Source organism: Undibacterium hunanense (assembly GCF_014284335.1).
GTDB lineage: Bacteria > Pseudomonadota > Gammaproteobacteria > Burkholderiales > Burkholderiaceae_D > Undibacterium > Undibacterium hunanense.
This window is the reverse complement of the sequence record NZ_JACOGF010000004.1, coordinates 1-230686: the sequence shown is the minus strand read 5'-3', so window position 1 is coordinate 230686 and position 230686 is coordinate 1. Positions and strand designations below refer to the sequence as shown.

Annotated in this window: 204 protein-coding genes, 1 tRNA gene, 1 other RNA gene and 1 riboswitch (1 of these 207 cut by a window edge); of the genes, 93 read left to right on the top strand and 113 right to left on the bottom strand. The window is 51.2% G+C overall.

What is annotated here, in order from left to right; translation table 11 throughout:
* Window positions 1-547, top strand: partial view of a signal recognition particle protein gene (gene ffh / locus H8L32_RS09785; protein ID WP_186947006.1) — the 3' end only. It extends 821 nt beyond the left edge of the window; the window shows 547 of its 1368 coding nt (coding positions 822-1368); the start codon falls outside the window, past its left edge; it ends in the stop codon at window positions 545-547.
* 246 nt (window positions 548-793) lie between these two features.
* Complete coding sequence (locus H8L32_RS09780) at window positions 794-1201, top strand: SWIB/MDM2 domain-containing protein (protein ID WP_186947005.1); 408 nt, start codon at window positions 794-796, stop codon at window positions 1199-1201.
* 190 nt (window positions 1202-1391) lie between these two features.
* Here H8L32_RS09780 and H8L32_RS09775 read toward each other — a convergent pair whose 3' ends face one another.
* The 4 genes from H8L32_RS09775 to H8L32_RS09760 all read right to left on the bottom strand — a co-directional run bounded on the left by H8L32_RS09775 (window position 1392) and on the right by H8L32_RS09760 (window position 5495).
* A complete protein-coding gene (locus H8L32_RS09775) occupies window positions 1392-2069 on the bottom strand; it encodes a hypothetical protein (RefSeq protein WP_186947004.1) in 678 nt (225 codons plus the stop codon).
* Window positions 2070-2139: 70 nt separating this feature from the next.
* The gene (locus H8L32_RS09770) at window positions 2140-2844 is read right to left on the bottom strand and encodes a hypothetical protein (RefSeq protein ID WP_186947003.1); all 705 of its coding nucleotides are present in this window, start codon (window positions 2842-2844) and stop codon (window positions 2140-2142) included.
* Window positions 2845-3030: 186 nt separating this feature from the next.
* Window positions 3031-3750: a lytic transglycosylase domain-containing protein gene (locus tag H8L32_RS09765; protein WP_186947002.1), complete on the bottom strand. Its 720-nt coding sequence runs from the start codon at window positions 3748-3750 to the stop codon at window positions 3031-3033.
* A complete protein-coding gene (locus tag H8L32_RS09760) occupies window positions 3747-5495 on the bottom strand; it encodes a proline--tRNA ligase (RefSeq protein WP_186947001.1) in 1749 nt (582 codons plus the stop codon). Before H8L32_RS09760 ends, H8L32_RS09765 begins: the two co-directional genes overlap by 4 nt.
* Before the next feature lie 215 nt (window positions 5496-5710).
* Between H8L32_RS09760 and H8L32_RS09755 the strand changes: the two genes are divergently transcribed.
* Both H8L32_RS09755 and H8L32_RS09750 read left to right on the top strand, forming a co-directional pair.
* Window positions 5711-6283, top strand: coding sequence for an RNA pyrophosphohydrolase (locus H8L32_RS09755; protein WP_186947000.1), 573 nt, complete (start codon window positions 5711-5713; stop codon window positions 6281-6283).
* Window positions 6284-6286: 3 nt separating this feature from the next.
* On the top strand, window positions 6287-6802 hold the full coding sequence (locus H8L32_RS09750) for a CNP1-like family protein (protein ID WP_186946999.1): 516 nt from the start codon (window positions 6287-6289) through the stop codon (window positions 6800-6802).
* Between the two features lie 64 nt (window positions 6803-6866).
* On the opposite strand, the gene proB is transcribed toward H8L32_RS09750, so the two are convergent.
* The 4 genes from proB to rplU all read right to left on the bottom strand — a co-directional run bounded on the left by proB (window position 6867) and on the right by rplU (window position 10245).
* Window positions 6867-7985: a glutamate 5-kinase gene (proB, locus tag H8L32_RS09745; RefSeq protein WP_186946998.1), complete on the bottom strand. Its 1119-nt coding sequence runs from the start codon at window positions 7983-7985 to the stop codon at window positions 6867-6869.
* A 278-nt stretch (window positions 7986-8263) separates the two neighbouring features.
* On the bottom strand, window positions 8264-9376 hold the full coding sequence (obgE, locus tag H8L32_RS09740) for a GTPase ObgE (protein WP_186946997.1): 1113 nt from the start codon (window positions 9374-9376) through the stop codon (window positions 8264-8266).
* A gap of 254 nt (window positions 9377-9630) precedes the next feature.
* Entirely contained in the window at window positions 9631-9888 is a 258-nt protein-coding gene (gene rpmA / locus H8L32_RS09735) for a 50S ribosomal protein L27 (protein WP_186946996.1), read from the bottom strand.
* 45 nt (window positions 9889-9933) lie between these two features.
* The gene (gene rplU / locus H8L32_RS09730; RefSeq protein ID WP_186946995.1) at window positions 9934-10245 is read right to left on the bottom strand and encodes a 50S ribosomal protein L21; all 312 of its coding nucleotides are present in this window, start codon (window positions 10243-10245) and stop codon (window positions 9934-9936) included.
* Window positions 10246-10449: 204 nt separating this feature from the next.
* On the opposite strand from rplU, the gene ispB reads away from it, so the two are divergent.
* The 7 genes from ispB (at window position 10450) to H8L32_RS09695 (ending at window position 17321) form a co-directional block, all read left to right on the top strand.
* Window positions 10450-11502 carry an octaprenyl diphosphate synthase gene (gene ispB, locus H8L32_RS09725; RefSeq protein WP_329605170.1) on the top strand — a complete coding sequence of 351 codons (1053 nt, stop codon included), beginning with the start codon at window positions 10450-10452 and terminating at the stop codon, window positions 11500-11502.
* Window positions 11503-11796: 294 nt separating this feature from the next.
* Window positions 11797-13524 (top strand): type IV-A pilus assembly ATPase PilB, encoded by a 1728-nt coding sequence (gene pilB, locus H8L32_RS09720; protein ID WP_186946994.1) that lies wholly within the window; start codon window positions 11797-11799, stop codon window positions 13522-13524.
* A gap of 15 nt (window positions 13525-13539) precedes the next feature.
* Complete coding sequence (locus H8L32_RS09715) at window positions 13540-14772, top strand: type II secretion system F family protein (RefSeq protein ID WP_186946993.1); 1233 nt, start codon at window positions 13540-13542, stop codon at window positions 14770-14772.
* A complete protein-coding gene (locus H8L32_RS09710; RefSeq protein ID WP_186946992.1) occupies window positions 14772-15635 on the top strand; it encodes a prepilin peptidase in 864 nt (287 codons plus the stop codon). The genes H8L32_RS09715 and H8L32_RS09710 overlap by 1 nt, the downstream gene beginning before the upstream one ends.
* On the top strand, window positions 15635-16249 hold the full coding sequence (gene coaE, locus H8L32_RS09705; RefSeq protein WP_186946991.1) for a dephospho-CoA kinase: 615 nt from the start codon (window positions 15635-15637) through the stop codon (window positions 16247-16249). Before H8L32_RS09710 ends, coaE begins: the two co-directional genes overlap by 1 nt.
* Before the next feature lie 137 nt (window positions 16250-16386).
* Complete coding sequence (gene zapD, locus H8L32_RS09700; protein ID WP_186946990.1) at window positions 16387-17142, top strand: cell division protein ZapD; 756 nt, start codon at window positions 16387-16389, stop codon at window positions 17140-17142.
* A gap of 2 nt (window positions 17143-17144) precedes the next feature.
* The gene (locus H8L32_RS09695) at window positions 17145-17321 is read left to right on the top strand and encodes a DNA gyrase inhibitor YacG (RefSeq protein ID WP_186946989.1); all 177 of its coding nucleotides are present in this window, start codon (window positions 17145-17147) and stop codon (window positions 17319-17321) included.
* A gap of 37 nt (window positions 17322-17358) precedes the next feature.
* On the opposite strand, the gene H8L32_RS09690 is transcribed toward H8L32_RS09695, so the two are convergent.
* From H8L32_RS09690 to alr, 4 genes are all read right to left on the bottom strand, one after another.
* Window positions 17359-18918: a sigma-54-dependent transcriptional regulator gene (locus tag H8L32_RS09690; RefSeq protein WP_186946988.1), complete on the bottom strand. Its 1560-nt coding sequence runs from the start codon at window positions 18916-18918 to the stop codon at window positions 17359-17361.
* Between the two features lie 42 nt (window positions 18919-18960).
* Window positions 18961-19551 carry a hypothetical protein gene (locus H8L32_RS09685; RefSeq protein WP_186946987.1) on the bottom strand — a complete coding sequence of 197 codons (591 nt, stop codon included), beginning with the start codon at window positions 19549-19551 and terminating at the stop codon, window positions 18961-18963.
* On the bottom strand, window positions 19548-20840 hold the full coding sequence (locus H8L32_RS09680; protein ID WP_186946986.1) for a D-amino acid dehydrogenase: 1293 nt from the start codon (window positions 20838-20840) through the stop codon (window positions 19548-19550). Before H8L32_RS09680 ends, H8L32_RS09685 begins: the two co-directional genes overlap by 4 nt.
* Before the next feature lie 125 nt (window positions 20841-20965).
* Window positions 20966-22078: an alanine racemase gene (gene alr / locus H8L32_RS09675; RefSeq protein ID WP_186946985.1), complete on the bottom strand. Its 1113-nt coding sequence runs from the start codon at window positions 22076-22078 to the stop codon at window positions 20966-20968.
* A 406-nt stretch (window positions 22079-22484) separates the two neighbouring features.
* On the opposite strand from alr, the gene H8L32_RS09670 reads away from it, so the two are divergent.
* Window positions 22485-22649, top strand: coding sequence for a hypothetical protein (locus H8L32_RS09670; protein WP_186946984.1), 165 nt, complete (start codon window positions 22485-22487; stop codon window positions 22647-22649).
* An 11-nt stretch (window positions 22650-22660) separates the two neighbouring features.
* Here the strand turns inward: H8L32_RS09670 and H8L32_RS09665 are convergent, their stop codons facing one another.
* The 4 genes from H8L32_RS09665 to H8L32_RS09650 all read right to left on the bottom strand — a co-directional run bounded on the left by H8L32_RS09665 (window position 22661) and on the right by H8L32_RS09650 (window position 26493).
* Window positions 22661-23065 (bottom strand): NUDIX domain-containing protein, encoded by a 405-nt coding sequence (locus H8L32_RS09665; RefSeq protein ID WP_186946983.1) that lies wholly within the window; start codon window positions 23063-23065, stop codon window positions 22661-22663.
* 1 nt (window position 23066) lies between these two features.
* Entirely contained in the window at window positions 23067-23936 is an 870-nt protein-coding gene (locus tag H8L32_RS09660) for an ATP-binding protein (RefSeq protein WP_186946982.1), read from the bottom strand.
* Window positions 23937-23959: 23 nt separating this feature from the next.
* On the bottom strand, window positions 23960-25198 hold the full coding sequence (argJ, locus tag H8L32_RS09655; protein ID WP_186946981.1) for a bifunctional glutamate N-acetyltransferase/amino-acid acetyltransferase ArgJ: 1239 nt from the start codon (window positions 25196-25198) through the stop codon (window positions 23960-23962).
* A gap of 113 nt (window positions 25199-25311) precedes the next feature.
* Window positions 25312-26493, bottom strand: a complete 1182-nt coding sequence (locus H8L32_RS09650; RefSeq protein ID WP_186946980.1) for an acyl-CoA dehydrogenase family protein — start codon at window positions 26491-26493, stop codon at window positions 25312-25314.
* A 197-nt stretch (window positions 26494-26690) separates the two neighbouring features.
* On the opposite strand from H8L32_RS09650, the gene H8L32_RS09645 reads away from it, so the two are divergent.
* Complete coding sequence (locus tag H8L32_RS09645) at window positions 26691-27476, top strand: IclR family transcriptional regulator (protein WP_186946979.1); 786 nt, start codon at window positions 26691-26693, stop codon at window positions 27474-27476.
* Window positions 27477-27606: 130 nt separating this feature from the next.
* Here H8L32_RS09645 and secA read toward each other — a convergent pair whose 3' ends face one another.
* Both secA and H8L32_RS09635 read right to left on the bottom strand, forming a co-directional pair.
* Window positions 27607-30366 (bottom strand): preprotein translocase subunit SecA, encoded by a 2760-nt coding sequence (gene secA / locus H8L32_RS09640; RefSeq protein WP_186946978.1) that lies wholly within the window; start codon window positions 30364-30366, stop codon window positions 27607-27609.
* A gap of 192 nt (window positions 30367-30558) precedes the next feature.
* Window positions 30559-31506, bottom strand: coding sequence for a M23 family metallopeptidase (locus tag H8L32_RS09635; RefSeq protein ID WP_186946977.1), 948 nt, complete (start codon window positions 31504-31506; stop codon window positions 30559-30561).
* Between the two features lie 82 nt (window positions 31507-31588).
* On the opposite strand from H8L32_RS09635, the gene H8L32_RS09630 reads away from it, so the two are divergent.
* On the top strand, window positions 31589-32098 hold the full coding sequence (locus tag H8L32_RS09630; protein WP_186946976.1) for a DciA family protein: 510 nt from the start codon (window positions 31589-31591) through the stop codon (window positions 32096-32098).
* Between the two features lie 111 nt (window positions 32099-32209).
* Here the strand turns inward: H8L32_RS09630 and lpxC are convergent, their stop codons facing one another.
* Window positions 32210-33145 (bottom strand): UDP-3-O-acyl-N-acetylglucosamine deacetylase, encoded by a 936-nt coding sequence (gene lpxC / locus H8L32_RS09625; RefSeq protein WP_186946975.1) that lies wholly within the window; start codon window positions 33143-33145, stop codon window positions 32210-32212.
* A gap of 224 nt (window positions 33146-33369) precedes the next feature.
* Between lpxC and H8L32_RS09620 the strand changes: the two genes are divergently transcribed.
* Entirely contained in the window at window positions 33370-33864 is a 495-nt protein-coding gene (locus H8L32_RS09620; protein ID WP_186946974.1) for a GNAT family N-acetyltransferase, read from the top strand.
* A 107-nt stretch (window positions 33865-33971) separates the two neighbouring features.
* On the opposite strand, the gene H8L32_RS09615 is transcribed toward H8L32_RS09620, so the two are convergent.
* The 18 genes from H8L32_RS09615 to rnpB form a co-directional block, all read right to left on the bottom strand.
* Complete coding sequence (locus H8L32_RS09615) at window positions 33972-34478, bottom strand: peroxiredoxin (RefSeq protein ID WP_186946973.1); 507 nt, start codon at window positions 34476-34478, stop codon at window positions 33972-33974.
* A 498-nt stretch (window positions 34479-34976) separates the two neighbouring features.
* Window positions 34977-36170: a cell division protein FtsZ gene (gene ftsZ, locus H8L32_RS09610; RefSeq protein ID WP_186946972.1), complete on the bottom strand. Its 1194-nt coding sequence runs from the start codon at window positions 36168-36170 to the stop codon at window positions 34977-34979.
* 123 nt (window positions 36171-36293) lie between these two features.
* Window positions 36294-37526: a cell division protein FtsA gene (gene ftsA / locus H8L32_RS09605; protein ID WP_186946971.1), complete on the bottom strand. Its 1233-nt coding sequence runs from the start codon at window positions 37524-37526 to the stop codon at window positions 36294-36296.
* Window positions 37523-38341 carry a cell division protein FtsQ/DivIB gene (locus H8L32_RS09600; RefSeq protein WP_186946970.1) on the bottom strand — a complete coding sequence of 273 codons (819 nt, stop codon included), beginning with the start codon at window positions 38339-38341 and terminating at the stop codon, window positions 37523-37525. Before H8L32_RS09600 ends, ftsA begins: the two co-directional genes overlap by 4 nt.
* Before the next feature lie 18 nt (window positions 38342-38359).
* Window positions 38360-39325 (bottom strand): D-alanine--D-alanine ligase, encoded by a 966-nt coding sequence (locus H8L32_RS09595; protein ID WP_329605177.1) that lies wholly within the window; start codon window positions 39323-39325, stop codon window positions 38360-38362.
* Window positions 39326-39344: 19 nt separating this feature from the next.
* Entirely contained in the window at window positions 39345-40730 is a 1386-nt protein-coding gene (murC, locus tag H8L32_RS09590; protein WP_186946968.1) for a UDP-N-acetylmuramate--L-alanine ligase, read from the bottom strand.
* Entirely contained in the window at window positions 40727-41818 is a 1092-nt protein-coding gene (gene murG, locus H8L32_RS09585) for an undecaprenyldiphospho-muramoylpentapeptide beta-N-acetylglucosaminyltransferase (RefSeq protein ID WP_230412136.1), read from the bottom strand. Before murG ends, murC begins: the two co-directional genes overlap by 4 nt.
* Window positions 41815-42948, bottom strand: a complete 1134-nt coding sequence (gene ftsW / locus H8L32_RS09580; protein WP_230412155.1) for a putative lipid II flippase FtsW — start codon at window positions 42946-42948, stop codon at window positions 41815-41817. The genes murG and ftsW overlap by 4 nt, the downstream gene beginning before the upstream one ends.
* Before the next feature lie 83 nt (window positions 42949-43031).
* On the bottom strand, window positions 43032-44537 hold the full coding sequence (gene murD, locus H8L32_RS09575; RefSeq protein ID WP_186946966.1) for a UDP-N-acetylmuramoyl-L-alanine--D-glutamate ligase: 1506 nt from the start codon (window positions 44535-44537) through the stop codon (window positions 43032-43034).
* Window positions 44538-44616: 79 nt separating this feature from the next.
* Window positions 44617-45786 (bottom strand): phospho-N-acetylmuramoyl-pentapeptide-transferase, encoded by a 1170-nt coding sequence (mraY, locus tag H8L32_RS09570; RefSeq protein WP_186946965.1) that lies wholly within the window; start codon window positions 45784-45786, stop codon window positions 44617-44619.
* Between the two features lies 1 nt (window position 45787).
* Entirely contained in the window at window positions 45788-47188 is a 1401-nt protein-coding gene (locus H8L32_RS09565; protein WP_186946964.1) for a UDP-N-acetylmuramoyl-tripeptide--D-alanyl-D-alanine ligase, read from the bottom strand.
* Entirely contained in the window at window positions 47188-48714 is a 1527-nt protein-coding gene (locus tag H8L32_RS09560) for a UDP-N-acetylmuramoyl-L-alanyl-D-glutamate--2,6-diaminopimelate ligase (protein WP_186946963.1), read from the bottom strand. The genes H8L32_RS09565 and H8L32_RS09560 overlap by 1 nt, the downstream gene beginning before the upstream one ends.
* Window positions 48714-50477, bottom strand: a complete 1764-nt coding sequence (locus tag H8L32_RS09555; protein WP_186946962.1) for a peptidoglycan D,D-transpeptidase FtsI family protein — start codon at window positions 50475-50477, stop codon at window positions 48714-48716. The genes H8L32_RS09560 and H8L32_RS09555 overlap by 1 nt, the downstream gene beginning before the upstream one ends.
* On the bottom strand, window positions 50474-50749 hold the full coding sequence (gene ftsL, locus H8L32_RS09550; protein WP_186946961.1) for a cell division protein FtsL: 276 nt from the start codon (window positions 50747-50749) through the stop codon (window positions 50474-50476). The genes H8L32_RS09555 and ftsL overlap by 4 nt, the downstream gene beginning before the upstream one ends.
* Window positions 50746-51702 carry a 16S rRNA (cytosine(1402)-N(4))-methyltransferase RsmH gene (rsmH, locus tag H8L32_RS09545; RefSeq protein WP_186946960.1) on the bottom strand — a complete coding sequence of 319 codons (957 nt, stop codon included), beginning with the start codon at window positions 51700-51702 and terminating at the stop codon, window positions 50746-50748. Before rsmH ends, ftsL begins: the two co-directional genes overlap by 4 nt.
* Before the next feature lie 9 nt (window positions 51703-51711).
* A complete protein-coding gene (mraZ, locus tag H8L32_RS09540) occupies window positions 51712-52140 on the bottom strand; it encodes a division/cell wall cluster transcriptional repressor MraZ (RefSeq protein ID WP_186946959.1) in 429 nt (142 codons plus the stop codon).
* A 604-nt stretch (window positions 52141-52744) separates the two neighbouring features.
* Window positions 52745-55942, bottom strand: a complete 3198-nt coding sequence (locus H8L32_RS09535) for an EAL domain-containing protein (RefSeq protein ID WP_186946958.1) — start codon at window positions 55940-55942, stop codon at window positions 52745-52747.
* 295 nt (window positions 55943-56237) lie between these two features.
* An RNA gene (gene rnpB / locus H8L32_RS09530) (RNase P RNA component class A) lies at window positions 56238-56589 on the bottom strand.
* A 111-nt stretch (window positions 56590-56700) separates the two neighbouring features.
* Here rnpB and H8L32_RS09525 point away from each other — a divergent pair.
* The 7 genes from H8L32_RS09525 (at window position 56701) to H8L32_RS09495 (ending at window position 64552) form a co-directional block, all read left to right on the top strand.
* On the top strand, window positions 56701-58398 hold the full coding sequence (locus H8L32_RS09525) for a thiamine pyrophosphate-binding protein (protein WP_186946957.1): 1698 nt from the start codon (window positions 56701-56703) through the stop codon (window positions 58396-58398).
* A 133-nt stretch (window positions 58399-58531) separates the two neighbouring features.
* On the top strand, window positions 58532-58966 hold the full coding sequence (locus tag H8L32_RS09520; RefSeq protein WP_186946956.1) for a hypothetical protein: 435 nt from the start codon (window positions 58532-58534) through the stop codon (window positions 58964-58966).
* A 54-nt stretch (window positions 58967-59020) separates the two neighbouring features.
* On the top strand, window positions 59021-59683 hold the full coding sequence (locus H8L32_RS09515) for a GNAT family N-acetyltransferase (protein WP_186946955.1): 663 nt from the start codon (window positions 59021-59023) through the stop codon (window positions 59681-59683).
* A gap of 82 nt (window positions 59684-59765) precedes the next feature.
* Complete coding sequence (locus tag H8L32_RS09510; protein WP_222619308.1) at window positions 59766-60104, top strand: low molecular weight protein tyrosine phosphatase family protein; 339 nt, start codon at window positions 59766-59768, stop codon at window positions 60102-60104.
* A 277-nt stretch (window positions 60105-60381) separates the two neighbouring features.
* On the top strand, window positions 60382-60819 hold the full coding sequence (locus tag H8L32_RS09505; protein ID WP_186946954.1) for a response regulator: 438 nt from the start codon (window positions 60382-60384) through the stop codon (window positions 60817-60819).
* A gap of 99 nt (window positions 60820-60918) precedes the next feature.
* Complete coding sequence (locus H8L32_RS09500; RefSeq protein WP_222619307.1) at window positions 60919-62682, top strand: putative bifunctional diguanylate cyclase/phosphodiesterase; 1764 nt, start codon at window positions 60919-60921, stop codon at window positions 62680-62682.
* Window positions 62669-64552, top strand: a complete 1884-nt coding sequence (locus H8L32_RS09495) for a PAS domain-containing sensor histidine kinase (protein WP_222619306.1) — start codon at window positions 62669-62671, stop codon at window positions 64550-64552. The genes H8L32_RS09500 and H8L32_RS09495 overlap by 14 nt, the downstream gene beginning before the upstream one ends.
* 1 nt (window position 64553) lies before the next feature.
* Here H8L32_RS09495 and H8L32_RS09490 read toward each other — a convergent pair whose 3' ends face one another.
* Complete coding sequence (locus tag H8L32_RS09490; protein ID WP_186946953.1) at window positions 64554-65756, bottom strand: metallophosphoesterase; 1203 nt, start codon at window positions 65754-65756, stop codon at window positions 64554-64556.
* Window positions 65757-65961: 205 nt separating this feature from the next.
* Window positions 65962-66966 (bottom strand): tetratricopeptide repeat protein, encoded by a 1005-nt coding sequence (locus H8L32_RS09485; protein ID WP_186946952.1) that lies wholly within the window; start codon window positions 66964-66966, stop codon window positions 65962-65964.
* Between the two features lie 406 nt (window positions 66967-67372).
* Here H8L32_RS09485 and H8L32_RS09480 point away from each other — a divergent pair, with 406 nt between their 5' ends.
* Window positions 67373-69082: a tetratricopeptide repeat protein gene (locus tag H8L32_RS09480; protein WP_222619305.1), complete on the top strand. Its 1710-nt coding sequence runs from the start codon at window positions 67373-67375 to the stop codon at window positions 69080-69082.
* A 64-nt stretch (window positions 69083-69146) separates the two neighbouring features.
* Here the strand turns inward: H8L32_RS09480 and H8L32_RS09475 are convergent, their stop codons facing one another.
* A complete protein-coding gene (locus H8L32_RS09475; RefSeq protein ID WP_186946950.1) occupies window positions 69147-70943 on the bottom strand; it encodes a tetratricopeptide repeat protein in 1797 nt (598 codons plus the stop codon).
* Window positions 70944-71198: 255 nt separating this feature from the next.
* On the opposite strand from H8L32_RS09475, the gene H8L32_RS09470 reads away from it, so the two are divergent.
* Window positions 71199-71807 carry a M15 family metallopeptidase gene (locus tag H8L32_RS09470; RefSeq protein ID WP_186946949.1) on the top strand — a complete coding sequence of 203 codons (609 nt, stop codon included), beginning with the start codon at window positions 71199-71201 and terminating at the stop codon, window positions 71805-71807.
* Window positions 71808-71874: 67 nt separating this feature from the next.
* Here the strand turns inward: H8L32_RS09470 and H8L32_RS09465 are convergent, their stop codons facing one another.
* The gene (locus tag H8L32_RS09465; RefSeq protein ID WP_186946948.1) at window positions 71875-72609 is read right to left on the bottom strand and encodes a hypothetical protein; all 735 of its coding nucleotides are present in this window, start codon (window positions 72607-72609) and stop codon (window positions 71875-71877) included.
* Window positions 72610-72829: 220 nt separating this feature from the next.
* Between H8L32_RS09465 and H8L32_RS09460 the strand changes: the two genes are divergently transcribed.
* On the top strand, window positions 72830-73750 hold the full coding sequence (locus tag H8L32_RS09460) for an ADP-ribosylglycohydrolase family protein (RefSeq protein WP_186946947.1): 921 nt from the start codon (window positions 72830-72832) through the stop codon (window positions 73748-73750).
* Between the two features lie 421 nt (window positions 73751-74171).
* Here the strand turns inward: H8L32_RS09460 and polA are convergent, their stop codons facing one another.
* A complete protein-coding gene (gene polA, locus H8L32_RS09450; protein ID WP_186946945.1) occupies window positions 74172-76958 on the bottom strand; it encodes a DNA polymerase I in 2787 nt (928 codons plus the stop codon).
* Between polA and H8L32_RS09445 the strand changes: the two genes are divergently transcribed.
* The gene (locus H8L32_RS09445; RefSeq protein ID WP_186947263.1) at window positions 76959-77696 is read left to right on the top strand and encodes an LOG family protein; all 738 of its coding nucleotides are present in this window, start codon (window positions 76959-76961) and stop codon (window positions 77694-77696) included. It begins immediately after the preceding gene.
* A 48-nt stretch (window positions 77697-77744) separates the two neighbouring features.
* On the opposite strand, the gene H8L32_RS09440 is transcribed toward H8L32_RS09445, so the two are convergent.
* From H8L32_RS09440 to H8L32_RS09430, 3 genes are all read right to left on the bottom strand, one after another.
* The gene (locus H8L32_RS09440) at window positions 77745-79046 is read right to left on the bottom strand and encodes a dicarboxylate/amino acid:cation symporter (protein WP_186946944.1); all 1302 of its coding nucleotides are present in this window, start codon (window positions 79044-79046) and stop codon (window positions 77745-77747) included.
* A 153-nt stretch (window positions 79047-79199) separates the two neighbouring features.
* Entirely contained in the window at window positions 79200-80624 is a 1425-nt protein-coding gene (gene aspA, locus H8L32_RS09435) for an aspartate ammonia-lyase (protein WP_186946943.1), read from the bottom strand.
* 226 nt (window positions 80625-80850) lie between these two features.
* On the bottom strand, window positions 80851-81747 hold the full coding sequence (locus H8L32_RS09430) for a LysR substrate-binding domain-containing protein (protein ID WP_186946942.1): 897 nt from the start codon (window positions 81745-81747) through the stop codon (window positions 80851-80853).
* Between the two features lie 205 nt (window positions 81748-81952).
* Here H8L32_RS09430 and cuyB point away from each other — a divergent pair, with 205 nt between their 5' ends.
* From cuyB to H8L32_RS09415, 3 genes are read left to right on the top strand one after another with little or no spacing between them, the layout of a single operon-like run.
* Entirely contained in the window at window positions 81953-83440 is a 1488-nt protein-coding gene (cuyB, locus tag H8L32_RS09425) for a cysteate racemase (RefSeq protein WP_186946941.1), read from the top strand.
* A 23-nt stretch (window positions 83441-83463) separates the two neighbouring features.
* Window positions 83464-84375, top strand: coding sequence for an amino acid ABC transporter substrate-binding protein (locus tag H8L32_RS09420; RefSeq protein WP_329605169.1), 912 nt, complete (start codon window positions 83464-83466; stop codon window positions 84373-84375).
* A 49-nt stretch (window positions 84376-84424) separates the two neighbouring features.
* A complete protein-coding gene (locus H8L32_RS09415; protein WP_186946940.1) occupies window positions 84425-84643 on the top strand; it encodes a hypothetical protein in 219 nt (72 codons plus the stop codon).
* 55 nt (window positions 84644-84698) lie between these two features.
* Here H8L32_RS09415 and H8L32_RS09410 read toward each other — a convergent pair whose 3' ends face one another.
* From H8L32_RS09410 to H8L32_RS09395, 4 genes are all read right to left on the bottom strand, one after another.
* The gene (locus H8L32_RS09410; RefSeq protein ID WP_186946939.1) at window positions 84699-85142 is read right to left on the bottom strand and encodes a thioesterase family protein; all 444 of its coding nucleotides are present in this window, start codon (window positions 85140-85142) and stop codon (window positions 84699-84701) included.
* 67 nt (window positions 85143-85209) lie between these two features.
* Window positions 85210-85581, bottom strand: a complete 372-nt coding sequence (locus tag H8L32_RS09405) for a nuclear transport factor 2 family protein (RefSeq protein ID WP_186946938.1) — start codon at window positions 85579-85581, stop codon at window positions 85210-85212.
* A 45-nt stretch (window positions 85582-85626) separates the two neighbouring features.
* A complete protein-coding gene (locus tag H8L32_RS09400) occupies window positions 85627-86211 on the bottom strand; it encodes a transglutaminase-like domain-containing protein (RefSeq protein ID WP_186946937.1) in 585 nt (194 codons plus the stop codon).
* Between the two features lie 50 nt (window positions 86212-86261).
* A complete protein-coding gene (locus H8L32_RS09395; RefSeq protein ID WP_186946936.1) occupies window positions 86262-86723 on the bottom strand; it encodes a GNAT family N-acetyltransferase in 462 nt (153 codons plus the stop codon).
* A 210-nt stretch (window positions 86724-86933) separates the two neighbouring features.
* Here H8L32_RS09395 and H8L32_RS09390 point away from each other — a divergent pair.
* From H8L32_RS09390 to H8L32_RS09375, 4 genes are all read left to right on the top strand, one after another.
* A tRNA-Gly gene (locus H8L32_RS09390) sits at window positions 86934-87007 on the top strand.
* A 224-nt stretch (window positions 87008-87231) separates the two neighbouring features.
* The gene (locus tag H8L32_RS09385; protein ID WP_186946935.1) at window positions 87232-88695 is read left to right on the top strand and encodes a hypothetical protein; all 1464 of its coding nucleotides are present in this window, start codon (window positions 87232-87234) and stop codon (window positions 88693-88695) included.
* A gap of 95 nt (window positions 88696-88790) precedes the next feature.
* A complete protein-coding gene (locus H8L32_RS09380; protein WP_186946934.1) occupies window positions 88791-89834 on the top strand; it encodes an IS481 family transposase in 1044 nt (347 codons plus the stop codon).
* Window positions 89835-90014: 180 nt separating this feature from the next.
* Window positions 90015-90980 (top strand): ribonuclease T2 family protein, encoded by a 966-nt coding sequence (locus tag H8L32_RS09375; protein ID WP_230412135.1) that lies wholly within the window; start codon window positions 90015-90017, stop codon window positions 90978-90980.
* 139 nt (window positions 90981-91119) lie between these two features.
* Here the strand turns inward: H8L32_RS09375 and H8L32_RS09370 are convergent, their stop codons facing one another.
* Complete coding sequence (locus H8L32_RS09370) at window positions 91120-91806, bottom strand: S24 family peptidase (protein WP_186946932.1); 687 nt, start codon at window positions 91804-91806, stop codon at window positions 91120-91122.
* 90 nt (window positions 91807-91896) lie between these two features.
* Here H8L32_RS09370 and H8L32_RS09365 point away from each other — a divergent pair, with 90 nt between their 5' ends.
* A complete protein-coding gene (locus H8L32_RS09365; RefSeq protein WP_186946931.1) occupies window positions 91897-92085 on the top strand; it encodes a helix-turn-helix domain-containing protein in 189 nt (62 codons plus the stop codon).
* 75 nt (window positions 92086-92160) lie between these two features.
* On the opposite strand, the gene H8L32_RS09360 is transcribed toward H8L32_RS09365, so the two are convergent.
* From H8L32_RS09360 to H8L32_RS09345, 4 genes are all read right to left on the bottom strand, one after another.
* Window positions 92161-93060, bottom strand: a complete 900-nt coding sequence (locus tag H8L32_RS09360) for a GGDEF domain-containing response regulator (RefSeq protein ID WP_222619304.1) — start codon at window positions 93058-93060, stop codon at window positions 92161-92163.
* Window positions 93061-93208: 148 nt separating this feature from the next.
* Window positions 93209-97186, bottom strand: coding sequence for a response regulator (locus H8L32_RS09355; RefSeq protein ID WP_186946929.1), 3978 nt, complete (start codon window positions 97184-97186; stop codon window positions 93209-93211).
* A gap of 356 nt (window positions 97187-97542) precedes the next feature.
* Entirely contained in the window at window positions 97543-98517 is a 975-nt protein-coding gene (locus H8L32_RS09350) for a VirK/YbjX family protein (RefSeq protein WP_186946928.1), read from the bottom strand.
* A gap of 518 nt (window positions 98518-99035) precedes the next feature.
* On the bottom strand, window positions 99036-100244 hold the full coding sequence (locus H8L32_RS09345) for a DUF2252 domain-containing protein (protein ID WP_186946927.1): 1209 nt from the start codon (window positions 100242-100244) through the stop codon (window positions 99036-99038).
* 124 nt (window positions 100245-100368) lie between these two features.
* Between H8L32_RS09345 and H8L32_RS09340 the strand changes: the two genes are divergently transcribed.
* The 4 genes from H8L32_RS09340 (at window position 100369) to H8L32_RS09325 (ending at window position 106329) form a co-directional block, all read left to right on the top strand.
* Window positions 100369-102087, top strand: a complete 1719-nt coding sequence (locus H8L32_RS09340; RefSeq protein WP_186946926.1) for a SulP family inorganic anion transporter — start codon at window positions 100369-100371, stop codon at window positions 102085-102087.
* A 15-nt stretch (window positions 102088-102102) separates the two neighbouring features.
* Window positions 102103-102579 (top strand): hypothetical protein, encoded by a 477-nt coding sequence (locus H8L32_RS09335; RefSeq protein ID WP_186946925.1) that lies wholly within the window; start codon window positions 102103-102105, stop codon window positions 102577-102579.
* 482 nt (window positions 102580-103061) lie between these two features.
* Window positions 103062-105167, top strand: a complete 2106-nt coding sequence (gene fusA, locus H8L32_RS09330) for an elongation factor G (RefSeq protein WP_186946924.1) — start codon at window positions 103062-103064, stop codon at window positions 105165-105167.
* 370 nt (window positions 105168-105537) lie between these two features.
* Window positions 105538-106329: a substrate-binding periplasmic protein gene (locus tag H8L32_RS09325; RefSeq protein WP_186946923.1), complete on the top strand. Its 792-nt coding sequence runs from the start codon at window positions 105538-105540 to the stop codon at window positions 106327-106329.
* Between the two features lie 30 nt (window positions 106330-106359).
* Here H8L32_RS09325 and H8L32_RS09320 read toward each other — a convergent pair whose 3' ends face one another.
* Entirely contained in the window at window positions 106360-107064 is a 705-nt protein-coding gene (locus H8L32_RS09320; protein WP_186946922.1) for a hypothetical protein, read from the bottom strand.
* A 337-nt stretch (window positions 107065-107401) separates the two neighbouring features.
* Between H8L32_RS09320 and H8L32_RS09315 the strand changes: the two genes are divergently transcribed.
* A complete protein-coding gene (locus H8L32_RS09315; RefSeq protein WP_186946921.1) occupies window positions 107402-109393 on the top strand; it encodes a COG3904 family protein in 1992 nt (663 codons plus the stop codon).
* Window positions 109394-109408: 15 nt separating this feature from the next.
* Here the strand turns inward: H8L32_RS09315 and H8L32_RS09310 are convergent, their stop codons facing one another.
* From H8L32_RS09310 to H8L32_RS09300, 3 genes are all read right to left on the bottom strand, one after another.
* Window positions 109409-109807 (bottom strand): VOC family protein, encoded by a 399-nt coding sequence (locus H8L32_RS09310; RefSeq protein WP_186946920.1) that lies wholly within the window; start codon window positions 109805-109807, stop codon window positions 109409-109411.
* A 1-nt stretch (window position 109808) separates the two neighbouring features.
* Window positions 109809-110777, bottom strand: a complete 969-nt coding sequence (gene corA / locus H8L32_RS09305; RefSeq protein WP_186946919.1) for a magnesium/cobalt transporter CorA — start codon at window positions 110775-110777, stop codon at window positions 109809-109811.
* Window positions 110778-110993: 216 nt separating this feature from the next.
* Entirely contained in the window at window positions 110994-111392 is a 399-nt protein-coding gene (locus H8L32_RS09300) for a hypothetical protein (RefSeq protein ID WP_186946918.1), read from the bottom strand.
* A 163-nt stretch (window positions 111393-111555) separates the two neighbouring features.
* Between H8L32_RS09300 and H8L32_RS09295 the strand changes: the two genes are divergently transcribed.
* Both H8L32_RS09295 and H8L32_RS09290 read left to right on the top strand, forming a co-directional pair.
* Entirely contained in the window at window positions 111556-111960 is a 405-nt protein-coding gene (locus H8L32_RS09295; protein ID WP_186946917.1) for a VOC family protein, read from the top strand.
* A 43-nt stretch (window positions 111961-112003) separates the two neighbouring features.
* Entirely contained in the window at window positions 112004-112492 is a 489-nt protein-coding gene (locus H8L32_RS09290) for a GNAT family N-acetyltransferase (protein WP_186946916.1), read from the top strand.
* A gap of 35 nt (window positions 112493-112527) precedes the next feature.
* Here the strand turns inward: H8L32_RS09290 and H8L32_RS09285 are convergent, their stop codons facing one another.
* From H8L32_RS09285 to mpl, 8 genes are all read right to left on the bottom strand, one after another.
* Window positions 112528-112995, bottom strand: a complete 468-nt coding sequence (locus H8L32_RS09285) for a hypothetical protein (protein ID WP_186946915.1) — start codon at window positions 112993-112995, stop codon at window positions 112528-112530.
* Window positions 112992-113687, bottom strand: coding sequence for a monofunctional biosynthetic peptidoglycan transglycosylase (gene mtgA, locus H8L32_RS09280; RefSeq protein ID WP_186946914.1), 696 nt, complete (start codon window positions 113685-113687; stop codon window positions 112992-112994). Before mtgA ends, H8L32_RS09285 begins: the two co-directional genes overlap by 4 nt.
* A complete protein-coding gene (aroE, locus tag H8L32_RS09275; protein ID WP_186946913.1) occupies window positions 113687-114538 on the bottom strand; it encodes a shikimate dehydrogenase in 852 nt (283 codons plus the stop codon). Before aroE ends, mtgA begins: the two co-directional genes overlap by 1 nt.
* Window positions 114535-115377 carry a TonB C-terminal domain-containing protein gene (locus H8L32_RS09270; protein WP_186947260.1) on the bottom strand — a complete coding sequence of 281 codons (843 nt, stop codon included), beginning with the start codon at window positions 115375-115377 and terminating at the stop codon, window positions 114535-114537. Before H8L32_RS09270 ends, aroE begins: the two co-directional genes overlap by 4 nt.
* A 110-nt stretch (window positions 115378-115487) precedes the next feature.
* Entirely contained in the window at window positions 115488-117566 is a 2079-nt protein-coding gene (locus tag H8L32_RS09265) for a ribonuclease catalytic domain-containing protein (protein ID WP_186946912.1), read from the bottom strand.
* A gap of 420 nt (window positions 117567-117986) precedes the next feature.
* Window positions 117987-118586, bottom strand: a complete 600-nt coding sequence (locus tag H8L32_RS09260; RefSeq protein WP_230412134.1) for a chorismate--pyruvate lyase family protein — start codon at window positions 118584-118586, stop codon at window positions 117987-117989.
* A gap of 1 nt (window position 118587) precedes the next feature.
* Entirely contained in the window at window positions 118588-119160 is a 573-nt protein-coding gene (locus H8L32_RS09255; RefSeq protein ID WP_186946911.1) for a YqiA/YcfP family alpha/beta fold hydrolase, read from the bottom strand.
* Window positions 119157-120563 carry a UDP-N-acetylmuramate:L-alanyl-gamma-D-glutamyl-meso-diaminopimelate ligase gene (gene mpl, locus H8L32_RS09250; RefSeq protein ID WP_186946910.1) on the bottom strand — a complete coding sequence of 469 codons (1407 nt, stop codon included), beginning with the start codon at window positions 120561-120563 and terminating at the stop codon, window positions 119157-119159. Before mpl ends, H8L32_RS09255 begins: the two co-directional genes overlap by 4 nt.
* A gap of 229 nt (window positions 120564-120792) precedes the next feature.
* Between mpl and H8L32_RS09245 the strand changes: the two genes are divergently transcribed.
* The 7 genes from H8L32_RS09245 to H8L32_RS09215 all read left to right on the top strand — a co-directional run bounded on the left by H8L32_RS09245 (window position 120793) and on the right by H8L32_RS09215 (window position 127626).
* Entirely contained in the window at window positions 120793-121407 is a 615-nt protein-coding gene (locus H8L32_RS09245; protein ID WP_186946909.1) for a hypothetical protein, read from the top strand.
* 81 nt (window positions 121408-121488) lie between these two features.
* Entirely contained in the window at window positions 121489-122025 is a 537-nt protein-coding gene (locus H8L32_RS09240) for a TlpA family protein disulfide reductase (protein ID WP_186946908.1), read from the top strand.
* Window positions 122026-122103: 78 nt separating this feature from the next.
* The gene (aroQ, locus tag H8L32_RS09235; RefSeq protein ID WP_186946907.1) at window positions 122104-122541 is read left to right on the top strand and encodes a type II 3-dehydroquinate dehydratase; all 438 of its coding nucleotides are present in this window, start codon (window positions 122104-122106) and stop codon (window positions 122539-122541) included.
* 146 nt (window positions 122542-122687) lie between these two features.
* Window positions 122688-123143, top strand: coding sequence for an acetyl-CoA carboxylase biotin carboxyl carrier protein (accB, locus tag H8L32_RS09230; RefSeq protein ID WP_186946906.1), 456 nt, complete (start codon window positions 122688-122690; stop codon window positions 123141-123143).
* Window positions 123144-123253: 110 nt separating this feature from the next.
* Window positions 123254-124621 carry an acetyl-CoA carboxylase biotin carboxylase subunit gene (accC, locus tag H8L32_RS09225; protein WP_186946905.1) on the top strand — a complete coding sequence of 456 codons (1368 nt, stop codon included), beginning with the start codon at window positions 123254-123256 and terminating at the stop codon, window positions 124619-124621.
* 495 nt (window positions 124622-125116) lie between these two features.
* Window positions 125117-126025, top strand: a complete 909-nt coding sequence (prmA, locus tag H8L32_RS09220) for a 50S ribosomal protein L11 methyltransferase (protein ID WP_186946904.1) — start codon at window positions 125117-125119, stop codon at window positions 126023-126025.
* A 5-nt stretch (window positions 126026-126030) separates the two neighbouring features.
* Window positions 126031-127626: a DUF3426 domain-containing protein gene (locus tag H8L32_RS09215; protein ID WP_186946903.1), complete on the top strand. Its 1596-nt coding sequence runs from the start codon at window positions 126031-126033 to the stop codon at window positions 127624-127626.
* A gap of 50 nt (window positions 127627-127676) precedes the next feature.
* Here H8L32_RS09215 and H8L32_RS09210 read toward each other — a convergent pair whose 3' ends face one another.
* Together H8L32_RS09210 and H8L32_RS09205 are read right to left on the bottom strand one after the other, a co-directional pair.
* Window positions 127677-128603 (bottom strand): pseudouridine-5'-phosphate glycosidase, encoded by a 927-nt coding sequence (locus H8L32_RS09210; protein ID WP_186946902.1) that lies wholly within the window; start codon window positions 128601-128603, stop codon window positions 127677-127679.
* A complete protein-coding gene (locus H8L32_RS09205) occupies window positions 128603-129706 on the bottom strand; it encodes a carbohydrate kinase (protein ID WP_186946901.1) in 1104 nt (367 codons plus the stop codon). The genes H8L32_RS09210 and H8L32_RS09205 overlap by 1 nt, the downstream gene beginning before the upstream one ends.
* Window positions 129707-130145: 439 nt before the next feature.
* Between H8L32_RS09205 and H8L32_RS09200 the strand changes: the two genes are divergently transcribed.
* Both H8L32_RS09200 and H8L32_RS09195 read left to right on the top strand, forming a co-directional pair.
* Window positions 130146-130481, top strand: a complete 336-nt coding sequence (locus H8L32_RS09200) for a collagen-like protein (protein WP_186946900.1) — start codon at window positions 130146-130148, stop codon at window positions 130479-130481.
* A gap of 69 nt (window positions 130482-130550) precedes the next feature.
* The gene (locus tag H8L32_RS09195; protein WP_186946899.1) at window positions 130551-130742 is read left to right on the top strand and encodes a Thivi_2564 family membrane protein; all 192 of its coding nucleotides are present in this window, start codon (window positions 130551-130553) and stop codon (window positions 130740-130742) included.
* Between the two features lie 139 nt (window positions 130743-130881).
* On the opposite strand, the gene H8L32_RS09190 is transcribed toward H8L32_RS09195, so the two are convergent.
* Window positions 130882-131316, bottom strand: a complete 435-nt coding sequence (locus H8L32_RS09190) for an SRPBCC domain-containing protein (protein ID WP_186946898.1) — start codon at window positions 131314-131316, stop codon at window positions 130882-130884.
* 483 nt (window positions 131317-131799) lie between these two features.
* Here H8L32_RS09190 and rbsK point away from each other — a divergent pair, with 483 nt between their 5' ends.
* The 7 genes from rbsK to H8L32_RS09155 all read left to right on the top strand — a co-directional run bounded on the left by rbsK (window position 131800) and on the right by H8L32_RS09155 (window position 140096).
* Entirely contained in the window at window positions 131800-132729 is a 930-nt protein-coding gene (gene rbsK, locus H8L32_RS09185) for a ribokinase (RefSeq protein WP_186946897.1), read from the top strand.
* Between the two features lie 305 nt (window positions 132730-133034).
* The gene (locus tag H8L32_RS09180) at window positions 133035-134039 is read left to right on the top strand and encodes a BMP family lipoprotein (protein WP_186946896.1); all 1005 of its coding nucleotides are present in this window, start codon (window positions 133035-133037) and stop codon (window positions 134037-134039) included.
* A gap of 130 nt (window positions 134040-134169) precedes the next feature.
* On the top strand, window positions 134170-135699 hold the full coding sequence (locus H8L32_RS09175) for an ABC transporter ATP-binding protein (protein WP_186946895.1): 1530 nt from the start codon (window positions 134170-134172) through the stop codon (window positions 135697-135699).
* A 92-nt stretch (window positions 135700-135791) separates the two neighbouring features.
* Window positions 135792-136874, top strand: a complete 1083-nt coding sequence (locus H8L32_RS09170) for an ABC transporter permease (protein WP_186946894.1) — start codon at window positions 135792-135794, stop codon at window positions 136872-136874.
* Complete coding sequence (locus H8L32_RS09165; protein ID WP_186946893.1) at window positions 136871-137842, top strand: ABC transporter permease; 972 nt, start codon at window positions 136871-136873, stop codon at window positions 137840-137842. The genes H8L32_RS09170 and H8L32_RS09165 overlap by 4 nt, the downstream gene beginning before the upstream one ends.
* A 400-nt stretch (window positions 137843-138242) precedes the next feature.
* Window positions 138243-139241 (top strand): nucleoside hydrolase, encoded by a 999-nt coding sequence (locus H8L32_RS09160; protein WP_186946892.1) that lies wholly within the window; start codon window positions 138243-138245, stop codon window positions 139239-139241.
* A 12-nt stretch (window positions 139242-139253) separates the two neighbouring features.
* Complete coding sequence (locus tag H8L32_RS09155) at window positions 139254-140096, top strand: isopenicillin N synthase family dioxygenase (RefSeq protein WP_186946891.1); 843 nt, start codon at window positions 139254-139256, stop codon at window positions 140094-140096.
* Between the two features lie 146 nt (window positions 140097-140242).
* On the opposite strand, the gene H8L32_RS09150 is transcribed toward H8L32_RS09155, so the two are convergent.
* Window positions 140243-140899: a DUF5610 domain-containing protein gene (locus H8L32_RS09150; RefSeq protein WP_186946890.1), complete on the bottom strand. Its 657-nt coding sequence runs from the start codon at window positions 140897-140899 to the stop codon at window positions 140243-140245.
* Window positions 140900-141078: 179 nt separating this feature from the next.
* Between H8L32_RS09150 and H8L32_RS09145 the strand changes: the two genes are divergently transcribed.
* The 4 genes from H8L32_RS09145 to creD all read left to right on the top strand — a co-directional run bounded on the left by H8L32_RS09145 (window position 141079) and on the right by creD (window position 145318).
* Window positions 141079-141528, top strand: coding sequence for a cytidine deaminase (locus H8L32_RS09145; protein ID WP_408058856.1), 450 nt, complete (start codon window positions 141079-141081; stop codon window positions 141526-141528).
* Between the two features lie 97 nt (window positions 141529-141625).
* Complete coding sequence (creB, locus tag H8L32_RS09140; protein ID WP_186946888.1) at window positions 141626-142372, top strand: two-component system response regulator CreB; 747 nt, start codon at window positions 141626-141628, stop codon at window positions 142370-142372.
* Window positions 142369-143799: a two-component system sensor histidine kinase CreC gene (gene creC, locus H8L32_RS09135; protein ID WP_186946887.1), complete on the top strand. Its 1431-nt coding sequence runs from the start codon at window positions 142369-142371 to the stop codon at window positions 143797-143799. The genes creB and creC overlap by 4 nt, the downstream gene beginning before the upstream one ends.
* Before the next feature lie 91 nt (window positions 143800-143890).
* Window positions 143891-145318 (top strand): cell envelope integrity protein CreD, encoded by a 1428-nt coding sequence (gene creD / locus H8L32_RS09130; RefSeq protein WP_186946886.1) that lies wholly within the window; start codon window positions 143891-143893, stop codon window positions 145316-145318.
* A 98-nt stretch (window positions 145319-145416) separates the two neighbouring features.
* On the opposite strand, the gene H8L32_RS09125 is transcribed toward creD, so the two are convergent.
* From H8L32_RS09125 to H8L32_RS09105, 5 genes are all read right to left on the bottom strand, one after another.
* Window positions 145417-145977 carry an HD domain-containing protein gene (locus tag H8L32_RS09125; protein WP_186946885.1) on the bottom strand — a complete coding sequence of 187 codons (561 nt, stop codon included), beginning with the start codon at window positions 145975-145977 and terminating at the stop codon, window positions 145417-145419.
* Between the two features lie 61 nt (window positions 145978-146038).
* Window positions 146039-147172 (bottom strand): YbdK family carboxylate-amine ligase, encoded by a 1134-nt coding sequence (locus H8L32_RS09120; protein WP_186946884.1) that lies wholly within the window; start codon window positions 147170-147172, stop codon window positions 146039-146041.
* A gap of 1 nt (window position 147173) precedes the next feature.
* Window positions 147174-148370 (bottom strand): cation:proton antiporter, encoded by a 1197-nt coding sequence (locus H8L32_RS09115; RefSeq protein WP_186946883.1) that lies wholly within the window; start codon window positions 148368-148370, stop codon window positions 147174-147176.
* Window positions 148371-148525: 155 nt separating this feature from the next.
* The gene (locus tag H8L32_RS09110) at window positions 148526-149611 is read right to left on the bottom strand and encodes a gamma-glutamyl-gamma-aminobutyrate hydrolase family protein (RefSeq protein ID WP_230412132.1); all 1086 of its coding nucleotides are present in this window, start codon (window positions 149609-149611) and stop codon (window positions 148526-148528) included.
* A gap of 694 nt (window positions 149612-150305) precedes the next feature.
* The gene (locus tag H8L32_RS09105; protein WP_186946881.1) at window positions 150306-151553 is read right to left on the bottom strand and encodes a putative Na+/H+ antiporter; all 1248 of its coding nucleotides are present in this window, start codon (window positions 151551-151553) and stop codon (window positions 150306-150308) included.
* Between the two features lie 165 nt (window positions 151554-151718).
* On the opposite strand from H8L32_RS09105, the gene H8L32_RS09100 reads away from it, so the two are divergent.
* The 4 genes from H8L32_RS09100 to gorA all read left to right on the top strand — a co-directional run bounded on the left by H8L32_RS09100 (window position 151719) and on the right by gorA (window position 155596).
* On the top strand, window positions 151719-152195 hold the full coding sequence (locus H8L32_RS09100; RefSeq protein ID WP_186946880.1) for a hypothetical protein: 477 nt from the start codon (window positions 151719-151721) through the stop codon (window positions 152193-152195).
* A 476-nt stretch (window positions 152196-152671) separates the two neighbouring features.
* Window positions 152672-153088 carry a lysozyme inhibitor LprI family protein gene (locus H8L32_RS09095; RefSeq protein ID WP_222619303.1) on the top strand — a complete coding sequence of 139 codons (417 nt, stop codon included), beginning with the start codon at window positions 152672-152674 and terminating at the stop codon, window positions 153086-153088.
* Between the two features lie 167 nt (window positions 153089-153255).
* Window positions 153256-154137, top strand: a complete 882-nt coding sequence (locus H8L32_RS09090; RefSeq protein ID WP_186946878.1) for a dienelactone hydrolase family protein — start codon at window positions 153256-153258, stop codon at window positions 154135-154137.
* A gap of 106 nt (window positions 154138-154243) precedes the next feature.
* Complete coding sequence (gene gorA, locus H8L32_RS09085; protein ID WP_186946877.1) at window positions 154244-155596, top strand: glutathione-disulfide reductase; 1353 nt, start codon at window positions 154244-154246, stop codon at window positions 155594-155596.
* A gap of 114 nt (window positions 155597-155710) precedes the next feature.
* Here the strand turns inward: gorA and H8L32_RS09080 are convergent, their stop codons facing one another.
* Window positions 155711-156556, bottom strand: coding sequence for a hypothetical protein (locus tag H8L32_RS09080; RefSeq protein WP_222619302.1), 846 nt, complete (start codon window positions 156554-156556; stop codon window positions 155711-155713).
* A 246-nt stretch (window positions 156557-156802) separates the two neighbouring features.
* On the opposite strand from H8L32_RS09080, the gene H8L32_RS09075 reads away from it, so the two are divergent.
* Complete coding sequence (locus tag H8L32_RS09075) at window positions 156803-157504, top strand: ZIP family metal transporter (RefSeq protein WP_329605176.1); 702 nt, start codon at window positions 156803-156805, stop codon at window positions 157502-157504.
* Window positions 157505-157564: 60 nt separating this feature from the next.
* Here H8L32_RS09075 and H8L32_RS09070 read toward each other — a convergent pair whose 3' ends face one another.
* Genes H8L32_RS09070 through H8L32_RS09060 form a run of 3 tightly spaced genes read right to left on the bottom strand, consistent with a single transcriptional unit; the run spans window position 157565 to window position 160547 of the window.
* Window positions 157565-158410: a sulfurtransferase gene (locus H8L32_RS09070; protein ID WP_186946874.1), complete on the bottom strand. Its 846-nt coding sequence runs from the start codon at window positions 158408-158410 to the stop codon at window positions 157565-157567.
* Window positions 158411-158463: 53 nt separating this feature from the next.
* Complete coding sequence (locus H8L32_RS09065; protein ID WP_186946873.1) at window positions 158464-159393, bottom strand: DMT family transporter; 930 nt, start codon at window positions 159391-159393, stop codon at window positions 158464-158466.
* A 53-nt stretch (window positions 159394-159446) separates the two neighbouring features.
* Window positions 159447-160547 (bottom strand): aromatic ring-hydroxylating oxygenase subunit alpha, encoded by a 1101-nt coding sequence (locus tag H8L32_RS09060; protein ID WP_186946872.1) that lies wholly within the window; start codon window positions 160545-160547, stop codon window positions 159447-159449.
* Window positions 160548-160901: 354 nt separating this feature from the next.
* On the opposite strand from H8L32_RS09060, the gene H8L32_RS09055 reads away from it, so the two are divergent.
* The 3 genes from H8L32_RS09055 to H8L32_RS09045 all read left to right on the top strand — a co-directional run bounded on the left by H8L32_RS09055 (window position 160902) and on the right by H8L32_RS09045 (window position 165325).
* Entirely contained in the window at window positions 160902-161552 is a 651-nt protein-coding gene (locus H8L32_RS09055) for a DsbA family protein (protein WP_186946871.1), read from the top strand.
* Window positions 161553-161588: 36 nt separating this feature from the next.
* Window positions 161589-162521, top strand: coding sequence for an aldo/keto reductase (locus H8L32_RS09050; protein ID WP_186946870.1), 933 nt, complete (start codon window positions 161589-161591; stop codon window positions 162519-162521).
* Between the two features lie 416 nt (window positions 162522-162937).
* A complete protein-coding gene (locus H8L32_RS09045) occupies window positions 162938-165325 on the top strand; it encodes a putative bifunctional diguanylate cyclase/phosphodiesterase (RefSeq protein WP_186946869.1) in 2388 nt (795 codons plus the stop codon).
* Here H8L32_RS09045 and H8L32_RS09040 read toward each other — a convergent pair.
* Together H8L32_RS09040 and H8L32_RS09035 are read right to left on the bottom strand one after the other, a co-directional pair.
* Window positions 165288-166175: a LysR substrate-binding domain-containing protein gene (locus H8L32_RS09040; RefSeq protein ID WP_186946868.1), complete on the bottom strand. Its 888-nt coding sequence runs from the start codon at window positions 166173-166175 to the stop codon at window positions 165288-165290. The genes H8L32_RS09045 and H8L32_RS09040 overlap by 38 nt on opposite strands.
* A gap of 231 nt (window positions 166176-166406) precedes the next feature.
* On the bottom strand, window positions 166407-167822 hold the full coding sequence (locus tag H8L32_RS09035) for an FAD-binding oxidoreductase (protein ID WP_186946867.1): 1416 nt from the start codon (window positions 167820-167822) through the stop codon (window positions 166407-166409).
* A 95-nt stretch (window positions 167823-167917) separates the two neighbouring features.
* Here H8L32_RS09035 and H8L32_RS09030 point away from each other — a divergent pair, with 95 nt between their 5' ends.
* Entirely contained in the window at window positions 167918-168469 is a 552-nt protein-coding gene (locus tag H8L32_RS09030) for a cob(I)yrinic acid a,c-diamide adenosyltransferase (protein ID WP_186946866.1), read from the top strand.
* A gap of 81 nt (window positions 168470-168550) precedes the next feature.
* Window positions 168551-168883 carry a hypothetical protein gene (locus H8L32_RS09025; RefSeq protein WP_186946865.1) on the top strand — a complete coding sequence of 111 codons (333 nt, stop codon included), beginning with the start codon at window positions 168551-168553 and terminating at the stop codon, window positions 168881-168883.
* 110 nt (window positions 168884-168993) lie between these two features.
* Here the strand turns inward: H8L32_RS09025 and H8L32_RS09020 are convergent, their stop codons facing one another.
* The 6 genes from H8L32_RS09020 to H8L32_RS08995 form a co-directional block, all read right to left on the bottom strand.
* Entirely contained in the window at window positions 168994-169608 is a 615-nt protein-coding gene (locus H8L32_RS09020) for a hypothetical protein (protein ID WP_186946864.1), read from the bottom strand.
* A gap of 70 nt (window positions 169609-169678) precedes the next feature.
* The gene (locus H8L32_RS09015; protein WP_186946863.1) at window positions 169679-169966 is read right to left on the bottom strand and encodes a hypothetical protein; all 288 of its coding nucleotides are present in this window, start codon (window positions 169964-169966) and stop codon (window positions 169679-169681) included.
* 134 nt (window positions 169967-170100) lie between these two features.
* Window positions 170101-170484 carry a nuclear transport factor 2 family protein gene (locus H8L32_RS09010; RefSeq protein WP_222619301.1) on the bottom strand — a complete coding sequence of 128 codons (384 nt, stop codon included), beginning with the start codon at window positions 170482-170484 and terminating at the stop codon, window positions 170101-170103.
* Window positions 170485-170701: 217 nt separating this feature from the next.
* On the bottom strand, window positions 170702-172546 hold the full coding sequence (gene dxs / locus H8L32_RS09005) for a 1-deoxy-D-xylulose-5-phosphate synthase (RefSeq protein WP_186946862.1): 1845 nt from the start codon (window positions 172544-172546) through the stop codon (window positions 170702-170704).
* Between the two features lie 407 nt (window positions 172547-172953).
* Window positions 172954-173844, bottom strand: coding sequence for a polyprenyl synthetase family protein (locus H8L32_RS09000; RefSeq protein ID WP_186946861.1), 891 nt, complete (start codon window positions 173842-173844; stop codon window positions 172954-172956).
* The gene (locus H8L32_RS08995) at window positions 173841-174113 is read right to left on the bottom strand and encodes an exodeoxyribonuclease VII small subunit (protein WP_186946860.1); all 273 of its coding nucleotides are present in this window, start codon (window positions 174111-174113) and stop codon (window positions 173841-173843) included. The genes H8L32_RS09000 and H8L32_RS08995 overlap by 4 nt, the downstream gene beginning before the upstream one ends.
* A 500-nt stretch (window positions 174114-174613) precedes the next feature.
* On the opposite strand from H8L32_RS08995, the gene H8L32_RS08990 reads away from it, so the two are divergent.
* The 3 genes from H8L32_RS08990 to H8L32_RS08980 all read left to right on the top strand — a co-directional run bounded on the left by H8L32_RS08990 (window position 174614) and on the right by H8L32_RS08980 (window position 179334).
* On the top strand, window positions 174614-176977 hold the full coding sequence (locus H8L32_RS08990) for a DUF1631 family protein (protein ID WP_186946859.1): 2364 nt from the start codon (window positions 174614-174616) through the stop codon (window positions 176975-176977).
* A gap of 361 nt (window positions 176978-177338) precedes the next feature.
* Entirely contained in the window at window positions 177339-178343 is a 1005-nt protein-coding gene (locus tag H8L32_RS08985) for a toll/interleukin-1 receptor domain-containing protein (RefSeq protein WP_186946858.1), read from the top strand.
* Window positions 178344-178479: 136 nt separating this feature from the next.
* A complete protein-coding gene (locus H8L32_RS08980) occupies window positions 178480-179334 on the top strand; it encodes a restriction endonuclease (protein WP_186946857.1) in 855 nt (284 codons plus the stop codon).
* Window positions 179335-179363: 29 nt separating this feature from the next.
* Here H8L32_RS08980 and H8L32_RS08975 read toward each other — a convergent pair whose 3' ends face one another.
* The 5 genes from H8L32_RS08975 to H8L32_RS08955 form a co-directional block, all read right to left on the bottom strand.
* Window positions 179364-180320, bottom strand: coding sequence for a lipase secretion chaperone (locus H8L32_RS08975; RefSeq protein ID WP_186946856.1), 957 nt, complete (start codon window positions 180318-180320; stop codon window positions 179364-179366).
* 119 nt (window positions 180321-180439) lie between these two features.
* Window positions 180440-181372 carry a lipase family alpha/beta hydrolase gene (locus H8L32_RS08970; RefSeq protein WP_186946855.1) on the bottom strand — a complete coding sequence of 311 codons (933 nt, stop codon included), beginning with the start codon at window positions 181370-181372 and terminating at the stop codon, window positions 180440-180442.
* Window positions 181373-181788: 416 nt separating this feature from the next.
* A complete protein-coding gene (locus H8L32_RS08965; protein WP_186946854.1) occupies window positions 181789-182949 on the bottom strand; it encodes an anhydro-N-acetylmuramic acid kinase in 1161 nt (386 codons plus the stop codon).
* A 42-nt stretch (window positions 182950-182991) separates the two neighbouring features.
* Window positions 182992-183525 carry a GNAT family N-acetyltransferase gene (locus tag H8L32_RS08960; RefSeq protein WP_186946853.1) on the bottom strand — a complete coding sequence of 178 codons (534 nt, stop codon included), beginning with the start codon at window positions 183523-183525 and terminating at the stop codon, window positions 182992-182994.
* A gap of 82 nt (window positions 183526-183607) precedes the next feature.
* Complete coding sequence (locus H8L32_RS08955) at window positions 183608-184927, bottom strand: M23 family metallopeptidase (RefSeq protein WP_329605168.1); 1320 nt, start codon at window positions 184925-184927, stop codon at window positions 183608-183610.
* Window positions 184928-185271: 344 nt separating this feature from the next.
* Between H8L32_RS08955 and tyrS the strand changes: the two genes are divergently transcribed.
* From tyrS to H8L32_RS08940, 3 genes are all read left to right on the top strand, one after another.
* Window positions 185272-186540, top strand: coding sequence for a tyrosine--tRNA ligase (tyrS, locus tag H8L32_RS08950; protein WP_186946851.1), 1269 nt, complete (start codon window positions 185272-185274; stop codon window positions 186538-186540).
* Between the two features lie 243 nt (window positions 186541-186783).
* Window positions 186784-187224, top strand: a complete 441-nt coding sequence (dtd, locus tag H8L32_RS08945; protein WP_162060782.1) for a D-aminoacyl-tRNA deacylase — start codon at window positions 186784-186786, stop codon at window positions 187222-187224.
* A gap of 7 nt (window positions 187225-187231) precedes the next feature.
* The gene (locus tag H8L32_RS08940) at window positions 187232-187900 is read left to right on the top strand and encodes a histidine phosphatase family protein (protein WP_186946850.1); all 669 of its coding nucleotides are present in this window, start codon (window positions 187232-187234) and stop codon (window positions 187898-187900) included.
* A 499-nt stretch (window positions 187901-188399) separates the two neighbouring features.
* Here the strand turns inward: H8L32_RS08940 and H8L32_RS08935 are convergent, their stop codons facing one another.
* The 6 genes from H8L32_RS08935 to H8L32_RS08910 all read right to left on the bottom strand — a co-directional run bounded on the left by H8L32_RS08935 (window position 188400) and on the right by H8L32_RS08910 (window position 193508).
* Window positions 188400-189635 (bottom strand): alpha/beta hydrolase-fold protein, encoded by a 1236-nt coding sequence (locus H8L32_RS08935; RefSeq protein ID WP_186946849.1) that lies wholly within the window; start codon window positions 189633-189635, stop codon window positions 188400-188402.
* A 271-nt stretch (window positions 189636-189906) separates the two neighbouring features.
* Complete coding sequence (locus H8L32_RS08930) at window positions 189907-190128, bottom strand: hypothetical protein (protein WP_186946848.1); 222 nt, start codon at window positions 190126-190128, stop codon at window positions 189907-189909.
* Between the two features lie 207 nt (window positions 190129-190335).
* Window positions 190336-191073, bottom strand: coding sequence for a LytR/AlgR family response regulator transcription factor (locus H8L32_RS08925; RefSeq protein WP_186946847.1), 738 nt, complete (start codon window positions 191071-191073; stop codon window positions 190336-190338).
* Complete coding sequence (locus H8L32_RS08920) at window positions 191070-192125, bottom strand: sensor histidine kinase (protein ID WP_186946846.1); 1056 nt, start codon at window positions 192123-192125, stop codon at window positions 191070-191072. The genes H8L32_RS08925 and H8L32_RS08920 overlap by 4 nt, the downstream gene beginning before the upstream one ends.
* 81 nt (window positions 192126-192206) lie before the next feature.
* On the bottom strand, window positions 192207-192809 hold the full coding sequence (locus H8L32_RS08915; protein WP_186946845.1) for a hypothetical protein: 603 nt from the start codon (window positions 192807-192809) through the stop codon (window positions 192207-192209).
* A gap of 66 nt (window positions 192810-192875) precedes the next feature.
* A complete protein-coding gene (locus tag H8L32_RS08910; protein ID WP_186946844.1) occupies window positions 192876-193508 on the bottom strand; it encodes a hypothetical protein in 633 nt (210 codons plus the stop codon).
* Between the two features lie 315 nt (window positions 193509-193823).
* Between H8L32_RS08910 and H8L32_RS08905 the strand changes: the two genes are divergently transcribed.
* Window positions 193824-194597, top strand: a complete 774-nt coding sequence (locus H8L32_RS08905; protein WP_186946843.1) for a hypothetical protein — start codon at window positions 193824-193826, stop codon at window positions 194595-194597.
* Window positions 194598-194697: 100 nt separating this feature from the next.
* Here the strand turns inward: H8L32_RS08905 and H8L32_RS08900 are convergent, their stop codons facing one another.
* Window positions 194698-196026, bottom strand: coding sequence for an NAD(P)/FAD-dependent oxidoreductase (locus tag H8L32_RS08900; protein WP_329605167.1), 1329 nt, complete (start codon window positions 196024-196026; stop codon window positions 194698-194700).
* 322 nt (window positions 196027-196348) lie between these two features.
* Between H8L32_RS08900 and dusB the strand changes: the two genes are divergently transcribed.
* The 8 genes from dusB (at window position 196349) to H8L32_RS08860 (ending at window position 203521) form a co-directional block, all read left to right on the top strand.
* Window positions 196349-197359: a tRNA dihydrouridine synthase DusB gene (dusB, locus tag H8L32_RS08895; protein ID WP_186946842.1), complete on the top strand. Its 1011-nt coding sequence runs from the start codon at window positions 196349-196351 to the stop codon at window positions 197357-197359.
* An 80-nt stretch (window positions 197360-197439) separates the two neighbouring features.
* Window positions 197440-197673 (top strand): helix-turn-helix domain-containing protein, encoded by a 234-nt coding sequence (locus H8L32_RS08890; RefSeq protein WP_110258221.1) that lies wholly within the window; start codon window positions 197440-197442, stop codon window positions 197671-197673.
* Window positions 197674-197720: 47 nt separating this feature from the next.
* Window positions 197721-199286 carry a bifunctional phosphoribosylaminoimidazolecarboxamide formyltransferase/IMP cyclohydrolase gene (gene purH, locus H8L32_RS08885; RefSeq protein ID WP_186946841.1) on the top strand — a complete coding sequence of 522 codons (1566 nt, stop codon included), beginning with the start codon at window positions 197721-197723 and terminating at the stop codon, window positions 199284-199286.
* 91 nt (window positions 199287-199377) lie between these two features.
* Window positions 199378-199659 carry a GIY-YIG nuclease family protein gene (locus H8L32_RS08880; protein WP_186946840.1) on the top strand — a complete coding sequence of 94 codons (282 nt, stop codon included), beginning with the start codon at window positions 199378-199380 and terminating at the stop codon, window positions 199657-199659.
* A 530-nt stretch (window positions 199660-200189) separates the two neighbouring features.
* Entirely contained in the window at window positions 200190-200732 is a 543-nt protein-coding gene (gene ruvC, locus H8L32_RS08875) for a crossover junction endodeoxyribonuclease RuvC (RefSeq protein ID WP_186946839.1), read from the top strand.
* A 160-nt stretch (window positions 200733-200892) separates the two neighbouring features.
* A complete protein-coding gene (ruvA, locus tag H8L32_RS08870) occupies window positions 200893-201474 on the top strand; it encodes a Holliday junction branch migration protein RuvA (RefSeq protein WP_186946838.1) in 582 nt (193 codons plus the stop codon).
* Between the two features lie 3 nt (window positions 201475-201477).
* Complete coding sequence (gene ruvB / locus H8L32_RS08865; RefSeq protein ID WP_186946837.1) at window positions 201478-202548, top strand: Holliday junction branch migration DNA helicase RuvB; 1071 nt, start codon at window positions 201478-201480, stop codon at window positions 202546-202548.
* 148 nt (window positions 202549-202696) lie between these two features.
* Window positions 202697-203521 carry a 2-keto-4-pentenoate hydratase gene (locus H8L32_RS08860; protein WP_186946836.1) on the top strand — a complete coding sequence of 275 codons (825 nt, stop codon included), beginning with the start codon at window positions 202697-202699 and terminating at the stop codon, window positions 203519-203521.
* Window positions 203522-203863: 342 nt separating this feature from the next.
* Here the strand turns inward: H8L32_RS08860 and H8L32_RS08855 are convergent, their stop codons facing one another.
* Together H8L32_RS08855 and H8L32_RS08850 are read right to left on the bottom strand one after the other, a co-directional pair.
* Window positions 203864-204925 (bottom strand): porin, encoded by a 1062-nt coding sequence (locus tag H8L32_RS08855; protein WP_186946835.1) that lies wholly within the window; start codon window positions 204923-204925, stop codon window positions 203864-203866.
* A 379-nt stretch (window positions 204926-205304) separates the two neighbouring features.
* Window positions 205305-206441: a porin gene (locus tag H8L32_RS08850; protein ID WP_186946834.1), complete on the bottom strand. Its 1137-nt coding sequence runs from the start codon at window positions 206439-206441 to the stop codon at window positions 205305-205307.
* Window positions 206442-206786: 345 nt separating this feature from the next.
* Here H8L32_RS08850 and coq7 point away from each other — a divergent pair, with 345 nt between their 5' ends.
* Window positions 206787-207413: a 2-polyprenyl-3-methyl-6-methoxy-1,4-benzoquinone monooxygenase gene (coq7, locus tag H8L32_RS08845; RefSeq protein WP_186947256.1), complete on the top strand. Its 627-nt coding sequence runs from the start codon at window positions 206787-206789 to the stop codon at window positions 207411-207413.
* Between the two features lie 100 nt (window positions 207414-207513).
* Here the strand turns inward: coq7 and H8L32_RS08840 are convergent, their stop codons facing one another.
* Window positions 207514-209805, bottom strand: a complete 2292-nt coding sequence (locus tag H8L32_RS08840; protein ID WP_186946833.1) for a UvrD-helicase domain-containing protein — start codon at window positions 209803-209805, stop codon at window positions 207514-207516.
* Window positions 209806-210166: 361 nt separating this feature from the next.
* Here H8L32_RS08840 and dapA point away from each other — a divergent pair, with 361 nt between their 5' ends.
* Window positions 210167-211114 carry a 4-hydroxy-tetrahydrodipicolinate synthase gene (dapA, locus tag H8L32_RS08835; protein ID WP_408058840.1) on the top strand — a complete coding sequence of 316 codons (948 nt, stop codon included), beginning with the start codon at window positions 210167-210169 and terminating at the stop codon, window positions 211112-211114.
* A gap of 63 nt (window positions 211115-211177) precedes the next feature.
* A complete protein-coding gene (locus tag H8L32_RS08830; RefSeq protein ID WP_186946832.1) occupies window positions 211178-211903 on the top strand; it encodes a hypothetical protein in 726 nt (241 codons plus the stop codon).
* A gap of 10 nt (window positions 211904-211913) precedes the next feature.
* Here H8L32_RS08830 and thiE read toward each other — a convergent pair whose 3' ends face one another.
* The 7 genes from thiE to H8L32_RS08795 form a co-directional block, all read right to left on the bottom strand.
* Window positions 211914-212558: a thiamine phosphate synthase gene (gene thiE, locus H8L32_RS08825; protein WP_186946831.1), complete on the bottom strand. Its 645-nt coding sequence runs from the start codon at window positions 212556-212558 to the stop codon at window positions 211914-211916.
* Window positions 212555-213373: a bifunctional hydroxymethylpyrimidine kinase/phosphomethylpyrimidine kinase gene (gene thiD / locus H8L32_RS08820; RefSeq protein ID WP_186946830.1), complete on the bottom strand. Its 819-nt coding sequence runs from the start codon at window positions 213371-213373 to the stop codon at window positions 212555-212557. Before thiD ends, thiE begins: the two co-directional genes overlap by 4 nt.
* A 32-nt stretch (window positions 213374-213405) precedes the next feature.
* Window positions 213406-214197, bottom strand: coding sequence for a thiazole synthase (locus tag H8L32_RS08815; RefSeq protein WP_186946829.1), 792 nt, complete (start codon window positions 214195-214197; stop codon window positions 213406-213408).
* Between the two features lie 163 nt (window positions 214198-214360).
* Complete coding sequence (locus H8L32_RS08810) at window positions 214361-214726, bottom strand: endonuclease domain-containing protein (RefSeq protein WP_186946828.1); 366 nt, start codon at window positions 214724-214726, stop codon at window positions 214361-214363.
* A 220-nt stretch (window positions 214727-214946) separates the two neighbouring features.
* Window positions 214947-215147 carry a sulfur carrier protein ThiS gene (gene thiS, locus H8L32_RS08805; protein WP_186946827.1) on the bottom strand — a complete coding sequence of 67 codons (201 nt, stop codon included), beginning with the start codon at window positions 215145-215147 and terminating at the stop codon, window positions 214947-214949.
* Between the two features lie 2 nt (window positions 215148-215149).
* A complete protein-coding gene (thiC, locus tag H8L32_RS08800) occupies window positions 215150-217063 on the bottom strand; it encodes a phosphomethylpyrimidine synthase ThiC (protein WP_186946826.1) in 1914 nt (637 codons plus the stop codon).
* An 80-nt stretch (window positions 217064-217143) separates the two neighbouring features.
* Window positions 217144-217253, bottom strand: a riboswitch (TPP riboswitch).
* A 66-nt stretch (window positions 217254-217319) separates the two neighbouring features.
* Window positions 217320-219341: a tetratricopeptide repeat-containing diguanylate cyclase gene (locus tag H8L32_RS08795; RefSeq protein WP_186946825.1), complete on the bottom strand. Its 2022-nt coding sequence runs from the start codon at window positions 219339-219341 to the stop codon at window positions 217320-217322.
* A 630-nt stretch (window positions 219342-219971) separates the two neighbouring features.
* Between H8L32_RS08795 and H8L32_RS08790 the strand changes: the two genes are divergently transcribed.
* The 3 genes from H8L32_RS08790 (at window position 219972) to H8L32_RS08780 (ending at window position 224391) form a co-directional block, all read left to right on the top strand.
* The gene (locus tag H8L32_RS08790) at window positions 219972-222797 is read left to right on the top strand and encodes a valine--tRNA ligase (RefSeq protein ID WP_186946824.1); all 2826 of its coding nucleotides are present in this window, start codon (window positions 219972-219974) and stop codon (window positions 222795-222797) included.
* A 115-nt stretch (window positions 222798-222912) separates the two neighbouring features.
* Entirely contained in the window at window positions 222913-223377 is a 465-nt protein-coding gene (locus H8L32_RS08785; RefSeq protein ID WP_186946823.1) for a DUF2147 domain-containing protein, read from the top strand.
* Window positions 223378-223572: 195 nt separating this feature from the next.
* Window positions 223573-224391: a substrate-binding periplasmic protein gene (locus tag H8L32_RS08780; protein WP_186946822.1), complete on the top strand. Its 819-nt coding sequence runs from the start codon at window positions 223573-223575 to the stop codon at window positions 224389-224391.
* A gap of 51 nt (window positions 224392-224442) precedes the next feature.
* Here the strand turns inward: H8L32_RS08780 and H8L32_RS08775 are convergent, their stop codons facing one another.
* Entirely contained in the window at window positions 224443-226035 is a 1593-nt protein-coding gene (locus H8L32_RS08775) for a sensor histidine kinase (protein WP_186946821.1), read from the bottom strand.
* A gap of 205 nt (window positions 226036-226240) precedes the next feature.
* Between H8L32_RS08775 and H8L32_RS08770 the strand changes: the two genes are divergently transcribed.
* Window positions 226241-226570, top strand: coding sequence for a YdcH family protein (locus tag H8L32_RS08770; RefSeq protein WP_222619299.1), 330 nt, complete (start codon window positions 226241-226243; stop codon window positions 226568-226570).
* 40 nt (window positions 226571-226610) lie between these two features.
* On the opposite strand, the gene H8L32_RS08765 is transcribed toward H8L32_RS08770, so the two are convergent.
* The 3 genes from H8L32_RS08765 to H8L32_RS08755 all read right to left on the bottom strand — a co-directional run.
* A complete protein-coding gene (locus H8L32_RS08765; protein WP_186946820.1) occupies window positions 226611-227408 on the bottom strand; it encodes a DUF3025 domain-containing protein in 798 nt (265 codons plus the stop codon).
* A 12-nt stretch (window positions 227409-227420) separates the two neighbouring features.
* Window positions 227421-228485 (bottom strand): dihydroorotase, encoded by a 1065-nt coding sequence (gene pyrC / locus H8L32_RS08760; protein ID WP_186946819.1) that lies wholly within the window; start codon window positions 228483-228485, stop codon window positions 227421-227423.
* A 177-nt stretch (window positions 228486-228662) separates the two neighbouring features.
* The coding region (locus H8L32_RS08755) for a beta strand repeat-containing protein (RefSeq protein ID WP_408058839.1) at window positions 228663-230686 on the bottom strand (2024 nt) is incomplete at its 5' end.

Below are 230686 nucleotides of genomic sequence, written 5' to 3'. Positions count from 1 at the left end.
CAAGTTTGTCGGTGTGGCGGAAAAACTCGACGGCCTGGAATCTTTCGATGCCACCCGCATGGCGAATCGTATCCTGGGCATGGGTGACATCCTGGCCCTGGTTGAATCCGCCCAAAAAGGCATGGATGTGGCTGCCGCCCAGAATCTGGCACACAAGCTCAAGGATGGCGGCAAATTCGATATGAATGACTTCAAACTGCAAATTTCGCAGATGAAGAACATGGGTGGCTTGTCCAACCTGATGGACAAGCTGCCGGCCCAGATGCAACAGGCCGCCAGCGGCGCGAATATGGACCAGGCTGAAAAACAGGTGCGCCGCATGGAAGGCATGATCAATTCCATGACTCCGCAGGAAAGAGCCAAACCGGAATTGATCAAGGCATCGCGCAAGCGTCGTATCGCTGCCGGTGCCGGTGTACAGATACAGGAAGTCAATCGCATGCTGACCCAGTTTGATCAGATGCAATCCATGATGAAGAAATTGCGTGGCGGTGGCATGATGAAAATGTTGCGCGGCATGAAGGGAATGATGCCAGGAAAACGTTGATTTCACTCTGCGTTTCCCTCTGAAGAAAGAAGCCGGATAGCAGCCAAAATGGCGCTTATCCGGCTTTTTTTTAGGCGTAAATCCAACGACAGGCAAATTCCTGCACTTTTTCGACAAAAACCAGCAAAAAACACTTGCGTCCCTGTAAAAACCGCACCACTATTAGCGATGCGTGAAGTGACGCAATGCAGGAGCTTTTCAAAACGATCAAAGCTCCGTCCACGAAATTTGTGAAGGAGGCTATTTATGGCAACAGCACCAAAGAAACCAGCAGCAAAACCGGCAGCCAAACCAGCGGCTAAACCAGCAGCGAAAGCAGCAGCTCCAAAAGCAGCAGCCGCTAAACCAGCAGTGAAAGCAGCCGCTCCTAAAAAGGTTGCAGCAGCCAAGCCAGCAGCAGCGCGCAAGCCAAATGCAGCGTTCATGAAACCTATGACTATCTCTCCAGTTCTGGCAGCAGTCATCGGTGCAGCAGCAATTCCTCGTACTGAAGTCACTAAAAAAGTATGGGAATACATCAAGAAACACAAACTGCAAGATGAAGCAAACAAACGCAACATCAACGCGGATGACAAGTTGAAAGCCGTCTTCGGTGGCAAGAAACAAGTGTCCATGTTTGAAATGACTAAACTCATTTCCGGTCATCTGTCCTGATTTTTAGCAGCAGATTCCGAAGTTGCTTTGGGAGACTTAAAGGGAAGCATTCAGTCCCATCCCAAACGAAAATGCCCGCATCGCGCGGGCATTTTTGTTTCTTGTGGCAGCTTTACTGTGGCTTATTGCTGGCCTGCTGTTGGCTTAATGTTGGCTTACTACTGAGTCACTCCCGGCTTCCACCCACCAATCACAAATTCCCGCAGGTAACCGGCACAGTCGCCAGTTCATTGCCTATGATCTCGCCCGGCTTGCGGTGCAGTATGCAATAGGTGCCGAAAGGGGTGATGACTTTCGATACCGGGCGGCCATCGCCCAGTATATGCACTTCATGCTTGACGCCCACGCGATTGACCGTGCCTGACAGGGCAATGCGCTCGCCCATCTTCGCAATCGGATCGACGTTTGCTTTGCTGGCGAAGCGTTCACGCTCCTGGAAATCCTTTTTCAGCCCCTTGAAGACTTCCCCTACGTCGCGGTTAATGCTGGCATTGGACTGAAAATTCGGCTGAGAGTTCGGCTGGGGATGAGCTTGAGGCTCTGGCGCTACACCGATATCCGGGCTTACAGGCTCAGGCGTGTTTTCTGTGGCTGTCCTTGGGTGATCGTTGGCTGGCGGTGCAGAGACAGACCGGGGCTGTGCCGTTCTCTGCGCCTCCTTTTTATCCGGTTCTTGCACTGATGGTTTGGCTACTATGGGTAGATCCAGGAAAATCAGGCTACCTGCGCTGATTTTCTCTTCATTCAAGCCGGTCTTTAGCAATGGCCACAACAAATACAGACCGGCATGCAAGAACAACACTGCCAGCAGTATCTGCCAGCCAGCATGCCTGGTGTTGTTGCGATAATCAGGTACCAGTACCAGCATTGCTATCCTCCGATTTGCCTTGAGCTGTCTAACAGGGTATTTGCGTGTTCACTGCGATATCCTGAAACCATCAATAGCTGCCGCAACTGACAGTTCGTATACCTGGTGCCTTGCTGATATCCGCGCCTGGCTTGGCACCAATCACGCAATACGAACCGGCAGATGTCGTGACCTTGGTCATGGCAGTACCGTCAGCCATGACTATATTTTTATAGCTTGTACCACGTGGACGCGCTGCGGCTGCAACATTGATGGCAAATGCGACCATGGAGGATTTTTCTGGCCGGATATCGGTCAGTATGCGATTTGGCATTTCACGCTCCACCGCTTTGATGATGGAACGGATATCGCGCTGTAGGATGACAGAATTCTCTCCTGCCAGTTCCGGAGTGATCGCCTGGCTGAGCGGCTCGTTGGTTTGAGCAGCAGGGCTCACTTCTGGGCTGGCAGCAACTGCAGCGACAGGTGTCTGCACCGCTGGCACGGGCCTGACTGGCGAGGCTCTGGCTGGCAACGGCAGCTTATGTATTGGTGCTGGTGCTGGCACTAACGCCGGCTCCGCCTGTCGGGATTTGGCCGGTGCAGGTACTTCCAGCATTTTCACCCACAATGCCTGAGATATAAAACTATCGCTTTTATGCATGCGCACAGAGGGCCACAGGGCAATAAGCAGGAGATGGGCAAGTGTTACCGCGACCAGCATTTGCCAGCGTGACTGGAGTGCTTTCATCCAGCCTGTACTGGCAATTTCTTCGCGATAATAAAGTGCCTGCATGAGCTTCCCTGGTGTATCGACATAATCGGCATCAACTACATAAGCAACGTAAGCAACATGTACGACATGGGCAACATGAGTAACATGAGCAGCCTGCGTTATCACCGTATTGTGAAATGACAGGCCAGGCTTGGCCCGCCATTATTCCAAGGGATTGTTTGACTAGACTCAGCGTAGCGCAATACGCTACTTGCGGAGCTGCGATGCGCTTTCGCCGCTGAATTCCCAGTTCTTCCAGTTTGCCAGCACGGCCTTGGGATATTCCGGGCGGCCACGGCTGCCATTGTAACGGCCCAGGGCCAGATAGAGATCGCCCTTCTCCATGTCTATATACATGCGCAGGATGGAGCAGCCGTAACGCAGGTTGGTTTGCATCTGGAACAATTTTTTGGCATCGCCGTCACCGATGACACGCGACCAGAAAGGCATGACCTGCATATAGCCGCGTGCACCCACTACCGAGGTGGCATATTTACGGAAAGCAGACTCTACCTGTATCAGGCCCATGACCATGGCGGTATCAAGACCGGCGCGTTTGGATTCATACCAGATCGCTTCAAGTAATTCACGGCGGGTCTGCATGTCGGGAATACGACGCTTCAGACGCGACGACATTTCCCCCAGCCAGTTAAGGTATTTGATACGTTCTTCTATATTGCTGAATGTGGGCTTGGGTGGCGTCGAATCAGAAATAGCCTTGGCCAGCGCCAATCGTACGCCATCGGCCATCGCTTCTTCTTTCTGATTACCGGCCTGGGCCGGCAATCCAGAAAAAACAAGCAGGCAGGTAGCCAGGCAGACGATGGTTTGTATCCATCGCCTGCCGGGGCTATGCAGCCCAGGCGAACGGCGATTGCCAGCACTTCCTTTGCGCCATACGCAAAAGCGCAAGAAAAAATACCTCATCCTGCGACTTGATTTCCCGCCAGTTTTGACTGTATGAAAGCCAGCATCTCTGTCACCGGCACATTACTGGCTTCGCTGTCACGGCGGCCCAGGTATTCGAGCTTGCCTTCTTTCAGGCCACGGTCACCAATGACAACGCGATGCGGTACGCCTATCAATTCCCAGTCAGCAAACATGGCGCCCGGACGTTCGCCACGGTCATCCAGAATGACATCCACACCCGCTGCCAGCAAAGCCTGGTACAGCGCTTCTGTCTCGGTTTTGACGGCTTCACTGCGGTCCATGCCCATAGGGCAGATGACCACTTCAAATGGTGCAATCGACGCAGGCCAGACTATGCCCTTGTCATCGAAGTTTTGTTCTATCGCAGCACCCAGAATACGGGTAACGCCAATGCCATAGCAGCCCATTTGCAGCAATTGCGGTTTGCCGTTTTCATCCAGGAAAGTCGCTTTCATTGCCTGCGAATAGCTGGTACCAAGCTGGAATACATGGCCGACTTCAATACCGCGCTGTATCGCCAGTACGCCCTTGCCATCTGGTGATGGGTCGCCAGCCACCACATTGCGAATGTCGGCAACTTGCGGCTCAGGAATATCACGACCCCAGTTAGCGCCGGTAAAGTGGAAGTCCGCTTCATTCGCGCCGCAGACAAAGTCAGCCATATTGGCGACAGTGCGATCAGCCACGATCCTGACTGGTTTTTTGGTATTGATAGGGCCCAGATAACCGGGTGGCGTACCAAACCATTCAATGATTTCAGATTCACTGGCAAAGCGATAGTTAGCCAGACCAGGGATCTTGCCGGTTTTGACTTCATTCAATTCATGATCGCCACGCAGCAGCAACAGCCACAGTTGTTTGCCAGCTTCGCCTTTTTCTTCATCTTCAACAGTCAGAACGATGGATTTGACGGTCTGCTGCAAGGGAATGTTGAGCAAGGCAGCGACATCTTCGCATTTGGCCTTGCCGGGTGTGGCCGTTTTGCTCAGTTCAGCTTTGGCTGCTGCACGCTCAGCCAGCAGTGGCACGCCTTCAGCAGCTTCCATATTGGCCGCATAATCAGAGCTTGGGCAATACACCAGCGCATCTTCACCTGTTTCAGCAATCACGTGGAATTCATGCGAGCCGGAACCGCCGATATCACCGTTATCTGCCGCCACGGCACGGAACTGCAGGCCCAGACGCTGGAAAATACGGGTATAGGCGTCATACATCAGTTGATATGACTGCTGCATGCCAGCCGGATCGCGGTCAAAGGAATACGCATCCTTCATGGTGAATTCACGGCTGCGCATCAGGCCAAAGCGTGGACGGCGTTCATCACGGAATTTGGTCTGGATGTGATAAAAATTGACCGGCAACTGACGGTAAGAGCGAATTTCAGTACGTGCGACATCGGTCATGACTTCTTCCGACGTAGGCTGTATCACATAGTCACGGCCATGGCGATCTTTCACGCGCATCATCAGCGGGCCGAACTTGTCCCAGCGGCCGGTTTCCTGCCAGTATTCGGCGGGCTGTATCACTGGCATCAGCATTTCAACCGCACCGGCGCGATTCATTTCCTCACGAACAATGTTTTCAACTTTACGAATAATGCGCAGGCCCATGGGCATGTAGTTGTAAATGCCAGAACCCAGGCGTTTGATCATGCCTGCACGCATCATCAGTTTATGGCTGACGATCTCGGCATCGGCAGGCGCTTCTTTCAGTGTGGAAATAAAAAATCGTGTAGCACGCATGACAGTGATTCTTTTTAAATGGAGGGTTATAATCAACTCAATTTTAAAGGATTAGCTGGCTAATGCGCCCACTCTTTGCACATTTGATGAAGGAAACTGCGATTTGTTCGCCTCCCTGGAGGCTGTCCGCTGAAAATCGCGGGGTTTTTCGATGTAACAAACGCTATCTATTGCAGGAGCAGGCCGTTTAGCCACAGAAAGTTTTGAGGTTGAACATGCTGGATCGTGAAGGCTTCCGCCCTAACGTTGGCATAATTTTGCTAAACGCCAACAATGAAGTCTGGTGGGGAAAGCGGGTGCGCGAGCATTCCTGGCAATTCCCCCAGGGGGGTATCAAATACGGTGAATCGCCGGAACAGGCCATGTTCCGGGAACTGGAAGAGGAAACTGGTCTGCTTCCAGAGCACGTCAAAGTCATCGGTCGCACCCGCGACTGGCTGCGCTATGAGGTGCCCGATCACTTTATCAAGCGTGAAATCCGCGGGCATTACCGTGGGCAAAAGCAAATCTGGTTCCTGTTGCGTATGATAGGCCGTGATTGCGATGTCAATCTGCGCGCCAGCACCCATCCAGAGTTTGACGCATGGCGCTGGCATGATTACTGGGTACCACTGGACGTGGTAATCGAATTCAAGCGGGGAGTCTACCAACTGGCCTTGCAGGAATTGTCACGCTATGTGCACCGTGCCGAACACCCGAATTCCAACCGCAACCGGTATTTGCGCAATCAGCAACAGGCGCAGCCGGGCCGCGACATCAAGAAAACCGAGCCGGAAGAATCTAAATAATTTATGCCAACACTACATTTACGCCATCTGGCAAGCAGCCTGTTTTGCACCCTGCTGCTGTCAGCCCCCCTGCTACATGCGCAAGAACCTGCTGACGAAGAAGACAAGGAATGGCGCGAAGTCGCCCTGCAATTGCCAGAAGCACCGAAAGCTGAAAACCTGCTGAATTTCTATAAAAGCAACAGCCAGTCTTTTGCGATTGATACCAAGTCCCTGCTGGTCGCAAGTGACGGTACCATTCGTTATACCCTGGTAGCCACCAGCGATGGCGGGGCCAAAAACATCAGCTACGAAGGCCTGCGCTGCCAGTCATATGAGGTTAAATTATTTGCCTTTGGACGCCCGGACGGTACCTGGTCGCGCTCGCGTCGCAATCAATGGGATGCCATTTCCAGCACTGGTGCCAACAAACAGCATAGCACCCTGTTTTCGGATTACTTTTGTGAAGGCCGGACAATAGCAGGCAAGGTCAATGTCTTGCTGGATAAATTGCGCGGCAAGAAAATGTCATATTATTAAAATGCTCAATGATTAAAATCATATTGCAGAAATGAAAATGGGCGCTGAATTCAGCGCTCAATTTTTATAGCAGCACCAGATTATCGCGGTGTATCAGTTCTGACTCTTCCACAAAGCCGAGTATGGATGCAATTTCTGCTGACGCGTGGCGCTTGATACGGCGCGCATCAGCGCTTGAGTAATTGATAAGCCCCCTGGCTACCGGCGTACCGGCCTCATCACAACAGGTGACCACTGCACCACGGCTGAATTCACCACGCACATCCAGCACGCCTATAGGCAGCAAAGATTTTCCTTCGCGCGTCAGTTTTTGTACTGCGCCAGCATCCAGCACAACCTGGCCCAGTGTTTGCAAATGATCCATCATCCATTGCTTGCGCGCGGCCACAGGTGCCATTTGCGAAATCAGTTGCGTACCTATGGATTCGCCCTGCGCCAGGCGCAGCAAAACATTTTCTTCGCGTCCCCAGGCAATGACGGTATGCGCACCTGAACGCGCACCCCGTTTGGCGGCCAATATCTTGGTCAGCATGCCGCCACTGCCCAGACTGGAGCCAGCACCACCGGCCATGGCTTCCAGCGCCAGGTCACCGGCACGTGCCTCGTGCACAAAGCTGGCATTCGGGTCCTTGCGTGGGTCAGCCGTGTACAAACCTTTTTGGTCAGTCAGAATGATCAGGGCATCGCCCTCGATCAGATTGGCAACCAATGCGCCCAAAGTGTCATTGTCACCAAACTTGATTTCATCGGTGACCACCGTATCATTTTCATTAATAATGGGGACAATGCCCAGGCGCAACAAGGTAAACAGGGTAGAACGCGCATTCAGGTAACGTTCACGGTCGGCCAGATCGGCATGCGTCAATAAAATCTGCGCGGTACCTATCTGGTGTTCACGAAAGCTGCTTTCATAAATCTGTGCCAGGCCCATTTGCCCGACAGCAGCGCAAGCCTGCAGTTCGTGGATGGCAGTCGGTCGCTTTTCAAAGCCCAGACGTTGCCGCCCTTCGGCTATTGCGCCAGAGCTGACCAGCACCACTTCCTTACCCATGGCGCGCAGACCAGCGATCTGGGCAGCCCATTTGGCAATGGCTTGTTTGTCCAGGCCTTTGCCATCATTGGTCACCAGGGATGAACCTACTTTGATAATCAGACGTTTTGCTTGCTGAATGACAGATTGCATAAATGAATACGGATATAAATTTGGAGATGTCACTGCGCACAAGCTCGCAGCAAATCAAAATTATACTTTATATGGATAGTATCGTTGCAATCTAAATTTAATTCAGATTTAAATGGAATATTCTATTTTTTATGGGATTTATATTATTAAAAAGAAATTATTCCAATATCAAAATAATCATTGATATTCCATCCTTGACGGGTACGAGGCATTTGATCGGCAGTTGTTGGGTAGTTGATGGCAGACGTAAAAAAACCTGGCTTTCACCAGGTTTTTTATTAGTCTTCCAGTACTTTAAAACGCGGATCATCCGGATCAATGGACAAGATACCCTGCGCTTCTTCTTTCATCGTGGTTTCTTGCGAACGCTGTTCATGCGTGCGCTTTTCTTCCAGGTATTTATAAATCTCGGTTACCAGTTCTTCGCAACCTTCACGATTCAGGGCAGAAATTTCAAAGACCGGCCCTTTCCAGGCAAAACGCTTGATAAAGTCTTTGACCTTTTTCTTGCGTTCATCGTCGGTCAGTACGTCGAGTTTGTTCAATACCAGCCAGCGTGGCTTCTCATACAGGCTTTCATCGTATTTACGCAATTCCTTGATCAGGGCTTTGGCTTCTTTGACTGGATCAACTGCTTCATCAAACGGTGCCAGATCAACAATGTGCAAGAGCAAGCCTGTGCGTTGCAAATGCTTCAGGAATTGTATGCCCAGACCCGCGCCATCAGCAGCACCTTCGATCAGACCAGGAATGTCGGCGATGACGAAGCTTTTTTCATGGCTGACACGTACCATACCCAGGTTAGGGTGCAGAGTTGTGAAAGGATAATCAGCGATTTTTGGACGCGCATTCGATACCGCAGTAATGAAGGTGGATTTACCGGCATTTGGCAGGCCCAGCAAGCCTACGTCGGCCAATACCTTCAATTCCAGACGCAATTCGCGACGTTCACCTTCTTTACCATCAGAGCGCTGACGTGGTGCACGGTTGGTAGAAGTCTTGAAATGGATGTTACCCCAGCCACCTTCACCACCTTTGACCAGTTCAACTTCCTGGCCATGTTCGGTCAGATCAGCAATGACTTCATCTGTATTTCTGTCGCAAATCTGGGTACCCACCGGCATACGCAGACGGATATCATCAGCACCTTTGCCATAACAATCTGCGCCACGACCATTTTCACCATCTTTGGCTTTGTGCAATTTGGAATAGCGATAGTCAACCAGGGTGTTGATATTGCGGTCAGCTACAGCCCAAATACTGCCGCCACGGCCACCATCACCACCATCGGGGCCGCCGAACGGGCGGAATTTTTCACGACAGAAAGACGCCACACCATTGCCACCGTCACCGGCGATTACTTCAATTCTGGCTTCATCAATAAATTTCATTTTTACCACCTAAAAAAGCTTGTATAAATTTTTGTAACCTGATGGAACAATAAATTTATACAGGATTTCTTCAAATTAAAAGGGCTAACACCAAACTGACCATGCAGGGTGTATTTGCGGAGAGAAATAGTCTGGGTGGCATGCACCGCTTTATTTAGCTGGAATAGCGATCAAATCCAACTAAAAAGGCCCTACCGATGGCAGAGCCTTTTTATCATACTGGCTTGCGCCCTGCTTTGAATTACTTCAATGCATTACGCTGGAACAACAATTGCGAACTGGTGACGTGCTGCACCTTTGATCGCGAATTGTACTTTGCCATTAACCAGAGCGAACAAAGTGTGATCTTTGCCCATACCAACGTTTTCACCAGCGTGTACGCGTGTACCGCGTTGACGAATGATGATACCGCCAGCATTGATAGCTTGGCCGCCGTAGACTTTAACGCCAAGGCGTTTCGATTCTGAGTCACGGCCGTTGCGCGTGGTGCCGCCGCCTTTTTTGTGTGCCATTTTTAATTAGCTCCTTAAGTTCAGGTAAATTAACTTATCTACGGATTAGCCGTTGATAGATACGATTTGCAATTCAGTGTAGTTTTGGCGATGGCCTTGACGTTTCTGATAATGCTTACGACGACGCATTTTGAAAATGCGCACTTTGTCGTGACGACCGTGATCTATAACCTTAGCCAGCACCGTAGCACCTGTGACCAGTGGAGCACCAAATTTAATGGTCTCGCCAGCGCCCAATGCGAGCACTTGATCTATGGTGATTTCGGAGCCAATGTCTGCAGGTATCTGTTCTACTTTAAGTTTTTCACCAGCGACAACTTTGTATTGCTTGCCTCCGGTTTTTATGACCGCGTACATGTGAAACCTCATCAAATAAAAATTAGGAATTTTCTCCCGCCGGACTGAGAAACCATCTGGGAAATCGGGAAAACCACAAATTGTACATAATTCCGGAATAAGCGTCAAAGACTATTTGCATATTTTTTCAGCAGCCCAGGGCTCGCTACAGCCAAACACCGGGGCGTTTAATGACCGGAAAGTATAATAAAGCAAAGAGCGCTGGTGCAATTCAAGCAAAACAATGGCATGGCATCGTATAATCTCGGCCATTCTGGATTTTTTGCAGGTTTCCCCTTGTCTGCCACAAACAACCCCAATCCCATCACTGAACTTATTGCTTCTGACATGTCGGAAGTCAACCAGGTCATACGTAATAAACTGCATTCTGAAGTACCGCTGGTGAATCAGATTGCCGAATACATCATCAGTGCCGGCGGAAAAAGGATACGACCAGTACTGGTCTTGCTGGTGGCGAATGCCTATCAGTACCAGGGGAAACATCATCACGAGCTGGCCGCGATTGTAGAATTTATCCATACCGCCACCCTGCTGCACGATGATGTCGTAGATGAATCCTCACTACGGCGCGGGCGCAAGACAGCGAATGCCCTGTTTGGCAATGCGGCATCGGTGCTGGTGGGTGATTTTCTGTACTCGCGCGCCTTCCAGATGATGGTTTCCATCAACAACATGCAAATCATGCAGATACTGGCAGATGCAACCAATGTCATTGCTGAAGGTGAGGTCTTGCAGTTGTTGAATATGCATGATCCAGATGTAACGGAAGAACGCTATCTGCAGGTCATACGTTCAAAAACAGCCAAGCTGTTTGAAGCCGCAGCCGAAATCGGCGCCCTCATTGCCGGTGCCAATGCGCAGGAAATTGAAGCGGCTGGCGAATATGGCCGTTCGCTGGGCACGGCATTTCAACTGATTGATGATGTCCTGGATTATTCTGGCAATGCCGAAGATATAGGCAAGAATGTAGGCGATGATTTGCGCGAGGGCAAACCTACCCTGCCACTGATTTATCTGATGAAGAACGGCAGTGCTGCCGAACAAGAGCTGGTGCGTGCCTGCATAGAAAATGGCGACGAATCAAAATTTGATGCCATCCTGAAGGCCATTACCAGTTCTGGTGCCTTGGCCTATACGCAAAATGAAGCAGTCAAAGCGGCCGACCGCGCGGCTGCTGCCATTGTCGGCTTGCCAGAAAGCAGCTACAAACAGGCCATGGTGCAGTTATGCGCTTTTGCCGTAGGGCGCAATCATTAATCTTTTGCAGGCCCTCACATCTTCCTTCAAGAATGCAGTAAATTCAGGGCCAGTACAGGGCCAATTTGAGGTGGACGACAGGGCTTGATCACTGGGCAAAATTTGTAACACTCCTGTAACGAATAGCAGGCACAGTGATACGAAAGTTACAATACTGGTCTTTTTACCGCTTATTTGCTGCTTATTTGCCGCTTGGCTGCCGGGTTACCCCCTGAACGCCTTTACAAATAACGGGCTTAGTTGCATTATCCTAAGGCAACTGATTGTATTGGTAAATTTTACTCAAAAGACCCTATGTCCGCAGTCCAACCAAATTCAGCTTCCCTCACCCCGACCTCAGGTTTGGCGCGCGCACTGACGCAAGCCAATTTATTGACTGCGGCCCAGGTGGATGTCGTCAGTAAAAAAACCCAGATCGAAAAAACCCCCTTCATTGATGGCTTGCTGCAAAGCGGCTTTATCAATGCACGCGACCTGGCGACGTTTTGCTCGGATGTGTTTGGTTATCCACTGCTGGATTTATCGCTGATCAATGAGTCACTGATACCGGAAAAGCTGGTTGATCCCAAGCTCATGCAGGCGCAGCGCATGATAGCGATTGCCAAAAAAGGCAACAAGGTATCGCTTGCGCTGTCCGATCCGACCAATAACTCGGCACTTGATCAGGTCAAGTTTCAGACTGGTCTGGGTGTTGACATCATCATCGTGCAACATGATGCGCTGGTCAAACTGCTGGACAGACTGGGTAAAACCTCAGAACAAACCCTGGCAGACATCGCCGGCGATGATTTTGAACTCGAATTCAAGGAAGAAGACCTCAATCAGGCTGCTGCTGATACCCAGGCAACAGAAATTGATGATGCGCCGGTCGTTAAATTCCTTCAAAAAATGCTGGTGGATGCGATCAACATGGGCGCCTCCGATTTGCATTTTGAACCCTTTGAAAAATTTTATCGCATCCGCTTCCGCGTTGACGGCGAACTGAAAGAAATTGCCCAGCCACCACTGGCCATCAAGGAAAAACTGGCTTCGCGTATCAAGGTGATCTCCAAGCTGGATATTTCTGAAAAACGTATTCCGCAAGATGGCCGCATGAAATTGCAGTTGTCCGCCAGCAAATCCATCGACTTTCGTGTGAGCACACTGCCCACGCTGTTTGGCGAAAAGATCGTAATGCGTATTCTGGATGGGTCCCAGGCACAGATGGGTATTGATGCCCTGGGTTACGATCCGGATCATAAAGCCATTCTGCTGGATGCCATTCAGCGCCCCTACGGCATGGTGCTGGTCACTGGCCCGACCGGCTCTGGTAAAACGGTGTCGCTGTACACTTGCCTTAATGTCATCAATAAACCAGGCATCAATATCTCCACAGCGGAAGATCCGGCCGAGATCAACTTGCCCGGCGTCAATCAGGTCAACGTCAATGACAAGGCCGGTCTTACCTTTGCGGCGGCACTGAAATCTTTCCTGCGTCAGGATCCTGACGTCATCATGGTGGGTGAGATTCGTGATCTGGAAACAGCCGATATTGCCATCAAGGCCGCGCAAACAGGTCACATGGTGTTTTCCACCCTGCATACCAATGATGCCCCGGCAACACTGACGCGTCTGATGAACATGGGAGTGGCGCCCTTCAATATCGCGTCATCCGTTATCCTGATCACCGCGCAAAGGCTGGCACGCCGTCTCTGTACCTGCAAAAAACCAGTCGACGTGCTGGATGAGGTCTTGCTACAGGCCGGTTTCAAGGATGATGACCTGGACGGCACCTGGAAACCCTATGGCCCGGTCGGCTGTGAACGCTGCAGCGGCGGCGGTTACAAAGGTCGCGTTGGTATTTACCAGTTGATGCCTATTTCCGAATCGATAGAACGCATCATTCTGGCCAGTGGCAGCGCGATGGAAATCGAAGAACAGGCACAACGCGAAGGCATCCGGAATTTGCGTCAGTCAGGACTGTTGAAGGTGAAACAGGGTCTGACCAGTCTCGAGGAAGTGCTCGGATGTACCAACGAATAATAAGAGAACAGTCATATGGCAACTAATCCGGCAAGGCCCGTCAAATCGTCGCAGGTCAAAGAACATTTATTTGCCTGGGAGGGCAAGGACAAGTTTGGTAAAACCGTAAGGGGTGAATTGCGCGCTGGCGGCGAAGCGATTGTCAACGCCACCTTGCGCCGTCAGGGCATTCTGGTCACCAAGCTGAAGAAAAAAAGCTATAGTACCGGCAAAAAAATCACTGACAAAGACATCACCCTGTTCACGCGTCAGTTAGCCACCATGATGAAAGCCGGCGTACCCTTGCTACAGTCTTTTGATATTGTATCCAAAGGTCACTCCAATCCTTCCGTTTCCAAGTTATTGCAGGATATCCGGGGCGACGTTGAGACCGGCACCAGTCTGAACCAGGCGTTCCGCAAGTTTCCCCTGTATTTTGACCCGCTGTTCTGTAATCTGGTCGGCGCTGGTGAGCAAGCCGGTATTCTGGAAGATTTGCTGAACCGCCTTGCGATCTACAAGGAAAAAACCCTGGCCATCAAGGCCAAGATCAAATCTGCCCTGACGTACCCTATCGCCATTCTGGGGATTGCTTTCATTGTGACCGCCGTCATCATGATCTGGGTGGTACCGGCGTTTAAAGAGGTATTCAAAAGTTTTGGTGCTGATTTGCCGGCACCTACCCTGTTCGTCATGGCGATTTCCGATTTCTTTGTCAGATACTGGTACCTGATCTTTGGCGGAGTGTTTGGTGGCGTATACTTCTTTATGCAATCCTGGAGACGTTCTTTAAAAATGCAGCAGACCATGGACCGCTTGCTGTTACAGGCCCCCGTGTTTGGTGATGTGATCCGTAAAGCCACCATTGCACGCTGGACACGTACCCTGGCGACCATGTTTGCCGCTGGTGTGCCGCTGGTTGAGTCGCTGGACTCGGTTGGTGGTGCCGCCGGTAATGCTGTTTATCTGGATGCCACCATCAAAATCCAGACGGAAGTCAGTACCGGTGTCAGCCTGACCGTCGCCATGCAAAACTCGAATGTCTTCCCGAATATGGTCACGCAAATGGTGTCGATTGGTGAAGAATCCGGTGCGCTGGATTCCATGTTGGGCAAGGTCGCTGATTTTTATGAAGATGAGGTGGATGAAGCTGTTGCTTCCCTGTCCAGTCTGATGGAACCGATGATCATGGCGATTCTGGGTGTGGTCATTGGTGGCCTGGTGGTCGCGATGTACCTGCCAATTTTCAAACTGGGTTCGGTGGTCTGATGCTGGAATTGCTTTTGTTTGCAGCCCCGGGGTTTTGGCTGAGTACGCTGTTTTTTGGCATACTCGGCCTGCTGATAGGGAGCTTTCTGAACGTTGTAATTTATCGCCTGCCCAAAATCATGGGGCGCCAGGAAGATAATTATTATGCCAGTGAAAAGGGGCTACCCTTACCACATACTGATCGCTACAACCTGGTGTTGCCTCGTTCCGCCTGCCCGCATTGTGGCCATAACATTACAGCGCTGGAAAACATACCTGTAGTCAGTTATCTATTACTGGGCGGCAAGTGCAAGTCTTGCAAAGCAAAAATCTCGGTACGCTATCCCCTCATAGAGTTACTCACGGCAGCCTTGTCTGCCGGGATGATATGGCATTTCGGCAGTGGCATTGGCGGCATGGCAGCGGTCGTCTTCGCCTGGTTGCTGGTGGCGATGACCTTTATCGACATTGATACACAATTGTTACCTGACGACATGACTTTGGGGCTGCTATGGATGGGACTGCTACTCAATATCAATGCAACCTTCGCACCGCTTCAGGAAGCAGTCATTGGAGCAGTCGCCGGTTACCTGGCACTATGGTCTGTTTATTGGGCTTTCAAGCTCATCACAGGCAAAGATGGCATGGGCTATGGCGACTTTAAACTGCTAGCAGCACTAGGCGCATGGATGGGCTGGGGCATGCTGCCCGTAGTAATTTTATTGTCGTCACTGGTTGGGTCTGTGATTGGCATTGCCATAATCGTACTGAGTAAGCTGGGCTGGGAAACAAAGATTCCGTTTGGCCCTTATCTCGCTGGTGCCGGCCTGATTGCCCTGGTCTGGGGACATCAGATCGTGGACTATTACCTGGGCATCATGTAATGCCTGCCCGTTTTGCGCTGGGCCTGACTGGTGGCATAGGCAGTGGCAAAACCACTATTGCCAATATCCTCGGCGAACTGGGTGCTGCCCTGATTGATACCGATGTCATTGCCCATCAGCTCACGGTGCCTGGCGGACTGGCCATACCAGCTATTCTGGCGCAATTTGGTTATGAATTGCTGACCGCAGATGGTGCCATGGACAGGTCTGCCATGCGCGAACTGGTATTTTCTGATCCGGCACAAAAACACAAGCTGGAAAACATACTGCACCCGCTTATCCGCCAGGAAACCGAGCAAGCCGTCAGCACTGCCAGAGGCAGTTATCTGATTTTTGTGGTTCCCCTGCTGGTGGAATCGGGCAGCTGGAAAAGCCGTGTGGACCGTGTGCTGGTAGTTGATTGCGACGAAGAAACACAAATCCAGCGTGTCATGTCACGCAATCGCCTGAACCGGGAACAGGTGCAGGCCATCATGCATAATCAGGCCAGCCGGCAACAAAGACTGGCGGCGGCAGATGACGTCATCACGAATCAGGGACCACTGGAAAATATCCGTGCGCAGGTAGTACAACTGCATCATCAATACCTGGCGTATGCAGAGATGAAAAAATAGGTGTACTGTGTGAAGGAATACACGTTGATGCGTCAATTTTTTTGAAAGAATCTGCACGCGATGTTTGTAATTTCACACAGTATGGTTCAGAATCATGTGCAGCTTGAATTAGCACAAATTTTGACAGGGAAACTATTTTGATTGTTTACGAATACCCTTTTAACGAGCGTATTCGCACGTTATTGCGGCTGGAAGACTTATACGAAAAATTCACATTTTTCCTGCATCAGTCTGACCCCATGCAGCATCACGTTGCCCTTGCCACCATTTTCGAAATGCTGGAAGTCGCTGGTCGTGCCGACCTCAAATCCGATCTCTTGCAAGAACTCGAAAGACAGAAACACACTCTCATCAGTTTCAAGTCCAATCCGAATGTACAGGCCGACATGCTCGACAAGGTTCTGGACGATGTCGATCGCGCCAGCACGGCCCTGGTTGCCAGCACCGGTAAAACCGGTCAGAACGTGCGCGATAATGAATGGCTGATGAGCATACGTGGCCGCACCATTATTCCGGGTGGTGCCTGCGAGTTTGATTTGCCCAGCTATCACGCATGGCAAAAAAATTCACCCGAAAAACGTTATTCTGACATCAGTGCCTGGTTTGCTCCGATTGCTCCCTTGTTTGGTGCCATTAATGTAGTCCTGCGCCTGTTGCGCGAATCTGGCTCCACCTCAAAAGTGATCGCCCAGGCTGGCAGTTACCAGCAAATGTTGCAGGGCAAGGTGTACCAGTTGCTGCGCGTCAGTGTGGCGCAGGAACTGGGAGCCATTCCTGAAATTTCTGCAAATAAATATATGTTGTGGATACGTTATATGTCACAGGATGGTGACATGAAGCCCAAGGCTTTCGAAAACGATATCCCGTTTGACCTGACTCTCTGTAATTTTTAACTATGGCCACTTTTGTTGACTGTCCCACCTGTAAAAACAAGGTGGAATGGAAAGAAGCGAACCGCTGGCGTCCATTTTGTTCTGAACGCTGCAAGCAGATTGATCTGGGTGCCTGGGCGGAAGAAAAATATACGATACCTGCCGTCAATCTGCCTGAAGATCCTGACCTGACGCAATAAGACCAGCTCCTTAAGAGGCTATCCCCATCTATCAGGACTAGCGCTTTTGCGGAATACCGTATTTACGTAATTTGGTGGCGATCATGGAATGCGAGGTAGCCAATCGCATCGCCAGCTTGCGGCTGGACGGATATTGCGGATACATGGATTCCAGAAGACTGCGCTCAAACGCATTCACCGAATCTTCCCAACTCTCGGTCACGTCACTTTTCACCACGTCGGCAGTAATGCTGCCTTCTGCCCAATCCAGGTCTGCCGCATCCAGCACACGCTGATCTGACATGGTAATCGCCCTGAACACGACATTCTGCAATTGCCGGACATTACCTGGCCAGTGATTTGACACCAGCGCAGCGCAGGCTGCCGAGTTAAGGCGGCAAACGGGCTTTTGCGCCTGGGTGCAGGCACGTTCGATAAAATGCCTGGCCAGAGGCAGGATATCGTCAGGACGCTCGCGCAAGGCCGGCATTTCCAGATGCAGTACGTTCAGGCGGTAAAACAAGTCTTCGCGGAAACTGCCCTCCTGCACCATCTTGCGCAGATTACGGTGGGTGGCGCTGATGATGCGCACATTCACCCTGACTTCCTTGTCGCTGCCTATACGGCGGAATTTACCATCGTTGAGAAAGCGCAGCAGTTTGGCTTGCAAATACAGCGACATTTCACCGATTTCATCGAGAAATACGGTGCCACCATCCGCCATTTCAAACAGGCCTGGTTTGCCACCACGCTGGGCGCCGGTAAAGGCGCCCGAGGTGTAGCCAAACAATTCGCTTTCAGCCAGGCTTTCTGGCAAGGCAGCACAATTCAATTCCAGGAAAGGCGCATTGCTGCGACCACTGACACCATGACAGGCCTGCGCCAGCAATTCTTTGCCGGTGCCAGTCTCGCCGGTAATCAGCAGGGGGGCATCGACCACGGCAACCCTGGCAGCCCGCGTCTTCAGGGCGCGTATCTGCTCGGATTCACCGATAATGAAATGAAAGCCACTACCTTCAGAATGTTGCAATGCATGCAGGCGGCCACCTATGCGTGTCGGTGCATGAAAGGTCAGCACTGCGCCCACTGAGCGGCCATGCTGGGCAATATCCATACCCTGGGGTTCGGATACAGGCGTGACATCCATGAAAAAAGGTTCGCCATTGAGTATGACTTCACGGCTGGGCAGACGAAAACCGCTGGTCAGCAGCTCTTCCAGGATACCGGTATCGTCCAGCACCTGGTTCAGGTTGCGCTGGCATAGCTCGGCTTCTGACAAGCGGACTGCTGTGGCTGCAGCCGCATTGGCGATCACGATATGTCCGCCTGCATCAATAGCCAGCACCGGGTCTTCCATAACAGCCATCATGGTATCGAGATTCAGGCGTCGCCGTATGCCGGGCAAGACATCCAGCACCTTGATGTCACCGACACCCCGTACCTGCTGACAGTCTGCCTGCAGGGATGGCAGCATGAAATCCAGCAGTTCCGGACTGTCGATATAAATATGCGGCGGATCCACTTCCACCGCCACCACATTCAGGCCGCGACGCGCCAGCACCGCCAGGATTTCATGGGCAATACCGACACGGTCCTTGAACTGTATATTAATGCGCATGCTGGAAGAATGGACCTGACGTGAGCTGAAGGTGGTATTGGTTTAAAAGGGTTCTGGAATATATCCGCGCGGACGCGCATGCTGGCGGCGGAATGAGCTGTTCGATGCTAGGCCACGCAAGCGGCCCAGGTCAAATTGCTCAAGTTGCTGCAAAACTGCACGATTGAGCGTCATTTTAACTTGCATCATCAGCAGATCAACACTTTGCTGGCTGGAAGTACGGGTAATGCGTCTTTCATGCTGCATTTCCGTCTCTTGTGCCTGCTGGGCCTGTGCTTTTGTCTGATCCTGCGCCTGTTTTTCTATGGCCTTGGCTGCCGCCTTTTCCTCTGCCATGACAAAACAGCGATACACATCTGCCAGGGTAATGATGCCGTTGCAATCACGACAATGCCAGGCATCTTTTTCCTTGGCGTCGCGGCTGACCAGATCATCCTTGTTCAATGTTGCCAGGATGGAACGGATCAGGCGTGGAGTTTTGCCAGTGGCCTGGGCCAGTGTGGTGATATTTGCAGTACGCGGCATCACCATCATGATTTGCGCCAGCAATTCTATCGCCGTATAAAAGCGCGCATTCAGGTTGGCATCAGAAAAAACCTGAGTCGATGAAAGTAATTCTTCAAATTGATTCATGCCAGCTCCTTGGTAACAAAAATAGGACGATTCGCACTGCCATAACGGTCCATGAATAAACCTTCGGTCGAAATGGCAGGTCGTTTGCCAGAAACAATGTCTGCAATAAACTGACCGGAACCGCAGGCCATGGTCCAGCCCAGGGTGCCGTGGCCAGTGTTCAGATACAGATTACGGTAAGGAGTCGGGCCTATCACCGGCGTACCATCCGGTGTCATCGGGCGCAGGCCAGTCCAGAATTCTGCCTTGGCGACATCACCGCCACCGGGGAACAGATCAGTCACTGAATGTTCCAGCGTGGCGCGACGCTCAGCACGCAGGTCCAGGTTATAGCCCGTGATTTCTGCAGTACCACCTACACGTATGCGGTCACCCAGGCGGGTGATCGCGACTTTGTAGGTTTCATCCATGACGGTGGATTCTGGTGCCTTGTGCGCATCGGTGATAGGCACGGTGATGGAATAACCCTTGATGGGGTAGACCGGGATCCGGATATCCAGTTCTTTCAACAGAATCGGTGAATAGCTGCCCAGGGCCAGTACGAAACTATCGGCCTTGATCTCTCCTTCCGAGGTGATGACGGAACTGATGGTATCGCCACTTTTAACCAGTCTTTGTATGCTGACGCCGTATTTGAACTGCACACCGAGTTCTTGTGCCAGCTTCGATAAATTTTGGGTGAACTTGAAGCAGTCACCTGTTTCATCGCCGGGCAAACGCAAGGCACCTACAAATTTCTCCTGCACATTCGCCAGTGCCGGTTCGACTTTCAGGCAGCCTGCCTTGTCCAGTGTTTCATACGGGACATCATAGCGTTTAAGAATGGCAATATCTGCCTCGGCACCATCAAGTTGCTGCTGATTGCGGAACAGTTGCAACGTGCCCTGGGTCCGTTCGTCATAGCTGATGCCGGTATCGCTGCGCAATTGCTGCAAGACGTCACGGCTGTATTCTGCCATACGCAGCATGCGTCCCTTATTGATCTCGTAGCGTTTGGTGGTGCAGTTCATCAGCATTTGCGTAACCCAGCGCCACATGCTGGGGTCAAGGCTGGGCCGTATCGCCAGTGGGCTATGCTGCATCATCAGCCATTTGATGGCCTTCAGGGGAACACCCGGGCCAGCCCATGGGGCAGAATAACCGGGTGACACTTCACCGGCATTGGCATAACTGGTTTCCAGCCCCGCTGCCGGCTGGCGCTCTATCACCGTCACCTCATGCCCGGCCCTGGCCAGGTAATAGGCTGACGCCGTTCCTATGACACCTGCCCCCAATATCACTACTTTCATGCTGCCTCTCCTATTTTGATCCTGCTATTTATATTCTCTTATTTATATTCTGCTTATATTCTGCTTATATTCTGCTATTTACCCGGCTATTGTTTTTTTACCGCCAGCACCGGGCAGATGTGAACTTAATCGCTGTAAGTGCGCTCGTAGCGGGCCCCCAGGCTAGTCAATATCTCGTAGCCTATCGTGCCAGCCCTGGCTGCCACCTGATCTACCGTATTGTCGGCAGATATCAAGTCAACCAGCGTGCCTGGCAGCAAGTGTTCAGCGGCCACAGTGCTCACATCCAGGGTAATAGTGTCCATGGAGACATTGCCGACCATGGGCACTGCCTGGCCTGCAATATGGGCGATGCCGCGATTGCTGAGACTGCGCATCCAGCCATCGGCATAGCCGACAGCAACGGTCGCAATGCGACTGGTCTGGCTGCTGCGCCAGCTGGCACCATAGCCCACGCCGGTACCGGCAGGAATTTCGCGGGTCTGGATGATGCTGCCCTGCAAATGAGCAACCGCCCGCATGGGATTGGCCTGCCCGGCTACCGGTGCCACGCCATACAGGGCAGCCCCCGGACGTGCAAGCTTAAAATGAAAATCGGAACCAAGGAAAATGCCGGATGAATTTGCCAGGCTGGCAGGCAAGCCCTGGCATGCAGGTATGCGTTCGCGCAAGTCATTGAAGCGCTGTAATTGTTGATGATTGACCGGACTGGACTGGTCTTCGGCGCTGACGAGGTGACTCATGGCATAAAGCAGATCGATACCATCGGTCAAACCGGCATCATCTTGCCAGAGACCGACTTCAGCATCGGACAAGCCCATTCTGGCCATGCCGGTATCGAATTGCACAATGGCAGGCAGACGGCGCTGCTGTTGCCTGGCCAGATCGCGCCATGCCAGGATTTGCGGCAGGCTGTTCAGGACGGGGATACAATTATGTTCCAGCAATTCAGCGTCATACCCCACAGGTGCGCCATGCATGATATAGATTGCAGCATCGGCGGGTAAGTGCTGGCGCAAGGCAATACCCTCTTCCAGATGGGCGACAAAAAAATCGCGACATTCTTCTGCATACAGTGCCTGCACCACCGGTATGGCACCTAGGCCATAAGCATCTGCCTTGACTGCGGCCCCACATTTCGCCTTACCCAACAAACCCTGCAAAAGGCGATAGTTATAACGTATTGCTTTTAAATCAATACGAAGTACTGCACCTGCTCTTCCAGCAACTTGCCTCATTTTTCACCACTCCATCGCATGCATGAATCATGCGATTAGTTATAGCAATCGTCATGCCACAAAATTTTATTGAAGAAATTCAACGACTTATAAAATTTATTTCGGCAGCAGCAAAAAAACTGTATTTAAAACGATACACCCACTGATTTTCTTGCTCTTTTTGAGAGGCATTCACGCTCTATAGCGTACTGAAAATCGAACACTGTACATTTTTGAATACAGTGTATTGTTTTAGATACAGTCCAGATATAAAATAAAGCACAGATAATCTCAGCGACTAATGCTTAGGACAATAAGTGATACTACGGATTGCTTGTCATAAAAAGACAGTCTGCATCAAGCTAAAATTGCCACCAGGAAAAGCTTTCAGCAAATAAATCAGTAAATTGGGGTCAGGGTCATCGGCATGAGCGTCGATACCAGGGTTTACACCTGCAAACAGGGAGAGCAGACGCAGACTGTGCGCCATACCATGCAGGTGCTGGCAAAGAAATGGTGCAATAAAGTGAAAAAGAGCGACGGGGGAGCGGAAGAAAACAACGAAAAGCAGGCCCGCAATCGGGGCCTGTAGGTAACACTCACTCAGGCAGGCTCGCTGCGCAACAGGTCCAGCCATTCCAGCAGAGGGATGGTGGCAGGTAACAAGGGTGTGACGGCAACACTGCCCTGCCAGGCAAAGGCCTGGCCTTCCAGGCTTTGTGGTTCGCCCTGCCATTCACGGCTGATATAAAAATGCAGCCTGACGTGGGCATGCGGGTAAATATGTTCGACACCACACCAGGGCTCGGCAGAAACGATCTGTATACCCAGCTCTTCCACAAATTCACGCTTTAGCGCGGCCAGTATGGATTCGTCTGCCTCGACCTTGCCACCCGGGAATTCCCAGTAACCTTCATAAGGTTTGCCAGCGGGGCGCTGGCCCAGCAAGACATCACCATTGGCTTTCATTAATATGCCGACGGCGACATCTACAGGTTTTGCCGTCATATCAGGACTCCGTCATGCGGCCAGCATAATCGCGCGCAAATTGCCAGGCGACGCGACCAGAACGTGAACCACGCTGCAATGCCCAGCGCAGAGCGTCGCCGCGTGCTTCATTGATTTGTGCAGCAGTGCATCCCATGGTCGTCAGCCAGTGGGCGACGATATCCAGATAATCATCCTGCTTGAAGGGGTAGAACGACACCCACAAACCAAAGCGTTCAGACAGGGAAATTTTTTCTTCTACCGTTTCACCCGGATGCAAATCGCCATCGTCGCTATATTTATAACTGGCGTTATCGGACATTTTCTCCGGCAAGAGATGGCGGCGGTTGGATGTGGCATAGATTAGTACATTGTCCGATTGCGCGGCAATACTGCCATCGAGCGCCACTTTCAAAGCCTTGTAACCGGCCTCACCTTCTTCAAACGACAGGTCGTCACAAAAAACGATGAAGCGTTCTGGCCGTTCAGCGATCAGATCAACGATATCGTGCAAATCCGCCAGATCGGTTTTATCGACTTCGATCAGACGCAAACCCTGGTCAGCAAACTGGTTCAGGCAGGCTTTGATCAGAGACGATTTGCCGGTACCGCGCGCGCCCGTCAACAAGACATTGTTGGCGGGTTTGCCATGCACAAACTGGCGGGTATTCTGTTCTATCTGGGCTTTCTGAATGGTGACATGACACAAGTCATCCAGCGCAATGTCTGACACATGACGCACCACTTGCAGATAGCCCTGCCCACCACGTTTGCGCCAGCGAAATGCATGGCCCAATTGCCAGTCAGGCACGGGTGAAGCAGCGGGTAGCAAACCTTCCAGCCGGGTCAGCAAGTGTTCTGCACGGGATAAAAATTGGTCGAGCTGGGTCATGGCAAGCTTACTCGTGAAGGATATCAGGAACGGTAATCAGCATTGATCGATACATAGTCATGCGACAGATCGCAAGTCCATACCGTTGCCTGGGCATCACCGCGTGCCAGCTTCACGCGTATGGTGATTTCACTTTGCTTCATGATGCGCTGACCATCTTCTTCGCGGTAATCAGGATTACGGCCACCATTTTTGGCAACCCATACATCATCCAGGTACAAATTCAATTTGCTGACATCCAGGTCACCGACACCGGCGTAACCTATCGCTGCCAGGATGCGGCCAAGATTGGGGTCAGAGGCAAAGAAGGCTGTTTTTACCAGTGGTGAATGGGCGATGGAGTAGGCAATCTTGCGGCACTCTTCCACATCACGTCCGTCTTCCACGGCAATGGTCATGAACTTGGTGGCGCCTTCGCCATCACGAATGATCATGTGCGCGAGCTTTTGCGACAAGGCCGTCACGGCTTCTGCCAGCAAGGCATATTCAGGTGTATCGATATCATTCACTTCCACTTCACCGGCGCCGGTGGCGATCAGCATGAAGGAATCATTGGTCGACGTGTCGCCATCAATGGTGATGCAGTTGAAGGATTTGTCAGCAGCCTGCTTGACCAGATGGTCCAGCACATTTTGCGCCACTTTGGCATCCAGCGCCAGGTAACCCAGCATGGTCGCCATATTTGGCTTGATCATGCCGGCGCCTTTGCTGATACCGGTCATGGTGACAGTTTTACCACCGATGCTGACCATTGCCGACGCAGCTTTGGGCTGGGTGTCGGTAGTCATGATGGCTTCTGCCGCATTAAACCAGTTATCTGCCTTGAGGTTTTCTATGGCTTTGGGCAAACCGGCAACCAGTCTGTCGACGGGCAGTTGTTCCAGGATCACACCGGTAGAAAATGGCAATATCTGTGCCGCTTCGCAATCCAGCAATTCAGCCAGGGCTGCACAGGTTGCATTGGCAGCAGCCAGGCCCGCATCACCAGTACCGGCATTCGCATTGCCGGTGTTGATGACCAGCGCCCGGATGGGGGCAGAGCTCATGAGCAGGCCTTCCAGGTGGGCCTTGCATACCTGAACCGGCGCGGCGCAAAAACGATTGGTGGTAAACACACCCGACACCGTGGCCGTCGCAGCCAATTCCATTACCAGGACATCTTTGCGGTTGGCTTTGCGTATGCCGGCTTCGGCATAGCCCAGGCGAATACCAGCTACCGGCTTCAGGTCAGCAGCAACAGGAATGGGAGAATTGACGGCCATAATAGTTTCCTAGCGTTGAAATCAAGCCGACATTGTAGGGCATTTTGCTGCGCTGCGAAGCATGTTTGCGGTACGGAAATTCGCGGTCCTTATTCCTTATATATATTCATGGTTTATAAACCCATGATCATTTGGGCAATGATATTTTTTTGTATTTCATTCGAACCACCATAAATCGACAGCTTGCGCATGTTCAGGTAATTGATGGCGAGTGAACTTGCAATCTCTGACATGTCGGACCGGTCCCTGAGTGCAAGTGCCTGCTCACCTACCGCCTGCATCAGCATGTCGGTAATAGCTTGCTGGATCTCGGTCCCCTTGATCTTCAATATGGACGCTTCTGGCCCGGGCGCACGTTGCTGTTCTTCGGCTGAAAGCACACGCAGATTGGTCATTTCCAGCGCCATCAGATCAATCTCTACTTGTGCAATACTGGCAGCAAACCGGGCGTCTTCCAGTAATGGACGGCCATTCTTCCATTCCTGGGCAGCGACACGCTTGAGTCGTGTCAACTCTCTTTTGGCGATACCGATACCAGCGATATTGGTGCGTTCATGCCCAAGCAGGAATTTGGCATAGGTCCAGCCCTGGTTTTCCTGACCAACCAGATTGTCCAGCGGCACCCTGACATCATCAAACCAGACTTCATTGACTTCATGCGCGCCATCCATGGTGATGATAGGTCTGACGGTCACCCCCGGCGACTTCATATCGATCAGCAGGAAGGAAATGCCACGTTGTGGCTTGACCTCACGGTCGGTGCGCACCAGGCAAAATATCCAGTCTGCATACTGGGCCAGCGTGGTCCAGGTTTTTTGCCCATTGACCCGGTAATATTCACCTCCTGCATCCCGCATACGCTCTGCCGTGGTTTTGACAGATGCCAGATCAGACCCTGAGCCCGGCTCCGAATAACCCTGACACCACCATTCTTCTGCCGCCAGAATTTTGGGCAAGAATCGCTGTTGTTGTGCCGGAGAGCCAAATTCCATCAAGACTGGCGCCACCATCTTGATACCAAAAGGCGGCAGACGCGGTGCACCTGCGGCCGCACATTCTTCTTCAAAAATATAACGCTGCACGGCTGACCATCCGGTACCACCAAATTCAGCTGGCCAGGAACTTCCACCCCAGCCATGCACATGCAGGGTTTGCTGCCAGCGCTGGTAATCCCGTTTTTCCAGCGGTATGCCATGCCTGACTTTTTGACGAATATCGGCTGGCAGGGATTGCTGTAAAAACTCCTGAATTTCTCGACGAAATTCCAGTTCAGAAGAGGTGAAATTCAAGTCCATGGTTATCCTGGGATGGGCAGCTTGTGCAATGTAAGGCTTGTATCAGCCTTGGGTTTGGATATGTTATTCTGCAATGCAGAATTAAGTTCCATAATAGAACATTGATTTCCACTTTAGGCCCGCGCTCTGTCAAGGTCAAGCCTTTTGGCGACCATGCAGTAAGATGACTTATTGATTTTTAGCAAAGACCAACAGGTATGGATGACACCCACCATGGCACGATGAAGGAAGATCGTCACTTCGTTACCGCACTGGCACGCGGGCTCGATGTGCTGGCCTGTTTTCGTCCTGGCGACAAGGCATTGGGCAATCAGGAAATTGCCCAGCGCTGTCAGTTACCCAAGTCCACGGTATCGCGCCTGACCTATACCCTGACCAAACTGGGCTATCTGCATTACATCGCCAGCCAGGGACAATATCGCCTGGGGTCAGCCACCCTGGCGCTGGGCAGTGCCATGATTGCGCGGCTCGACGTACGGCAACTGGCACGACCCCTGATGCAGGAACTGGCAGATTTTTCCAGAGGAATGGTGTCGCTAGGCATGCGTGACAGACTCAGCATGATTTATATAGAAAACTGTCGCAGCCAGAATGCGTTGACCCTGAGCCTGGATGTAGGTTCGCGCATCCCGCTTGCGACTACTGCCATGGGGCGGGCATTGCTGGCCAGCCTGCCGGCTATTGAACGCGAAGTTGTATTGACTGAAATTCGTACTACACAGGACGAGCAATGGCCAGATCTGGAAGCCGGCATACAGCGCAGCCTGCAAGAGGTCAGGGAATTTGCTTGCTGCAGTTCTTTCGGCGACTGGCAAACAGATGTGAATGCCATCGCCATCGCCTTTTCACCAGGTGCCGGGCAGGCACCGGTGGCCATTAACTGCGGTGGCCCGGCCTTCTTGCTGAGCAAGGAATTTCTATTGCATGAGGTACGCCCAAAGTTATTGCAACTGGTGCGTGACTTACAGGGTAATCTGCCTTAGCTCTCTTCAGTGCATTTCGTGCAGATGTGATCGTCATAAAATGACAGCCATAAAATCATGGCCATAAAAAAGGGACGAATCGCTTCGTCCCTCTGGTCTTTCTGTACTGCTGATCAGGCTATCAAATCAATCAGGCAAGTCTGCCGTGGCATTGCTTGAACTTTCTGCCGCTACCGCATGGGCAAGGATCATTGCGGCCGATTTTCAGGGCGTAACCGACTTCCGCCTGACCATCATCAGCAATCACACCCGGTGCCATTATTTCTTCTGCCGAGGCATCGGCATCAAAATCGGCGTGCTGGTAATGCACGTTTTCAATCTGCGACTGTGCCAACTGCTCTTCCGCCGCTTCTATCTCTTCACGAGACTGTATGCGTACGGTAACCACGGTTCTGACCACTTCATTCTTGATCTGGTCCAGCATCTGGCCAAACAGTTCAAACGCTTCGCGCTTGTATTCCTGTTTCGGGTTTTTCTGAGCATAACCACGCAGATGGATACCCTGACGCAGATGATCCAGCGCAGCCAGATGTTCACGCCAGTGTGAATCTATACTTTGCAGCATGACACTGCGCTCGAACCCGGCGAATGAATCTTTACCGACGATATCCAGCTTGGCCTGGTAGACATCATTGGCCGCTTTTTGCACGCGTTCCATGATGTCTTCATCGTTCAGATTGGCTTCTTCTTCCAGCATTTTTGCCAAAGGAATATCAAGCGCCCATTCATTGCGCAATACAGCTTCGAGGGAAGGAATATCCCACTGTTCTTCCACCGATTCTGCCGGTACATATTCACGCACGATGTCGTGGAACATGCCATGACGCAGTGAAGAAATCAGTTCGGACATGTCCTGCGCTTCCAGCAATTCATTACGCTGCTGGTAAATCACTTTACGCTGGTCATTGGCGACGTCATCATATTCCAGCAATTGTTTGCGGATATCAAAGTTACGGGCTTCGACCTTGCGCTGCGCCGATTCAATGGAGCGCGAGACGATGCCTGCTTCTATCGGTTCACCTTCAGGCATTTTCAGCCTGTCCATGATGGCACGTACACGGTCACCGGCAAAAATACGCAACAGCGTATCGTCGAGCGACAGGTAGAAACGGGAAGAACCAGGGTCACCCTGACGACCGGAACGACCACGCAACTGATTGTCGACGCGACGGGATTCATGACGCTCGGTGCCGACGATATGCAAGCCACCTGCATTCACCACGTGTTCATGCAGGGATTGCCATTCATCACGCAGTTTTTGTGACTGGGCAAATTTATCGGCATCCGACAAATCAGGATTGGCTTCGATCAACTGCACCTGCTTGGCCACATTACCACCCAGCACGATATCGGTACCACGACCCGCCATGTTGGTAGCGATGGTAATCGCTTTCGGACGACCGGCCTGGGCAATGATTTCCGCTTCACGTGCATGCTGCTTGGCATTCAAGACATTGTGCGGCAAACCTGCCTGCGTCAGTATGCCGGACAGCAGTTCAGAATTTTCAATCGAAGTCGTACCAACCAGCACCGGCTGACCGCGCTCATAGCAATCCTTGATGTCGATCAGCATGGCGCCGTATTTTTCCTGCGCCGACTTGTACACCTGATCTTGCCTGTCCTTACGCTGGGATGGGCGGTTAGGTGGAATGACGACAGTTTCCAGGCCATAGATTTCCTGGAATTCATAGGCTTCGGTATCTGCCGTACCTGTCATGCCTGACAGTTTGGCGTACATACGGAAATAATTCTGGAAGGTAATGGAAGCCAGAGTCTGGTTTTCATTCTGGATGCGCACGCCTTCCTTGGCTTCAACCGCCTGATGCAGGCCATCGGACCAGCGGCGGCCCGTCATCATGCGGCCGGTAAATTCATCGACAATGACGATTTCGTCATTCTGCACCACATAGTGCTGGTCTTTGAAATACAGGGCATGTGCACGCAAGGCGGCGTACAGATGATGGATCAGGGTGATGTTTGCCGCATCGTACAGGGAAGCGCCTTCCGGCAGCAGACCCATTTGCGTCAAAATGCGTTCAGCCTTGTCGTGACCAGCTTCAGTCAACAATACCTGGTGGGCTTTTTCATCCTTGGTGTAATCACCCGGGACTTCTATCTTGCCCTTGCCATCCGGTGTTTCTTCACCAATCTGCAAGGTCAGCAGTTTCGGGACTTCATTGATCTTGTAATACAGCTCAGTGTGATTTTCTGCCTGGCCAGAGATGATCAGCGGTGTACGTGCTTCATCGATAAGGATGGAATCGACTTCATCGACGACGGCGAAATTCAGGCTGCGCTGTACGCGGTCCTTGGCTTCATACACCATGTTGTCGCGCAGATAATCAAAACCGTATTCATTATTCGTGCCGTAGGTAATATCAGATGCATAAGCGAGCTGCTTGGCATCATGATCAAGCTGCGACAGGTTGATACCCGTGCTCAGACCCAGCCAGCCGTACAGGATACCCATCCATTCGGCATCGCGCTGCGCCAGGTAATCATTGACGGTAACGACATGCACACCTTTGCCGGACAGGGCATTGAGGTAGATAGGCAAAGTCGCCATCAGGGTTTTACCCTCGCCAGTGCCCATTTCGGCAATTTTGCCGTAATGCAGCACCATGCCACCTATCATCTGCACATCAAAGTGGCGCATTTTCAATACGCGTTTGCTGGCTTCGCGGCAGACCGCAAAGGCTTCCACCAGGATACTGTCCAGCGTCTCCCCGTTGGCAACACGCGTCTTGAACTCGCCAGTCTTGGCCTTCAAAGCCTCGTCTGACAAAGCCTCGAACTGGGGTTCCAGTGCGTTGATCTCACGCACAGTCTTTTGGTATTGCTTCAAAAGCCGCTGGTTGCGGCTGCCGAATATCTTGGTCAGGAATGACATGCTATGAACGGAAAGTTAAATTCTGAAAAAAGCGGCCGCAAATGATTAATTCGACAGCAACAATAGGCTAACCTGTGATTTTACCATGCGGCATCCAAATAGCTACAAACACTGCCTGATAAACTGACAAGGCAGCATATATGAATGCCAGACATAAGTCTGGAGTTGGAGACAAATCCCGCAAACTCAAGTTTATTTTTGACCCAGGGCCGCCAGATTCGCCTGATTTGCCCCTGCCGACAAGAATTTATGGGGATTTTGTGGCACGCCTTTGACATGCACCTCAAAATGCAGGTGAGCGCCGGTAGACCTGCCGGTAGAGCCGATGTCGGCAATATGCTGCCCACGTTTCACGATATCACCGAGTTTGACGTAGACCTTGGACGAATGGGCATAGCGCGTCATGATCTCGCCACCGTGATCAATTTCGACCATATTCCCAAATTGCGGATGATATTCAGCCGCCACCACCACGCCACCAGCCGCAGCCACGATAGGCGTGCCGGTCGGGCTGGAGAAATCGATGCCTTCATGGAAAGCGCTGCGGCCAGAAAACGGATCAAGCCGCCAGCCAAAACCGGATGCATTATAGGCAACATTCACTGGTTGAATGGTGGGCAAAAGCTTGGACTGCACTTTGAAACCCATCAATTTTGTCTCGACCACGTTCATGTAATCGGAACGGTGTTCGACATCACGCGACATGGCATCCAGCGCGGCCTGGAATTCTTCCATGTTCAACTCCTTGGCTGGTTGCGATGTCACCTCCGGGCCGCCCCGTCCTGGCAGTTCCTTGAAGTTGAATTCTTCCGGCTTGACGCCAGCCAGACCTTGTACCCGTTCACCCAGGGCATCCAGACGTATCAACTGGGCCTGCATCTCGCCCAGCTTGGCAGCCATGGCGGCCAGGTTTTCTTTCATATACTTGTCTTTATTACTCACCTCTGCGGTGGCCACTGGCACCAGATCACGCAGAACCGGCAAATCTGCACTGGCAAGCCGCAGGGTCAATGCCGCCATCATGGCTGCACACAAGGTAATAATCAGAAGAAAACTGAACAGACCGAAAATGACATGGCGTGACGACAGGGTCACGGATTTGGCTTGGGTAAAGCGGGAGTGCATCAAAATGATTTGCATCAATATGCTCCTCTTAAAACAGTTCTATTGGCGACCAGCGTTGCGGCATTTCGCGGGGCGTCTTTGTGGTAAGGTATAGCGCATGTCAACATCATCACGTCCTTCTTACCCAATTAACATCAAACGCGGCCGCAAAGTGCCGGCTGCCAGCGGTGCCGCCGATTTTTTGCGCAGTAACGATAAAATTGCTTCGCTGCTGCCCACGGTGCAGCGCAATCTGGCGCTGCAAAAAGATTGCGAGGCAATATTGCCGCCAATATTTGAGACCTGTGAGGTCATGCAGGTGTCTGAAGGACAACTGACGCTATCGGCGCCCAATGCTGCGCTGGCGACTAAATTGAAACAACAATGTCCGAAATTGCAAGTAAATTTGCAAGAACGGGGTTGGCAGATTAACGCAATCCGTATCAAAGTACAAGTCAAGCGGGTCGTTGAAAAACCCGTTGCCGTAAAGCAAATAGCTTTTTCCGGCAAAGCCCTGCAAGCATTTGGTCAATTGGAACAGACGCTGGAAAAGACTTCGCAAAACGCTGATTTAAGAGCGGCGCTGGGGCGTTTACTGCAACGCCACCGGCCTGGTGGGCAGGGTTAAACCTGATAAATCCGGGAAGTCAAAAGAACAAGTATTTTATTAATTACTGTTACAAAATAAGTTGGTCCGCACGGCGGATCAGGTCTTTTTGACCGACCAATTCTATTTTGGTCAGACCACTGCCCATTCGCGTTCCACTTGTGTCGCATAAGTAGGTGGTGCCATACCGGCATCATCAAAGCTGACGATTTCATACGCGCCAGGATCTGCCAACAGGGCGCGTAGCAACTGATTATTCAGACCGTGGCCCGATTTGTGAGCGGTATAACTTGCCAGGAAAGGATGACCGATCAGGTACAGGTCACCAATCGCATCGAGTATTTTGTGGCGTACAAACTCATCATCAAAGCGCAAACCGTCTGAATTCAGGATGCGGTATTCATCCATGACGATGGCATTTTCCATGGAACCACCACGCGCCAGGCCTATTCCACGCAGCATTTCCACATCCTGCATAAAGCCAAAAGTACGTGCCCGTGCTACATCCTGCACGAAAGAGGCGCGGGCAAAATCCACTTCTGCTGTCTGCACGGTTCCATCGACAGCCGGATGATTGAACTCAATGAAGAAATGCAGCTTGAAACCATCATGGGGTTCCAGCCTGGCCCATTTTTCCGACTTGCCTGTGCCTTCACGGATTTCCACGGCTTTCAGTACGCGTATGAATTTCTTGGCAGCAGCCTGTTCCTGCATGCCAGCCTGCTGCAACAGATAAACAAAGGAAGAAGCCGAACCATCCATGATGGGAATTTCTTCAGCACTGACATCGATATATAAATTATCAATACCCAATCCGGCGCAGGCAGACAACAGGTGTTCGACCGTAGACACCTTGCCGTTTTCATTCGACAAGGTCGATGCCATGCGGGTATCACCCACCATCAGCGCCTGGGCAGGCAAAACAGCCGGGGGAACCAGGTCAGTACGGGTAAAGATGATGCCGGTATCCACCGGTGCCGGGCGCATGATCAGTTCCACCTTGGTGCCGGAATGCAAACCGACGCCTATGGTCTTGACCGGATGTTTGATTGTTCGTTGTTTTAACATCACGCTATTATATCGGTTAGTATCATTTCCCATGTAAGAACGTGTTTACGATCTGTAGCGAGCGAGCGTCAGCGGGGTTAGGGAAACATAAAGCGCAGCGCAAAAAGCGGAATGTACACTAGTACATGAGCATTTTGAGCAGCGCATGAGCCCTGCGCAGATTTAGATTGCGCTCGCGCAGTAAGATCGCAAACAGGTTCTAAGACTGGATAAAAGCAAAATCAATGCATACACAAACAACAACAGTTACCATCCGTAAAGCCACGTCTGAAGATGTGGAAGCCATGTGTGAGCTCAGTGATCAGATCAATGCCCAACACCATGCGCAAGCCCCGCATATTTTTGTGAAGCACAACCAGCGTGAACTTGATCGCCTGTTCTGGCAGGCATCTTTTCAGGCGGCACACACCTGCGCGCTGCTGGCTTGCCAGAATGATGCCGTGATCGGCTTCATTACCCTGAGCTGGCATGAAAACATGACCATCCCTTTTTTATACTGTCGGCGCATATGCCGCATCGGCACCATCGTGGTGTCAGACCGGCATCAGCAACAAGGAGTGGGAAGCATGCTGATGGATGCAGCTACCGCCTGGGGGCGTGAACATCAGGCGGTGGAGCTAAGGCTGGAAGTATTCGACTTCAATCAAAACGCCATGGCGTTTTACAGGGCACAAGGCTATGGCGTGCAGTCACACATCATGTCCAAGGCACTGGAGTAAATGGATCCAGTACTGAATCAAATACTGAATTAAGTTCCATAGGCCCCATAAAAAAACGGCGCACAGGTGCAGCGCCGTTTTTTACTACTGAAGATGACAAATCAGGATTAGCCCAATTGTGCCAGCAGTGTTTCTGCGTTCGATACTTCGAACTTGCCGCCTTCTTCAATATTGAGTTGCTTGACCACACCATCTACTGCCAGCAGGGAATAACGCTGTGAGCGTGTGCCCATGCCGAATTTGCTGAAATCTGCATCCAGGCCCAATACCTTGCTGAAAGCCGCATTGCCGTCAGCCATCATGCGTACAATACCTGTGGCTTTTTGATCGCGGCCCCATGCGCCCATGACGAATGCGTCATTGACGGAGATGCACCAGATTTCATCCACGCCCTTGGCTTGCAGGGCTGCAGCATTGGCGATATAGCCAGGCACATGTTTGGCGGAACAAGTTGGTGTATAAGCACCAGGCAAACCAAAAATAGCGATGGTCTTACCTTTGGTCAGGTCCGACACGTTAAAAGTATTTGGTCCCAGTGAACATCCTTCGGATTCCACTTCAATAAATTCTGCCAGACTGCCTTCAGGCAGGGTATCGCCAATCTTGATTGTCATTTTATGCTCCCTAGATAAGTATTCGGATATTCAAAGCCTTGCTGAATGCGGCTCCCGCGTAGATGCAGGAAGTTTGCGCCATATCAACACCGACAGTGAAGGACGCCAGTATGCCTGAGCTAGAATTTTCTTGCAGGAGTTAAAAGGATAATACTTAAGACCTCTCACCACGGAGACACCGAGAAAGGAAAGGCTGCTTGCAAGCAGCCTTCGTTTCGCAGGCGCGCGGCATGCCGCCCTACGCGGGCCGCACGAATTCCCTGCTACACAACAGAGAAAGGCAAGAGAAAGAAGGCACTTTTCCATGGTTTAGTAACCATTGATGAATAGTTTTATGAAAAAATGCAAGAGACTGTATCAAGATATGAATTGCCTTTCTCTTGCCTTTCTCTGTGCCTCTGTGTCTCTGTGGTGAGCTTTTTGGTCTGGCTTTTCAATTCCCCAATAAAAAAACGCCAGCTTCTTTCGAAACTGGCGTTGTTCTGGAGACTGAAAACATCAGTCCGCCTGCTTGCGCAGGAAAGCCGGAATGTCATATGTTTCCATGCCATTTTTTTCCAGCGCACGTACTGTCTCTGACGCTGATTCGCGACGCCATACAGCCGGTTTGCTAAGACCATCAAATCCTGTTCCTATCGTACCGGTAGAAATCGTGCCGGATGTCATGACAGGGCTGGCCATCACTGGTTCATTGTGGGTACCTGTACGCAATACCGGTGTTTGTACCAGCTGGATATTTTTCTTGCCACGACCCAGACCAGTTGCCACGACCGTTACACGGATGTCGTCACCCATGGTGTCGTCATACGCAATACCTTGTGCAATGGATGCATCCGGCGCGGCGAAGGCGCGTACTGCTGCCATGACTTCCTTGATCTCTTTACCTTTGAGGCCACGGCTGGCAGTCACATTCACCAACACACCACGTGCACCAGACAGATCGATACCATCCAGCAGCGGTGAAGCAACTGCCTGTTCGGCTGCAATGCGTGCACGGTCAACACCAGAAGCGGTTGCCGTACCCATCATGGCTTTGCCCTGCTCGCCCATGATGGTTTTCACGTCATTGAAATCGACGTTGATATGACCAGGCACGTTGATGATTTCAGCAATACCGGCTACGGCATTGTTGAGTACGTCATCGGCGTGCTGCAGCCATTCGATCATGCTGTCGTCTTCATAGATCTCTTCGAGTTTTTCGTTGAGAATGATGATCAGCGAATCCACATGCTGAGACAGCGCTTCCAGACCTTCGTCGGCGATGTCCATGCATTTTTTGCCTTCATAAGAAAAAGGCTTGGATACCACCGCGACTGTCAGGGCGCCCAATTCTTTGGCAACCTGGGCAACGATAGGTGCGGCACCAGTACCTGTACCACCACCCATACCTGCGGCGATGAAGACCATGTGCGCGCCGCGCAATGCATCTTCAATACGTGCACGGGAATCTTCCGCCAGCTTGCGCCCGACTTCAGGTTTCATACCTGCACCCAGACCGGTTTCACCGATCTGTATGACGTTATGCGCTTTGGACAGCAAGAGTGCCTGCGCATCTGTATTGGCGGCGATGAACTCAACACCGCAAACGCCTTTGTTAATCATATGCTGGACTGCATTGCCGCCTGCACCGCCCACGCCGACAACCTTAATTACGGTGCCTTGTGTGGCGTTATCAACCATATCGAACTCCATCATGACTCCTCCAGGTAGGCAGTTATCAGTCGCTAGGCATCACCACATGTGACGACTAGCGACTAATAACTGTAGATCAAACTATTATAAAAGGACTACACCAATTTAGATACAAAATACAAGCTAAAAATTCCCTAAAAACCACTCTTTCATGCGTTGCCAGACCGCTTTGGCAGAACCTTCCTGCCGTGTGACCAGATGACCACGCAAATACTGCTTCTTCGCTTCCAACAACAACCCCAAAACTGTGGCGTAACGCGGGCTGCGTACCACATCTGCCAATTGCCCACTGTACGCTGGCATACCTAATCTGGTCGGCTTCAGAAAGATATCTTCGGCCATCTCAACCATGCCCGGCATGGCAGCAGAACCACCTGTCAGAACGATGCCCGAAGACAGCACATCTTCATAACCGGATTCACGTACTACCTGATGCACGAGCGCAAATAATTCTTCAACACGCGGTTCAATGACGGCAGCCAGTGCCTGGCGTGACAATGAACGCGGACCGCGATCACCCAGACCCGGCACTTCCAGCGTATCCGACGGGTCTGCCAGCACCTGCTTGGCGACCCCAAAACGCACCTTGATTTCTTCTGCTTCCGATGTCGGTGTACGCAGGGCCATCGCAATATCATTGGTGATCTGGTCACCAGCAATAGGGATGACTGCGGTATGACGGATTGCACCTTCACTGAAAACCGCCACGTCGGTGGTACCACCGCCGATATCAATCAGCACCACGCCGAGTTCTTTTTCATCCTTGGTCAGCACTGCTTCGGCAGATGCCATAGGCTGCAAAATCAGGTCAGATACTTCCAGCCCGCAACGGCGTACGCACTTGACGATGTTCTGCACTGCCGACACGGCACCGGTGACGATATGCACTTTGACTTCCAGACGGATACCGCTCATGCCTATCGGTTCGCGCACGTCATCCTGACTGTCAACGATAAATTCTTGCGGCAAAGTATGCAGCAACTGCTGGTCAGTCGGGATGTTGACCGCCTTGGCAGTTTCGATCACGCGCGATACATCGGCCGCGGTAACTTCCTTGTCCTTGATGGCGACCATGCCGCTGGAATTAAAACTGCGAATGTGGCTACCCGCTATGCCGGTATAGACATGACGGATCTTGCAGTCGGCCATCAGCTCGGCCTCTTCCAGCGCCCGCTGTATGGATTCCACTGTCGCTTCGATATTGACGACCACCCCTTTTTTCAAGCCCTTGGATTCATGTTGTCCAAGACCGATGACTTCATGGCGACCATCAGGCATGACTTCTGCCACTACCGCCACAATTTTTGAGGTGCCGATATCGAGACCAACGATCAGATTTTTAGCGTCTTTTGTCATGTCTTTCCACTTGCTTTTGTTTGCTTTTTCAATCCGATATTGCTATGACTCGATTTGAGCGCTAGGCCATTCGGATAACGCATGTCCACACTTTCAATACTGTCCTGCAAACTGGCGATCAACTGCGGGTAGATCGTCATCAATTTATCTACCCTGCTCTTGAGCGTCGTTCCATCCTGCACCCTGCCTAACTGCACCTGCATGCCATTGTTCAATTTCAGGCTCCAGGCATAGCGGCTGGAATAATTCACAATCTCTGGTTCCAGACTGACTTTGGCAAACCAGGTTTTAAATTCCTGATACTGAGCCAGGACTTCTTTCTCGCTGCCATCCGGTCCGCTGAGGGCGATCAGGTCGGCATCTTCTTCTGCTTCTGCCAGATTGGCGGTGAATACATCACCTTTCACAGAAATCAACTGACCCGCTTCACCCCATGTACCCATGGCAATATGTTCTTCCAGCGTCACCACCAGTTTGTTTGGCCATTCCCTTTGCACACTGGCCTTGCGTACCCAGGGCACGGTTTCAAAAGCAGCACGCACCGAATCCAGATTCGCCGTAAAAAAATTCCCCCTGATTTTGGGCAGAGCGGTGTTCCTGATCGTCAGTGCACTTACATGCCGCAAGGCACCGCCATTGCTGGCATTTCCTGCATTGGCGGCATTGTTGATATTGGCCGCTTCCACCCGTATTACACGCAAGGTAAAAATCGGCCTTTGTATCAACCACCACACACCCGACATCACCAGAATGAGCAACACCAGGGCAAACAATGCGTTTGCCGTGTTATTCATCAATTTGGTGTCATGCCACATTTTTCAGTTTCTGCCGTTTTACTTTTTCACTTCAGATCTGATTTTCAGACTCGCCGTTCTCAAAATCTCTACACATAAATCTTCGTAACTCATTCCTACTGCCTTTGCCGCCATCGGCACCAGCGAATGGCCGGTCATACCTGGCGATGTATTGATCTCCAGCAGGAAAGGCTTGTTATCCGATTTGCGCAACAACACGTCAACCCGTGCCCAGCCTTCGCAATCCAGTGACAGATAGGCATCCACTGCCATTTTGCGTATCTCATCCGTCAGCGCCTGGTCCAGTGGTGCCGGGCACAAATATTTGGTGTCATCCGTAAAATACTTGTTCTGGTAATCGTAATTGCCTTCCGGCGCAACGATCTCGGTAATTGGCAAGGCATATGCCTGCCTGCCCTTGCCCAATATCGCCACGGTCAGTTCACGGCCTTCGACAAATTCTTCTGCCAGTACCACTTCATCAAACTGCGCTGCCAGGGCATAGGCTTCCTGCATGTCGGAATAGCCTTTGACCTTGGTAATGCCTATGGTAGAGCCTTCATGTGGCGGCTTGATGATAAGTGGCAGACCCAGTTCATCAGGTACGCGGCGCAATTCTGTTTCCGCTGTCAGTACCGCATAAGCAGGGGTCGCCAGACCATGGGTTTGCCAGATACGTTTGGTAAATATCTTGTCCATGGCAACAGCTGACGCCATTACGCCACTGCCGGTATAGGGAATGTTTAATTGTTCCAGCACACCTTGCAGGCTGCCATCTTCACCATAACGGCCATGCAGGGCGATAAATACGCGGTCAAATTTTTCTGCTGCCAGTTCCGCAATGCTGCGCTCGGCCGTATCAAACGGATGGGCATCAACCCCTTTACTTAACAGAGCTTGCAATACGCCGGTGCCGGACATAATGGAAATTTCGCGCTCGGCCGAACGGCCACCAAACAGCACGCCTACTTTCCCCAGTGATTTCACATTCAATTCGCTCATGATATTTTGATCATTTAGTTTTTCATACCGGCTGTGCCAGTTTTGCTGGCACAGCGTTAATGGAACCCGCACCCATGACGATGACCACATCGCCGTCTTTCAATACCCGCAGAATACTATCGGGCATTTCTTGCATATCTTCGACAAATACCGGCTCTACCTTTCCCATAACGCGCAGGGCACGGGACAGGGAACGGCCATCCGCCGCCAGTATCGGCGCTTCACCTGCCGCATACACTTCTGCCAGCACCACTGCATCCGCATCAGAAATCACGCGCACAAAATCTTCAAACAGATCGCGGGTACGGGTATAGCGATGTGGCTGGAAAGCCAGCACCAGTCTGCGGCCGGGGTAGGCACCACGTGCCGCTGCCAGCGTTGCTGCCATTTCCACCGGATGGTGACCATAATCATCCACCAGGGCAAAAGTACCGCCATTGGCCAATGCGATTTCGCCATAACGGGTAAAACGGCGCCCGACCCCGTTGAAATCACTCAGGGCTTTTTGTGTCGCTTCGTCACTGACGCCAACTTCACGCGCAATCGCTATCGCGGCGCAGGCATTTTGTACATTGTGCATACCAGGCTGGTTCAGGCTGACTTGCATATTCTCATAGCCATCTTGCACGACTGTGAAATGCATCTTGCCGCCAGACGCCGTAGCATCGACAGCACGCACATCGGCATCTTCATGAAAGCCGTAAGTGACAATAGGTTTGGAGACGAAAGGCATGATTTCACGCACATTCGCATCGTCCAGGCACAAAACGGCCACACCATAAAATGGCAGGCGCTGGGTAAATTCTATGAATGCCTGCTTCAGACGGGCGAAGTCATGGCCATAGGTTTCCATATGGTCGGCATCGATATTGGTGATGACTTCTATCACCGGCAGCAGGTTCAGGAAAGAAGCATCTGATTCATCCGCTTCGGCAACGATGAAATCACCGCTGCCCAGTTTGGCATTGGCACCGGCACTATTAAGCAAACCGCCAATCACGAAAGTAGGATCAAGTCCACCCTGTGCCAACACACTGGCCACCAGACTGGTGGTCGTAGTTTTGCCATGGGTGCCGGCAATGGCGATACCGCTTTTCAGACGCATGAGCTCGGCCAGCATCATTGCACGTGGCACGATGGGGATATGTTTGGCACGCGCAGCGATAACTTCCGGATTGTCACCCTTGACTGCGGTCGAGGTAACGACGGCATCTGCACCGTCAATATTGTCCGCCGTATGACCCAGCATCACCTTGGCACCCAATTGTGCCAGACGTTTCGATGCAGCATTGCTGCCAAGATCAGAACCGGAAATGGTATAACCAAGGTTCAGCAAGACTTCGGCGATACCGCTCATGCCTGAGCCGCCTATGCCTACAAAATGGATGTGTTTGACTTTGTGTTTCATGCTAATGCTTCCAGAATATGGGCGATATTGGCACTGGCTTCGCGCTGCCCCAGGGCGTAGGCTGTTTCAGCCATCGCCAGGCATTGCGCTCTGTCCAGTACTTTTAATTTCTCTGCCAGCAAGGCTGGACTCAATTCAGTTTGTGGCAAATGGATGGCGGCTTTCTGCCCTGCCATCCAAATGGCGTTTTCTTTTTGGTGCGAAGTACTCGACGCCATGAAAGGCACGAGCATGCTGGCCACGCCGGCGGCCGTTAATTCAGATACGGTGATCGCACCGGCACGGCATATCACCAGATCTGCTTCGGCATAACGGCGTGGCATGTCGTCAATAAAATCCAGTACCTCAGCCTGTACACCTGCCTGCGCATAACTCTGGCGCAAGGCTTCTATATGCTGTTTGCCAGACTGATGTGTTATCACTGGACGCTGGGCTTCTGGCAACAAGGCCAGTGCTTGCGGTACTGCATCATTCAATACTTTGGCACCCAGGCTGCCCCCCACTACCAGTATGCGCAAAGGGCCGGTGCGTGCTGCATAGCGAATTGCCGGTACCGGCAATTCGCAAATTTCTTTACGTATCGGGTTGCCTATCACTTCTGTTTTTTGATCTGCAGTCACTGTTGCTGATGGCAGTCCAAACAGTAATTTACTGGCGAAAGGACGCAATGCCTTGTTCGACAACAGCAAAGCGGCGTCAGCATTCATCAGGACTACAGGCTTGCCACGCAAGGCGGCCATGATGCCGCCAGGTACCGTGACATAGCCGCCCATGCCCAATACCACATCCGGCTGGCGACGACCGATGATGCCAAAGCAGCTAAAGAAGCTCTTGACCAGCTTGAAAGCACCACTGACCGTATGCGACAAACCCTTGCCACGCAGGCCAGAGAAATCAATATTGTCCATGGCGATATTGTGCTTGGGGACTATCTGCCCTTCCATGCCGATTTGCGTGCCCAGCCAGCTGACTTGCCAGCCACGCTCGCGCATGATGTCGGCAATCGCCAGACCGGGGAAAATATGTCCACCGGTGCCGGCTGCCATGATCAATAATTTCTTGGGCATTTTTTGGACGAATTGGCTCATGCGCGGCCTCCACGCATCAGGACGCGGTTTTCATAATCCACCCGCAACAGTATCGCCAGCCCTACACAATTAATCATGACACCTGATCCACCATAACTCATCAAGGGCAAGGTCAAACCCTTGGTCGGCAACAAACCCAGGTTGACGCCCATATTGATAAAAGCCTGCACACCTATCCATATACCTATGCCCTTGGCGGTCAGCCCGGCAAAAGTCTGATCCAGGGCGATAGCCTGACGGCCAATTTCAAAAGCACGCTTGAGCAGCCAGTAAAATAAAAGCACCACCGCCATGACACCAACGAAGCCCAGCTCTTCTCCGATGACAGCCAGTAGAAAATCCGTATGTGCTTCTGGCAGATAATGCAGTTTTTGCACACTGGCACCCAGACCTACACCAAATAATTCACCCCGGCCAAAAGCGATCAGGGAATGCGTGAGCTGATACGCCTTGCCCAGTGCATGATCTTCTTCAAATGGGCTCAGGTAGGCAAAAATACGCTCACGCCGCCACGGTGACAGCAAGATCACCGAGGTGAAGATACCGACCAGAGTTGCCGCGATACCACCAAACCAGACGCCATTGATGCCGCCTAAAAACAGGATACCCATGGCAATACAGACGATGACGCCAAAAGCACCCAGATCAGGCTCCAGCAACAGAAGCAAGCCCACCACACCAACTGCCGCCAGCATGGGCACAAAACCCTTGGTCAGTTTGTGCATGTATTCCTGTTTGCGCACGGTATAGTCGGCGGCATACAGGACCATGAACAATTTCATCAATTCGGATGGCTGCAGATTCAACACCTTGAATGACAACCAGCGCTTGGCACCATTTACCCCCTTGCCCAGCCCTGGTATCAGTACGGCAACCAGCAACACCAGCGTGCCGACAAACAGGTAAGGCGCATATTTCTGCCAGGTCGCCATGGGAATGCGGAACACCAGAGCACCTGCGATCAGGGCAATAACCACAAAAATCGCCTGACGAATCAGAAAATGCGAATTCTTGTAATTCGCGTACTTGGGCGAATCTGGCAAGGCAATCGAGGCGGAATACACCATCACCATGCCAAACAGCATGAGGATGATGGTGACCCAGACCAGCGGCTGATCGTAGTCCATCATCTTGGAGCGACTGACCAGGTTGGTATTCGCCGGTGGGCTGCCGAATGGCGACCATTTTTGCAGGGGTAGCAGTAGCTGTTTCATCAGCACACCTCTCCCCGGGCCAATGCAATTTCGCGTACTGCATCCACAAATACCTGGGCGCGGTGCGCATAATTGCGGAACATGTCGAGGCTGGCACAGGCTGGTGACAGCAAGACAATATCACCCTCTGCGGCGATTTCTGCTGCGGCCTGTACTGCCATTTCCAGGCTGGCGACATCGTGTAAAGAAACACCGGTAATCGCCAACGCCTGCTGCAGTTCTTCTTTCGCCTTGCCGATCAGGATGACAGCCTTGGTATACCGCTCCACCGGATCTGCCAGAGGAGAAAAATCCTGTCCCTTGCCTTCGCCACCGGCAATCAGGATGATACGTTTGTGCAAAGCGTCGGATTGTTGTCCCAAACCTTTGAGGGCTGCCACGGTGGCACCAACATTGGTACCTTTGCTGTCATCGATATAGTCAACACCAGCAATCTGGGCAACCTGTTCGACACGGTGCGGTTCGCCTTTGTAATCACGCAAGCCATGCAGCAAAGGTGCGAACGACAAACCTATGCCACGGCACAGTGCCAGCGCAGCCAGGGCATTCGCGGCATTATGCTGACCACGAATTTGCAAGGCATCGGTCGGCATCAGGCGGGTGACCATGGTAGGAATTTCTTCCACTTCTTTTTTCTTGCGGCGGCTGTTTGTCACAACTGGCGCATCTTCAGCGGCATTGGCGACTGCCAGCCAACCCATGCCATGTTCATTCAATAAACCCAGGTCAGCCAGGTGTTTGGGGGCATCAACACCAAAGCTGACGGCATTGCCATGTGTTTTGGCCATGGCCATAACCAGTGCGTCATCACGGTTCAGGACCTGCAAAGTCTGCTCGCCAAAAATGCGTGCCTTGTCGGCGCAGTAAGCTTGCAGGCTGCCATGCCAGTCCAGATGATCCTGGGTGATATTCAATACGGTAGCGACATCAGCTTGCAGACTATGCGTGGTATGCAACTGGAAGCTGGACAGCTCAAGCACCCAGACCTGGGGTAAAGCATCCTGCTCCAGACATTCTCTCAAGACATCCAGCACCGCCGGGCTGATATTGCCAGCCACTTTGACAGTCAGGCCAGCACGTTCCACCAGCAAACCAACCAGGCTGGTCACCGTGGTCTTGCCGTTGGTACCTGTGATGGCGATGACTTTGGGTTGATAATCGCGTTCTGCCTTCAAAGCCAGCAGGGCCTGGGCAAACAATTCGATTTCACCCCAGACCGGTATGGATTTTTCATTAGCTACCGGTAGCAGGTCTTGCAGTTCACGCAAGGGTGATAAACCAGGGCTAACGGCCACCAGATCAATATCGTCCAGCAAAGTGGTGTCAAAAGCTGCGCCAATAAATTCGATCTGGTCAGACAGTACCTGCAACTGTGCCAACCTGTCCGGAGTTTCACGGGTATCGGCAACACGCAGGCGCGCGCCGGCGCGCAGCAACCATTGCGCCGTTGCCAGCCCGGTTTCACCCAGGCCCAGAACCAAGACATGTTTTCCCGAAAAATCCATAACCACTATTTCTATCAATCAAAACAAACAACAGGCGTCTGATAAGCCATGCACACAATCAGCGCATGGCACAATAAACTTAACGCAACTTCAGTGAAGACAAACCCAGCAAAACCAGCAACATGGTGATGATCCAGAACCGCACGACTACCTGGGTTTCTTTCCATCCTTTTTTTTCAAAATGGTGGTGCAGCGGTGCCATCAGGAACAGACGGCGGCCTTCGCCATATTTTTTCTTTGTGTACTTGAAATACGATACCTGCAACATGACTGACAGGGTCTCAGCGACAAAAATACCGCCCATGATGAACAGGACAATTTCCTGTCTGACGATGACAGCCACCGTACCCAGCGCACCGCCAAGTGCCAGCGCACCAACGTCCCCCATGAACACCTGTGCTGGATGGGCATTGAACCAGAGGAAGGCCAGGCCAGCCCCTGCCATCGCACCACAGAAAATCAGCAATTCGCCTGCCCCCGGGATATGCGGTATCAACAGGTATTTGGAATAGCCTACGTTCCCTGTCAAATAAGCAAACAGCCCCAGCGCTGAACCCACCATGATGGTGGGCATGATGGCCAGGCCATCCAGGCCATCGGTAAAATTGACCGCATTACTGGTGCCGACTATCACGCAATAAGTCAGCGCGATGAAACCCCAGACACCCAGCGGATAACTGACCGATTTAAAGAAAGGCACGATCAAATCCGCTTTCGGTGGCAAATCCATATTGAAACCGGACTGTACCCAAGCAATAAACAATTCCAGCACTTTTGAATTGCTGGGGGCCGACACTGAAAACGCCAGATAAAAAGCAGCTGCCAGACCGATCAGCGATTGCCAGAAATATTTTTCACGCGAGCGCATGCCTTCCGGATCTTTATGGACTACCTTGCGGTAATCATCGACCCAGCCGACTGCGCCATACCCCAGCGTAACGATCATCACGACCCAGATAAAGCGATTACTCAAATCCCCCCACAGCAGGGTAGAAATACCGATGGAAATCAACACCAGCACACCGCCCATGGTCGGGGTACCGGATTTGACCAGATGTGTTTCCATGCCATAGCTGCGCACAGCCTGGCCTACCTTCATGCGGGTCAGCATGCGTATCACAGCAGGACCGGCAAAAATACCTATCGAGATGGCCGTCATCGTGGCAAATACTGCGCGAAAGGTAATAAACCCGAAGACGCGCAGCCAGCCTATATCCTGTTTGAAAAGTTCAGCCAACCAGAGCAACATGCTAATGATTCCCTATTGTTTTTTGTTGTAATGTATTTGTTCCGCTCGCTGCCAAGAGATGCGCAACGGCTCTTTCCATTTTCATGAAACGGGAACCCTTCACCAGCACCGTGGCATCTGCCTCCACCTGCTCATTCAGTGCCTGGCATAATGTTTCCATGCTGGCAAAATGCCGGGCATCTGCGCCATAGGCGCTGGCGGTATATGCCACCAACTCGCCCAGCAGCAACAGGTGCGGAATACCGCGCTGGCGTGCATAGTCACCAATTTCATGGTGGAATTGCGCACCGTTCTCGCCGACTTCCCCCATATCGCCCAGCACCAGTATGGTTGGACCAGCGATCTGCGCCAGCACGTCAATTGCGGCGCGGACTGAATCCGGGTTGGCGTTATAACTGTCATCGATAACCGTTGCGCCACACGCCGCCTGCTTGCGTTGCAGGCGGCCATTGACCGGTGCAAAATTCTCCAGTCCGGCAACGATGGCACTATTTTCTATACCTATCGCATGGCAGCAAGCTGCTGCCGCCAGCGCATTCAACACATTGTGTTTGCCGGCTGCATTCAGGCGGACTGACAGAGGCTGCCCCGCCAGCAGCATGTGCAGATCGCTGCCGAATACGCTTGGTGTATACGTGGCCTGTACATCAGCATCGGCCGACAGGCCAAAAGTCAGGGTTTTACGCTGGCCACGCTCAGACGCAAAGGATTGCCATAAGGTGCTGTATTCATCACCGGCAGGAAATACGGCCACGCCTGCATCAGGTAAAGACTGGATGGCGACGCCGTTTTCTCTTGCAACCGCTTCTACGGTCTGCATGAATTCCTGATGTTCGCGCTGGGCATTGTTGACCAGTGCTACGGTAGGCATGGCGGCAAACACCAGCAAGGCAATCTCGCCCGGATGGTTCATGCCCATTTCTATGACCGCCGCCTGGTGACCGGCATGTAATTGCATGACCGTCAATGGCACGCCGATTTCATTGTTCAGGTTACCGCTGGTCGCCAGTCTGCCATCCTGCCCAAAAGCGGCTGCCAGGATGGAGGAAATCATTTCCTTGACGGTAGTTTTGCCGTTACTGCCAGTCACACCTATGACAGGCAGGCTAAATTGCTGACGCCAGAAACGCGCTACTTCGGCCAGGGCCAGTTTGGTGTCGGGCACCACCAGTGCTGGCAAGGCAAATCCTGCGGGCAGGGCTTCGGCAATAACTGCTGCTGCACCAGCCGCTGCGGCCTGTGGCAAGAAGTCATGGGCATCAAAATTTTCGCCGCGCAAGGCGACGAATACGTCACCAGCGCTTATCTTGCGGCTGTCTGTCGTCAAACCGGTGATGGCGGCATTGCCTTGCAGGCTTGCACCTTTTATCGCTGGCAACAGATCATTCAGGGAAAATTGCATCAGTTCCCCCTCTTCATATTGCCGCTGGTGGCAACTGTTGCCAGCGCCAGAGCCGCATGTTCTTCATCAGAAAATGGCCATTTCTTGCCATTGATGTCCTGATAGGTTTCATGTCCCTTACCGGCCAGCAAAACCACATCGTGATGGTCTGCATGTTTAATCGCATACAGGATGGCGTTCGCCCGGTCTTCTATCACTTGCGGCGTTCCGCTCATGCCTTTGAGAATGTCCTGAATAATCGCAGCCGGCTCTTCACTACGCGGATTATCGCTGGTCACCACGACATGGCTGGCACTTTCGGCGATCTTGCCCATCTGCGGACGCTTGCCGGGATCACGGTCACCGCCACAGCCAAAGACGCACCATAATTTGCCATCTCTTTCCTGGGCGACCTGTTGCAATGCTTCCAGGGTTTTTTCCAGCGCATCAGGTGTATGGGCATAATCAATGACCACCATGACGTGCCCAGCCGTACCCAGCAATTGCATGCGGCCCGGTACCGGATTGAGTTTTTCTATGATGGACACGGCCTTGTTCCAGGCCACGCCTTTGCCCAGCAACACAGCCATCACTGCCAGGATATTGCTGACATTGAATTTGCCTATCAGTTGGGTCTTCACCAAACCAGACCCAAACGGCGATTCGAGGTGAAAGCTGGTGCCTGCATAATTGGTTTTCGGATTACTGGCGGTCAGTACGTCGATACCGGGAACAGTATTCTTTTCCAGGCTGTAACCGATAATACGGGTAGTAGCCTGCGATGCCTGCACCCGCTCTACCAGTTGCAAACCAAATACATCATCCAGATTAAGCACTGCCATGCCCAGCCCCGGCCAATCAAAAAGACCTGCCTTGGATTCGGCATAGGCTGCCATATCACCGTGGTAATCAAGATGATCACGCGTCAAATTGGTGAATACTGCAACATCAAAATGCAGGCCGTTCAGCCGTCCCTGGTGCAGACCGATGGAAGATGCTTCGATGGCCAGTGCCTGGGCACCGTCCTGTTTAAGTTGCGCAATTTTCTGTTGCAGGCCGATGGCATCTGGTGTGGTGTAACCGGTTTCTGCCAGTTGTCCTGATGTGCCATTGGTATAAATACCTGTGCCCAGCGTACCGATGACGGCAGACGGTGTCCCGTTCAAAGACAATGCGCGGGCTATCCATTGTGAACACGAGGTCTTGCCATTGGTGCCGGTTACGGCGACATTGAACCAGTCACTGTCAGCCTGGCCATACCAGGCGTGCGCGACCGGTCCGGCCAGCGCCAGCAGGTTTTCTACGGCAAGGTGAGGAAGGGCAATGCTGTCATCCCAGGTAAAATTGTCCGCTTCATACACGACGGCAACGGCACCACTGGCCACAGCATGGGCAATATGCCGCCGCCCGTCATTGATAGAGGTACGCAGGGCGAAAAATACATCGCCTGCCTGTATGTTGCGCGAGTCTGAGCTCAGTTGCGCATTCGGCGCCACTTGTTTCAGCCAGTCCAGCAGTTCATTCATGGTTACATTCTTGTTAGTCATCACATGCTTTCCTGTACGCTGTTGTCAGGAATAATATTGACGACTGATGAGTCTGGCGGTATGTTCATTGACCGCAAAATATTGGCTGTAATTGCCGCGAAAACCGGGGCGGCGACGGTGCCGCCGTAATAGCCACCGACGCTGGGCTCGTCGATCATCACGGCCACAATCACACGCGGATTGGACACTGGTGCAAAACCGATAAAATCGCCAATGTATTTATTCACATAACGCCCACCTTCCAGCTTGTGGGCAGTACCGGTCTTGCCGGCAACGCGGTAACCTGCAATCCGTGCCTGGGTGGCGGTGCCACCAGGTTCGGTAACGGATTCCATCATTGCGCGCAATTGTCTTGCGGTCTTTTCGGAAATGACACGAGACCCGGTCGGGGTCTCAGTAGATTTCTGAAAAGTCAGCGGTATCATGTCGCCATCCCTGGCAAAGATCATGTAGGACCTGGCCATCTGTATCAGCGATACGGAAATACCGTGGCCATAGCTCATGGTGGCTTGTTCAATCGGACGCCAGCTTTTGAAGTTGCGCAAGCGACCGGCAACTGCACCGGGGAAACCAAATTTCGGCTGCTGCCCAAACCCTACTGTCGTAAACATTTCCCACATTTCCTGTGGCGGCATTTGCAGGGCCATCTTGGCCGTGCCTATGTTCGAAGATTTTTGTATCACCTGGGCAACCGACAACACACCCTGTTTATGCGCATCATGAATCAGTGCAGGGCCGATCGCCATCACACCTGGCGCTGTCTGTATCAGGGTATCTGGTGTAACCCGTCCTGTTTCCAGCGCCAGTGCAACGGTGATGGGTTTCATCGTCGAACCTGGCTCAAAGGTATCGGTCATGACGCGATTGCGCAGTTGTGCACCAGTCAGTACCGATCTGTCATTCGGGTTATAAGTCGGCAAGTTGACCAGGGCCAGCACTTCACCGGTTTTCACGTCCAGCACGACAGCACCACCGGCTTTCGCCTTATGTTTTTCTACCGCTTCTTTCAGGTGCGTAAAGGCAATGTACTGGATCTTGCTGTCTATCGACAGGGTCAGGTCCTTGCCGTCATGCGGTTCGCGCACGGCCTGTATATCTTCAACGATATGGCCGAGCCTGTCCTTGATGACACGGCGACTCCCGGTCTTGCCCGCCAGGTTTTTTTCCGATGCCAGCTCTATACCTTCCTGTCCTATATCTTCCACATTGGTAAAGCCGACCACATGGGCCATGACTTCACCTTCGGGATAGAAACGCTTGTATTCCTTGCGGGTTTCTATGCCTGGTATGGCCAGGGCCAATACCTTGTCGGACACCGCTGTTTCCACCTGACGTTTCAGGTAGACAAACTGGCGGTCAGAATCCAGTTTTTTACGCAGTTCAGCTTCTGTCATGTCCAGCAACTGGGCTAGTTGCTGTATCTTTTCTTTTGGTGCTTCCAGCACATCATCAGGGATGGCCCAGATGGCTTTGACCGGTACGGACGAAGCCAGCACCTGGCCATTACGGTCAGTGATCTTGCCACGGGTGGCGGGCAATTCCAGCGTGCGGGCATAGCGGTTTGCCCCCTGCTGTTTCAGGAAATCATTGGTAAAACCCTGCAAATACAGGGCCTTGGCAATCAGGGCAATGAAGGCTGCGAACAAGAGAAACAGAATGAAACGGGAACGCCAGGTCGGCAGCTTCACATCCAGCACCGGGCTGGATGAAAAGGCGACACCGCGTGCAGCAGCTGTACGTGGGGCGTTGGCAGTGCGACTCATTTTCCCTCCACCGCTTTCAGGTATTGCGTACGCTCTGGCGTCACCGCCACCATATCGAGCTCACGCACGGCAGTTGCTTCTATGCGCGAATGCTTGCCATAGGTAGACTGATCGAGTTTGAGCTGGGTCCATTGCAATTCATATTGCTTGGCAAGGCTTTGTTCTCTTTCCACTTCGATAAACAGACGCCGCGCCTGATACTGCGAATTGATCAGCGACAGTGCGCAGGCAATCAGTGCTATCGCCAGGATGATGTTGAGGCGAGTACTCATACGGCCTCCGGCAAACGTTCGGCAACCCGCAGGATGGCTGACCTGGCACGCGGATTGGCACTTACTTCCGCCTCGGACGGCTTGATGCGGTTCAACAGGCGCATTTGCGGCTGCGGCAAATCTGCGTGACGGATGGGCAGACGACGATCAGGCTGTTCCATTTTCACTTTGGAAGCGAAAAACTGCTTCACTATCCGGTCTTCCAGTGAATGAAAACTGATCACCGACATCCGCCCATGCGGTGCCAGCGCTGCATACGCTGCCGCCAGGCCTATTTCGAGATCTTCAAGTTCCTGATTGATGAAAATCCGTATAGCCTGAAAGGTGCGAGTTGCCGGGTCTTTACCCTTCTCGCGAGTTTTGACGGCGTGTGCGACGATTTCTGCGAGCTGTCGTGTTCCACGAATGGGCTCTGCCTGCCGGCGAGCAACAATCGCCTTTGCAATCTGAAAAGCAAACCGTTCTTCCCCATAATCTTTTATAACCTCCGTAATTTGTTGCTCTTCGGCAGTTTCCAGCCATTCGGCTGCGGAAATGCCCCGCGTGGTATCCATGCGCATGTCCAGCGGACCGTCTGACCGGAAGCTGAAGCCCCTGGTAGCGTCATCCACCTGGGGAGATGAAATGCCCAAATCCATCAAAATGCCATCGACCTTGCCTACGCCACAATCCGGCAGGGCCTGGCCTATGGTGGCAAAACTGTCATGCACTATATGGAAACGCGTATCCTGAATTTCTGCCGCACTGGCAATGGCCTGCGTGTCTTTGTCAAAGGCAATCAGGCGACCATCGGTGGTCAGTTGCGACAGGATCAGGCGGCTATGTCCGCCACGGCCAAAGGTGCCGTCTACATATATTCCGCTGGCACGCTGATCCGTGATGCCGAGGGCGTCTACAGCCTCATGCAACAGCACAGTCTGGTGCGTAAAATCTGCCGCTTGCTGAATACTCATTGCCCGCGATCAGAAAGAAAAATTGTTTAATACATCAGGAGCGCCGCCAGCAATGGCTTTCGCTTCGTTTTCTGCCAGCTTGCCGGCGTCCCATATCTCGAAATGGCTGCCCATGCCCAGCAGCATGACATCGCGCTGCATGCCAACGGCATTGCGCAATTCAGGCGCCACCAGAATACGGCCGGCACTGTCCATTTCCACATCAAAGGCGTTGCCAAGAAAAATACGCTTCCAGTCACGTGCCTGAATTGGCCAGGCGGCGATTTGCTCACGGTGGGATTCCCATGTAGGGCGCGGAAACAGCAGCAGACATCCGTCAGGGTGGCGGGTCAGGGTGATGCGGCCTTCGCATTGCACATTCAGCGCGTCACGATGCCGGGCAGGAATGGACATTCTGCCTTTTGCATCGAGATTGAGTGAGGACGCCCCCTGAAACACGCTGTCTACCTTTACCCTGAAAACCTGTCGTACCGATTAATCTTAAAAACTCAGTTTGGAATTAAGTGTGGAATGTAAGCGAATTTGGAAGATTTGTTCCACAAAATTACACTTTTTCACACTATTGCCCACTTTAGAGGATGACTTGAGCGTGGTCAAGCACATTTCAGAGGTAAATTGGGAAATTCTCTAATGAAGTCAATGACTTAGCGCAACTACTTGAGGTAGCGCATTTCCAATTTATCCTGATAAATTAGAGACTTACGAAATATAGTGAAGGTAGCATCTCACATATAACCATGTGTTTGCCCGCTGATACCGTAATGAAACGGGTATGAGGCAATGAAAATGCTGCAAAGAAAGGAAACTTGTCTGAGGTAAAACTTTCTGCTGCTGAAACGAAACCAAAAACTAAAACGCCCGGCATTATCATACAAAGTGCCCTATCCTGCCAGCAAGAGCCAGTATTTTGCGAAAATGACCAGACAAGAATGCAGGCTTGCCGTCAGCGGGTATGCATACCACCACGGGTATAGCCCTGGAAGCACAGACGTGCCAGATATGTTGCTGACACAGGCCAGGGCATGAGGCTAAATGATGGTGACTAGCCGCCCGGCATTCCCAGTCGGGTCTGACGCTGTAATAACTGCAGGAATTCCTTGTCCGGCACCGCCTTGCTGAAGTAGAAACCCTGGTATTCGTCACATTTGCATTCACGCAAAGTGGCTAACTGGGTGGCTGAATCCACGCCCTCGGCAATCACCTTGATACCCAGTGTGTGCGCCATGGCGACGATGGCCATGACGATGGCGGTATCATTCGGATCGTCCGGGATGTCCTTGATGAAAGACCGGTCCACCTTGACACTATCAACCGGGAAGCGCTTGAGGTAGGCCAGCGACGAATAGCCAGTGCCAAAATCATCAATGGACAGGGTAAAGCCGGCATCCTTGAGGCCATCCATCAACTCTATCGCCTGCTCGCGATTGTGCATGACCATACTTTCGGTAATTTCAAACTCAATCGAATTCGAGGGCACGCGCCAGAAATCGACGACACTTTTGACTTCATCGAGCATGTGGGCGTCATTGAACTGGGAACCGGACAGGTTGATGGCAACCCGTCCGAAATCCTTGTCCACTGCCCTGAAGCTGAGAATATCGCGACAGGCGATGTCAAGCACCAGCATGCCCAGACGTGCCACCAGTCCCGCTTCTTCAGCCAGCGAGATAAAGTCCAGGGGTGACAGCAGGCCGCGCTCAGGGTGGTTCCAGCGTACCAGCGCTTCAGCGCCGACGATGCGGCCACTGACAACATCGAGCTTGGGCTGGTAGTGGACCACGAATTCGCGTCTTTCCAGCGCCTTGCGCAATCTTGCTTCAAATGCCAGTCTTTCCACGGTATGGGTATTCATTTCCGAGGCATAAAACTGATAATTGTCCTTGCCCTTGTTCTTTGCCCGGTACATGGCGATGTCGGCATTTTTCAGCAAGGTCTGGGCATCTTTACCATCTGCCGGGAAGGTGGCGATGCCGATACTGGCACTTAACTGGCATTCCTGACCATTGATCTCAAATGGCTGTGCGGCCTCAAACAGCAATTTGTCGGCGACATCTCCCAGATCCCGGGCTTCACTGAACTGGTCGATCAGGAGGATGAATTCATCACCGCCTATCCTGGCAATGATGTCCGATTCACGCAGGCACAACCGGAAACTGCGGGCAACCGTACGCAAGACCTGGTCACCTTCATCATGTCCAAAGGTGTCGTTGATGTTTTTAAAACGATCCAGATCAAGAAACAGCACGGCCAGTTGACTGCGGTTGCGCTCGGCAATCGCCAGCGAGCGCGACAAGTGCTGGTTGTACAGGAAACGGTTGGGCAGTCCGGTCAATTCATCATAATGTGCCAGTTGCAGGATTTTCTTTTCTGAGCGACGACCTTCGATGGCGATCCCGGCAATATCGACGGTGATGCGTATCAGGCCCAGGTCTTTTTCACTTAAAGCCTGTTTACTGTATGAAAACAGGGTAAAACTACCCAATAACTGCCCATTTTTACCAAAAATCGGTGAAGCAGAGCAAGAGCCGAATTCGGACAGGGTTTCCACATCGTTGACGAATTGCATGGCCGGTGCATGCAAAAAATCAGGCAGGTAGGCAGGTTTCGTGGTCAGCACGACCTCGGACCAGATGCCACTGCCATGACTGACCGTCATGCCGGGGATCTGTTTCAGCAACACAGCGGGGAAACGGCTGCCGGTTGCCTGGGCAAAACTGCGCCTGTCTTCTGACAGCAACTGTATGCCGCAACGCCAGTGCGGACAGAGCTTTTCAACAAACTGACTGGTGGCTTCCAGTATGAAGGGTAAATCTTCATCTCCGCTCATCAGTTGCAATAACTGATTTTGTCCTTCTATCAGCAACTCGGTATATTTGCGTGCATTGATATCCCGCACCACGCAAAAGACCAGCACTTCGCCATTGACTTCTACCCTGGTCAGGGAAATTTCATTGTATTGAATTTGTTCATTGCGTATGGTTGACCATTCGAAACGCGGGGCTTCCCCTTTGAAGGCACGGTCTGTCAAGGTCATGACCAACAGATCACGGTCGCGGCTGTCCAGTCCGCTGACCTGCTGGTCGCTGGGCGAAAAACGGCCTACTTTCTGCCCGATCACATCACTCATGTTGTTCAAACCAAACAGACTGACAGCGGCGGGATTGCAGTCGACATAGGTATAGTCGCGCCCTATCAGCAAGATGGCGTCCTGCGCGCCCTGGAACAGGTGGCGATAACGGCTTTCGCTGGCCAGCAACCGGCTTCTGGAATCACGCAAATGGCGGATCTGCCACAGCAACAGCAATGCCAGGATAAAAATGAAGCCCGCTGTTACCGAGGTCACGATGATTTTTTGCGTAACCCTGGCATTCCAGTCGGTCAGGATGGCCTTCATTTCTCTTGAATACAGCAGGGTGAGCGGGAATTCACTGATCTTGCGATAACTGATCAACAAATTTCGTCCGTCGGAACTGTCGTCCTTGAGTGCGCCTTCGGTCGATTTACTCTGCTGTATCTGCCCAACCACGGATGCAGGAAACCCTTCACCGGTCTTGTCGGATCTGGCCACATCTGCCGTCCCGGTCAGTACATGGCCGGCGTCATCCAGCAAGGCGATCGTGGCCCCGCTGCCCTGCGCGATACGTTCGTAAAAATCCTGGAAATAGCTCAGATCGACATCTATCTGTATCAGCCCAAGCTGTTGCCCCTTCAAATCAAAAAAACTTTTTGCAATTGGCAATACCCAGTGCCCGCTATTTGCCAGTCGAAAGGGTTTGCCAAGCACTGCCTTGGTATCAGTGGGGTTGTCGAGCAGATATTTGAGATGGGCAAGACTGCGCTGCGCTTCCGGCGGCAATTCGGCCTTTTCACTGCTGACCCAGCGCTTGCCATTCAGATTGATCAGGGAAAGGGTATTGATAAATTCAGATTCCTGGCGCTGCCTTAGCAACATCTGGCGTATCAGGGCTTCGTCGCTGGGGAGCAGCCTGGTTTCGGTCATTACCTCATCGCTGACGACGTTCATGACCTGACGGGCATCGTTCAGGACTTCGCTGGCATGTTCTTCCAGAACACGTACGGCCAGGAAATTATGCTCCTGAGCAGCATTGATCGTCAGCGACTTGTCTTGCGCCATTGACCACCAGCTCTGCCCGATGATCGCAGCAGCGATCAGGCAGATGCAAAGCGCAAGGGCCAGTATAGGCGCGTCACGCTCTTTTCGAATGCCGCCAGTCTCCATGCGTATGCAATAGTTTGTTTGAAATGCGTCGATTTATTATCTGCATCCAGTGTACCACCGGTATTTTAAGTGCAATGGCTTGCTTGCAGGGAATGATGCTTGGTAGAGACAATCTACAGCAGGATACTGACCAGCCAGTCATCAGACAACATGCCCTTTTAATCAAGGCAAGCGGTATTTGATGTCAAAGAAAATGGGGGAATGGGTGGAAATGGAGATGGAAAGAAGCGAAAAAATACGCGACTGATCACCGTTACAGCAGCAAGGAGAAAAACACTGCGCTGCAACAAAGTAAAAATAAAGCAGGCCGGTAGGCCGGATTCTGTTACGGCATAAGACATTGCTGCCATCTGCTATGACAATCATTCCTCTAGGCGACGGATTGCTCCGCCGCTCAAGCTTTCTACCCGCACGCTCCGCGAGCCACATCAACGCGTGCCTATTTGAAATTGCTCCGGGTGGAGGTTACCGCGTTTCACCGTAACTTAATACGCTCGTCTCTGTGGCCCTATTCCTCGTCTTATACCCGGGCTTGCACCCTGGCTTTCAACGTACGGCCGTTAGCCGTCACCCTGCTCTATGGAGTCCGGACCTTCCTCCCGTCGCCATGATAAATCACGGCAACCAGCGATTGTCTGGCCTGCTTCACTCCGCATTTTACCTTACTCAGCGATAATTCAGTCCAAAAGCTGGAATTACAATGCAAATTAAGCAGGCTTTCTGGTAGCGTAGTGTTTTTTCTATTACCATTTTTTATCATGCTGAAATCTCGTTCGGGCGGTCAATTGATTGTGGATGCACTGCAAATCCACGGTGTCGATACCATATTCGGTGTACCCGGCGAGAGTTACCTGCCGGTACTGGATGCGTTGCATGACAGCTCCATACGCTTCATCATCAATCGCCAGGAAGGTGGCGCAGCCTTCATGGCCGATGCCTACGGCAAAATGACCGGCAAGCCAGGCATCTGTTTCGTTACACGCGGGCCAGGCGCGACCAATGCATCGATAGGCGTGCATACTGCCTATCAGGATTCGACGCCAATGATTTTATTCATAGGCCAGGTTGGCAATGACTTTGTCGAACGTGAAGCCTTTCAGGAGATTGACTATCGCCGCATGTTTGGCCAGATGGCTAAATGGGTGGCGCAAATTGACCGCGCAGACCGTGTGCCAGAATATATAGCCCGCGCCTTCCAGGTCGCTACCAGTGGCCGCCCCGGCCCGGTAGTGCTGGCCCTGCCGGAAGACATGCTGGCACAGGTCGCCACTGTGGCAGATACCCGTCGTTACACACCAGTCCAGGCATCGGCTTCGCCACAGCAACTGGCGCAACTGCGCAATATGCTGACGGTGTCGCAACGCCCACTGGTCTTGCTGGGTGGTACCGGCTGGGATGCGGCATCCTGCCAGCACATCAGTGAATTTGCGGTCAGCAATCACTTGCCGGTCGCTTGCACTTTCCGCTTTCAGGATTTGATGGACAATGGCCATCCGCATTACATTGGTGACGTAGGCATAGGCATCAACCCCAAGTTGGCACAACGAATCAGAGATGCCGACCTGATCCTGGCCATCGGTCCGCGCCTGGGTGAAATGACTACCGGCGGTTATACCGTACTGGAAGCACCAGTACCCAGACAAAAGCTGATCCATATCCATAGCGATGCGCTGGAACTGGGCCGTGTCTACCAGGCTGATCTGATGATCAATAGCGGCATGAAGGAAATTGCCGAAGCACTGGCAGAAATGGCAGCGCTGGATGCTGCCAGCAAGTGGCGTGCAAGTGTTGGCGAAGCCAGGGCAGATTTGCAGGCATGGCAAACCGAACCGGCGATTTTTGCCAGCGAAAATGCGCCGCTGAACCTGTGGCAGGTCGTACAGGATCTGATGCAACAGGCACCGGTAGATACCATCATCACGAATGGCGCCGGCAACTATGCGACCTGGGCACACCGTTACTTCCGCTATGGTGGTTTCCGTACCCAATTGGCCCCGACTTCCGGCGCCATGGGTTACAGCGTACCAGCGGGCGTTGCTGCCAAAATTATCGATCCGCAACGTACCGTCGTCACGTTCGCCGGTGATGGTGAATACCTGATGAACGGTCAGGAACTGGCCACCGCCGTGCAATACAAGGCTGGCGTCATCATCATTGTTTTTAACAATGGCATGTACGGCACGATACGCATGCATCAGGAAAAAGAATTCCCTGCGCGCGTGTCTGGCACCGAATTGCATAACCCTGATTTTGCAGCGCTGGCACGCGCCTTTGGTGCCAGTGGGGAAGTGGTCAATACCACAGCAGAATTTGCACCGGCACTGGAACGTGCGCTCACACATAGCCGCCAGCACAGCCTGCCCGCATTGATAGAATTACGTTATGACGGCAATCTGATCACCCCTGGTGCGACGCTGGCCAACATGCGCAAGGCCGCGCAAGAAGTCGGCAAATAATATACTACCCCCTGCACTGCCCTGACCACTTGCCGCTACGGCAACGGGGTAGTGCTATCATCTGCATGTCGGGCCACTGGGTCGCGCCAGCAAGCCCATGCCTTGTTATTGCCATGCAAACGGATGCCAGACCATGAAATATGTGATTGCACTGCTTTTTTCCCTGATGACAGCCAGCAGCTTTGCCAACGACATGGCGCTGATTGCTGGCAAATACCGTTACGAAAAATACGCCGTGACCATGGCCAACGGGAATGTACTGTCACTGGCAAACATCGGCATCAAAAGCATCAATATGAGCTTCAACACTGATTCAACGGTGCTGATGGAAGCGACTATGTTGAATGGCAAGATCGTCAAAGAGAAAGCCGTCATCAAGGAAATTAAAATCAAGGGCAACAAGGGCTACTGGATCGCCAGATGGTCAGACATCAACTACGACATCAGGGAAGATTTTTCTTTCCACGATGATGTCTTTGAATATGAGGCCAAATTCCAGGACAAGAGTGACAAGGACCGCTACGGTGCCGTGGAGCGTGGCACCTTGAAGAAAATGCCGTTCTTTTAATCTGGCACCGTTAATCTGGACCTTGTTGCTACCTGCCCGAATAAACCAGCCACCATGACTACTACAAACCCATACAGCGAACAGCAAAAGAATGAAATACTTACTGCCTGGGTCCATGGCTGGACGATCTCTCGTGGCACCGAAGCGGCTTTTGCGCTCGCGGGCTATGGTTATAAAATCCATGTTGGTCTGCCCGGCCATCTGGAACGCTATGTCTTGCAGGGGCAGGCACTGTCTGCCATACAGTTGCTGGCACATGAACTGAGTATCCCTGATACCTGGATCAAGATCTGTGCGCCAGTCAGTGAAATCGGGGCTTTGCTGCCGCCACGCTGGACCCTTAAACCGGTCGAATACCTGATGTGCAAACCCATCACTGCCCATGTTGACATTGATGTGCCCGGTGCCTATACCATACAGTTTGGTGGTGATGAGCAGGCGGTAAGCATCAAGGCACTTGGCCCTGACGGCCAGATTGCAGCCACGGGCAGAATGGCGCTGACTGCACGCTATGCGGTGTTTGACCAGATCGTGACTGAACCCTCGCACAGACGTAAAGGCCTGGGCAGATTGCTGATGCAGATGCTGAGCAACCACGCCTTTGCCAGACAGGCTGATACCGGCGTACTGGTAGCAACCGAAGATGGCTATGCGCTGTATTCCGCACTGGGCTGGAGCCTGTGCTCGCCCATGACGGCGGCGGTGATCAACTCCTGAAAACTGAAAGAAAGATGGCTGGTGGGGCGAAGTTAGTTATGCGCAGCCACGGATTCGCCCTCGATATACACTGATCAAGCTGATGAATACACCCATCCACATCTTATTTGTTTGCAGCCGCAATCAATGGCGCAGTCCAACGGCGGAGCAAGTCTGGCGTCGCCATCCCATGGTGCAGGCCCGTTCCGGCGGCACCAGCCCCAATGCCAGACACAGGGTTTCAATGAGCGACATCCAATGGGCGGATGTCATTTTCGTCATGGAAGAAAAACACAAATCGCGCCTGCTGGCCGAGCACAGACAAGTGTTGAACGACAAAGTCATCCATGTGCTTGATATTCCGGATGAATACAAGTACATGGACCCTGAGCTGGTCACCCAGCTACAGGAAGCTGTGGCTGACATTCTTGATCTGCATTAATCTACATTGATGTGTACTGATTATCGCCCTCGCGATTTTTTCCAACATCCCCTTCTCTCAGTCACTTGCAATAGGCAAGCATTGCCATAAGGCATAAAAAACAGGAGTGCAGAATAGCAATATTGCACTATTCTTGATATTTGCATAATATGAATGTTAATTCGCTCATTTCAAGTTCTTGAAGCCCGCTGTTTTTTATCTGCTGCCATGGAAAATACATTGCAACAATGTTACCGTAGAGTGCTATTTAACAGCTTATGCCGGTGAAAGGTGTCCAATGTCAGACAGCATCCCGCAGACCAAACCAGTCACGATACTCATCGTCGATGATGACGATGTGGATGTGCTGGGCATAGAACGCGCACTGAAGAAACTGAAGATCGCCAACCCCATCGTTCGTGCGCATGACGGGATAGAGGCCTTGCAAATCCTGCGCCAGCCAAATGGTGTGGCCCGCCCCTATCTGATCTTGCTTGACATAAATATGCCACGCATGAATGGCCTGGAAATGTTGGCAGAACTGCGCCAGGACAAAACCTTGTCATCCGCAGTCGTATTCGTGCTGACCACTTCGCAAGATGATCAGGACAAGGTGCTTGCGTATTCCAAACATGTTGCCGGCTATATCGTCAAACAGCATGTCGGTGATGGCTTCATGCGTGTGATCGAGATGCTGGACAGGTACTGGCGCCTGGTCGAACTGCCCATTGCCTGAAGGAAAATCCATGCCAGGCCGACATGCAAGAAACTGGAATTTATGCTGGCACATATGTCAGCCGGCGCACGTCACACTCACCTGCGAACATGGGCTTGTATGCTGAATATCCCGGTACAGACATCCACATTGCAAATCCTGATTATCGATGATGACGAACTGGACCGTCGCTCTGTCATACGGGCCATGAAGCAGGTGCCGGTCAGCGTCAATATTGTAGAGGCCAAAAATGCACTGGACGGCTTGTTGAAAGCCAAGGCCACCGCATTTGATGTGATCCTGCTCGACTACCGCCTGCCTGACCGTGACGGCATAGAGGTACTGAAAAGCTTGCGGCTGGACAAGGCGCATCACGCGGCAATTATCATGTTGACGAATCAGGAAGATATCACCCTGACTGAACAAGCAATAGAAGCCGGTGCCCAGGACTTTTTACTGAAAGAAGAAGTCAATGCACGTCGCCTGCTACGCGCCTTGCATCAGGCCCGCCACCGGCACAAACTGGAAACTGAACTCAATCGCAGCTATGACCAGTTACGTGAACTTGCTGAACATGATGCCCTGACTGGTCTGGCGAATCGCTATGATTTTGAACGTGCACTGGAATTTGCCGCCAGCCGGGCAAAGCGTGAAAACCTGCACGGCAAGTTAGGGGTACTGCTGCTGGATCTGGATCGCTTCAAAAATGTGAATGACACGTATGGTCATGCCATTGGTGACCAGTTACTCATCAAAGTAGCCCGCCGACTGGGTGCCACCACGCGTGGTAGTGACTTGCTGGCAAGGCTGGGCGGGGATGAATTTGTCGTGCTGGTACAGGATATGGAGAGAGTAGATCAGGCCATATTACTGGCTACCCGTATTGTTGATGCTTTCAAAAAACCCATACTGCTGGATGGACTGGAATGGGATGTGACGATGAGCATAGGTATCGCTGTTTTTGGTTCCTGCGCCAGCGATGCGACCGAGCTGATGAAATGTGCAGATATAGCCATGTACCGTGCCAAGCAGGAGGGCCGCAACCAGAGTCATTTTTATTCTGATCAACTGCATCAGGCAGTACGTCACCGCATGCATCTGGAACGCGACCTGCGATACGCACTGAAGAATAATCAGCTCAAAGTTCATTACCAGGCAAAAATCAATGCCCTGGATGGCAGCCTTGGTGGCATGGAAGCACTGTTGCGCTGGCACCATCCACAGGAGGGCATATTGGCACCCGGTACTTTTCTGCCTATGGCGGAAGAACTGGGATTGATGTTTGAAATTGATCAGTGGGTGATGCGCACGGCGTGTACACAGTTACAGCAGTGGCGTAGCCTGCCGCATCTGAATGTGCAGCATCTGTCTGTCGCCGTGAACGTTTCATCCATACAGTTGCAGGGAGATAATCTGCTAACCACCGTGGACAATGCGCTGGCCGTCAGCGGCCTGGATCCGGTGTGCCTGGAACTGGAAATCACAGAGAACGCACTGATACGCGACCCGGAACATGTGGCCAGTATCCTGTTAAAGCTGGCAGCCCGTAAACTGAAACTGTCGCTGGATGATTTTGGCACCGGTTATTCATCATTCAGTCATCTGAAAAATTTCCCTATTCATATTATAAAAATAGACCAAAGCTTTATAGCAGGTATAGGACGTGGTGCTTCGCAGGAACGTTTGCTGGCTGCCATGATTGCCTTTGCCAAAACTCTGGAATTGACCCTGGTGGCTGAAGGCGTGGAAACCGCTGAGCAGGCCAGATTCTGCACTGACCGTGGTTGTGAGCTCTTGCAAGGTTTTTATTATTCTCGCCCCCTATCAGCCGAGCAATTTGAAATCGATTTTTTAACAGGAACATATCGCCATGGTGCCGTCTAACAGCAATGACGATCGTTCTCCTGGCAGGCCAGATGAGTTAACAGCAGATGCCAACAGTTTGCTGGCATCCATCATCAACAGTTCTGACGATGCCATTATTGCCTGCGACATGAAAGGCGACATCATCAGTTGGAACCGTGCCGCCAGCCGTATCTTTGGCTATACCCTTGCCGAAGTGCTGGATCAGCCCTTTACCTTGCTTTTTCCTGAAGGCCAGTTACCCGATCAGGAAGCACTGGTCAAACTTTTACAGCAAGGCACACCAATAGGTCAGTTTGAAACCATGCGCCGTTGCAAAGATGCCGCAGAGCTACCGACACGACTGAGTATTTCTCCCATCTACGATCAGAAGCAGATGCTCAGAGGCATATCGATGATCGTACGTGATTCCAGTGAAGCTTATCGTATTGCAAACCGGCTGACGCAAAGTGAAAGACATTTTCGTCAGGTGGTTGATGCCGCCCCGAATGCCATGGTGATGATAGATGGCCGTGGCTGTATAGAAATGGTGAATACCCAGACCGAAATCATTTTTGGTTACAACAGGACAGAATTGCTGGGTAAAACCATGGAAATTCTGATACCTGAACGCTTTCGCAAACATCATCCTGGCTTGCGTATGGATTATTTTGCTGTCCCCACTACAAGGGCGATGGGCATTGGCAGCGACCTGTATGGCCTGCGCAAGGACGGTAGCGAATTTCCGGTTGAAATTGGATTGAACCCTATAGAAACGGCAGACGGCATCAAGGTGCTGTCGGCGATTGTCGATATTTCGGAACGCAAACGTCAGGAAGAGCGCTTCCGCCTGGTGGTAGAAGCCGCACCGAATGCCATGGTGATGATAGACAGTCGCGGCTATATAGAAATGGTCAATGCCCAGACCGAACAACTGTTTGGCTACGCCAGGAAAGAATTGCTGGGCAAACCCATGGAAATACTGATACCTGAACGTTTTCGCCCCCAGCACCCGGGTTTGCGCAGCGACTATTTCAATACCCCCACTACACGTGCCATGGGTAGCGGCCGCGACTTGTTTGGACTGCGCAAGGACGGCAGCGAGTTCCAGGTCGAGATTGGACTGAACCCGATACAAACCGCAGACGGCGTCAAGGTGCTGTCGGCGATTGTTGATATTTCGGAGCGAAAACGCTTTACTGATGAACTATCAAGACGCAATCAGGAATTGAATAATTTCGCCTATGTCGCCTCGCATGATCTGAAATCACCCTTGCGTGGCGTCGATCAACTGGCGACCTGGCTCACAGAGGACCTGGCCGGAAAAATAGATACCGATACGGATGAACACCTGCGCCTGATGCGGGTTCGTATCAAACGCATGGAAAAATTACTGGACGACCTGTTGCTGTATTTTCGTGCCGGACAACTGGGTGGCAACATAGAGCATATTGATTTTGCAGTCTTGATACGTGATGTGTTCGAACTATGTTGCGCCGAACACCCGTTCACGCTGGAGCTTATTGGCGATTTCCCCATATGCCCGGCACATAAGGTGCCGCTGGAACTCGTGTTTCGCAATCTGATCAGCAATGTAGTCAAGCACCATGATCAGGCAACAGGGAAGATCATTATCCACGCCAGCCATACTGAACATTTCTTTGAATTTGCAGTGGCAGACGATGGCCCCGGCATCGCCGAAGAACACAGGGAACGGGTGTTTACGATGTTTCAGACCCTGCGTCCACGTGATGAGGTGGAAGGCAGCGGGATGGGCCTGGCCATCATCAAAAAGACCCTGGAATCACTGGGTGGCAGGATACGTCTGGACGGCAATCATCCACGCGGCGCGGTATTTCATTTTTCATGGCCACGCCAGGTCAACAGGCAGTGGCATGAAATAATCAAATAACTTATTCGGCGCGGATTTTCTCTGGCGCATCAGGTATGGCGACACGCACACCGTCCAGCCCGGCCTTACTGAGTTGCCCTTTGTCCCAGAAAAACATTTCACCTTTGACGCCACCCTTGATGCCGGAATCAATGGAAATGATCTTTCCCTGATAATGCGCATACACGCCATCCATGGTGGTATGCCCTACCACGATGCGACGCAATTGCATTTGCTGCAAAAGCTGGTCAAGATCGGTATTGCTGAGTTTTGGTGCATTGAAATAACCACGATACCAGAGCGGGCCCAGGCTGCCATACAGGAAAGACAGCGCATCATTGCCCTTGTCCTTCAGTTGTGTCTTGGTCATACCCAGCGAACTGCGAAACTGCTCGTTGACTTGCGCAATACTCATGTTCAGATTCTGATAATCGGGATGCAGGCCACCATGCATGAACAGCATGTCGTTGATCTGTATGATCACCGGCTTGCTACGTAACCAGCGCCCCAGCACACTGCTGTTATCAAACATTTGCGGATAACTGAGATTGAGCTGGCGCGCTACTGTCGCGTATTTTTTATTCAGGTAGCGCAAGTCGCCGGCAAACGACATGGCTTCATGATTGCCCAACAGCAGATGAACTGCACCGCCCGCTGCCTGTGCCTGCGCTTCCAGTTCATACAATAACCACAAAGCTTCGGTGGTATTCGGGCCACGGTCAAACACATCACCGGCAATCACCAGATGCCCCTTGCCAAAAGTCCAGTGCCAATCCTGGTTGATGATGCCATTGGCTCGCAAAAGCTTGAGCATGAGATCAAACTGGCCGTGGATGTCACTAAAGGCAGCTACTTTGTCAGTCTCGAATTTCGCCGTCAGCGGAAAACCGGAAGCAGCAGCACGTATCGTCAGTGCATGCGGATAACCACAAGGTGCTGGCAGGGTCACATTGTCGGCCCTGGCAAAGACCTGCTTTTGTACCTGATCATTGCAAACCCAGGATACATCCAGCCCGGCTTGTTCTTTTTGGTAAAACGCATACGGACCATCATTAATGACACTGACCGGTGTACTGTCAGGCGTCTGTGCCTGACTCAGGTTTGCTAACGCCAACAGCATCAGCAGGCTGCAAATGAGCACGCTGAAACGATACGGGGACCAGTTGCGATGGCGGGCCGTAGTGAAAGCAACAGGACAGGAAAGCAGGTTTTTTTCGGGCGACATGAAGAACAGCCTGTTAGGAAGTTAGATAAGAATCGGAATCAATCTGGCAGGGCGTAAATATAACATTCCGCCGGGTCGCGGGTATGTGCCAGTGTGTAGCAACTGAAATGCAAATCCTGTTATTACCGTCCTGGCCCTGCTTCATTCAATGCAGGCAAGCTGCGCCGGCTATCTCGCAGGATAGCCAGGCAGCCATTTGGCACAGTCACTTGCTGACAGCCGCAGGTTTCGCTGCATCAGGCTGTGGTTTTTTGATGGCATAGGTTGGTGCATAGAGTGGCGGTTGCGTACCTACAATCCAGTTATTGGCGAATTGGGTCGCCTTTTGAATGTCTTCCGGCTTCATGCGTAATGCCAGACCAAACTTGAAACGACTGGCGCTGCCCTGCAATTCCTTGTCGACATCCAGTTTTTCGGCGAGGGTGTAATACACATAAGCACGTGTAGTATCGACAGGCAGGCCGTTACCGTCATTGCAGATGTTTCCCAGCCAGACATAGGCGCGGGCATGGCCCTGTTGTGCCGCCTTCATCAACCAGCTTATGGCCTGAGTGCTATCCCTGGGTACGCCCTGACCAGACAGATACAGCGTGGCCAGATAGGTCTGTGCCGGCGCATAGCCTTGTTGCGCTGCATAGCCGGCATACAGACCGGCCAGGCGCATGTTGACGTCCGTCCCTTCGCCCAGTGCATGCATACGCGCCAGTGCAAAATTTGCTTCCGCGTACTGCTGGTCCGTCGCCAGTTGCAACCATTTGATGGCCAAAGCGTAATCTTTTGGCACGCCATCGCCGGTCTCGTGCAGTATGCCCAGCGTATATTGGGCGATCGCAAAGTTTGCCTCTGCCGCCTTGGTGTACCAGACCACAGCCTGGGCCATATCTTTTTCCAGGCCTACGCCGCGCCTGTAGCCCTCAGCAAGATTGAATTGGGCTTTGGTATTGCCCAATGCCGCAGCTTTGGCAAACCATTCCATGGCCACTTTTTCATCCTTCAACCCGCTCTTGTCAGACAACAGCAAAATGCCCAGGCTGAACTGGGCATTGGCATCACCGGCTTCAGCCAAAGCCGTCCATTCGCTTTGTGCCTGCACATAATTGCCCTGCCTGAACGCTTCTGTACCCGCATCGTTCTTCACTTGCGCAAATGTACTTGCAGACAACAAAAGGTGGCTTGCAACAAGAACAGCAGTGAAGACAGGTTTGAACATATGCGTACTCTAAAAGCAATGAGAGACCAGCAGTGTAAACTGAAGTGAGGCTGAAGTGGGTTTTGCCGGCAAAAAGCAGTCGCAGAGGCGTGCAATGTGCAGAATAGGTGTGATACTTATTTCAAGCACCAAGTGATACCAATAATGGGTCAATAACACCTGGTTTGGCTTATTTTTAGAAATATATTGCTGTACCAGGCATTGGTAAGTAGTGACATATAAATTGCCGCTATTATCAGCAGTCATTCATGCCAATTGATTGCCATTCCTATATTGTTATAATCCCCTCTCATATTCACATTGCTAAAGGCTAACAAGGATGCTTAACTGGTTGAAACAACTCTTTTCTGCACAGGACAAAGCGGCCAATTTGACTACTATCTCGTCACAGCCCAAGGACAAGCCCTTGCCGCCACAGGCAGCACCTGTACTATCTACGGGAAATAGTATCAAACTCAAAGAGCAGGGCGATGTTTATCTCGGTCAGGGTAATTTGGAAGCTGCGGCAAATTGCTACCGCCAGGCAATTGCGATTGACCCCAACTACGCCAAAGCACATAGCAATCTGGGTTTCGTTTTTATGCAACAGGGTGCGACGGCAGACGCAGAAGAAAGTCTGAAGCGCGCACTGTCTATTGACAACACGAACGCTGATACCTATTTCATGCTGGGCAATCTGGCAACACTGGCACGTGGCGATCTGGAACAAGGTTGTCGCTATCTTCAAAAGGCAGTAGAGTTGTCCGCAGATCTTGAGGTCGCCTATCTGGATTGGGCCAGGTATATGAAATTCCAGGGCAAGCTGGAACAAGTAAAGCAATTTCTGATAAGTGGCCTGGAAAAACATCCTTCACGTGCTGATTATCACAGACATCTCGGCAATATTTATCAGGATGAACTACAGTTTGACTTAGCTGCAAACTGTTTTCAAAGAGCATTGTCCATTTACCCGGATGATGCAGATGCCCTGGCAAACTTAGGCTTTATCTTATACAAACAAGGGCAATCGCAGCAGGCGCATGCCACCTATGAAAAAGTGTTTTCTTGCTTGAAAACGGCAACTATCAATGCTCCAAACGACACCGATCTCCATTTCAAACTGGCCAATTTTCTGACCTCTCAAAATCGTTATAAAGAAGCGATTGACGGCTATGAGCGTGTGTTGACACTTAACCCTGAATATGGAGAAGCACGGTTGGGGCGTGGAATGGCACTACTGGTCACTGGTCAATTTGAATCTGGCTGGGAAGATATCAAGGATAGTGTGAAGTATGCCGCATTGCCACCAACCGAAATGCCTGAACCTGTCTGGCTCAATGACGCCGATGTCCACGGCAAAACCATTTTACTTCACGCAGACCAGGGGCTGGGTGATACGATCCACTTTGTGCGATATGCAGAACAGGTTAATTCGCTGGGTGCCACAGTATATATTCGGGCCCAGGCTTCGCTGAAATCCTTGCTGATGACACTTCCTGGTGTTTCACGCGTATTTGGTGACGAAGAAATCTTGCCGCCATTTGACTATCAGTGTTCGTTGTCAAATATTTCTTTAGCGTTCAACACCACACTTGCATCTATCCCGGCAAAAGTACCTTATTTACAAGCATCTGCAGACCGCACAGCCTATTGGAGCAACGAATTTTCTGACTTCTCCAAAGCAAAAATCGGCATTGTCTGGTCCGGCAATCCTTTATTAAGGAACGACAAATACCGCTCCATTCACCTTCAACGCCTGTCTGAATTACTGATCACGGGTGATCACCATTTCTTTTTATTGCAAAAAGAAATACGCTCTGTCGACGCACCGTTTTTATCTGACTTGAAGAACGTAACTGATCTGCGCTCCCACCTTGTCGATTTTTCAGAAACAGCGGCAGTCATCGCCAATCTTGACCTGGTCATTACCGTTGATACTTCAGTGGCCCATCTGGCCGGTGCTCTTGGTAAGCCCGTATGGATCATGCTACCATTTTCACCAGACTTCCGGTGGCTACTGGATAGAAACGATAGTCCCTGGTATCCAACAGCACGGCTGTTCAGGCAATCTGAAATAGGTGATTGGGACAGCGTTATCAAAGACCTCAAGCGTGCACTGGATCTGGAATTTATGTAACATCGGCCTCGACCAGTCTGCCTGGCATGATCCAATTGCAATGAGTCATGCCAGTAACCTGGATTCAGGTTGATGATTCTTGAACTGGAAATTCAACATCCAAATCACGTTTGATCTCGTCAAGAACCGTGTCCCAGTTGGCTATCGTTGGTTGCCGGAACAGGCGTGCTGTCGGATACCAGGGACTGTCACTCCTTCCCAGCAGCCAGCGGAAATCCGGAGCAAAAGGTAGCAGTATCCAGACTGGTTTGCCCAAAGCACCTGCCAGATGGGCAACTGAAGTGTCTACCGTAATGACCAGATCAAGATTGGCGATGACAGCGGCGGTTTCCGCAAAATCGTTTAACTGCGGCCCCAGGTCAGTCACGTTCTTCAGGCTCGCCATGAATGGCGCATCCAGTGCCCTCACTTCTTTTTGTAATAAAAAGAAATGCCGGCTTCCATCCATCAATAAGGCAGCCAGTCTTTGCAGATGCACCGACCTGTTCTTGTCATTGCGGAACAGGGGATTGCCCGACCAGACTATACCTATGCGTGGCGCCTGAAAACTGCTCAACTGACTTTCCCAGTACGCCACTCTTTCTTTTGCCGCCTGCAGGTAGGGGACACTGGCAGGTATGGTTTCCAGACTGGTGTTAAACGCCAGCGCCACATTCGACAAGGGGCAGCAATAGTCAAACAGCGGCAAGATGTCTTCTTCGCCAAAAATGCCATCCAAATCAGCCAGGGTGCCTAGCAAAGACTTCAGCGAGGTATGCGCCCGTACATACACCTTCGCGCCGAGTTTTTTGATTTGCTCTGCATAGCGTACAAACTGTATGGTATCGCCCAAGCCCTGGTCAGCAAACAGCAGGATGGATTTGCCGTTAATGTCACTGTCATTGAGCCACAATGGTTGTCTGAACTCTGGATAGCCCACTGCCGCATAGCTTGCCAGGTCTCTGGTATCTTTCCAGCCTGTTTCAAATTCACCGATGAGTAACGATGTTAATCCACGACCAAGACGGGCCTCAACGTAGCCAGGGTTCAAAGTCAAAATCTGGTTGAAACTGGCGATAGCCTCCTGATGCCTGTTCAGCACCAGCAGCAAGGTCGCCAGCTTGTAATGCAAGTCTAGGTCATCTGGCCCAAGCACTGTTGCCTGCTGCCGCAAAGCCAGCGCCTTGTCATATGCGGCATTCGCCTGTGATACCTGGTTTTGCTTGAACAAGACAAAGCCGAGGTTTTCAAGCACGTCAGCATCATCCGGGCGTATCGCCAGTGCTTGCTGAAAGCACGCCATAGCCTGCTCAAATTGCTGTTCATCCTGATAAATATTACCAAGGTAATTCTGAAAATCAGCACGCGCAGGATCACTGGCAATACCTGCAATCAGGAACTGTTTTACCTGTTCCAGCTTGCCTTGCAGACTCATGTAGCGACGCCAATCAAGATAAGCAACATCAAAGTCTGGCATCAACTCAACGGCTTTCTGGAAATACTGGCAACCAGATTCCAGATCGCTACGCGACAGGATTGCCAGATTACCCAGCATGAAACAGGTATCGGCATTTTTTGGATCCAGCGCAAGCGCCTGCTTCAAACTTCTTTCCGCTTCATCCGCCCTGCCTTGCTGCATCAGTACAAAACCGAGGTTGCTATGCGCCTTGGCAAAATCAGGATCAATCACAATCGCCTTGCGATAACAAGTTGCGGCAGATGCCATATCACCCCTGGCGAGGTGATCATCCCCCTGCTTTTTCAACTCTGCACTGCCCAACATAGCTGGCGGCGCGACATAGACCGGCTGTGACGGTGTCTGCGGAACTTGTTCTTTGGGCTTTTCCACCGAAGTAAAGAGTTGCTTAAGCCAGTTGAGCATGCCAGATGTCCTATTTTTAATTTTGAACAGAATAGGGATTATAGAGAGATATTCTGGCAATGATCTTCAGATCAAGGGTTTAAATCACGAATTCGCTTATCGGCAAGGGCGAACAGCATATCAATGCCTATGGCTCTGTTCGATATCGCAAGATGAGACAGCAATCAAAAATTTAATTGCATATTTGTAAATATTGATAAATAATCACATCTGTAGTGCGTACATTTTCATCCATCATTCCATGAGGTGAAGCAAATGACTATTGAAGAGATCATCCGTGCAGTGCAAAAAGCAGTAGGCGTTGATGTTGATGGCAAAGCCGGGCCGGACACATGGCAGGCCATTTATCAGAAAGTGGTTACACCTGCGGCTAAAAAGAATGCTGCCGCTCCTGAAATTTCCCTCGTTGATCCACGAAGCGAAAAAAATATCGCCACGCTGCTACCACAGGTGCAAGATTTAGCACGCGCACTGGTTTTGCAGGCAGCAGCTTCAGGCATCAACATCAAGATCATCAGCGCTTTGCGCACTTATGCCGAGCAAAATGCATTGTATGCACAAGGCCGTACCACACCAGGCGACAAAGTCACCAATGCGAAAGGCGGTGAATCCAATCACAATTTTTCCATCGCTTTTGATGTCGGTGTTTTTGAAGGCAGTAAATATCTGGCCGACTCGCCCAAGTACAAAGCTGTAGGCGTACTGGGCGAAGCCCTGGGGCTGGAATGGGGTGGCAACTGGAAAACCATCGTTGATCAACCTCATTTCCAACTCCGCCCCGCTTGGGCCAGCACAATGACCGAAAAGCAAATGCTGAAAGAATTGCGTGACCGGGTAGCGAACGGGGTAGCGATTTTTTCATGATTTTTTAAAACGCGATTTTCATGGCGAAGATTGAACAAATCGTCGCCATGTCATGCTTCACAGATAGTCAATGACTGTGAGGCAGTGTTCCATCAGGCCGATCGACTTGCAGACGTTTTTCAAGGGCGTTGACCGCAAGTTGATACCTGGCAGCTTTAAGCAATTCGTCTGACGGCTCTTCTATTGCCGTCATTTCGAACATCGCCTTCAGGTTCTCGAATAAAGCGGCAATCGTAAAAATCGGGCCCCATGGAATACCCCACCAGCCAATGAAAAAACTGACCAGCATGGACTCGATATTTTCCTTGCGACCACACTGAACACAGCATAGGCGAGTTTTGGTTTTTTGATTACTGACGACAATGAATGACATCGCTGTGTAGGCATAGCGAACTTCAACAGGTGTGTTCATCTTGTCGCAAACCGGGCAAGCACCAGAGCGAATTTTCCCAGCCGCCAGCAATATCATCGGTTCGGTCAGATCGACTGCTGCCTCGCTGATCCGTGCATGGTGCAAGCACTTTTTGGAACAAAATCGCTGCCCTTCATCCAGCACCGGTTTATACCGTGCAGAGTTGCCGCAATAATCGCATTCTAACGTTCCCTTTACGACCCGATATCGTGCCTTATGTGTGTCTTTGCTTACTCGCTCAATTTCGGCCACGGACATGCCACGCGCAACCAATATATCCCTGATCCCCTCTTTGGCATTATCAACCAGGTCATCACTGGACAGTTTGAGCAGCAATTCATCAGAGTCGACTTCGGAAAATTGTTCGGTGAAGAATTGTTTAGGGTACATAAATATAGGGTGGCAGTCTGATGATATATGCAACTATATAGAATGCCATATTTCAGAGAAATCTTTATGAGAATTTGAGCATTTTTTATTTACACAGGCAGACTCATTACTTATTTTCAAAAATAAACTAAGATAGTTGATATTTTTAACTAAGTACGTTATTCTATGAAAAATTACAATGCGCCTATAAAAAATATTGTGCCTACACTGGGAAATTTCTATGAACATCACACTAGAACAACGCTATCTTGGTGCATTGGCTGGCCTGGCTTGCGGCGATGCCGTTGGTACCACGGTAGAATTTTCCGCACGAGGAAGCTTCACGCCGGTGACCGATATGACCGGCCGTGGTCCCTTTGGCTTACGAGCTGGCGAATGGACGGACGATACATCCATGGCACTTTGCCTTGCTGAAAGCCTGCTGACGAAAGACGGATTTGATGCAAAAGACCAGATGGGGCGTTATCTGAACTGGTGGAAATGGGGTTATCTAAGTTCCACAGGTATCTGCTTTGACATCGGTAATACCGTACGCGCAGCTTTGTCGCGCTATGCCAGTAGCGGCGAAGCTTTTTGTGGCGTAGAACACCCCAGCACTGCCGGCAATGGTTCGTTGATGCGACTTGCTCCAGTCGCAATGTTTGGCTATCCCGACGTACAGTCTGCCATCCATTACGCTGGTGAAAGCTCTCGCACTACCCATGCAGCACCGGAGGCAATACAAAGTTGCCAGTTGCTGGCAACAATACTATGCCGGTTATTTGATGGTGGCACCAAAGCTGATTTATTTTCTGCGCTTCCATTTAAGCCAACCGAAACAAAAATCATAGCGATCAGCGAAGGTGATTTCTTACAAAAAAGGAGTGCAGAAATACGCGGCAGCGGGTATTCCGTCGAATCGCTCGAAGCTTCGCTGTGGTGCTTCATGCATACCGATAATTTTAAAGATGCCATACTCACAGCAACCAACCTGGGAGACGATGCTGATACGACTGCAGCCATCACTGGTCAAATCGCTGGTGCCTATTACGGTGTAGAGGACATACCCACAACGTGGCTAGAGCGTCTGGCCATGCGTGATGAGATATTACGTATGGCGCGGGAATTGTATCTACGCTTTGGTAGCAGGAAAATCGCATAGGCGAGAAAATCTGTACAAGACCCGAATGGTAAAATTCAATAAATTGAACCATATCTAAGTACAGCAACGTCATGCGGTGCAATACGCCCATGATTCTTGAAAGACTCTCTGAAATCAAGCCGCGCAAGAGAATACGAAGTGTACGGAGTTCAGCGCAACATTCACTGGGGAAATAAAAACCTGTTCGTCACTTTAAACAAGTATGCATTTGGTGATACAAAACATAGTATGTTGATTTTGATGCTGCCTGAGACAATTCCTGAAATGGTGCGCCCATTATTTTTAAAGAACAGTGAAGAAAAAAAACCTTAAAAACTCTGTTGCAGCCGCCTGATGCACGATTAACGTCACTGGATTCCAGCCCAAAGCATGCTGGAATGACGTTAATTCGTGCAAGGTATTCAGGCAGTGCTCTTATCCCTCAATGCGCCTCTTCCCAATTTCCGCCCACACCCACTTCAGCCAGTAACGGCACATCCAGTTTCGCCACATTCGCCATCAGTTCTGGCAATTTCTGTTTGACCAGTTCCAGTTCAGCCTGTGGTACTTCGAGTACCAGTTCATCGTGTACCTGCATAATCATTTTTGACTGCAGTTGGTCTGTTTCCAACCAGCCCTGTACGGCAATCATGGCGAGTTTGATGAGATCGGCAGCTGTGCCCTGCATGGGGGCGTTAATAGCTGCGCGTTCAGCACCAGCACGGCGGGGGCCGTTGGGGGAATTGATTTCTGCCAGCCACAGGCGACGGCCAAACACGGTTTCTACATAGCCGTGGGCCTTGGCTTTGGTGCGGGTGTCGGCCATGTATTGGGCGACGCCAGGGTAGCGCTGGAAGTATTTGTCGATGTAGCTTTGTGCGGCAGAGCGTTCTATGCCCAGGTTGCCAGCAAGGCCAAAGGCGCTCATGCCATAGATAAGGCCAAAGTTGATGACCTTGGCATAGCGACGCTGTTCACTACTCACTTCATTCAATGCTACAGCAAAAATCTCGGAAGCAGTGGCGCGGTGGATGTCTTCGCCATTGGCAAAGGCAGCCAGCAGACTGGCGTCGCCAGAGATGTGGGCCATGATGCGCAATTCAATTTGCGAATAATCGGCAGAGATGATGACATTGCCCGGCCCTGCTACAAAAGCTTCACGTATGCGGCGGCCTTCAGCAGTGCGCACAGGGATGTTTTGCAGATTGGGGTCATTCGATGCCAGACGGCCAGTCACAGCCACGGCCTGCGCATAATTGGTATGGACACGGCCAGTCGTGGCGTTGACCATTTTTGGCAATTTGTCGGTGTAGGTGGACTTGAGTTTTGCCAAGCCACGGTATTCAAGCAAGACCTTGGGCAAGGGATAATCTTCGGCCAGTTTTTGCAAAACTTCTTCATCAGTCGATGGTGCGCCGGATGGGGTTTTCTTGACGACGGGCAAGCCCAGCTTGCCAAAGAAAATCTCGCCCAGTTGTTTGGGTGAATTCAAGTTGAAAGGCTGTTCTGCCAGTTCATAGGCTTTTTGTTCCAGTTCCAGCAGACGTATGCCGATTTCATGCGATTGCGTTTCCAGCAAATCTTTATTGATGTGCACGCCATTGCGCTCTATCTTTTGCAGCACGACCGAAGTCGGCAATTCTATGTCGTGATAGACGCGCAACAGATTGGCGTCGGGTTCAATTTCTGGCCACATTGCCAGGTGCAGTTGCAGGGTGATATCGGCATCTTCTGCAGCATAGGCGGTGGCGCGTTCGATATCTACCTGGTTAAAGCCGATCTGGCTGGCACCCTTGCCGCAGACTTCTTCAAAGCTGATGGTTTTCTTGCCGAGATGACGCATGGCCAGACTGTCCATGTCATGCGATTTATGCGATTCAAAGACATAGGATTCGAGCAGGGTGTCATGCGCGATGCCGCGCAAATGCACGCCCTGGTTGGCGAAGATGTGGCTATCGTATTTAAGGTTCTGGCCGACCTTGGGCTTGCTGTCATCTTCCAGCCACGCTTTGAGTTTGCCCAGCACCAGTGTCAACGACAATTGTTCAGGCGCACCGGGGTAGTTATGGGCAACGGGGATGTAAGCCGCATGACCAACTTCACAACATAAGGAAATGCCAACCAGTTGTGCCGTCATCGGTTCCAGCGAGGTGGTTTCTGTATCTACCGAGGTCAGTTTCGCAGCATTGATGCGGGCCAGCCATTCATCGAGGGCGGCTTCGGTCAATACGGTTTCATAATTCTGCTGGACTGGCGCAGCCGGACTATCAGTGCCATCGGCATCATCGTTAAACAAACCAGCTTGCACAGAATTACTGCCACTGGTGGCGGCTTTGGCAGCAGGCAGCGGTGTGGCACCAGCAGTAGCATCACCAGTCAGTTCGCGCAACCATGTCTTGAAGCCCCAGCGGCCGGCAAAGCCGACCAGCTCGGTCTTGTCTTCTTCTTTCGCGACCAGGCTGTCTTGTATGGATGTGTAATGCCCGGTCAGGTCGCAATCAGTTTTGACGGTAATCAGCACACGGCCTTGTGGCAACCAGTCCAGCGCGCTGCGCAGGTTGTCGCCGACCACGCCCTTGATCTTGTCGGCATTGGCAATGACACCATCAAGGCTATCGTATTCTGTAAGCCATTTAACGGCAGTCTTGGGGCCGCATTTGGCGACACCAGGCACGTTATCAACAGTGTCGCCGATCAGGGTCAGGTAATCGATGATGCGGTCGGGCGGCACGCCAAATTTTGCCAGTACACCAGGCTCGTCGAGTTTTTCATTACTCATGGTGTTGATCAGAGTGACATTGGCATTGACCAGTTGCGCCAGGTCCTTGTCACCAGTAGAAACGATGGTGTTCATGCCGAGCTTGGTGGCTTCTACTGCCAGCGTGCCTATCACGTCATCAGCCTCTACCCCTTCCACCATCAGGATAGGCCAGCCCATGGCCTTGACGGCAATGTGTATGGGTTCTATCTGCAAGCGCAGATCGTCTGGCATGGGCGCGCGCTGGGCCTTGTACTCTGCATACAGGTCATCGCGGAAGGTCTTGCCTTTGGCATCAAACACGCAGGCAATATATGCTGCCGGATAATCAGTACGCAAACGGCGTAACATATTGATCATGCCGTGTATGGCGCCCGTTGGTTCGCCCTGTGCATTACGCAAGTCAGGCAGGGCATGGAAGGCGCGGTACAGATAGCTTGAGCCATCAACTAACAAGAGAGTATTTTGCATATGAACGGAAACCGGAAAAATGTAACGAGATTGCGCCAGATTATCGATCAGGAGAAAGCAACTTCACTGAAAGCGCGTGAATCATGGCATATGTTCACGATTATGGCAGAATTTATCGAGTCTACCGAGCGCCTTTCCACGATACGCCCGGCAGTGACGATTTTTGGTTCCGCCAGGATCCAGGACGATAACCCGTATTATGCTATGTGTGTGGACTTGTCGCGACGTTTGTCGGACGAGGGTTTTGCAGTGATTTCCGGTGGTGGGCCGGGCATTATGGAGGCCGCCAACAAGGGGGCGTTCGAAGGTACCTCACCGTCCGTGGGGCTGAATATAGAGTTGCCGCACGAACAACGCACGAATCCCTGGCAAAACATCAGCCTGTCCTTCCGCCATTTCTTTGCGCGCAAGGTAGCGTTTGTCAAATACGCAGATGCCTACGTAGTCTTTCCAGGGGGCTTTGGGACACTGGATGAAGTCAGTGAGGTATTGACCCTGATACAAACCGGCAAAAGCCGCCATATCCCGGTAATACTGGTTGGCACCAGCTTCTGGAGCGGTTTGCTGGAATGGATCAGGGTGCAAATGGCGGGTAACGGCATGATCAATCCGGATGACCTTTACCTGTTACAACTGATCGATGAACCAGCCAATATCGTCGATGCCATCTTTGCGTTTTATGAAGCCAGGGATATTGTGCCATCCGAGGACGAACGGCAAAAGATGTTGTATCTGTAACCCATGGAATAAAACAGGGGCATGGCGTACATGCCCCTGCCCTGCAATTTATGCGTTTGCCACTTTTGCCAGCACAGCTGTCTGCCCGGCGGGCACTGCAGATTCCATAGAGCTGAGCTTATCCTCAGCGTCAACACCTTCCCATTTTGCGACTACGGCGGTAGCGATGCTGTTGCCGAGTACATTGGTCGCGGTTCTGCCCATATCCAGAAATTGATCCACTCCCATGATCAGCAACAGTCCCGCTTCCGGCAGGTTAAACATGGGTAATACTGCGGCCACAACCACCAGTGATGCACGCGATACGCCAGCCATGCCTTTGCTGCTGACCATTAACACCAGCAATATGGTGATCTGATGCGAAATACTCATGTGTATGCCATAGGCCTGAGCAATGAACAATACCGCAAAAGCCTGGTACACCATGGAACCGTCCAGATTGAAGGAATAGCCCAAAGGCAAGACAAAGCCAGTGATTTTGTTGCTGACACCAAATTTTTCCAGTTGCTCTATGGTTTTAGGATAAGACGCTTCACTGCTGGCAGTTGAAAACGCAATGATCATGGGTTCTTTGATGAGGCCAATCAGACGGAACACATCTCGTCCCAAAAACAGAAAGCCGACGCCTGTCAATACCAGCCACAATACCGCCAGCGCCAGGAAGAAGGATCCCAAAAACTTGCCATAGGTGCTTAATACATCCAGACCCTGCACGGTAATGGCCGCAGCCACTGCAGCAAACACACCCACAGGTGCAAAACGCATGACGTAATCGGTGATCTTCAGCATGGTATTGGCGGTCTCGTCTATGGCATGCACAAGAACGCGCGGCCCTTTCCCTTGCAGCGATGACAGGGCAAAACCAAAGAAAATGGAAAATACCAGTATCTGCAAAATTTCATTGCCAGCCATCGCTTCAAAGAAACTGCGCGGGAAGACATGTGTCAGAAAATCCTTGAAGTTCAGCGAACCTGTCGCCAGTTTGGTTGTGGCACTGGCATCAGGCAAAGGCAGGGCCAATGAACGCCCGGGTTCAAAATAATTTGCAAACAACATGCCTATCAATAATGAGATGACCGATGCGCTCAAAAACCAGGTCATGGCTTTCAGGCCGATTCGCCCTATCGAACCAGGTTCACTGCGGGCCATGCCAGACACCAGGGTGGCAAACACCAGCGGCGCGATAATCATTTTGATGAGTCGCAGGAATATATCCGTTACGACAGAAAAATAGCCCGCAATCACTTTGGCTTCGGCAGCATCGCGTGCCTGTGAATGGCACAGGTAGCCAACAATCAGGCCCAGGATCATGCCGCCGATGATCCATGTGGTCAGTCGATTTTTTTTCATTATGGTCTCCTCCAAAAAAATTTTCCTGCCTGCCTGAGTGTGATAATTTTATGTACAGGCGAAACAGGGATGAATTAAAAAATGGCAGTTATCCGCTACGGCTGGCGAATCGGGAACATGCCGGAAAATGGGTAAATGCACCGTGATGACAACTCAGGGCGTGTCTGCCACCAGCATCTGACGCGGTGCAGTCAGCCTATCCGGCTGCAATATTTCAGTCAGTTCTGCGGCCGTCAGCAGTTTCTTTTCCAGCACCAGCTTATAAACACTTTTTCCAGTCAACAGCGCTTCCTGTGCCAGCTCGGTTGATGCGCTGTAGCCTATGTAGGGATTCAGTGCAGTCACGATACCGATGGAGTTTTCAACGATGTCACGCAAACGCTGATGATTGGCCGTGATGCCATCGACACAGCGCTCTGCCAGCACCAGACACCCCTTGGTCAGGTGGGCGACACTTTTGAACAGACTGTGCGCGATAATGGGTTCGAAGGCATTCAGTTGCAGCTGTCCGGCTTCTGCGGCAAAACTGATGGTGACATCATTACCTATCACTTCAAAGGCAATCTGATTGACGACTTCAGGGATGACGGGGTTGACCTTGCCCGGCATGATGCTGGACCCGGCCTGTACTGCAGGCAGATTGATTTCACCAAAGCCGGCGCGTGGGCCGCTGGAAAGCAGGCGCAGGTCATTGCAGATTTTGGATAGTTTCACAGCCACCCTTTTTAATACACCTGACAATTGCACGAACGAGCCTACATCCTGGGTAGCCTCGATCAGATTGGGGGAGGTCGTCACGGGTATGCCGCTGATTTCCAGCAGGGCCTGGCACACGCGACCGGCATAGTCAGGGTGGGTATTGATCCCGGTACCAATCGCGGTGGCACCCAGGTTCACTTCACACATCAGCCTGGCAGCTTCGCGCAAGCGCTCCTGGTCTTCGCCCATCATTACGGCATAGGTACTGAATTCCTGCCCCAGTGTCATCGGTACGGCGTCCTGCAGTTGGGTGCGCCCCATCTTCAGTACATCTTTAAATTCCAGTGCCTTTTTGTTGAAGGCGACTTTCAGAATTTCCATTGCATCAATCAGACGGAAAATACCTTTGTAGGCAGCGATACGCAAGGCCGTTGGATACACGTCATTGGTACTCTGGCTAAAATTGACTTGCTCATTCGGGTGAAGGATTTCATAACTGCCGCGTGCATGGCCCAAATGTTCGAGTGCGATATTGGTAATGACTTCATTCGCATTCATATTGGTGGAAGTACCAGCCCCACCCTGTATGACATCGACGACGAAATGTGCGTGGAATTGACCTTGGCGGATTTTTTCGCAGGCAAGCGTGATGGCGTATGCGTGTTCATCACTAACCAGGCCTAGTGACTGATTCGCCTTGACTGCTGCCTGTTTAACGATTGCCAGTGCTTCGATCAAATCCGGGTAACTGGAAACAGGTATGCCGGTAATGGGAAAATTTTCAATTGCACGCAAGGTGTGGATACCATAATAAGCTGCGGCAGGCACTGCGCGGTCACCGAGCAAATCATGCTCGATCCTGGTTGAAAGAGAAGACAAAATTACCTCCTGAATAAAGCATGTCTGGTCAGATGCCTGCGGAGTGAATCTCCGGCAAACATCCCATGCCCGGAATTTTAGGGAGGAATTTGAATGAATCTATTCTGATTCGACATACATGTATTCCGAATCAGCAAGCCTGTGGTTTTCTGCTGCCAGTCTTCTTGCGGCAGATGGCTCAGCAGTTCAGCAGTTCAGCAGTTCAGCGGTTCAGCGGTTCAGCGGTTCAGCGACTAAGCAAATGCTGCCATAGCCTGTCCAGCGTCGTATTTTTATTGTCCATGGAACGATACAGACGAATGTCCATGGTCATGGACCATTGGTCGCCGCCGGCCCGCACCAGACGGCCCTCGGCCAGCTCCCTGACAATACTGCTCTCTGGCAGCCAGGCCAGGCCGTGGCCGGTCAGTGCCATTCTCTTTAACAGTTCAGCCATATCGCTTTCGTAAGCACAGGTGAAATAACAGGCCTGGCCAGACCTGGACAAAATGCGATCGAGGACACGTCCAAAAAATGAAGCCTTGATATAGGTCAGACAAGGAATGGGATGATGCTTGCTGCCAGGCAGAGAATAAGTTGGGGCACCTTCGCGATTGGGAACAGAGACCGGCAGTACTACTTCGCTGCCAAGGCTGACGTAGGCATAACGCGAGGCATCCAGTTCAACCGGCAGCTCGGCATGGTAATAAGATAGTAACAGGTCACAGTTGCCTTCCACCAGGGACAGCACTGAATCATGCACATTGGCGGGCATGATGCTGGCATGAATATCACCGGCCTGCGCGTGTATGCCATTCAGCCACATGGGGAAAAAATTCAGTGACAAGGTATGACCAGCAGAAATGCGCAACAGGTTTTCGTCCTGGCCACGCACTCGCAACTGCGCTCTGGCATCATTCAGCAGCCGCATCGCTTCGCTCGCCGAATTGCTGAACACCTTGCCAGCCGGTGTCAGTATCAGCGGGTAAGTGCTTCTGTCCACCAGATCGGCACCTACCCAGGCTTCCAGCGCACGGATACGGCGGCTGAGTGCAGACTGTGTCACATGCCTGTCGTCAGCCGTACGCGAAAAATTCCGGGTCTGTGCGAGGCTCAAGAAATCTTCCAGCCATTTGATGTCCATTTGTTTTCCTGTCGTGTCCCTGTTATTCAATCACTCAACACACGGCAGTCACTATACCGCCCGGTCATTGTATATCCGCATTGCTTCCGAATGCGATGCCACAAACCCATCTATGTGGCAATGACATAAAGCTAGACCGAATTTGCATAATCTTTTGGCCCGGCTGAGTTATCTTTGGCGCTATACATTGGCGAACGAGAATTTCATGATCACACAACATCCCAAGACCCGTCTGGGCATCATAGGTGGCTTAGGTGCACTGGCAGGCGTGGACGTTTATTTCAAGCTTGTCAGAAGCCTGGCCAGGGAAGGTATTTCCGAAGATTATGAATTATTTTTCGAACAACATCCCTTTGATGGCAATGAAAATTCGGGTGGCGAAAAACCCAATCTTAATGCAAGAAAATTATACATTTTCGATATGATCAGGCAGTTTGAAAAACACCATGTCGAAAGTGTGTTGGTGCCCTGCTTTATCAGCCATACCTTCATCCGGGAACTGCAGACAGAAATAACAACACCCATCGTCAGCATCATGGATGCCTTGCGCTTTCATCTGAAAGAACAGTTTGCAGGTGCCTGCCATATTGGTGTTCTGGCATCTGATTATGTGAAAAGCAAAAAGCTGTTTGAAAACACATTTTCAGGCGGTGACATTACCCTGAGCTATCCGGACGATGCCATTCAAACCGATTGCGTCATGCATGCCATTTATGGCGATCAGGGCATCAAGGCCGGCAATTTGCGTGGAGCAGCGGTTGATCTCTTGCACCAGGCTTGTGTGCATTTACTGGACCGTGGTGCGGATGTCATCGTGTCTGGCGCTACCGACATTGCCATCGTGGCAGATCTACTGCGCAGCCGTGGCATTCCCATTGTTGACACCAATCAGGTCTATGTCGATTATGCATTGAGAAACAGGGAAAAGCCTCTCCCCCGCAGCTTCAAGATTGGCGTGGTCGGTGGAGTGGGGCCTGCGGCCACGGTTGATTTCATGAACAAAATCATCCACAACACCAGTGCATCACGCGATCAGGATCATATCAAGATTATTGTTGAGCACAACCCAAAAATACCGGATAGAACCGCCAATCTGATTGGCGATGGCGAAGATCCCACCATTGCCCTTTATGCAGCCTGCAAGCGTCTGGAAGACAACGATGCGGCACTCATCGCCATTCCCTGCAATACGGCCCATGCCTATGTCAAAAGAATCCAGGCCCATCTGGCTATACCGATCGTCAACATGCTGGACGAAACCGTAGCCTACATCCGTCAACAATTTGCAGCGGGAGTCAAAGTGGGCTTGCTGGCCACGTCGGGCACCATAGCCAGTCGCGTCTATCACGAAGCGGCAGATGGACAGGCTTTCGAGTTGCTGGTACCTGATGACATCCATCAGGCCAGAGTCATGCATGCCATCTACGGCGAGGAAGGTATCAAGGCTGGCTACACCGATGGTACATGCCGGGACGATTTGATGGCTGCCTTGTTACACCTGGTACAAAGAGGTGCCACAGTCATCGTGCTTGGCTGCACGGAACTGCCCTTGCTGTTGAAGCAGGACCTGGCTTTTCCAGTGGCGGGATCACACATTGCCCTGTTGGACCCCACCACCATACTTGCGCGCAGTTGTGTAGCCCGCTCCGACATCAGCAGCCAGCAACATGGCTCAGTAATGCTGGTGTCATGACAGTTCATTGACGGAGATATTTTGTGTCTACTCTTGCCCGCAAGACTGCTATCCTGCTTGTATGTATGCTGATTGTATCTGTACTTCCGGTCATGGCGCATGCCACGGATACGCTGAGTACGATACGCGAACGAAAAACCATCATCATTGCGCACCGCGAATCATCCATACCCTTTTCGTATCTGGATGGTCATCAACAAGCAGTGGGCTATGCCATTGACCTGTGTATGAAAGTAGTGGAAGCGGTCAGGCGTGAATTGAAACTGCCAGCGCTGGCTGTCAGATATATGCCGGTCACACCGGCCAACCGTTTACAGTTGATTGCCGGTGGCGACGCAGACATGGAATGCGGTTCCACCACCAATACAGCAGAGCGCAAGCGACAGGTTGATTTCAGTATTGCGTATTTTATTGCCAGTGCAAAAATGGTGGTCAGAACAGATTCAGGCATCAAGAACTGGTCAGACCTGCGCGACAAGACCGTCGTCACCACCAAAGGAACGACCAATGCCAAAACACTGGCTGATCGTGGGCAGATTCGTTCGCTTAATTTGAAACTGCTGGAAAGCAAGGACCATGCAGAAGGTTTCAGCATGGTGGAACAGCGCGTGGCAGCCGCCTTCGCCATGGATGATGTCCTGCTGTACGGCCTGAAAGCATCGGCTAAAAATCCTGCGGATTTCCAGATAACAGGTGATTCGCTGTCGACGGAGCCGTATGCCATCGTCATCCGCAAGAATGACCCCGCCTTCAAACAGATAGTGAACCGGGAACTAAGCCGCCTTATGCTGGATGGTGAAATTCATGCGATTTACGAAAAATGGTTTCAGCGCCCTATCCCGCCACAGGCGATCAATCTCAACATGCCCATGGGACATCTGCTGCGCTCTTCCATCCGGTTTCCTGTTGATGATGTGGCCGACCTGCCACAATGAATTGATCCGGCATCTGCCTCTATGAAGCACAGTGATCAGGCAAAACACTATGAAGCTAAAACACTATCTGCAACGGGAAATTCAACTGACCAAAGAAGCAGCAAACCCGAATGTGATCTCATTGCGTTTTGTACAGCTGTCTGAACAAAGCCAGCGCAGCAGCACGGAAGAAGAGAAATATCAAATGCTGTACGCATTAATGCGCACCCGCTGGCGCTGGTACACGGCTTGCCAGGATGCGATCAGTAAAAAATTTCCAGAAAAATAAGTTACAAAACTAAGTTACAAAAATGAGCTGAACAAATAAGCCAGCCCGACCTTGCTTACGCCAGGTAATTGACTCTGGCAAATTTCGCCCTGAAATCTTCCGGCATTTCCACCACACGACCGGCACGGTAATCGAAAAATACAAAGCCTGATTTCGCCATGGCGATCAGTTTCTGGTCTGCCGGACGGGTAATGCGGAAAGTGATATCGCCGCCATACTGATTGAAATCCATGACGCCGACTTCAAACAGCAACTGGTCACGCGCGTGGGCTTCCGCCTTATAGGTGGTTGCCAGGTCCGTCACGATAATACCGCTGCCGGTGACCGCCGTTTCGCGTATGCCGAATTCATACAGGAAACGCGCACGGGCTTCTGAAATCATGGAAATCATCGAATCATTGCCCAGATGATTGGCGCCATTGATGTCAGTAACACGCACCGTCAGTTGGGTTGAATAATAGTACTGGTCTTCGGGGAAATGCAGTTGCAGGCGTGCCATGGCGATTCAAAGATAAATAGGGGATCCTGCCATTTTACAGCTTATGCCTGCAAGCCTGTCTAACAAGTTAGCTATCCAGCGTCTTGGCCCCAATGGCAATGGATGCGCTTTGTATCAAGCCTTCTTTCACTTCATAGATGGCGATCATCTCTATGCGGCCTGTACCTTCCGGAAAGGTACGGGCAATATCTTCATAATCAATGACGATATTGCCTATCACTTCACGCCTGACCAGCTTTGCATGCAGATTGGTTTCCTGGAAACGTATTACCATGCGTGCACGAATTTCAGCATGACCACTGGCAAGCAACTTGCCCGGAAATTCAAACTGCTGGGCATGCGCCGCATAGGTTTTCATGATGGCATCAACATCGCGGGCATTGTAGGCATCCAACTGACGCTGCACCACGACTTCGGGTGAGGGATAAATACGTGTCATGTCTGTAATCCGTCCGTAATTCAATAATGATTGATGAGCCGTCTGCTATTGCAGTTCGGTGCCGGGTTCGATATCAGGCAGGTTTTCGATAACCTGCTCTACTGTGGCACAGCTCGTCAAGGATTTCAGTACAGCAGGATGCGGAGCATCCCAGATGTGCTCGAAATCTTTTTCACCGTCTCTGACAATGGCAAATGCCAGTTGTTCGACAGGTGGGCAAAAAGCGGCATCGACGCCTGGCTTGTTGCCGCGCGCATCTATCCGGTACCAGCCATGCACCGGCAGATACACTGCATTAAGACCATGCAGGCAATACGGCGGCTCTTCAGTGACCGTCAAACGCTGATAGCAAAGACCGGCAGGTATCTGATTTGCTCTGAGCAGTGCCGCCAATAAATGACTTTTGGCATAGCAATAGCCAGTACCGTGTTCCAGTACATCTGATGCCTTGCAAGTTACCGGATTCTGGCGATAATCCCAGCTATGCCGGATCTGGTCACGGACAAAATGAAAACAGCGACTGGCAATCTCTTCCGCATCCTGGCTGCCCTCTGCCAATAGCTGCGCCTGGCGCAATACAGCCGGGTGTTCCCAATCAATATAGGTCGTGCTTGCCAAAAAATTTTTCATAGAGTTCATAGAATTCAAACTAAGTTTATTGATATGAAAAGAGCGTCGTCTTATGTACGTGCGACCCTGATCGCCATGCCGACCGAACGTGGTGCCGTATGTTTGAAGCCAAACTGCGCATACAGGTCTTGCGCTTGCCCGTCTGCAATCAGGCTGACATAGGCACTGTCCGGCAAATGCTGATCGATATGCTGCATGATCTCGTGCATGATCATCTTACCCAAACCTCGCCCCTGATGCTCGGGCAAGACAGCAATATCCACGACCTGATAAAAGCAGCCCCCATCACCAATCAGTCGCCCCATACCCACCACCGTATCACCTTGCAGTATCTGCACGGCAAACATGCTACCCGGCAAACCGCGTTCGGCAGCTTCCTGCGTTTTGGGGCTAAGACCAGCAACAGCGCGTAAATGGCGGTAGGTAGCAACATCAGGGATGGCGGACAGCGTCTGATAAGTGGCGGCAGTAGTGGCAGTAACGGTCGCAGTGGTGGGAGTGTTAGCAGTCATTTCTCAAGTAGTAAAAGTCGACAGGAAAGCGATATGAAAATCAATACGAACTCAGAATTTATCATATGCAGCGAGAAATTGTTTCACTACTGACTGGAAGGCATTCACATGCCCCATCGTGCAAAGACATGACCGTGGGAAACAGTCACTATGCGTGCCGCAATAGCACCAAAATTCCTGCTAGAATAAACCAGTAATTTGCTTAGGTGTGCGGGTGTAGTTTAATGGCAGAACGGCAGCTTCCCAAGCTTCATACGAGGGTTCGATTCCCTTCACCCGCTCCAATGAAACTAAGTACTTAGTTAAAATTACTCAAGTCAACATTTTCGCAATTCATGAAAACTTCCACAATTCTCATAATAATTATTGAGAATATTCAATAGACAGCGCTCCAATGTGAACTTGTACTGCAAATATTATTTAGTGCCAGACTGAGTAGAATAGATAAAAATTCATCCTAGCATGTCATTTTTCAAAATTAATAAATTCTTCAATAAAGGAATGACAATTGACATCCAAACATAACCTCAACCATGATGAAAGCTACTTTGTTAAAGCCACCTTGTCGTCAAAAAAAGGGGAAATCAGAGATGTTCCATGTAAGATTTACTTACCCGAACGAATTTATGAAAAGCCTTACTTAGTACTCAAGCCAGACACAAGAAATGGTGAGAAAATTTTTCACTTTGGAAAAACTGAATTAAAAGCAAGCAGTCCTACATCAAACCAAAAACCTGACTTAGTCATATATGCTCCTGAAGTTCATTTTTCAAATGTTGTGACAAAACATTGGGGTCATGAAGTCAGTGAAACAACTTTAGAGGGAGAACCTCAGAATTTGCATGTAATTCAATATTTTCAAAAAAAATCTAAAAAACAAAAAACAAAATTAGTTCTTTGGATCAGCCCAAATAAGACTTTGACACCTATCAGCTTGCCAACAAGATCGTACGATGGGAGCATAAATTACAAGGTGATCCGAAATTTCGAATTCATGCTAGGGAACGGCCTGAAACTCACGTTTGCAAATCATTATGCAAACAAAATTGATCGAAATAAAAACCTTACTCAATGGTCTTTTCTGGTTGCTTGCACCGAGCTGGACTGTGCCGCTAATGATGCGAATGCAATAAGAAATCTGCTTCAAGAGCAAGTCGAGGATATTCTCCTAATTGCATCTTTTGCAAGCAGAAATAGAACTGTATGGCTCGGTTGGACAACATACGATAGTAAATCGCAATCAAGATTTTATCGAGGTAATTTTCATTTTCCTACTATAGAGGATGAAGAAAATGGACGAGATAAAATAGTCGATAATGAGGATTTTCAGGATTTTATTGAAAAGAGTTATTCAGTGCTTTCGCAATATGAAAATAAATTAACAATTCGAAGCGCGTTACAGTCCGTGGTAACCTCCAAAACAAAAACAATAGAGAATGCATTCCTAAGCTTATTTGCCGCACTAGAAGCTTTAATTTTAGATTTCAGGAGAAAAGAAAGTCTAGAGTTTGTATTACAAGAGATCGAATGGGAGAAACTAAAAGGACATCTTAAATCCTCGATAAAAAATTGTCCTGATCCTGTTCTTTCAGACGAGCAAAGGGCCTCCATGTACAAAAAACTTAATGAATTAAATCGCATTTCACTTCGTGAAGCATTTGACGGTTTTAGCAAACAACATTCAATAAATCTCCATGACTTATGGCCTATCTTTCAAAGCGGAAGTAATTTGGGTCTATCAGATATCAGGAACAAATTGATACACGGAGACCCATTTCCAGAAACACAAATTCGCGCATTAATGATTGCGAGACAGAATTTGCAATATACCGTAGAGCGAGCACTTTTTTGTGTTTTAAAATGGGACGTTAACAAGACAAATTTAAGTCATTATAATGTCATGAACGATTCGAGTATTGTGCAATGGAAGAGTGCTCAAGAAGATATTTCATCTGTAGTAGTTTCGATTTGATCTGACAGTAAGGTCTTGCCAAAGGTGAGGTTACCCGGTTTGATAGAGGTGCGAATCTTTATTAAACCAGCGCGTAAGCGCCAAGGAGTAACCTCATGAGTAGTATTTCTCAGAACGTCATTAAACACAAGGTCGGCCTGCTCAACCTTGCTACTGAACTTGGTAACGTATCAAGGGCCTGCAAGGTGATGGGCTTTTCCAGAGATACGTTTTACCGTTATCAATCTGCAGTGGATAAAGGCGGTGTCGAAGCATTACTTGATGCCAACCGCAAGAAACCCAATCTCCGCAATCGTGTCGATGAAGCGACAGAATCAGCGGTCGCTGCCTTTGCTGTGGAACAGCCTGCCTTTGGCCAGGTACGTGTCTCCAACGAGCTACGCAAGCGTGGCATCTTTGTTTCTCCTTCTGGTGTCCGGTCAATATGGCTAAGACGTGATCTGGAGTCCTTCAGGAAGCGCCTGGCTGCGCTGGAGCGCCATGTCGCGGAAACGGGCGAAGTACTCACAGAATCTCAGGTTGTGGCACTGGAAAGGAAGCAGGACGACGATGTCGCTCATGGTGAAATAGAAACCGTGCATCCTGGGTATCTTGGTAGTCAAGACACTTTCTATGTCGGCACTATCAAAGGTGTAGGACGTGTTTATCAACAAACCTTTGTTGATACCTATTCGAAATGGGCAGCCGCCAAGCTGTACACCACGAAGACACCCATCACCGCAGCAGATTTGCTTAATGACAAAGTATTACCCTTCCTGGAGGAGCAAGGCATGGGCTTAATCCGTGTTCTGACAGACCGAGGAACGGAATATTGTGGCCGACCAGAAACACATGATTATCAGTTGTATCTGGCGCTCAATGACATTGAACACACCAAAACCAAGGTACGTCATCCTCAAACCAATGGTATTTGCGAGCGCTTCCATAAAACCATACTGCAAGAGTTTTACCAGGTTACCTTTAGGCGCAAGATATATCGATCCATGGACGAACTGCAGCATGACCTTGATGAATGGCTGACGTATTACAACGATGAGCGTACCCATCAGGGAAAAATGTGCTGTGGACGCACACCGATGCAAACACTGATTGACGGAAAGGAGGTGTGGCGCGATAAAATTACCACATTGAACAACTGAATTTGATTTGACAATCGCCGTCTTCAAATCGGGTAACTGTCAGATCAGATCGCGACTACTACATGTCAATATTGCGGCATTCCATCTTGCCGCATGTCATTATCCGCACTTATCCAAAAAGTAAAAACCATTGTGAGAAAACTTTTATTGAAACAGGCTCTATTGCTGTTAGCGGGAGTCTTGTCCGGATTCGCAGCTTATGCCAGCGAACGTGCGGCTGGAAGTTTTACTGCGGGCAAGTCTTGCGATTTGTATGTGTCGTTTGCCAAGGGCAGCAATCCCGATTCGGTAAAGACAAAACCAGGGCTGGCGTATGACATACGCGAGATCAACAAGGCTGGTAATTTTGAATGGATAAGGGTGGATGTACCAGGCGCCAATCCCAGGCTGCGCTGGATAGCGCGTGACTGTGGCAGTTTTACGATGGATGACGCAAACAGGCAGCCTGCGTCAGCAAAGAATAATGGTGGCAGCACGGGTGATGTCTGCTCTACCCCAAATAAGGAAGACAGTTATGTGCTGGCCATTACCTGGCAGCCGGGGTTTTGTGAGCACTTTCCGTACAAGGGGAAAAAGCCGGAATGTGATGCCATCAATAACGGTGAACTGGTGGTGTCCAACCTGACACTGCATGGCTTGTGGCCCAACAGGAAAGAATGCGGCATCAATTATGGAAATTGCCCATCGTCACCGCTGCGGCTGTCCAAGGATACGGTATCGCGCATATCGCCATGGATGCCGAATTTTATGTATGAGACTAAATTCGGTGAATATGAATGGCAAAAACATGGCGTCTGCCAAGCGCGTGATGCCGATACCTATTTCAGAACAGCGGTAGCTGCGGTGGAAGAGGTTAACAATTCGACGGTCGGTAAATTTATATTGTCACGTGTAGGGAAGTCTTTTGCTGCTGCTGATTTTTTCGCTGATGTGAAGAAAAACTACGGCGACAACGTGGCGAAAAGCATCATGCTGAGTTGCGCGGGCGGGAATTATCTGCAAGAGATCCGTCTTAGCCTGCCACTGAATTTTGAGACAGGTAAGGGCCTGGAAAAACTCGTCGGGCAGTCGGATGGTTTTTCCAGGCAACTGGACAAATGTGGCCCTTATATTATTGTTGAATCCAGCGGCAAAAGCCGCCAATAGACGCTGACTACACATGCGCTTGCATGTGTACACGGTCAGCGCAAAGATACAACTTACACAACTGATAAAGTTTATAAGCATGGGTGCATGCTTATTTAAGCATTTAATACATTTTCGTATTGCACGCAAATATGTTGCCTTATCCCCCCTGACGATAGACAAAACGTCCCAGGATTTTTAGCAAACCAACATTTTCCGGGGTGATGCGTTCATCCGGGTAATTGCGTTTGTCGGGATTGCGGCTTTCCAGCACCCAGGTGCCATCTATCTCGCGTCGTAACTGTTTGATGCGCAGGCCATCCGGATGCTGAATGGCAAAGATCTTGCCGCTCTGTGGTTCGGTCTTGGTCTTGTCGATGATGACCATGTCGCCATCGACGATGAAATCAGCCATGGAGCTGCCATCGGCATAAATGGCGGCCAGATTTTCTGGCTTGACATTGTATTTCTTGAAGAAGCTGGCTTCTTTGATGAGCTGCCCCTTGGGTTCGGCATCTTCATTATGGGCACCACCACCGCAAGAACCTTTGGCGGAATAATAGTTGATGCAGGCAATGCCACCATCATCCGGTATCCGCGGCATATCTTCTTCCATGACACGCAAGTCTTTGGTGCGCAAGTCAGAGATATTGACGCCGAAGTATTCGGCGATAGGTGCCAGCGAGGAGGTGCGTGGGTCTTTGGTAATCCCTTCGACTATCCTGAAAATGGTTGCCTGTGGCACCCATTTATCTTCGGGAAAGAATTTTTCCAGCGCAGTTGCCAACGAGGTCGGGTTCATGCCCGACCGCTCCAGTAAGTATTTGATGTTTGTTTTAGCGTCCATGCCCGGATTATGCATTAATGCATAGAAAATGCAAGCAAAGAAAACGAAATAGTGTTGTTTCGATTCATATTGGCATATAATTGTATCAACATGAATTCATCCAAAAATCTTGCACTGGCACTGCTGGCACATGGAAAGAGCCAGGCAGAAGTCGCCGCTATCGCTGGAGTCAATCAGGCCACCATCAGTCGCCTGATCAATGGCAAATCATCTGATCTTTCTTATCGTGAGGGAAAACGCCTGGAAGAGGCATTGCAAGACAAGCAGCCTGCATGCTGAAAATTATGACGCCAGCAGATGTTGCAAGCCAAAGATATCAGCTTGCAAGTCGCACCTCAGACAGACAGGAATGGTTCAGGACGCCACGCAGTTGCGACCGTTGTTCTTGGCTTCGTAAAGTTTGGCGTCAGCGGCAGCAATCAGGGCTGCCTTGCTATGCTTGTCATTTGGCACAATGGACGCCACGCCCATACTGAGTGTCACCACTTGTGCCACTTGCGAATCCACGTGTGGAATCGCCATGGCCATCATGGCATGGCGCAGGTTTTCAGCCTTGTTGGCGGCACTGGTCAATTCACATTCAGACATCAGGCAAATAAATTCTTCGCCGCCAAAACGGGCGACCACATCATGCGGGCGGCCAAAATTTGCTTGCAGACAGGCTGCCACGGCGGCCAGGCACCGGTCTCCTTCCTGATGCCCATAATGGTCGTTATACTTTTTAAAGTAATCGATATCAAGCATCAGAATAGCCAGTGACTTGCCATAGCGCTGGCAATGCCGCCATTCCCGGTCAAAAGAGTCATCGAAACTGCGACGATTGGCAAGGCCGGTCAAAGGATCGGTGTACACCAGTTTGCGTAACAGGTCACGCTGCAATTTCAGGGTGATATGGGTTTTGACACGGGCACGTACAACATCAGGATTGACGGGCTTGCTGATGAAATCCATGCCGCCAGCCATCAGCGCACGCGATTCTTCATCCGGATCGCTTTGCGCCGTTACAAACAGTACGGGGATATCGGCGGTGTGTTCTTCGCCCTTCAGATGCTGGCAAACTTCCAGGCCATCCATGCCTGGCATGATGATGTCCATCAAAATCAGGTCGGGCGGGTTTTGCCGGCAAAATTCCAGGGCCTTTTGACCGCTGGTTGCCATGAATACGTCGTGGTCTTCAGAAAAAATCTGGTACAGGGTCTGTATATTAATTGCCTGGTCGTCAACAATCAGGATGCGCGGACGCCTTGTCAGCATAGATAGATTATCTTGCAATGCTTCCAGGTATTTGGATATCGGCATAAGCTTAAAATGTCAGGCCATGGCGGGGCATGGTTTTAATCGTATTTCTCAAGCATAACAGCAAATACATGATACTTAAAAAAATGTTTATTGAGCAATGAAATTACAGTTCTTGTTGCTGCAAGACGTCCAGTGCTGCCTGAAAGTCCAGCTGCGCCATGGCACTATCCAACTTTTGGCTTCTGTCCCTGCTCAGCCAGGAAGACAGGTCCGTATGCAATATCTGGTGTAATTCACTGGCCCGCATATTCTGTGCGGCCAGCAGGGTTTTGAGTTCATCCAGTTTCAAGCGGTCAGGCTGTGTTTTTGTTGTAGCAGCTTGTTCCGTATTGTCATCCTGATGTTGCGTCTTCAGCCAGTCGTTCACCATGGCAACTACCTGGTCCAATTTGGTTTTTGCCACAATAAACAAGGTTTCAGCCAGATCTTGCTGGTTGCTGTTGATGGCATTTTCCAGACTGAGTGCGCTTTGCGCAAAATCATTGGCCCCCAGTGTACCTATGCTGCCTCGCAAGGTATGCAAAATGCGACCAGCCTGCACGGCATTGCCTTCACGCCAGCATTCATCTGCTTTGCCAAATTCGACTTGTGCAACGCTGGTCATGTTTTCAATGGCAGCCACCAGGGTCTTGATGATGGCAGGGTTACCCTTGGCCAGGGACAGCAATTTGGCTGGATCAAAAATATCCTGTCCGGTATCGGCAGGCGCACCAATCTGCTGCACAGGCAGAACCGGTCTGCTACTGACACTGGCAGCAGACCTTGGCAAGTGGCGTGCCAGCGCAGCCATCATCTGTTCCACATCAATCGGCTTGAAAATCAGGTCATTCATGCCGACGCCAAGACAGCGTTCACGTTCGGCCTGCATGACGCCTGCCGTCATCGCCAGTATGGGGAGTTGCAGGGCATATTCCTTGCGCAGTACTTCGGTCGCTGTCCAGCCATCCATGATGGGCATTTGCACATCCATCAGCACCAGGTCAAAGCGGTCCGCCGAGGTTTTCAGCAGTTCGACCGCTTCGCTGCCGTTGTTAGCGATTTCTATGCTTATACCAGCCTGCTCCAGAATTCCAGTAGCAACAATCTGGTTGAATTTATTATCTTCCACCAGCAGGATGCGGGCACCGGCAAAGCTGCCCTGGTCTGCGACCGGCATCGGCCTGATTCGACCTGCGCCATGGGCATGCGCGGAGGTTTCTTGCAAGATATCGTACAGGCTGGACCCGGTAACTGGCTTCAGCAAGATGGCGTCCGGCTTTCGCCGGGTGTTTTCCAGTACCAGCGCGCTACGATCATAGGCACTGCTCATCAATATCAGTGGTATTTGCGGCAGGCGGGCTTGCGCCAGCAATTCGTCGAGCACCTGCACGGTTTCCAGGCCATCCTGCACAGGCATATGCCAGTCAATCAGGATAGCGTTATAGGCGGCATCCGTATTACCCAGTGCCTGCACTTTTTGTATGGCTTCGGCACCGGATGCTGCCACGTCCGCCTGCCAGCCCCAGGCCTGTATGGTCTTGGCAATGTAGGTGCGGCTGGTGATGTTGTCATCCACCACCAGTATCTTCCTGATGTGCTGCAAGCTGCCCTGGTCTGTTTCAGCACCAGACATCAGTTGCGTGCCCGCCAGCGTATCCTTATCGCTGGTGACGGGCAGCATGGGTATGCTGACGCGAAACTCAGTTCCCTGCCCTTCGATACTGCTGACATCAATGGAACCATCCATCAATTCAACAAAACGGCGGGAAATGGCAAGCCCCAGGCCTGTGCCACCAAAGCGACGCGAGGTAGATGCGTCAGCCTGTTCAAAGGCGGTAAACAATCTGCTTATCTGTTCGGCCGACATGCCTATGCCGGTATCGCGTACGATAAACTGTATCAGTAGCGCTGCACTATCTGCGGTTTCCGGTTGCTCCTGTTTTTGTACCAGCAGTGACACTTCGCCGCTTTCGGTAAATTTGATGGCATTGCCTATGATGTTGATCAATATCTGTTGCAGGCGCAGGGCGTCGCCTATCATCTCGCCTGGTACGCCGGCATCAATACCCAGTGAAAGCTCCAGGTTTTTTTCACCTACATTCACCGACATCATATTGGCCAGAGCACTCAACACGTCTTTCAGAAAAAAACGTGTGGGTGACAACTCAATGCGGCCGGCCTCGATCTTTGAAATATCCAGAATATCATTCAGTATGCTGAGCAAGGATTGTCCCGAAGAACGTATCATGTTCAGATAATTTCTTTGCACGGTAGACAGTTCCGTCTTGTTGAGCAAATAGCTCATGCCCAGTACGGCATTCATGGGTGTACGGATTTCGTGGCTCATATTTGCCAGGAATTCGGATTTGGCACGACTGGCCATTTCGGCCTGTTCTTTGGCAGCAATCAGTGAAGCTTCCAGTTGTTTCTGGCGGCTGATGTCGGTAGCAATGCCAAGAAAACCCTCTATCTCGTTTTTGTCATTGCGTATGGCACTGACGACCAGGCTAACGGGAATGTGCTGCCCCTGCTTGGTGACATAGGTCCATTGCTGGACTTCGGACTGGCCCGTGCGGGCCTTGGCGACAAATACTTCGAAGCCGGATACGTGATACGCCATTTCGACACTCAGTGCCTGGGCGCGCTGCCGTACCTCTTCCCGCAGATGTATTTCGATGACGGGTTGCCGGTTGATGACTTCATCGGCCTTGTAACCCAACAGGCGTTCTGCACCTTTACTGAAAATCTGGATATTGCCCACGGTATCGGTCGCGATAATGGCAAATTCACTGGCTGCTTCAAACATGCTGGTGAGTTTGGCGCGCGCCAGTATTTCTTGCATCTGCGCCTGCCGCAACTGGGTAATGTCGGTAACGAAGCTATAAAAGCCATGCACCACACCATCCAGTGCATGTGGAATGTATGAAATCAGTGCATGTTTCTTTTCACCCTCGGTATCAATGATGGTGCGCTCGAATAATTGGGCCTCACCCAACAAAGCTGCCTGGATATGGAACCAGCTTTGCTGAAAGCCTTCTTCACCTATCACCACACGCAAGTGCAGGCCCTGCATGGCATGTGCATCAAAACCAAACCATTTTTTATAGGCGCCGTTGGCAAAACGGTTTTTCAAATCAATGTCCCAGTAACCGATCATGGCTTGCATGTGATCTATTACGGTTTGCAGGGCTGCCTGGCTGTTGGATAACTCGACTGCAAATTGCAGGCGCTCTGCTTCCTTGATACGCCCTTCATTCAGGCTGGCAGACAATAGCATGGGCGGAATGGTGGTAATCAGTACCGGCAGATACATCAAAAAAATCTGCCAGTTGGACTCGATGTCAGGTGACATGAAGTGTCCCAGTGAAATCATCAGCCCCAGACTGGTAATCGCCAGCACAATCAGCAAGTGCGATTCTTCATAGCTGAGTTTTTGTATGCCGAAAGTCAGTGCAACCAGTACATACACAAAAGGAAACGGTAAAAATGTCAGCGCTACAAACACCATGGCAACGGTGGGGAGCGCATAACGAATGACCCTCAACCATTGTATGCTGGTCGACTCCGTATGGCGCATTGCCATGCGCATCATTGGAAAGATCAGAGCCATACCCAGCGTTGCCCCTACATACCAGGTCGGGAATATATGACTGAAATTTCCCAACCCCGCCCACGAAGCCATCGCCGCACCAATGGTGGCGCTACAGGCACAGGGCAAGAAAAACCCCAGCAAGATCAATTTGGTCAGTTTGCTGCCGGCTATGTCAAAGTCTTTCACCAGGTCTGCACTGCGCAGCGTATAGGTAACCAGCAGAATTTCGATGATGTTCGCCACCGTAAACAAGCCTGACAGCAGCAAGCCATTCCCCAGCAGCATGTTGGCAGCAAAGTTGGCAGCAGCAAAAAACAACAACAGGGGGACATTACGCCTGAGAGGCTGGTCGCACAGATAGGCAACGGCGACTGCATTGGCATACCAGAGGATGGCGACATTATCTGCGCTACGTGACAACAGCATGCCTGCCACGGCCAGCACAAAATACAACAGGCTAGCCTGTATCAGTGAGTTTACTGTCAGCGGCGGATCTTGCTGAGCACTCATCAAGCTCTTTCTCCGTAGGTAGTACAGCTTAGTACAGTTTTTTGACGTGGCGATAGCTAGGCAGCAGCGATGCCGGGCATCAGGCCATACATCTTGCTCTGCACTTAAGTTTACATGATATTAATAGAGAATTAAGGAGAAACAGAGAGAAAAGATGATTTTTGGTAAGTTTTTACCAAAAGGCCAGAGCCAGCCCATGTCGTGAATGTGGCAGTCTGCACCCAATCAGATGTGCTTGCCGCTGCAGGCATTTCTGGTCTCCCGGCAAACACCGTCAGCCGGGGCTCAGGAATCGGGATAAAAACACATCAGGCAGCAAGCAACAAGCATCGTGATGCTTCAGCAGAAGCAAATCTTCAGGCTGCTGCCAGGCTTTGTACAATGTTCTTGCGCATGTCCGTTGTCAACACGTCACGCGCACGGTATTCGCTGCGCTTATTGCTTGGGCGGGCTGACCAGGGCTTTTCTTCCACACTCAGCGGCAGCAAATAATTGCCGTTACTGTGCGGTGTTGCACCAGCGCTCTGCCACAAGGCATCATATTCTGCCCTGATACATTTACTGAAACGGTAGCGCCACGATTGATAGATGTGATTCTTTTTGGCGATACATTCTATCGTCGCACAATTCAGCTCCTGCGCAATGCAGCGCAAGGCTTCGATCAACAACAAGCGCGGCTGTATGCCATGCAGGCTCTTGGTACAGGCCCTGATTAATTCACGCGCATCCTGTTTGCTGGACTGCACGCCACCTACACGTATCGACAGTTGCTGATGGTGGTGGTCGAAAGAAAAGCTCAGGCATTGCAGCAGGTGCGTCCCCTGAAACAGGCCGAGTGTCAATCCACCTTCGCGCTTGAATGAATTGCAGCGAAACAGGCTGAGCCGGTACTGTTCCTGGTTCTTGCCCTGCAGGCTGGCAATATCAAAGGCTTTGCCTGCCAGCAGGTCTTGCGCCAGGTCTTTGCCAAGCAGGATGCCGGACAAATGAAAATGATTCTGCATCAACGACAAGCGGGAACCCGGGCCGATGTTGCGATCAAAGAAGGGGCGATGTATGGCATCCAGCAAGGCAATGTCCTTGCTGATGGCTTTACGCAGATAAGTCTGATGCAGATAAGCATACCAGGCCATGCTGGTACGCGGGCGCAAGCTGCTGCGCAGCAGGAACATGCATTTGCTCTTGAAATGGCTATCACTATCAGTCAGACGCATATGCACAGCCCAACGCAAGCTGTCCAGCATGGATGCCGGTTGCCGCTGCTGCTGCACTACAGCTTCTTCATGAGACTGGTAGGCATGCCATACTTCTCGCCAATTCAAAATATTCACAATTGCACCATCTGTATCTTATCGTATTCCAATGTAACCGAATGTATCCGAAAATAACAGATGTATGCAATAGCAATTTTGTCGTCAATTTGTCATCAATTTATGTAGAATTAACGGAAATTAGACTAAAAGGTGTTTCGAAAAGCTGCTTTGCGACAACTAAAAAGATTTTTGGATGGATGCAGAGTAGCAGATTTGTTGCATATGGAAGCTGGCTTGTAACATAAAGTATAGAAATTACTTTTGGGAAATATTTTTCCTGTTGCAAAGCAGGTGTTAACCTGTCCTTCCGGAAGAAGAAGACAGAGGGAAAGCTATAGAAGTTTGTCAGGTGTTTTGGGCACAACTGCCATGCGGCATTTATGCCATTGGCAGTGGCTTGCGGGCCAAGAACCTGTTCACGATCTGTAGCGAACGGGCGTCAGCGGGAATCAGGGAAACATTCGGGATAACTAAGCGCAGCACGTAAGCCCAGCATGGCCTCTGATTGCGCCCGCGCTTAAGATCGTGAACAGGTTCTAAGTGCCAGGGGTGAAATACCCCAGATCGAATGCCTTGCCATATGCCTTCCAGTCTTTGTTGACCTGTTTGCTGCAAAGCGCAGCCTGAGTCAATATGGCGTCCATCCATTTACTTTTTTCTGCAAACGCAATCAATTCATCATTAATTGCTGATCCCTGCCGCCCAGAACCACGGATATGCGCAGAGGCGACCACGCAAGCCATCCATTGCATGACATTGTCCAGTTCATTCAATGAGCTGACTGCATGATCAAGCGTAACGCGGTCTTCGGACGGTTGCAATGCGCGCAGGATATATGCCTTCTTGTTTACCTTGACTGGCTGCAGAAACGCCATCGACACAGCTTGCAGGCGTCGTTGCAAGGCAACTACCCGCTCCGCTTCCGATTTCCATTTAGGTTGTTTGGTTTTCAAATGCGGCACCAGTGACGAAGGCAAGGCTTCTTTCAAATCCAGCAGGTAATGCCCATTTGGCCCACCCTTGCCTTGTGCAAGAATGATATAGCGATCTACGCCCAGACTGCCGGTGCCGGCAATGCGCCTGGCCATATCTTCAAGTTTGAAAAATTCGGGATTGCTCTGTTGCTTTGCATATTCATTGAAGAAAGCAGTTACTTTTTCCCTTTGTTCCGGAGTGACCGGCAAGGCCTTCTTGCCGTCAATACGCAAACGCCTGCGGTTTCCCTTCAATACAGTACGCTGATTGAGAAAATCGGTTCTTTGTCTGTTCCGCAGTTTTTCCAGCAGATCCCCAACCAGGCCATCTGCATTGTCTCTTTCTATCCAATAGCCTTTACCTGTACACAAAGTTTTTTTGTATGCCATCAGGAAAGTTCTGGCGAGTGCTTTGGCCTGCGCTGCCTTCAGGCCCAGGCTTTCGGCCCCTACCTGTACGCTGGTCACAAACCGCAGCAAATCCCATGCAAGCGGTGCAAGCGCAGCTTCATCAAAGTCGGTGATGTCGAAGTACGCAAGCCGGTTATCACCCTTATAGCTACCAAAATTTTCCAGGTGCAGGTCGCCACAACACCATACCAGCGGCGTGCGCAACACAGCCTTATCTTCTGCCAGGCGATCGTAAAAGAGGTGGCAACTGCCACGCAAGAAAACAAAAGCGTTATGCCGCATATTGGCATACTTCATTTTCAGTCTTTCAGGGTCACGCCCTGCATTGTAAGAAAAAATTCTTTGACATGGATCAAGCATGATAGGCAGGCTTTCGTGGGTGCGAAACATTCAAAGTGGCCTATTGCCACATTAAATAACTGTTACCGAATAGACAAAGCTTATACTAGAACAGATTAAAACCAAATCACCCAAAAAAAATAATATGAAAAACAGTTGGTCCTGGTCAGACATCATTGCGGGCTTATCACTGGCTGGCCTCTTGCTTCCTGAAGCCGTTGCATATTCCAGTATCGCCAATCTGCCGCCGCAGGCAGGCATAGTGGCACTGTTTGCCGGCCTGGTTTGCTATGGTCTGATAGGTAGCAGTCGCTTTGCCATCGTTGCGGCCACCTCGTCATCGGCAGCCGTGCTGGCATCGGCCACTGCCGCCATGTCGAATGGTGATACCGGCCTGCGTCTGCTGGTAGCAACTGGCATGGTGTTGTTAACCGGCGTTTTCTTCATCTTCGCCGGCATGGCGCGCCTGGGCGGCATTTCAGACTTTATTGCCAAACCTGTCTTGCGCGGCTTTGCTTTCGGCCTGGCCATTGTCATTATTTTCAAACAGTTTGCGCATGTGGTTGGCGTGCATACTCACTATACCGACATGATACGGTTTAGCTATGAACTGCTTAGCCAAATCCATATCTGGAATTGGGCTTCAATCGCAGTAGGTCTGGTGGCTCTGCTACTCTTGTTTGGTCTGGCACGTATATCGCAAATATCGCATATGCCCTATATGTCACATATGCCGGGTGGTCTGGTGGTGATATTGCTGGGTATACTCGCCGGAAAATATCTGCACCTGGAACAGTATGGTGTCAGCTTCGTTGGCCAGATTGATCTGGATCTGCAAGTTCCCAGTCTGCCAACCATGACCTATGTGCAATGGCTGCGTATCGGCGAACTCAGCGTGGCCATGCTGCTGATACTGTATGCTGAATCCTATAGCTCAGTGCGCAATTTTGCGATGAAACATGGAGACCTTACCTCTCCCAATCGCGATCTGTTTGCCTTCGGTGCGGCAAATCTGCTGTCTGGCATCTTTCAGGGCATGCCTGTTGGCGCAGGATTTTCTGCCACTGCCGCCAACGAAGCCAATGGTGCACAATCGAAATGGGCAGGCTGGGCCGCCGCCGCGGGCTTGCTGCTCGTCATCCTGACCATGCTGCCCACCATCGCGCTGACGCCATCTCCCATACTGGCAGCCATTGTTATTCACGCCGTAAGCCATTCGTTGCGACTGTCTGTTTTCACCCCTTATTTCACCATGCACCGGGACAGATTCGTCGCCACCGGTGCAGTCGTAGCCGTACTCTTGCTGGGCGTGCTGGACGGTTTGCTGGTTGCCATCGGCGTGAGCCTACTGATGTTGCTGCGCAAGCTGGCAGAATCGAATATTTCCATCCTTGGTCGTCTGCGCGGTGGTCATGATTTTGTCAACAAGACCGATTATCCGGATGCCCTTAGCATACCCGGCATCCTCATCATACGGCCAGAAACAGGGCTGTTCTTTGCCAATGCTGAACGCACCATGGCACAGGCAAAAAAATACCTCGCTGCCGCTGATAATATACAGGTCGTCATCCTCAGTCTGGAAGAATCCCCTGACCTGGACAGTTCCAGCGTGGAAGCCATTGCCGACTTCAGTGCTGCACTCCAGAGTCAGAAAAAACACCTGATGTTCGCGCGTCTGAAAAACGCATCCCGCCAGGTCTTGCAAAGAGCACTCATCGAACACCTCAACATAGGGCCAAGCAGTGAACTGAGCGTGGATGATGTAGTAACGGCTGCACAGGAAAAATATCTGAATAAAACAGATGCGCCGCACGCGCCAGAACAAGACACAGCAGGGAACGGGCAGACAGTTCCCATTCTCTGAAAACTGAAAGAAAAAATGAACTTTAAAAAAATCCTGTTGCTATCTCTATTCATGCTTCCCCTTGCCAGTCTGGCACAAGAAGTGAAAGAGTTAAACCTGAACAAAGATCAACTGGCCGGCTACAGCAAATCCTATAAAACTGCCGAAGTCATCCATCTGCGAAAATTCCTGAACAGGTATGTGAATACACGCACAGAAATAGCAGCAGAGGAAGAAAATGCCGCGAAAATTCTGGATGGACTCAAGATCGATAAAAATATCCTGAAAGGGAAATTCATGGTCTATCAGTATTCCAACCTCGTCGGCGGTGGCAAGGGCGTCTCCATCGTTTCACAAGACCACCCTGAGGTAATACTGGATTTCTGGGTGTATAAAATCGACGATAAAAACTGCGAAGTCCGTGACTTATTGATTCAGGCTGACAACAGAAATCTTGATAGCTTCAAGATCGTTTATCGCAGTTATTTGCATCACAAGACTTTGTATATGTGATGCCGAGATTGGCAATCAAGCCTTGGGGAGGATTATTCAAGAAATTTTATGTGTAAGCTTTTTCCATTTCAAGCACCCATTTGACAAGCCGCAAAAACAGGATTATTCTGTAGAGATGAAAACACTGAGCATACTCTTTTTTACCTCTGCCCTCCCGGCATGTCGGATGACATCCCGGGGCCGCTGATGTGTGCCCGTTGAAACTCTGATCAAATTACAGCAGAGTAAAAAAACAAAGGCCCACATGGGCCTTTTTTGTTTTCTGGTACTTTGTTTTTGCCCTTGATATCCAAAACCTGAGCACCACTTTAGTAAGCACTTTGAATCACTGTTTTGCCAACCACTCTCTTTTGAGGAGCCATATAGCATGAAGTTAGCCGATGTAGAACGCGCGCGGGACCACTGAAACAAGGGTGGTCGCATGGCCCCGCGGCGCTGTCACCAAGACAACCCTCGACCGCTCGCTATGTAGAAAGACCATCATGACGAATACCACACCCCGTGCCGCATCCAACAAGGCAACTCACAAGGCGAATGCCCATTCTGCGCGTACTCATTCGCGCAATCATTGGCGCAACTTTGGCATCATCGCGCACATAGATGCTGGCAAGACCACGCTGTCTGAACGCATCCTGTTTAAAACCGGCGAAATCCATCGCACTGGCGAAGTCCATGAAGGCAATGCCACCATGGACACCATGGCACTGGAAAAAGAACGCGGCATCACCATTGGTGCAGCAGCAACCCGTTGCGTCTGGAACGGCCATGAATTCACACTGATCGACACGCCAGGCCACATCGACTTTGCGATTGAAGTTGAACGCTCGCTGCGCGTACTTGACGGCGCCATCACGGTGCTGTCCGGCGTCGCCGGTGTGCAGCCGCAAACAGAAACGGTCTGGCATCAGGCTGAGAAACATGGCGTGCCCATGATCATCTTCGTCAACAAGATGGATCAGACCGGTGCAGACTTTGCCCGTGTCACTGAACAGGTGCGCACGCATCTGGGTGCACGCCCTGTGCCGCTGGCGATACCGATAGGTGCTGCCGATGAATTCACAGGCGTCATTGATGTGTTGCAACAGCGTTTCCTGCAATGGGATGCCAAAGGCAGCATGACGGTTACGACTTTGCCGGCGGAACTGCAGGCGCAAGCCCAGGCTGCGTATGCCTATGCGGCTTCGGTGGCAGCAGAAGCGAATGATGTGCTGACGGATGCCTATCTGGCCAATGACACGCTAAGTCATGCAGATATTCTGCAAGGCTTGCGTACCCTGACGCTGGCCAGGAAAGCGGTGCCGATGCTGGCGGGTTCTGCGTATAAAAACGCCGGTATCGAACCGCTGCTGGACGCCGTGATTGACTGGCTGCCCGCACCGGATGACCGTGCAGCGCCTGTTGCAACGCTGAACGGTGACAGCCTTACTGTCAGCACGGGCGATGCCGATCCATTGGCGGCGCTGGTGTTCAAGGTCACGCATGACGAGCATGGTTCGCTGGCTTTTGTGCGCATTTATGGCGGTAGCCTGCATGAAGGTGAAACCATCTGGAATGCCAGCCTGGATGCATCTGTACGCATTGGTCGTCTGTATGTCGTGCATGCGGATGAACGTACGGGTACGTCTGAATCTGGTGCCGGCAGTATCATCGCCATCGCCAACCTGAAAGATGCGCTGACCGGGCAAACCCTGGCCAGCAAGGCACAACCATGGACACTGGAAACCATCCATGCGGGTGAGCCGGTAGTGGCCCTGGCGGTAGAGCCTGGCAATGGCACCGACCGCGCCAGGATGTTGGCCGTGCTGGACAAGTTCCGTCGTGAAGATCCGTCTTTGCGGCTGGAAAGCAATGCCGACACGGGTGAGACTATCTTGTGGGGCATGGGTGAATTGCATCTGGATGTGGTGCTGGAACGTGCCCGCCGCGAAGCTGCTGTGGATATACGTGTAGGCGCGCCGCATGTGGCTTACAAGGAAACCATGGGCCTGCCTATGGTCGAAGCGGAAGGCAAGATCAGCAAGCAAACCGGCGGTGTCGGTATGTATGCCCGTGTTGTCTTGCGACTTGAGTTGCTGGCAGCGGATGAAGGTGAATTTGCCTTCGCCAATGTCGTGAAAGGTGGCGCGATACCGGTGGCGTTTATTCCGGCGGTTGAAAAAGGTGTGCAGCAGGCCCTGCAACAAGGTCCGCTGGGGCAAAAAGTGACGGGTGTCAAAGTCACTTTGCTGGATGGTGATTTCCATGCTGTTGACAGTAACGAAATGGCTTTCATCATCGCTGCCAAGGAAGCAGTGCTGACCGGCTTGCGCAAGGCAAATCCAGTCTTGCTCGAACCCGTCATGAAAGTGACTGTGGATGCTCCCGCCGTTAACACCGGCGACATCATCGGTGACTTGCAAAGGCGCAGCGGCCGCGTTTTGGGCATTACGGAAAACACGGGCCGGGTTGAAGTGGTGGCCGACGTGCCACTGACCAAGCTGTTTGGTCACACGACTGACCTGCGTTCGCTGTCGCAAGGCAGAGCATTTGCCAGTGCCGTGTATGCACGTCATGCAGCCTGTGATGTGGAAGAAGCGGCGTTTGTATAGTGCGCAAAAATGCAGGTGATGGGTAAGCAAAATTCCAGCTTTACTTGTTTACTTGTTACCTGCCGGTAGTCTGAAAAGCCAGGGCTGATGCCCTGGCTTTTTTTCATTCAAAGTACTTCATAGCTATTTTTGCCACGCCTGCATGAGGCAATGGTGTCAAATGCTTCAGCTTGGCTAGCGTACTGGCGCACAACATATAATGGCGACAGAAGCTTGTGACTTGTTAAAACACAACAGATCATCATGTATGTGCCTGTACGTCAGCTACAATAGACCGGGCATATGCAAAAAACTCCCGACAGCTAGCAGATTCCATATCAAGACGGAAGCTGTTGGGCACATATAATCGCGGTCATTGATTATCCAATCCATGCATGCAGTGTTTTCCATCACGGCTATACGCAAACGGGCAACAGGCTTGCTGTATGCTTTTGCCTTGTGTCTGTGCGCCATACCGGCCAGGGCCGAGACCATTACCCTGATTGGTGAAGATAACTGGTACCCTTACTCCGCCGTCAAGGATGGGCAAAATCGTGGCTTTGCCGTGGACGTGATACAGGCTGCATATGCAGTATCGAATATCCAGGTCAAGTTTATCGCCACACCTTATTCCCGTTGCCTGATGCTGGTGCAAAGTGGAAAAGAGCTGGGCTGCTTTGATAGCCTGCAAGATGCCGCGCTGGCTCCCAATTTTGTATTTCACAAAGAAGCGATTTTCAAGGCCAGCATAGGCATTTATGCCAAAACAGATGGTCCGCCTGCCAATGCCAGCAAGCTGACTGGCCGTGATTTGCGGGGACATGCTGTCGGTGTCACGCACGGGTACACGTATGGCAGCGAATTTGAAGGCGACACCAGCATACAGCGCGAAATAGCCCCTTCCGACATATCCAACCTGCGCAAGCTGGTACTGGGCAGATCCAGTTATTCACTGGTCTATACGCGGGTGGTCGATTATCTGATTGCAACCTATCCGGATGAATTCAAGGGAAAAATCCAGCAAGTCGGCACGCTGATTGAAGACAAACTATTTGTCAGCTTTTCCAAACTCAGGCCAGAATCAGCCCGCTATGCCGACGCGCTGGACAAAGGCTTGCGCACCATCAGAAGTAACGGCACTTATGCCGGTATTGAAAAGAAATGGGCCAATCCGCTGCCCTGAACTGTTAACAGAACAGACCAAAACATCCATCTACAGGCTACCCAACCAAACCGTGAATGCAGTCCAGGCTGGAAACTGTTGTAACAGCAAAAAACTGACATGCTGGACCAGCAGTACACCAAGCGCCATCCAGTATGGTGTTTTTACCTTCTTCAAATTAATGTCGTTCGCAATCAATATCACTGCCAGTATCTCGGTAGAGAAATACGAAGCATGGAAAGCCGCAGGAAAAGAATCAATACCAGGAATAAAATTCATGAACAGGCGTGCTACCGCTGGCGGCAAAGCCAGCAGGGCTGTGCATGCCATCCAGCGTGAATGGACGGCGCGATTGGTGCGGAAATGAATGGCCAGACAATATGCCAGCGCGAATCCCATTAGCGTCGTCATATCTACAAAGGCGAGGCGACTGCCAAATGCCTTGGTAAACCCGCCATGGCTGGCCAGCATCGTATGCATGATCATGATGCCAGACACAATGAACAAGGGCACAATGACCAGGGACAACTTGCCTATGGTGCGGTGAATGTAAATCTTGCGTCTGCTGGCAAGCCAGCTTTGTACGACCAGCATCAACATCCAGCCCGTCGCCAGAATGCCATGAAAGTGATGCTTGGGATCAAGCTGGGTCAGTCTGGCGAAATAGGAGGGATAAAATCCTATCAGTACCACCAGGAACAACAGAAAGAAGTAGATCGGCGACCTGGATACATTTAATGGCTGTGCAGTTTGCATGGCGTGTCACTCAGGAACAGGTTGTGCATCGGGAACGGCAATACGCTATGTATTGACCATTTTTTTCAAAAACATTTCTATCGAGAAAAATTTCACCTATAAAACCTACTGCTACAAGCTTTGATACAAACACTAATGCAAGCACTAATACAGGCATTGCCACCACAACTTCAGGTGACAAAATACTTGCACATTAAACCACACATCAAGCTGCGTCAATCATGAATAAGGCACATCGCCTGCCTGGCTTGCTGGCGGACTGATCTTATGCGATGCTGCCGGACTTTATGCATGCATTCTTACTTTATTAAGGCTCAGTCTCTTCATGATTACGGCAATGCGCGTTGTCAACCTGTTGATCTTGATTATTCTTATTGGTGTCAGCTCGACATCCATGTTCAGGTTCGTACATAACACCCCGGGCTTTATTGGTGCACTGGTGGCGCTTTGCGTATGGGCTGCCGCTTATTTCCTGCCCTGGCAGGCACTGGGCCAACACACTACCCCACGCCAAATCAGCCGGGCAAAAAAATTCACTATCGCCGGCATCATCTTGCTCGGCCTGACTTGCATCTTCCTCGTCGTGGAAGGACGATTGTTTGCCAAGACCTTAGTGGGCTTGCTGATCTTTTCCGCACCCTTCGTACTCAATATCATTGCCTTGAACAGGCGCTTGCTTGAACTGGAAGTGGCAGCCATTGAGGATGCGCCGTCAGCAGAGTATGGGGTACAGGCCGCCACAGAAATGAGTCTGGCGAACCGTATCAATAAAGACTTTTCGACGGAATTTTCTAATGAGGCAGAGCAACGTCATTCTCAAAATTATTTCCTAAGGCATTGGCGTGGCGAATTGCCGTTGAGCGTGGCGTACTGGTTAAATGGTGTGCTGATAGGTAACCTGCTGATAGGCGCCCTCATTATCACCCTGACACGCTTGAGCGAACTGGCTGATAGCTCGCTGCGCATGATTTCCGTCATTGGGCTGGCAAGTTATGTGCTGACGGGGCTGGCCTGGAGCTGGGCCATGGTCGGCGTCTGGCGTTCTGCCTCCAAACACAATCGCAGAGGCGGCTCTGCAGGCGTGGCCTTGCTGGTACAGGCATCGATCGTTCTCAGTGTGATTTATCTTGGTCAAAAAGTCAGGGACATAGTCTGGCCGCAAATGCGTGAATATACGCTGATCGCCATGGGCAAAGACAGCATGTCAAAAATCGACATCAGCGCTTCCCCCAAGGGAGATTCGCTGTACTTGCGTGGCAGCTTTGGCGAAGGCAGTGCCAGCAAATTTGCAGCAGAGCTGGCCAAAGCCGGACAGATCAAATTCATCGTACTGAATTCGCAAGGTGGCAGGTTGCTGGAAGCAGATAAAATCGCCAGCATGGTCAGCGAGAGAAAACTGGATACCTATGTGGAAGGTGTCTGTGTCAGTGCCTGCACCTACGTGTTTCTGGCGGGAAGAGACCGTGCCGCTACCGTGAATGCAAAAATTGGCTTCCATCAGCCCAGTTTTCCTGGTCTGGAAGGAGCAGCCCTGATTGCGGCCACCAATAATATGCTGAATAAATACCGCAGCATCAATCTGCCTGAAAGCTTTGTCACAAAAATCGGTCAGACACCGGCCAGCAATATGTGGTACCCCAGCCGGGAGGAAATGATTGCCGCCCGCGTCATCACCCGCACCTCTTTGGGTGGAGAGGCGAATACCAGCCCGTTCTCCAGCATGAGTTCAAAAGCCGAAATTGCACTGACTTTAAAAAACAATACCATCTGGCAAGGCTATGAGGCCCACTATCCGGGGAAGATTGATGCTGTCAGCGATATCCTGTGGAAAATGAAACTGCAGGGCGCGAATGATGCTTCGATGCAGAACGCCGTGCGCAAATACATGACCACCGCTTTTGCAGAACTGCTGAAAACCGTGGACGACGAACACCTGGATCTGTTTGCTCAATTAATGAAAGATCAGATGCAGGCAGCCAGACAGGTCAGCCCCCAGGCTTGCGGCCAATTACTGAAATCTGAACTGGATGTGCGGCATACACTGCCACCAGCCATAGTGGACAAGGAAAAGCAGTTTCTGGAAAGCGCATTAAAATCAACGCCGCGCAGCAAGGTCATTAAAAAGCAATCCCGGGCGTTTCAGACCAGCCTGTTGCAAGTCACCACACGCTTATCCCCAGAGCAATTGAAGATAGTGGGCAACCCACCAGCATATGCAAACCAGCCAGCCCTGCAGTGTGATGCCATGATTGCCTTGTACCAAAACATATTGCAATTGCGCCCCGTAGAAAGGCATATTGTGCTGAGCGGGATACTGCAAGACAATTAATACTGCATAGGCAGCTTATGCTGCCGCATCCACAAAATTCAGCTCTATGCCATTGCCTTCGGGGTCACTGAAGAAGACCTGCTGCTGCGTGGCGAAACCCGCCTTGGCTTCGACTACTGCGTGGCGATAGGTAATGCCATCCTGCTGTAATTTAGCCAGCATGGCAGGCAAGTCTGTACAGGTAAAAGCAACATGATCAAAGCCGGTTTTCATTTCTGTCTGACGTACTTCACCAGGCCGGGGCTCTGACAAATGCAAGACATCGCGCCCACCCGCATACAGCCAATACCCAAAACTGCTCAGTGGACGCGGGCCCACTTCCAGACCGACATATTTCAGATAAAAATCCTTGAGCCTGTCCAGCGTGGCACGATCACCGCGCAGATTGTAATGATTGAGTGTTATTGCTGCCATTTTATTTTAACCATCCCCGACGACGGAAATACCAGAAAGGAGTAATCGCTGACGCCAGCATCAAGGCCAGCGCAAACGGATAACCGAGTTGCCAGTCCAGTTCAGGGAACCAGCCCTTGAAGTTCATGCCATAGATACTGGCGATCAGCGTCGGCGGCAAAAAGGCGACGCTGGCTACCGAGAATATCTTGATGATCTTGTTCTGGTTAATGTTAATAAAACCAACCGTCGCATCCATCAGAAAGTTGATCTTGTCGAACAGAAATGAGGTATGACCATCCAGTGATTCGATGTCGCGCAAAATCTGCCGTGCTTCTTCAAACTGATCTGCATTCAACAAGCGGCCACGCATCAGAAAGCTGACGGCACGACGGGTGTCCATCATGTTGCGGCGTATGCGACCATTCAGATCTTCTTCCTGTGCAATCGCATTCAGGGCCGCTGCGGCATCCTGATCGCTGAAGTTTTTTTGCAGTACGCTGCGGCTGACGTCTTCCAGGTTTTGATAAATGCCTTCCAGCGCATCAGCAGAATATTCGGCATCGGTGGCATACAGGTCCAGCAACACATCCTTGTAATCAGCAATCGACCCGGGGCGCGAACGCGCACGCATACGCACCAGACGGAACACCGGCAAATCAATGGTATGCACAGAAAACAAAATATCACGCGCCAGGATAAACGCTACCGTTATCGTGCGCGCCGGTTCGTCATCATCGTCAATCAGAAAATCGGTACGCAGATGCAGGTCGCCATTATCTGCTTCATAGTAACGAGCAGAGGCTTCAATATCCTTGACCTCATCTTCGCCTGGCAGGGTAACGCCATAGATACTCTTGACCCATTCACGCTCTTCTTCGTTCGGGTCGGTCAGATCAACCCAGATAGGCAGCGTATTTTCAAGATCAGTGCGGTTTTCCACATTGATCTGGCTTAGGCGGCCATTGTGCAAAACAAAGACATTAATCATAGGCGAATTCCGGAAAAGCAGGGTTCAGGTTTGGCTGGATTGTAAACCTGTTTTGCGCAGATGGGCGGAATGGGCTTGGGTTTTATTTTTTCTGAGTTGCATTCACATTGTATTCACATTACGTTCAAATTGCCATTTACCCAATATCAAAGTGCAATGCATGAACTACGCAGCACCCGCCAATTGGATATCATCAGCCCGACATGGATTGTGCTCTCATATATCCAGCGCCAGATGCCACTTGGCGCCGACTTTTTTCGCCTGTTCCAAAACATTTTTATACTCTTCAAGATCTTCCAGCACCTCATCTGATGCCTGCAGTCCGTGCTGCATGTTCTGTATTGCATGGATCACGGCTTCAATATAGGCGATGCCGGCATCTGCCGTATGCCAGACATGTTCCAGCTCACCATCTTCTGGCCAGTCTATGTCTTCACCCAGCATGTCTTCTATATCTTCGGCAGATTGGCCAACGAAAGATTCCAGCATGGGCAAATCCGCCTGTTCGCATAACTGATCAAGCTCTTCAATGGCATGCGCAATGGCCTTGCCGTTGACGAAGGTATCAAAACCTGGTTCATCATTGTCAAGCACGATGTAATAGGCGACGCTCATGGTTGTATCTCCCGATTGTGGATATGAATTACAGCAAGAAATGACTGCGTCTATTTTATCAGTACAGAAACCAGCACGCGAAAATGCTATTTTTAGCATCATCTGCAACATTCTCTGAAGCGCGCTAATATCATCAAGCAAAAAACAAGCTCAGGAACATCACATGATAAAGATACGTGAAATTGATCACCTGGTATTGCGGGTCGTGGATTTGAGTGCCATGCTGCATTTCTATTGTGTGGTGCTTGGATGTCCGGTTGAGCGCAGGCAGGATGAAATTGGTCTGGTGCAATTGCGCGTAGGCAGGTCAATGATAGACCTGATACCGGTAGACGGAAAATTGGGCCGCATGGGTGGTGCAGCGCCAGGCAAGGAAGCGCGCAATCTTGATCATCTGTGCCTGCGGGTTGAACCCTTCGATGCCGCTGACATACGGGCGCATCTGCAAAGCCACGGTATTGAAGCTGGCGAAGTACAACAAAGGTATGGTGCAGAAGGTGAAGGTCCATCCATCTATATCAGCGATCCGGAAGGGAATGTGGTTGAGCTGAAAGGACCCGCGCGGTAGCAGCGCCCAAGCTTACTCCATTGATGAACATAAACCGTGCCCCATGAGCTATCAACTTGTCAGCGTGCCCCTGGAACAGCTGCGTGATCTGGAACGATCCGTCGTACCTGCTACACTGAACTACCACCTCGCCATGGATGCACTGCCACCCGCTTTTGTGGCGGCCCGCGCACTGGCACAGATTGATGCGGGTGCGCCCGCTTACTGGTGCAGCACTTTTTATATCGTGTCGCGTCAGGATGCGCTGATCGTCGGCAGTTGTGGATTCAAATCACCACCGCAGGACGGCTGTGTAGAAATTGGTTATGGTATATCGCCGGAATGCAGAAGGCTGGGAGCAGCCAGCGCTGCCGTTCGTAGCCTGTTGCAATTGGCTTTTGCCAGAGGAGCAACTAGCGTTCTGGCGACGGTCAGCCCTGACAATGTTGCCTCGACCAAAGTGGTACAAAAATTGGGATTTGAAAATAAAGGCAATGCGATAAATGATCAGCAAGAATTACTGACACACTGGCTAGCGAGAAAACCTGCCTGAAACTGATCTGAAGCACCGCGTACAAAATACGGGGCTTATTTTTTGCCGTTCCCCAAGGCCTGTTCCATAATTTTTTTCTTGAGTTGCTCCTCATCTGCTTCAGATGCAGTAGCCTGCGATGCCGGGGTTTTAGGTGCTTCTATACCCCTGGCATCATGCAGCTTGACCTGCCGCGTCGTGGGATTAGTATCGGTGCAGAGTGTGTCTGAGTAGACGGTCTTGCCATTGATGGTACAGCGACGCACTCCTTCGTCCACGGTCGCGGCCGGGCGCATGCCGGGTGTGCCGTTACTACTACTACTGCCGGGCAATTGCACGCCACTGGCATTTTTCAATTCATTCGAGATAACATTGGCAGATTTGCCCCAGCGCGCCCACATCTCGGGCATGGGCAAGTGACCGTTGCGCATGTAGTACAGCAAACCCATGGACAGCAGGGCCACCAGCATGGAAACGATGGCGACCGCGATCAGGCTGATACCATTTTGGTGATGCAGGCTCATGGCAACTCCGCACTATTCATCCGTTGCAAAATCACTTCGCTGCGTCTTTGCAGATACCCGGAACCCGGGTTCTTGTCAAAATACCGTGGCTTGGGCAACATGACTGCCAGTCTGGCCGCCTGGGATGGACCCAGATTGGCTGCGCTGGTATGAAAATAATGTTGCGCTGCAGCTTCGGCACCAAACACGCCTACACCCCATTCTACGACATTCAGGTAGATTTCCAGGATACGTTGCTTGTCCATGCACATTTCCAGCATATAGGTGATGATCAGTTCTTCACCTTTGCGGAAATAGCTGCGGTCTGCCGACAGAAACAGGTTTTTTGCCAGTTGCTGGGTAATGGTGGAGCCACCAGAAACAACCTTGCCCTTCTTTTGATTTTTTTCGTAAGCCTTTTGCATGGCTTCCCAATCGACACCTTCATGATCGACAAAGCTGTCATCTTCGGAAGCAATGACGGCATGTTTCAGATTATTGGAAATGCGGTTATAGGGTACCCATTTATGCTGGAGCTTGAAGTCTGGCTTTTTTTCCTGCAAGACATCAAGCTGATGGCGCATGAAACTGGTGGAACTGGGATTATGATCAACCCACCACCATATCTGTACCAAAAAATATGCCTGCACCAGCGTGAACAACACCAGGGGCATCAATACCAGCCAGAACAGAAGTCGACCCAGGAGTTTCATCAGCTATTCACCTGCATGGCTAAACGCATTTCTGCCAGTACCAGATCACTGGGTGGACGCAAGCCACGCCACAACGCAAAGGCTTCTGCTGCCTGTTCTACCAGCATGCCCAGGCCGTCGCGGCATTGCGCGCCATGGCTGGCGGCAAACCGTAAAAAAGCCGTAGGGGCAGCGGCATACATCATGTCGTAAGCCAGGGTTGTGGCCGTGAACAAAGCGGGCGACAGCGGCGGCACATCATCATTCAGGCTGGCCGAGGTGGCATTGATGATGACATCCACAGCCTGATCACACTCTTCAAAACGGCGGGCTTTCAGTACGCAATTGCCGGCCAGGCTTTGTACCTGCACCAGCAGATCCTGCGCCTTGGCCAGCGTGCGATTGGCGATCAACAATCTGGCCGGCTGCTCCTGCAACAGGGGCAGCAAGGCACCACGCGCGGCACCACCGGCGCCTAACAAAAGTATACGTTTGCCACGCAGGCTGACACCGGCATTGCGTACGATATCTGCCACCAGACCTATGCCATCGGTGTTGTCGCCATAAATACGGCCTGATTCAAATTTCAGGGTATTGACGGCACCGGCAACCCGGGCGCGTGGACTTAGCTCATCCGCCAGGGCAAAGGCTTCCAGCTTGAATGGCAATGTGACGTTCGCGCCCTTGCCGCCAGCATTGATAAAATCATGCACGCTGGCAGCGAAGCCATCGAGTGGTGCCAGCAGGCGCTGGTAATCAATATGCTGTACCGTCAGTTCGGCAAAGCGGGCATGAATTGCAGGTGATTTGCTATGCGCTATCGGGTTACCGATGACTACATAGGCGTCCCGTCTGGTATCCGTAGTCTTCAACTTTTATCTCCGCGCAGTTCAGTTTCAAGCTGTAGTTCACGGGTAAACTTGAAGCGCGTAATCACTACCCACAAGTCATCCTTGTCGGTAGAACGCATGTTTTGCGGGAAACGTCCAAACGGTGCAGACCGCCTGATAATGCGCAGGGCTGCGGTATCCAGGGCTTTGTCACCAGAGGATTTTTCTATGCGTGGCCCACCTTCTTTTTCATAGATGGTGCCATCCTGGAAAATCGGGATGTAGACGATCAATTCGCCATACAGTTTCTTGCCGTCTTTTTGCGGAAAGTTCAGTGTGCCGGTATCTTCGATACGTTTTTGCATCGCCTTGTAATACACCGCATACCCGGCTTTTTGCGTGCTCGGTGTAATAAAGGTTTTACGCGGGCGCTTGTTCTGGTCTTCTATGGTTTGAGAAATTTCCGCTGCCATGCGTGCCAATGCCTGCGAGGTATCGACCTGGTCAGATCCGGTCGCAGGTTTGCGGCTATCATCCAGCGGCTTTTTTTCTTGCTGCGGCAGGCGGAATAATTCCTTGCGCTTGGCCTGGTCTATCAATTGCTGTTGCTGCTGCTCCAGTTCGGCAATACGGCGTTTGGTGGTTTGAGCACTGTCACCATCTTCGGTCTTGCGCATATCAGGCAAAGGTGATTTGCTGCGGCCACTGTCGTGAGCGCCACCACCATCCAGATCAGCCTGTGCCAGTGCTTCGGCCTTCAAGGGTGCCTTGTCGTGCTTGGCATTGACGAGGATGACTTCCAGCCCCGGATCTGCGGGCCGGCTTTCTTCCGGCCTTGGGGCGACAAAATGCAATAGCAGCAAGGTCGCATGGATCACCATTGAAATGATGACGGCAACGATCAGTATCAACTTGTCGAAAGTTGTCTTTTCAGGCAATTTGTCTTTAAGGTCTGTTGACGGCATCGGAGATTGACCGGTCTGGCTATTCATTAATCTGCTTGTGGTTGTTCGGCAGTGTGTTCATCGATTTTATCTGTTGCTGCACTGGTATCTGGCGCATCGGTGGCAATGCCATCCTGTTCCGTGGCAGGCATTTCTTCTGTCACTTCGCCTGTATCTTCGTCCTGTTCTTCATCTTCATCCAGCTCGGTGACGGTGGATAACAATTCCAGCAGGCGGGCTTCTACATTGAGATCGACTTCATCCCAGCGCAGAATATCCAGTCTGACCTGGGCACCGCGTGCAGTCTGCGGCATACCCGGCAAACGAATGATGAGGGGAATATCGACCAGACGCAAGACTTCATCCTTCAATACCACAGCTTCCACCTGACGGGCTTCTTCCTGCCCCAGCCAGCGCAGGCACCAGTAACGTTCCATATTGTTCTGGAAATCGGCATAGGCCGCATAGGCTGCATCAAAACCTGACACGATGGCGAACAGGTCGGCATCCTTGGGTTTGAAAGGTGCCACCAGCGGCGCTGTCACCCCATGCTGTACACAGGCGATGATTTGCCATTGATTGACCAGATCGGTATAACGACGCAGCGGTGAGGTACTCCAGGCATATTGATCCACGCCCAGGCCCTGATGCGGTGCTGCATGGGTCAGCATGCGTACCTGCATGCGTGCGGCCCAGCCACCGGGGCCACGGCCACCGGCCACACCCTGGGCCCGGTAAATACCGGGAATGCCATGGTCAGCCATGAGCTTGCCCCAGGTGCTGTTGGCAAAGATCATCAGTTCGGCCACGATCTTGTCCAGCGGTGCGCCACGCTTGCGACGCACGATGGAAACGACATCATTTTCAACGTAAAAATTGAAATCGACGCGGTTATTCTGTTCCGGCTTCATGCCAAAGCTTTCGCGCTTGACCATGCGGCCCTGCTCCAGCACTTGCGCCCATTTCCACAGTTGGGCAATGTCGGCCTTGTGCGGATACTCGCCAGCATCGTTCGCCAGGTTATCTTCTGTCACCAGCGCATCAAGGTCATTGTGGCGCAAATTGCTGGCCATGGGGATGGCTTCTACTTTGGTTTCAGTGCTGATGACGGACCAGTCTTCGGTATTCAGGGTTGCATACAGCGACAGGGCCGGGCGGGTCTGGCCTGCACCCAGGGTGTAAGTTTCTACCAGTTCATCTGGCAGCATGGTGATCTTGTCGCCCGGCATGTAGACGGTGGACATGCGGCCCCGTGCAATCTGGTCGAGTGCATCGCCACGCTGTATACCCAAAGCCGGGGCAGCGATATGTATGCCCACACGCAACTGGCCGTTGCCGATATCAACGACAGAAAAAGCATCATCAATTTCGGTCGTGGTGACATCATCGATAGAAAATGCCTGTACGTCGGCAACCGGCAAATCGGTCGGCAGGGATGGCACCGTAATGGCGGGGAAAGCCACGCCCTTGGGAAAATGCTCGTAATGGAACTTGGCCAGATGCAAATGCTTGGGGCTGGCAATACCACCAGTTGCCAGCATCAGACGTTGCGGCGACATTTGCATGACATCGCAGGCCTCTGCCAGGGCTTTGTATTCGATGCTGTTTTTATCCGGCTTGAACAAAAGCTGCAAGGCCAGCGGCTTCATGACGTCGGGCAAGTGGTTTTGCCTGAGCTCGTCAACATAGCCGGCCTGTATCAGGGCTTGCTGCTTTTTCTTTTCTATACCGGCCAGTGCTGCTTTCAGTGCGGCTTCTGGCGCTGCCTTATAACGGCCACGGCCTTTTTTGTAGAAATAAATGGGGGCATTGTGCAGCGCCAGAATCAAGCCTGCTGCTTCCACCGGTTGCGGTGCATGGCCAAAATATTCGGCACCTAGTTCGGCAAAGCCAAATTCTTCCTGACCGGCGACTTCCCATAAAAATTCCAGGTCTATCTCAGTCGCAGCGGCCTTGGCCTGCTCAATCAGACTGACAGGATCAGGGGAGGCGAATTGCAACAACACGTCCTTGGCCTTGACCTTGGTGCGCTTGCCACTGGCCATCTCGACCTGATACGCCTCACCAGACTGCGTCATGAGACTGCCTGCCTTGAAATCACCGGATTCTTCGAAAAATAAATTCATTCAATACTTCTTTAATTAAGACCAAAAAGCTCAACACAGAGGCGCGGAGGTACAGAGAAAAGCAAGAGAAAAGCAAGAGAATATCTTTGTACTTTTTTTACCCTGCTATTGTCATTCCTTCTTGGTTGAGACGTTTGTTGTTTCTATTCTTACTTTGCTTTATCAGCAAAGCGGAAATCATTCAAATACTTATCAATTACCCTCCCCGTGAAGGAAAAGGCTAGGGTGATAATGGGGTTCGGTTGACTAGCTACTTATTTCGTTTGCTGAAGAACCCCATCCCCATCCCAACCTTCCCCTTGAAGGGGAAGGAGTTTTATATATTGCGGCTTGCGTTTTGGCCAAACCAGTTTGTAACGAAGACTGCCTGCAAGCAGCCTTTCCTTTCTCTGTGTTGAGAGGTCTTAAGGTTTTCAATCCTCAACGCTTTTCAACAAGCTGCAAACTCTCAACCCCAGGCAAAAACACTTCCGTTACCTGCAGACAACCGCCCTTGCGCCAGAACAGGGAACGACGTGCCAGCATACTTTGCACACCTGCCAGCTCTGGCAATCTGGCTACAATACGGCGTATCAGCGGGTGACTCTGGCGTAACCTGGCGTAACTCAAATCGCCCCTGACCACCAGTGGATCATTGAACAGGGTGCTGCCCAAAGATTTTTCACCCAGGGCATGAAACAGGGGCCATTCATTGGCCGTCGCAGTCAGTGGCACAACGGTATGTCCATATACCATGGCGACACCGTCACAGCGCAAAAATACTTCCCGTTCATGCGCTTTCATATTGCGTGGCAAGCCTATGGCAGCATATTCATCCTGCAAACACATGGCCTTGTGCTGCGACAAACGCTGCACACGAAACTGTGTGCATCTGGCCACCAGCCTGGCCGTCAAAGAATCGCGATTACTCAACCAGTCTTCCATGCGGGTGCTAGTTTGTACGGCATTCACATGTTCAACCCACCTGGCCGCCCGTGGACGCTGCATCTTTTTCTTTGCTGGCAAAATCGCTGCTTCCAAATCAATGTACCTGATCACAAAACGCCATGACCATATCGAGATACTCAGCAAATTCGGCAATGCCGTGATCGCTGCCATCAATCACATATTGTTTTGCATCCGGATAATGAGCGACCATTTCATGCCAGTCCAGCACTTCATCACCCGTCGCCGCGATCAGAAAATAGCGTTCCGGCTTGCTGATCTGCTCAACAGCCAGGGAACGCAACTCTGCCACGTAGTCAGCCTTGAATTCAAAAATGCGGTCGCTGTGATAATAGGTCGTCACGCCGACATAGCTTTCCAGGTCGCGTGGCGGCTTGACAGCCGGGTTGAGCAATACTGCCTTGCAGCCATATTTTTCTGCCAGCCAGGTCGCATAGTAACCACCGAGTGAAGAACCGATGATGTTCACCTGTCTTGGGTCCTGCCCTGCCAGCAGCGCTTCGGCTTGCTGTATCGCCAGCAAGGGCGAGGGTGAGAGTTCGGGGCAGACAATCTCGTCAGCACGGCCCAATGCCTGCATGTGTTCACGCATAACCCGCGCCTTGTAAGAATCAGGCGATGAGCGGAAACCGTGCAGATACAGGATCATGCTGCCCTGGCCTCGTTAGCGCTCTGCTGCGCGCGATTTTCCAGTGCATCCAGCAATTTTTGATGGACGCCACCAAAGCCGCCATTGCTCATGATCAGCACATGGTCACCTGGCCGTGCTTGCGCGACGATGTCATCCACCAGATCGACAATCTTGCTATGGCAATTAACTTTATCGCCCAGTGGAGCCAGGGCTTCTGCCAGGTCCCAGCCCAGGGCATCTTTGCCCTCTGCCGCACCAAAACCAAAGACCAGATCAGCCTGTTCCAGGCTACCAGGTAAAGCCTGCTTCATGGTGCCCAGCTTCATGGTGTTGGAACGCGGCTCCAGCACTGCAAGAATACGTGCAGCCCCAACCTTATGCCGCAAGCCGGCAACAGTCGTGCCAACTGCAGTGGGGTGATGAGCAAAGTCGTCGATAACAGTGACGCCATCGGCAATGCCGCGCACTTCCATACGGCGCTTGACGCTGATGAACTGGCCCAGGGCCTCAATGGCGATGTCTGGCGTGACGCCGACATGACGTGCAGCGGCAATGGCAGCCAGCGCGTTCTGGCGATTATGTTCGCCATTCAGATTCCAGTGAACTGTGCCCTGTACTTCGTCATTGAAGACGACATCAAAATCTTCACCAGCCTGCATGACCAGGCGCCAGGCCTGATTGCCGGCACCAAAGAATTCCTTTTCACTCCAGCAACCGCGCTTCAACACCCGTTCCAGCGAGGCATTGTCGCCGTTGACGATGAGACGGCCAACGCCAGGTACAGTACGCACCAGGTGATGAAACTGGGTTTCTATCGCCGCCACATCGGGAAAGATGTCGGCATGATCATATTCAAGATTATTCAGTACTGCCGTCTTGGCATGGTAATGCACGAATTTGCTGCGTTTGTCGAAAAACGCCGTATCGTATTCATCGGCTTCAATCACAAAGAAATCAGACGCATGGTTACCCCACAAGCGGGCAGAAATACCAAAATTCAGCGGTACGCCACCGATCAGGAAGCCCGGTGCATAACCGGCATATTCAAGTATCCAGGCCAGCATGGCCGAGGTGGTCGTCTTGCCATGGGTACCGGCAACGGCGAGTACCCACTTGTCATGCAATATATGGTCGCCCATCCATTGCGGGCCAGATACATAGGGCAAGCCACGATTGAGAATTTCTTCCATCAAAGGGTTGCCACGCGATACCACATTGCCTATGACATATAAATCCGGTTCCAATGCAATTTGCTCTGCGCCAAAGCCCTGCGTCAGGGTGATGCCCTGCGCTTCAAGCTGGGTGCTCATCGGTGGGTAGACATTGGCATCACAGCCCGTCACCGTATGACCGGCCTCTTTCGCCAATACCGCCAGACCACCCATGAAAGTGCCGCAGATACCTAATATATGAATATGCATAATTGAACCAAATTCCAGAATCCCGCAATTCTACCTGAGACAGTGCCTAGGTAAGCAGTGTTCTTAAAACCACTCACCACAGAGTCACAGAGACACAGAGAAAAGCAAGAGAAAATCTAAAAAGAAGAATTATTTTTATTGCCTTACTAATAATTAGTTTATCAGCTCCACTTCTGTGTCTCCATGACTCTGTGTTGAGGGGTCTTTGGTATTCAGTTATGATGACCGCATGATGATCCATACACCAAACGAAGCCGAAAACCTGCGGGCTGAGATTGCGGCACTGGCGGCGCGCATGATCGCCGAAGATGGTGCCGACTATGCCTCAGCCAAGCGCAAGGCCGCCAAACAGTTGCTGGGCAACCAGAAAGTCAAGGGAGATGTGCTGCCCGATAATGCACAGATCGAACAGGAAGTACGCGAATACAATGAACTGTTCTTTGGCGATACCCAGCCCCAGCGCCTATTGCAATTACGCCAACTCGCCCTGGAATTGATGGATGAACTGGAACGCTTCCACCCCTATCTGGTCGGCGCAGTGCTGAACGGCACGGCAGGTAACCATTCCGACATTCATTTGCATTTATTTGCTGACAATACCAAAGACGTAGCGATTTATTTGCTGAACAAGGATATACAGTTTGAAGTATCTGAAAGTTTCAATAATCGCAATGACCGCATAGAAACCCTGAGTTTCATGCATAAGAACGAAGGCGTACACCTGGTTCTGCAAGATCAGGATGCGATCCGCAGTGGCCATGGTAAAAGCACTGAAAGAGCCAGTGCAGTTGCCTTACGGGCTTTACTGGCCTTACCTGCCGAAGATGATGCAGAAAAGGTTTAACACCCTTATGGCCTCTCAGCACAAATCAACAAGCTGCGCTACCATCATCATCTGAATGCGGCTCTGTGAAAGAATCTTTGTATGAACAAGAAGTTTATTAGTCTGGCCATTGTGCTCGGCATGTTGTCGACCGGGCTGGGTATTTATGCCGGCAACGTCCAGACCACACCTAAACCACCTGAAAACAAAGCGGTAGCGCAGTTAATGGCGCAGCAATTCAAGGATAGTGATGGCAAACCCCAGGCCATGACGCAATGGCAGGGCCACTATTTGCTGGTTAACTTTTGGGCGACCTGGTGCGCGCCCTGTGTACAGGAAATGCCGGAACTGTCCGCCTTGCAGCAGGAGCTGAAAGGGAAAAAAGTGCAGATACTGGGCCTGGGTATAGACAGCCCCAGCAATATTGCCGAATTTGCAAAAAAATATAAAATAAGCTACCCGCTGTTTGCCGCCGGTATGGAAGGCAGCGAATTGTCACGCCAGCTAGGAAACCAGGCAGGTGGGCTACCGTTTACCATTCTGATTGCACCGGATGGTAAAGTTGTCAAAAATTACCTTGGCCGCCTGAAAATGGAGGAATTGCGTGCTGACATCGCCAAATTTTCTTCTGAAAAATAAAAGTTGCGACGGTTTTCCTTGCCAATCTAACGCTATTAGCGGCAAAATGCGGCCATCTTCGTCAAATTGAATGTGACTATGGCAAGCAAACTCCTGCTGCTGAATGGACCCAATCTGAACCTGTTAGGTAGTCGTGAGCCAGCCACTTACGGTGCCACTACTCTGGCAGAGATCGAGACTGCAGCCCAGGCGCAAGCCCGTGCCGCAGGTGCTGAACTGGCTTTTTTCCAGAGCAATCATGAAGGCGCATTAATTGATCGCATTCATGCCGCCCAAAAAGAGCAAGTCGATGCTATTATCATCAACCCGGGCGGCCTGACGCATACCAGCGTTGCCCTGAGAGATGCGCTGGCTGCTGTTGCCATACCATTTATCGAAGTGCACATCTCCAATGTGCACCAGAGAGAAGCCTTCAGACATCACTCTTTCCTGTCGGCAATTGCAAAAGGGGTCATTTGCGGCCTCGGCACCGATGGCTACCGCCTGGCGATTGACTTTTCCCTTAAAAATATTTAAATTCTCGCATCTTCGCGCAATTTGCGGATAATGCCAGCCTATTTCGTATATAATCCAAGCTTCGGCGGCATCACCAGAGCTGTTTTCCTGCTCAGATTTGCGCGCCTCAATTAATTCAGAACCACTTTTTTTCAAGGGGATTCCACATGGATTTAAGAAAACTCAAGACCCTGATCGACCTCGTAGCAGAATCAGATATCGCTGAACTGGAAGTGACTGAAGGTGAAGGCAAAGTCCGCATCGTCAAATCATCTGCGATGCCACAAAATCAAGTCGTCATGATGCAGCAACCCCAGCACCAGCAAATGATGCCGGCAGCGGCACCAGTTGCTGCAGCACCAGTCACGGCAGCCCCCGTAGTACCGGATGGCCATATCGTCAAGTCCCCCATGGTTGGTACGTTCTACCGTTCTTCCGCCCCTGGCGCAGCTCCATTTGCCGATATCGGCAAGAGCGTCAATGTTGGCGACACCCTCTGCATTATCGAAGCGATGAAACTGCTGAACGAAATCGAAAGCGATTTCTCAGGCACGGTCAAACAGATTCTGGTTGAAAATGGTCAGCCTGTTGAGTACGGCCAGCCCCTGTTCGTGATTGGCTAATCCAGGCGCGCATTAGGGAAATGTCGGTGCCTGCGGCGACAAGCCAGCGAGCACTGCAACAGGATTTTCCGCTAATGCAATTGCAACCATTGCCACAGCAAAGTTAAATCATGTTTGAAAAAATTCTTATCGCCAATCGTGGTGAAATCGCGCTACGTATACAGCGCGCCTGCCGCGAGATGGGTATCAAAACCGTGGTCGTGCATTCTGAAGCCGACCGCGAAGCAAAATATGTGAAGCTGGCCGACGAATCTGTTTGCATAGGCCCCGCTCCTTCCAATCTGAGTTACCTGAGCATGCCGGCCATCATCAGTGCCGCTGAAGTCACCGATGCACAGGCGATTCACCCAGGCTATGGCTTTTTGTCTGAAAACGCCGATTTCGCCGAACGCGTAGAGCAATCCGGCTTTGTCTTCATTGGCCCGCGTGCAGAATCCATCCGCCTGATGGGTGACAAGGTTTCGGCCAAACATGCCATGATCAAGGCTGGCGTGCCATGCGTACCCGGTTCTGAAGGTGCATTGCCGGACGACCCGAAAGCCATCGTGCAAATCGCCCGCAAGGTCGGTTACCCGGTCATCATCAAGGCCGCCGGTGGTGGCGGTGGTCGCGGCATGCGCGTCGTGCATACCGAAGCTGCCTTGCTGAACGCGGTCACCATGACCAAGACAGAAGCGGGTGCCGCCTTTGGTAATCCAGAAGTGTATATGGAAAAGTTTCTGGAAAATCCGCGTCACGTGGAAATCCAGATTCTGGCCGACCAGCACGGCAGTGCCATCTGGCTGGGTGAGCGCGATTGCTCCATGCAGCGCCGCCACCAGAAAGTGATAGAAGAAGCACCAGCACCCGGTATTCCGCGCAAGATCATCGAAAAAATCGGTGACCGTTGCGCTGCGGCCTGCCGCAAGATTAATTATCGTGGTGCCGGTACGTTTGAATTCTTGTACGAAAATGGCGAATTCTATTTCATCGAAATGAATACCCGCGTACAGGTTGAACATCCGGTAACAGAGATGATCACTGGTGTCGATATTGTGCAGGAACAGATACGTATCGCTTTCAATGAAAAGCTGCGCTTCAAGCAAACTGATATCGTGCTCAAGGGCCATGCGATTGAATGCCGTATCAATGCAGAAGATCCGTTCAAGTTCACCCCTTCGCCAGGTCGTATCACGTCCTGGCATACTCCGGGTGGACCTGGCATCCGTGTCGATTCACATGCTTACGCCGGTTATTTCGTACCGCCAAACTATGACTCCATGATAGGCAAAGTCATCGCCTATGGTGAAACGCGTGAACAGGCCATTCGCCGCATGCAGATCGCCCTGTCAGAAATGGTCGTCGAAGGCATACAGACCAATATCCCGCTGCACCGTGAGTTGATGATCGATGCCCGTTTCATTGAAGGTGGTACGAATATTCATTACCTGGAACACAAATTGGCGGATATGCCAGAGTTGTCGAAAAAAGTAAAATAATCGAATTAAAAACCTCTCAACACAGAAACACAGAGGGGCACTGAGAAAAACTTTAGAGTTATCTCAAAATACGTAGTTTGGGCTTGGCCCAAACTACAAATAAGGAAAAGAAGCACAGAGAAAACCCAAGTTTTTCTCTGTGCTTTTGGCTTTGTTATAAAGCCCCTGTGGTAAGCTTTTTGCTGGTGATATGTTTAACGTAATTCCTGGCAATAAATAAACGCTGTAAACCTGTATTACAGGCAAGCACCGTATTGATGTCGAGAATGTGTTTGTTTTTCTCTTGATTTTCTCTGTGCTCCCTCTGTGTCTCTGTGGTGAGCCTTTTGGTCTTAAAGTTTCTTGAAGTATCTTGAACGGGACTTACACAAAATCGTCCCAGCAAGGCGCAGCGACGAAGACAGTACGAATAGTACAGCCAGGAGCTGCAACACAGCCGGGGCGGTTTTGCGTAAGTCCTATTGAAGTAATAACGTTGTATAAGAAAGTAGCAATATGGGTTGGATAGAAATAGTGATTGAAGTGGCGCGTGAGCAGGCAGAGGCTTTGTCGGATGCCCTGATGGATGCGGGCGCACTGTCTGTTTCCGTCGAGGACGCTGACGAAGGCACGGATGCCGAAAGGCCATTGTTTGGCGAACCCGGCATGGAACCGGATGAAGCCGCCTGGGACCGCAGCCGCGTCGTGGCCCTGGCCGATGTCGATTGCGACCATGCAGCGCTGGTCGCCGAAGCCGCCGCCATCAGTCTGGCAACCGTACCTGCCTATCTCACCCGCAAGGTTGAAGAGCAGGACTGGGTGCGTCTCACGCAATCACAGTTTGCCCCCATCCATATTGGTAAAAATATCTGGGTCGTGCCAAGCTGGCACGATGCCCCTGACAGCAATGGCCTGATCCTTGAGCTTGACCCTGGTCTGGCCTTTGGTACCGGCAGCCACCCTACCACCCGCCTGTGCATGGAATGGCTGGAAGCCCACGCACCACAAAATCTGTCGGTACTCGACTACGGTTGCGGTTCTGGCATATTGGCGATGGTGGCCAGCAAACTGGGCGCTGCCAAAGTCATCGGTGTTGATATTGACCCGCAGGCGATAGAGTCGGCCAACTACAATGCAGAACGCAATAAATGTGAGATCGAATACGCCTTGCCGGAAGCATTTGGCGCCGCGCACCCAACGCCAGAAAAATTTGACGTCGTCGTTGCCAACATTTTGTCCAGCCCATTGAAACTGATGGCCCCGATGCTGGCTGGTCGTGTTGCCCCCGGCGGTGCACTGGTACTGTCTGGCGTACTGGCAAGACAGGCCGAAGAAGTGGCAGCAGCCTACGCCCCGTTCATTCAGCTCAGCGTCTGGGCCGAACATGAAGGCTGGGTCGCGCTGTCAGGCAGACTGGACGGCTGACGCACATGGCCCTGGCTACCCGCTGCCCCCACTGTCAAACTGCCTTCAAGGTAGCGAATGACCAGTTGAAATTGCATGCGGGCCTGGTCAGGTGCGGTTCATGCCAGCAAACCTTCAACGCGGTTGAAAACCTGATTCCGGCCGATGGCCAGAAAGCACCTGCCACACCACCACCCCCAGCCGCGAAACCAGGTACACCAGCAACATCAGCAGATACCACTACGCCAGCGGCAAGCAATACCAATACTACTGCTGCCTCTGCTACAACAGCTACAACAACTGCCGCAGCAGCGATCACTGCCCCAGCCGAGCCAGCACCGACAGTCAAACCTGCGGCCGAAGCAAGCCCTGTACCAGAAATCAAAGCAACAGCCAGGGCAGAGCAATCCGTCATTACGCACTCGCCCGCTGAGCCCCTGACACCAATCGCCGCTACAGAGGCAGTGCCATCTGCGCCACCTGTCGCAGCCAAACCCCTTGCCACCAAACCGGGCGAAGAAGTATTGGCAGCCATTTCCAAAGCGGAAAAAGAATTTGAAGCAGAGAACCTGGACAAGCCCAAAGCAGCCCTGTCGACACCAACAGCCTCTGCAACCGTAGAAAGCAAGACCGGTAACCCGGTAGTCACTGCCGCTACTGCGCAGTTGCCGCCTGCTGCTGTCGTCAAGCCTGCGCCAGTAGCCAGTGCCGCGGCCATTGATTTTGATCTGGGTGATGGGAGCCTGTCTGCATCAACGGAAGAAGTCAGTGATGCCGATGTCGCAAGAGCAGAACTGGAAACCCGCGCCGCACTGATGGATCCGCCAACGGCAGACTGGTCCATGAACGAAGGCAAGGAAGACGCTGCGCCGACAAACAATGATGCAGCACCAGCCACCACGACCACCAAAGTCTGGCGACACAAGGAAAATACAGCCAACGTGGAAGTGGATGCAACCTCACAGGCTGAAGCTGAAAGTAATCTGTCTGATGATGAAGCACACAAAGAGGCTTACATCGGCGCTGAAGAAGCGGCCCTGGCCAATCAGGCGGCCATCAGCGAAGATTCAAACAGCGATGCGGATGAAGATGAGCACCGTCCCAATTTTGTCATCCAGGCAGAAAAACAGCAGCGGCGCAAACGTGTCACGACCATCATGCTGACGCTGATGGTGCTCTTGCTTTTCCCATTGCTGCTGGCACAAAGTTCGTATATTTTCCGTAGCCAACTGGCAGCCTGGCTGCCAGAGAGCAAGCCTTATCTGCAGCAAGCCTGCAAGCTCTTGCAATGCCAGGTCAACCTGCCCGCACAAATCGAGCAGATCACGGTAGAGTCGAATGAATTGCAGGCGCTGGCACCTGACAGGAATGTCTTTTTGCTGGTCATGCAAATCCAGAACCGCAGCAGCATCGTGCAGGCATGGCCGACGGTAGAATTGATATTGAACGATGCCAAAGACAAGGCGGTATTGCAGCGCGTCTTCGGCCCGGATGATTACCTGACCGAAAAAGATAAATTAAGCAAAGGCTTCACGGCGGGTAGCGATCAGAATATCAAGCTGTATTTTGAATTACCCAAACTGAAAGCAGCTGGCTATCACGTCAGCGTCTTCTATCCCTGAGCAGAACTCAAGCCCTGAGCGGTGACGGCACCCGTTACCGCACCGCTTTTTTATACCGTACGCTTGCGCAAGTGATGCAGGGCCAGCGCCAGTCGCGCACCGACCACCGCATTATTCTTTACCAGCGCAATATTGGTTTCCAGGCTGCGCCCCGCTGTCATTTGCTTGATACGATTCAGCAGGAAAGGGGTAATCGCCTTGCCCTTGATACCCTGTTCATCGGCCTCTTGCAAGGCTGACTGGGTAATGCTTTCAATTTCTTCTCTTGGCATGGCTGCCACTTCAGGGACCGGATTGGCAATCACCACACCACCCGTCAGGCCCAGCGTCCATTTGGCATGAATGAAATCAGCCTGCTGCTCTGCTGTATCGAGCTGAAAATCAGCCTGGTAAGCACTGTCCCTGGTAAAGAATGCCGGAAAGGCCGACTGGCCCACACTGACCACAGGCACGCCGTGGGTTTCCAGATATTCCAGCGTCAAACCGATATCCAGGATGGATTTGGCACCGGCACATACCACGGCAACCGAGGTTCTTGCCAGTTCCTGCAAGTCCGCAGAAATATCAAAGCTGGTTTCAGCACCACGATGCACGCCACCTATACCGCCAGTCACAAATACTTCTATACCCGCCAGTGCTGCACAGATCATGGTGGCGGCTACGGTGGTGGCCCCCAGCTTGTTGCTGGTCAGGGCATAAGCCAGATCACGGCGACTGACCTTCATGGCATCTGGCGTGTTACCCAGTAACTCCAGTTCCGCGTCAGACAAGCCTATATGTATCTTGCCATTCATGATAGCGATGGTGGCTGGCACTGCACCCCGGTCACGAATGATCTGTTCCAGCTCGCGCGCCGTCTGCACATTTTGGGGGTAAGGCATGCCATGAGAAATGATGGTGGATTCCAATGCCACCAAGGGTTTAGCCGCCAGGCGGGCGGCGCGGACTTCTTCCGACAAGACCAGATAAGATTGCATCATGTTTCCTCGTTAAAAATATGGTGGTTCAGCGTAGGCGCAACAGTCGCTTCGCTTTGTATGGTCAGGGCAGCCAGCTTCAAACCACGCCTGCATGCCAATTCCAGATCATCAGCGCTATGGTACAAAGACCAGGCAACACCGGCAGAAAAAGCGTCCCCGGCACCGGTCGCATCTTTGACACTTACCTGTGGCGCAGCAAGATGACTGATGCCATCCTTGCCTGCGGCATCGGTATATAAAACACCCTCACTACCCAGAGTGATGATCACATCCCGGGCACCGCGCTGCTGTAATTGGCGGCAAGCTACCGCTATGTCTGGTACTTGCGGCAGACTGTGCCCGGCCACCGTTTCCAGTTCGCCACGGTTCAATACCAGGCAGCGCAAGCCCTGCAACTGCTCCGGCAGGCGTGCCATCTTGGGCTGTGACACAGCGACCAGCAGCAAGGGACTGGCCTGCAAATGAGCGTCTTCCAATAACAAGGCTATGCTATCTGCGGGTAAATTCAAGTCTGCAATGGTAAAAGCGGCAGCACTGCGCTGGGGGCTACGGCTACGCAGATAGTCGGGTGTCATGGCTTCACAGCATTCCATGTGCGCCAGTGCCAGTACCATGTCGCCGTCATCATTCAACAAGGCCGTATAGCTACCACTAAGGGCACCGGTAATTTGCAAGCTGGCCCGCGCATCCACGCCTATGGACTGTGCCTGCGCCAGGATGCTCTGCCCGGCAGCATCATCACCTACGGCACACAATAAATTGACCGGCACACCCAGACGCGCCAGATTTTCTGCAATATTGCGTGCCACACCACCAAAGGCTTCATGCTGGCTCACAGGATTGGACGTCCCCATCTGCATGGGCCCCAGCGTACGCATTTTACGGTCAATATTTGCGCCGCCTATACACACAATCGCACGCTGGTCCGGCAAGACATAGGCTCGCCCCAGCAGGCGTTTTTCACGTATCAGCGCGGCCACATGTCCCGCCACGGCAGAACGCGACAAACCCAGCTGATCCGCCAGCTCTTGCTGAGAAATAAAGGGATGGGCAGCAATCAGTTGATACAGCTGCTCCTTTTTGGAGATAAGAGAACTCATCGCAAAGCTTGACCTGTAAAAATCACATATAAGCAAACAACAAACAAAATAAAAAAACAATTGTTTTACACAATAAACATTTGTTTTTTCAATGTCAATCAAATTGTGTGCGGGCAAAAAAATCCCGCATACCTTGCGGCAGCGGGTTTGATCACTATTCATGAAAGCTGATACTGATTTGCTATGTGTACCACCTATCAAATCTTGTCTCAACAACTTCATTTGCAACATTTTTTACAACACTCTTTATTACCGGTTCAGTAAATATAAAACAAAACTAATTTTCAATATGTTTGCTAGCGCACGGAACCTAACTGTTTTTACCTGCATCCTCAGAAAAGTGCAGTGACATGGGCAAGTACAAAGAAAACTCTTTCCCTGCCTTTGCCAGGCTCTGCTTCTGTTTTCTCTTTATGTCCATACAACCAAGGTCCCTACCATGAAATTTTCCATACTTTTACTGTCACTTGTTGGCGTTCTGGCGACTACAGCATGTGATCGCCAACCCACCCAGGTTGTCGTTCCCGTGCCCGTAGCAGTGCCAGGCCCCGCTGGCGCGCCTGGTGCACCCGGCGCTACAGGTGCCACTGGTGCGCCCGCCTCCGTAGGTGCGACAGGTGCGACTGGCGCGACCGGTGCAACTGGTGCGGAAGGCATGCAAGGAGCGACCGGTGACAAAGGTGTTCCAGGCTCACCTGGTTATGATGGTGCCAAAGGAAAAACCGGCGAACCCGGCAAGCCTGGTGATACCATCGTTGTATTGCCATCCAAATAATTAGTTGCAGGCCCATTTAACAAAAAAATGCGGGCATTGACCTGCCCGCACCTTACCTGAGGAGGAAATATGAATCTGATCATCAATCTCATTATCTATCTTGTTGTCTTCGGGTTGATCTGGTGGCTGGTGGGCATGCTGCCTCTGCCTGCCCCAGTCGGGCAAATAGTGCGTGTGCTCTTCATTATTTTGCTGATCGCGATTATTTTGTCAGCGTTTGGAATCATGCCCGGCATACACATACCGGCCATTCGCTGGTAGCGTCATCCCATAAATAAGCGTAACCACGCACGAGCATGAATAGATGTAAAAAAACCGCCAATTGGCGGTTTTCTTACATTGTTTCAGCACAAAATTACCGGGGAAGTATCACTCATACCAACTCGCCTGCACAAGCTGTTCAGTCGTCATCCTGTTTGCGCGCAATCTCAGCCGACAGGCGATCCAGATTCTGTTCATTGGCCGGCACGACGATGTGCTCAACCTGGCTGGCGACATCAGGGTTATCGAATGCCTGTGACCAGGAAACAAGGGTTCCCGCAGGCGTTGGAGTCAGGCCTATGGTCAAGCGAAACTTTGGTTCAGATACATGTTGAACAAGCAGCTTCGCTGGCGACTCCAGCTCCGCAAAGATGCATTCATTGGGATAATTCTTGCCATCTGGCCCATGCATGATGAAAGACCATCGTCCACCAGTCACAAGCTCACAGACTGTGAAAGTATTGGTGAAACCTGCTGGCCCCCACCACCGTGCCAGGCGTTCCGGATCATTGATCGCGGCAAAAACTTGCTCTACGCTTGCCGGAATTTCACGGGATGTATTGAATGTCGTCATAGGTTTCTTTGCTTCTGTCGGGTTACAACCCCTGGAAGTTTAGTGTGATTCTGCATCGAGTCAAGGCATGCAGGCAGTGATTGACAGCAAACCCGAACCGCACGTCAAAATAAATATCATGATAACAATTAAATTAAGCAAATACTTGCAAACGAGCATAACAAAGATATCGAATTTGACATCCATCCAAAGCAGCCCCACAATCAGCCCGCTTTGGTGAAATCGCAGAACAATTTGTACTTGCAACTGTCACAACTTCATGCGCACTTCGCGCTGGTGCGACGCAATAAAATTCTGCTCTGAACACGTCCTGATCAAAGACTGAAAATAATGCCAACTAGCGGGTTGCCAGCTAGCCGCGTCTTTGCACATTTTTTGACCAAAAATCGAGATTGCGCTTGACGTTAAACAGCACCCATAGTTAAATACGAAATCGATTGCGCAAACGATTGCGCGACACCTTTTTATCGAGAAAAAAGCATCATGAAGCCACGCATAACTGTAGTCGGCAGTGTCAATATGGATCTGGTTTTTCGTACTCCACGCATGCCGGCCGTGGGTGAAACACTTCATGGTCACGAATTCAGGCAGATACCTGGTGGCAAAGGGGCGAATCAGGCTGTTGCCGCCGCCCGTCAAGGGGCACAGGTCAGCTTTATCGGTGCCGTGGGTGATGATGGCTTTGGCAGTTTTTCGCATCAATGCCTGGCAGCAGAAGGCATGGAATTAAGCCACCTGGCCAAAGTGGCAGGTGTGGCCACCGGCGTTGCCGGTATTCTGGTTGACGACAACGGCAACAACAGCATCGTGCTGGCAGCAGGTGCCAATGCCACACTGACCAGCGCCCAGGTAGAGGCAGCCACAGCCACCATCGCTGGTGCACAGTTGCTGGTATGCCAGCTTGAAACCCCGCTGGCAACCGTCACACGTGCTATAGAAATTGCTCACGCCAAAGGGGTCAAAGTCATCCTGAACCCTGCTCCGGCACAAGACCTGAGTGATGCCTTGCTGGCCCAGGTTGATTATCTGATTTTGAATGAAACCGAAGCTTCACAACTGAGTGGTGTGACGGTGGTCGATCAGGCCAGCGCCAAAGCCGCCTCGGAACAAATCTTGCAACGTGGTACCGCAACAGTCTTGCTGACCATGGGTGAACATGGTGCCCTGATTACCGATAGCACAGGCAGCCAGTTCATCCCGGCCGTGAAAGTGGATGTGGTGGATACCACCGCTGCCGGTGATACCTTTGTCGGTGCCTTCGCTGTTGGTATTGCGAATGGCCTTAGCCTGATTGATGCCAGCCGCGAAGCGCAATACACGGCTGCGTTGACGGTCACCAAGCTGGGGGCGCAAACATCGATACCACAACGCCAGCAAGTGCTGGAATTCATGGCAGTCGGAAAAGCAGCTTGAATGCCTGAAGTAGATACAAAATTTGGCACCAAAAGTGGGCACAAGCAGTAAATAGCACTTGGTTCATTCCCTGTTAGTGCCCGATTGAAGCCCGGCTGCCAGCCCGAACACTGTTTTTGATACAATTTTGCCCTCGTGGCTGAAACGAAATGTCTGCACCATGTTAGGCTTGCACTGGCTTTCCAGGCTGGCTCCATAGCAAGAGTGGCCAGCCCGGCGGCAGCAGAACATGGTTTTTAATTTGGGTACTGTATGCGCATGGCTTCAAGCGCGTCGGCACTATGACATCTGAATAAGGAAATTTCATGAAACTCAAGCAAATCTGCCTGTCACTGGCTACCCTGATGGCGTTCGGTGGTGCTGCCAGCGCTTATGCTGCAGATCTTAAATTTGCAGTCATCTATGATGCAGGCGGCAAGTTTGACAAATCCTTCAATCAGTCAGCGTCCGAAGGTGCTGAGCGCTTCAAGAAAGAAACCAAACTCAATTACCTCGAAGTACAGGTTGCCAGCGACACCCAGACTGAACAGGTCTTGCGTAATCTGGCCCGTAAAAATGTGGACCTGATCGCTGCCATCGGCTTTGGTCAGGCACAGGCCGTACAAAATATTGCCAAAGAATTCCCTAAAACGAAGTTTGTCCTCATCGACGGTATTGCCACGGGTGACAATGTCAGCTCGGTTCTGTTCAAGGAACAGGAAGGCTCTTACCTCGTCGGCGTGGCAGCAGCCATTGCCAGCAAAACTAAAAAGGTCGGATTTGTCGGCGGCATGGATATACCTCTGATACGCAATTTCTCTTGCGGCTATGCGCAAGGTGCCAAGGCAACGGATGCCAAGCTGGAAGTCATACAAAACATGGTAGGCACTACCACTTCCGCATGGAACGATCCTGCCAAAGGTGGCGAACTGGCGCGTGCCCAGTTTGAACGCGGTGTGGATGTGATCTTTGCCGCTGCCGGTGGTAGTGGCCTGGGTACTTTGCAGGCAGTCAAGGAAAAAGGCAAACTGGGCATTGGTGTGGACTCCAACCAGAACTATATGCACCCTGGCAGTATGCTGACTTCCATGGTCAAGCGCGTGGATCAAGCCATCTATGACAGCTTCATGCAGCTCAAAAACGGTAACTGGAAAAACGGTACCCAGTACAAGGGTCTGAAAGAAGGTGGTGTTGACTGGGCGCTGGACAAGGATAACCGCAGTGTCGTCAGCGCCGATATGGAAAAACGCGTGAACGCCGCCAAGCAGGACATCATCAGCGGCAAGATCAAGGTGGTTGATTTCCGTGAAGGCAATAAGTGCCCGGTCTGATCCAGGCAACTTGATAGCAGGTAACAGCTAATGTATGAGGGGCGCAGTATCTTTTAACAGATACTTTGCGCCCTGATTGATGTTTAGCCCCCCATCTGTCGCACATCGTATTTTAAAGAAACGCTAAAGTATGCAGCCAGCAGTCGAATTTCAACAGATCTCCAAACGTTTTGGTGCGGTACAGGCCAATCGTGATGTGAGTTTTTCCATTGCGCCGGGTTCCATCCATGGCGTGATCGGTGAAAACGGTGCTGGCAAGTCCACGCTGATGAGCATACTGTATGGCTATTACCGCGCCGACAGTGGCAAGCTGCTCATCAACGGCGCAGAACAACATATCCGCAACAGCCAGGAAGCCATCAAGCTCGGCATAGGCATGGTGCATCAGCATTTCATGCTGGTAGAGAACATGACCGTACTCGACAATGTCATGCTGGGCATGGAGGGTGGATTTCGCCTGAAACCGCAACGTCATGAAGTCGAAGCCAAACTGCGCGAGATTTGCAAACGCTATTCGCTGGATGTTGATCCGCTGGCGACGATACAGGACTTGTCCGTCGGTGTGCAGCAAAGGGTGGAAATTCTCAAACAGATTTACCGCAGCGCCAATATCCTGATCCTGGATGAACCAACCGCCGTCCTGACGGTGCAGGAAGCCGCTTCGCTGTTTGAAGTACTGCGCCTGTTCAAGGAGCAGGGTAAGACCATCATCCTGATCACCCACAAGCTGCAAGAAATTCTGGAAATCACAGACCAGGTCACGGTCATGCGTGCAGGCACCGTCATCGGTTCTGTCGCTACGGCTGAGACTACCACCATACAGTTAGCCGAAATGATGGTGGGCCGCCCCATCGTCACCCACTTGCCACGTGCTGCCTATGCGCCGGGTGAGACGGTACTGGATGTCAAAGACCTCAATCTGGTGAATTCACAAAAAGTCAGTCTGTTGAAGAATGTCAGTTTCAATATCCGCGCTGGTGAAATCGTGGCGATTGCCGGTGTCTCTGGCAATGGGCAGAGCGAATTGCTGGAAATCTTGAGCGGTATGCGCCTGCCTACCAGTGGCAAGCTGCAAATGCAGGGGAAAGACTTGCCCTTTGCTGGCCGCAAGGATGCCGATGGCTTGCCTGCAAACTTCCGTGAGCTGGGTATAGCCCATGTGCCGGAAGACCGCTTGCGTGATGCCGTCATCAAGAACTTCTCGGTGATGATGAACAGTTTTCTGGGTTATCAGAAAAAACTGGGCAAGTCTTTTGGCTTGCTGGACTACAAAAGCATATTAAAGAATTGCACAGACTTGCTGGCAAAGTTTGATGTGCGGCCGGCTGACCCGCATTTGCGCATCGCCCTGCTGTCGGGTGGTAACCAGCAAAAAGTGGTGATGGCACGTGAGATCGCCGCCAACCCTAAACTGATGCTGGTGGGCCAGCCTACCCGTGGCGTTGATATAGGTACGATAGAAAGCCTGCATACCCGCCTGCTGGCGATGCGCGATGCAGGCATTGCGATCTTGCTGGTATCGGTAGAACTGGAAGAAGTGCGCGCCCTGGCTGACCGCATCCTGGTTATTTCTGGCGGTGCCATCACGGGTGAATTGAAGGCAGAAGAATTTGATGCAACCGAGATAGGCTGCCTCATGGGTGGCATACATACACATTGAAGCAAACAATATAGCAGGCGATAAACTCTCGATTGCGCCTTAGCTGGCACATGCAAGAAACAAAGCGAACACAGACAAGCGACCAAACAAAGATGAATCAAGCCGACCTCCCACGCTGGGCCACCGCATTTGCCCTGCCGCTGTTAAACCTGTTCTCTGCCTTACTGGTCGCAGCGGGTGTGATTTATCTGCTGGGCGAAAGCCCGGTAGAATGCCTGGGTATTTTGATCAATGCAGCGGTGCTGAACCCTGAAGGCCTGGGCTACACCCTGTTTTATGCAGCCACCTTTATCTTCACCGGTTTATCAGTATCAGTGGCCATGCAGGCCGGCCTGTTCAATATCGGTAGCGAAGGCCAGATGTACGTCGGCGGCCTGGGCCTGACCCTGGTTGTACTGGCGCTTGATTCCAGCCTGCCGGGCTGGTTACTGATACCGCTGGCAATGCTGGGCAGTGCCGCCTTTGGTGCGGCCTGGGCTTTCCTGCCGGGTTATCTGCAAGCCAAACGTGGCAGCCATGTGGTAGTGACTACCATCATGTTCAACTTCATCGCTGCCAGTTTGATGAATTATGTCATCGTCAGTTTTCTCATCCCTGCGGGTCAGCAAAATACTGCCAGCCGCGTATTTGCCGATGCCGCCTGGTTACCTAAACTGAATGGCATTTTGCCGGTGCTGGGTGAAACACCGCTGAACATCAGTTTTGTGCTGGCACTGGTGGCACTGGTGATTTATGGCCTGGTCGTATGGCGCACCACCTGGGGTTATCAGTTGCGCGCTACTGGCCTCAACCAGCACGCGGCACATTATGCCGGTATCTCGATCAGCAAGACCATTATTATTACCATGATGATATCCGGTGCGCTGGCAGGTCTGGCCGCAGTGAACTCTGTCATGGGTTCTACCCACTACCTGAACCTGAACTTCCCTGCCGGTGCCGGTTTTATCGGTATCGCGATTGCCCTGATGGGGCGTCAGCATCCGCTTGGTATCTTGCTGTCATCAATCTTGTTTGGTGCGCTGATACAGGGCGGGTTTGATCTGTCACTGGAAAAAGCCAATATCCCGCCAGAGACGTTTATCTTTATCCAGGGTTTGATTATCCTGTTCTGCGGTGCCATGGAAAATCTGTATGCCCCCGCCCTGTCTGCCCTGCTCAAGCGTAAGGAAAAATGATGTTTGATGATTTTCAATTTTCCAGCATCCTGGTATCAACCATACGCAATGCGCCGGTATTGATGTTTGCTGCCATGGCTGGCCTGTTTGCAGAACGCAGCGGCGTGGTGGACCTGGCGCTGGAAGGCAAAATGCTGGCTGCCGCTTTTGTCTCTGCGGCTGTGGCCTTTGCTACCAAGAACCCGTGGTTGGGGATTCTGGCCGGCATTGGTATTTCGGTCGCTATCGCCCTGCTGCAAGGCTTTGTCAGCATCACACAAAAAGGTAATCAGCTGGTCGCGGGTATTGCCATCAACATTACCCTCAGCGGCCTGACTTTTGTTATCGCCCAATACCTGTTCCAGCAAGGTGGTCGCACGCCTGACCTGGGTGATGCACGTCTGTTTGATATTGTTTTTCCTGGCGCTGAAGCAGTTGCCGGCATCCCTTTCCTGGGTTGGGTATATACCAAGCTCATTGGTGGTCATAGCGCCCTGGTTTACCTGGCGTTTGCCCTGATCCCTGTCGTTCACTGGGTCTTGTATCACACCAGCTTTGGCCTGCGCCTGCGTGCCGTCGGTGAAAACCCGCATGCAGCCGATGCGGCCGGTATCAATGTAGAACGCACCCGCTTCATGGCCATGCTGTGCGCTGGCGTACTGTGCTCATTCTCTGGTGCGTATTTGTCCATCGTGCAAAGCGGCTTCTTCCTGCGCGATATGTCAGCCGGTAATGGCTACCTGGCCTTGACGGCACTGGTATTCGGTAACTGGCGGCCTTTACACACAGCCCTGGGCTGTCTGATGTTCGGCTTCTTTGCTGCCTTGCAGGTACAGATAGAAGGCGTGGTCTTCCCTGGCATAGGCAAGGTACCAGGCTCTTTGATACAAATGATTCCTTACGTCGTGACCGTAATCGTACTGGCAGGCTTGATGGCAAAATCCGTCGCCCCGAAAGCGATAGGCCAGCCGTTTGTGAAGTCACGTTAATTTGAAAAACATAAGACCTCTCACCACCGAGGCACAGAGACACAGAGGGGCACAGAGAAAAGCGGAAGAGTCATGTAGGTTGTACGTGTGTAGGTTGGGCCGGGCCACGCTGGCTACGGTTTACCAGCACAACACTCAATCTGCGATAAACGCATACGTTATTGAAACGCCAAGTGTTGGGCTGATGAAACGTAGCCCAACCTACAACAACACCAACACTTCGGCTTCTCACTCGCCTTTCTCTGTGCCCCTCTGTGTCTCCGTGCCTCTGTGGTGAGCTTTTCGGTCTAAGATTTTAAAACAAAATTTCGACCTCCTTGAACCGGGTCAACTGCAACAATTCACATCGCGACTGGGTTCTGCCCAATGGCCAGCCGGTGTAATTTTGGAGAGTATACACATGTCAACAACAGCAAAACATAAAGTCATTTTTGATACGGATCCAGGCGTCGATGATGCAATGGCCTTGTATTTCGCCCTGGCCCATCCTGATATCGACGTGGTTGGTATCACGACTACTTTTGGCAATGTCCATGTTGAGCAAGCAACCACAAACGCGCTGTACCTGACGCGCATTGCTGGCCGCAATATCCCTGTCGCACAAGGTGTACCTGTACCTTTCGCCAAAGCGCCTGGCATGCCGCCAGATTTCATCCACGGTGCTGATGGTTTGGGTAACCTGAACAGCCGTATTGAAGTCGGTGGTAAAGCAGAAGTGGAAAGCGCGGCTGAATTCATCGTCAAGATGGCACGTCAGCATCCGGGTGAAATCACTCTGGTCGCGGTTGGCCCTTTAGGTAACCTGGGCCTGGCACTGAAAATGGAACCACAATTGCCAAAACTGCTGAAGCAGGTTGTTCTGATGGCGGGTACCGTCGATGAACCAGGCAATGTCTCACCCGTGGCAGAAGCGAATGTCTGGAATGACCCGGACGCAGCAGACCTGGTCTTCACCGCCGGCTGGGATTTGACCATGGTGGGTCTGGATGTCACGCATCGCGTGGTCTTGCCTTCAACCTTCTTTGCCGCCCTGGCAGAAAAACACAAGCATGTGGCGATGGATACCCTGTCACATGCAGTCAACTTCTATGCCAACTTCTACCAAAGCATACGCCCTGATCTGGGTCATGCCTGCTACGGCCACGATGTACTGGCGTTTGTCTGGCTGGTGGCTCCACAGATTTTCGAAACCAACTCTGGCCGTGTACGCGTCGCCAAAGAAGGCATAGGCAATGGCCAGACCATGATGGCAAAACTGCCTATCCCGTATCCGCAAGCAGGTTGGGAAGCCAGCAAACCAGAAACACGCGTTTGCATGAAAGTCGATGCAGAAGCCTGTAAACAATTGATCGATGCAACCCTGGCGTCAAACTGGTTGCAGGCACCACTGGCGCAATAAGGGGAGAACATCATGTTTATCGAACCAGTTGATTATCGCGCACCAGATGCCGCGCAAAAATTCACCGAAAGCCTGCACCGTACCGGCTTTGGTGTCCTGACCAATCACCCCTTGTCGCAAGGCACACTGGAAACCATCTACAAGGAATGGTATGACTTTTTCCAGACCGATGCGAAAAACAAGTATGACTTTGATGCCGAGAAAATGGATGGCTATTTTTCGCCAAAAATTTCCGAAACAGCCAAAGGCCAGACCAAGCGTGATCTGAAAGAGTTTTATCATATCTACCCAACCGGTCGTTACCCGGCTGAAGTATCGGATGCGGCACGCAAGTATTATGACGATGGTGCCAAGCTGGCGGCAGAGTTGCTGCAATGGGTAGAAGATCATTCACCTGCGGATATCAAAGCCAAGTATTCCATGCCCTTGTCAGACATGATCACCGACAGCGATCTGACTCTGCTGCGCGTTTTGCATTACCCGCCTCTGCGCGGGGATGAAGAACCCGATGCGGTGCGTGCTGCTGCCCATGGTGACATCAACCTGCTGACCCTGTTGCCAGCAGCCACTCAGGCTGGTTTGCAAGTACAGGGCAAGGATGACGCATGGCACGATGTACCCTGTGATTTCGGTATGCTGATCGTGAATATCGGCGATATGCTGGATGAAGCCTCTGGTGGTTACTATCCATCGACGATACATCGCGTACTGAACCCTACCGGTGAAGAAGCGAAAAAATCACGTATCTCGTTGCCACTGTTCCTGCATCCACGTGCTGACGTAGTGCTATCCGAGCGTCATACCTCAGGTAGCTATCTGCAAGAACGTCTGCGTGAGCTGGGTGTGAAGAAGTAAGTTTTTATACCAGGTCTGCAAATGGAAAACGCGCATCAGAAAACTGATGCGCGTTTTTTGTAGGGTGCGCCGCGCGCACCGCTCTCATTTTTTCGTCAAACAATTCATAAATCCATATGGTGCGCATGGCGCACCCTACTATGTAATCAAGCAGCCTTTTGGGTCGCTGATGTCGCTGGCTTGGTCAGACTCACCGTATCACCGGAAGGTATGCCTTCGGATTTCCAACGCGAGAACTCTGTCCGTATGGATTCCAGGGTTTGCTTGCTGATGTCTGGCAAACTGCCACCCAGAATATCTGAAGCTTCCTTGAAACCCTGCTCCACTGCCGCAGTAATCTTGTCCAGTTTAGCAGGGTCATCACCAATCGCTGCCTTGGCAAAACTCAGTATGCGTTCAGCAGTTTTTTGCACACTGAATTCACCACCATCAGCCACTGCTGTCTGGGCAGCCTTGATGGTTTCAGGGCTGGCTGAAATTTTCTGCTCACCACTGACCACCTTGGATAAATTCAGCCCTTGCTGCTCAACCAGTGGCTTGATCAGATTGACGATCTCCTGCGCCTTGCGGTCAGACTCTTCCAGCAGCGCCTGCAAATCGGGGGCGGCCGTCTTGTTGAGACGTGGATCTGCATACACCACGGTATCGCTGCTGCCAGTTTGCAGGCTGACCTTGGTGCTGTCTGCTGCACCATCTTTGGCAACCGCAGTATCGTCACTGGCGTCAGCAGTCTTTGGTGTATTGGTTTGCGCGGTCTGGTACGTGCGGACGTACAAGTCCTGGGTAGAAATACTGATACTCATTTTATTGCCCTCTGGTAAAGGTCAGAAAGGAATCTTGCTTACTTCGTTATGGACTAAAAACCGGAAAATTACAATGATAAAAGAAAATCATCATTGCAAATAGCCTGTCAGCATGACCATTCAAGAAGCACTGATTTAGCCCTTATCATGACGGAAAATACCCTTATCAGCATGGTTTAATACTACAATATCGCCTATCACAACGAAAGAACATCATGTTAAATCAAGACCAGTTTCAAGACCAATTATTGCAGGCTGCAAACACCGCGCGCGAATCTGCGTATGCGCCTTATTCCAAATTCAAGGTGGGCGCTGCCGTGCTAACCAAGGATGGCAAAGTTTTCCATGGTTGCAATGTAGAAAATGCATCTTATGGATTATGCAATTGCGCTGAGCGCACTGCCCTGTTCAGCGCGGTTGCCAGCGGCTATCGTCCTGGTGATTTTGCTGCGATTGCCGTCACTGGTGATACCGAAGGCCCGATTGCCCCTTGCGGTGCCTGCCGCCAGGTCATCATTGAACTCGGTGGCCCGGATCTGCCGGTATTGCTGACGAACCTGAAAGGTGACGTGAAAGCCACCACAGCCGGTGCACAATTGCCTGATGCGTTTTACCTCAAGCCTGAATAAGCTGATTCGGAAACAGGGCTGGGCTGCCTGGCTCAGTCCGCGCCCTGCCCTGGTCAATCTGCTTCTCTTCTCCCCATTTCTGCGTTAACCCGCCCGCATGTCCAAATCCATACTGATTATCGAAGATGAAATCAGCATCGCAGAAAACCTTGCGTATGCACTAAGCACGGATGGGTTCATGCCTACCCATGTCAGTCTGGGGCAGCAAGCGCTGAGCATGTTGCGTGAAGCCAGTATCACACCGGCCCTGATCGTACTGGATATCGGCCTGCCCGATATCAGCGGCTTTGATGTCTGCCGGCAGTTGCGCCAGTTTTCGGATACGCCGGTACTTTTTCTGACAGCACGCAACGACGAAATCGACCGTATCGTCGGACTGGAAATCGGTGCAGATGATTATGTGACCAAGCCATTCTCACCACGCGAAGTGGTGGCCCGCATACGCGCCATTTTGCGACGCCAGCAAGGCAATGTGCAGACAGGCAATGGCACGGCCACCAATGTGATCAAGCGCTTTGAATTGCGCCCGGATGAAGCGCGTATTCTGCATTACGGTCATGCCCTGAGCCTGACCCGTTATGAATACCTGTTGCTCAAGACCCTGATAGAACGCCCCGGGCACTTGTTTTCACGGGCGCAACTGATGGAAATAGTCTGGGTCAACGCACCTGAAACACTGGACCGGACGGTTGATGCCCATGTCAAATCACTGCGTGCCAAACTGCGACAGACACGTCCTGACAATCACGATGCGGCGGATGCAGCAAATGCACAGACCGCAGACAGCAGTGACGAAGGCATACAGACGCATCGTGGCATGGGTTACAGCCTGAACATCACATGAAGATAGGCCTGCGCATACTGCTGGGGTATTTCCTGATTCTGGGCCTGACGGCCTGGCTGGTATTGAATGTGGTGGTGGAAGAAATAAAACCCGGTGTGCGTGCCACGCTGGAAGATACGCTGATCGATACCGCGCAAATGCTGGCAACGCTGGTGGCGGAAGATGTGGCAAATGGCAATACATCCGACAGCACCCTGATGAAGCGTCTGCAAAACTATGCGCAGCGCAGTATTGATGTCAACATCAGCGGTGTGCGCAAGAACAGCCTGGACTACCGTGTTTACATCACCAATGACAAGGGCATTGTCGTCTTCGATAGCGATGGCAGGGATGTCGGCAAGGATTATTCACGCTGGAATGATGTCTACCGGACCCTGCAAGGTCAATATGGTGCACGCAGTACCCGCGCCGACCCGGATAGCGATGCCAGCAGTGTCATGCATGTGGCAGCACCGATTATGGACCACGGCCATATCATCGGTTCACTGACAGTCGCCAAAGCCATTTCCACCATCAATCCGTTTGTACAGCGCAGCCAGCGCAAGATACTGCAGCGCAGTGCCTGGATGCTTTTGGGTTCTCTGCTGATAGGGATTGCGTTTTCATGGTGGTTGAACCAGGCCCTGCGCAAATTGCAGCGCTATGCCAGCAGCGTAGAAAAAGGCGAGAAAGCCAGTCTGCCAGCCTTGGGCAATAATGAAATCGGTATGCTGGGCCGGGCCCTGGAATCCATGCGCGACCGGCTCGAAGGCAAGCAATATGTAGAACAACTGATGCATACCCTGGCCCATGAGTTAAAAAGCCCGATTGCATCCATACAGGGCTCGGCCGAACTGATGCGCGAAGATATGCCAGCAGCGGACAGGCAACGCTTCCTGCAAAACATACTGGAACAAAACCAGCGCCAGAAGCAATTGATAGACAAACTACTGGCGCTGGTAAAACTGGAAAAACAGCAAAGTCTGGAGCATGCCGAAACCATACAGGTACCAACACTGTTACAGCAATGTGCACAGGATGTGCAAGCGGGCCTGCAAATCAAAAAACTGGCTCTGGAGATTGACACCTCAGCTATCGCAACTAATCACGGCATCATGGGTGATGCGCTACTCTTGCGGCAGGCCATAGGCAATCTGCTGGACAACGCCATAGACTTTGCTCCGGCTGGCAGCACGATACGCATGTGCGCCCTAGTACATGGACAACAACTGCAAATCAGCATACAGGACCAGGGGCCGGGCATACCCGATTACGCACAAGATAAAATCTTTGACCGCTTTTATTCCCTGCCCAGGCCAACTGCTGCCAAAAGCACGGGACTGGGCCTGCCCTTCGTGCGTGAAGTCGCGCTGCTGCACCAGGGCAGCGCCAGTGTGAACAACCTGACCGGGGGCGGCACCTGTGCCTGCCTGAATTTGCCTTTGTGAATAAGCATTTGACTGCATCACTTCACACAAAACACATCAACAACGCACACAAGTTATTTACATTGATGACTCCTTATCTACGGAGTCTGTCATGCAAAAGAGTTTGCTGTTCAAAACCATTATCATCGGCCTGCTGGCGATAGTTATCTACATTCCCCTGATGATGATTCAGTCTACCATCTGGGAACGCATGCGCTACCGGGACGAAGCGGTACGCAGTATTACCGCCGATTCCGTCAGCGAGCAGGTGGTCATAGGGCCGGTTCTGGTAATACCGTATGTTGAAACCTGGGAAGAAGAAACTGTTGACACGGCAACCCAAAAAGTCACCAAACGCCAGGTCTCCAATAGCCGCAAACACTATGTGTACCCGAATGACCTGACAGTCAAAGGGACTATCGATACCGACCAGCGTTACCGCGGCATTCACAAGGTGCTGGTCTATACCGGCAACCATCAGATTTCTGGTGATTTTATGCTGCCCGACATGGCCAGCCTGGCATCCAGGGATAAAACCAATGCCAGTATCAGCAGGACAGAAGCACCCTATATCTCGATAGGTTTGAGCGATACCCGTGGCCTGCAAAATTTCCCCAAACTGCAATGGGGTGAGCAGAGTTTTGAATTCAGGCAGGGCAGCAAGTTAAATGCCTTCCAGCGCGGCATTCACGCCAGGCTGGATGGCATGCAAATGGCCAGCTCAGGTCAGGTTAAATTCAAGATGGATTTAATCCTGGACGGTGTGGAACGTCTTAGCTTCGCCCCACTTGCCAAAAACAACCAGGTCACGCTGTCGTCAAGCTGGCCACATCCGCAATACGGTGGCCGCTTCCTGCCGTCACCAAAAGGCAGAATACGCAATGACAATGGCTTTAGCGCCAACTGGAATATTTCCGCCCTGTCGAGCAATGCGCAACAACAATTGAGCAATCTGGAAAATGCCGGCAATCCTGTGAATGTAACGCAGACATCAAGCCCCCCAGAATACAGTGCAGTAAGTGCAGCAAGTTCGGCATCGATCGATGTATTCAGCGTGTCGTTTATTGAGCCGGTCAATATTTATTCCCAGGCAGATCGTGCAGTCAAATACGGCCTGATGTTTGTTGCGCTGACCTTTGCTGCTTTTTTCCTGTTTGAAGTATTGAAGCAACTGCCTATCCACCCGATTCAATACACGCTGGTAGGTCTGGCATTGGCCTTGTTCTTTCTGTTGCTGGTCAGTCTGTCGGAAAAAATCAGCTTTGTACTGGCGTACCTGCTGGCCAGTATTGCCTGTATTCTGCTGATAGGTTTTTATCTGTCGTATGCCTTGCGCAACTGGAAACGCGGCTTTGGTTTTGGTTGTGGCCTGACAGTATTGTATGGAATATTGTTTGGTCTGTTACAGTCAGAAAGTAACGCCCTGGTCATGGGTAGCCTGCTGCTGTTTGCCGTGCTGTCCGCTATCATGGTCATCACACGCAAGGTAGACTGGTATCAACTGGGTAAGACTGCACCTGCGCCGGTAATTGCAAGCTGAAACAGTTTGCCTGACTGAAATAGGGAGTGAATTTGACAAAATCAGATTCACTCTCTTTCATCATAGATGTAATCCACTGCAGGCAATCCCCATCCCGGTTATTTACGCAAAAATTGAGGATAAGCCTGTATCTTCGCTTGCAGACGTTCTGCAAGTTTGGCATCGGCAGTATGCAATTCATCATGAATCATTTGCGCTTCATGACGGTAGGCGAGTATTTTCTCATTACCCCAATAATGCGGTGGGTGATATAAATTACTGATGCGGTCAGCCATCTTGACCATCCAGATTTCTTGCGGCTGCAGCAAGATACGGTCCAGGCTATCGCGCATTTGTGCAGTCTTGTCAGGCAGAGCAGTATTTTTTGAAAGCGCCTGCACGCCGTCAGCCACGGCCTGACCAAACTCAGCTTTCAGCAAATCATAACTGGCACTCGTATCTTCCAGAGTGTCATGCAACAAGGCACATTGCACCGCCAGCGCAGCATTCGCAGTTGCATTGAACTGCAAGGCCCATATCACTTCCATGGCGACGCTGGCGACATGGTTGATGTACTCTACCTTTTCACCTTCCACCTTGCCACCGTAGGTCTGTCCGTTATGCTGGCGTGATGAAAAATCCCAGGCTTTTGCGTATATATCTGGTGTCCATTTATTCATCTGGTCTTCCTTATATAAATTGCTTCACCAGCAAAGACAGCCAGGGTGCCTATATGGCAGATCACCTGGCACTGCGTCTTACATCCCGGAAGGTATGCAAGGCCGCATTCACCATTCCTTCCGGGCTACCGCTTTGCTGGTATTGCTGGCGCAGGTATTGCGCATCATTACCTGCCTGTACTGCTTCGCGCAGGTGACTGAATGCAGGCAAGGCATCCAGGTTTTCGGCATAGGGCCTGAGCAGATCGAAACTGGCAAGGATGTCATCGCGCAAGACCGTGCTTTCATAGGTCTTGGGGTGAACGGTAACCCCATCCAGACCGAAACGGCAAGCCTGGAAGCGATTATAGTTATACACGAGGTAATCGTCTTCTGATGGTGGGGCTTCGCGTCGCTCCAGCAGATAAGCGCACAGGACTTGCAGATACGCTGCCAGTGCAGCCGCTCTTTCCACCGTCAGCGGCGTATCACAGACGCGCAATTCTATGGTGCCGTATTCTGGCTTGGGGCGAATGTCCCAGTAAAAATCCTTCATGCTTTTGACGACACCAGTTTTTTCCATTTTACTGAAATAGTCATTGGCAAATTCATCCCAGCTTAACAAAAATGGAGCACGCCCTGACAAAGGGAAAGCAAACACGGAATTCAGCCGGGCAGAATTGAACAAGGTATCACCACCCTGTACATAAGGTGAAGAGGCCGACAGGGCAATGAAGTGCGGCACGTAACGGCTAAGTGAATGCAGCAAAAACATGGCATCGTCGCCGGATGTACAGCCTATGTGTACATGCTGGCCAAAGATGGTGAACTGCTTTGCCAGGTAACCATACAGAGCTGATACTTCCCTGAAGCGCGGCTTGGAAAATATCTTGCGGTCTGTCCATTTCTGGAAGGGATGGGTACCGCCACCACAGATCCCGATATTCAAGACATCGGCCCCATGCACCAGGGTGTCGCGGATCTCCTGCAATTGTCCCAGCACACCCTGATACCTGGTTTGTACATCGGTACAGATTTCTATCATGCTCTGGGTAATTTCCGGCGTGACATTGCCCGGAAAAGGACGTTTCGCCAGCAGATGTAAAAGATCGGGGCTGGCTGCGGTAAGGTCGAAATCAGACAGACTGACCAGTTGCAATTCCAGCTCTACCCCCATGGACAGGGCGTTCGAATTGGTGAAGGCTTCAAGTGGCATATTATTCTTCCCTTTCTTCCGGTGTTTCTTTGGCGGCAAACAAGGCCAGTTGGGTCAGGACAGGACCAACCACTTCCAGCATCAGCGTCATGGCGACCAGGGCAAACCATTCTTCAGTCATGACCATGCCGAAATTGCGTGGTTGCTCCAGACTTAGCAACAGGAAAACTGAAACCGGCGCCAGACCAACGCCGCTGAGCAAACCCTTGCGCAAAGAGATACCGCTGACTGGCGCCAGCGCGGTAGTCACCAGTATCTTGCTACCCAGGCGCATGACCAGCAATACCACGCCCAGAAGCGCACCTGCCCAGACCTGCTGCCATGCCAGTGTGGATGCCGCGAATACGAACAGCACCACCGTCAGCAATTCACCCAGCACACCGAAATTTCTTTGCGTGCGGCCGAGGCTGATGCGACGGTGCCTTGCTACCAGGCCAAAAGCCAACGTAGCCAATACCGGGGACAGTCCACTGGCATAACTGAGCGACACCAGCACAATCACAGCAAAGGCAAAGCCCAGCGTTGCATCTTCTGCCTGGCGGCCACGCCAGCTCAACACGATAGGCAGCAAGATGCCGAATACGATACCGGCTACCAGTGACGCCAGCGCCGCCATCATGACATGCAAACTTTGCGCAGAAGCCTGTAACAGATCGCCTGAGGTCTGCATCACCCAGTACATCAGGATGATCTTGAAGGCAAATACGGCCAGCACAGAATTGATGGCTGTCAGGTGCAGAATGCGTTCACTGACCTGGCCTGAACTGCGTTGCTCATTAATGATACGCAACACAGCTGTTGGAGAAGAAGACATCGCCAGCGCCGCCAGCAACAAAGACATCAATTGCGAACTACCATGCCATAGTGCTACGAAATATACTGCTGCAAAAGTGACACCCGACTCCACCAGCCCCGTCACGGCTACCCAGGGATTAAGGCTGAGCCAGCGCAGATTAATGCGATAGGCAAATTCAAACAGGATGAGACCGAAAGCGATATTGGCCAACAGCACAAGACTATGGTTATCCAGCGGGGAAAGATAAGTAGGTAACAAATTGACCAGCGCAAAGCCTGTCAATGCATAGATACTGATGCGCGGCAGGCGCAGCCAGCGATGCCCCATATCGCCCAACAACCAGGCCAGCGCAATGATGCAGGGCCAGGCCATCTCGCTGACGTTGATGGAAAATTCTGTCATGCTGTCTCCTGTTATGGGTGCCTGAAACTGATGTTAATGCGAATACGAATGCGAATGCGAATGTTGATACTGATGCTGATGAGATGAAAAATGCAGTCATTTTTGATGACGCTGCATTTCTCTTTTTTGTCACCGGCGAGGAACCAGGCCAATTTTTAAAATCGTGTTTCTCTGGCTGCGCGCAAGAAACTGTCAAGTATGGGTGTGCAATCCAGTAAATCGCTTTGTCCTGTCAGATGAAATTCCGGATGCCATTGCAAGCCGACGACAAACTTCGCTTTTTGATAGCGTATCGCTTCAACGATGTTGTCTTCCGGAGAGACGGCTTCTACCATGATATCCCTGCCCAGGTTTTTGATGGATTGATGATGTATGGAATTGACCCTGGCAGTCGCCATCGGAGGAAACAATTGCGCCAGTGAGGATTGTGCGGTGAACTGCAATTCATGTCCGTTCTGGTCATACAGATCATTCACATGGGCGATGGCATTCGGTACCTCGGTCGCAATGTCCTGGTACAGGCTGCCACCAAAAGCTACATTCAATAGCTGACAACCACGGCATATGCCCAGCAAGGGTTTATCGGCTTCAATAAATTCATGCAAAAGTTCCAGCTCATACATATCACGCGTGCGGTCACCGCTCCATTCCGGGCGTGTTGATTGCTGCGAATAACTTTCTGGTGCGACATCGGCACCACCTTGCAATACCAGGCCATCGAGATGTCTTGCATAGTCACGCAGGCGTATATTACTGGGGCGTATCAGACCATTGGTATTCACGGAAGGGATCATGAACACCATGACATCACGTGCCATCACCCATTGTGCAATCGACTCTTCCAGATATTGCAAAGTCTTGCTGGATAAACCCTTGGCACCGGCCTGAGGATGAAATATCCGGGCAGATACACCAATCTTCAAGGTACGATGGGTAATGCCTTTTGCAGTACGCAGTGAGGTTGCGCGCAAGCGGGCGGAAACAACACGTACCAGCGTACGCCAGGGTGATTCACCAGCCTGATAAGCAGTCTGGTACGCCGACTGGTGATCCTGTGGTCCCGCAGCGGGTGTTGGAGGCTGCGCCACGGCACTGCTTGCAGGTAGCACCTGCGCCTGGTTTGTCACTGCTGCACTGTCAGACAGGCTTGCTTGTGGTTGTACTACTACGGTTTGCGCAGTATCGACACCGGTAGCGCCGGCTACAACGGTTGATTCTTGCTTGTTTTTTTCATCTGACATGATATTCATCCATCTCTAAAAAGACGAAACTAAGACGAAAATAAGACGAAAAGCATTACGTGAAAACAATATACGCAATGCGGAGAAATATCTTTCTCGCCGATTGGAAATGCAAAAAACGTGAGCACTCCATTTCATCCATCGTCAGAGGGAACAGGCTATCTGCAGGCACATGCAAAAAAACGCGGCATCATACCTGGCGCAGATATGCCATTTCCTCCTTTTACGTCTATTATTATCGCCAGGAAAAATACGCTGGCTGGTTTCAGTCAAAAACGAAGTCACTGCGATCTAATGACGAGTCTCGAATTCTGTCCCGTATCAGGCTCTGGCTTATGTGACTTATATGGCATAGAGCAGTCTTGCATAAATCATGCAAGTGTACGATGCGCAAAGCCTGCGGAATTTCTGTATCGCATACATTGCATTGCACGCACTGTGTGCACACAATGTGTTACAGCGCTATTAAAACACTTTTGCAGCGCTGTGTCTGTCAGATAACGCCTACATCAGCATGCTGTCCTTTGCATTCTTTACATTCTTTACAAGGCCTGATTTCCAGTATAGTCCAAAACGCGTTTTTGGAAATTTATCTGCCGCAGTGCCACAAGCCTTGCACAGACTTGCATCTTGCCTGTATAAGCCTGGGGCGCATCAAAAGTTGAGCACACTGACATGCAACTATAGATGCCAATCAGATTAAAAACATCAACGCAGCCACCGCTGTCGGTGGCAATGCGCCCAGCAACAAACCCAATGCACCGATAGATTCATTATCGAAACCGCGCTTCAACAAAGCCACGCCCGCCGGATTGGGTGCGTTGGCAATGACAGTCAACCCACCACCAGCAACGGCACCGGCAACCAGCAAGTATTTGGCTTGTTCACTCAGGCCTGCAATCAATGATCCCAGGTAAGTCAGCGCGGCATTGTCGGTAATCGCCGTCAGTCCCAGTGCAGCAAAAAACAGGGTGTGCGGTTTCAGACTGGATACGATGGGTTGCAACCACCATTGCTGCATGCCACCCAACACCACCAGGCCAGCAAGAAAGAAACCGACCAGCAAACCCTCTTTCAGAATCAGCGGATTCTGATGGCGTTCGTAAGCCTGGGCATAGCCCATGAAGAACAGGAACAAGCCCAGAAAAAATACAGGATGATGTGCAAGCAAGACCACCCCTGCCAGGAAGGCAAGATGGATCAGGCTGACGATCAGTGGCACTGGTTCAGTGTGTGTTTCATCTGCATCGTCATCAACGGTAATCTGCTTGCGCAATAACAGGGTCACGACAGTGGCATTGAACAGTACGGCAATAGCGGCTTTCCAGCCGAAGCTGGCCAGCATGAAAGCACTGTCCCATTGCCAGGCTGATGCCACCATCAGTACCGGCGGTGCGGCATAGGAGGTCAGCGTGCCGCCGATGGAGACATTGACAAACAATACCCCCAGTGCAGCATATTTCAGCCATTCCGGTATACCCCGACGAAATATTCTGGGGGCCAGTATCAGTGCCGCCAGGGTCATTGCAGCCGGTTCGGTAATCAGGGAACCCAGCAAGGGCACAACCGCCAGACCAAACCAGACCATGGCAAGCGCATCAGGCAGGGGAACAAAGCTTGCCATGCCGCGCAGCACACGACCCACGATCTCCAGCACAGGACGCGACGCAGCCACCACCATGACGACGAACACAAACAGCGGCTCTGTATATTGACGTGACTCGGCATAGGCCACCGCAGCATCACCACCAGACACCAGGGCCATGACGACGACCAGCACAAAGGCCCAAAAACCGAATACGACTTCAACCTCGCCCAATAGATGGAACAGACCTGCATGCCGGGCATGGCGATGCGCCAGCACTTCAAAAAACTTGGCACTGAAAGTATGCAACAAGGCCAGGCCAAAGATCACGACACCCAGGGTATCCATTAAAGTCATTGCTGTTTTCTTTGCGTAGATATGGATAGAACTCATTTCATCAACAGGGATGAGTTTTACATATCTTACACGAGCTTACCTGTGGCTACGACATAAACCGGTGTAATATCCACCGATATAATCTACCCTTGATCCGTCCTGAATTGCATTGCCTGGTGCCATACCATGATCAAAAAAAAGCTGGTCTATAGCTGCTTGCTTGTCGCCATCAATATCCTCTTTTTACTTCCTGCCTATGCAGACCAGTACGGCAAACTTGCCGGTAGTTATCGACTGGTGAGTGACCTGACTACCAACCCGGACGGCACTGTGTTTGAATGCGGGAAAAACAGGGATGGCAGTATCTTTCAATGCCAGACAGTCAAAGGAAAAATACAGATTGAAGCCTTGCCCGACCACAGCTATGTCTATCTGGAAGCTTATACAGTCAAAGGGGTAGGCACCATGGGTAATCTGGGCAATTATCAATTAAAACAGGACAAGATTGCAGAAAGCACCTACACCACTGGCGGTCTGTATTGTTGCAGTTCCTCACTTAAACAATTGACGCTGGACAACGATACACTCAAGCGCCAGACGGAAGGCCCCAACTTCAAACGTACTACAGTATGGAAGCGTGAGAATACAGAACTCATTTCATAAATAGGGGCGAGATGCGTTTGCCTCATAACGCGGGCTGGCAAGGCGGACGAGGCAGTCAATAGCGGGCCTATTGACAACGAGTCCAACGCAGTCCAGCACGCGTTATGAGGCAAACCCTTCGGGAACTGACGATTTGGGCGTATTGCAGCGTTGTGCCGCTTGCTAAGGCACCAGCCTTAGCTGCGCGTCACGCCTTGCACTACATCCCAAATCGTCTTGTTCGCACTCACCCCTATTTATGAAATGAGTTCTAGTGACGTCAAAGACAAATATCTGGAACGTGAAATAGAAAAACAGAGGCAGTTTTTCAACAATTTGAAAGAAAAATAAATTCAAGACATCATCCAGTCATCACGCAAACATCAACTGGTTTTCACTAGAACTCATTTCATCAATAGGGATGAGTTCTACCAACGCACCTGCTTCCTGAGCAGCACCAGAGAGATTAAACTTGAATAACATTAGCGACTACATCCATGAGTAATATGAAACCTGTTCAACTGCTCGTACTCGGCATCCTCTGTGCCATTGCACATGATGGCCATGCAGAAGCACTGTGTGCCGCAGCGCAAAATACACTGGAAGACAGCCAGTGCATGGCCGATGAGGTAGCCAGGGCTGACAAAAAACTGGACACTTACCTGCAAGCTGCCAAGACCCGTCTCAAAAAAGACGGTGACAGCAAATTGAATCTGGACATCGCCCACAGCGCATGGACACAATATCGTAACAAACACTGTGGCGACGTCTACACTTACTGGGAACAGGGCAGCATACGCCACCGTCAGTCGGCACAATGCCAGCTTGATCTGATACAAAGCCGTACGCATGATATCTGGAAAGCTTACCTGACTTACGCTGACACCACACCGCCGGTTTTGCCAGAGCCGTAAGTAATCTCAATAAGCAATACTAGCAAGCAATAGCGGCAATACCGTCCATTACAGGTAAGTTCTCTGAATCAGTTGTACAATTCATTCCTGTTTTGCCCGGGGTTTCATGTACTTGACTGTCCTAACGCATACCAATGCGTACCAACGAATATACATAGGAGAACACCATGCAGTATCGCGAAGACTTTAATAGCCTGGTTGGCAGCAGCGAAGACAACACAACGGTCAACCGTCGCAGCTTTATACAAACAGCGGTCGGCGTGGGTTTTGCCGCAGCGGTGGCACCGGTTTGCGCACAAACCATGATCAAGACTGACCGTGTAGGCTTGACCGATGGCGTGACCAAGTTAAACGTGGCAGGCGCAGAAGTGCCCATGTATTTTGTCAAGCCTGAAGGCAAGATTAATTTACCGGTGATACTCGTGATCTCCGAGATTTTTGGCGTGCATGAACATATCGCTGATGTGGCGCGCCGTTTTGCCAAGCAGGGTTACCTGGCACTGGCACCAGAATTGTTTGTGCGCCAGGGTGATGCCAAGAATGCCGAAAGCGTTGCGGTATTGATCAAGGAAATCATTTCCAAAGTACCGGATGCCCAAGTCATGGGTGATCTGGATGCGGCTGTCGCCTGGGCTGGCAACAATGGCGGCGACATCAAGCGTCTGGGCATCACCGGCTTTTGCTGGGGTGGCCGCATTACCTGGATGTACTCTGCCTATAACCCCAGTGTCAAAGCCGGTGTGGCCTGGTATGGCAAGTTACTGGGTGATGCCTCGGCGTTGACGCCGAAGCACCCTATCGATATTGCCTCTGGTTTGAAGACACCGGTGCTGGGTCTGTATGGCGCAAAAGACCAGGGCATTCCGGTTGAATCCGTCTTCAAGATGGAAGTCGAACTCAAAAAAGGTAACAGCAAATCAGAATTCAAGGTGTATGAAAATTCTGGCCATGCCTTTAATGCAGACTATCGCCCCAGCTACAATGAAGCCGATGCCAAAGACGGCTGGAACCGTTGCCTGGCCTGGTTCAAGGCGAATGGCGTCGTTTGATTTTAATCTCGCTGCAACAGGCATACCGTGTAGCCAATCTCAGGCAGATTCCGTTGATAAACATAGCGAATCTGCCTGACACCATTACCCCAGTTCAAGGACCATCATGCATACGTACGACTATGATTTATTCACGATAGGCGGCGGTTCTGGTGGTGTACGTGCCAGCCGTTTTGCAGCACAGTATGGTGCACGGGTGGCACTGGCAGAAGCTGGTCCACTGGGTGGCACTTGCGTGAATGTAGGCTGCATCCCCAAAAAATTAATGTCCTATGCGGCACACTACCATGCCGATTTTGAAGAAGCTGCCGGTTTTGGCTGGAGCCTGACCGGACAGCGTTTCGACTGGCCCACGTTGATCGCCAACAAGGATAAGGAAATCGCCAGACTCAACGGCATCTACAGCCAGCTACTGACGAACGCCAAAGTACATATCATCGCTGGTCATGCGCAGATCCTGGATGCGCATACCGTCGTCGTCAATGGACAAAGCTATCGTGCCCACCACATCCTGATCGCTACCGGTGGTCACCCCGTGCGGCCAGAATTGCCAGGTAGCGAACTGGGCATCACCTCGGATGAATTCTTTCACCTGCCGGCACTGCCACGACATGCAGTCGTGCAGGGCGGTGGCTATATCGCAGTAGAACTGGCATCCATCCTGAATGGGCTTGGTTGCAAGGTGACACTGGTACAGCGCGGCGCCCAGATATTGCGCACCATGGATAGTGATCTGGGGCATTTCCTGATCAATGAAATGCGCAAGAAAGGGATAGAGATAGCGCTCGATACAAAGATCCTGTCCATCACTGCCAGCGGCGACAGCAAGCGCGTTGCGCTCAGCGATGGTCGCACGCTCGACAGCGATTGCGTGCTGTTTGCCACTGGTCGTCAACCCAATGTCAAAGGTCTGGGACTGGAACATGCTGGCGTGCAGGTACGTGAGAATGGCGCCATCATCGTCAACGAACACTTTGCTACCAGCGTCGACAATATCTATGCGATAGGCGATGTCATCGACCGTGTCGCCCTGACCCCGGTCGCACTGGCCGAAGGCATGATAGTCGCGGCCAACCTGTTTCAGCATGGGCGCAAGCTGATGTCATATGAAAATATCCCGACAGCGGTATTCAGCCACCCCAATGTAGCAACCCTGGGTCTGACTGAAGCCAAAGCGCGGGAAAAACATCCGCACGTCAAAATCTTCAAAAGCGAATTCAAGGCACTCAAGCATACGATGTCCGGTTCGACTGAACGTTGCCTGATGAAGATGATCGTCGATGCGGATACCGACCGTGTGCTGGGCATGCACATGGTGGGCGCCGATGCCGGTGAAATCATCCAGGGCTTTGCCGTAGCCATGCAATGCGGCGTCACCAAGGCGCAAGTGGACGCCACGATAGGCGTGCATCCGACGATTGCAGAAGAGTTTGTAACCATGCGGACGGCGGTGGTGTAGCTCAAAGAAATATTGCTGACGATTGATAGTTTCGACGTATTTCTGCTTGAACTGATTCCTGCTCAGGGGCGCTGTTTCATCGTTGAGTCGATATGCGTCCCAGTCCCCCAGCCGTCAATTCGACGGCTTGATTTTCTTATAAACGCGTCCAGTGACTTGATTGTAAATCCAGATTTGTTCTAACTGAAAAACCAGGGCATTGCCGGTATAGGTTGTTTGCCACATCGCCTTAACAGAGGGACTCACTACAAGATCGTAATTTTGTATAAATTGTGGCACCAGGTGACCAACAAAAAGAGCTTTTAATCTGCCTTTGTCCAAGCGAGCCTCAGCAGCTGGTATATTGAAGTCAAAATTAGTTTGTTGCCATGAGTTGCTATTGGCAATATTCAAAGCACAAACTTGGTAGCTTAAGCGATCAACATTGACTGAAATACCTGATTCAGTTCTGGCCTGGCCTTTACTTTTTCCACCATATGTTTGGTCCAGGACCTTACTACGCAACAGTTGGGTTTTTTCGCTGTTCCACTGATTGCTGTCCCGGATACCAACTGAACCGCTCATCTGACTTTTATCAGCATCATATTTAACACCATACAGGCTGTTATGGTGCACAAAAGCCAGTGTATCAGACAGGCGCAATTGACCATGCAAGCCTGCATTTGCCAGTTGTCCTATCCGGCTCTGGTAATCTGCCGTAGATTCAAATTCGTCTTTGTTCAAGCGCAGTTTTTTGACGTCTGCAACGATGTCTGCGCATACGTGTCCAGTATAAGCAGGAATCAATGCTTCAAGCTTGTCATCAAGGGCTGTCAAGGCACGAGGCCCCCTGGCTGCGTTAAGGCCTATTATAAATTCCGGATCAGCCGTAGGGTCGCCTGGACCACTTGCCTGCGCGCAGGCAGATAACGTCAATAGGGCGGCTATGCTAAAAATACGCTGTGATGTCGTCATCGTCATGGGGTAATAGCAAGAGAGGGTGTGAAATAACATAGTCATTCATTATAGCTAACGAACATTAAAATTCGGCGAATAATGCACATCCCGATGTTGGCTGCAGAATCAACTCGATTTGCAGAAAACGCCGCAATATGCTTTAATTTGCAACCTGGTTGCAAATTCCCGAGGCTTAAAATTCATTCCACGCTGTTATCCATTCTGTTTGCCACCACCGCTGCTGGTGTTTTAAGCATCACGGCTGCTGCCATTTTTTCGTTTTCGCTATTATCCAAAGTAGTAGAGCGCATGGTCAGCCTGTCGGTCGGCATCATGCTGTCCACTTCTTTGCTGCATGCCCTGCCAGAAGCGTTTGAGTCTGGTGCGGATACCCGTACCCTGTTTGCCTGCCTGCTGGGCGGCTTGCTTGCCTTCTTTCTGCTGGAAAAATTCGCGATACTGCGTCATTCCCATCATCATGAAGGTGACGGTCATCATCATGAGCATGGCCATGATGCGGATGAGGCAGGCCGTGCCGGCTGGATGATACTGGTGGGCGATGGCCTGCATAATTTCACCGATGGCATTTTGATTGCAGCAGCCTTCCTTGCCAATCCCAAGCTGGGCCTGGTCACCGGCCTGGCAATTATTGCGCATGAAATCCCGCAAGAGATAGGCGACTTTATCGTCCTGCTGAATGCCGGCTTCAGCCGTACCCGTGCCTATGTGTATAACCTGCTATGCAGCATGATGGGGGTGGTCGGTGGCGTGATTGGTTATTTCACGCTGGAACATGCCAGTGGCATGATCCCTTATGTGCTGGTGTTTGCCTCTTCCGGCTTTATCTATATCGCCGTCAGTGATCTGATGCCGCAAATGCAGCGGCGGGCGACGCTCAAGGAAACCATACCGCAGATTCTGCTGGTGTCACTGGGCGTGGTGCTGGTGTTGTTTGTGACCAGCCACCGCTAAGAACCTGCTTACGATCTTACTGCGCGTACGTGATCGTAAACAGGTTCCAAACAATCCGACTCAACGCTCCACAGGCCGCGAGGCATCTGAACACCACTCACTCCACGACCCAGGATACAGAGCTGCGCCGTGCATGCCCGCCACTTCCAGCGCCAGCAGGTTATGACATGCCGTCACGCCCGAGCCGCATTGCATGATGGCCTGGCTGGCGTCGCTGACGACGGCCATCCATTCTTCACGCAATTGCGCGGCTGGTTTAAAGCGGCCATCAGCTTGCAGATTATCTTTGAAGAAGCGGTTTTTGGCACCGGGAATATGGCCACCTACCGGATCCATGGTTTCGTTCTCGCCACGGAAACGGTCAGCAGCACGGGCATCAACAACAGTCCTGGTAGGATTGCTGATGTTCGCCAGTACCTGGCTGACTTCAACTGAGCCGACCAGTGCCGGTCTGTTACTGAGATTGCCGCTGCCAAGGGCCGGCACAACCGTAGTGAGCGGCAATTCTGCCGCCTGCCATGCGGGCAAGCCACCATCCAGTACGGCGACAGTGGCGTGTCCTACCCAACGCAGCATCCACCACAGGCGTGCCGCAAACATGCCGCCATGGGCATCATAGACCACGACCTGGCTATCATCATTGACACCCAGATTGCGCAGGCTGGCGATAAAATCACCTTTTTCCGGTAAAGGATGGCGCCCACGGAAAACGCCATCTGGCCCAATTTTAGCGGCCGACAGGCGCTGATCCAGATTCACGAACTGCGCACCTGGAATATGCCCCAGGTCATAGGCAGCCTGCCCGACATTGGTGTCCATCAAATCATGCCGGCAATCCAGCACGACCCAGTTACTGCGTTCAGTATGAAGGGCCAGGTCGCTTGCACTGATCAAAGTCGTGTACATCTTTATCTCCTGAAAAAATAAATCGCTAACCATCACACGGAAAAACTGTCATTTTATTCCGAACTGATGGCATCACTGGGTGTAGGGGCAGTATTGGTCTTCGCATTATAAAAGGTGGCGATCAGGCCGCTACATAAAATCACGGCTATACCAACCCAACTTAACCAGGCCAGACTTTCTTCCCAGATCAACACATCCCACAAGCTGGAAAACACAATGCCAACATATTGCAGATTGGCCGTGACCAGGGTATTACCCAGGCGATACGCGCGCGTCATGGCCATCTGCGCCATCGCTGCGGTCAGGCCTATGGCCAGCAGCAACAGAACGCCTCTGGTATCGAGGTGATGCCAGACGATATTTTGTGCACTGCTACCCATGGCACCAATAGATTTGCTGAACACGGTGCCAGCCAGCCCAGCCACGGCACAGGTCATGGAAAAATAAAATACCACGCGGTATTCAGGCTCCCCCATCAAACCCATTTGCCTGACCTGCATATACGCCCATGCAGCCAACATGCCCGAGACCAGTGCAATAATACCGCCGATGACCTGATCGGCATGAATGCTTGGGCGCAGCAGTAACACCACGCCTACGAAACCCATGAGTATGGCACCGACCGGTTGCCAGGTCAGGCCAGGCTGCTTGCGCCACCAGGCTGCACCCAGCAACATGGCAGCAATCCAGATGGGTGACATGTAGTTCAGAGTTACCGCCATCGCCAGTGGTAATTTGCTGATGGCATAAAACCACAGCCACAGCGCGATGACGCCTATCAGGCCGCGCCCGATGTGATGATAAGGCATACCAGTACGCAGGGTGCCGCCCTGCCAGCGCACCAGCATGGCAATCATCAGCATACCGATGGCGCCGCGATACGCTACTATTTCAGAGGTTGAATAATCAACTGATGCCAGCTTGACGCAGACACCCATGATAGAAAACAGAAAGCTGGCAACCAGCATCCATAAAGACTGCATAAATCCTTGCTCCAAAAGATAAGGGAGGCACACGCCTCCCCTATTGAAACACTTCAAATTGCGATTTTTCTTCGATACCATTCATGGAAGTGCTGCATGCCATCTTCCATGGGTGACTGATATGGCCCGACTTCGCTGACACCGCGATCCAGCAAGATCTTGCGTCCGGCATCCATGCGCAAGGCGATTTCGTCATCCTCAACGCAGGTTTCCATATAGGCGGCGCGTTCGGCGGCGATGAATTCGCGCTCGAACAGGACGATTTCTTCCGGATAATAAAACTCGACCACATTGCGTGTCTTGCCGGTTGCCGTTGGCCACAGGGTCGACACCACCAGCACGTGTGGATACCATTCAACCATGATGTTCGGGTACAGGGTCAACCAAATCGCGCCGTACTTGGGTGTTTCCCCCTTGCGGAACTTCAACACCTGTTCCTGCCAGCGCTGATAGGTGGCGGAACCGGATTTCAGCAGACCATTATTGACGCCCACGGTTTGTACGCTGTAATCCTCGCCAAACTCCCATTGCAGATCATCGCAAGCAACAAAACTGCCAAGACCAGGATGGAAAGGTTCGACGTGATAATCTTCCAGATAAACTTCAATGAAAGTCTTCCAGTTGTAATCACATTCATGCACTTCGACATGGTCGAGCATGTAATCGCTAAAATCGAGATCTTTGGTCACGCTGAGACTTGCCATGCGTTCCATGACGTTGTAACCGTTTTGCTCGAACAGCAGACCATTCCAGTTTTGCAGCGGTGTGCGCTGCAAGTTCAGGCAAGGTGTGTCGTCAAAGTGCGGCGCGCCAATCAGCTCGCCTTTCAGGTCATACGTCCAGCGATGCAAGGGGCAGACAATATTATTGGTATTGCCACGGCCATTGAACATCAATGCCTGCCGGTGACGGCACACATTCGACAACAGCTCTATACCCTGGGCGCTGCGTACCAGCATGCGGCCTTCGTTTTCAGAAGCCAGCGTAGCAAAGTCGCCAACGTTGGGCACCATGAGTTCATGGCCAACATAACGTGGGCCAGACTGAAATAATTCTTTGATTTCGCGCTGTAGCAGCGTTTCATCAAAATACACGTGAACCGGAAGTTGCGCGTCAGAACGCGCGAGTGTAGACAAAGAAGCCAGATCGGACATCCCCACCCCCCAAATTAATTTGCACCAACCTAAGAGAGAAAGAATCCACAAAAACCTGTTTCGGCAGGACTTTCAATCCCAACGAAAATTCAAACGATCAAACGCCTTGAAGAGGAAATTTTGGACAGAACCGGGGATTATACCCGAACTGCAAAATTTTTTGCCATTTACTTGCCATGTCATCATGAAAAATATCTATATGACAATGTCAGCTGCCCGCTTTCTTGTTGCCTGCACCGGCAAAAAACAGCCGGTCACTGAATGGATAGACAAAATTCCTGCTGGCTGCCAGACGCAGCAACTTTCTATACAATGACCGTCTGACGCCCACCAATGTGACGATGAGAGCAAGTGATGACACACCTTATTTATGTTGCCGACCCCATGTGTTCATGGTGCTATGGCTTTGGCCCTGAATTGCAGGCTTTGCTTGATGCCGTACCCGGCAGCCGGCTTGACCTGGTACTGGGTGGCTTGCGTGCCTATAACCAGCAAGTGCTGGATGACACCACCAGAACCACCATCCTGAGTCACTGGAAGCATGTGGAAGAAAGAAGTGGTCTGCCCTTTGGCGGCAACGCCATGTCACAGCCCGGCTTCATCTATGACACAGAACCCGCCTGCCGTGCTGTAGTTGCCGCCCGCACCCTGGTGGATGAAGTATCCAGCGCTGCCGTCCTGAACGTGTTTCATGCCATACAGCATGGTTTTTATGCCGAAGGCAAAGATGTGACCGATATTGGCGTATTGTCAGAGATTGCCGTTACTGCCCTGAATGCCGTCGAAGGCGCTGACAGCTATGACGCCATCAGCTTTCACGAAACCATGCTGTCGCCCATGACCATGTCTGACGCAAGACAAGACTTTGAACAAAGCCAGCGCTGGGGCATACGCGGCTTCCCGGCTTTGCTGCTGGTACATCAGGATGCGCTGCATATGATAGCGTCGGGCTATACCACCCGCGATGAGCTGATAGCGACACTCAAACAGATACAACAGGCTTAAACCTGCATCACCATCATAAAGAATAAGCGAACACCGATGACGACCACCCATACAAAAACCATCAGCCCACGCCAGCAAGTTGCACCGGCTGGCCCTGAATTTTCCCGCATCGTGCTTGGCCTGTGGCGTCTGGGCGACTGGAAAATGACACCGCAACAAAGAGTCAGCTTTCTGGAACAGGCCCTGGCGCTGGGTATTACTACCGTAGACCAGGCCGACATCTATGGCAATTACCTGAGTGAAACCCTGCTGGGTGAAGCACTGGCACTTGCCCCGCACCTGCGTCGTCAATTGCAGTTTGTCAGCAAATGCGGCATCAAACTGGTATCGGACCAGCGTCCCAGCCACGGCATCCAGCATTACGATACCAGCACTGCCCACATCATTGCATCTGCCGAACAATCCCTGCGCGCCATGCAGATAGAACAGCTGGACCTGCTGCTCATCCATCGCCCTGACCCATTGATGCATGCTGATGACATGGCGGAAGCATTTCGCCAGTTGCAAGCTAGCGGCAAGGTCAAACATTTTGGTGTGTCGAATTTCACCACGGCACAATTTGATTTGCTGAATTCGCGCTTCCCACTGGTAACCAATCAGATAGAGCTGTCCCTGCTGCATATGCAGCCGTTGCTGGATGGCAGCCTGGATCAGTGCCAGCGTCTGCGTATTGCACCGATGATCTGGTCTGCCCTGGGCGGTGGGCAATTGATGCTGCCAGCCAATGAACAGACAGAACAAGGCCAGCGCGTCAGCCTGGCATTGCAACGCATTGCTGGCGAACTGGATGTATCACCCAGCGTCGTAGCGCTTGCATGGATACTGAAACATCCTGCATCCCCCATGGTATTGACCGGCTCAGGCAGAATCGCCGCCGTAGCCGAAGCAGTACAGGCAACGGGTGTACAACTCAGCCGGGAACAGTGGTTTGCGTTGTGGTCTGCATCTGCCGGCAAGAATGTTGATTAAAAAGCCAATAAAAAATAATTCAGGGTTAATACAGAACTAATTCAGGACTAATTCAGGGCCAATACTCAGCATCAATGCGCAACGCCCCTCAAGCCGTGCACATAGTCAGCCGTAACTACCAGATCAGCAGAATATTTTGCAATAGTGTTAATATGTTTTCAGTGCATGTATCGCCTGTACAAATGGTGCGGTGCATATATTTTAAGAATTAAGCATAAAGTTGGTATAGTATTACCAAGTTATCAAGACGCATTGGCTTAACAAGGTGCTTGCAAGACACCAGGCAGGGTTTGCATAAAATTGTCACGACAAGATGCAGTAAAGCGGTCGGGCAATTTAGCGCAGGTATCTGGCTGTAAACTGAGGTGAGCTGGCTATTGCCAGCTCATGGGACTGATTTCAGAAGGACAGCATCAATGACTGTTTTTCAATTCATCCGTAATTATTATTTGCTTACTCCTTCGGCACTGAATGAGACTCATCAGTGGCGCGAGCAGGTATTGTCAGCCATTCTCTTCTTTGTACTTGCACTCGGCTCTGCCACGGCCATTCCCAGCATTGTCCTGGCTGTCAGTGAAAACCTGTGGTCTGTCGTCGTTGTTGATATCTTCGCCCTGATCTGGGTGGCCACCATATGGCGCTTGCCGTTTCTGAACTTTCGCCAGCGTGCCTGGAATTTTTTGCTGTTCCTGTACCTGCTGGGTGTCTGGTTTTTGATCAAGGTAGGGCTGACTGGCCTGATTTACCTGATGGCCTTCCCGGTCCTGACATCGCTGCTGCTCAATCTGCGGTATGCCATGCAGGCCCTGCTCCTGTCTGCCCTCAGCCTGCTGGTCGTCGGTTACCTGGCCGACCCCAGCCTGCATGTCTATGGCTTTGATTCGCATCCCTTTTTACGACTGATCATCGTCACTCTGAATTTCACCTTTATTTCTGCTGTGATGGCCATTTCTTGCGGGGTGTTGCTGCAAAGGCTGGATGGTAGCCTGGAGCAGCAACGCGTGATTGCTGCGTCACTGCAATTGGGGCAATCGTCGCTGCGCATGGCAAATGAAGAACTGCGTCTGATCGTCGCCGCCGTGGCCAGGCTCAATGATATGGTCATGATCATCCATGTGGATGCCGATGCCGTAGGAAAACGTTGCCTGAAAATCGTCTTTGTGAATGATGCCTTTGTGCGCCAGACCGGTTTTAGCAGCATTGATGTGATCGACAAGTCGCCAGTATTTTTACAGGGACCACGCACCCAGACCGAAGAACTGGAACGCCTGAGCCATGCCCTGATCACTTGCGAATCCGTGCACATAGAATTGATCTGCTACACCCGTGACGGCAATGAATTCTGGATAGAAGCTGATATCGTCCCGCTAGCCAATGATGCCGGTCAGTACGCGCACTGGGTCGCTACCGGACGTGACATCAGCGAACGCAAGAAAGCCCAGGAACACATACACAGACTGGCCTATTTTGATGTGCTGACAGGCCTGCCCAACCGCCGCCTGCTGCTCGACAGGATGGGCATATTGCTGGCAACAGCCAGGCGCAGCAATATGTTCAGCGCCGTGCTGTTTATTGACCTGGATCATTTCAAATACATCAATGATGCACGTGGCCATGCCGTCGGTGATGCCTTGCTGATACAGGTAGCAGAAAGGCTCAGCCTGTCCCTGCGTGAAGTCGATACGGTCGCCCACATAGGTGGCGACGAATTCGTGGTCTTGCTCTGCCATGTATCCAATGATGTGGCAGTCAGCGCCCACGCAGCGCAGGCGGTTGCTGAAAAAATACGCTATGCCATTTCGCAGTTTTTTGATATCAACGGCATGCAGTACAACACCACCTGCAGCATAGGCATCACCTTGCTGCCGCGCGAAAACCAGAGTGCCCATGATTTGCTGCGCGAAGCCGATACTGCGATGTTCCGCGCCAAATCCTGCGGTAGAAATCAGATCTCCTTTTACGAAACCGGCATGCAGTCCGAAGTCGAACAAAGGCTGACTGTCGAGCGTGAACTCAGTGAAGCGATTTCTGGTGGGCAGTTGCAAATGCACATACAGCCCCAGGTTGACCGGCATGGCACACCCGTCGGCGGCGAAATGCTGATGCGCTGGACCCACCCTGAACGCGGCCCCATTTCACCCGCCATATTCATTCCTGTGGCAGAAGAATCCGGCATGATTCTGCGCCTGGGCGACTGGGTTATGGAGCAGGGTTGCCTGGCGCTGTTGCAACTGCAGCAGGCAGGCTGGGACATACCGCTGTCTGTCAATGTCAGCCCCAAACAATTCCGTCAGGTCGACTTTGTAGAAAAGGTGAAACAGGTATTGAAGAACACCGGCGCACCGCCAGCCAGACTGATACTGGAAGTGACCGAGGGCTTGCTGATAGAAAACCTGCAAGACACCATCGCCCGCATGGTCGAACTGACCAAACTGGGCATACGTTTTTCGATTGATGATTTTGGTACCGGCTATTCCAGCTTGGCTTACCTGAAAAAACTGCCCCTGTATGAACTGAAGATCGACAAGAGTTTTGTCCAGGATACGCCAGATGATGCCAACGACACGGCCATCGTACAGTCGATATTGTCGATGGCATCCCATCTGGGATTACGTGTAGTGGCTGAAGGGGTAGAAACCAGGGAGCAGGCCGATTTCCTGATCGCCAACGGCTGTGCTTCGATGCAGGGATTTTTATTTTTCCGCCCCATGCCGCTGGATAAATGGCTGGCCCTGCAAAAGCAAAACAGCCTGTCTGTGTCAGCGTTTACGCCTGCTGATACGTCGCTTGCATCCAGTCAATAAACAACTGTACCTCAGGACGTATATTGGCCTGTGCCTCATGCACCAGATAATACGAATGCGGCGGCGTTGCCAATTGCGTTTCAAACACCCTGACCACATCGCCACGACGTATCATCTCTTGCGCAAAATGCTGGCGTGTCAGACCTATACCGTGACCATGCTTGACGGCTTCCAGCAACAGACCCAAATCATCTACACGTAAACCGGTAGTCGGCTCTGGCCAATCCAGACCGGCCACTTCAAACCAGGGCTGCCAGGGTTCCAGCGCAGACCGCAATAATTTGGCATGCCGCAAATCAGCCGGGGTCTGCATGGCGGGCAAGGTTTTCAGATACGCCGGGCTGGCCACCACAAAACTGGGTTCCACAAATAATTTGCGGGTCACAAGGTTGGGATATTCACCAGCGCCAAAACGCACTTCGACGTCACTTTCTGAAAGGCTAAGGTCATACAGCGGCACAAACAGAAACACTTCAATTTCAATTTCTGGATATTGCCTGGTAAAACCAGCCAGCCTGGGCATGAACATATAACGCGCAAACGTCGGCGGCACTGTCACTTTCACCCGCAACTGATTTTGTGCAACCTTGTTTGGCAAAGGAAAATCAGACAGGGTACGCAAGGCACCCCGCACCACGTCCAGGTAGCGGCGGCCAAACTCAGTCAGGGTGACACTGCGCCCTTCCCTGACAAAGACACGCTCGCATAAATGCTCTTCCAGCAAACGTATGCGGTGTGACAGGGCAGATGGCGTAATACAAAGTTCTTCTGCCGCAACAGCAAATGAATTATGACGGGCAGCGGCCTCAAAAGCCGAAAGCGCATGGACTGGCGGTAGACGTGTTGCCATTCGTATTCCAGATAAATAATGGGTGTAAACCAGATCGAACCAGGCTGGTGGCCCTGTATGGACCAACCTGGTCGCACAAAATTCCCTAAAATTGCCCATGCACAAACTTGATGATGCAATGCAAGCAACTTCAGTATGCAAAAAAATTAGTCTTACATCATAAAATAAAGCAACGAAACGGGCATCTGTACTACTACTGAAGTTGCGCAGATAAACATGCCGCGTGGCAAACTATTCATTCCATGCAAGTACTTTGCCCGGGTTCAGGATATTCTTTGGATCAAAAGCCTGCTTCAGCATGCGCATCATGTGAATGGCATCCGTTCCGTGTTCTTCGATCAGAAAACCCATCTTGTGCATGCCCACTCCATGCTCACCGGTACAGGTACCATCCATGGCAATGGCACGGCTGACCATACGCTGGTTGATGGCTTCCGCTGTGGCAATTTCTTCACTGCTATCCGGATCAACCAGCATCAACACGTGGAAATTGCCATCACCAACATGGCCAATGATGGAATACAGGATGCCATGGTTTTCACAATCGATCTGGGTTTCACTGATACATTCAGCCAGGCGTGAAATCGGTACGCAGCAATCCGTGGAAATTGCCCGTGAACCCGGGCGCAATTGCAACAGGGCAAAATAAGCATTGTGCCTGGCCGCCCATAAACGCGAACGCTCTTCCGGCTTGGTAGCCCATTCAAAATCACCGGCACCGTTGGCAGCGGCAATTTCTTGCACCAGCTCCGCCTGTTCCTTGACACCGTTCTCGCTGCCATGAAATTCAAACAGCAGCAAAGGCTTGACAGGCAGGTTCAGTTTATCGTGCGCGTTGATGGCGCGCACGCCATTCGCATCCAGAAATTCTACCCGCGCAATCGGCACACCCATCTGTATGGTCTGGATAACCGTATTCACCGCATCGGCATTATCCGGGAAACTGCATACCGCCGCCGAAATTGCCTCTGGCAAAGGATAGAGCCTGACTGTCACTTCGGTGATAATGCCCAGCGTGCCTTCACTGCCGACAAAGACGCGTGTCAGGTCGTAACCGGCAGACGATTTCTTGGCGCGTGAACCGGTGCGAATGATGCGCCCGTCTGCTGTCACCACCGTCAGCGCCAACACATTTTCACGCATGGTGCCATAGCGTACTGCATTGGTACCCGAAGCCCGCGTTGCAGCCATACCACCCAGGCTGGCATCCGCACCGGGGTCGATAGGAAAAAACAGGCCGGTATCACGAATCTCCACATTCAACTGCTTGCGCGTGACACCTGCCTGCACGGTGGCAGTCAGGTCTTCGGCATGCACGGCCACCATATTGTTCATCTGCGACAAATCAATGGTAATACCGCCGTGCAATGCCAGGATATGGCCTTCCAGCGACGACCCCGCACCATACGGTATCACCGGCACGCCCTGCTCATGGCATAGCTTGACAATGGCCGCCACCTCTTCCGTACTCTGGGCAAATGCTACCCCTTCCGGCGGCATGGGGTCATAAGAAGATTCGTCACGACCATGATGCAAACGCACGGCCTGGGCGGTGCTGAAACGGTCTTCCAGCAGGCTCTGCAAGGCTTGCAGCAAGCTGGCGGGTAAAGGCGTTCTGACACTTGCGATAGGGGCAGGATGATTCATAATGCAGTCCAGATTAGTCGTGATGCGCTCTATTATGCTGTGTTCGGCCAGAATTTGCCGTATCCTTTCCAACTTCTCTCCTTATTTCATGTGCCATGGGTAATCGACTCTCAAAAATTGCAACACGTACCGGCGATGCCGGCACCACCGGCCTGGGTGACGGCAGCCGCATCGCCAAAGACGCCCTGCGCGTGCACGCCATGGGCGATGTGGATGAACTGAACTCACAGATCGGTGTATTACTGTGCGAAGACATGCCAGAACAGATGAAGCATGAACTGGTGTCCATCCAGCATGACCTGTTCGACATGGGCGGCGAACTCTGCATCCCCGGCTACACCATGATCACCGAAGCCCAGGTCACAAGGCTGGACGCCCTGCTGGAAAAATACAATGCCGACCTGCCACCGCTCAAGGATTTCATCCTGCCCGGCGGATCACGCGCCGCCGCCACCGCCAACGTCTGCCGCACCGTCTGCCGCCGCGCAGAACGCGCCATCGTCAGCGTCGGTGCTACCGAAACGATTAACGAAGCCCCAAGGCAGTATATGAACAGGCTGTCAGATTTGCTGTTTGTGTTGTCGCGGGTATTGAACCGCTATGCGGGGGGGAGTGATGTGTTGTGGGAGAAAGAGCGGGAAAGATAATTTTCAAAATCTTTTCCAAGCTTAGGCGAAAAAATCTCGCTCAGGGTTAGATTGCCAAAATAATCATTTAAAAAATTTCCAATGCGACGAATTTCTTGTGACTACCATGAACTGGGTAATGCAGATTATGGCTCAGTTCTGAATTTCATTATTTCTTCCCCCGTGCAACACGGGGATTTGACGCATTTTCTTGCCGCTTGTCAGGTGGATACGTCAAAGGCTATTGGTATCATGAAGTCATGGCCCAACCACTTCGAAATTGTCCGCAATTTAAAACAGTTTGCGAACATCGATTTACCTCACCCGTCGCAATGGCGGGAGAGTTTATTATTTCAGGATGAATGGAATGAATGCGAAGTAGCAATCAATGTGGGCGATACGCTTATCTGGTATTGCTGGTCAACATCGTCTTGATAAATTACAGCGCGCGCAACGAAAGTTAATCCAGCATAAAATTCAAAGCATGATGAATACACAAAAACTATATATATCAAAATTCTGTTGTTGAATCCGAACTTCCAATCTCATCTCAAGAAATACATCAACCCAAACCCCACTGCCAAAGCTCCAGTCAGCAATTGCATCAGCACAAAAAACGATTTCACTTCACCGAAGTAGCGCCCTTCGCCCATGATCAGATTTTGCAGCCTGGTCGATAATTTCGCAGCTGTTGCAAAAGCACATGCAGATACCAGCGCAAGTATTTGGAAGGGGCCAGGTTCAGCGCTGCCAGGAGAAAGCTGCGGTGGAAGATCAAGAAAAAACAATACATTCCAGATGAGTATCATGGCGATAATCACACTCCAGCGCATGGGCATGCCCTGTGGCCTTGCCTGGGCTTTACCACTGGCTTGAAAACCGCACTGTGCAAAGCTGCTCAGTACCGTGTTACGCAGCCCCGGATACCAGAAAATAATGGTGCCGGGATAATCCGGGCGATTGTGATTGATGCGTATGCCGCTGGCGATGACGGGAATCAGGCCGTGCGGTTCAAATGAAACCACTTGATCCGGACTGAATTCATATTTACCCAAAGTCGTCAGTACAATTTTCTCTCGTGACACATTCAGCTTCGCAAACGGCCAGGAAGCGTTGATCCAGCCTATACGTGCCCCACCAGTAAAAGACGTTTCTTGCATGAAGCAATTTCCCTTCTTGATTATTTAATGCGTATCGACATAGGTAACTCGCCATATACTTCTTTTGAATTCATGGCAGCAATTCAAAAGGTATGGCCTCTTTCTGCAAAATCGTGACAATTCTGTCGTCGCGCTCAGACGTCGCGCGATTGAGTACCAGGGTGACTTTATTCTTTTTCATTGAAGTCCGCGTCCCCAGGTGACGTAACCACAATATGGTTTTTATCTGTGCATCTGTCAGACCAGCCTTAGGACCAAAGCAAAGCTTGAGATTGGCATGTTCTGATGCCGCCACTGTGGGGTGGCCAGGACCATCACAAATTGTTATCCCCGTGGATTCTTTGGATTCAGTCGTCATTACAGGCAAATGAAATTGGTATTGATCTTCACCGCATTTTCTGGCAGTTCATACTGGCTTCATCAGTTTGAACTGGACTTCCCCATCGTAGTCATCATTCGGGGCAAATCCTTGAATAGGCAAGTTGATCAAGCTTAGCTGATATCCTTGATTCTTGAAATCAGACCATCACGAAATTCAAATTCCGAACGCCCGTCCATTTCCAATACTTGCCCTTTCTTCAGGCCATTTGGCAAATCAATGGCGACCACTGCACGAAACTTGATACCTGCCACTGCGGTGTTTTCGCCGCTTTCGAAAAATATGATGTCTTGATACCGTTCGCTGAACAGTGCAACTGATTGCTCTGCAAGTGCTTTAAATTCGGCGACGCCAACGGTGTGCGCATTGACGACACCCATGGATATGTTGCTGAACTCTACCTCGGTATGAATAGTCAGCAACATCGCTGCAATATCCTTGCGGTTATAGGCGTCTATATAGCGATCTATCAAAGCGCGAATTTCGGTGGCATCCATTCAAGTCCTCTACTAACGTAACCATATCAACGACAGTACCCGAAATTATTCACTTTGAAAACCAGGCGCTGACACGCGTCGGGGAATTGTTTAGCCCTTCTGGCGATTTCCCTTCCCTGTAGTCTTGCATAAGCATTCTGTATAAGCATTCGTAATAAAGGCTGCTCGCAAGCAGCCTTTATAGATGATGGTGAATGCTTTGACCTTGGGTCAAACATCAATCACCAAAGCGCGCCCGCACTGACCGCTCGATACCTGCGGCATCCAGACCACATTGCGCCAGCAGTACACCGGGGTCGCCATGATCGACAAACTTGTCGGGCAAACCCAGTACCTGCAAGGGTTTGGTGATGCCAGCTTCGGCCAGTGCTTCAGCCACGGCAGAGCCTGCACCGCCCATGGTGCAGCCTTCTTCTACGGTCACCAATATGTCATGGCTGGCAGCCAGGGATTTGACCAGTTCCACATCCAGCGGTTTGATGAAGCGCATATTGGCTAACGTGGCATCGAGTTGTTCTGCCGCTTTTAATGCCGGTTGAACCATGGAGCCGAAGGCCAGGATGGCGATGCGCGTACCCTGGCGTTTGATTTCGCCTTTGCCCAGGGGGATGGTGTTGAGGTTTTTATCGGTCGGCACACCTATGCCGGCACCACGCGGATACCGCACGGCGGCAGGGCCGGGATACTGGTAAGCAGTGCTTAACATCTGGCGGCATTCGTTTTCATCGGAAGCCGCCATGACGACCATATTGGGGATGCAGCGCAGGTAAGCCAGATCATAATTACCTGCATGGGTAGCACCGTCGGCACCGACCAGACCGGCGCGGTCGAGTGCAAAAGTGACGTCCAGATTTTGCAAGGCAACGTCGTGTATCAGTTGATCGTAGGCGCGCTGCAAGAAGGTGGAATAAATGGCGACGACAGGCTTCAAACCTTCGCAAGCCAGACCACCGGCAAAGGTGACCGAATGCTGTTCGGCGATGCCGACATCGTAATAGCGTTTTGGGAATTGTTTTTCAAATTCCACCATGCCAGAACCTTCACGCATGGCAGGGGTAATACCAACCAGTTTGTCGTCAGCCGCAGCCATGTCGCACAGCCATTGGCCAAACACCTGGGTATAGCTTTGCTTGACTGGCGCAGCAGCTGGCTTGATGCCTTCTGCCGGATTGAACTTGCCTGGACCATGATACAAAACCGGATCAGCCTCTGCCAGTTTATAGCCCTGACCTTTTTTGGTAACCACGTGCAAAAATTGCGGCCCTTTGAGGTTTCTGATGTTTTGCAGCGTAGGGATTAAAGAATCGAGATCATGACCATCAATAGGGCCGATGTAATTGAAACCAAATTCTTCAAACATGGTGGCAGGCACGATCATGCCCTTGGCATGTTCTTCAAAGCGTTTGGCCAGTTCCAGCACGGGTGATGGCAAGACGGATTTGCCGACATTGCGGGCAGCCGCATAAAACTTGCCAGACATCAGGCGTGCCAGGTAACGGTTCAGTGCACCCACCGGTGGCGAGATGGACATGTCATTGTCATTCAGCACAACCAGCAGGTTGATGTCTTCATTCACACCGGCATTGTTCATCGCTTCAAAAGCCATGCCTGCGGTCATGGAACCATCGCCAATGATGGCCACTGCATGGCGGTCTTCACCTTTGGTGCGGGCAGCCACGGCCATGCCCAATGCCGCAGAAATGGAAGTGGATGAATGCGCCGTACCAAAGGTGTCGTATTCGCTTTCAACCCGACGCGGGAAGCCGGATATGCCGTTCAACTGGCGCAGGCTGTGCATCTGGTCGCGGCGACCGGTAAGTATCTTGTGTGGATAGGTTTGATGGCCAACATCCCACACCAGTCGGTCTTCAGGCGTATTGAAGACATAGTGCAGGGCGATGGTTAATTCCACAGTGCCAAGGTTGGACGACAAATGGCCGCCCGTCTTGGAAACAGAATCAAGCACATACTGGCGCAATTCATCAGCCAGCGGCTTGAGTTGCTGACGTGACAGGCCACGCAGATCAGCAGGGGAATTAATGGTGTTCAATAAAGTCGTCATTGTTATTTTCGTTACTTGGCTAAACAGATCTGATCACTCGCATTCAACAAGTGAACGGTGATCAGAACAGTTATCGCATTCTTCTATTTTAGGACTTACGCAAAACCGCCTCTTGCACTACTCGCAGGGTACCCTGTGACACCACTTGCTTCATTCAATACGTTGTACCGGTGCGCACAGCGCACCCTACAATACTGCACATTTCAGACATTTCAAGATGGTCTTAATCTTCATCTGGATGACATTACAACTCTTGCCGGCCCCGTAGGGTGCACCATGCGCACCGTTCGATTTGCCTTGCCGGTTTGTGGTGCTCATTGTGGTGCTCATTGTGGTGCTCATTGTGGTGCTCATTGTGGTGCTCATTGTGGTGCGCATGGCGCACCCTACGGTGTTACAAGCTATCTTCAGGCCTGGCGTTGCACGATCAAATCGGCAAGTTCATGCAAGAGCCAGGCTTTTTCGCCAAATTCAGCCAGCGCTGCATGCGCATCATGGCACAGTTGCGTTGCCAATGCGCGCGAGGCTTCCAACCCCATGAGGCTGACAAAGGTCGGCTTGTTGTCTGCAGCATCCTTGCCTGCAGTCTTGCCCAGGGTGGCTGAATCGGCAGTCGCATCCAGTACATCATCTACCACCTGAAACGCCAGGCCGATGGCAGCAGCATACTGATCCAGCGCCTGATTTTCTTGCGGCGACAGCGCTTTGCCACTCATGGCTCCCAGCAATACCGAAGCACGCAGCAAGGCACCGGTTTTTAATCTGTGCATCTGTTCAAGCTGTTCCCGATTCAGGGCGACGCCGACACTGGCCAGATCAATCGCCTGGCCACCGCACATGCCAACCGAACCGGCAGCCGTCGCCAGCAAGCGCATCATGGCCAACCGGCTGGTGGCATCACCATCCACACCTTCGGACAAAACCAAAAATGTCTGTGCCTGCAAGGCGTCACCTACCAGCAAGGCGGTGGCTTCGTCATACTTGACGTGTACGGTGGGCTTGCCACGACGCAGGGCATCATCATCCATGCAGGGCATGTCGTCATGCACCAGTGAATAGGCGTGGATCATTTCTACCGCAGCAGCGGCGCGACTCAACAGATCTGCAGGTGCGTCGAACAACTGCCCGGCAGCATAAACCAGCAAGGGGCGCACGCGTTTGCCGCCATCCAGTGTGGCGTAACGCATGGCGGCATGCAATTGTTGCGGAACGGTGTTTTCATCCGGCAGGAAACGCGCCAGGCTGGTTTCACATCCGGCCTGGGTTTGTCGCATCCAGTGTCGAAAATCCTCACTCATGCTGCGTCCTCTGCGCCATCAATGCTCAAAGGTTTGAGCATTCCAGCTTCCAGCACTTTGACTTGCTGTTCTACCTTGTCAAGCTGGGCTGCACAGTATTTAATCAATTCAGAACCGCGTTGGTAAGCGCTCACGGAAGCTTCAAGCGGTAATTCGCCTGCCTCCATACTGGCAACCAGTGCCGTCAATTCGGTCATCGCGGCTTCGAATGTCATGCCAGCCGGCAGTGATGTTTCCAAATGATTTGCAGTTGCTTGTTTTTTTGTCATAAAGAAATGTTTTGCATGCGCCGTTAATGAAATAAAGTGAAACCAAAAGTAAAAAACGGCGTTTGAAATAGGGTAAACCCAGCCAAGCCTGCTATTTTAGAGCAATCTTGGGAAAAGTATGTATTTAGTGTGTTTCTGATAAGCAATTTTAGGGCCTATCCTCAAACAGGATTCTTTTTTAGCAGTGCGCTACAAGATATACTTAAAAAGTCGCAGAAATTGCGTTTCGAACATTTCCATGTGGAAATTATCGGTATATAGTGGAAGTACATTACCAAAAATGCCTGTCTGAATTATGAGCCTGAAATCTTAATCAGGTGGTAATAAAATGTTTCTACCATAGTGCGTGTTTTGTACTTATGTCTGAAGCCTGCAAGCCTGCCACAATGTTTCCCTGGGCCTGCCGACTTGCCAGGAGTCCTGCTGCTTGCAGAATTTACCTGGCTTTTACCGTTTTGTATTTCAAGTATTAATAAAATAACCTTGATTTTATTGCTGCCATGTCGAATCCCGTCAATAAACCTGCATCTACCGGACCTGCCCTGCAGTCCCGGGATGAGGTATTGCGCGGTTTAATTCCACTGGCAACGCATTTGGTGGTGTCGCAGCTGGATGCCTTTTCGGCCCGCTTGTCGAATGCCTTCCTTGCCTTGTCCGAGCACAGCATGGATGCCCGTGAAGCCAACCTTAGCTTCAACGCCGGCCAATTACTAAAGAAAAATTCCTACGCCTTTTATTACCTGACTTCTGCCGGGTTTGAAAAAGGCTTCCGTAAAGAAATTGACGCCCTGTTGCAGGGTGTGCGTGCCATAGCCTCACCTGTTGATATCGCCCTGAGCCTGGTGACGTATGAAGAAATGGACAAGAAACTGGCCCTGAGCCGTTCCAGCCGCACACTGGAACTCGACAGTGCCGAGCAATATGCCGCGTTGAACATGCGCTTTGCCCACTTGATGGACCATGAAGCACTGAGCATTGCACAAAACCCGTTCCGCCCCGAAGTGTTCTTGCACACCATCTATGCAGCCTGGTGTGAATTTGACCCGGAGCTTAATACCCACGAACTGGTATTACCTTTGCTTCGTGCCGAAATTCTGTTTGACCTTGAACCGATATTAAACACACTGAATGAAGCACTGATTGCCAAAGGCATTCTGCCGGATCTGCATGAGTCTTTCCGCATACGCCGTAGCCGCAGCAGTGTAGAACGTCGCAAAGAAGCAACGGCGGTAGCAGCAACACCCGGCGACGTATCCCAAAAACTGCGTAGCTTCCTGTCTGGTGGCGGCCAAAACGCGGCCAATGATGGTGGCCAGTTCGCCCATGGCGGTGGTCACGGTGGCGGTGGCAGCGGTGGTCACGGAGGCGGCGGTGGTACTGGCGGCATGGGCGGTAGTGGCCTGGGTGGTATGAGTGGTGGTAATGGCGGCGCTGGCGGTATGGCCGGTGGTCATGGTGGCGATGGATCATCTGGCGACGGTCAGGGCGCGACACCTTATTCAGGTTTTGGCGCTGGTGGCGAACAACAGCAAGTGGCAGCACGTGCCCAGATGTTCCAAAAGCTTGCGGACCTGCAAAAGAGTGTCAAGCTGCAGCAATTGATGGCTGGCGCGCAAGACGTCTTGCGCCTGTCGCAAATGCGCGAGCAAATGCCCGAACTGGCCAATACCGGCGTAGAAAAAAATACGCTTGATTTGTTGTCACAGGTGTTCGATAGCGTCTTCCGCAATCAAGCCATCCCGCAACAGATCAAGGAACTGATATCTGTATTGCAGATACCAGTGTTGAAAGCAGCACTGCTGGACAAGGAATTTTTTTTCCAGGAAGACCATCCAGCACGTCGCCTGATTGAATTGCTGTCGCGCTACAGCCTGGCATGGGATCAGAAAAAGGGTCAGCAAGATCCGCTGTTCCAGACCATGCAGCGTAATGTGCATCGTGTGCAGCAAGAGTTTGACCAGGAAATCGCGCTCTTTGATGAAGTCGTCAACGACCTCGAATCTTTCATCAAGAAAGAGGAGGAAGAAGCATCCCAGGCCTTGCAGGCACCGATCAACACAGCGCTGAGAAAAGAAAAAGTCAAACAGGCCAATATGGCCGCCACCCATGAAGTGGCATTGCGTGTTGGTACCGGTGAAGTAGTTGCCTTTGTAGAAACATTCCTTGAAAGCCGCTGGACCAAGGTATTGACCCTGGCCTATAGCGTCAAGGAAGAAAAACCTTATGCCGTTGAAGATGCCATCAAAACCATGGATGACCTGATCTGGAGCGTCAAGCCCAAGATCACTCTGCAACAGCGCCAGGAATTATTGAATCGTCTGCCCGCCATTCTGGCCCGCCTGAACAAATGGCTGAGCCTGATCAAGTGGGAAGACGCCGACCGTGTGCAGTTCTTTGCCGAACTGGCAGAATGCCATGCATCCATCGTGCGTGCGCCGCTGGATCTGTCACCAGAACGTCAGCTTGAAATTGCCGTTGAAGTCGCCCAGCAAGCAGCTGAACGCCGCCTGGCAAAACGTGCTGAAGCCGAAAGCAAGGTTGAGCAGGAACCACCGCCACCGCCTGATGAACATGTGGACACCGTCACCGAACTGGAACGCGGCGTCTGGCTGGAATTCACCAAAAAATCCGGTGGTACCAACAAAGTCAAACTGGCCTGGGTCAGCCCCATGCGCAGTCTGTACATTTTCACTACGGGCGACAAAGACAAGACTTTCCAGGTCTCTGCCGAAGAACTCGAACAAACCTTCCGCGAAAAACGCGCGAAGATACTGGTACTCGACAAGGTCGTCGATCGCGCATTGATGGAAGCACTGGAAAACGTGCCTGAAGAAGAACAGGCTGAAGAACTCAGCCTGGCTTGAGTTTTTAGTTTTATCTCCCTCCTTAAATCTTTGACTCAAATCTCAAATCTACAGACGCGTAGGTTAACGACATTTGGCCTGTCGATTACTGTGTCAAACAACAATTGGCAACAACATTTTGGACAAAAATAGAAGTATTTCCCCTTTAAAGAAAGCAATACTGCTTCTTGTTCAAGAACTCCACTTTGCTTAGGGAAAAGAGTGCCTTCTTTTCGTCTGTTTCGTTTTAAACTGTTGAACACCACCGTAGATAAGTATTCAAATATTTTGCTTTGCCATGCATTAAATTGACAATATAAAAATATTTTTTGCTATTATTTAGTAGGGAAAATTAAATCGCGCAATTTATCAAGGACCCGTTATGGCTGAAAATCAGATTGAGCAAATAGCAAAATTATCAAATCCACTCGTATTTATCAGCCATGACACACGTGACGCTGAATTGGCGGAGGCATTTAGCAACCTACTAAAAAGCGTAAGCGCAGGCGTTTTAAAGTCATTTAGAACATCTGATCGCCGAGGCAATCAAGGCATTGAATATGGCGTGGAATGGTACCCAGAAATAATTAAAAACATACAAAGCGCTTCTGATGTTGTGTGTCTTCTGACTAAACGTAGCATCGATCGACCATGGATACTTTTCGAAGCAGGTATGGCTAAAGGCAAGTTAGATACCCCAATACTTGGCGTTGCGCTGGGGGTTGAGCTTAAAGACGCATCATCAGGGCCATTTGCACAATTTCAGAATTGTGGGGGAGACGAAGACTCTCTAACAAAATTAGTTTTTCAATTGGTAACAAGAATTCCAAATTCTGAGCCAGACGAAGATACTATTAATTTTCAAGTAGGTAAATTTCGTCAAACTGTTGTCGAAATTTTGAAAAAACTTGATGGGCCATCAGATATTACAGGAAAAGAATCAACATCGAACATTATTGAAATTGAGAACTCGTCTGCGAAACTATTTGAAGAAATTAAAATCATGTTTCAAGATTTGCCTTCTCGTATTGAAAAAACCACTCACTCCGAAGGAAAACGTAGAAGGCGGCGATTCCATCCTGGAATGTTTGAAGAAATGTTTCAATTTTCAAAAGATCCTAAAATTAGCATAAAAATGGCTCTTAGCCTATATCGCGAGAAAATGCCATGGGTTTACGATGAAGGAATCTTGTTACTCAAAAAGTTAGAAAGTTCGAAAGCTCCAGCAACAACCGAGCGTGCTATTAAAGATTTAGAAGAATTGCTAATGCGCAGCACTCGCAATCCATTTGTCGAGGAATTCCTAATTGAAGACAAAGAGGAATATTTTCTTTTCATGGAATTACCAAGACTCATTTTGCGCAACGTAATGGCTCTAGCGATTTGATCCCCGCTCCAAATGCTTGGAATACATCAACTATGTTATTGATTTACGCAAAAGGTTACGACTTAAAATATGGAAACGAAACGCGTTTACTTGCAATTTACTTTTGCCATATAAAAATAAGTACTTCAATCCTTTTATGACTACCCTAACCACTCAAGCACTACGCGATATAGTAATGCATGAGATTTTGAACTCTATTGAAATACATAGGAGGTCCCGTGAGAACAATGACGATGACTATGTAAAACCAAGTAGTGAATTGCCGACCGACGAGGAAATTGAAGATTTCTTACTATCAAATCCATTGATTGACTTTGAAACGGCACACCACTTGACGGATCCGGGGCTATTGGGATTTCATATAAACACTGCAAAAGTAACAGAAGCGTGGCTCGTTAAATTCAAAGAGCAAGTGTCATCATGGACAAAAACTAACGAGTGGCTAGCTGCAGATTTAGTCTATTACAACGACTTTGATGTCGTGGCACCGCCGACACCAGAAAAAGAAATTTGGATTCCTGACAATACTATTGCCCTACCTCCTGCATTCCTTTCCAACTCCCCAAATCATTTGATGTTAGCAGCAAAGTTACTGCGTGAAGGAAAGTTACTTTCAGATTTAAGCTGGCGCGAATTCGAGCATTTAATCGGTGAGTTACTAACGTCCAATGGATGGGACGTGACCGTTATGCAAGGAAGCAAAGATGGAGGAATAGACGTTCTCACAGAACGCAATGACCCAATTTTAGGTAGCGTTAAAGCAATTTGGCAAGCAAAAAAATATGTCGGGCACAAGAAAGTACAACTGAGTCACTTGCGAGAACTATCAGCCGTTGTAGAACACCTAAGAGCTACAAAAGGAGTAATTGTTACGACTAGTTCATTTACTAAAGGTGCAATTGACTGGGTGCAAAAAGATACTTATCGCCTTGAAGCAAAAGACGGAAAATTCGTAGAAAATTGGATACTCAGTAAATTATATGGTATCTAATCGAAGTTTATATCCAATTTCCCTCTACATCACTCATACGCAGACAAACGCCGCTGCTCATCTGCACTAAAAAACTGATTGCGTACCTGTTGCAGGGCCCCCTGCTTTTCTGATTCGCTATGAAAAGCCATTTCCGTACTCAGGCGATTTTTTTGGTCCAGGTATTGTTGTATGCGTGATTTCCAGGCTGCGTCTTCCTTGTCTACCTGTGCCAATCTGGCAGCAGCTTCGGGTGAAGTGGCGGCAGCGCGCATACGAAAGACTTCTTCATCGCTGGCACCATTGGCACGCAGGCTTTGTGCCTGTTCTTCCAGCCGGACGACCTGATAAGGCGCACTCTTTTCTTCTTTCAAGGCGGCGGGCAAGGCATCATCCAGTGCTTTCAGTTGTGCCTTTTTATCTTCCGCCGACAGGCTGTTATTTTCTGCAATGTCCATTCTTGCCATTGCGTCCTGGTCATAGGCATCATCAAAGCCAAACATGGCCAGGTTTTCACGATCGCTGAAATAACGCTGGCGCACTTGCTGCATGGCGGTCCAGCGCTGTCTTGCGGCGACACTCATGCCGGTTTTGCCAGGGCTAATATTTTGCGCATTACTTTCCACTGCCAGCAATGCCTGTTTGTATTGAATATAGCGCGCCAACAAATCTTTGGCTTGCTGGGCAGCTTTGCTACCCAGTTTCTGGGTCAGCACTCTTTCAATTTCAGCCTGAATTTCATCCAGTTTTTTTTCGCCGATGGCGGCCAGGTAATAATCAAACAACAGCCGCAGTTCAACATTGATCTGTAAATCACCGGCGGCATCCTGGCTGATTTTGCCATCACCCGTCGTACCTTCCATCGAGCGGACAAAATCAAAGCTGTGATCTGCCTTGCGCAGTTTGATGGGCTCTTGATTGGGCTCGTTTTTTAAAGCAGTAAAAACAAAAAAAGCAGCGACGCACAATGTCGTCGCGCCTGCAAATGCAAGATTACCTGTTCTCATTGAGCACCGCTCCTATGCATATCATTTAGCAATTTTTGCCTGGGCCAGATAGTGGTGCGCTGTCACTACGCCACCATCTGGTTTGCCTGAACATCAAAACTCACATCAAAGCCCTGCGATTACAGGCCCTGATTTTTCAAACGATTTGCATGCTGCCTGTATATCGTAACCGGATTGGTCTCAAAAATGTTGATCAATCCTATGGTCTGGTTAACTTCATCCAGATGATTCATCGCATAATCGTCACGAATCACCTTGCCCAGATGGGCGGAACAACTGGCGACCAGTCCATCATTTTTTTCTGATCCAAAAGCCAGTGAAGTCAGTGCCAATGCTGGATCGATAATATCGAGTACATTGGTATAAGGCTTGGCGCCGCTCCAGGAAAAATACGCCACACCTTTGGCCGTATAAGCACCTTCACCACAGGTCGTGGTGGGGATGCCTTCCGGATATTTGGCATTGAACTTCAGTGAACCGGCCGTGCTCAGTGAATTGGCAGCGGCCAGCGAATCTTGCGACAGCGTAGGTTTGCCGGACAAGAAACTGATGATCTGCGCCAGGCCATTAGTAATGGACACCAGCACGGTATTCGACAGTGAACCTGCCGGTGCAACACCCAGCAGTACATCTGCTACTTTGGAACCACGATTCACACCACCCACCGATGTCACGGACGCCACCAGATCAGGCCGGATGGAGGCGACATAGCGGGTGGTAGGCCCGCCATGGCTATGACCAATCAGATTGACCTTGCTGGCACCGGTAACGGCCAGTATCTGTTTGACCTGGGTCAGCAATTGCTCGCCCCGGACTTCAGTACTGTTGGCGGCAGCTACCTGGGTCACATACACCCGGGCACCATCGCTGCGCAAAGCGGAAGGAATCCCATACCAATAATCGACAGGACCGATATTGTCGAATCCAAACAGGCCGTGCACCAGCACGATCGGATATTTTGTTTCCGTATAACCTGATGCCCAGGATGGTGCCGGTAGCATCATCAGGGCGACTACACACACGAACAATTTCTTCATCATGCTTTTTTTCATTTTGTCTCTTTCTTTGTTATCGTTGAAATGAAACTCAGCGGTGCCAATGGCTCAGCTTCTGTGAGCTGGTGCTTGTGATGGCAGCCTCAGGCTAGGATCAGCAGCCCGGATTAGCAAGTTGCCATGCAACATAAAGAGAGATGAGAAAAGCCGGTTGTTGGAAAATTCCGACGATAGCAGCAGTATAAAAATGAGTTAAATCATTTATACGCACTCTAGGGAAGTGCGCCGCCAGAACAGGCGCGCAGTGTTTTAGATGAAATTCACTAAAATGAAGTCTTGCGTTTTCAACAGGAAAGTATTGTCGGTTAGTCACAACATGACAAAGGACGACGCTTGAACGGAACAAATGCCGCGTTCAACTCACCATTTCTGCGTGCTTTCCGCGTCGAAAAATGTGGGGCCAGGATCACCCATCAGGCCGGATACAACGCACCCAGGATGCGGTCGCCGGCAGCACCGGTGACATCTGCCAGATTGCCCGGCAAGCGCAAGCTGAACTGCCTGGCCAGCCAGGCGAAGGCCAGTGCTTCCACCTGCTCCGGGGCGACGCCCAAATCCGTCGTGCTGCACACGCGGGCGCGGCAAGCCTGTGCCGCCAGCAAGCTTTGCAAGCGCTGCATCAGTTGATGGTTGAAGGCACCACCACCACAGACATACACATGACTGGCCTGCGCTGCATGCCGCACGATGTCATTGGCTAAAGTCTGGGCAGTAAATTCACACAGGCTGGCCTGCACGTCCACTGCCTGCGCGTGGGCAAAATCGTGCTGCTTGCTGTGCAGCTTCTCTTGCAGCCAGGCCATATGGAACAAGTCACGCCCTGTGCTTTTTGGAGCGGGCAATTGCAGATAGGCTTCGGACATCAATTGTTGCAGCAAGGCAGGGATGACTTTCCCCTGGGCCGCCCAGGCACCGTCCTGATCATAGCTTTTGCCTTGATGTTTTTGTATCCAGGCATCCATCAATACATTGCCAGGGCCAGTATCAAAACCCAGGGTATGTCCATCTTCCGCCAGAATGCTGATATTGCTGATGCCACCAATATTGGCCACCACACGGCAACTGCCCGGCTTTCCAAAGACGGCGCGATGGAATGCCGGCACCAACGGTGCACCCTGCCCACCAGCAGCCACATCGCGGCTGCGGAAATCGGCAATCACATCCACGCCCGTCAATTCAGCCAGCAAAGCCGGATTATTGGTCTGGCGGGTATAGCCCAGTTCTGGCCGATGGCGTATGGTTTGCCCGTGCGCGCCTATGGCATGTATGCGGCTGCGTGGCGACTTGGCCTGCAAGACATGGACGCAGGCTGCGTAGCAATGCGCCAGCGCATTGGCCAGCAAGGCTTCGCGGTGAATTTCATTTTCGCCCGGCTGTTGCAAGGCCATGGCCTGCTGCCGTAAAGCATCATCAAAAGGCACATAGGCGCTGGCGATAATCTGCATGGTAGCCGTGGCTTCATTGCCATCTGCGGAGTCAGGAAAGCTGACCAGCACACCATCAACGCCATCCAGGCTTGTACCTGACATCAAACCCAGGTAGACGGGTACGCTGTTTTCTGAATGGTCTGACATGCTGGCACTCGCTTGGTTGATGGAAAGGGATTATTTTGAAGATTACAGCATTTTGGAAAAAATCCTGTTTTCGATTTTCTCTTCACCCATCTGGAATATGCTGACGGCGGTTTCCTGATAAGCCGCCCGTGGATAAAACTGCAGTGCACGTGCATTACCTACCCACACAGACAACCATGCCTGCTTTATCCCCTGTGCTTGCAGAGCCAGCTCCGCATCGGCCAGCAATCTTTGCCCTATACCATGGCCAAAAAAGCGGGGGTGCACGTATAGGTGATCGACTTCGGCCTGCTCAGCGTCGGGTATTGTAGATTGTGGACCGGGCTTGCCCGATGTAGTCTGGCAATAGCCAACCAGGTGCTGATCAGCCTCTGCCAGCAAGATATGGGTATGCGCCTGCGCCAGATAAGCACTGGTTCTGGCCAGCGTCAGTTCATCCAGCACATAACCGGCAATCGCCGGGCGTATGCCATGCACTGCATAGGTATCCAGCCAGACTTGCAGTATCAGCACCGTCAGCGCTGGCGCATCTGCGGCCACGGCTTTACGCACGGTAAACGCAACATGCCCGCTCATGCTGTCACCACGGTTGTGACAAAACGAGCGGGCATGAATGAAACTGGCGGGTACTTGTTCAAGCTGATGGCTTAATACAAGCTTAGCGCAATGCCAGTTTCATGGTTTCAGCCATGCGTTCAGGATGCAAGAGATTGAACCTGTGGTTCATATCACCGGCAAAACCTTTGAAACGGTTCATTTCATTCGCGGCCAATGGGGCGGCTTCCGTCATGTTGATGGACATGGGGTCGCGCGCTTCATTGTTGACGCGGAATTCATAGTGCAGATGCGGGCCTGTGGACCAGCCAGTAGTGCCGACATAGCCAATGACATCACCCTGACTAACCTTGCTGCCCTTGTGGATACCGGCAGCGAAGCGGCTCATATGGGCATAGGCAGTGCTGTAGTTATTCCAGTGCTTGAGCACGACCAGATTGCCATAACCATTGCTGGGGGCAGCTGAATCAACCACACCATCGGCGGAAGCACGTATCGGTGTGCCGGTAGCAGCAGCAAAATCAACGCCTTTATGGGCTTTCCATTGACCTGAGATAGGATGCACGCGCATGGAGAAACCAGACGACACGCGGGTAAATTCTATCGGCGATTTCAGGAAGGCTTTTTTCAGGGATTTGCCGTCAAAGGTGTAATAACCACCCTTGCCGCCAGTTTCTTCAAACCAGGCCGCCTGGTACAGCTTGCCGGAATTGCTGAATTCACCTGCCAGTACACGGCCCGTGCGTACACGTTCACCGTTTTGCCAAAAACTTTCATAGACAATATTGAAATAATCACCCTTTTGCAGGCGCTGGTAATCAACATTGGTCTCGAACATGGACTTGACCTGTTCGGTGACGTTATAAGGGATCAAGGCATCATCGGCAGCAGGGTAAAACGCCGTGCGGATATAGGCAGTAGCCATTTCCACACGTCGTTCCAGACTGGCACTGATGTCGGAAGATACCAATTTACCACCGGTATCACGCTTGATGACGATATTTCTGACGGGCTTGTCGGGGCCATCTGAGACGGTTGTCTGCAACCACAACAGTTCACCTTCATCATCCGTTTTGACTGCAACGGTCTTGTCTGCCCGGAACTGCAACATGCTGCGGGCAATACTGTCTGACTTGATAAACTGGCTTGCTTCGTCATCGTCAACACCGATGCGTTGCAAGAATGTACTCAATGGTTCACTGCTCTTGAAGGTCGCTTCCCTGGTGAATTGTTGCTCACTCGCTTCGAGCGCGGCAACCTGGTCTTCCAGTTTTGGCAGGGACAGTTCTTCGGTGATTCTCTTGACTGGCAGATCCGAAGCATCAGGTGCCAGCGGCGCTACGCCTACTGCGCCAAATGCGCAGACAGCAAAGAAAAGAGCGGAAACAGAGACGATGCGCGAAGCGCGCGTGGTGCCGAACAACAGTCTGCTACCAGAAGCTAAACGAAGTAATTTATCTGATGGACGCATGCAATAAGTTAAAATTGACTGTTTTTATCGAAAATTCGGGCTTGTTGCAGTCATTGAAGCGTGCACAAGATGCACAACATAGCAAGACTGCAAGGCCAAGGATGGGATTATAAAGTATTCACAACATCCGCCTGAAAATCACTGAGCAAGTAAAATTGCAAGTATCCGGCAACTTGTGACGCTTATCATTAATCCCGGCAATTTAACCAACACCCAGAATTTGGCAAAACGCTGATTATGGATTCAGATTGTGAATTCGACCAGCGGTGTTACAAAAAATTTGATGCAACTTTACTATGACTTCTGTACAAAATTCAAACGCTACTGACAAGGCCGAACAGGCCAGCAAAATCCTGCCTCTTTCTGATGCGGTGCAACACGCACTGGCGGTGACCAAACGCGGTGTGGACGAACTATTAATCGAGTCTGAATTCGCGCAAAAACTGGCACGCAGCGAACAAAGCGGCAAACCCCTGCGCATCAAGCTGGGCCTGGACCCGACTGCACCAGATTTGCACCTGGGCCACACCGTGGTACTCAACAAGATGCGACAGCTGCAAGATCTGGGCCATACGGTCATCTTTTTGATCGGTGATTTCACGTCCATGATCGGCGACCCGTCTGGCCGTAACGTCACCCGCCCACCGCTGACGCGCGAGCAGATCGAAGACAACGCCCAGACTTACTTCAAACAGGCTTCTCTGGTGCTGGACGCCAGCAAGACCGAAATCCGCTACAACTCGGAATGGTCAGACCCGCTGGGTGCGCGTGGCATGATACAACTGTCATCCAAGTACACCGTTGCCCGCATGATGGAGCGTGATGATTTCACCAAGCGTTTCAAGGCTGGCACGCCCATTTCGGTGCATGAATTCCTGTACCCGCTGATGCAGGGCTATGACTCTGTCGCCCTGAAATCTGACCTGGAACTGGGTGGCACTGATCAAAAATTCAACCTGCTGGTAGGCCGTGAACTGCAAAAGGATTATGGTCAGGAACCGCAATGTATCTTGACCATGCCTTTGCTGGAGGGACTGGACGGTGTTGAGAAGATGTCCAAGTCCAAGAACAACTACATCGCCATCACGGAACCTGCCAACACCATGTTCGCCAAGATCATGAGTATCTCGGACACCATGATGTGGCGTTACTATGAGTTGCTGTCCTTCTGCTCGCTGGAACAGATCGCCGCTTACAAGAAAGCCGTGGCCGAAGGCCAGAACCCGCGTGATATCAAGGTTGCCATCGCCCAGGAAATCGTGACCCGCTTCCACAACAGACAGGCGGCAGAAGATGCGCTGGCGGATTTTGTAAACCGTTCCAAGGGTGGGATACCGGATGATGTGGAAGAAGTCAGTTTGAGTGGTGCGCCACTTGGCATAAGTCAGTTGCTGAAGCAAACAAATCTTTGCGCCTCTACATCCGAAGCCTTGCGTATGGTGGAACAAGGTGGCGTGCGTATTGATGGCACAGTCATCAGTGACAAAGCTTTGAAGGTTGAAGCAGGGACGTTTGTAGTACAAGTGGGTAAGCGTAAATTTGCGAAGGTGACGTTGACGGCTTGATGGCTTGATGCACGCCCCACTTCCTGAGTAACGCGGAAACTCCTTCCCCTTCAAGGGGAAGGTTGGGTTGGGGATGGGGTTCAGCCACAAATCCTCGCTGCAATTAATATCACCGTCATTCAACCGCACCCCATCCCCACCCTCCCCCTCCCCTTGAAAGGGAGGGAATTCAGACTTTTATACGAATACGGTTCATGAACCGGTTAAAGCCTCTGTACCTGGATCAAATAAAAAATACCCCCCATGATCGCCCTACTACAACGAGTCACTGAAGCCAAAGTCGTCGTCGATGGCAACACCATAGGTGCCATCAATGCAGGCCTGATGGTGCTGGTCTGCGCCGAACGCGAAGATACTGAAAAACAAGCCGATGATTTGCTGAAAAAATTACTGGCTTACCGCGTCTTTTCTGACGATGCCGGCAAGATGAATCGGAGTGTCACTGACGTGCAAGGCGGCTTGCTGCTGGTGCCGCAATTCACGCTGGCAGCCGATACCAATTCTGGCACCCGCCCCTCTTTCACACCGGCTGCGCCACCAGAACTGGGCAGGCAATTATTCGACTACTTTGTCGCCCAGGCACGCAGCAAACATGCCCAGGTAGAAACCGGCAGTTTTGGTGCTGACATGAAAGTATCGCTGACCAATGATGGCCCAGTCACCTTCTGGCTCAAGACCAAATAAGCAAAATATGAAGCCTACAGAAATTTTACTGATACGCCATGGCGAAACCGCCTGGAATGCAGAACGTCGTTTGCAGGGTCACCTCGACATCCCCCTGAATGCTGAAGGCACACGTCAGGCCAAGGCATTGGCCTGGGCTTTGCAAAATGAAAAACTGCATGCGATTGTTTCCAGCGACTTGCAGCGTGCCATACAAACCGCCGGCGAAATCGCCCGCCTGCAAGGTATCAGTACCCGTATAGACAAGGGCCTGCGCGAACGCTGCTTTGGTGGCTTTGAAGGCAAACTGTACAGTGAACTGCCCAGCCTGTACCGCAAGGAATACAACGCCTGGCAAGCGCATGAGCCCGATGCCGAATTCCCAACCGGTGAAAACCAGGGCGAAACCATACGTCAATTCCACAAGCGTGTGATGGAACATGTGCTGCATTATGCGAAGCAATTTGAAGGCAAAAAAATTGCCCTCGTCGCCCACGGCGGCGTACTGGAATGCGCCTACCGCGCCGCCAAAGATTTACCCTTGCATGCACCACGTGAAGTCACCATTTACAACGCCAGTATCAATCGTTTTGAAGTGGCGGGCAAAGACGTGAAGCTGGTGCAATGGGGGGATATCGCCCATCTGGATGCGGACGGGCTGGATGAGATTAATCAGACCAAGATCGAGAAACATTGATTTGATATGCTGCGACAATACGGGTGGGCCTAGTACACCACTGTCTGATTGCGAAACCGCTCTCCGGCTCACCGCATTGTTCTTCATACGGAAGTGGCAGCTAGTCCTGCTACCTTCCACATCGTCATTCCTGCGAAGGCACACTGTTGTGCCAGAATAATGTGCTTGACTCGTTCTGAACATCAAGCACGAGCCGTGTCTTAATGATTTTTCCAGGTCGAAAACTTAATTCTGCAAATGAACATTCTTTGCCAGCGATCGTGCTTGAAGCTCCTTCCCCTTCAAGGGGAAGGTTGGGATGGGGATGGGTTTCCGACGTAATTACATTTATCGTTAATCAACCGAAACCCATCCCCACCCTAACCCTCCCCTTGAAAGGGAGGGAATTTACTCGTTATTGTTTGTCAAGGACATTATTCCGGGCAGCAGTGCCGCGACGACAGAAATCCAGCGGCGTTCATGGCGCACTGAACAGATAATTAATTTCCGCGAATAGCCATCAGCGAGCCACGATGCCATTTAACTTATCCAGCTTCCCCCGGGCTTTGGAGCTGGCATCCAAATTCACGGCTTGTTGATACGCTTCCTTTGCCCTGGCCTGATCACCTGTGGCCTGGTAATAGTCGCCCATACCTTCATGCGACAAGGCATTGTGTGGATAGTTTTCCAGATTCGCGCTAAAAAAATCATGGGCATTCTTCAATTTTTTCTCACGTAAAAAATGCTGCCCCAGTCCATCCATCGTTTCCAGATCGGGTAAAAGCTGATAGCCCATATGCGCGCTGATTTTTTCAAATTGCTGCTTCATTTCACCTGCGCCATCTATCTTTGCGTCATACAAGCGCGCGAAATCGGCCAGCTTGTAAAAATCAAACAAGAAGTTCAAGCCGTCATACTCGGCCAAAATCGGAATAGAACCATGACCTTCGTCCGGGTAGTATTTCCACTTCCAGCGCAAGCCTTTTTGTGGATGGGCATCCAGTGTATCGACCAGTTTGAGTATGGAGCGGATATGCCTGCTTTCCTGATCGCTGCCAGATCTGACCTGATCCATAGACACGCCTTTGGCAAGCGTATTGGCAACCGTCAGATATAGCGATTTGTTAGCAAAGCGATTGTCCTTAAGCGCGACTTCCATTTGTTTGACCAGCAGTGCATTGTCCCACCACATGCTGGGGTCTATCGCCAGATAAGCATCGAACAATGCGCTGTGATTGATCAGATTATGTAACACCGTCAAGCCACCCAGAGAATGACCAACCAATACCCGATAGGGAGCCGCCGGATATTTTGCATTAATGTAAGGAATCAGTTCTTTTTCCAGATAGGCAGAGAAAGCCTCGCCGCCGCCAGAGTTTTCATTGATTTTTTCTGGCTGGGCATACGAACCTGCCTTGGTCGGTGTCAGTTCACGCTGACGGTTATTGTGGGTAACAGCAACCAGAATCATTTCGGGACAAGAATGGCCAATACCCCGGCATTTCTTTTCCATCAAACCCATCATCGAAAGAAAATGATCACTGCCGTCCAGTAAATACACAACCGGATAAACCGGCTTCTCCGGCCCCCGGCCAGCATCAGGCTTCGGAACGTACACCCAAATCTTTTTATCTTCGTTCAAGGCATTGGAGTGTATGGTTTCTATGGTGCCGACAACAATATCTTCGCTTTTTTCTCCGGCATGAACCAGTCCCGCCATAGCCAGCAAGAAAACAAATATTTTGATGTTGATCATAAAACGCTAAATCCGTTAAAGTTAGTCAAGCAAAGCCGCATACATTTTTTTATAGCATGTGAACCAGACTGCATTACCAACAATGTCACGTCAAGCAGATTTTAATGAGAATAGACGAAGCCAAACGCAGGCTGAAAACCAAGGTACGTGAATAGGAAGTGACGCGAGGGAAACTTCAGACGTTTATGGAAAAGGATAATCAGGATAAGCTGATATGGCACGCGATCAACATTACACGAATGCACGCTTGCCATGACCAGAAGTCAAGCATTTAGCCGTGGATGGAATCGTCCCGTTTGGCCGCCACACCCAAATTGACGCCAATCACGATGGTCACGATACTTGCAACGACAGACAAGCCCAGAAAGAATCCGGATACGAATTCTGACGTAAGACCCAAGACAGAAAAATCACTGTTCTTTGATACAAGGATACACAATAACGTGGACAGACCAGACAAACTGCACATCAGCGACAAGTTTTTGGTTTTCATGATTAAGTGATTCTGTGTAATTATTGACAATATTATATCTCATAAACATGCTTCGTCGCTAAATGCGATACCAGCGCGCCCCAAGGAGTCGCTGAGTAAGCGTAGCGAGCGATGTCAGTTTGAGTTGAGAAGCGCAGTCGTACTCAAGTACGACGAGCATCGCCGACTCAAAATGGCTTCGCGCAGTAGCTTAATCAGCGGCTCCGACTACATTTGGCGAAACTGGTGTTGATACGCCTGCGACACCGCCAGCCATTCATCCCCATTCTGCAAACGCAGGGCCAATCCCCCATCACTTCTTTGTACCGCATCAATCGCCGCCACACTGACGATATTGCTGCGTGATATCTGCCAGAATTTGTCGGCATCCAGTTGCGCTGTCAGGTCTTTGATGGTGGTACGGATATAGGCTTCGAGTCTGGCAGTGATGACCTTGGTGTATTTGGAATCTGCGCGAAAACACAGCACGTCGCTGACATTGATGAAGCGTATCTGGTTACCGACGGATGCCTGTATCCAGCGTAGTGCCTCCTGCGGTTTTTTGACTTGCAATGCTGACAGGTCAGCCGGTTGCTGTGACAGGCGTTGCCTGAGTCTTTGCACAGCCAGGGCCAGACGCCCTGCGTCCAGCGGTTTGAGCAGGTAGTCAACGGCACCCTGATCAAAGGCATCGACCGCATAATCATTGTGGGCTGTTAGAAATACAATATGGCAAGGATGCTGCGCCAGGCGAGCGACATCAATACCGCTTAAGCCTGGCATACGCACATCCAGAAAAGCAAGCTCGGGACGTAGTTCAGCTATCGCGTGCAGGGCCTTGATGCCATCATCCACAGTAGCGATGATGTCAAGTTCTGGCCACAGTTGCAGCAATGTGCTTTGCAGTTCTTGTCGCAAAATTGCTTCATCTTCGGCGATCAGTACTGTGGGGTTGTTGACACTCATGACAAACTGCCAGACGTGGCCGGCAAACAGATGCTCGCCCGTACACCACCAGACTCTTGCGGTTGCAACTGTAATTCTGCCTGTTCACCAAACAGTGCCAGCAATCTTTCCTGCACGTTCAGCAAACCCACACCGCTGCCCAGTTCATCCTGAAAACCACGGCCATTGTCGCTGACGGTGATCTGCAATTGCCCGGCATCGCTACTGGCACTGATATCTATGCGCACATCGCCGGGTTGTGGTTCTATGCCGTGTTTGATGGCGTTCTCCACCAGGCTCATCACGGCCAATGGTGGAATCAGACAAGCCCTGACATCAGCAGCAGCTTGCACCGAGAATTGAAAGCGCGGCCCCAGCCGTATCTGGAAAATTTGCAGGTATGCTGCAGCCCTGTCCAGCTCTTGCCCCAAGGTAGTGGTGTTCTGACGTATGTCGGGCATGGCAGCACGCAGATAGGCGATCAGATGGTTCAGCATCTGTTCGGCAAGGCCGGCATCCTGATGTATAAGGGCACGGGTATTGGCCAGGGTATTAAATAAAAAATGCGGTTCTATCTGTCCCTGCAAAGCGGCCAGCCTGGCTTCCAGCATTTGTCTTTCCACCTTGTACTTACTGGCCTCTGCTGCCAGGCTGGCCTGGGTACGACGCTTGATTTCCATATCCATGGCTGCCGGCAATACGGTGGCAAAGATAAATGCCAGTATGACGGCGGGCAGCAACCAGTTTGCATGACCAGTCGTCAAGGGTGGCCAGAACATGGCTTCAGCCCGCACCCCTGCATACAGAGACAGCAAGACAGACAACATCAGCACAAGCCAGCGCTGGCCGGCATGCTTAAACCACAGCATTCTTTGCGACAGACACAAACCCGCCTGCGCCAGCGTATATGCCAGCAATAGAGCCAGGCTATCTGCCAGCCAGGCAGAGCGGGTCGTGCTCAAACCTACATAAGCAAGCAAACCCAGCACCGCCACCATGGACAAGAATGGCCAGGTGGCGGCTGTGTTATCACTCTGTTGATCTTGATGAGATATCGCAATGTCTGTGTGCATCTGTCGTACTTGGCTGAAAATAAGTTGAAAAATAAGCTGAAAAATAAGCTGAAAAATAAGTCAGAAAAATCAACTGGAAAATTAGTCAGAAAAATTCAAATTCTGTATCGTACCAGTGACTGGGCCCATGGTGATTTTATTGGCGATGGGCTTGCTTTCCGGCACAAAAACACTAGGCTGCGCTTCGTTGAAAGTCATGCCTTTGACCAGCAATTTACCTTTATCCCTGATACCCACGCCCAGCTCCACTTTTTGTGCATTGGCCGGCACCATCAATCTGACTCTGACTGCTTCCCATGTATCACTTTTCCGGGCCCAGGAGGAAGCGATGGAGGTAGTACCTTTTTCATCCGTGGTTCTGATCCAGAATTCGTAACCACCCAGATCGCCTATATGCAGGGCAGATGCGGTAAAGAACATGATTTTCCCACGGTAGGCACTGGCATCAATCACTTGTGTGATGGCAGCAAAATCATCTGTAACGGTATCCTGTTTTGCAGCGATGAAGAAGGCGGGTTGCTCCGGGGTTCCTTGTGACTCATCCAGTCCGCTTTCATAATGGGTAGCGATCGCACCACTACCAATCCAGCCTTTGGGGATACCATTTTTGACCGGTCCGGCAAAAGAAAAGTTGACGGCAAACGCAACCATAAGTGCGGCGATGACGATTTTCCAGTGCTTCATGTTGACTCCTGTATTCATATAATCTGTGTGCATACCTGTATTGCGCACATGCGCAAGGTCGAAAAATTAGCCGCTAAAGTTCAGATTGCGGGGAGGATAGGTGGGTAAGCCCATGCGAAAAGCGGGCAATTCAACGGGATTGCTGACAGGTACAAAAGGTTTGCGCTCCAATTTAATATCCCTGACCCATATCTTGCCTTTGGAGGCAAGTGAGATACCGATGTCAAAATGCCGGTCTTCGTCACCTGAATCTTTCGGCAAATAGCTGATGATGGTAATCCGCTCCCACCCTTTGCTGTCCGGTATGCTGCGTGAGTTCAGCATCAGTTCCGGCAGGCTGCGTTTTTCTCCGGTAACGGGGTTTCTGCCTTTCAGATGGCGTAACCATACCCTGTTCTTTTCCGCCCCTACCGCTTTAGCCATCATGCTGAATTCAATCATGCCCCCTTCCCATTCTGCGGCATTCACTTGCTGCATCAAAGTCACGGTTTCATTGGTAGGCGTGTCTTTGCTGGCAATGACAAGCGCGGGATGATCAGGTGTACTTTCTGCCGGGTCTATTCCCATCTCATATTTATCACCCAGTGGTCCCCATAGTTGCCACCCCTCGGGCGCACCAAGCTTGATGCCATCTGCAAACGAGACATTCATGGCAAAGCCAATCAGGCAGGCTGCTGCTACTGCTTTCCAGTGTCTCATCACGTCTTCTCCATAAGAATGATTCAAGACTTGAAATATACGCATGCGAATTTTCCCTTACCTCTGGTTTGCGATGAATAGCGGGTGATGGTCGATCAGTGCCCGGAAATTTCTGACGGATGCATTTTGACAGGCGACAGAACAAAAAAAACGGCATTCTGGCATGGCAATGCGCCTAAAACATCATTTCCAGACACACAGGTTGACCGGGACAATAGAATTGGTGATACTGACAATGTTGAATAATTGCAAGCTTTACATAGTGTTTTCTAACGCAAATAAAACCAGTACATTTTAAATTTGAGGATTGAATTCGTGCGCGTCTTTTATCAATTCGATTTTGATACGCTATCCCGTAGCGTCAAAAAACAATTATTAAAGTCAGTTTTCAATCCTGATTACCTGGTGTATGCCGACACGACATCCAACAGAATCTGGTTCGGACTGAATGCATTGCTCATCCTCTTTTGCAGCATTCTGTTATGGCTGGTGGCATTTTCTGAGGCACTGGATGCATACAGCGCACTGTGGGAAGGCCAAAGGGCAATTATCTGGTATGCGCTGTTGTTGACAGGTGTTTTATATGGCGCACATGCAATCTGGCAACGCAATCAACTCAATAAGAAATTTCATTTTCTTCCCGGCTGTTATCTTTTTCCCCTGGCGATAGTCGATGCCAGGTCCTGGAAGATCAGCGTGTATGACCTTGCCCAACTGCGCAAGCTCGAAGTCACTCATAATGAAGTGAACGGCAAATACAAAAAAACCCTGTTCAAATTTAACTTCTACAATGGTTCGGCAAAAACTCTGGCGATCAAAGACAGGCATAAAGCTGAGCTTGTTTTAAACAATTTTAATTTATCACAAGGCGTCGCCCGCACGGCATTTCAAAACAGGGATACGTTAACGCTGAACGGCTTTGACCCATTTCTTGAAGTGCGAAAAGCGAAATGGGCCGGGGCCTTGAATAATACAAGAACCGGTGCAGAGAGAAAACTGCTGGACGCGATAGTCGATTTGAAATTGCCGTTAGCACTGATCGCCATTGCGTTGGCAGTTTTGCTTTGGTACGGCAAGAATGTCGCTTGAGGTATTACCGGGCCAGTGATAAAAGCCCCCTCGTTCCACGGCCAAATTTCAGGGGCAAGCAAGGTCCTGCCTCGCAAGGCAGGAACCCGTCTGCAAAAATTCAATGCAGCTTGATACGCGGATTGCGCACCCGGTCTATGGTTTCTGCCCAGGTTGACAGCCAGGTATGAAACAGGCCATTGACTGCCACCTGATGGTGCTTGTGCAGTGACCAGTACATCCATTTTGCCAATGTGCCTTCAATAAAAACTGAACCACTGGCCAGCGCACCCATCAGGCTGCCGACCGTACTGTAATTACCTAATGACACCAGTGAACCATGGTCTTTGTAGGTGAAGTCCAGCAGAGGCTTGCCCTGCAACTGACGCGTCAGCGACTTGGCCAGCAGGCTGGCTTGCTGATGGGCAGACTGGGCACGAGGAGGCACATTCGGCAAACCCTCGCCCTGTGGACAGGCGCAGCAATCACCCAGGGCAAAAATGGACGGATCACGGGTAGTTTGCAAAGACCGGTTGACGACCAGTTGATTGATGCGATTGCATTCCAGCCCATCCAGATCTTTTAAAAATTCAGGTGCCTTGATCCCGGCGGCCCACACCACGATACCGCTAGGGATGAATTTTCCACTGGCCATCTGCACACCGGATTTGGATACTTCGACGACTTTTTCATTGGTATGCACTTCGACCGCAATGCTGCGCAATTCACGGGCTACAGCCTCTGACAGGCGTTCCGGCAACATCTGCAACAGACGGGGCGAGGCATCGACGATGACGATCTTCAAGTCTTTTTCGGGATGGAAATTGACCAGACCATAACTGGACAGGATTTTGGTCGTCATGTGCAGCTCGGCGGCCAGTTCTACTCCTGTGGCACCACCACCGATGATGGTGACAGTAAAGCGCCCTTCCCCCGCCACCTGGTCCTGGGTTTGTGCGCGCAGACAGCAGTTGATGAGTTTCTGATGGAAGCGCTCTGCCGCTGCCAGGGAATCCAGCATGATGCAGTTTTCACGTGCGCCAGGTGTGCCGAAGTCATTGGTCTGGCTACCGAGTGCAATCACCAGGTTGTCATAAGGAATGGCCTGACGTGGCAGTAACTCTATGCCATTTTCGTCCAGGGTTGGTTCGAGATAGATTTCTTTCTTGTCGCGCGACAAGCCATCCATGCGGCCCAGTCGGAATTCAAAATGATTCGATCTTGCCAAAGCAAAATATTCGCGCTCGTCAGCATGGCTGTCGAGGGTGCCTGCGGCAACCTGATGCAATAAGGGTTTCCACAAATGGGTACGGCTGGCATCCACCAGTGTGATGACCGCCTTGCCTTTCTTACCCAGTTTCTTGCCCAGACGAACTGCCAGTTCCAGGCCACCTGCACCACCGCCAACGATGGTAATTCTATGTACTGCCTCCTTGTTTTGCACGCTCACGACAACTCCCTTAATATAGAAAAATGTATTCCCTTGACGACGATCAGCGAATCAAGGTCATGGGAATGCACTTTTGTCAGGAGTCAATATGACAAATGTAATTAGAGTATACACACATGCAGAGAAGTATAGACCGGTATCTCTCTTACTATAGTAATTTAGAAATGTAAGTCTAAAAGTATGATGATTTAGTCAAATTTATACTATCGCTTCAGCATGTCATATAGATAAAAATATTCCTTACGAGTGGTAACGATTTTGCCGAATATTTAAGCAGGATTCAGGTAGAATAGCGCTTCTTCGAATTTCCCCTTCCCTGATCGTGCAAATCGGCTCTTACGTGCTGCGTAATAATATTTTTGTTGCTCCCATGGCTGGTGTGACTGACAGACCTTTCCGTCAGTTATGCAAAGAACTGGGTGCGGGTTATGCCGTGTCTGAAATGGCAGCGTCCAATCCCAAACTTTGGGAAACAGAAAAATCCACGCGCCGTACCAACCATGAAGGCGAAATGGAACCCAAGGCCGTGCAGATTGCCGGTGCTGATCCGCAGATGCTGGCCGAATGTGCAAAGCATAATGTCGATAAAGGTGCGCAAATCATCGATATCAATATGGGTTGCCCGGTTAAAAAGGTCTGTAATGCCTGGTGTGGTTCTGCCTTGTTGCAGCATGAAAGCCTGGTCGGGCAGATACTGGATGCGGTAGTCGGCGCAGTCGATGTGCCGGTGACGCTGAAGTTTCGTACCGGCTGGGACAGGGCAAATAAAAATGCCCTGAACATTGCCCGCATGGCAGAAGCGGCTGGCATACAAATGCTGACCCTGCATGGGCGCACCCGTGCCGATGGCTACAAGGGTGATGCCGAATATGAGACCATTGCTGCCGTCAAGGCTGCAGTCAATATCCCCGTGGTTGCCAATGGCGACATCACGACACCGGAAAAGGCCAAATATGTACTGGAGGCCACTGGTGCAGACGCCATCATGATAGGCCGGGCGGCGCAAGGCCGACCGTGGATCTTTCGCGAGATCGCCCACTTCCTCAATACAGGACAACATTTACCTGCCCCTCTGATTTCTGAAGTTCGTGAACTCATGGATGCCCATTTGAAAGCGCACTATGCCTTCTATGGTGACTACCTTGGTGTACGAACGGCACGCAAACACATAGGCTGGTATGTGCAAGACCTGGTAGGTGGTGAAGATTTCCGGCAACAAATGAACTTACTGACAGACTGTGATGAACAACTTGCCGCCGTCAGCAGTTTTTTTGATCACATGGCTGGGGAGCGGTTACAATACCGCCCCTTTGAAGAAAAACTGGCAGCGTAAGGCGAACATCCTTTTGTCTTATCGTCCGTCATCCACGGACAAACCGCCGCCTGGCATAACCGAACAGTGATAAAAACAGCATGAGCAAAGATAGTATTCAAGACGCCGTCCATAAAAATCTGGAAAAATATTTCCGTGACCTGGGCGAGCAACCCGCATCCAATATTTACGACATGGTCGTGTTAGCCGTTGAAAAACCGATGCTGGAAATGGTCATGACGCGCGCCTCCAGCAACCAGTCACAAGCCGCCGATATGTTAGGCATTAACCGGAATACCTTGCGCAAGAAATTGCAGCAGCACGGTTTGCTCTGATCCATCAGCGAGGCTTGACACCGATTTCCTTACTCATACCAAAAATCATGATCAAACAAGCCCTCATTTCTGTCTCCGACAAGACCGGCGTGCTCGAATTTGCACGTGAACTGTCTGCACTCGGTGTCAAGTTGCTGTCTACAGGTGGCACGGCCAAACTGCTGGCCGATAATGGCCTACCAGTGACTGAAGTGGCAGACTACACCGGTTTTCCAGAGATGCTCGATGGCCGCGTCAAGACCCTGCACCCGAAAGTGCATGGCGGTATTCTGGCACGCCGTGATTTTCCTGACCATGTAGCAGCACTGGAACAACATGGCATCCCTACCATAGACATGGTGGTGGTCAACCTGTATCCGTTTCAGCAGACTGTCGCCAAGGGCGAATGCTCACTGGAAGATGCGATAGAAAATATCGACATCGGTGGTCCGACCATGTTGCGTTCTTCTGCCAAGAATCACAAAGATGTGACCGTCATTGTAGACCCTGCTGATTACGCAGTCGTGCTGGCAGAGATGAAGGCGAATCAGAACGTTGTCAGCTATGACACCAAGTTCACACTGGCAAAAAAAGTATTTGCTCACACCGCGCAATACGATGGTGCCATTACCAATTATTTGACCAGCCTGGGTGAAGACAAGGCGCACACCACACGCAGCCCTTATCCGCAAACCCTGAACCTGCATTTTGAAAAAGTACAGGAAATGCGTTACGGTGAAAACCCGCATCAGTCTGCGGCCTTCTATCGCGATCTGGAATCCCTCGAAGGCTCACTGGCCAACTACAGGCAATTACAAGGCAAGGAACTGTCTTACAACAATATCGCCGATGCCGATGCCGCATGGGAATGCGTAAAGTCTTTCGCCGAATCTGCCTGCGTCATCGTCAAACATGCCAACCCTTGCGGCGTCGCAGTAGCACCCACACCGTTTGAGTCGTATAGCAAGGCATTGCAGACGGATCCCACTTCTGCATTTGGTGGCATCATCGCCTTCAATCGCGAACTGGATGGCAAGGCAGCCGAAATCGTCGCCAAACAATTTGTTGAAGTGCTGATCGCGCCGTCCTTCACTGCGGAAGCAAAGCAGATTTTTGCAGCGAAACAAAACGTGCGTCTGCTGGAAATTTCCCTGGGTGCCGGATTCAATCAATATGATATGAAACGCGTTGGCGGTGGCTTGCTGGTGCAGGCACCGGATGCCAAAAACGTCTTGCAGGAAGAACTGCGCGTCGTCTCGAAATTGCAGCCGACCCCACAACAGATGGCTGACATGATGTTCGCCTGGCGCGTGGCCAAGTATGTGAAATCAAACGCCATCGTCTTCTGCGGCAATGGCATGACACTGGGTGTAGGTGCCGGCCAGATGAGCCGCATAGACTCTGCCCGCATCGCCTCCATCAAGGCGCAAAACGCTGGTTTGACACTGGCTGGTTCTGCGGTCGCGTCTGACGCTTTCTTTCCCTTCCGTGATGGCCTGGATGTTGTAGTGGATGCTGGTGCTACTTGCGTCATTCATCCCGGTGGTTCCATGCGTGACCAGGAAGTGATTGATGCTGCGGATGAACGTGGTGTCGTCATGGTCTATACTGGGACGCGTCATTTCCGTCATTGATGTGATATTGATGCGGTGTTGATCAATTAGCGATTCTGTTTAAAACGGCTCTGTTCAACTAGAGCCGTTTTTATTCCAAGCTTCCTATTCCATGGCTTACATTTATATCTTGGCAAGTGCCAGAAATGGCACTTTATATGTGGGTGTCACCAGTGATCTGATTGCACGTGTTTATCAGCATAAGCACGACTTTGTAGACAGTTTTACGTCGAAATATAAGATTCATCAGCTTGTCTGGTTTGAACAAGTCGATTCAATGCTTTCTGCCATTCAGCGTGAAAAACAAATCAAGGCCTGGAAACGGAAATGGAAGATCCGGTTGATTGAAGAAACCAATCCTTATTGGCGAGATTTGTATCTGGATATTGTTTGAGTCTGACAAGCATGCGATTTGTTAAATCACCTGAATTTAATTGACGTCGCTCCAGCGCAGGCTGGAGCCTAGCGGCGTTGGTTGGTCACTAATATCATTCGCAAATACTTTCAACGCCAACATACAAAAAATATCTTCGTGAACAATTAGCATCTCGGCATACCATAAACGCCGCTAGATTCCTGCCTGCGCAGGAATGACGAATTTGAGAGAGCTAACTTATTCAACCTGTCGGCATACAACGATACAAACCGGGCTAAGCACCATCCGCAAATGACCGGTCAAGTTAACGTCGCTCCAGCGCAGGCTGGAGACTACCGGGCTGGCGCTCCAGTGACGTTCGCCGCCTACGAGTACGATTCCAAAGCAATAACAACTCACAGCATGCAACGCACATCAATCACAAATAACAATAAAAAAGTAATCACCCACTCACATAAGCACAAATAAAAATCCACACTGATACGCTATACTCATCAGCAATACCTGCTCGGCAACATCAGACCCATCGATATCAACAAGAACACCTCATGAAAATCCTAGGCATAGACCCCGGCTTGCGTACCACCGGTTTTGGCGTCATCCATAAACAGGGCAGCAAACTGACGTATATCGCATCGGGGACCATCAAGACCATAGAGGGTTCATTGCCGGAGCGCCTGAAAACCATACTGGCAGGCGTGTCTGAAATAGTACAGACTTACCAGCCTGATTGTGCCGCCATAGAAAAAGTGTTCGTGAACGTCAATCCGCAATCCACCTTGTTGCTGGGGCAGGCGCGCGGGGCGGCCATATGCGCTTTGGTAGCGGCTGACCTGGCCGTGGCAGAGTACACGGCACTGCAGGTCAAACAGGGCGTGGTCGGTCATGGCCGTGCCAAGAAGGAACAGGTGCAGGATATGGTTCAGCGCCTGCTGGCCCTGTCAGGACTGCCTGGCAGCGATGCCGCTGATGCGCTGGGTGTGGCCATCTGCCATGCACATAGCGGCGATGCGCTGGCGACTTTGGGCGCACTGGCACCTGGTCTGGCAAAAAAAGGGCTGCGCGTCAAAGGTGGCCGCCTGGTGGGTTAGCGAGTTGGCGGTCTCATGGCAGACATGGTCGTATTTCTCTATCTCACTCTCACCCCGCGTTGCAGGCAGGTAATATCGTTATAAATTACTTGCGAGCCTCGTCAAACGCCCAAGAATCGTTTACTATCACTGCTTATTCATACAGTATGAAAGCAGTCTCATGATAGGTCGCATTGCAGGCACTCTGATAGAAAAGAATCCTCCGCAATTGCTGGTCGATTGCCAGGGCGTAGGCTATGAAGTCGATGTGCCCATGAGCACCTTCTATAATCTGCCTCATCTTGGCGAAAAAGTAATCTTGCTAACCCATCTCGCGATACGCGAAGATGCCCATGTACTGTTTGGTTTTGGCACGGCCGAAGAACGCACGACCTTCAAACAACTGATCAAGATCAGCGGCGTCGGTGCCCGCACTGCCCTGTCTATCCTATCCGGCATGTCGGTGGCTGATCTGGCGCAGGCAATTACTCTACAGGAAGCTGGGCGCCTGACCCGCGTACCTGGCATAGGCAAAAAAACCGCTGAGCGTCTGTTGCTGGAATTAAAAGGCAAGCTGGGTGCAGATCTGGGCACTGCCACTGCGGCCCTGGCAGCCGGCGACCATAGCGCCGATATCCTGAATGCCTTGCAAGCCCTTGGTTATTCCGACAAGGAAGCCTTGCTGGCCATGAAATCCGTACCCGCCGGCAGCGGTGTGTCTGACGGTATCAAGCTGGCATTGAAAGCACTGTCCAAAGGCTAAGCGATGACGATACAGACAGATAATCTTTCTTCCAACTTCAGCGAGCCGCGCATTATCTCGGCCACACCCAGCTCGCCCAATGAAGAGGCAATAGAGCGGGCTCTGCGTCCCAAGCAACTCGATGAATATGTCGGCCAGGAAAAGATACGAGGCCAGCTGGAAATTTTCATCACCGCTGCCAGGCAGCGTAGCGAAGCACTCGATCACACATTGCTGTTTGGTCCACCGGGCCTGGGCAAAACCACGCTCGCCCATATTATTGCCCGCGAGATGGGTGTCAACCTGCGCCAGACTTCCGGCCCCGTGCTGGAACGTGCGGGCGATCTGGCTGCCCTGCTGACCAATCTGGAAGCAAACGATGTCTTGTTCATCGATGAAATCCACAGGCTGTCACCGGTCGTTGAAGAAATTTTGTACCCGGCGCTGGAAGATTACCAGATCGATATCATGATTGGCGAAGGACCGGCTGCACGTTCGGTCAAGCTGGATTTACAGCCGTTCACCCTGGTGGGTGCAACAACCCGTGCCGGCATGCTGACCAACCCTCTACGCGATCGCTTCGGCATCGTCGCCAGGCTGGAATTTTATACACCGGAAGAATTAACCAAGATCGTTACCCGTTCAGCTTCACTGCTGAACGCTCCCATACAGGCCGATGGTGCCAGAGAAATTGCCAAGCGGGCACGTGGCACACCACGTATCGCCAATCGCCTGCTGCGACGCGTGCGCGACTATGCCGAGGTCAAGGGCAATGGCGAGATCACACGCCCCATGGCGGATGCCGCACTGAAAATGCTGGATGTGGATGCCGCTGGTTTTGATCTGATGGACAGAAAACTGTTGGAAGCCATACTCTTCAAATTTGGTGGTGGCCCGGTAGGACTGGACAATGTCGCCGCCGCTATCGGTGAAGAACGCGACACCATAGAGGACGTACTGGAACCCTATCTGATACAGCAGGGATTTTTACAGCGCACCCCCAGAGGCCGGATAGCGACTCCATCTGCCTATGAACATTTTGGTGTAACCATGCCCAGATCGGGCAATAACGGCGAATTATGGGGCGGTAGCTAAAGGCGCAGGCCTCTCTTTGGAATCATGACTGAAACTATGCAGCTGTATTGCCCGGACCTGACCGTAAGAACCATTCCAGAAACAGAAAGTGACGCACCGCAACGCCTTCCTGAACTTTTTTGTGCTCAAACCAACCAAACTTGATGCCATGTCCTTACAAGCCGAACACCATGCCTATGCCTTCCTTGAAGCCAGGGCGCGTTTCCAGCCTTTACCCCCACTGACTTCACAATTTGAACTGAGTATTCATGATGCCTATGAAATCGCCAAAGCTTCGGACAACATCCGCATAGCTGAAGGTGAAGTACGCATAGGCCGCAAGCTGGGCTTTACCAATCGCAAGCTGTGGTCCAAATACGGGACCAGAGAAGCCATACGCGCCCCTATCTGGAGCAGCCTGTTTGACAGTACCGTGCGCTTTGTTGAAGATGCCTATGTCTATCAAAGCCTGACTGGTGCCTTGCAACCACGCATAGAACCTGAGGTTGTTTTCAAGCTGGGCCGGACACCTGCGGCTGATGCCACCATAGAAGAATTGGCAGATTGCCTGGAATGGATGGCACACGGCATAGAAATCGTCGTCAGCCCCTACCCCGACTGGAAGTTTGAAGCGGCAGATGCCATTGCAGCACTTGGCCTGCACGGCACCCTGTTGATTGGCGAACCAAGGATACTGTCCAGTGCCAGCCGTCAGCATCTGGGAGAGGTGCTGGCAAATGCCAGCGTGTCTTTATCCTGCGACGGTTCTTTACTGAGCGCAGGTTATGGCAGCGATGTACTGGACAGCCCGCTACATGCCATCTGGTACCTGCATCGCCTGCTGCAAGAGCAACCACAGTTCCCGGCCTTGCAGGCGGGTGAGATTATCACCACCGGCACCTGGACCGATGCCTATCCGGTGCAGGCAGGACAAACCTGGGGCACGGCGTTTTCTGGCGTCCCCTTGCCTGGCCTGAGTGTCAGCTTCGCCTGACCTGCAACATCAGCCATTGAAGAAACTGGCGGCCAGCCCTGCGATCTGGCCGCATAAATGCTGACCATCCCGATCATTGATCACACACTGCCTGTTGCCAAACGCATCAAGCGCCCAAAGCCCTGCAACATCCTGCCCTGCACATCCACCATACGAAGTCGAAACGAATGTGTGTAAGCATACCTGCCTGACATAGGCCGCTTGCCGACACGCTTACAGCTACGCACAGGCACGCACTGGGACATATCAACGCAACATACAAACATTTCACAGAAAACAAAAAAGCACCCCGAAAGGTGCTTTTCTGACGTTTAATCCAAACTGACTTGCGTCAGCAAAGGATTAGAACTTGTGACGGATACCAACGTTAACCAGGCGTACATTCGCGCCGTTGGTTACTGGATGGAAAGTTGCAGTGGAATCTGCGCTACCCAGGTTGATGTTTGCGTCGTTAGTTGCGCGAGAGATCGAAGTGTACAGGTTAGTACGCTTGGACAGGGAGTATGTATAACCCACAGCCAGTTGTGAACCGTTTGCAGCTTTGATCAGGCTGTTTTGGTTAGTGGAACGGATGTAGCTAGCGATGATGTTACCAGCGCCGACAGGTACTGTCGCACCCAGCAACCATACGCGACGATCCAGAGCCAATACGCCAGATGCGTCATCTTTGATAGAAGAGAAACCAGCATGTGCTGTTACTACGTCAAAGTTGTATGTACCAGCCAGCAAGTAGCTCTTGGTTGCGTTGTTACCTGCAGCATTTTGTGCATTGCTGTAAGCCAGTTCAGCGAACAATGGGCCAGCAGAGTAAGCACCAGAGAAGCCCATGTAACGAGCAGCTGTGTTGTTACCGGCAACTTCACCGAAACCATAAGCAACAGTACCTGTGAAACCGCCCAGGTTAGCTGTGGAATATGTAGCGGAGTTGTTCATACGAACGCCACCGTGGTCGAAGTAAGCTGCAGCGCCCAGGCCGGAAGTACCGCTACCTGCTGTACCGCTAGTGATACCAGTGCTGAATGGATCGAAACTGTCGATAGCAACGAATGCTGGTGTGTATTGACGACCGAAGTTAACCGCGCCGAAATCACCAGACAAACCTACGAATGCTTGACGACCGAATGAACGGCCACCTTGTGCAGAGCTACCTGTATCTGCATTGATACCCATTTCCAATTGGAAATTGGCTTTCAGACCGCCGCCCAGATCTTCACTACCTTTGAAGCCCAAACGGGAACCGGATTGAATACCACTATCCAGAGCCAGAGTGGAGCCAGCAGGATCGCCAGTGTTTTGATGTTGCAAAGCCATATCTACAACACCGTAGATAGTTACGGAAGATTGTGCTTGCGCTGTACCAGCAACAGCAGCCAAAACTGACAGAGCGATGAGTGATTTTTTCATTGATATTTCTCCAAAGGATTTCACATTAATATGAACTACATTAAGCACATTTTCGCGCAAAACTGAGCCAAAACTTGATCGCACAAAACGCGCTAATTCTTATGAATCTACAAGACTGCTAAAAAGAAGTTAACGTATTTGACCAAAATTGGCCTTGGACAGCCAAGCTAATTCAGCTTCGGAGGAAGATATGGACAGAAAATGTCTCAAATAAGCAACAAAAATTGCTTATATTGACACATTTTTGGTGCTATTGATGCAACATTGCTGATGTGCAAAATCACTGAAAATCGTCTTAAAACCCATCTTTAACTGAAGAAAAACAAACTGCAAAGGTCGCCCCAGGGCGACCTTTGCATATACGACGATCAGCTTATGATCAGAATGCGTGCAATACACCTACTGCCGTACGCATCGCGGAACTGTTACCAGCACCGATGATGCCCAAAGCCAGAGATACGTCTTGTGCATTCACAGAACCGGCTTTTGCATATGTCAGGGATGCATAGGCTGTTGTGCGTTTGCTGAATGCATATTTGGCCAAACCGATGTACTGATCAGCTTTACCATCGATGTCGCCAGAACGCTTGGTGTTGTAATAAGCAGCTGTCAGTGTTGTCTGATCAGACAGGCTGAAGTCTGCACCCAGACCGATTACAGCAATCTTGCGGCCGTTTGCGCTTGGCAGGGCATCAATCTTGATATTACCGTCAACCTTGGTTTGCGCATAAGTACCGCGCAGCATTACAGATGGAGCAACTTTGAACTTGGCACCACCAGCAAAGCCTGTCATGAAAGCTGCATTCGCATTGTCTTTCATTTTTGCATAAGACAAGGCAGCACCGTTTGTACCGTCAGTGAAGAAACCGGACAAACCAGCGTAGTTGCTGGCTGTACTATCGCCAGCTTTTTCACCGAAACCGTACATCAGCGCGCCGCCGAAGCCAGACATCAGTGGAGAAACATATTTGATGGAGTTATTTTGACGCAGTGCTGAACCGCCCTGGTTAGTACCGAAACCACCGAAGAACGCGCCAGAGTTCAGTGCACTGAACATCACGTTAGGATTGGAACCTGCGTGTGCCAGGCTGATAGGATCAGCCAGACCAACAGAATCCACACCCAGAATATTGTTACGGCCCAAAGTAACGGAACCGAAATCACCAGACAGACCTACCCATGACAGGCGATCAAACAGGGATGTATTGTTACCAGTCTGGTTAAAAACATTACCGCCAAAACCTGCACCGGCTGTACCAGTGTCATTGGCCAATGTACCTTCCAGATTGAAGTTGGCTTTCAAACCGCCACCCAGATCTTCAGAACCTTTGATACCCCAGCGGGAAGTCAGCAATTGGCCTGCATCCATGGAAAATTTGGAGCCACCAGTAGCGGTCTGATTAGTAGTCGCTACCACTGCGGCATCGATAATCCCGTAGATAGTTACGGAGGATTGTGCAGACGCTGTCGCTGCAAATGCACTCAGAACTGCGAAAGCCAGTATCGTTTTTTTCATTTAAACAGTCTCCAAAATTATATGTTTTTACTGACCATCCGTTTTTCGCATGGTCATGCTTTTCTAATTTAGCCTTGCCAAGACTTCCAAACCTGCTGATTAAGAAGTTAGATTCCATTGAAACAAATTAAAACATTTAGGGCAAAGAGAATTTGCGAACGATCGTATTTAAGCAAATTTTATGTGGTGTTACCGCAACAAGGATCTTCTTTCCTATTATGAGAATCATAATTTTTCTGAAAGCCTTGATGCAAATCATGCAGTCAGGCAATGCCGCTGAAGCAAGCCATGTTCTGTCCTATAATTGTGATATTGACGCTTACTTCTCCAGACTTATTTATGAGCATTTTAGCAATCGACCATCTCATTCTCGGACTTGACCGGGCGTTACGCGTGGTGAATGGGCAGGCCCGTTCCAGGCGTGACAATCCAGCCCAGGGAATTGCCGAAGCAAACATGTCAGATGAAGAAAAAGCCCATAGCGCTGGTCTGATGCGCGTCAATCATGTAGGTGAGATTTGTGCCCAGGCCCTGTATGACGCCCAGGGCGCATTCACGAAAACGGAAGATATCCGTCAACAATTTCAACATTCCGGCATAGAAGAAGAAGACCACCTGGCCTGGACAGCAGGCCGCCTGAAGGAATTGAATTCGCATACCAGCCTGCTAAACCCCTTGTGGTACGCCGGAGCTTATGCAGTCGGTGCCCTGGCGGCAAAAAGTGGTGACAAGCTCAGCCTGGGCTTTGTCGTTGAAACCGAGCGCCAGGTAGAAGCGCATCTCGCCAGTCATCTGGATAAATTACCTGTGCAAGATGTCAGATCGCGTGCCATCGTGGAACAGATGCGTGTGGATGAAATTGCGCATGGCGCGGCAGCACAGTCGCTGGGTGCCAGTGAGTTGCCAGTCCCTGTCAGGGCGGGGATGAAATTCATGGCCAAAATAATGACGGCCAGTGCTTATTATATTTAAGGCACTTTGTCTGAACCTGCAGCTCAAGGCAGCTTACCGATCTTGATCTGCAGGTGTCATTAGACAAGTGTTCCGCACTTATCACCACTATTTGCCACGGCTATACTTTCTCCAGCTTGGCAATACTCAGATCCAGTTCCTTCATGCCGAACTTGCCAAAGTTGATTTGTGCCCGCAGGCTGCCGCTGCCACCACCGCCATTGATGTTCACAATCACGCCTTCACCAAATTTTGCGTGCGCCACATTCTGACCTATGCGCCAGTTCATGTTGTCGCCACTCTGTTTGAAACTCTGAGCGATACGGTTCGCGGCATCATCAGGCGCTTCATCCCAGGCTGATTTTTTATTGCCGAACCAGGTAGGCTGCACACGCGGTGTCAGCCATTTCAATGATTCTTCCGGCAATTCATCCAGAAAGCGTGAACGCATGTTGTAACGCGTCTGACCATGCAACATGCGAGTTTGAGAGAAGCTCAGGTACAGGCGTTTGCGGGCGCGGGTAATGGCCACGTACATAAGACGACGCTCTTCTTCCACGCCACTTTCTTCCTGTGCGCTGTTTTCGTGCGGGAACAATCCTTCTTCCAGACCGGTGATGAAGACCGCATCAAATTCCAGACCTTTGGCTGAATGCACGGTCATCAATTGCATGGCATCCTGGCCAGCCTGCGCCTGATTATCACCTGCTTCGAGAGAAGCATGGGACAGGAAAGCCGACAGGGGTGACATCACCGTTGGCAGCGCAGCGTCGGCATCAATGATCTGATCACCATTTCCGCTATCAAGCAAAACGGCATTACTGCTGGCAGGGCCGGCAAAGGCGGGGGCTTCTTTATTGAATCCTTCTTCCGATACAAACAGGGTTGCCGCACTCACCAACTGCTCCAGATTTTCTATGCGGTCTGCGCCTTCTTTTTCAGTCTGGTAGTGCGTCAGCAAGCTGCTGACTTCCAGCACGATTTTGACCATCTCGGGCAAAGGCAGGTTCTGGGTTTCAAAACGCGCACCTTCTATCAATTTAACGAAGGACGCCAGCGAAGAACCGGCCTTGCCGGCCACATACGGTACCGCTGCATACATGGAAATATTCTGCTGCCTGGCGACATCCTGCAATTGTTCCAGCGAACGTGCACCTATGCCACGGGTAGGGAAATTCACCACACGTAAAAAGGCAGAATCATTATGCGGGTTATCCATCAATTGCAGATAGGCGATGGCATGCTTGATCTCGGCACGTTCAAAAAAGCGCTGGCCGCCATATACACGGTAAGGGATATTCGCCGTGAACAATGCATGTTCTATGACACGTGACTGTGCATTCGAACGATACAGAATCGCAATTTCGCTACGTAATGAACCTTCACGTATCAGGTTTTTGGCTTCTTCTATGATCCAGTTGGCTTCCTGTATATCGCTGCTGGATTCCATGATGCGCACAGGCTCACCGTGACCGGCATCGGTACGCAAATTTTTGCCCAGGCGTTTGCTATTGTGTTCGATGAGTACGTTAGCGCTATCCAGGATGTGCCCATGCGAGCGGTAATTCTGTTCCAGCTTGATCAGATTCTGCACCTGGAATTCACGCTCAAAAGCCGACATATTGCCGACATTGGCACCACGGAAGGCATAGATACTCTGGTCATCATCACCGACGGCAAACACGGCACCACCTTTTTTGCTACCCTCGCCAGCCATCAGCTTCAGCCACTTGTATTGCAGATCATTGGTATCCTGAAACTCATCAACGAGGATGTGACGGAATCTGTCCTGGTAATGTTCACGCAGCGGCTGGTTGCGGCTCAATAATTCATAAGTGCGCAACAGCAATTCAGCAAAATCGACCACACCATCACGCTGGCACTGGGCATCATACAAATCGTACAGGCCAACCAGTTTGCGATTGAAATCATCATAGGCATCGACCTGGGCGGCACGCAAACCCTGATCCTTTGCACCGTTAATGAAATACATCAGAGTCTTGGGCGGGAATTTTTCATCATCGATATTGTTCGCCTTCAGCAAACGCTTGATGAAGGATAGCTGATCGCCAGAATCCAGAATCTGGAAAGTCGACGGCAAACCGGCATCGCGGTGATGTGCACGCAAGAGACGATTGCACAGACCGTGGAAAGTACCTATCCACATGCCACGTGTATTAATCGGCAACATGGCCGACAGGCGCGTCAACATCTCCTTGGCGGCCTTGTTGGTAAAGGTCACCGCCAAAATACCACCGGGCGAAACCTGACCAGTCTGTATCAGCCAGGCTATACGCGTCGTCAGTACACGCGTCTTGCCTGAACCAGCGCCAGCCAAAATCAGGGCAGACTGCGCCGGCAGGGTCACGGCAGCCAGTTGTTCGGGATTTAAGTTATGGAGTAAATTTTGCATAGGCAGATTATACGGGACTATGCCGCCTGCGCTTTATGCCGCTCCCGGACCTGCTGAAAATTATTGCACGATGAAAGTGAAACCGGCTTGACAGGTTTGGCCCACCCGCTGATAATCATTTCAATCGCCATCTCGCTTTCATTCTCATTTTCATTATGCAAACCCAAGTCAAAGATCAATTACACACTCAAGGCAGCACTGCTTTGTGTATGGTCTTTGCCAAAGCCAAGAAACAGACGCTCATCTGACCGGGGCGCGCTGTCCCGTCAGGTGAGCTGACAGGATGGCAAAACGGTTTTCTTCCCTTGTGCTATGTGTCAACTCCCTGCGGGTCTTTTAACCGGTCCACAGGAGAACAGGCATGTCCAGCAACATCAGTACCCTTAGCAATACCCAGATTCAAGCAATGCACACTCAGCAGGTCAGGCGCAAGGATTTTTCCGGCATCTGGGTCGCCCTGGTCACGCCATTTTGCGATGATGCAAACGCAGAAGTGGATTTCCCTGCGTTGCAGGCACTGGCCAGCAAGCTGATCTCTGAAGGTGTAGCTGGCCTGGTGATCTGCGGCTCTACCGGCGAGGCAGCTGCCCTCAGTGAAGAAGAACAATTGCAGGTACTGGATGCAGTGCTGGCGGTGGTTCCGGCACATCAAGTCATCATGGGTTTGAGCGGTAACCACATGCAGCAAGTCTTGCACAGGCTGGCATCAGTGGGGCAACGACAGCCAGCTGGCATACTGGTCACACCACCGTACTATATAAGGCCATCGCAGGCTGGTATCATGCAGTACTTCAACGAAATCGCCAATGCTTCGACCGTGCCAGTGCTGCTTTATAACATCCCTTACCGCACCGGTGTGAACATGGAACTGACTACCTTGCAACAGCTGGCCCGGCATCCCAACATCGTCGCCATCAAGGATTGTGGTGGCAATCTGCAAGCGACCATGCAACTCATCATGGATGGAGATATCCAGGTGCTTACAGGGGAAGACCATCAGTTGCTTTCTACACTGTGCCTGGGAGGTGTGGGCGGCATACTGGCATCTGCACATTTGCGTCCAGATCTGTTCCTGCGCTTGCAGGCATATGTCAATGCAGGTGAGCTTGAGCAGGCACGGGAAATTTTCTACCGTTTGCTACCAGTCATGCAGGCGCTGTTTGAAGAGCCCAATCCCGCTCCGCTGAAAGCAGCGCTGGCGACATCAGGCATCATGCAAGCCTGCCTGCGTGCGCCCATGCAGGCAGCAAGTGCAGATACTGCGGGCAAGCTATTGCATTCAATGGCACAGCTCGACATCATTGAATAGACCATTGCCCAGCCCGCCGAAGCAAAGGATAATGCTGCTTCAATTATCTGTCTCTGAATAATGATGCTACGTCTGAATCCTCTGTTTCCTTTGTTGGCTGCGGCCATGATTTTTCATAGTGCACCCGTGGCTGCGATGACCATGCTAAGGTCAAACGACACCTTGGTTTTATATGGCAAGGTGGAAGCGGATGATGCGCAACGCTTCCGTCGCAATCTGTCTGGCGGCGAAGTGCATAATGTCGTGCTGACCGAAAGCCCGGGTGGTGACCTGAATGCAGCATACACCATAGCCCAGTTGATCAGCGGCAGAAAGATCAATACCGCAGTCCAGGGAAATTGCTTTTCTTCCTGCGCCATCATGTTCATGGCAGGTAAAGAGCGACGTATGCTGGACAGCAAACAGCTGGCACATACCCGACTGGGCTTTCATGGGCCACACAACAAGGAAACCCGGGAAGTCAGCACGGAAGCCATACCCAAATTGCGTGAATGGCTGCTGAAAGCCACAGATGGCAAGTTCCCTGAAACATTACTGGATCAGGCCATGTATATCAAGAAATCCAACGACATGATGCTGTTCTATTATCCCGGAGCCGACAAGAAGAAAGGCAATATCCGTTTTTGCATGGAAGGCACCCTGGCCAATCCACGCAAATGTGAAACCATAGAAGGCCACGATATCGTCAGCGTGGGCATACTGACCACTGCAGAGTTATTGAAGGTAGAAGACCTGGAACCGCAAGCGGCGGTACCCGTCAGCAAGGAAACCCAGGGCGAAACCAAATAAATCCCACCTTTCAGACCTTACTTGCGACAAACAACTCTGTCAATGCACGCGCAGCCTGTTGCGGCTGTTCTGCCATATACACACTGCTGATCACGGCCACCATGTCAGCCCCCTGAGTAATCAGGGGCTGACAATTCTCCAGTGTCATGCCGCCGATGACGACATTCGGCAAATCAAATTCCTTTACTGCCTCAGCCACGATGCTGGTTGGTGTGGTCACTGCATATTTCTTGATACGTGAAGGATAAAAACCTCCGAAGGCAATGTAGCTGGCGCCACCTTTGGTCGCAGTGCGTGCCAGTTCCAGATCACCATAACAGGATGCGCCCAGAATTTTATCTGCTCCCAGCTTTATTCTTGCATCAGTGACCGACATATCAGTACCGCCTACATGCAATCCATCCGCATCAATATCAAGACAGAGTTGCAGATGATCATTGACGATAAAAGGTTTATTAAAACGACGACAGAGTTCCTGCAAGGCCAGTGCCTGGGTCTTTCGCAATTCAGGACTGGCAGTCTTGTGGCGGTATTGCACGATATTCGCGCCGCCCAGCAAAGCCTGTTCCGTCACTTCGACAAGCCGGGCAGTATCATCCCAGTCAGGGGTGACGATATACAGACCACTGAGTTGATGCTTACTGAATTTAGTCATGACTTTTTCCTTGTATTCGACACAGACTGACGCGCAGGAATGAGCTGCCCGGCGGCAATCGCGTATGCATGTTGCAAGCTTTGTTGCGTGTAGCTTTGCGCCTTTTGCAGTGCTTCAGGCAAGCCTGCGCCAGTTGCCAGTTGCCCGGCAATTGCTGATGCCAGCGTACAGCCACTACCGTGAAATTCACCCGGCAAACGCGGCCACAGCCATTCCTTCGCGGTCTGCCATTGTCCATGCTGGAACCAGATATTTTTTACCTGCACTTCTGTTGCATGGCCACCTTTCAACAAGATATCAGCCTCACAGGCTTGCATCAGGTTTTCTACCTGCGCCCGCATATCAGCAGCCAGTGGTGAAAGGCGTTTCAGTTCAGGCAAATTCGGCGTGATCAGCGTCGCTACCTTTAGTAAGGGCTGTATAGCCTCTACCGCATCATCCAGCGACAGACTGTCGCCATGACCACTACCCAACACAGGGTCGACGATAACTTGCAGGTCCGGATGCTGTTGTTTCATTTTTTGAATAAAATTCGCAATCGCCGTCGCATTTTTCTTGTGCGCGACAATACCCAGTTTGACGACACTGACCGGTATCCTGGCTATCAGAGTCATCGCCTGCTGCAAGATAATTTGCACATCGACGGCATGCACCGCATAGACATGGTCATTGTCCTGCACCGTCAGTGCGGTAATCACCGGCAAGGCATGTGCGCCCTGCGCGGCAATCGCTTCGATATCCGCCTGTATGCCGGCACCACCACTAGGATCATGTCCGGCAAACACCAGCACACAGGGACGTGTAGTTGTTTTCATCAAACGATCATCAAACGGATATCAAATGAATATCAAACAATGCGGCCAGCCATGGGGGAAGATGGTGAAGCTGCAAACTTGCGTGGCATACGTCCTGCCAGAAATGCCTCACGCCCTGCCTCAACCGCCAGGCCCATCGCACGCGCCATACGTACCGGGTCTTTGGCACCGGCAATCGCGGTATTCATCAATACCCCGTCGCAACCCAGTTCCATCGCTATGGCAGCATCAGATGCCGTGCCAACACCGGCATCGACCAGCACCGGCACTTTGGACTGTTCGATAATCAGCGACAGATTCCATGGATTCAAAATACCCATGCCTGAGCCTATCAACGAAGCCAGCGGCATGATGGCGACGCAACCTATGTCTTCCAGCATGCGTGCCTGTATCGGGTCGTCGCTGCAATACACCATGACATCGAAACCATCCTGGACAAGTGTCCTGGCGGCCTTCAGAGTCTCAGGCATATTCGGAAAAAGGGTTTTCTCATCGCCCAATACTTCCAGCTTGCACAGCTTGTGTCCGCCCAATAACTCACGCCCCAACTGTAGGGTATAGACCGCATCTTCTGCGTTATAGCAACCGGCAGAGTTGGGCAGTATGGTGTATTTACTGGGTGGCACTACATCCAGCAAGCTGGGAGCATTCGGGTCTTGCCCTATATTGACGCGGCGTATCGCTACCGTGATGATCTCGGCACCGCTGGCTTCTGTCGCCAGCCGGGTTTGTTCAAGGTCTTTGTATTTACCACTGCCAACCAGCAGGCGCGAGCGGTAGGTTTTTCCGGCTATGGTCAAGCCTGAGTTGTTTTCTGTTTGCATTGTCTTTTCCAAAAAATTTTTGATACTGTTTGGCTGCTTGACTCCTTCCCCTTCAAGGGGAAGGTTGGGATGGGGATGGGGTTCCTTAGCAAATGCTAGCGTCGCTTAATCGACCGAAACCCATCCCCGCCCTAGCCCTCCCCTTGAAGGGGAGGGAATATTCTCAGCTTGTTTCAGGGTTTTCTTGATTCACACGTCGCCAAATTTCTTCCATCACAGCATTAGTCTCACTCAATACCTGATTATTCCAAAAGCGTAAGACAGTAAAACCTGCCTTCTTCAGCACTTCAGTCCTGTGCATGTCATACGCCTGCGCCTCAACATGCTGTCCACCATCGACTTCAATTACCAGAAGCTTTTCCAGACATACAAAATCCAGTACGAAATGCTGAAATGGATATTGCCGTCTGAACTTGACACCAAGCTGTTCGCCACGTAAACCTTGCCACAATTTCTTCTCGGCATCGGTCATGTTTTTGCGCAAGATTTTTGCTGTTTTGATCAAGGTTTCGTTGGCAGCGTTTTTCATATTTCAGAAAAGCTAAAATTAACTATATCCCCTCACCTTCAAGGGAAGGGTTAGGGTGGGGATGGGATTCCATCGCAAATAATGTAAGGATTTTACGACTGAAACCCATCCCCATCACGACCATCCACCGCGCCGCTTGCAAGCGGTTTAGAAATTTGTGGCGCAAAGCATCCTTTGTGAATTCCCACAGATCGCCCCTTCAAGGGGAGGGAGTTAAACTTTAGCCACCACCAATAGCCCGCACCACATCAACCTTGTCATCAATTTGCAAATGATGCGCGGCCCACTGCGACTTTGGAATGATCTGCCGATTCACCGCCACCGCAATCGCTTGTTGTGACAGATTCAGTTCCGCAATCAAATCCGCCAGCAGTGCACTCGCCAGTTGCCGCTTTTCTCCGTTGAGTTGTATGTCTACCATGGCTATTGCTTCTTGTAGATTTCCGCACCGGATTTGATGAATTCAACGGCTTTGACTTCCATCCCTTTTTTGAGTGCCTGTATCTCGCTGATGCCTTGTGCATTGGCATAGTCGCGCACCTCCTGCGTGATTTTCATGGAACAGAAATGCGGGCCACACATGGAGCAGAAATGGGCGACCTTGGCTGAATCCTTGGGCAGGGTTTCATCATGGAATTCACGCGCCTTGTCGGGGTCGAGGCCGATGTTGAATTGGTCTTCCCAGCGGAATTCAAAGCGTGCCTTGGATAAGGCATTGTCGCGTATCTGTGCGCCTGGATGGCCTTTTGCCAGGTCGGCTGCATGAGCAGCAATCTTGTAAGTGATGATGCCGTCCTTGACATCGACCTTGTTGGGCAAACCCAGATGTTCTTTCGGTGTCACATAGCACAGCATGGCCGTGCCATACCAGCCGATTTGTGCGGCACCTATGCCAGAGGTAATATGGTCATAACCTGGTGCGATGTCCGTCGTCAACGGGCCTAGCGTATAAAAAGGTGCTTCATGGCATTGCTCCAGTTGCAGGTCCATGTTTTCTTTGATGAGGTGCATGGGCACATGGCCAGGGCCCTCTATCATGACTTGTACATCATGCTTCCAGGCGATCTGCGTCAGTTCACCCAGGGTTTTCAGTTCACCCAGTTGCGCTTCATCATTGGCGTCATAGATGGAACCCGGGCGCAGGCCATCACCGAGGCTGAAGGACACATCGTAGGCTTTCATGATGTCGCAGATGTCTTCGAAATGCTCGTACAGAAAACTTTCCTTATGATGCGCCAGACACCATTTCGCCATGATGGAACCACCGCGTGACACGATACCGGTCAGGCGCTTGGCCGTCATCGGTACATACTGCAGGCGCACGCCAGCGTGGATGGTGAAATAGTCAACGCCCTGCTCGGCTTGTTCGATAAGTGTGTCGCGGAAGATTTCCCACGTCAGGTCTTCTGCCTTGCCATTCACTTTTTCAAGTGCCTGATAGATGGGCACGGTACCGATAGGCACAGGTGAATTACGGATGATCCATTCACGGGTTTCGTGTATGTGTTTTCCAGTCGACAAATCCATGACATTGTCGCCACCCCAGCGTATCGCCCAGGTCATTTTTTCGACTTCTTCACCGATGGAGGATGTCACTGCAGAATTGCCGATATTGGCATTGATCTTGACCATGAAATTACGGCCTATGATCATCGGTTCGATTTCTGGATGATTAATATTGGCAGGAATAATCGCACGGCCACGGGCTATTTCTGAGCGCACGAATTCTGGCGTGATTTCTTCCGGTATCGCAGCACCAAACGATTGGCCCGGATGCTGGCGCCCCATCACTTCAGCCAGTTTGCTACCCATGGGGCCGGAAGCTTTCAGGTTTTCCAGATATTCTTTTCTGCGCAGGTTTTCACGGATAGCCACAAATTCCATTTCAGCCGTGATGATGGCCTGGCGCGCATAATGCATTTGCGAGACATTCTTGCCTGCCAGAGCGCGACGTGGCAGGCGTTTCAGGTTGAAACGCAACTCAGCCAGCTTGGGGTCATGCAAACGGGCAATGCCGTATTCTGATGTCGGACCAGCCAGCTCTTCGGTATCATTGCGCTCCGCTATCCAGGCACCGCGTACGGATGCCAGACCAGAGCGAATATCGATTTTCACTTCAGGGTCGGTGTAGGGACCGGAAGTATCGTAGACATAGATGGGCGGGTTCTTTTCCGAGCCAAACATGGCAGGCGTGTCCGACTGGCTGATTTCGCGCATGGGGACGCGGATATCGGGGCGGCTGCCCTGAACATAGGTCTTGCGGGAATTCGGCAGTGGCTGAATGGCTGCCTCGTCTACCGTGGCGGTAGCGGACAAGAATTGCGGGTTGGCGTTCATTTTGGCTCCTTTGCTTTGTTGGCATGGAGCCAGCAAAGGAGTTTCCAAAGTCGGTATGCGCACGCTGATGGCAGGTGGCAAAAAGTCTTCGGCAGCTTCCCTTCGCTGGCATTATCCAGATCAGGTTCGAGGGTATTTCTCACCCGACATCACTATTCATAGTGTGATGGCAGGACCCCTAGCATTTTTTCTTCGGGCTTTAAAAGCAAAGCCACGACGAGGCCAGATTATACGACTTTTATTTTAGCTGTGGTGCTTATTTATCCTGCCTCTCAATGTGGCATTGCGCCCCTGCTACGGTCTCGACAACATTGCCAGCATGCACTTTTACCGGACCGTGAACTTCGATCAGTTCCACCATGCCAGCCTTGATTGCCGCCGATAAATCGTGGTCCAGTACCGGCAAGGCATCTTCATAGGCAATCAATAATTTGCTGACGCCATACGCGCGGTTGCGTCCGTTGACCTTGCCCAGATAAAGGGCCATGTCGGCAATTTGCAGGGCTTTTTCCCAATTGCAAACCATTTCGGGAATACCGGAAAATGGCAGGCTGATGAAGCCGGCGGTCATGGTCACCGCGATGGGTATACCATCCACGTCCACACTGTCTTCGCCAATGATACGCAGTATGCGTTCCACCAGGTTTTTCAATTGTGCAGGATTTGAGCGCGGTGAATAAATCAAGAATTCTTCTCCACCCCAGCGCAACACCATGTCCGTATCACGCACTGTACTGCGCAGGCGCTGAGCTACTTCCATCAGCACCACATCACCGGCAGCATGACCATAACTATCATTGATATTTTTAAAATGATCTATATCCATGAGTATCAGGCAATCCGGATTTTCCAGACTGCCTTCACGACGCTCACCTTCTGGCAAGATGATACGGCTCTTCATCAGATCAACGAAAGAACGACGATTGTACAAACCTGTCAAAGGATCACGTACTGCATGAAATTCCAGTTGCTGGTTCACTTCACGCAGTTTTTCGTTGGTCTTGCGCACTCGCTGGTAAAGGAAAAAAATCACGATGCCTATCATCACCATTACTACCGCAGCCAGCATTAAAATAATCTGTTGCAACTGACGATTTTTAATTTCTGCATCCTTGAGTTGATTCTCACGTCCCAGCAATTCAATCTGCTTTTGTCTTTGCTGTGCATTGAACTGTTCCTGCAAAGTCGCCACTGCGCGGGCGCGGTCAGACCGGAACAATTCATCACTGAGTTTTTGCTGCTCGCGTACGACTGCCAGCGCCTCTTTGTGCATGCCTGCGGTTTCGTACATGGATCCGATTTCGCTCAACAAACTTTCCATGTCCGACCTGGAGCCGGTTTCCATGAAATACTTTTTGGATTCATTGATATACGTGATGCCCTGCGCAAATTTTCTTTGGCCAGCCAGGCCAAATCCTATATTCGCTTTGGCCATTGCCACGGCAAAGGGGTCGCCAATTTCCTGCGCTTTTTGCAATGCTTTTCTGGCTGCCTGTTCGGCTTCATCATACTGATGAACACGCAAATAATAATCTGAAATATTACCCAGAGCGGTCGCCGCAACAACCGGCATGCCGGCCTCGGTGGCGATCTGCAAGACAGTCTTGTAGGCATCCAGTGCCTCGGCATACCGGCCCAGGTCTGTCAGTGCCAGGCCACGTGCCATCGTCAGTGAAGAGACAGTTTTAGGAGAATCAACTTTGGGCGTTATTGCCAGTGCATCAGTGGCCGTTTCCAATGCCTTTTCTGCATTGTGCATGTTCAGATACAGGCGAGAAATGGCTTCCATGCGATACAGCCGGGCCTGGGCCTGGCGGTTTGGTATGTGGTCAGTCAGACGCAAGGCTTCCAGGGAATAGGCCAGGGACTTGTCAAAATTGCCGATTGCCAGATGCACGGCAGCAAACGCGATATTCAGACGCATCAGCACTTCGAAATTCTTGCTGTCTCGCAAAGATTGCTGGATATCGCCCAGTTTGACCAGCGCCAGCGCAAATTTACCCTGATCCAGCAATTGAAATGCATCCCCGATCAGAGCCAGGGCAATCATGTCAGCATCTTTGTTGGCACGTGCCAATTGCATCAGTTCGGCATTGGTCGCATTGGCTTCCTTGTTCTTGCCAGCGTCGTACAGGATGGTGATGAGCGTTTTCAACAGTTCGGCACGCAAACCGTAATCAGCATTCGCACCGATTTTTTCTTTATAAGCCTTTAACTGCTGGAGTGCAGCGGTGTTGTCCCGATCTGACAGGTCATGGATGGCTTCAATCTCACTCAAATCCGCGCGTTTGTCAGCGCTGACTGTCAGGGGCAGCAAAACCAGTAACAGGCTCGCTATGCATACACACCATCTCAAGCACTGATTTTGATGTCGGAGCTGGAACATGCATGCCCTCGTTGATAAGAAGTGTGTGAATGTGGCTTAAGTATCAAAACATCTGCCAGAGCTGAAAATCAACCGAAGTCTACCGAAACCAGCCAAAACCAAGCATAAATAGGCGACAAGCATACGACTTTCCATCTGTTTCAGGTATGTCGTTTAAAGTCGAAGACACAATCTATTGCACAAAAGAAAGATGACAATGGATGTTGCGATGCACCAGACAAGACGCCAGGTAAAGGAAGAATTTTTCTTAAAACCTGTTCACGATCTCACTGCGCGAGCGCAATCGTAGTCTACGCGGGGCTCATGCGCTGCTCAAAATGCTCATGTACCAGAGTACATTCCGCATTCTGTACTGCGCTTTTGTTACCCTTACTCCCGCTGACGCGCGCTCGCTACAGATCACAAACAGGTTCTTACAGACCACAAAATTATTTTTTACACAATTTTACTTGCAGTAAAACCCAAACTTCTGCACCCGCCTCATTTATAATCAAAGGTTTAGCAATCACCGCAGATCATATTATGGAATTAGCCAAGTCTTTTGAGCCCGCAGAAATCGAACAATCCTGGCGTGGTGAGTGGGAAAAACGTGGATATTTTGCCGCCACCCTGGATGAAGGCAAGCCCTCATTTTCCATACAACTGCCACCGCCAAATGTGACAGGTACCCTGCACATGGGCCATGCCTTCAACCAGACCATCATGGATGGGCTGACCCGCTACTACCGCATGCGCGGCCACAATACAGCCTGGGTGCCGGGTACTGACCATGCTGGCATCGCTACGCAAATCGTGGTGGAACGCCAGCTTGATGCACAAAAGATTTCGCGCCATGATCTGGGCCGTGAAAAATTCCTGAAAAAAGTCTGGGAATGGAAAGAAAAATCCGGCTCCACTATCACCGGCCAGATGCGCCGCATGGGTGCATCAGCCGACTGGGATCGCGAATACTTCACGATGGATGCCGAACGCTCCAAAATCGTGACTGATGTCTTCGTCAAACTGGTAGAACAAGGCCTGATCTATCGCGGCAAACGCCTGGTCAACTGGGATCCGGTATTGGGCACCGCTGTGTCTGACCTGGAAGTAGTGTCGGAAGAAGAAGATGGCTCGATGTGGCATATCCGTTATCCGTTTGTTGATGGTTCCGGCCACCTGACGGTAGCGACAACCCGCCCTGAAACCCTGCTGGGTGACGTGGCCGTGGCAGTTGACCCTACGGATGAACGTTACATCCACCTGGTTGGCAAGATGCTCAAGCTGCCACTGACAGACCGCGAAATCCCGGTGATAGCCGACAGTTATGTCGACAAGGAATTTGGCACAGGCTGCGTAAAGATCACGCCTGCGCATGACTTTAATGATTACGCCGTTGGTCAGCGTCACAACCTCGAAAAAATCAGCATCCTGACACTGGATGCCAAGATCAATGAAAATGGCCCGGCACAATACCAGGGCATGGACCGTTTCGTCGCCCGCAAGCAAATCGTTGCTGACCTCGATGCACAAGGTTTGCTGGAATCAGTCAAACCACACAAGCTGATGGTGCCGCGTGGCGACCGTACCAATGTGGTTATCGAACCCATGCTGACTGATCAATGGTTCATGGCCATGAGCAAAGCCGCACCTGAAGGCACGCATTTCCCTGGCAAATCCATCGCCGAAGTCGCGCTGGAAAAAGTCGCTGACGGTGAAATCAAATTCATCCCGGAAAACTGGACCACAACCTACAACCAGTGGCTGACCAATATCCAGGACTGGTGCATCTCGCGCCAATTGTGGTGGGGCCATCAAATCCCGGCATGGTATGGCGACAATGGTGAAATCTTTGTTGCGCATGATGAAGCCGGGGCACAAGCCAAAGCGACTGCCACTGGCTACACTGGCGCATTGAAGCGTGATGATGATGTGCTCGATACATGGTTCTCGTCTGCGCTGGTGCCTTTCTCGACCATGGGCTGGCCGGAAGAAACACCGGACATCAAACAATTCCTGCCATCCTCGGTGCTCGTCACCGGCTTTGACATTATTTTCTTCTGGGTAGCGCGCATGGTCATGATGACCACGCACTTCACCGGCAAGGTACCGTTCAATACAGTCTATGTACATGGTCTGGTGCGCGATTCCAGCGGCCAGAAAATGTCCAAGTCCAAGGGTAATACCCTCGACCCTATCGACCTCATTGATGGTATCAGCGTTGACGAACTGGTCGCCAAGCGTACAGCCGGTTTGATGAACCCCAAGCAGGCAGCCAGCATAGAAAAAGCTACCCGCAAGGAATTCGCCGACGGTATCCCTGCCTATGGCACAGACGCTTTGCGCTTCACCATGGCCAGCTATGCATCACTGGGTCGCAATATCAATTTTGATCTGGGCCGTTGCGAAGGCTATCGCAATTTCTGCAATAAATTGTGGAATGCGACCCGCTTTGTCCTGATGAATACCGAAGGCAAGGATTGCGGCTTTGGTGCTGATGTTACCGATGCTGACCTTGAATACTCACAGGCAGACAAATGGATTATCTCTACCCTGCAACGTACCGAGGCAGAGATAGAAAAAGGTTTTGCCGACTACCGTTTCGACAATATCGCATCAGCCATCTACAAATTTGTCTGGGATGAATATTGCGACTGGTATCTGGAAGTTGCCAAGGTCCAGGTACAGCAAGGTAATGAAGCGCAGCAACGCGCCACCCGCCGCACTCTCTTGCGCGTGCTGGAAGTGATCTTACGCCTGGCCCACCCTATCATTCCTTTTGTCACTGAAGCTTTGTGGCAAACCGTGGCACCGCTGGCAGGCAAGACACTGAACCCGGCTGGCGACAGCATCATGGTTCAAGCTTACCCGCTGTTCGTGGCAGAGAACGTCGACACTGCGGCAGAAACCTGGATGCAGGCACTCAAAGGCATGACCGATGCCTGTCGCAACCTGCGCGGTGAAATGCAATTGTCCCCTGCCCTGCGCGTGCCACTGCTGTTGCAGGCTGCGAATGCAGAAGACAAAGCCCGCCTGCAGTCTTTTGCACCTTACCTGCAGGCACTGGCGAAACTGTCAGAGGTCAGTGTGGTAGATGCATTGCCTGAATCACCGGCACCGGTATCCGTCGTTGGCGAATCGAAGCTGATGCTGAAGGTGGAAATCGACGTCGCAGCAGAACGTGCACGTATCAGCAAGGAAGTCGCTCGCCTGGAAGGTGAAATTGCCAAGTTGGAGACCAAACTGGGTAACGAAGGCTTTGTCGCCAAGGCACCTGCACAGGTAATCGCGGTTGAAAAAGAACGCCTGGCGAATTTCAAGGCCACCCTGCAAAAACTGCTTGAACAATTAGCTAAATTGCCAGTTGCCTGACCGACCTGGCAATAATAAAGTAGGTACTCTAAAAATATTGTACGTGGTTGAATTTTTGCCACGTACAATCAATTCTAATAATTTAGAGGTCCAGGTTTTTTCTTTTGGAGACAGCATGAAAAAAACAGTTCCATTCGCAATATCAGCATTATCCGCAATCATTGCTTTCGCAGGCCTGCCCCTGCTGGCACAGGCTGAAGAAAGCCCGGTCGGACTGTGGAAGAGCATAGACGACAAATCAGGCAAGCCCAAGGCATTGATACGCATTACCGAAACCGGTGGCGAATTGCAGGGCAAGATAGAGAAATTGTTTCTGGAAGCAGATGCACCTGAAAAGAATCCAAAGTGCGACAAATGCGAAGGTGCCAACAAGGACCAGCCCATCGTTGGCATGACCATCTTGTCCGGTCTGAAAAAAGATGGCGACGAATATAGCGGCGGCAAGATACTCGACCCAGGCAACGGCAAGCTATACAGCAGCAAACTCAGTGTGATTGAAAACAACAAGAAACTGAATGTGCGCGGTTATATTGGTGCACCAATGTTTGGCCGCACCCAGACCTGGTTGCGTGAACAATAATCAGTTAATTTCATCGCTATAGCAAGAAAAATAACGGGAGCCCATGGTTCCCGTTTTTCATTTGTCGTGGTATTCCTCACCATGCACTCAAATCGCTCAAGCTGGCACTGTCCATTCCTGCGTTGAAGCAGCGCTCACATCAGACTTGCTATCAGCAGCAATAAAGAAGATGATGGCTTTCAAAGCACCTTTTACATGAAAGCCATCGTCATGAAAAAAGCCTGGTCCTATTTGCTTGCAAGCTGCCTTTGCCTGTCTGTCAGCCTTGCCTGGGGACAAAAACCAGTACCCGTGACATTAAAAATAGCCACGGGTGAATTGCCGCCCTACGCCACTGAAAGTCGTGCAGATAAAGGGATAGCACTGAGCATCGTGCGTCGGGCATTTGAACTGGAAGGCTATAAAGTGGAGTTCACGTTTTTGCCGTGGTCACGGGCACTGGCTGAAAGCCGTAACGGCAAATGGGATGGTACTGCCTATTGGGGCCACAAACCGGAACACGATATCAGCTTTTGGCTCAGCGACAATGTCATCACCGAACAATGGGTTTTCGTTTATCGCAATGCCCTTGATTTCAAATGGACGCAACTGGATGACTTGCGCCCCTATCGCATTGCGATGATACAGGACTATACCTATACACCCGAAATCTGGGCCATGGCCAACAAGGGTGTACTGAAGATGGAAAAACTGCCGAACGACATGGCTGCACTGCGCATGCTGATGTTAAAGCGGGTAGACATTGCACCAATGGAGAGAAACGTCACCTGCGATCTGCTGGCGCGCAATTTTACGCCAGCCGAAGCCGCGCAACTATCCGCTCATCCCAAATTGATGACAGAGAGTTTCACCACCCACCTGATGCTGCCACGCAGCCTTGTCACCAGCGCAGACAGGATCAAGGCATTTAACACTGGCTTGAAAAAACTGCGTGCATCAGGTGAATACCAGAAATTATCGGCGCAAGTTAACTGCCCGCAAGGATGGTCAGGTATCACCAAATCTGGCAACTGAGTATCGCAGTATCTGGGTATCGCAATATCAACGCATCAGCGCGTACGCTGTCTATTCGCCAGCATCGGTATGTCCGGGAGCATGCAAAGGCAGATGCATGATAAAGCTGGCACCGGTACCCAGCTTGCTTTCTACGCGAATGCTACCGCCCAGTACATCGCATATCAGGTTGTACACAATATTCAAGCCCAGGCCACTGCCCCCCTGCCCAAGCTTGGTGGTAAAAAATGGATCAAATATCCTGGTCATATTGGCTTCCGAAATACCGACGCCATTGTCACTGACACTTAACTCGACTGCAGCCGGCTCCACATCCACCCGATGTGCATGAATACTGATCACGCCATTTTCCCTGCCATCAAAGCCGTGCAAGATGGCGTTATTAATCAGATTACTGATGATCTGACCGAGCAAACCGGGATAAGAATCCATCCAGATATCGGCAGGCAAGTCCATGCGTACCTCATGGATACTGCGCTTGATGCTGGCACCCATGGTCAGCACAGTTTCGCGTATCACTTCATCCAGTAAAAATGCTCTTCTTTGTGCACTGGTCCTGTCTACTGCAACCCGTTTGAAACTACCTATTAACTCCGCCGCGCTATGCAGATTGCGCAATAAAATATCGCTGGCCTGCAAGTTTTTTTCTACATATGTTTGTAGTTGTGCACGCGTCATGCCCAGCGCCATGCGCTTGCGGAACTCATTGCTCAGGTCGTGAATGGTGCTGGCAACCGTCACAGAATTACCAATCGGCGTATTCAGTTCATGCGCGACACCGGCAACCAGTGAACCGAGTGCGGCAAGCCGGTCCGTACGCTGGATTTCAAGTTGTGCATTATTCAGGTTTTCCAATGCCGTACGTAATTCTTTGTTGGAACCATGCAGCTCTTGCGTACGATCTGCAACCCTCTGTTCCAGCGTCAAGTTATGATCGGCCTGTATCTGTATCAGCTCGCCCAGTCGTACCCGCATGGTATCAACGCCGAGTGCCAGGCTACCCAGTTCATCTGGCCTGGCGACATGCACGGGTTCTGCAAACTGCCCTTCTCCCAGACGATCAACATCTCTTTGCAACTGTTGCAAAGGGCGCATCATACGTCTTTGGAACAAGAGCCACAGAAGGAAAAAAGAGATGAGTAACTGCACAAGAATGGCCGCACCACCTTTCAGGAATTTCTTCAGAAATTCCTGCTCCATCAGGTGGCTGCTCATCTCTATTGTGACTCGGCCTATGATGGCACCATCCTTGCGGACATCCCGGGTTTCCGAAATCAGGTCCTGTTGTTGCGCATTGGCTTGTTCGGCATGAACAAAGCGCCCCAGTGCAGCATCTTCTACCGAGATACGCACCACATCCGGATTGAGCATGACGGAATTGACAAAACTCTGTGCCGCTTCGGCATCAACCTGCCACAAGGGTATAGGCATGGTTTGCTCCAGCATGCTGGCATACTGACGCAAAGGGCCGCGCACACGCACTTCATATTCACGCTCATAACTATCCCTGGCCAACACGGATCCCAGCAGCATCGCCGGTATGACGATTCCCAATGCGATACCCAGCACAATCGCATTCCTGAGCGACAGAGAAGAAAATCGGTTGCCGGGCACGGCGAGTTTATACGTATGCTTGCCGGACATTGCTACGGTTTGTCCAGATAAGCAGGCATGCTGCCGGCAGCGCGCTCAGATTCAGGATATTCAGTCAATACGCTAATCAAAGCCCTCTCCCTCTCATGAATGGCAAGCCAGCAAGACATTACAATACATCGCAATGCACAAATATTCTACATGAAATCAAAATGGGTATGCCGGGGTTGTTGACCTTGCTGCATTTAGCACAGACTTGATCCAGATCATATGCGTCAGCCGTGGTTTGCTTAATATCGAAGCAAGCAACATAACCCCGATTCAAACAAGGAGCGCCATGCAAGTTGATCATCATCCACTGTCCACTGAATTTCCTCAATTCAAGGAAGTCATTCATACGTTAAAACTTGGCAATGCCCATTTTGCAAAGCTGTTTAATGAATATGACGAAACAGACAAAGCTGTCAATCGTGCAGAAAATGGTAAAGAACATCTAGGCGACGCTGCGCTGGAAGACCTGAAAAAGTTGCGTATCAGCTTGAAAGACCAGTTATTCCATATGTTACAGAGCAAGGCTGGCACGTAAGTAATACCAGGCACCGCGCCAGAGAATTACACTGGTGTTCTCAGCTACGCTTAGCCCTGAACACCTGCTGGTCAGCATAAAAGGCCTGGTCTTGCCCCGGCCACCAGCCGGGTAAGCCAAGTACCGGCAAGGGCGTGTAATCTGCGGTCGTCAAAGGATGACTGGCCAGTTGTGAAGCCACTAACTGATCTACCTGAGCACGCCTGGCTGCCGCTTCCAGCGCAAAGTAAGCCTTATCAACCATGAGCACCCAGGTATGGGCCGTGATGGCTTTATAGGGCTTCACCAGTTTTTCCATCAGGGCATGGCCAAAACACCAGACTTCAGCAATTTGTCCAAACTTGTTTGCCTGAGCGACGAAGGCATCCTGCCACGCATGCGCACGCAGCGATACAATCAGCGCCTGCCCCTGCTCACTGTCTTCCACCACAAGTAATGCCGCATTTTCATCAAAAATGGTGGCTGCATCGCGTGCCGGTCCGCGTGACTTGCCTATACCCATGGTGGCAATCTGAGCTGCCTGCAAGGCATTCAACTGTCGCTTCACACATGGGAAACTCAGCCAGACCAGTGCATTGAAAAAATCATGCAGATTTTCCCTGGTCGGAACCTGCCCGCTAACGCTGATATGCGCTTCATAGGCAACACCTTCAGGCAATTCTTCCTGCGCAATAAATTGCAAAGGCAGATCGCGGTGGTTCTGCAAACCGGACTGGGCACTCAACTGATTAATCCGTGCGCGCCAATCAGCGCACGCCAGCACATCTTGCGCCACCGGCAATACAGCGGCATACCAGTGTCGTGACCAGTCTATGTCGTCAAAAAAGCGGGCGTTCATGCGTATCAATACTCAGGTTGTACGCATTTTCCAGTGCAGGGTTTCACCACTGTTAAGCGGCACGATACTGCTGTCGGCAAATGGCAATTCGGCGGGCATTTGCCAGTCTTCACGCACTAGTGTGATCGTACCTTTGTTACGTGGCAACTGATAAAAATCCGGGCCATTGAAGCTGGAGAAGGCTTCCAGCTGATGGAGTGCACCTGCCTGCTCAAAGGCCTGGGTATACAACTCCATCGCATGCAGAGCAGTATAACAACCGGCGCAACCACAGGCATGTTCTTTCAAACCCTTGGCATGCGGTGCAGAATCAGTACCCAGAAAGAAGCGATTACTGCCCGAAATGGCTGCCTTGACCAAAGCCTGCCTGTGGGTTTCGCGCTTGAGTACAGGCAAACAGTAATAATGCGGGCGTATGCCGCCTTTGAAGATTTCATTGCGGTTATACAGCAGATGATGCGCCGTAATGGTCGCCGCAATCGGACCACTGGCTTCCGCTACATAAGCAGCAGCATCGCTGGTGGTGATATGTTCAAACACCACCTTCAGTTCCGGCATGTCTTTGCGCAGCGGTTGCATGACACGGTCGATGAATACTGCTTCGCGGTCAAACAAATCAATCTCGGCATCGGTCACTTCACCATGCACCAGGAAGGGCATGCCGACTTCCTGCATGGTTTCCAGGGTCTTGTAGCAATTTTTGAGATCGGTCACGCCAGCATCAGAATTGGTAGTGGCACCAGCCGGATACAGTTTCACGGCATGCACGAAACCACTGTCTTTGGCACGACGGATTTCATCTGGTGGTGTGTTATTTGTCAGATACAGTGTCATCAATGGCTCAAATGTCATGCCGGCAGGCAGCGCCGCCAGAATCCGCTCACGGTATTCAGCGGCCTGCGCTGTGGTCGTGACTGGCGGTTTGAGATTAGGCATGATGATGGCACGGGCAAACTGCGCAGCCGTATGCGGCAGCACGCTGGCCAGGGCCGCACCATCGCGCACATGCAAATGCCAGTCATCGGGGCGGGTAATCGTAATTTGTTGCGGGTTGTTACCAAAGGTCGTGGTTGTCATGATAGCTCGCGGTGACGGAATACCGGCATTTTACCTTTTCCCTTGCATTTTCTCGAACATTGGCTAATTACCATGTCACCAAGAAAACAAAAAACCACCGCGAAGGTGGTTTTTTGTTGACCTGCTTTGTTTTTCAGGGGTACCAAAGTCCCCCTTATTGCATTGCTTGCTACTGAATTAAGCGATGAAGTCGCCGGCAACGATAGAACCTGCGCCAACCAATTTCACGATAAAGTCAGTTGCATCCACTGTACCTACAGTGCCACCGATGTTTTGGAAGGCATAAGTACCAGCTGCTGTACCTGCGGCTACAGTGATGACGTAAGCTTGGGTATTCGCTGCCAAGGATGCGCCAGCTGCTGTTGCTGCTGTAGCGATTGCTGCTGCCAAAGTAGATACATCAGCGGTAGCGATGGACAACAAGTTCAAAGTTGTTGCTGCTGTACCAGTTTTGAATGCGTCAGCGCCAGCAACTTTGAAGTTTGCCACAGTGTCGATATTGGCCAGAACAGAACCGGTAGCGATAAGATCATTACCCGTTGCTGTTGTGGACAGGTTGATGGTATCCGCACCAGAACCACCAGTGATGGTTATGTTACCTGTACCTGTTCCCAGAATATTCAGCGTCTGACCGCCTGTGCCCAAAACAACATTGCTGATGTTATTAGCAGCAGACTTAGTGAAGTTCAAAGTCACGCCGGCACCGTTTTCATTTGTCACTGTCCATGCAGCATTGGTACCTCCAGTGACATTGACAGTTTCAATGCCAGTTGTTTTTGTGCTCAAGTCGATTGATGCTGTTACGGCACCAACATTCAGCACATCATTACCCAGGCCACCGTTGATAGTAGTGATGGTAGCATTGTAGATTGCTTCGCTGATGTTCAGTGTGTCGTTGCCTGTACCACCAACTACGCTCGTTGTATTAATAGCAGCGGTGAATGTATTGGTACCGTTAGCCAAGTTGTAGTTTTCAGTGTTGGCCAGAGCTGTAACCGTACCCGCTGTTGTCAGCGTGAGGGTTTCTGTACCGGCTGCAGTCACCGTGGCGAAGCCAGCCCACTGCGCAGCGGTCATCGTGAATGAGCCATTTGATGTGAACAATGCCTGCTCAAAACCAGTAATATTGGCTGCAGAAATATTGCTGCCGTTGGCAAATACCAATATGTCACTTGTACCAGAACCGGCAGTAAAAGTGCCGCTATAAGTCTTCCCTTCCAGCGTCAACTGATTGTTGCCGTTGCCGAGGTTGATATTACCAGCCAGCATGGAGCTGCCAGAGTTAGCCAGGAAAACGCGGTCATTACCGCTGCCACCATTGATGGTAGTAACACCTGCAGTAGCAACGTTGAAGTACACGTCTGTCGATGTATTGTCTGTTGCCAAAGTTTTGATATTGGTAATGGTATTGCCGCCACCAATCACGATACTGCCACCGCCGGTAAAGGTAATGATGTCGGTATCATTGCTGTTACCGTTAATGGTAGTACCAACGAAAGCCGCTGCTGCACCTGTAAAGTTGTCATTCACATTCGCAACGCTGTTGAATACGCCACCGGCTGTCAGTGCGGTAGGCACCAGCGCTGTCCCTCCGCCATTGACTGGAGATGTACCAATAACACCAGCAGTTGCAGATGCACCACCGGAAACAATAATCGCATTGGAAGTCGTACTATTGTTGACACTGCCACCCGTTGCATTCGAAGCCGACGTTACGTCATACACCAGCGTACCGCCAGTGATGGAGATAAACGACAAGTCAATATTATTCACACCCGCCACATCATCAACAATCGTCAGTTGATGCGGACCGGCACCCGCGAAAGTCAGTACAGGGCCGGACAAGTTCAATGCAGCACGTGCAGCGATCAGGGCTGCATACTGGCTAGCTGTAATGACCACGGCTGAATTGGAGGTAATGTTTTCAATACCAGACAGTTGTGCACCAGCCAGGTTGATCGCACCGTAAGTAACCAGTGTATCGTTACCGTTACCCAGGTTGATGGTGTCTGTCACTACACGGGCTACAGCTGTTGCTGTGGATTGTGCATTGAGGTTCACACCGTTTTCTGTCGTGTTGTAGGTACCGGCAACATAGTTACCCAGCAGTACGACACGGTCAGCACCTGCACCCAGGCTCAGGAAGTTGGCGCCACGGCCCAGTGTCACGTCCAGTGCAGATTGCGCTGTCAGTGCACCAG

Coding starts and splice junctions, on each gene's coding strand:
- rplU (WP_186946995.1), bottom strand. CDS start 10,245: ATGTACGCGGTCATAAAAACCGGAGGCAAGCAATACAAAGTTGTCGCT.
- murG (WP_230412136.1), bottom strand. CDS start 41,818: ATGAGCCAATTCGTCCAAAAAATGCCCAAGAAATTATTGATCATGGCA.
- H8L32_RS09665 (WP_186946983.1), bottom strand. CDS start 23,065: ATGACGGCAAAACCTGTAGATGTCGCCGTCGGCATATTAATGAAAGCC.
- H8L32_RS09310 (WP_186946920.1), bottom strand. CDS start 109,807: ATGGCAGCAATAACACTCAATCATTACAATCTGCGCGGTGATCGTGCC.
- H8L32_RS09340 (WP_186946926.1), top strand. CDS start 100,369: ATGAAAAACAGTTGGTCCTGGTCAGACATCATTGCGGGCTTATCACTG.
- H8L32_RS08815 (WP_186946829.1), bottom strand. CDS start 214,197: ATGCAAACAGAAAACAACTCAGGCTTGACCATAGCCGGAAAAACCTAC.
- H8L32_RS08935 (WP_186946849.1), bottom strand. CDS start 189,635: ATGATCAACATCAAAATATTTGTTTTCTTGCTGGCTATGGCGGGACTG.
- purH (WP_186946841.1), top strand. CDS start 197,721: ATGATCAAACAAGCCCTCATTTCTGTCTCCGACAAGACCGGCGTGCTC.
- ruvC (WP_186946839.1), top strand. CDS start 200,190: ATGAAAATCCTAGGCATAGACCCCGGCTTGCGTACCACCGGTTTTGGC.
- ruvB (WP_186946837.1), top strand. CDS start 201,478: ATGACGATACAGACAGATAATCTTTCTTCCAACTTCAGCGAGCCGCGC.
- H8L32_RS08840 (WP_186946833.1), bottom strand. CDS start 209,805: ATGCAAAATTTACTCCATAACTTAAATCCCGAACAACTGGCTGCCGTG.
- H8L32_RS09205 (WP_186946901.1), bottom strand. CDS start 129,706: ATGAGTTCTCTTATCTCCAAAAAGGAGCAGCTGTATCAACTGATTGCT.
- H8L32_RS08930 (WP_186946848.1), bottom strand. CDS start 190,128: ATGAAAACCAAAAACTTGTCGCTGATGTGCAGTTTGTCTGGTCTGTCC.
- H8L32_RS09500 (WP_222619307.1), top strand. CDS start 60,919: ATGCTGAATATCCCGGTACAGACATCCACATTGCAAATCCTGATTATC.
- H8L32_RS09080 (WP_222619302.1), bottom strand. CDS start 156,556: ATGACGATGACGACATCACAGCGTATTTTTAGCATAGCCGCCCTATTG.
- H8L32_RS09100 (WP_186946880.1), top strand. CDS start 151,719: ATGATCAAAAAAAAGCTGGTCTATAGCTGCTTGCTTGTCGCCATCAAT.
- H8L32_RS08915 (WP_186946845.1), bottom strand. CDS start 192,809: ATGAAGCACTGGAAAATCGTCATCGCCGCACTTATGGTTGCGTTTGCC.
- H8L32_RS08785 (WP_186946823.1), top strand. CDS start 222,913: ATGAAAAAAACAGTTCCATTCGCAATATCAGCATTATCCGCAATCATT.
- H8L32_RS09415 (WP_186946940.1), top strand. CDS start 84,425: ATGAAGCTAAAACACTATCTGCAACGGGAAATTCAACTGACCAAAGAA.
- H8L32_RS09695 (WP_186946989.1), top strand. CDS start 17,145: ATGGCCACTTTTGTTGACTGTCCCACCTGTAAAAACAAGGTGGAATGG.
- accB (WP_186946906.1), top strand. CDS start 122,688: ATGGATTTAAGAAAACTCAAGACCCTGATCGACCTCGTAGCAGAATCA.
- H8L32_RS09430 (WP_186946942.1), bottom strand. CDS start 81,747: ATGGACATCAAATGGCTGGAAGATTTCTTGAGCCTCGCACAGACCCGG.
- pyrC (WP_186946819.1), bottom strand. CDS start 228,485: ATGACAACCACGACCTTTGGTAACAACCCGCAACAAATTACGATTACC.
- H8L32_RS09180 (WP_186946896.1), top strand. CDS start 133,035: ATGAAACTCAAGCAAATCTGCCTGTCACTGGCTACCCTGATGGCGTTC.
- H8L32_RS08925 (WP_186946847.1), bottom strand. CDS start 191,073: ATGAGTGTCAACAACCCCACAGTACTGATCGCCGAAGATGAAGCAATT.
- H8L32_RS09055 (WP_186946871.1), top strand. CDS start 160,902: ATGACACACCTTATTTATGTTGCCGACCCCATGTGTTCATGGTGCTAT.
- H8L32_RS09035 (WP_186946867.1), bottom strand. CDS start 167,822: ATGAATCATCCTGCCCCTATCGCAAGTGTCAGAACGCCTTTACCCGCC.
- H8L32_RS08920 (WP_186946846.1), bottom strand. CDS start 192,125: ATGCACACAGACATTGCGATATCTCATCAAGATCAACAGAGTGATAAC.
- H8L32_RS09345 (WP_186946927.1), bottom strand. CDS start 100,244: ATGCTTGATCCATGTCAAAGAATTTTTTCTTACAATGCAGGGCGTGAC.
- H8L32_RS09175 (WP_186946895.1), top strand. CDS start 134,170: ATGCAGCCAGCAGTCGAATTTCAACAGATCTCCAAACGTTTTGGTGCG.
- H8L32_RS09020 (WP_186946864.1), bottom strand. CDS start 169,608: ATGCAAGAAACGTCTTTTACTGGTGGGGCACGTATAGGCTGGATCAAC.
- H8L32_RS09690 (WP_186946988.1), bottom strand. CDS start 18,918: ATGCGCATTAATATACAGTTCAAGGACCGTGTCGGTATTGCCCATGAA.
- H8L32_RS09635 (WP_186946977.1), bottom strand. CDS start 31,506: ATGCAAATCATTTTGATGCACTCCCGCTTTACCCAAGCCAAATCCGTG.
- H8L32_RS08940 (WP_186946850.1), top strand. CDS start 187,232: ATGAAGCCTACAGAAATTTTACTGATACGCCATGGCGAAACCGCCTGG.
- H8L32_RS09755 (WP_186947000.1), top strand. CDS start 5,711: ATGCTGGATCGTGAAGGCTTCCGCCCTAACGTTGGCATAATTTTGCTA.
- H8L32_RS09115 (WP_186946883.1), bottom strand. CDS start 148,370: ATGACAGAATTTTCCATCAACGTCAGCGAGATGGCCTGGCCCTGCATC.
- pilB (WP_186946994.1), top strand. CDS start 11,797: ATGTCCGCAGTCCAACCAAATTCAGCTTCCCTCACCCCGACCTCAGGT.
- H8L32_RS09565 (WP_186946964.1), bottom strand. CDS start 47,188: ATGCAATTTTCCCTGAATGATCTGTTGCCAGCGATAAAAGGTGCAAGC.
- coaE (WP_186946991.1), top strand. CDS start 15,635: ATGCCTGCCCGTTTTGCGCTGGGCCTGACTGGTGGCATAGGCAGTGGC.
- H8L32_RS09060 (WP_186946872.1), bottom strand. CDS start 160,547: ATGTCCGATCTGGCTTCTTTGTCTACACTCGCGCGTTCTGACGCGCAA.
- H8L32_RS09520 (WP_186946956.1), top strand. CDS start 58,532: ATGAAATATGTGATTGCACTGCTTTTTTCCCTGATGACAGCCAGCAGC.
- H8L32_RS09265 (WP_186946912.1), bottom strand. CDS start 117,566: ATGAATTTATTTTTCGAAGAATCCGGTGATTTCAAGGCAGGCAGTCTC.
- H8L32_RS09070 (WP_186946874.1), bottom strand. CDS start 158,410: ATGTACACGACTTTGATCAGTGCAAGCGACCTGGCCCTTCATACTGAA.
- polA (WP_186946945.1), bottom strand. CDS start 76,958: ATGCAAAATACTCTCTTGTTAGTTGATGGCTCAAGCTATCTGTACCGC.
- H8L32_RS09405 (WP_186946938.1), bottom strand. CDS start 85,581: ATGACACGTATTTATCCCTCACCCGAAGTCGTGGTGCAGCGTCAGTTG.
- H8L32_RS09680 (WP_186946986.1), bottom strand. CDS start 20,840: ATGAAAGTAGTGATATTGGGGGCAGGTGTCATAGGAACGGCGTCAGCC.
- H8L32_RS09150 (WP_186946890.1), bottom strand. CDS start 140,899: ATGAGTATCAGTATTTCTACCCAGGACTTGTACGTCCGCACGTACCAG.
- H8L32_RS09095 (WP_222619303.1), top strand. CDS start 152,672: ATGAGTAATATGAAACCTGTTCAACTGCTCGTACTCGGCATCCTCTGT.
- H8L32_RS09025 (WP_186946865.1), top strand. CDS start 168,551: ATGCGACGAATTTCTTGTGACTACCATGAACTGGGTAATGCAGATTAT.
- H8L32_RS08850 (WP_186946834.1), bottom strand. CDS start 206,441: ATGAAAAAAACGATACTGGCTTTCGCAGTTCTGAGTGCATTTGCAGCG.
- H8L32_RS09105 (WP_186946881.1), bottom strand. CDS start 151,553: ATGACTTTAATGGATACCCTGGGTGTCGTGATCTTTGGCCTGGCCTTG.
- H8L32_RS09445 (WP_186947263.1), top strand. CDS start 76,959: ATGAACGGAAACCGGAAAAATGTAACGAGATTGCGCCAGATTATCGAT.
- H8L32_RS09685 (WP_186946987.1), bottom strand. CDS start 19,551: ATGAATCAATTTGAAGAATTACTTTCATCGACTCAGGTTTTTTCTGAT.
- H8L32_RS08995 (WP_186946860.1), bottom strand. CDS start 174,113: ATGACAAAAAAACAAGCAACTGCAAATCATTTGGAAACATCACTGCCG.
- H8L32_RS09290 (WP_186946916.1), top strand. CDS start 112,004: ATGAGCTATCAACTTGTCAGCGTGCCCCTGGAACAGCTGCGTGATCTG.
- H8L32_RS09470 (WP_186946949.1), top strand. CDS start 71,199: ATGACTATTGAAGAGATCATCCGTGCAGTGCAAAAAGCAGTAGGCGTT.
- H8L32_RS09460 (WP_186946947.1), top strand. CDS start 72,830: ATGAACATCACACTAGAACAACGCTATCTTGGTGCATTGGCTGGCCTG.
- H8L32_RS08860 (WP_186946836.1), top strand. CDS start 202,697: ATGTCCTTACAAGCCGAACACCATGCCTATGCCTTCCTTGAAGCCAGG.
- thiE (WP_186946831.1), bottom strand. CDS start 212,558: ATGACTAAATTCAGTAAGCATCAACTCAGTGGTCTGTATATCGTCACC.
- prmA (WP_186946904.1), top strand. CDS start 125,117: ATGGGTTGGATAGAAATAGTGATTGAAGTGGCGCGTGAGCAGGCAGAG.
- rsmH (WP_186946960.1), bottom strand. CDS start 51,702: ATGAGTATTCAGCAAGCGGCAGATTTTACGCACCAGACTGTGCTGTTG.
- H8L32_RS08780 (WP_186946822.1), top strand. CDS start 223,573: ATGAAAGCCATCGTCATGAAAAAAGCCTGGTCCTATTTGCTTGCAAGC.
- H8L32_RS09775 (WP_186947004.1), bottom strand. CDS start 2,069: ATGCTGGTACTGGTACCTGATTATCGCAACAACACCAGGCATGCTGGC.
- H8L32_RS08975 (WP_186946856.1), bottom strand. CDS start 180,320: ATGAGAACAGGTAATCTTGCATTTGCAGGCGCGACGACATTGTGCGTC.
- H8L32_RS09380 (WP_186946934.1), top strand. CDS start 88,791: ATGAGTAGTATTTCTCAGAACGTCATTAAACACAAGGTCGGCCTGCTC.
- H8L32_RS09160 (WP_186946892.1), top strand. CDS start 138,243: ATGTCAACAACAGCAAAACATAAAGTCATTTTTGATACGGATCCAGGC.
- H8L32_RS09270 (WP_186947260.1), bottom strand. CDS start 115,377: ATGGTGATCCATGCGACCTTGCTGCTATTGCATTTTGTCGCCCCAAGG.
- rbsK (WP_186946897.1), top strand. CDS start 131,800: ATGAAGCCACGCATAACTGTAGTCGGCAGTGTCAATATGGATCTGGTT.
- H8L32_RS09325 (WP_186946923.1), top strand. CDS start 105,538: ATGCATGCAGTGTTTTCCATCACGGCTATACGCAAACGGGCAACAGGC.
- H8L32_RS09195 (WP_186946899.1), top strand. CDS start 130,551: ATGAATCTGATCATCAATCTCATTATCTATCTTGTTGTCTTCGGGTTG.
- H8L32_RS09125 (WP_186946885.1), bottom strand. CDS start 145,977: ATGAATAAATGGACACCAGATATATACGCAAAAGCCTGGGATTTTTCA.
- H8L32_RS09505 (WP_186946954.1), top strand. CDS start 60,382: ATGTCAGACAGCATCCCGCAGACCAAACCAGTCACGATACTCATCGTC.
- mraY (WP_186946965.1), bottom strand. CDS start 45,786: ATGTTGCTCTGGTTGGCTGAACTTTTCAAACAGGATATAGGCTGGCTG.
- murC (WP_186946968.1), bottom strand. CDS start 40,730: ATGAAACACAAAGTCAAACACATCCATTTTGTAGGCATAGGCGGCTCA.
- H8L32_RS08830 (WP_186946832.1), top strand. CDS start 211,178: ATGCTACGTCTGAATCCTCTGTTTCCTTTGTTGGCTGCGGCCATGATT.
- H8L32_RS09240 (WP_186946908.1), top strand. CDS start 121,489: ATGAACAAGAAGTTTATTAGTCTGGCCATTGTGCTCGGCATGTTGTCG.
- H8L32_RS08910 (WP_186946844.1), bottom strand. CDS start 193,508: ATGAGACACTGGAAAGCAGTAGCAGCAGCCTGCCTGATTGGCTTTGCC.
- dtd (WP_162060782.1), top strand. CDS start 186,784: ATGATCGCCCTACTACAACGAGTCACTGAAGCCAAAGTCGTCGTCGAT.
- H8L32_RS09555 (WP_186946962.1), bottom strand. CDS start 50,477: ATGAGTCGCACTGCCAACGCCCCACGTACAGCTGCTGCACGCGGTGTC.
- dxs (WP_186946862.1), bottom strand. CDS start 172,546: ATGACGACTTTATTGAACACCATTAATTCCCCTGCTGATCTGCGTGGC.
- tyrS (WP_186946851.1), top strand. CDS start 185,272: ATGACTTCTGTACAAAATTCAAACGCTACTGACAAGGCCGAACAGGCC.
- H8L32_RS09050 (WP_186946870.1), top strand. CDS start 161,589: ATGACGACCACCCATACAAAAACCATCAGCCCACGCCAGCAAGTTGCA.
- H8L32_RS09300 (WP_186946918.1), bottom strand. CDS start 111,392: ATGAGCGTCGCCTATTACATCGTGCTTGACAATGATGAACCAGGTTTT.
- H8L32_RS09315 (WP_186946921.1), top strand. CDS start 107,402: ATGCGCGTTGTCAACCTGTTGATCTTGATTATTCTTATTGGTGTCAGC.
- H8L32_RS09475 (WP_186946950.1), bottom strand. CDS start 70,943: ATGCTCAACTGGCTTAAGCAACTCTTTACTTCGGTGGAAAAGCCCAAA.
- H8L32_RS09770 (WP_186947003.1), bottom strand. CDS start 2,844: ATGCAGGCACTTTATTATCGCGAAGAAATTGCCAGTACAGGCTGGATG.
- H8L32_RS09560 (WP_186946963.1), bottom strand. CDS start 48,714: ATGACTAACAAGAATGTAACCATGAATGAACTGCTGGACTGGCTGAAA.
- H8L32_RS09215 (WP_186946903.1), top strand. CDS start 126,031: ATGGCCCTGGCTACCCGCTGCCCCCACTGTCAAACTGCCTTCAAGGTA.
- H8L32_RS09630 (WP_186946976.1), top strand. CDS start 31,589: ATGTCAACATCATCACGTCCTTCTTACCCAATTAACATCAAACGCGGC.
- H8L32_RS09355 (WP_186946929.1), bottom strand. CDS start 97,186: ATGAGTGCTCAGCAAGATCCGCCGCTGACAGTAAACTCACTGATACAG.
- ftsA (WP_186946971.1), bottom strand. CDS start 37,526: ATGACAAAAGACGCTAAAAATCTGATCGTTGGTCTCGATATCGGCACC.
- H8L32_RS08790 (WP_186946824.1), top strand. CDS start 219,972: ATGGAATTAGCCAAGTCTTTTGAGCCCGCAGAAATCGAACAATCCTGG.
- H8L32_RS09335 (WP_186946925.1), top strand. CDS start 102,103: ATGAACTTTAAAAAAATCCTGTTGCTATCTCTATTCATGCTTCCCCTT.
- thiC (WP_186946826.1), bottom strand. CDS start 217,063: ATGAACGCCAACCCGCAATTCTTGTCCGCTACCGCCACGGTAGACGAG.
- H8L32_RS09170 (WP_186946894.1), top strand. CDS start 135,792: ATGAATCAAGCCGACCTCCCACGCTGGGCCACCGCATTTGCCCTGCCG.
- proB (WP_186946998.1), bottom strand. CDS start 7,985: ATGCAATCTGTCATTCAGCAAGCAAAACGTCTGATTATCAAAGTAGGT.
- H8L32_RS08985 (WP_186946858.1), top strand. CDS start 177,339: ATGGCTGAAAATCAGATTGAGCAAATAGCAAAATTATCAAATCCACTC.
- H8L32_RS09650 (WP_186946980.1), bottom strand. CDS start 26,493: ATGGACTTGAATTTCACCTCTTCTGAACTGGAATTTCGTCGAGAAATT.
- H8L32_RS09535 (WP_186946958.1), bottom strand. CDS start 55,942: ATGGAGACTGGCGGCATTCGAAAAGAGCGTGACGCGCCTATACTGGCC.
- H8L32_RS09760 (WP_186947001.1), bottom strand. CDS start 5,495: ATGCGTGCTACACGATTTTTTATTTCCACACTGAAAGAAGCGCCTGCC.
- creB (WP_186946888.1), top strand. CDS start 141,626: ATGTCCAAATCCATACTGATTATCGAAGATGAAATCAGCATCGCAGAA.
- H8L32_RS09120 (WP_186946884.1), bottom strand. CDS start 147,172: ATGCCACTTGAAGCCTTCACCAATTCGAACGCCCTGTCCATGGGGGTA.
- H8L32_RS08990 (WP_186946859.1), top strand. CDS start 174,614: ATGTCGAATCCCGTCAATAAACCTGCATCTACCGGACCTGCCCTGCAG.
- H8L32_RS09440 (WP_186946944.1), bottom strand. CDS start 79,046: ATGAAAAAAAATCGACTGACCACATGGATCATCGGCGGCATGATCCTG.
- H8L32_RS09715 (WP_186946993.1), top strand. CDS start 13,540: ATGGCAACTAATCCGGCAAGGCCCGTCAAATCGTCGCAGGTCAAAGAA.
- creC (WP_186946887.1), top strand. CDS start 142,369: ATGAAGATAGGCCTGCGCATACTGCTGGGGTATTTCCTGATTCTGGGC.
- H8L32_RS09485 (WP_186946952.1), bottom strand. CDS start 66,966: ATGTTCAAACCTGTCTTCACTGCTGTTCTTGTTGCAAGCCACCTTTTG.
- ftsZ (WP_186946972.1), bottom strand. CDS start 36,170: ATGGAGTTCGATATGGTTGATAACGCCACACAAGGCACCGTAATTAAG.
- cuyB (WP_186946941.1), top strand. CDS start 81,953: ATGATCACACAACATCCCAAGACCCGTCTGGGCATCATAGGTGGCTTA.
- H8L32_RS09065 (WP_186946873.1), bottom strand. CDS start 159,393: ATGCAGTCTTTATGGATGCTGGTTGCCAGCTTTCTGTTTTCTATCATG.
- H8L32_RS08855 (WP_186946835.1), bottom strand. CDS start 204,925: ATGAAAAAATCACTCATCGCTCTGTCAGTTTTGGCTGCTGTTGCTGGT.
- H8L32_RS09620 (WP_186946974.1), top strand. CDS start 33,370: ATGCATACACAAACAACAACAGTTACCATCCGTAAAGCCACGTCTGAA.
- H8L32_RS09110 (WP_230412132.1), bottom strand. CDS start 149,611: ATGTCAGATGAAAAAAACAAGCAAGAATCAACCGTTGTAGCCGGCGCT.
- accC (WP_186946905.1), top strand. CDS start 123,254: ATGTTTGAAAAAATTCTTATCGCCAATCGTGGTGAAATCGCGCTACGT.
- H8L32_RS09710 (WP_186946992.1), top strand. CDS start 14,772: ATGCTGGAATTGCTTTTGTTTGCAGCCCCGGGGTTTTGGCTGAGTACG.
- fusA (WP_186946924.1), top strand. CDS start 103,062: ATGACGAATACCACACCCCGTGCCGCATCCAACAAGGCAACTCACAAG.
- H8L32_RS09465 (WP_186946948.1), bottom strand. CDS start 72,609: ATGTACCCTAAACAATTCTTCACCGAACAATTTTCCGAAGTCGACTCT.
- H8L32_RS09040 (WP_186946868.1), bottom strand. CDS start 166,175: ATGGCAACACGTCTACCGCCAGTCCATGCGCTTTCGGCTTTTGAGGCC.
- H8L32_RS09030 (WP_186946866.1), top strand. CDS start 167,918: ATGGGTAATCGACTCTCAAAAATTGCAACACGTACCGGCGATGCCGGC.
- H8L32_RS09210 (WP_186946902.1), bottom strand. CDS start 128,603: ATGCAATCTTATCTGGTCTTGTCGGAAGAAGTCCGCGCCGCCCGCCTG.
- H8L32_RS08880 (WP_186946840.1), top strand. CDS start 199,378: ATGGCTTACATTTATATCTTGGCAAGTGCCAGAAATGGCACTTTATAT.
- H8L32_RS08890 (WP_110258221.1), top strand. CDS start 197,440: ATGAGCAAAGATAGTATTCAAGACGCCGTCCATAAAAATCTGGAAAAA.
- H8L32_RS09400 (WP_186946937.1), bottom strand. CDS start 86,211: ATGAAAAATTTTTTGGCAAGCACGACCTATATTGATTGGGAACACCCG.
- H8L32_RS09410 (WP_186946939.1), bottom strand. CDS start 85,142: ATGGCACGCCTGCAACTGCATTTCCCCGAAGACCAGTACTATTATTCA.
- H8L32_RS08965 (WP_186946854.1), bottom strand. CDS start 182,949: ATGTCAGACCATTCAGAAAACAGCGTACCCGTCTACCTGGGTTTGATG.
- dapA (WP_408058840.1), top strand. CDS start 210,167: ATGTCCAGCAACATCAGTACCCTTAGCAATACCCAGATTCAAGCAATG.
- argJ (WP_186946981.1), bottom strand. CDS start 25,198: ATGGCCGTCAATTCTCCCATTCCTGTTGCTGCTGACCTGAAGCCGGTA.
- H8L32_RS09000 (WP_186946861.1), bottom strand. CDS start 173,844: ATGAGTGAGGATTTTCGACACTGGATGCGACAAACCCAGGCCGGATGT.
- H8L32_RS09780 (WP_186947005.1), top strand. CDS start 794: ATGGCAACAGCACCAAAGAAACCAGCAGCAAAACCGGCAGCCAAACCA.
- corA (WP_186946919.1), bottom strand. CDS start 110,777: ATGATTAATGTCTTTGTTTTGCACAATGGCCGCCTAAGCCAGATCAAT.
- H8L32_RS09190 (WP_186946898.1), bottom strand. CDS start 131,316: ATGACGACATTCAATACATCCCGTGAAATTCCGGCAAGCGTAGAGCAA.
- H8L32_RS09395 (WP_186946936.1), bottom strand. CDS start 86,723: ATGACTGCTAACACTCCCACCACTGCGACCGTTACTGCCACTACTGCC.
- H8L32_RS08765 (WP_186946820.1), bottom strand. CDS start 227,408: ATGAACGCCCGCTTTTTTGACGACATAGACTGGTCACGACACTGGTAT.
- H8L32_RS09495 (WP_222619306.1), top strand. CDS start 62,669: ATGGTGCCGTCTAACAGCAATGACGATCGTTCTCCTGGCAGGCCAGAT.
- H8L32_RS08970 (WP_186946855.1), bottom strand. CDS start 181,372: ATGAAAAAAAGCATGATGAAGAAATTGTTCGTGTGTGTAGTCGCCCTG.
- H8L32_RS09750 (WP_186946999.1), top strand. CDS start 6,287: ATGCCAACACTACATTTACGCCATCTGGCAAGCAGCCTGTTTTGCACC.
- H8L32_RS09370 (WP_186946932.1), bottom strand. CDS start 91,806: ATGGACGCTAAAACAAACATCAAATACTTACTGGAGCGGTCGGGCATG.
- H8L32_RS09255 (WP_186946911.1), bottom strand. CDS start 119,160: ATGATCCTGTATCTGCACGGTTTCCGCTCATCGCCTGATTCTTACAAG.
- gorA (WP_186946877.1), top strand. CDS start 154,244: ATGCATACGTACGACTATGATTTATTCACGATAGGCGGCGGTTCTGGT.
- H8L32_RS09295 (WP_186946917.1), top strand. CDS start 111,556: ATGATAAAGATACGTGAAATTGATCACCTGGTATTGCGGGTCGTGGAT.
- thiD (WP_186946830.1), bottom strand. CDS start 213,373: ATGAAAACAACTACACGTCCCTGTGTGCTGGTGTTTGCCGGACATGAT.
- H8L32_RS09245 (WP_186946909.1), top strand. CDS start 120,793: ATGATGATCCATACACCAAACGAAGCCGAAAACCTGCGGGCTGAGATT.
- ftsL (WP_186946961.1), bottom strand. CDS start 50,749: ATGAGTACTCGCCTCAACATCATCCTGGCGATAGCACTGATTGCCTGC.
- H8L32_RS09090 (WP_186946878.1), top strand. CDS start 153,256: ATGCAGTATCGCGAAGACTTTAATAGCCTGGTTGGCAGCAGCGAAGAC.
- murD (WP_186946966.1), bottom strand. CDS start 44,537: ATGGATTTTTCGGGAAAACATGTCTTGGTTCTGGGCCTGGGTGAAACC.
- H8L32_RS09615 (WP_186946973.1), bottom strand. CDS start 34,478: ATGACAATCAAGATTGGCGATACCCTGCCTGAAGGCAGTCTGGCAGAA.
- H8L32_RS08775 (WP_186946821.1), bottom strand. CDS start 226,035: ATGTCCGGCAAGCATACGTATAAACTCGCCGTGCCCGGCAACCGATTT.
- H8L32_RS09285 (WP_186946915.1), bottom strand. CDS start 112,995: ATGAGCCTGCATCACCAAAATGGTATCAGCCTGATCGCGGTCGCCATC.
- creD (WP_186946886.1), top strand. CDS start 143,891: ATGCAAAAGAGTTTGCTGTTCAAAACCATTATCATCGGCCTGCTGGCG.
- alr (WP_186946985.1), bottom strand. CDS start 22,078: ATGAGGCAAGTTGCTGGAAGAGCAGGTGCAGTACTTCGTATTGATTTA.
- rpmA (WP_186946996.1), bottom strand. CDS start 9,888: ATGGCACACAAAAAAGGCGGCGGCACCACGCGCAACGGCCGTGACTCA.
- H8L32_RS09765 (WP_186947002.1), bottom strand. CDS start 3,750: ATGAGGTATTTTTTCTTGCGCTTTTGCGTATGGCGCAAAGGAAGTGCT.
- H8L32_RS09525 (WP_186946957.1), top strand. CDS start 56,701: ATGCTGAAATCTCGTTCGGGCGGTCAATTGATTGTGGATGCACTGCAA.
- H8L32_RS08810 (WP_186946828.1), bottom strand. CDS start 214,726: ATGAAAAACGCTGCCAACGAAACCTTGATCAAAACAGCAAAAATCTTG.
- H8L32_RS09015 (WP_186946863.1), bottom strand. CDS start 169,966: ATGACGACTGAATCCAAAGAATCCACGGGGATAACAATTTGTGATGGT.
- H8L32_RS09660 (WP_186946982.1), bottom strand. CDS start 23,936: ATGACCCAGCTCGACCAATTTTTATCCCGTGCAGAACACTTGCTGACC.
- H8L32_RS09045 (WP_186946869.1), top strand. CDS start 162,938: ATGACTGTTTTTCAATTCATCCGTAATTATTATTTGCTTACTCCTTCG.
- obgE (WP_186946997.1), bottom strand. CDS start 9,376: ATGAAATTTATTGATGAAGCCAGAATTGAAGTAATCGCCGGTGACGGT.
- H8L32_RS09670 (WP_186946984.1), top strand. CDS start 22,485: ATGAGCGTCGATACCAGGGTTTACACCTGCAAACAGGGAGAGCAGACG.
- secA (WP_186946978.1), bottom strand. CDS start 30,366: ATGTCATTCCTGACCAAGATATTCGGCAGCCGCAACCAGCGGCTTTTG.
- H8L32_RS09360 (WP_222619304.1), bottom strand. CDS start 93,060: ATGCTGACAAGGCGTCCGCGCATCCTGATTGTTGACGACCAGGCAATT.
- H8L32_RS08960 (WP_186946853.1), bottom strand. CDS start 183,525: ATGAGCGGGCATGTTGCGTTTACCGTGCGTAAAGCCGTGGCCGCAGAT.
- H8L32_RS09365 (WP_186946931.1), top strand. CDS start 91,897: ATGAATTCATCCAAAAATCTTGCACTGGCACTGCTGGCACATGGAAAG.
- ruvA (WP_186946838.1), top strand. CDS start 200,893: ATGATAGGTCGCATTGCAGGCACTCTGATAGAAAAGAATCCTCCGCAA.
- H8L32_RS09515 (WP_186946955.1), top strand. CDS start 59,021: ATGACTACTACAAACCCATACAGCGAACAGCAAAAGAATGAAATACTT.
- H8L32_RS09320 (WP_186946922.1), bottom strand. CDS start 107,064: ATGCAAACTGCACAGCCATTAAATGTATCCAGGTCGCCGATCTACTTC.
- H8L32_RS09155 (WP_186946891.1), top strand. CDS start 139,254: ATGTTTATCGAACCAGTTGATTATCGCGCACCAGATGCCGCGCAAAAA.
- aroQ (WP_186946907.1), top strand. CDS start 122,104: ATGGCAAGCAAACTCCTGCTGCTGAATGGACCCAATCTGAACCTGTTA.
- ftsW (WP_230412155.1), bottom strand. CDS start 42,948: ATGATGGACTACGATCAGCCGCTGGTCTGGGTCACCATCATCCTCATG.
- mpl (WP_186946910.1), bottom strand. CDS start 120,563: ATGCATATTCATATATTAGGTATCTGCGGCACTTTCATGGGTGGTCTG.
- H8L32_RS09490 (WP_186946953.1), bottom strand. CDS start 65,756: ATGTCGCCCGAAAAAAACCTGCTTTCCTGTCCTGTTGCTTTCACTACG.
- H8L32_RS09010 (WP_222619301.1), bottom strand. CDS start 170,484: ATGGATGCCACCGAAATTCGCGCTTTGATAGATCGCTATATAGACGCC.
- H8L32_RS09165 (WP_186946893.1), top strand. CDS start 136,871: ATGATGTTTGATGATTTTCAATTTTCCAGCATCCTGGTATCAACCATA.
- H8L32_RS08980 (WP_186946857.1), top strand. CDS start 178,480: ATGACTACCCTAACCACTCAAGCACTACGCGATATAGTAATGCATGAG.
- H8L32_RS09510 (WP_222619308.1), top strand. CDS start 59,766: ATGAATACACCCATCCACATCTTATTTGTTTGCAGCCGCAATCAATGG.
- H8L32_RS09645 (WP_186946979.1), top strand. CDS start 26,691: ATGGATGACACCCACCATGGCACGATGAAGGAAGATCGTCACTTCGTT.
- mtgA (WP_186946914.1), bottom strand. CDS start 113,687: ATGAAACTCCTGGGTCGACTTCTGTTCTGGCTGGTATTGATGCCCCTG.
- H8L32_RS09600 (WP_186946970.1), bottom strand. CDS start 38,341: ATGTGGCATGACACCAAATTGATGAATAACACGGCAAACGCATTGTTT.
- lpxC (WP_186946975.1), bottom strand. CDS start 33,145: ATGTTAAAACAACGAACAATCAAACATCCGGTCAAGACCATAGGCGTC.
- H8L32_RS09200 (WP_186946900.1), top strand. CDS start 130,146: ATGAAATTTTCCATACTTTTACTGTCACTTGTTGGCGTTCTGGCGACT.
- thiS (WP_186946827.1), bottom strand. CDS start 215,147: ATGGTAGACATACAACTCAACGGAGAAAAGCGGCAACTGGCGAGTGCA.